General features: G+C 43.5%; 181 protein-coding genes, 1 tRNA gene, 11 rRNA genes, 1 other RNA gene and 5 pseudogenes (2 of these 199 running past the window's edge). 69 read left to right on the forward strand and 130 right to left on the reverse strand.

Annotation, left to right across the window (positions count from 1 at the left end; translation table 11 throughout):
- The 4 genes from HWQ47_RS25205 to HWQ47_RS25220 form a co-directional block, all read right to left on the reverse strand.
- Positions 1 to 229, reverse strand: a 23S ribosomal RNA gene (locus HWQ47_RS25205) (it extends 2,691 nt beyond the left edge of the window).
- Positions 230 to 709: 480 nt separating this feature from the next.
- A 16S ribosomal RNA gene (locus HWQ47_RS25210) occupies positions 710 to 2,262 on the reverse strand.
- The 16S and 23S rRNA genes sit together here, the layout of an rRNA operon.
- Positions 2,263 to 2,871: 609 nt before the next feature.
- Positions 2,872 to 3,741 carry a cation efflux pump FieF gene (gene fieF, locus HWQ47_RS25215; RefSeq protein ID WP_269968705.1) on the reverse strand — a complete coding sequence of 290 codons (870 nt, stop codon included), beginning with the start codon at positions 3,739 to 3,741 and terminating at the stop codon, positions 2,872 to 2,874.
- Positions 3,742 to 3,831: 90 nt separating this feature from the next.
- Positions 3,832 to 4,329: a Spy/CpxP family protein refolding chaperone gene (locus HWQ47_RS25220; RefSeq protein ID WP_269968706.1), complete on the reverse strand. Its 498-nt coding sequence runs from the start codon at positions 4,327 to 4,329 to the stop codon at positions 3,832 to 3,834.
- 232 nt (positions 4,330 to 4,561) lie between these two features.
- Between HWQ47_RS25220 and HWQ47_RS25225 the strand changes: the two genes are divergently transcribed.
- Together HWQ47_RS25225 and HWQ47_RS25230 are read left to right on the forward strand one after the other, a co-directional pair.
- Entirely contained in the window at positions 4,562 to 5,245 is a 684-nt protein-coding gene (locus tag HWQ47_RS25225) for a response regulator (protein WP_269968707.1), read from the forward strand.
- Positions 5,245 to 6,615, forward strand: coding sequence for an ATP-binding protein (locus tag HWQ47_RS25230; RefSeq protein ID WP_269968708.1), 1,371 nt, complete (start codon positions 5,245 to 5,247; stop codon positions 6,613 to 6,615). The genes HWQ47_RS25225 and HWQ47_RS25230 overlap by 1 nt, the downstream gene beginning before the upstream one ends.
- Here the strand turns inward: HWQ47_RS25230 and HWQ47_RS25235 are convergent, their stop codons facing one another.
- Positions 6,616 to 7,269 carry a TetR/AcrR family transcriptional regulator gene (locus HWQ47_RS25235; RefSeq protein WP_269968709.1) on the reverse strand — a complete coding sequence of 218 codons (654 nt, stop codon included), beginning with the start codon at positions 7,267 to 7,269 and terminating at the stop codon, positions 6,616 to 6,618. It lies immediately after the preceding gene.
- Positions 7,270 to 7,390: 121 nt separating this feature from the next.
- Here HWQ47_RS25235 and HWQ47_RS25240 point away from each other — a divergent pair, with 121 nt between their 5' ends.
- On the forward strand, positions 7,391 to 8,260 hold the full coding sequence (locus tag HWQ47_RS25240; protein WP_269968710.1) for a LysR family transcriptional regulator: 870 nt from the start codon (positions 7,391 to 7,393) through the stop codon (positions 8,258 to 8,260).
- A 65-nt stretch (positions 8,261 to 8,325) separates the two neighbouring features.
- On the opposite strand, the gene HWQ47_RS25245 is transcribed toward HWQ47_RS25240, so the two are convergent.
- The 3 genes from HWQ47_RS25245 to HWQ47_RS25255 form a co-directional block, all read right to left on the reverse strand.
- Complete coding sequence (locus HWQ47_RS25245) at positions 8,326 to 9,570, reverse strand: hypothetical protein (protein WP_269968711.1); 1,245 nt, start codon at positions 9,568 to 9,570, stop codon at positions 8,326 to 8,328.
- 431 nt (positions 9,571 to 10,001) lie between these two features.
- Entirely contained in the window at positions 10,002 to 10,355 is a 354-nt protein-coding gene (locus HWQ47_RS25250) for a cytochrome c3 family protein (RefSeq protein WP_269968712.1), read from the reverse strand.
- Between the two features lie 28 nt (positions 10,356 to 10,383).
- Positions 10,384 to 11,904 (reverse strand): flavocytochrome c, encoded by a 1,521-nt coding sequence (locus tag HWQ47_RS25255; protein ID WP_269968713.1) that lies wholly within the window; start codon positions 11,902 to 11,904, stop codon positions 10,384 to 10,386.
- Positions 11,905 to 12,176: 272 nt separating this feature from the next.
- Here HWQ47_RS25255 and HWQ47_RS25260 point away from each other — a divergent pair, with 272 nt between their 5' ends.
- Positions 12,177 to 13,094 carry a LysR family transcriptional regulator gene (locus HWQ47_RS25260; protein ID WP_269968714.1) on the forward strand — a complete coding sequence of 306 codons (918 nt, stop codon included), beginning with the start codon at positions 12,177 to 12,179 and terminating at the stop codon, positions 13,092 to 13,094.
- Between the two features lie 138 nt (positions 13,095 to 13,232).
- Here HWQ47_RS25260 and acuI read toward each other — a convergent pair whose 3' ends face one another.
- A complete protein-coding gene (gene acuI / locus HWQ47_RS25265; RefSeq protein ID WP_269968715.1) occupies positions 13,233 to 14,213 on the reverse strand; it encodes an acrylyl-CoA reductase (NADPH) in 981 nt (326 codons plus the stop codon).
- 317 nt (positions 14,214 to 14,530) lie between these two features.
- On the opposite strand from acuI, the gene HWQ47_RS25270 reads away from it, so the two are divergent.
- Entirely contained in the window at positions 14,531 to 16,084 is a 1,554-nt protein-coding gene (locus HWQ47_RS25270) for a YjjI family glycine radical enzyme (RefSeq protein WP_269968716.1), read from the forward strand.
- A complete protein-coding gene (locus tag HWQ47_RS25275; protein ID WP_269968717.1) occupies positions 16,074 to 16,952 on the forward strand; it encodes a YjjW family glycine radical enzyme activase in 879 nt (292 codons plus the stop codon). Before HWQ47_RS25270 ends, HWQ47_RS25275 begins: the two co-directional genes overlap by 11 nt.
- A 1,048-nt stretch (positions 16,953 to 18,000) precedes the next feature.
- On the opposite strand, the gene HWQ47_RS25280 is transcribed toward HWQ47_RS25275, so the two are convergent.
- Together HWQ47_RS25280 and HWQ47_RS25285 are read right to left on the reverse strand one after the other, a co-directional pair.
- Positions 18,001 to 18,303 (reverse strand): superinfection immunity protein, encoded by a 303-nt coding sequence (locus tag HWQ47_RS25280; protein ID WP_269968718.1) that lies wholly within the window; start codon positions 18,301 to 18,303, stop codon positions 18,001 to 18,003.
- Between the two features lie 784 nt (positions 18,304 to 19,087).
- Positions 19,088 to 20,029, reverse strand: a complete 942-nt coding sequence (locus HWQ47_RS25285) for a LysR family transcriptional regulator (protein ID WP_269968719.1) — start codon at positions 20,027 to 20,029, stop codon at positions 19,088 to 19,090.
- Between the two features lie 164 nt (positions 20,030 to 20,193).
- On the opposite strand from HWQ47_RS25285, the gene trmL reads away from it, so the two are divergent.
- The gene (gene trmL, locus HWQ47_RS25290; RefSeq protein ID WP_269968720.1) at positions 20,194 to 20,658 is read left to right on the forward strand and encodes a tRNA (uridine(34)/cytosine(34)/5-carboxymethylaminomethyluridine(34)-2'-O)-methyltransferase TrmL; all 465 of its coding nucleotides are present in this window, start codon (positions 20,194 to 20,196) and stop codon (positions 20,656 to 20,658) included.
- Between the two features lie 16 nt (positions 20,659 to 20,674).
- Here the strand turns inward: trmL and HWQ47_RS25295 are convergent, their stop codons facing one another.
- The 7 genes from HWQ47_RS25295 to HWQ47_RS25325 all read right to left on the reverse strand — a co-directional run bounded on the left by HWQ47_RS25295 (position 20,675) and on the right by HWQ47_RS25325 (position 27,338).
- The gene (locus HWQ47_RS25295; protein WP_442802106.1) at positions 20,675 to 21,187 is read right to left on the reverse strand and encodes a hypothetical protein; all 513 of its coding nucleotides are present in this window, start codon (positions 21,185 to 21,187) and stop codon (positions 20,675 to 20,677) included.
- A complete protein-coding gene (locus HWQ47_RS25300) occupies positions 21,168 to 21,734 on the reverse strand; it encodes a hypothetical protein (protein WP_269968721.1) in 567 nt (188 codons plus the stop codon). Before HWQ47_RS25300 ends, HWQ47_RS25295 begins: the two co-directional genes overlap by 20 nt.
- A gap of 174 nt (positions 21,735 to 21,908) precedes the next feature.
- Complete coding sequence (locus HWQ47_RS25305) at positions 21,909 to 23,354, reverse strand: M16 family metallopeptidase (protein ID WP_269968722.1); 1,446 nt, start codon at positions 23,352 to 23,354, stop codon at positions 21,909 to 21,911.
- Positions 23,351 to 24,682, reverse strand: coding sequence for a M16 family metallopeptidase (locus HWQ47_RS25310; protein WP_269968723.1), 1,332 nt, complete (start codon positions 24,680 to 24,682; stop codon positions 23,351 to 23,353). The genes HWQ47_RS25305 and HWQ47_RS25310 overlap by 4 nt, the downstream gene beginning before the upstream one ends.
- Before the next feature lie 61 nt (positions 24,683 to 24,743).
- Positions 24,744 to 26,057, reverse strand: a complete 1,314-nt coding sequence (locus HWQ47_RS25315) for an amidohydrolase (RefSeq protein ID WP_442802107.1) — start codon at positions 26,055 to 26,057, stop codon at positions 24,744 to 24,746.
- A gap of 259 nt (positions 26,058 to 26,316) precedes the next feature.
- Positions 26,317 to 26,952, reverse strand: coding sequence for a class I SAM-dependent methyltransferase (locus HWQ47_RS25320; RefSeq protein ID WP_269968724.1), 636 nt, complete (start codon positions 26,950 to 26,952; stop codon positions 26,317 to 26,319).
- 29 nt (positions 26,953 to 26,981) lie between these two features.
- Positions 26,982 to 27,338, reverse strand: coding sequence for a hypothetical protein (locus tag HWQ47_RS25325; protein WP_269971860.1), 357 nt, complete (start codon positions 27,336 to 27,338; stop codon positions 26,982 to 26,984).
- Positions 27,339 to 27,546: 208 nt separating this feature from the next.
- Between HWQ47_RS25325 and HWQ47_RS25330 the strand changes: the two genes are divergently transcribed.
- Positions 27,547 to 29,634, forward strand: coding sequence for a sensor domain-containing protein (locus HWQ47_RS25330; RefSeq protein ID WP_269968725.1), 2,088 nt, complete (start codon positions 27,547 to 27,549; stop codon positions 29,632 to 29,634).
- A 272-nt stretch (positions 29,635 to 29,906) separates the two neighbouring features.
- Here the strand turns inward: HWQ47_RS25330 and HWQ47_RS25335 are convergent, their stop codons facing one another.
- Positions 29,907 to 30,500 (reverse strand): tRNA-uridine aminocarboxypropyltransferase, encoded by a 594-nt coding sequence (locus HWQ47_RS25335; RefSeq protein WP_269968726.1) that lies wholly within the window; start codon positions 30,498 to 30,500, stop codon positions 29,907 to 29,909.
- Between the two features lie 202 nt (positions 30,501 to 30,702).
- Here HWQ47_RS25335 and HWQ47_RS25340 point away from each other — a divergent pair, with 202 nt between their 5' ends.
- A complete protein-coding gene (locus HWQ47_RS25340; protein ID WP_269968727.1) occupies positions 30,703 to 31,692 on the forward strand; it encodes a hypothetical protein in 990 nt (329 codons plus the stop codon).
- Between the two features lie 110 nt (positions 31,693 to 31,802).
- Here the strand turns inward: HWQ47_RS25340 and HWQ47_RS25345 are convergent, their stop codons facing one another.
- Positions 31,803 to 33,005 carry a multidrug effflux MFS transporter gene (locus HWQ47_RS25345; protein ID WP_269968728.1) on the reverse strand — a complete coding sequence of 401 codons (1,203 nt, stop codon included), beginning with the start codon at positions 33,003 to 33,005 and terminating at the stop codon, positions 31,803 to 31,805.
- A gap of 107 nt (positions 33,006 to 33,112) precedes the next feature.
- Between HWQ47_RS25345 and HWQ47_RS25350 the strand changes: the two genes are divergently transcribed.
- The gene (locus HWQ47_RS25350; RefSeq protein ID WP_269968729.1) at positions 33,113 to 34,075 is read left to right on the forward strand and encodes a LysR family transcriptional regulator; all 963 of its coding nucleotides are present in this window, start codon (positions 33,113 to 33,115) and stop codon (positions 34,073 to 34,075) included.
- 181 nt (positions 34,076 to 34,256) lie between these two features.
- Complete coding sequence (locus HWQ47_RS25355; protein WP_269968730.1) at positions 34,257 to 34,610, forward strand: hypothetical protein; 354 nt, start codon at positions 34,257 to 34,259, stop codon at positions 34,608 to 34,610.
- 64 nt (positions 34,611 to 34,674) lie between these two features.
- Here the strand turns inward: HWQ47_RS25355 and HWQ47_RS25360 are convergent, their stop codons facing one another.
- From HWQ47_RS25360 to HWQ47_RS25370, 3 genes are all read right to left on the reverse strand, one after another.
- Positions 34,675 to 35,904: a hypothetical protein gene (locus HWQ47_RS25360; protein WP_269968731.1), complete on the reverse strand. Its 1,230-nt coding sequence runs from the start codon at positions 35,902 to 35,904 to the stop codon at positions 34,675 to 34,677.
- A gap of 116 nt (positions 35,905 to 36,020) precedes the next feature.
- The gene (locus tag HWQ47_RS25365; protein WP_269968732.1) at positions 36,021 to 37,436 is read right to left on the reverse strand and encodes a DUF4145 domain-containing protein; all 1,416 of its coding nucleotides are present in this window, start codon (positions 37,434 to 37,436) and stop codon (positions 36,021 to 36,023) included.
- Positions 37,437 to 37,510: 74 nt separating this feature from the next.
- Positions 37,511 to 38,224, reverse strand: coding sequence for a hypothetical protein (locus HWQ47_RS25370; RefSeq protein ID WP_269968733.1), 714 nt, complete (start codon positions 38,222 to 38,224; stop codon positions 37,511 to 37,513).
- Positions 38,225 to 38,423: 199 nt separating this feature from the next.
- Here HWQ47_RS25370 and HWQ47_RS25375 point away from each other — a divergent pair, with 199 nt between their 5' ends.
- Positions 38,424 to 38,948, forward strand: a complete 525-nt coding sequence (locus tag HWQ47_RS25375; RefSeq protein WP_269968734.1) for a DUF2780 domain-containing protein — start codon at positions 38,424 to 38,426, stop codon at positions 38,946 to 38,948.
- 393 nt (positions 38,949 to 39,341) lie between these two features.
- Positions 39,342 to 39,791 carry a tellurite resistance TerB family protein gene (locus HWQ47_RS25380; protein ID WP_269968735.1) on the forward strand — a complete coding sequence of 150 codons (450 nt, stop codon included), beginning with the start codon at positions 39,342 to 39,344 and terminating at the stop codon, positions 39,789 to 39,791.
- A 171-nt stretch (positions 39,792 to 39,962) separates the two neighbouring features.
- Here HWQ47_RS25380 and HWQ47_RS25390 read toward each other — a convergent pair whose 3' ends face one another.
- The gene (locus tag HWQ47_RS25390) at positions 39,963 to 40,787 is read right to left on the reverse strand and encodes an HDOD domain-containing protein (RefSeq protein WP_269971861.1); all 825 of its coding nucleotides are present in this window, start codon (positions 40,785 to 40,787) and stop codon (positions 39,963 to 39,965) included.
- 93 nt (positions 40,788 to 40,880) lie between these two features.
- On the reverse strand, positions 40,881 to 42,143 hold the full coding sequence (gene yjeH, locus HWQ47_RS25395; protein WP_269968736.1) for an L-methionine/branched-chain amino acid transporter: 1,263 nt from the start codon (positions 42,141 to 42,143) through the stop codon (positions 40,881 to 40,883).
- Between the two features lie 296 nt (positions 42,144 to 42,439).
- Between yjeH and HWQ47_RS25400 the strand changes: the two genes are divergently transcribed.
- A complete protein-coding gene (locus HWQ47_RS25400) occupies positions 42,440 to 42,868 on the forward strand; it encodes an Lrp/AsnC family transcriptional regulator (protein WP_269968737.1) in 429 nt (142 codons plus the stop codon).
- Positions 42,869 to 42,962: 94 nt separating this feature from the next.
- Here the strand turns inward: HWQ47_RS25400 and HWQ47_RS25405 are convergent, their stop codons facing one another.
- Positions 42,963 to 43,922, reverse strand: coding sequence for a LysR family transcriptional regulator (locus tag HWQ47_RS25405; protein WP_269968738.1), 960 nt, complete (start codon positions 43,920 to 43,922; stop codon positions 42,963 to 42,965).
- 186 nt (positions 43,923 to 44,108) lie between these two features.
- Between HWQ47_RS25405 and HWQ47_RS25410 the strand changes: the two genes are divergently transcribed.
- On the forward strand, positions 44,109 to 44,411 hold the full coding sequence (locus HWQ47_RS25410; RefSeq protein WP_269968739.1) for a hypothetical protein: 303 nt from the start codon (positions 44,109 to 44,111) through the stop codon (positions 44,409 to 44,411).
- Positions 44,412 to 44,675: 264 nt separating this feature from the next.
- On the opposite strand, the gene HWQ47_RS25415 is transcribed toward HWQ47_RS25410, so the two are convergent.
- From HWQ47_RS25415 to HWQ47_RS25450, 7 genes and pseudogenes are all read right to left on the reverse strand, one after another.
- Positions 44,676 to 45,311: a DMSO/selenate family reductase complex B subunit gene (locus tag HWQ47_RS25415; RefSeq protein WP_269968740.1), complete on the reverse strand. Its 636-nt coding sequence runs from the start codon at positions 45,309 to 45,311 to the stop codon at positions 44,676 to 44,678.
- A 9-nt stretch (positions 45,312 to 45,320) separates the two neighbouring features.
- Positions 45,321 to 47,711, reverse strand: a complete 2,391-nt coding sequence (locus tag HWQ47_RS25420; protein WP_269968741.1) for a DMSO/selenate family reductase complex A subunit — start codon at positions 47,709 to 47,711, stop codon at positions 45,321 to 45,323.
- Between the two features lie 475 nt (positions 47,712 to 48,186).
- Complete coding sequence (locus HWQ47_RS25425; RefSeq protein ID WP_269968742.1) at positions 48,187 to 48,576, reverse strand: molecular chaperone TorD family protein; 390 nt, start codon at positions 48,574 to 48,576, stop codon at positions 48,187 to 48,189.
- 131 nt (positions 48,577 to 48,707) lie between these two features.
- Positions 48,708 to 49,385, reverse strand: a complete 678-nt coding sequence (locus HWQ47_RS25430; RefSeq protein ID WP_269968743.1) for a DMSO/selenate family reductase complex B subunit — start codon at positions 49,383 to 49,385, stop codon at positions 48,708 to 48,710.
- Between the two features lie 13 nt (positions 49,386 to 49,398).
- Positions 49,399 to 51,762, reverse strand: coding sequence for a DMSO/selenate family reductase complex A subunit (locus tag HWQ47_RS25435; RefSeq protein WP_269968744.1), 2,364 nt, complete (start codon positions 51,760 to 51,762; stop codon positions 49,399 to 49,401).
- A gap of 19 nt (positions 51,763 to 51,781) precedes the next feature.
- Positions 51,782 to 53,791 carry an MtrB/PioB family decaheme-associated outer membrane protein gene (locus tag HWQ47_RS25440; RefSeq protein ID WP_269968745.1) on the reverse strand — a complete coding sequence of 670 codons (2,010 nt, stop codon included), beginning with the start codon at positions 53,789 to 53,791 and terminating at the stop codon, positions 51,782 to 51,784.
- A gap of 13 nt (positions 53,792 to 53,804) precedes the next feature.
- Positions 53,805 to 54,753: pseudogene (locus HWQ47_RS25450) on the reverse strand (DmsE family decaheme c-type cytochrome).
- Between the two features lie 266 nt (positions 54,754 to 55,019).
- On the opposite strand from HWQ47_RS25450, the gene HWQ47_RS25455 reads away from it, so the two are divergent.
- A complete protein-coding gene (locus HWQ47_RS25455) occupies positions 55,020 to 55,886 on the forward strand; it encodes a helix-turn-helix transcriptional regulator (RefSeq protein ID WP_269968748.1) in 867 nt (288 codons plus the stop codon).
- 1 nt (position 55,887) lies between these two features.
- Here the strand turns inward: HWQ47_RS25455 and HWQ47_RS25460 are convergent, their stop codons facing one another.
- The 6 genes from HWQ47_RS25460 to HWQ47_RS25485 form a co-directional block, all read right to left on the reverse strand.
- Entirely contained in the window at positions 55,888 to 56,334 is a 447-nt protein-coding gene (locus HWQ47_RS25460; RefSeq protein WP_269968749.1) for a hypothetical protein, read from the reverse strand.
- Between the two features lie 4 nt (positions 56,335 to 56,338).
- Positions 56,339 to 56,998, reverse strand: coding sequence for a TorD/DmsD family molecular chaperone (locus HWQ47_RS25465; protein ID WP_269968750.1), 660 nt, complete (start codon positions 56,996 to 56,998; stop codon positions 56,339 to 56,341).
- Positions 56,999 to 57,071: 73 nt separating this feature from the next.
- The gene (locus HWQ47_RS25470) at positions 57,072 to 57,749 is read right to left on the reverse strand and encodes a DMSO/selenate family reductase complex B subunit (protein ID WP_269968751.1); all 678 of its coding nucleotides are present in this window, start codon (positions 57,747 to 57,749) and stop codon (positions 57,072 to 57,074) included.
- Between the two features lie 14 nt (positions 57,750 to 57,763).
- Positions 57,764 to 60,280: a DMSO/selenate family reductase complex A subunit gene (locus tag HWQ47_RS25475; protein ID WP_269968752.1), complete on the reverse strand. Its 2,517-nt coding sequence runs from the start codon at positions 60,278 to 60,280 to the stop codon at positions 57,764 to 57,766.
- 33 nt (positions 60,281 to 60,313) lie between these two features.
- Positions 60,314 to 62,320: an MtrB/PioB family decaheme-associated outer membrane protein gene (locus tag HWQ47_RS25480; RefSeq protein WP_269968753.1), complete on the reverse strand. Its 2,007-nt coding sequence runs from the start codon at positions 62,318 to 62,320 to the stop codon at positions 60,314 to 60,316.
- 14 nt (positions 62,321 to 62,334) lie between these two features.
- Positions 62,335 to 63,285, reverse strand: coding sequence for a DmsE family decaheme c-type cytochrome (locus tag HWQ47_RS25485; RefSeq protein ID WP_269968754.1), 951 nt, complete (start codon positions 63,283 to 63,285; stop codon positions 62,335 to 62,337).
- Positions 63,286 to 64,047: 762 nt separating this feature from the next.
- On the opposite strand from HWQ47_RS25485, the gene menD reads away from it, so the two are divergent.
- Genes menD through menE form a run of 4 tightly spaced genes read left to right on the forward strand, consistent with a single transcriptional unit; the run spans position 64,048 to position 69,176 of the window.
- Positions 64,048 to 65,757 carry a 2-succinyl-5-enolpyruvyl-6-hydroxy-3-cyclohexene-1-carboxylic-acid synthase gene (menD, locus tag HWQ47_RS25490; protein WP_269968755.1) on the forward strand — a complete coding sequence of 570 codons (1,710 nt, stop codon included), beginning with the start codon at positions 64,048 to 64,050 and terminating at the stop codon, positions 65,755 to 65,757.
- Positions 65,758 to 65,797: 40 nt separating this feature from the next.
- Positions 65,798 to 66,580: a 2-succinyl-6-hydroxy-2,4-cyclohexadiene-1-carboxylate synthase gene (gene menH / locus HWQ47_RS25495; protein WP_269968756.1), complete on the forward strand. Its 783-nt coding sequence runs from the start codon at positions 65,798 to 65,800 to the stop codon at positions 66,578 to 66,580.
- Positions 66,577 to 67,632, forward strand: a complete 1,056-nt coding sequence (gene menC, locus HWQ47_RS25500; protein WP_269968757.1) for an o-succinylbenzoate synthase — start codon at positions 66,577 to 66,579, stop codon at positions 67,630 to 67,632. Before menH ends, menC begins: the two co-directional genes overlap by 4 nt.
- An 8-nt stretch (positions 67,633 to 67,640) precedes the next feature.
- Positions 67,641 to 69,176: an o-succinylbenzoate--CoA ligase gene (menE, locus tag HWQ47_RS25505; RefSeq protein WP_269968758.1), complete on the forward strand. Its 1,536-nt coding sequence runs from the start codon at positions 67,641 to 67,643 to the stop codon at positions 69,174 to 69,176.
- A gap of 668 nt (positions 69,177 to 69,844) precedes the next feature.
- Here menE and rpoH read toward each other — a convergent pair.
- The 4 genes from rpoH to ftsY form a co-directional block, all read right to left on the reverse strand.
- Positions 69,845 to 70,696, reverse strand: coding sequence for an RNA polymerase sigma factor RpoH (gene rpoH, locus HWQ47_RS25510; protein ID WP_269968759.1), 852 nt, complete (start codon positions 70,694 to 70,696; stop codon positions 69,845 to 69,847).
- Positions 70,697 to 71,059: 363 nt separating this feature from the next.
- Positions 71,060 to 72,025, reverse strand: a complete 966-nt coding sequence (ftsX, locus tag HWQ47_RS25515; RefSeq protein ID WP_269968760.1) for a permease-like cell division protein FtsX — start codon at positions 72,023 to 72,025, stop codon at positions 71,060 to 71,062.
- A gap of 13 nt (positions 72,026 to 72,038) precedes the next feature.
- A complete protein-coding gene (gene ftsE / locus HWQ47_RS25520) occupies positions 72,039 to 72,734 on the reverse strand; it encodes a cell division ATP-binding protein FtsE (protein WP_269968761.1) in 696 nt (231 codons plus the stop codon).
- Between the two features lie 30 nt (positions 72,735 to 72,764).
- Complete coding sequence (gene ftsY, locus HWQ47_RS25525; protein ID WP_269968762.1) at positions 72,765 to 74,387, reverse strand: signal recognition particle-docking protein FtsY; 1,623 nt, start codon at positions 74,385 to 74,387, stop codon at positions 72,765 to 72,767.
- Positions 74,388 to 74,716: 329 nt separating this feature from the next.
- On the opposite strand from ftsY, the gene rsmD reads away from it, so the two are divergent.
- The 9 genes and pseudogenes from rsmD to HWQ47_RS25565 all read left to right on the forward strand — a co-directional run.
- Entirely contained in the window at positions 74,717 to 75,298 is a 582-nt protein-coding gene (gene rsmD / locus HWQ47_RS25530; protein ID WP_269968763.1) for a 16S rRNA (guanine(966)-N(2))-methyltransferase RsmD, read from the forward strand.
- Between the two features lie 9 nt (positions 75,299 to 75,307).
- Positions 75,308 to 75,589 carry a DUF1145 domain-containing protein gene (locus HWQ47_RS25535; RefSeq protein ID WP_269968764.1) on the forward strand — a complete coding sequence of 94 codons (282 nt, stop codon included), beginning with the start codon at positions 75,308 to 75,310 and terminating at the stop codon, positions 75,587 to 75,589.
- 396 nt (positions 75,590 to 75,985) lie between these two features.
- Complete coding sequence (locus HWQ47_RS25540; protein ID WP_269968765.1) at positions 75,986 to 85,810, forward strand: RHS repeat-associated core domain-containing protein; 9,825 nt, start codon at positions 75,986 to 75,988, stop codon at positions 85,808 to 85,810.
- A complete protein-coding gene (locus HWQ47_RS25545) occupies positions 85,800 to 86,462 on the forward strand; it encodes a hypothetical protein (RefSeq protein ID WP_269968766.1) in 663 nt (220 codons plus the stop codon). Before HWQ47_RS25540 ends, HWQ47_RS25545 begins: the two co-directional genes overlap by 11 nt.
- Positions 86,463 to 86,750: 288 nt before the next feature.
- The gene (locus HWQ47_RS25550; RefSeq protein ID WP_269968767.1) at positions 86,751 to 87,728 is read left to right on the forward strand and encodes a transposase; all 978 of its coding nucleotides are present in this window, start codon (positions 86,751 to 86,753) and stop codon (positions 87,726 to 87,728) included.
- 273 nt (positions 87,729 to 88,001) lie between these two features.
- Positions 88,002 to 88,082: pseudogene (locus tag HWQ47_RS28170) on the forward strand (RHS repeat-associated core domain-containing protein); the annotation flags it as partial.
- 24 nt (positions 88,083 to 88,106) lie between these two features.
- Positions 88,107 to 88,949, forward strand: a complete 843-nt coding sequence (locus tag HWQ47_RS25555) for a hypothetical protein (protein ID WP_442802103.1) — start codon at positions 88,107 to 88,109, stop codon at positions 88,947 to 88,949.
- A gap of 8 nt (positions 88,950 to 88,957) precedes the next feature.
- Positions 88,958 to 89,320, forward strand: coding sequence for a hypothetical protein (locus tag HWQ47_RS25560; RefSeq protein ID WP_269968768.1), 363 nt, complete (start codon positions 88,958 to 88,960; stop codon positions 89,318 to 89,320).
- 272 nt (positions 89,321 to 89,592) lie between these two features.
- Positions 89,593 to 89,763 (forward strand): annotated as a pseudogene (locus HWQ47_RS25565) (transposase); the annotation flags it as partial.
- A gap of 137 nt (positions 89,764 to 89,900) precedes the next feature.
- Here HWQ47_RS25565 and rnpB read toward each other — a convergent pair.
- Positions 89,901 to 90,252: RNase P RNA component class A (gene rnpB, locus HWQ47_RS25570), an RNA gene on the reverse strand.
- 78 nt (positions 90,253 to 90,330) lie between these two features.
- Positions 90,331 to 91,173 (reverse strand): 16S rRNA (cytidine(1402)-2'-O)-methyltransferase, encoded by an 843-nt coding sequence (gene rsmI / locus HWQ47_RS25575; protein WP_269968769.1) that lies wholly within the window; start codon positions 91,171 to 91,173, stop codon positions 90,331 to 90,333.
- An 87-nt stretch (positions 91,174 to 91,260) separates the two neighbouring features.
- On the opposite strand from rsmI, the gene HWQ47_RS25580 reads away from it, so the two are divergent.
- The 4 genes from HWQ47_RS25580 to HWQ47_RS25595 all read left to right on the forward strand — a co-directional run bounded on the left by HWQ47_RS25580 (position 91,261) and on the right by HWQ47_RS25595 (position 94,876).
- On the forward strand, positions 91,261 to 93,162 hold the full coding sequence (locus tag HWQ47_RS25580; RefSeq protein ID WP_269968770.1) for a penicillin-binding protein activator: 1,902 nt from the start codon (positions 91,261 to 91,263) through the stop codon (positions 93,160 to 93,162).
- A 9-nt stretch (positions 93,163 to 93,171) separates the two neighbouring features.
- Positions 93,172 to 93,522: a YraN family protein gene (locus HWQ47_RS25585; RefSeq protein WP_269968771.1), complete on the forward strand. Its 351-nt coding sequence runs from the start codon at positions 93,172 to 93,174 to the stop codon at positions 93,520 to 93,522.
- A gap of 79 nt (positions 93,523 to 93,601) precedes the next feature.
- Positions 93,602 to 94,192: a phosphoheptose isomerase gene (locus tag HWQ47_RS25590; RefSeq protein WP_269968772.1), complete on the forward strand. Its 591-nt coding sequence runs from the start codon at positions 93,602 to 93,604 to the stop codon at positions 94,190 to 94,192.
- 114 nt (positions 94,193 to 94,306) lie between these two features.
- Positions 94,307 to 94,876 (forward strand): BON domain-containing protein, encoded by a 570-nt coding sequence (locus HWQ47_RS25595; protein ID WP_269971863.1) that lies wholly within the window; start codon positions 94,307 to 94,309, stop codon positions 94,874 to 94,876.
- A 155-nt stretch (positions 94,877 to 95,031) separates the two neighbouring features.
- Here HWQ47_RS25595 and trpS read toward each other — a convergent pair whose 3' ends face one another.
- Genes trpS through rpe form a run of 3 tightly spaced genes read right to left on the reverse strand, consistent with a single transcriptional unit; the run spans position 95,032 to position 97,448 of the window.
- Positions 95,032 to 96,039 carry a tryptophan--tRNA ligase gene (trpS, locus tag HWQ47_RS25600; protein ID WP_269968773.1) on the reverse strand — a complete coding sequence of 336 codons (1,008 nt, stop codon included), beginning with the start codon at positions 96,037 to 96,039 and terminating at the stop codon, positions 95,032 to 95,034.
- On the reverse strand, positions 96,036 to 96,743 hold the full coding sequence (locus HWQ47_RS25605; RefSeq protein ID WP_269968774.1) for a phosphoglycolate phosphatase: 708 nt from the start codon (positions 96,741 to 96,743) through the stop codon (positions 96,036 to 96,038). Before HWQ47_RS25605 ends, trpS begins: the two co-directional genes overlap by 4 nt.
- A gap of 12 nt (positions 96,744 to 96,755) precedes the next feature.
- A complete protein-coding gene (rpe, locus tag HWQ47_RS25610) occupies positions 96,756 to 97,448 on the reverse strand; it encodes a ribulose-phosphate 3-epimerase (protein WP_269968775.1) in 693 nt (230 codons plus the stop codon).
- Between the two features lie 209 nt (positions 97,449 to 97,657).
- On the opposite strand from rpe, the gene HWQ47_RS25615 reads away from it, so the two are divergent.
- Both HWQ47_RS25615 and HWQ47_RS25620 read left to right on the forward strand, forming a co-directional pair.
- Positions 97,658 to 98,014 (forward strand): hypothetical protein, encoded by a 357-nt coding sequence (locus HWQ47_RS25615; protein WP_269968776.1) that lies wholly within the window; start codon positions 97,658 to 97,660, stop codon positions 98,012 to 98,014.
- On the forward strand, positions 98,014 to 98,199 hold the full coding sequence (locus HWQ47_RS25620) for a DUF2970 domain-containing protein (RefSeq protein WP_269968777.1): 186 nt from the start codon (positions 98,014 to 98,016) through the stop codon (positions 98,197 to 98,199). The genes HWQ47_RS25615 and HWQ47_RS25620 overlap by 1 nt, the downstream gene beginning before the upstream one ends.
- A 137-nt stretch (positions 98,200 to 98,336) precedes the next feature.
- Here HWQ47_RS25620 and HWQ47_RS25625 read toward each other — a convergent pair whose 3' ends face one another.
- The 9 genes from HWQ47_RS25625 to HWQ47_RS25665 form a co-directional block, all read right to left on the reverse strand.
- Positions 98,337 to 99,176: a Dam family site-specific DNA-(adenine-N6)-methyltransferase gene (locus tag HWQ47_RS25625; RefSeq protein ID WP_269968778.1), complete on the reverse strand. Its 840-nt coding sequence runs from the start codon at positions 99,174 to 99,176 to the stop codon at positions 98,337 to 98,339.
- Between the two features lie 52 nt (positions 99,177 to 99,228).
- A complete protein-coding gene (locus HWQ47_RS25630; RefSeq protein WP_269968779.1) occupies positions 99,229 to 100,647 on the reverse strand; it encodes an ATP-binding protein in 1,419 nt (472 codons plus the stop codon).
- A gap of 17 nt (positions 100,648 to 100,664) precedes the next feature.
- A complete protein-coding gene (aroB, locus tag HWQ47_RS25635) occupies positions 100,665 to 101,741 on the reverse strand; it encodes a 3-dehydroquinate synthase (RefSeq protein ID WP_269968780.1) in 1,077 nt (358 codons plus the stop codon).
- Between the two features lie 8 nt (positions 101,742 to 101,749).
- A complete protein-coding gene (aroK, locus tag HWQ47_RS25640; RefSeq protein ID WP_126523405.1) occupies positions 101,750 to 102,265 on the reverse strand; it encodes a shikimate kinase AroK in 516 nt (171 codons plus the stop codon).
- 217 nt (positions 102,266 to 102,482) lie between these two features.
- Entirely contained in the window at positions 102,483 to 104,531 is a 2,049-nt protein-coding gene (locus HWQ47_RS25645) for a type IV pilus secretin PilQ (RefSeq protein ID WP_269968781.1), read from the reverse strand.
- A 21-nt stretch (positions 104,532 to 104,552) separates the two neighbouring features.
- Positions 104,553 to 105,068: a pilus assembly protein PilP gene (locus tag HWQ47_RS25650; RefSeq protein ID WP_269968782.1), complete on the reverse strand. Its 516-nt coding sequence runs from the start codon at positions 105,066 to 105,068 to the stop codon at positions 104,553 to 104,555.
- Complete coding sequence (locus tag HWQ47_RS25655) at positions 105,068 to 105,682, reverse strand: type 4a pilus biogenesis protein PilO (protein ID WP_269968783.1); 615 nt, start codon at positions 105,680 to 105,682, stop codon at positions 105,068 to 105,070. Before HWQ47_RS25655 ends, HWQ47_RS25650 begins: the two co-directional genes overlap by 1 nt.
- The gene (locus HWQ47_RS25660; RefSeq protein ID WP_269968784.1) at positions 105,679 to 106,260 is read right to left on the reverse strand and encodes a PilN domain-containing protein; all 582 of its coding nucleotides are present in this window, start codon (positions 106,258 to 106,260) and stop codon (positions 105,679 to 105,681) included. Before HWQ47_RS25660 ends, HWQ47_RS25655 begins: the two co-directional genes overlap by 4 nt.
- Complete coding sequence (locus HWQ47_RS25665) at positions 106,248 to 107,327, reverse strand: pilus assembly protein PilM (RefSeq protein WP_269968785.1); 1,080 nt, start codon at positions 107,325 to 107,327, stop codon at positions 106,248 to 106,250. The genes HWQ47_RS25660 and HWQ47_RS25665 overlap by 13 nt, the downstream gene beginning before the upstream one ends.
- Before the next feature lie 185 nt (positions 107,328 to 107,512).
- Between HWQ47_RS25665 and HWQ47_RS25670 the strand changes: the two genes are divergently transcribed.
- On the forward strand, positions 107,513 to 110,053 hold the full coding sequence (locus HWQ47_RS25670; protein ID WP_269968786.1) for a penicillin-binding protein 1A: 2,541 nt from the start codon (positions 107,513 to 107,515) through the stop codon (positions 110,051 to 110,053).
- 89 nt (positions 110,054 to 110,142) lie between these two features.
- On the opposite strand, the gene argH is transcribed toward HWQ47_RS25670, so the two are convergent.
- From argH to argC, 5 genes are all read right to left on the reverse strand, one after another.
- Positions 110,143 to 111,513 (reverse strand): argininosuccinate lyase, encoded by a 1,371-nt coding sequence (argH, locus tag HWQ47_RS25675; protein ID WP_269968787.1) that lies wholly within the window; start codon positions 111,511 to 111,513, stop codon positions 110,143 to 110,145.
- A 77-nt stretch (positions 111,514 to 111,590) separates the two neighbouring features.
- Positions 111,591 to 112,817, reverse strand: a complete 1,227-nt coding sequence (locus HWQ47_RS25680; protein ID WP_269968788.1) for an argininosuccinate synthase — start codon at positions 112,815 to 112,817, stop codon at positions 111,591 to 111,593.
- 64 nt (positions 112,818 to 112,881) lie between these two features.
- Positions 112,882 to 113,790, reverse strand: a complete 909-nt coding sequence (locus HWQ47_RS25685) for an ornithine carbamoyltransferase (RefSeq protein WP_269968789.1) — start codon at positions 113,788 to 113,790, stop codon at positions 112,882 to 112,884.
- Between the two features lie 80 nt (positions 113,791 to 113,870).
- A complete protein-coding gene (gene argB, locus HWQ47_RS25690) occupies positions 113,871 to 114,656 on the reverse strand; it encodes an acetylglutamate kinase (RefSeq protein WP_269968790.1) in 786 nt (261 codons plus the stop codon).
- Between the two features lie 17 nt (positions 114,657 to 114,673).
- Positions 114,674 to 115,654 (reverse strand): N-acetyl-gamma-glutamyl-phosphate reductase, encoded by a 981-nt coding sequence (gene argC / locus HWQ47_RS25695; protein WP_269968791.1) that lies wholly within the window; start codon positions 115,652 to 115,654, stop codon positions 114,674 to 114,676.
- A 269-nt stretch (positions 115,655 to 115,923) separates the two neighbouring features.
- Here argC and argE point away from each other — a divergent pair, with 269 nt between their 5' ends.
- From argE to HWQ47_RS25710, 3 genes are all read left to right on the forward strand, one after another.
- Positions 115,924 to 117,075, forward strand: coding sequence for an acetylornithine deacetylase (argE, locus tag HWQ47_RS25700; RefSeq protein ID WP_269968792.1), 1,152 nt, complete (start codon positions 115,924 to 115,926; stop codon positions 117,073 to 117,075).
- A gap of 146 nt (positions 117,076 to 117,221) precedes the next feature.
- On the forward strand, positions 117,222 to 119,858 hold the full coding sequence (gene ppc / locus HWQ47_RS25705; RefSeq protein WP_269968793.1) for a phosphoenolpyruvate carboxylase: 2,637 nt from the start codon (positions 117,222 to 117,224) through the stop codon (positions 119,856 to 119,858).
- On the forward strand, positions 119,858 to 120,400 hold the full coding sequence (locus HWQ47_RS25710; RefSeq protein ID WP_269968794.1) for a DUF1439 domain-containing protein: 543 nt from the start codon (positions 119,858 to 119,860) through the stop codon (positions 120,398 to 120,400). The genes ppc and HWQ47_RS25710 overlap by 1 nt, the downstream gene beginning before the upstream one ends.
- Positions 120,401 to 120,476: 76 nt before the next feature.
- Here the strand turns inward: HWQ47_RS25710 and HWQ47_RS25715 are convergent, their stop codons facing one another.
- The 6 genes from HWQ47_RS25715 to HWQ47_RS25740 form a co-directional block, all read right to left on the reverse strand.
- Positions 120,477 to 121,751: a CinA family nicotinamide mononucleotide deamidase-related protein gene (locus HWQ47_RS25715; RefSeq protein ID WP_269968795.1), complete on the reverse strand. Its 1,275-nt coding sequence runs from the start codon at positions 121,749 to 121,751 to the stop codon at positions 120,477 to 120,479.
- A 614-nt stretch (positions 121,752 to 122,365) separates the two neighbouring features.
- A 5S ribosomal RNA gene (rrf, locus tag HWQ47_RS25720) occupies positions 122,366 to 122,481 on the reverse strand.
- A 181-nt stretch (positions 122,482 to 122,662) separates the two neighbouring features.
- Positions 122,663 to 125,578: ribosomal RNA gene (locus HWQ47_RS25725) — 23S ribosomal RNA — on the reverse strand.
- A 475-nt stretch (positions 125,579 to 126,053) separates the two neighbouring features.
- A 16S ribosomal RNA gene (locus HWQ47_RS25730) occupies positions 126,054 to 127,608 on the reverse strand.
- A 1,222-nt stretch (positions 127,609 to 128,830) separates the two neighbouring features.
- A tRNA-Ser gene (locus tag HWQ47_RS25735) sits at positions 128,831 to 128,921 on the reverse strand.
- Positions 128,922 to 129,076: 155 nt separating this feature from the next.
- Positions 129,077 to 130,279, reverse strand: coding sequence for an aromatic amino acid transport family protein (locus tag HWQ47_RS25740; protein WP_269968796.1), 1,203 nt, complete (start codon positions 130,277 to 130,279; stop codon positions 129,077 to 129,079).
- A 602-nt stretch (positions 130,280 to 130,881) separates the two neighbouring features.
- Here HWQ47_RS25740 and HWQ47_RS25745 point away from each other — a divergent pair.
- On the forward strand, positions 130,882 to 131,307 hold the full coding sequence (locus HWQ47_RS25745) for a hypothetical protein (RefSeq protein ID WP_269968797.1): 426 nt from the start codon (positions 130,882 to 130,884) through the stop codon (positions 131,305 to 131,307).
- Between the two features lie 11 nt (positions 131,308 to 131,318).
- Here HWQ47_RS25745 and HWQ47_RS25750 read toward each other — a convergent pair whose 3' ends face one another.
- Complete coding sequence (locus tag HWQ47_RS25750) at positions 131,319 to 131,543, reverse strand: hypothetical protein (RefSeq protein WP_269968798.1); 225 nt, start codon at positions 131,541 to 131,543, stop codon at positions 131,319 to 131,321.
- A 320-nt stretch (positions 131,544 to 131,863) separates the two neighbouring features.
- Between HWQ47_RS25750 and HWQ47_RS25755 the strand changes: the two genes are divergently transcribed.
- Complete coding sequence (locus tag HWQ47_RS25755; protein WP_269968799.1) at positions 131,864 to 133,828, forward strand: methyl-accepting chemotaxis protein; 1,965 nt, start codon at positions 131,864 to 131,866, stop codon at positions 133,826 to 133,828.
- A 410-nt stretch (positions 133,829 to 134,238) separates the two neighbouring features.
- On the opposite strand, the gene HWQ47_RS25760 is transcribed toward HWQ47_RS25755, so the two are convergent.
- Both HWQ47_RS25760 and HWQ47_RS25765 read right to left on the reverse strand, forming a co-directional pair.
- Positions 134,239 to 135,213: a chemotaxis protein CheV gene (locus tag HWQ47_RS25760; protein ID WP_269968800.1), complete on the reverse strand. Its 975-nt coding sequence runs from the start codon at positions 135,211 to 135,213 to the stop codon at positions 134,239 to 134,241.
- Between the two features lie 221 nt (positions 135,214 to 135,434).
- Positions 135,435 to 135,887, reverse strand: a complete 453-nt coding sequence (locus tag HWQ47_RS25765; protein ID WP_269968801.1) for a hypothetical protein — start codon at positions 135,885 to 135,887, stop codon at positions 135,435 to 135,437.
- A gap of 189 nt (positions 135,888 to 136,076) precedes the next feature.
- On the opposite strand from HWQ47_RS25765, the gene ubiD reads away from it, so the two are divergent.
- The 3 genes from ubiD (at position 136,077) to HWQ47_RS25780 (ending at position 140,049) form a co-directional block, all read left to right on the forward strand.
- Positions 136,077 to 137,558: a 4-hydroxy-3-polyprenylbenzoate decarboxylase gene (ubiD, locus tag HWQ47_RS25770; protein WP_269968802.1), complete on the forward strand. Its 1,482-nt coding sequence runs from the start codon at positions 136,077 to 136,079 to the stop codon at positions 137,556 to 137,558.
- Between the two features lie 55 nt (positions 137,559 to 137,613).
- Positions 137,614 to 138,324: an NAD(P)H-flavin reductase gene (gene fre, locus HWQ47_RS25775; RefSeq protein WP_269968803.1), complete on the forward strand. Its 711-nt coding sequence runs from the start codon at positions 137,614 to 137,616 to the stop codon at positions 138,322 to 138,324.
- 840 nt (positions 138,325 to 139,164) lie between these two features.
- A complete protein-coding gene (locus tag HWQ47_RS25780) occupies positions 139,165 to 140,049 on the forward strand; it encodes a radical SAM protein (protein WP_269968804.1) in 885 nt (294 codons plus the stop codon).
- Here HWQ47_RS25780 and HWQ47_RS25785 read toward each other — a convergent pair.
- The 4 genes from HWQ47_RS25785 to HWQ47_RS25800 all read right to left on the reverse strand — a co-directional run bounded on the left by HWQ47_RS25785 (position 140,044) and on the right by HWQ47_RS25800 (position 144,534).
- Positions 140,044 to 140,979 carry a LysR family transcriptional regulator gene (locus tag HWQ47_RS25785; protein WP_269968805.1) on the reverse strand — a complete coding sequence of 312 codons (936 nt, stop codon included), beginning with the start codon at positions 140,977 to 140,979 and terminating at the stop codon, positions 140,044 to 140,046. The genes HWQ47_RS25780 and HWQ47_RS25785 overlap by 6 nt on opposite strands.
- A gap of 51 nt (positions 140,980 to 141,030) precedes the next feature.
- Positions 141,031 to 141,975 carry a LysR family transcriptional regulator gene (locus HWQ47_RS25790; RefSeq protein ID WP_269968806.1) on the reverse strand — a complete coding sequence of 315 codons (945 nt, stop codon included), beginning with the start codon at positions 141,973 to 141,975 and terminating at the stop codon, positions 141,031 to 141,033.
- Positions 141,976 to 142,458: 483 nt separating this feature from the next.
- Entirely contained in the window at positions 142,459 to 143,490 is a 1,032-nt protein-coding gene (locus HWQ47_RS25795) for an outer membrane beta-barrel protein (RefSeq protein ID WP_269968807.1), read from the reverse strand.
- Between the two features lie 207 nt (positions 143,491 to 143,697).
- On the reverse strand, positions 143,698 to 144,534 hold the full coding sequence (locus tag HWQ47_RS25800) for a mechanosensitive ion channel family protein (RefSeq protein ID WP_269968808.1): 837 nt from the start codon (positions 144,532 to 144,534) through the stop codon (positions 143,698 to 143,700).
- Between the two features lie 199 nt (positions 144,535 to 144,733).
- Here HWQ47_RS25800 and HWQ47_RS25805 point away from each other — a divergent pair, with 199 nt between their 5' ends.
- Positions 144,734 to 145,198, forward strand: coding sequence for a hypothetical protein (locus tag HWQ47_RS25805; protein ID WP_269968809.1), 465 nt, complete (start codon positions 144,734 to 144,736; stop codon positions 145,196 to 145,198).
- Positions 145,199 to 145,269: 71 nt separating this feature from the next.
- Here the strand turns inward: HWQ47_RS25805 and HWQ47_RS25810 are convergent, their stop codons facing one another.
- The gene (locus HWQ47_RS25810) at positions 145,270 to 145,491 is read right to left on the reverse strand and encodes a YdcH family protein (protein ID WP_269968810.1); all 222 of its coding nucleotides are present in this window, start codon (positions 145,489 to 145,491) and stop codon (positions 145,270 to 145,272) included.
- Between the two features lie 334 nt (positions 145,492 to 145,825).
- Here HWQ47_RS25810 and udp point away from each other — a divergent pair, with 334 nt between their 5' ends.
- From udp to HWQ47_RS25835, 5 genes are all read left to right on the forward strand, one after another.
- Positions 145,826 to 146,584: a uridine phosphorylase gene (udp, locus tag HWQ47_RS25815; RefSeq protein ID WP_269968811.1), complete on the forward strand. Its 759-nt coding sequence runs from the start codon at positions 145,826 to 145,828 to the stop codon at positions 146,582 to 146,584.
- 299 nt (positions 146,585 to 146,883) lie between these two features.
- Complete coding sequence (locus HWQ47_RS25820) at positions 146,884 to 147,345, forward strand: NfeD family protein (protein ID WP_269968812.1); 462 nt, start codon at positions 146,884 to 146,886, stop codon at positions 147,343 to 147,345.
- A gap of 54 nt (positions 147,346 to 147,399) precedes the next feature.
- Complete coding sequence (locus HWQ47_RS25825; protein WP_269968813.1) at positions 147,400 to 148,332, forward strand: SPFH domain-containing protein; 933 nt, start codon at positions 147,400 to 147,402, stop codon at positions 148,330 to 148,332.
- Positions 148,329 to 149,261 carry an SPFH domain-containing protein gene (locus HWQ47_RS25830; RefSeq protein WP_269968814.1) on the forward strand — a complete coding sequence of 311 codons (933 nt, stop codon included), beginning with the start codon at positions 148,329 to 148,331 and terminating at the stop codon, positions 149,259 to 149,261. Before HWQ47_RS25825 ends, HWQ47_RS25830 begins: the two co-directional genes overlap by 4 nt.
- Positions 149,262 to 149,539: 278 nt before the next feature.
- Positions 149,540 to 149,896, forward strand: a complete 357-nt coding sequence (locus HWQ47_RS25835) for a RidA family protein (protein ID WP_269968815.1) — start codon at positions 149,540 to 149,542, stop codon at positions 149,894 to 149,896.
- A 104-nt stretch (positions 149,897 to 150,000) separates the two neighbouring features.
- Here HWQ47_RS25835 and HWQ47_RS25840 read toward each other — a convergent pair whose 3' ends face one another.
- The 11 genes from HWQ47_RS25840 to HWQ47_RS25890 form a co-directional block, all read right to left on the reverse strand.
- On the reverse strand, positions 150,001 to 151,311 hold the full coding sequence (locus tag HWQ47_RS25840; protein ID WP_269968816.1) for a winged helix-turn-helix domain-containing protein: 1,311 nt from the start codon (positions 151,309 to 151,311) through the stop codon (positions 150,001 to 150,003).
- A 225-nt stretch (positions 151,312 to 151,536) separates the two neighbouring features.
- A complete protein-coding gene (locus tag HWQ47_RS25845) occupies positions 151,537 to 152,376 on the reverse strand; it encodes an ABC transporter permease (protein WP_269968817.1) in 840 nt (279 codons plus the stop codon).
- Between the two features lies 1 nt (position 152,377).
- Entirely contained in the window at positions 152,378 to 153,349 is a 972-nt protein-coding gene (locus HWQ47_RS25850) for an ABC transporter ATP-binding protein (protein WP_269968818.1), read from the reverse strand.
- Positions 153,339 to 154,685, reverse strand: coding sequence for a nitrous oxide reductase family maturation protein NosD (nosD, locus tag HWQ47_RS25855; RefSeq protein WP_269968819.1), 1,347 nt, complete (start codon positions 154,683 to 154,685; stop codon positions 153,339 to 153,341). Before nosD (HWQ47_RS25855) ends, HWQ47_RS25850 begins: the two co-directional genes overlap by 11 nt.
- Positions 154,686 to 154,687: 2 nt before the next feature.
- The gene (locus HWQ47_RS25860; protein WP_269968820.1) at positions 154,688 to 155,176 is read right to left on the reverse strand and encodes a nitrous oxide reductase accessory protein NosL; all 489 of its coding nucleotides are present in this window, start codon (positions 155,174 to 155,176) and stop codon (positions 154,688 to 154,690) included.
- A gap of 150 nt (positions 155,177 to 155,326) precedes the next feature.
- Positions 155,327 to 156,274 carry an NrfD/PsrC family molybdoenzyme membrane anchor subunit gene (nrfD, locus tag HWQ47_RS25865; protein WP_269968821.1) on the reverse strand — a complete coding sequence of 316 codons (948 nt, stop codon included), beginning with the start codon at positions 156,272 to 156,274 and terminating at the stop codon, positions 155,327 to 155,329.
- A gap of 2 nt (positions 156,275 to 156,276) precedes the next feature.
- On the reverse strand, positions 156,277 to 156,987 hold the full coding sequence (locus tag HWQ47_RS25870; protein WP_269968822.1) for a 4Fe-4S dicluster domain-containing protein: 711 nt from the start codon (positions 156,985 to 156,987) through the stop codon (positions 156,277 to 156,279).
- Positions 156,988 to 157,070: 83 nt separating this feature from the next.
- Positions 157,071 to 157,775: a tetratricopeptide repeat protein gene (locus tag HWQ47_RS25875; protein ID WP_269968823.1), complete on the reverse strand. Its 705-nt coding sequence runs from the start codon at positions 157,773 to 157,775 to the stop codon at positions 157,071 to 157,073.
- Positions 157,776 to 157,816: 41 nt separating this feature from the next.
- Positions 157,817 to 158,608 (reverse strand): FKBP-type peptidyl-prolyl cis-trans isomerase, encoded by a 792-nt coding sequence (locus tag HWQ47_RS25880; RefSeq protein ID WP_269968824.1) that lies wholly within the window; start codon positions 158,606 to 158,608, stop codon positions 157,817 to 157,819.
- A 74-nt stretch (positions 158,609 to 158,682) separates the two neighbouring features.
- Positions 158,683 to 159,111 (reverse strand): rhodanese-like domain-containing protein, encoded by a 429-nt coding sequence (locus HWQ47_RS25885; RefSeq protein ID WP_269968825.1) that lies wholly within the window; start codon positions 159,109 to 159,111, stop codon positions 158,683 to 158,685.
- Between the two features lie 73 nt (positions 159,112 to 159,184).
- Positions 159,185 to 161,218: a multiheme c-type cytochrome gene (locus tag HWQ47_RS25890; RefSeq protein ID WP_269971864.1), complete on the reverse strand. Its 2,034-nt coding sequence runs from the start codon at positions 161,216 to 161,218 to the stop codon at positions 159,185 to 159,187.
- A 660-nt stretch (positions 161,219 to 161,878) separates the two neighbouring features.
- Between HWQ47_RS25890 and HWQ47_RS25895 the strand changes: the two are divergent.
- A pseudogene (locus HWQ47_RS25895) lies at positions 161,879 to 162,540 on the forward strand (transposase); the annotation flags it as partial.
- A gap of 399 nt (positions 162,541 to 162,939) precedes the next feature.
- Positions 162,940 to 164,412, forward strand: a complete 1,473-nt coding sequence (locus tag HWQ47_RS25900; RefSeq protein WP_269968826.1) for a DUF6923 family protein — start codon at positions 162,940 to 162,942, stop codon at positions 164,410 to 164,412.
- A gap of 248 nt (positions 164,413 to 164,660) precedes the next feature.
- Here the strand turns inward: HWQ47_RS25900 and HWQ47_RS25905 are convergent, their stop codons facing one another.
- The 11 genes from HWQ47_RS25905 to HWQ47_RS25955 all read right to left on the reverse strand — a co-directional run bounded on the left by HWQ47_RS25905 (position 164,661) and on the right by HWQ47_RS25955 (position 175,857).
- On the reverse strand, positions 164,661 to 165,944 hold the full coding sequence (locus HWQ47_RS25905) for a winged helix-turn-helix domain-containing protein (RefSeq protein WP_269971865.1): 1,284 nt from the start codon (positions 165,942 to 165,944) through the stop codon (positions 164,661 to 164,663).
- A gap of 206 nt (positions 165,945 to 166,150) precedes the next feature.
- Positions 166,151 to 166,996 (reverse strand): ABC transporter permease, encoded by an 846-nt coding sequence (locus HWQ47_RS25910; protein WP_269968827.1) that lies wholly within the window; start codon positions 166,994 to 166,996, stop codon positions 166,151 to 166,153.
- Between the two features lie 16 nt (positions 166,997 to 167,012).
- Positions 167,013 to 167,906 carry an ABC transporter ATP-binding protein gene (locus tag HWQ47_RS25915; protein WP_269968828.1) on the reverse strand — a complete coding sequence of 298 codons (894 nt, stop codon included), beginning with the start codon at positions 167,904 to 167,906 and terminating at the stop codon, positions 167,013 to 167,015.
- Between the two features lie 43 nt (positions 167,907 to 167,949).
- Positions 167,950 to 169,284, reverse strand: coding sequence for a nitrous oxide reductase family maturation protein NosD (gene nosD / locus HWQ47_RS25920; protein WP_269968829.1), 1,335 nt, complete (start codon positions 169,282 to 169,284; stop codon positions 167,950 to 167,952).
- A 67-nt stretch (positions 169,285 to 169,351) separates the two neighbouring features.
- Positions 169,352 to 169,840 carry a nitrous oxide reductase accessory protein NosL gene (locus tag HWQ47_RS25925; protein WP_269968830.1) on the reverse strand — a complete coding sequence of 163 codons (489 nt, stop codon included), beginning with the start codon at positions 169,838 to 169,840 and terminating at the stop codon, positions 169,352 to 169,354.
- Positions 169,841 to 169,987: 147 nt separating this feature from the next.
- A complete protein-coding gene (gene nrfD / locus HWQ47_RS25930) occupies positions 169,988 to 170,935 on the reverse strand; it encodes an NrfD/PsrC family molybdoenzyme membrane anchor subunit (protein ID WP_269968831.1) in 948 nt (315 codons plus the stop codon).
- A 2-nt stretch (positions 170,936 to 170,937) separates the two neighbouring features.
- Entirely contained in the window at positions 170,938 to 171,645 is a 708-nt protein-coding gene (locus HWQ47_RS25935; RefSeq protein WP_269968832.1) for a 4Fe-4S dicluster domain-containing protein, read from the reverse strand.
- Between the two features lie 76 nt (positions 171,646 to 171,721).
- Complete coding sequence (locus HWQ47_RS25940; RefSeq protein ID WP_269968833.1) at positions 171,722 to 172,459, reverse strand: tetratricopeptide repeat protein; 738 nt, start codon at positions 172,457 to 172,459, stop codon at positions 171,722 to 171,724.
- Between the two features lie 31 nt (positions 172,460 to 172,490).
- Positions 172,491 to 173,294, reverse strand: coding sequence for an FKBP-type peptidyl-prolyl cis-trans isomerase (locus HWQ47_RS25945; protein ID WP_269968834.1), 804 nt, complete (start codon positions 173,292 to 173,294; stop codon positions 172,491 to 172,493).
- Positions 173,295 to 173,331: 37 nt separating this feature from the next.
- Entirely contained in the window at positions 173,332 to 173,760 is a 429-nt protein-coding gene (locus tag HWQ47_RS25950; RefSeq protein ID WP_269968835.1) for a rhodanese-like domain-containing protein, read from the reverse strand.
- A 66-nt stretch (positions 173,761 to 173,826) separates the two neighbouring features.
- Positions 173,827 to 175,857 (reverse strand): multiheme c-type cytochrome, encoded by a 2,031-nt coding sequence (locus tag HWQ47_RS25955; protein WP_269971866.1) that lies wholly within the window; start codon positions 175,855 to 175,857, stop codon positions 173,827 to 173,829.
- A gap of 548 nt (positions 175,858 to 176,405) precedes the next feature.
- Here HWQ47_RS25955 and HWQ47_RS25960 point away from each other — a divergent pair.
- The 3 genes from HWQ47_RS25960 to HWQ47_RS25970 are packed head-to-tail and all read left to right on the forward strand — an operon-like array spanning position 176,406 to position 179,411.
- Positions 176,406 to 178,379 (forward strand): heme lyase CcmF/NrfE family subunit, encoded by a 1,974-nt coding sequence (locus tag HWQ47_RS25960; RefSeq protein WP_269968836.1) that lies wholly within the window; start codon positions 176,406 to 176,408, stop codon positions 178,377 to 178,379.
- Positions 178,376 to 178,834 (forward strand): cytochrome c-type biogenesis protein, encoded by a 459-nt coding sequence (locus HWQ47_RS25965; RefSeq protein ID WP_269968837.1) that lies wholly within the window; start codon positions 178,376 to 178,378, stop codon positions 178,832 to 178,834. Before HWQ47_RS25960 ends, HWQ47_RS25965 begins: the two co-directional genes overlap by 4 nt.
- Positions 178,827 to 179,411 (forward strand): TlpA family protein disulfide reductase, encoded by a 585-nt coding sequence (locus HWQ47_RS25970; RefSeq protein ID WP_269968838.1) that lies wholly within the window; start codon positions 178,827 to 178,829, stop codon positions 179,409 to 179,411. The genes HWQ47_RS25965 and HWQ47_RS25970 overlap by 8 nt, the downstream gene beginning before the upstream one ends.
- A gap of 134 nt (positions 179,412 to 179,545) precedes the next feature.
- Here HWQ47_RS25970 and HWQ47_RS25975 read toward each other — a convergent pair whose 3' ends face one another.
- Both HWQ47_RS25975 and HWQ47_RS25980 read right to left on the reverse strand, forming a co-directional pair.
- Positions 179,546 to 179,758: a helix-turn-helix domain-containing protein gene (locus tag HWQ47_RS25975; RefSeq protein ID WP_269968839.1), complete on the reverse strand. Its 213-nt coding sequence runs from the start codon at positions 179,756 to 179,758 to the stop codon at positions 179,546 to 179,548.
- 12 nt (positions 179,759 to 179,770) lie between these two features.
- The gene (locus tag HWQ47_RS25980) at positions 179,771 to 180,307 is read right to left on the reverse strand and encodes a DUF2975 domain-containing protein (protein ID WP_269968840.1); all 537 of its coding nucleotides are present in this window, start codon (positions 180,305 to 180,307) and stop codon (positions 179,771 to 179,773) included.
- A 170-nt stretch (positions 180,308 to 180,477) separates the two neighbouring features.
- On the opposite strand from HWQ47_RS25980, the gene HWQ47_RS25985 reads away from it, so the two are divergent.
- The gene (locus tag HWQ47_RS25985; protein ID WP_269968841.1) at positions 180,478 to 182,526 is read left to right on the forward strand and encodes a S9 family peptidase; all 2,049 of its coding nucleotides are present in this window, start codon (positions 180,478 to 180,480) and stop codon (positions 182,524 to 182,526) included.
- A gap of 60 nt (positions 182,527 to 182,586) precedes the next feature.
- Here the strand turns inward: HWQ47_RS25985 and HWQ47_RS25990 are convergent, their stop codons facing one another.
- Positions 182,587 to 184,137 carry a peptide MFS transporter gene (locus tag HWQ47_RS25990; RefSeq protein ID WP_269968842.1) on the reverse strand — a complete coding sequence of 517 codons (1,551 nt, stop codon included), beginning with the start codon at positions 184,135 to 184,137 and terminating at the stop codon, positions 182,587 to 182,589.
- A 178-nt stretch (positions 184,138 to 184,315) separates the two neighbouring features.
- Between HWQ47_RS25990 and HWQ47_RS25995 the strand changes: the two genes are divergently transcribed.
- Positions 184,316 to 185,938, forward strand: coding sequence for a tetratricopeptide repeat protein (locus HWQ47_RS25995; RefSeq protein WP_269968843.1), 1,623 nt, complete (start codon positions 184,316 to 184,318; stop codon positions 185,936 to 185,938).
- Positions 185,939 to 186,028: 90 nt separating this feature from the next.
- On the opposite strand, the gene nhaC is transcribed toward HWQ47_RS25995, so the two are convergent.
- Positions 186,029 to 187,576 carry a Na+/H+ antiporter NhaC gene (nhaC, locus tag HWQ47_RS26000; RefSeq protein WP_269968844.1) on the reverse strand — a complete coding sequence of 516 codons (1,548 nt, stop codon included), beginning with the start codon at positions 187,574 to 187,576 and terminating at the stop codon, positions 186,029 to 186,031.
- Positions 187,577 to 187,993: 417 nt separating this feature from the next.
- Here nhaC and HWQ47_RS26005 point away from each other — a divergent pair, with 417 nt between their 5' ends.
- The 3 genes from HWQ47_RS26005 (at position 187,994) to HWQ47_RS26015 (ending at position 190,149) form a co-directional block, all read left to right on the forward strand.
- Positions 187,994 to 188,236: a hypothetical protein gene (locus tag HWQ47_RS26005; protein WP_269968845.1), complete on the forward strand. Its 243-nt coding sequence runs from the start codon at positions 187,994 to 187,996 to the stop codon at positions 188,234 to 188,236.
- A 140-nt stretch (positions 188,237 to 188,376) separates the two neighbouring features.
- Positions 188,377 to 188,955 (forward strand): nucleoside triphosphate pyrophosphohydrolase family protein, encoded by a 579-nt coding sequence (locus HWQ47_RS26010; RefSeq protein WP_269968846.1) that lies wholly within the window; start codon positions 188,377 to 188,379, stop codon positions 188,953 to 188,955.
- A gap of 246 nt (positions 188,956 to 189,201) precedes the next feature.
- Positions 189,202 to 190,149: a Dyp-type peroxidase gene (locus HWQ47_RS26015; protein WP_269968847.1), complete on the forward strand. Its 948-nt coding sequence runs from the start codon at positions 189,202 to 189,204 to the stop codon at positions 190,147 to 190,149.
- A gap of 162 nt (positions 190,150 to 190,311) precedes the next feature.
- Here the strand turns inward: HWQ47_RS26015 and HWQ47_RS26020 are convergent, their stop codons facing one another.
- Positions 190,312 to 192,135: a hypothetical protein gene (locus HWQ47_RS26020; RefSeq protein ID WP_269968848.1), complete on the reverse strand. Its 1,824-nt coding sequence runs from the start codon at positions 192,133 to 192,135 to the stop codon at positions 190,312 to 190,314.
- 375 nt (positions 192,136 to 192,510) lie between these two features.
- Positions 192,511 to 193,491: a DUF6929 family protein gene (locus HWQ47_RS26025; protein WP_269968849.1), complete on the reverse strand. Its 981-nt coding sequence runs from the start codon at positions 193,489 to 193,491 to the stop codon at positions 192,511 to 192,513.
- A 529-nt stretch (positions 193,492 to 194,020) separates the two neighbouring features.
- Between HWQ47_RS26025 and HWQ47_RS26030 the strand changes: the two genes are divergently transcribed.
- Positions 194,021 to 194,638 (forward strand): hypothetical protein, encoded by a 618-nt coding sequence (locus tag HWQ47_RS26030; protein ID WP_269968850.1) that lies wholly within the window; start codon positions 194,021 to 194,023, stop codon positions 194,636 to 194,638.
- A gap of 65 nt (positions 194,639 to 194,703) precedes the next feature.
- Here the strand turns inward: HWQ47_RS26030 and HWQ47_RS28175 are convergent, their stop codons facing one another.
- The 5 genes from HWQ47_RS28175 to HWQ47_RS26050 all read right to left on the reverse strand — a co-directional run bounded on the left by HWQ47_RS28175 (position 194,704) and on the right by HWQ47_RS26050 (position 200,573).
- Positions 194,704 to 194,847 (reverse strand): hypothetical protein, encoded by a 144-nt coding sequence (locus HWQ47_RS28175; RefSeq protein WP_442802094.1) that lies wholly within the window; start codon positions 194,845 to 194,847, stop codon positions 194,704 to 194,706.
- 109 nt (positions 194,848 to 194,956) lie between these two features.
- Positions 194,957 to 196,048, reverse strand: coding sequence for a hypothetical protein (locus HWQ47_RS26035; protein ID WP_269968851.1), 1,092 nt, complete (start codon positions 196,046 to 196,048; stop codon positions 194,957 to 194,959).
- A gap of 149 nt (positions 196,049 to 196,197) precedes the next feature.
- Positions 196,198 to 197,058 (reverse strand): 4-hydroxybenzoate octaprenyltransferase, encoded by an 861-nt coding sequence (gene ubiA, locus HWQ47_RS26040; protein WP_269968852.1) that lies wholly within the window; start codon positions 197,056 to 197,058, stop codon positions 196,198 to 196,200.
- A 448-nt stretch (positions 197,059 to 197,506) separates the two neighbouring features.
- Positions 197,507 to 199,672, reverse strand: coding sequence for a DNA helicase II (gene uvrD / locus HWQ47_RS26045; protein WP_269968853.1), 2,166 nt, complete (start codon positions 199,670 to 199,672; stop codon positions 197,507 to 197,509).
- Positions 199,673 to 199,844: 172 nt separating this feature from the next.
- Complete coding sequence (locus HWQ47_RS26050; protein ID WP_269968854.1) at positions 199,845 to 200,573, reverse strand: YebC/PmpR family DNA-binding transcriptional regulator; 729 nt, start codon at positions 200,571 to 200,573, stop codon at positions 199,845 to 199,847.
- A gap of 358 nt (positions 200,574 to 200,931) precedes the next feature.
- On the opposite strand from HWQ47_RS26050, the gene HWQ47_RS26055 reads away from it, so the two are divergent.
- Positions 200,932 to 201,387, forward strand: coding sequence for a GNAT family N-acetyltransferase (locus tag HWQ47_RS26055; protein ID WP_269968855.1), 456 nt, complete (start codon positions 200,932 to 200,934; stop codon positions 201,385 to 201,387).
- A 189-nt stretch (positions 201,388 to 201,576) separates the two neighbouring features.
- Here the strand turns inward: HWQ47_RS26055 and rrf (HWQ47_RS26060) are convergent.
- From rrf (HWQ47_RS26060) to HWQ47_RS26070, 3 genes are all read right to left on the reverse strand, one after another.
- A 5S ribosomal RNA gene (gene rrf / locus HWQ47_RS26060) occupies positions 201,577 to 201,692 on the reverse strand.
- A 216-nt stretch (positions 201,693 to 201,908) separates the two neighbouring features.
- Positions 201,909 to 204,826 (reverse strand): 23S ribosomal RNA (locus HWQ47_RS26065).
- A 477-nt stretch (positions 204,827 to 205,303) separates the two neighbouring features.
- A 16S ribosomal RNA gene (locus HWQ47_RS26070) occupies positions 205,304 to 206,857 on the reverse strand.
- A 1,178-nt stretch (positions 206,858 to 208,035) separates the two neighbouring features.
- Here HWQ47_RS26070 and HWQ47_RS26075 point away from each other — a divergent pair.
- A pseudogene (locus HWQ47_RS26075) lies at positions 208,036 to 209,065 on the forward strand (IS630 family transposase).
- 110 nt (positions 209,066 to 209,175) lie between these two features.
- Here HWQ47_RS26075 and rrf (HWQ47_RS26080) read toward each other — a convergent pair.
- The 7 genes from rrf (HWQ47_RS26080) to HWQ47_RS26110 all read right to left on the reverse strand — a co-directional run bounded on the left by rrf (HWQ47_RS26080) (position 209,176) and on the right by HWQ47_RS26110 (position 218,825).
- Positions 209,176 to 209,291, reverse strand: a 5S ribosomal RNA gene (gene rrf / locus HWQ47_RS26080).
- A gap of 216 nt (positions 209,292 to 209,507) precedes the next feature.
- Positions 209,508 to 212,426, reverse strand: a 23S ribosomal RNA gene (locus HWQ47_RS26085).
- Positions 212,427 to 212,902: 476 nt separating this feature from the next.
- A 16S ribosomal RNA gene (locus HWQ47_RS26090) occupies positions 212,903 to 214,455 on the reverse strand.
- Between the two features lie 764 nt (positions 214,456 to 215,219).
- A complete protein-coding gene (locus HWQ47_RS26095; RefSeq protein WP_269968856.1) occupies positions 215,220 to 215,795 on the reverse strand; it encodes a TlpA disulfide reductase family protein in 576 nt (191 codons plus the stop codon).
- Positions 215,792 to 216,262, reverse strand: a complete 471-nt coding sequence (gene nrfF / locus HWQ47_RS26100; RefSeq protein ID WP_442802113.1) for a heme lyase NrfEFG subunit NrfF — start codon at positions 216,260 to 216,262, stop codon at positions 215,792 to 215,794. The genes HWQ47_RS26095 and nrfF overlap by 4 nt, the downstream gene beginning before the upstream one ends.
- Before the next feature lie 8 nt (positions 216,263 to 216,270).
- Positions 216,271 to 216,828, reverse strand: a complete 558-nt coding sequence (locus HWQ47_RS26105; RefSeq protein ID WP_269968858.1) for a DsbE family thiol:disulfide interchange protein — start codon at positions 216,826 to 216,828, stop codon at positions 216,271 to 216,273.
- A gap of 17 nt (positions 216,829 to 216,845) precedes the next feature.
- A complete protein-coding gene (locus HWQ47_RS26110) occupies positions 216,846 to 218,825 on the reverse strand; it encodes a heme lyase CcmF/NrfE family subunit (RefSeq protein ID WP_269968859.1) in 1,980 nt (659 codons plus the stop codon).
- 408 nt (positions 218,826 to 219,233) lie between these two features.
- Here HWQ47_RS26110 and ccmI point away from each other — a divergent pair, with 408 nt between their 5' ends.
- Entirely contained in the window at positions 219,234 to 220,481 is a 1,248-nt protein-coding gene (ccmI, locus tag HWQ47_RS26115; RefSeq protein WP_269968860.1) for a c-type cytochrome biogenesis protein CcmI, read from the forward strand.
- A 130-nt stretch (positions 220,482 to 220,611) separates the two neighbouring features.
- On the opposite strand, the gene HWQ47_RS26120 is transcribed toward ccmI, so the two are convergent.
- Positions 220,612 to 220,905, reverse strand: a complete 294-nt coding sequence (locus HWQ47_RS26120; RefSeq protein WP_269968861.1) for a c-type cytochrome — start codon at positions 220,903 to 220,905, stop codon at positions 220,612 to 220,614.
- Positions 220,906 to 221,251: 346 nt separating this feature from the next.
- Between HWQ47_RS26120 and ccmA the strand changes: the two genes are divergently transcribed.
- From ccmA to ccmE, 5 genes are read left to right on the forward strand one after another with little or no spacing between them, the layout of a single operon-like run.
- Positions 221,252 to 221,902 (forward strand): cytochrome c biogenesis heme-transporting ATPase CcmA, encoded by a 651-nt coding sequence (gene ccmA, locus HWQ47_RS26125; RefSeq protein WP_269968862.1) that lies wholly within the window; start codon positions 221,252 to 221,254, stop codon positions 221,900 to 221,902.
- 9 nt (positions 221,903 to 221,911) lie between these two features.
- Positions 221,912 to 222,598, forward strand: coding sequence for a heme exporter protein CcmB (ccmB, locus tag HWQ47_RS26130; RefSeq protein ID WP_269968863.1), 687 nt, complete (start codon positions 221,912 to 221,914; stop codon positions 222,596 to 222,598).
- A 1-nt stretch (position 222,599) separates the two neighbouring features.
- A complete protein-coding gene (gene ccmC, locus HWQ47_RS26135; protein ID WP_269968864.1) occupies positions 222,600 to 223,346 on the forward strand; it encodes a heme ABC transporter permease CcmC in 747 nt (248 codons plus the stop codon).
- Complete coding sequence (ccmD, locus tag HWQ47_RS26140) at positions 223,346 to 223,540, forward strand: heme exporter protein CcmD (protein WP_269968865.1); 195 nt, start codon at positions 223,346 to 223,348, stop codon at positions 223,538 to 223,540. The genes ccmC and ccmD overlap by 1 nt, the downstream gene beginning before the upstream one ends.
- 2 nt (positions 223,541 to 223,542) lie before the next feature.
- Positions 223,543 to 224,028: a cytochrome c maturation protein CcmE gene (ccmE, locus tag HWQ47_RS26145; RefSeq protein WP_269968866.1), complete on the forward strand. Its 486-nt coding sequence runs from the start codon at positions 223,543 to 223,545 to the stop codon at positions 224,026 to 224,028.
- 1,081 nt (positions 224,029 to 225,109) lie between these two features.
- Here the strand turns inward: ccmE and rplQ are convergent.
- From rplQ to rpsE, 10 genes are all read right to left on the reverse strand, one after another.
- Positions 225,110 to 225,508 (reverse strand): 50S ribosomal protein L17, encoded by a 399-nt coding sequence (gene rplQ / locus HWQ47_RS26150; RefSeq protein WP_144042369.1) that lies wholly within the window; start codon positions 225,506 to 225,508, stop codon positions 225,110 to 225,112.
- Between the two features lie 38 nt (positions 225,509 to 225,546).
- Positions 225,547 to 226,536, reverse strand: coding sequence for a DNA-directed RNA polymerase subunit alpha (locus HWQ47_RS26155; RefSeq protein WP_269968867.1), 990 nt, complete (start codon positions 226,534 to 226,536; stop codon positions 225,547 to 225,549).
- Positions 226,537 to 226,560: 24 nt separating this feature from the next.
- On the reverse strand, positions 226,561 to 227,181 hold the full coding sequence (gene rpsD, locus HWQ47_RS26160) for a 30S ribosomal protein S4 (protein ID WP_269968868.1): 621 nt from the start codon (positions 227,179 to 227,181) through the stop codon (positions 226,561 to 226,563).
- A 35-nt stretch (positions 227,182 to 227,216) separates the two neighbouring features.
- Positions 227,217 to 227,609: a 30S ribosomal protein S11 gene (gene rpsK, locus HWQ47_RS26165; RefSeq protein ID WP_012153476.1), complete on the reverse strand. Its 393-nt coding sequence runs from the start codon at positions 227,607 to 227,609 to the stop codon at positions 227,217 to 227,219.
- Between the two features lie 14 nt (positions 227,610 to 227,623).
- The gene (rpsM, locus tag HWQ47_RS26170; protein ID WP_269968869.1) at positions 227,624 to 227,980 is read right to left on the reverse strand and encodes a 30S ribosomal protein S13; all 357 of its coding nucleotides are present in this window, start codon (positions 227,978 to 227,980) and stop codon (positions 227,624 to 227,626) included.
- A 113-nt stretch (positions 227,981 to 228,093) separates the two neighbouring features.
- Positions 228,094 to 228,207, reverse strand: coding sequence for a 50S ribosomal protein L36 (rpmJ, locus tag HWQ47_RS26175; protein WP_006083579.1), 114 nt, complete (start codon positions 228,205 to 228,207; stop codon positions 228,094 to 228,096).
- Positions 228,208 to 228,230: 23 nt separating this feature from the next.
- Complete coding sequence (gene secY, locus HWQ47_RS26180) at positions 228,231 to 229,571, reverse strand: preprotein translocase subunit SecY (protein WP_269968870.1); 1,341 nt, start codon at positions 229,569 to 229,571, stop codon at positions 228,231 to 228,233.
- Between the two features lie 7 nt (positions 229,572 to 229,578).
- A complete protein-coding gene (rplO, locus tag HWQ47_RS26185; protein WP_269968871.1) occupies positions 229,579 to 230,013 on the reverse strand; it encodes a 50S ribosomal protein L15 in 435 nt (144 codons plus the stop codon).
- 1 nt (position 230,014) lies between these two features.
- Entirely contained in the window at positions 230,015 to 230,200 is a 186-nt protein-coding gene (rpmD, locus tag HWQ47_RS26190; RefSeq protein ID WP_269968872.1) for a 50S ribosomal protein L30, read from the reverse strand.
- Positions 230,201 to 230,206: 6 nt separating this feature from the next.
- Positions 230,207 to 230,686, reverse strand: partial view of a 30S ribosomal protein S5 gene (rpsE, locus tag HWQ47_RS26195; protein ID WP_144042375.1) — the 3' portion only. Its footprint extends 27 nt past the window's final position; 480 of the gene's 507 nt are visible here — the last part of the coding sequence; its start codon lies beyond the right edge, outside the window — the gene reads right to left on this strand; it ends in the stop codon at positions 230,207 to 230,209.

Raw genomic sequence — 230,686 nt, forward strand, 5'->3', positions numbered from 1 at the left:
TCGGTTGATTTCTTTTCCTCCGGGTACTTAGATGTTTCAGTTCCCCGGGTTTGCCTCATTAACCTATGTATTCAGTTAATGATACATGCTTATGCATGTGGGTTTCCCCATTCGGACATCGTTAGCTCAATTGCTTGTTACTAGCTCGCCAACGCTTATCGCAAGTTACTACGTCCTTCATCGCCTCTGACTGCCAAGGCATCCACCGTATACGCTTAGTCACTTAACCATACAACCCACATAGGTTTTCTTTCGCTTGCCACTGAGCCACTATGCTGCGTTCATAAGTCGCACTCGTCAGTTATGTAGTAAACTACACGCCTTCCTCGTTTGCCTTATCGCCTTGCTTAGCATCACATTGACTGCGCTAATGTTATCTATTGTTCAAACGGGTAAGTCTGAACGAGATGTATCGCAACTAATGGTGTTTACTTTCGCCAAAAGAATACTCTTGAAACACTTCCCTAATAAAAGGTCGATGCTTCGGCACTTGATTTAAGTGTTTGAGAACTCAATTATTTATTTTTCGCGCTAATGCTATTAACAATAAATCACTTACAAATAAGATATTTACTGTCCCTTTCACATTAACACTATCAGCTTTCCAAATTTTTAAAGAACAAACATCACCGTAAAGGCGTGTTTCTCGCTCTAACAAGAACAAGTTATCTGTGTGAACACTCAACAAATATTAAGTTAGTCGTATAGGTAAGGAGGTGATCCAGCCCCAGGTTCCCCTAGGGCTACCTTGTTACGACTTCACCCCAGTCATGAACCACACCGTGGTAAACGCCCTCCCCGAAGGGTTAAGCTATCTACTTCTGGTGCAGCCCACTCCCATGGTGTGACGGGCGGTGTGTACAAGGCCCGGGAACGTATTCACCGTAGCATTCTGATCTACGATTACTAGCGATTCCGACTTCACGGAGTCGAGTTGCAGACTCCGATCCGGACTACGACCGGCTTTGTGGGATTAGCTTGACCTCGCGGCGTTGCGACCCTCTGTACCGACCATTGTAGCACGTGTGTAGCCCTACTCGTAAGGGCCATGATGACTTGACGTCGTCCCCACCTTCCTCCGGTTTATCACCGGCAGTCTCCTAAAGTTCCCGACATAACTCGCTGGCAAATAAGGATAAGGGTTGCGCTCGTTGCGGGACTTAACCCAACATTTCACAACACGAGCTGACGACAGCCATGCAGCACCTGTCTCACAGTTCCCGAAGGCACCAAACCATCTCTGGTAAGTTCTGTGGATGTCAAGAGTAGGTAAGGTTCTTCGCGTTGCATCGAATTAAACCACATGCTCCACCGCTTGTGCGGGCCCCCGTCAATTCATTTGAGTTTTAACCTTGCGGCCGTACTCCCCAGGCGGTCTACTTAATGCGTTAGCTTGGGAGCCCAGTAACTAAGTTACCAAACTCCGAGTAGACATCGTTTACGGCGTGGACTACCAGGGTATCTAATCCTGTTTGCTCCCCACGCTTTCGTACCTGAGCGTCAGTCTTTGTCCAGGGGGCCGCCTTCGCCACCGGTATTCCTTCAGATCTCTACGCATTTCACCGCTACACCTGAAATTCTACCCCCCTCTACAAGACTCTAGTCTGTCAGTTCCAAATGCAATTCCCAGGTTGAGCCGGGGCTTTCACATCTGGCTTAACAGACCGCCTGCGTACGCTTTACGCCCAGTAATTCCGATTAACGCTTGCACCCCTCGTATTACCGCGGCTGCTGGCACGAAGTTAGCCGGTGCTTCTTCTGCGAGTAACGTCACAGCTGTCGTTTATTAAACGACAACCTTTCCTCCTCGCTGAAAGTGCTTTACAACCCGAAGGCCTTCTTCACACACGCGGCATGGCTGCATCAGGCTTTCGCCCATTGTGCAATATTCCCCACTGCTGCCTCCCGTAGGAGTCTGGACCGTGTCTCAGTTCCAGTGTGGCTGATCATCCTCTCAGACCAGCTAGGGATCGTCGCCTAGGTGAGCCATTACCTCACCTACTAGCTAATCCCACCTAGACTCATCTAATCGCGAAAGGCGCTCTCGAAAGTGCGTCCCCTCCTTTCCCCCGTAGGGCGTATGCGGTATTAGCAGTCGTTTCCAACTGTTATCCCCCACGACTAGGCAGATATCTAGGCATTACTCACCCGTCCGCCGCTCGACAGCAAAAGTAGCAAGCTACTCTCCTGTTTCCGCTCGACTTGCATGTGTTAGGCCTGCCGCCAGCGTTCAATCTGAGCCATGATCAAACTCTTCAATTAAAGTTTTTTGTTCTACTCCGTTAGAAGTAAAACGGCTCAACGAATTATACTGTTTTTCACAAACCCGAAGATTCATGAAGTTCACATATTATTGCTCCGTAACCTCATTTTCCCGAAAGAAGTTGAAGTCCGTTGCTATGGTCACTCAGTGGTTCATTGAGTAAATTTTTGATTGCCTCAAAAGAGACAATTTCGAATAACTCAACACCTGTGAGTGCCCACACAGATTTCTTGTTTTGAATTGTTAAAGAGCGTTAGCATCAATCTTTCAGATACTGCCGTAAGACGCTAGGTCGTTGGCTTGGGAGACGTATTATATACGCTCCGTAGTTGGCGTCAAGCGCTTTTAAAAAAGACTTTTAAATCATCATTTACTTTGCGATGCATAATAAATGATGATTTAAAAGTAGCAATTAACTTGCCACTCTCTACCCTGACTGGCGATGTCGTGTCAGTGGATGCGCATTATAGGGATATCAACTCAGAGTACAAGAGTTTTTTTACTAAAAAACTCTGTTTTACGAGATACTTTCATTAGACACATCATACCCACTACTTACCCCCTGACTTATCCACAAACGGTAAGTAATAAGTGAATATTTATGCGCTTTATACCGGGTCCTGATGGATAATGACTTCGACATCATCGAATACTGTCCGGATCCTTTCTTCTGCTTTATCGGCAATGGTATGTGCTTCTCTTAAGCTCAAAGAACCTTCGAGCTCTAAGTGACATTGTATAAAGGTAGTCTTACCTGATTCTCGAGTCCTAAGATCGTGTATTCCTCTTACTTGGGGATCCTCTTGCATTATTTCTATAATTTTTAAACGAGTATCATTATCTAATTCACGATCCAGCAATGACTGTATTGAGCGATACCCTAACCCTAATGCTTGTTGTCCAATGAAAATAGCAATAAGGACGGCAAACAGACCATCAGCCCACCACCAACCATATTGAGCAAGAACAAGCGCAAGAAGAACTGCTGCGTTGAGGAAAAGATCTGACTTATAGTGCAATGCATCTGCTTCGATCACTGTGCTCGATGTTGCCGCCACCGCCTTCTTCTGCAAAAGAACTAATGCAAGAGTCAGCAATATTGCAATAATGGAAACCAAGACACCGACCATGGCATGATCGATTGGTGTAGGATTAATTAAACGATCCCCACCATGAAACAGAAGTAAAAAAGCTGAACCTAAAATAAATGCTGATTGTGCTAAGGCAGCTAAGGGCTCAGCTTTACCGTGACCATAACGATGATCGTGATCAGCCGGAACGATTGCATAACGGATAGCCACAAAATTAACTAATGAAGCAAGTCCATCAGCAAAAGAGTCAATCAAAGAAGCTAACATACTGGCAGAGCCAGAATAAAGCCAGGCAGCCATTTTTATAATAACAAGGGTCAAGGCAGTTGCCACAGCAGCGCGGCTCGCTAACTTGACCCAGAAATCGTATTGGGAAGTTTGGGTCATAGAATCACATTACTACTAACTTATTACTATCTAATAGCAGGGAGGAAGTTGATCCTAAGTGTATCGTAAATCATAGAGAAAAGCCGACCCTTAGTGAGCAGCTTTATCTTCGCCTTTCTTATGATGTCTACTTTCAAGCTTATTTTGAAATTTTACTTTCTGCTCAGGTGTCAGCAGTTGATATATCGCATTCTGTACTTTCAACATAGCAACACCTTTAGCTTGACGGTTTTGCTGCTTCTGTTCAATAAGCTCTCGCGCCTTTGCTTCATCAAAGTTATCGGCACTGATCAGAGCCAAAAACTCTGCTTTATGTTGTTTACGATCATCTTTAGAAGGGCGATCTCCTACCATGGATGTTCTTTGATCTTTTATTAATGTCTTGATCTCTGCTTTTTGACCATCAGTGAGATCTAATCCTCTAAACATCTTACGAATGTCACCATGATGCCCCATACGTTCATTCTTCATGTGGTGTGCTCGCTCTTTATGCTCGTGAGCATCTCCAGCGTATACAGTTGATGTCATTAATGCTGTACTTGCTAATATGGCAAGTAATCCTGCCTTGAAAGTATTGTTTTTCATCATTTAACCTCATCAATTTAAGGGGAGAACGCTCTCGCCATTTTCACAACCTAGTGTAACGAGCTCAATGTAAGGCAAGGTTCTAGTTTCGTAAAACACTGTAAATATAATGTATAGACCTATTTCTTTATCCTAAATAAGCGGTATTTACCTAGACTTACATTGATAAACTGCAATTGACATCTAAAGGGGTATACTCGTCCTGAATGCATCCAATGTGAGGGCAAAGTTAGCAATGAACCATATTTTATTGATTGATGATGATTTAGGCTTATCGGAATTGTTAGGACAACTTTTAGAACTCGAAGGTTTTCAGTTGACCTTAGCCCATGATGGCGAAGCAGGCTTAACATTAGCCCTCGAGCAGAAATTCGATCTGATTTTGCTCGATGTGATGCTACCTAAACTCAATGGATTCGAGGTGTTAAAAGCCTTAAGAAGCAAAAAGCAAACCCCAGTCCTTATGTTAACTGCTAGAGGTGATGAGATTGATCGCGTCGTAGGGCTCGAGATAGGGGCTGATGATTATCTGCCAAAACCATTTAATGACAGAGAACTTGTTGCTCGCATTAAGGCCATTATTCGTCGTACCAATATACAAGCCGATGAGATCCAATCTAGTATTCACGAATATGGCGATATTAAGCTAGATCCCAGCAGACTAGAAGTTTATTGCCAAGACATGTTGCTGATTTTAACTGGCACCGAATTTGGTCTGCTGTTTGAGATGCTGCAAAATGGTGGTGAACTCATCAGTAAAGAGATGTTAAGTGAGAAAGTATTGGGCAAAAAGCTAATGCCCTTCGATCGCAGTTTAGATATGCACCTTTCTAACTTACGAAAAAAGCTACCTGAACGTGCAGATGGGCGTCCTAGGGTCAAAACCATTAGAGGTAAAGGCTACATTTGGCTTCCATAATGTCACAGGATAGAATCCCTAATCGAATATTCATTAAGTTACTGCTTGGATTTTGGCTTTGCAGCTCGATTATTATAGCCGCGGTTGGCTTACTACCGTTATTACAACAAAATCACGACCGTGCGCCTCTGCCACCACATTTAGAAGATCTGCTTGCAAGGCTAGCGAATCGTATTAGTAATGAGCCTAACCTACTTAAAACATCTAACCTTAAACGTCTGAATCATCGTCGAGATTTTAAGGGTAAACCCGTCCGCTTATATTTAGTCAATAATCAAGGTCGTGTACTCAATACCAACAAGGTCTCTCGCAGTATGCGCCGCTTTATGTTGATGGCTGAAGAAGCAAATCAACCTATCAGTCATCAGTTTAAGAACGAGCTCCTCTTCGGTCCTTATAACTTTGAAGTCTCCGGGGAGCAATACTCTCTTTATGGACGATTTGATGATCACCATCCTAGGCCTTGGTTCTTTTTTCTTGCTGAGAACAAACTGCTCACCTTAGCTTTAGCAATAACATTATCGGGCTTACTTTGTGGCTTGCTTGCCTGGCATCTAGGTAAACCCTTACGAACCTTGAAGCTGAGTGCCAATGCCTTAGCAAATGGCAACTTAACCAGCAGAGTTGACAAGGGAACAACCAAGCGGAAAGACGAAATAGGTCAGCTCGCTCAGGCATTTAATAGCATGGCTGATTCTGTTGAAAATATGGTTAATAACCAACAGAGGCTGATTAGCGACATTTCACATGAGCTTCGAACTCCTTTGACTCGCTTACAGCTTGCATTAGCACTCTCACGTAAAAAAGGCCATGAGTCAGCTGAGATCGATCGTATAGGTTATGAAGCTGAGCTACTTGAGAAGATGATTGCTGAGTTATTGGAATTATCTAAGGTCAAACTCAATGCTAACGAGAATAAAAAGCATCTTGGCTTAGCAGAAACATTGGGCCAAGTTTTAGATGATGCAGAGTTCGAGGCGGAGCAGCAACAGAAGAGCCTGTCGATCGATATCAGTGAAGAGATTGAACTGCCACTCTACCCAAGACCTTTATCAAGAGCCATTGAAAACTTACTTCGAAATGCGATCCGTTATTCTAATTCCAGTGTTTTCATTCAAGTAATTGAAACTCAAGGTAAAGTGAGTATTAAGATCATTGACGATGGCCCAGGGATAGAGAATGAACAAGATCTAAAGGCTATTTTTAAACCTTTTTATCGCCCTCAAAGTGCTCGAGAGCGAGAGTCAGGAGGCTGGGGACTAGGGTTAGCTATTGCCGAAGCGGCTATTTTAGCTCATCAAGGTCAGATTTCAGCGAGTAACATCCTACCTCATGGACTGAAAGTAACCATAAATTTACCCACGATCTAGTTATGCCGCCTTAACGACGTCCTGCTCATCAAGGTTTAATAACCACTGTTCAAAATAGGCTTGATCTGGAATACGTTTATCAGAATGTCCCATCAAGTGAGTTAACGCATAACTAAACTGATAATAAAGGTTTGCATCGTCATAATCCTTGCCCGCATCATCACAGTTAATCTGAGCACCACGCAGATAATTTGCAACTAACTCTCCTCGATCAAAACCTTGGACGACTCCTATTTCTTTGATCAATTCATTGTTCCAATTCTTATATGTTTGATACACATCTTCAAACGAAACACGGTTTGCTAAAGTAGCTAGCTCGTGTAGTTCAGTATTTGGCATCACACGGGCAATAATGAATCTTTGATACAACAAATCATCCCTTAAACACCAGCAATGATGCATTAGGAAGCGCATTAGAGGATCTGTCTGTTCTATTTGGTCAATCTCAGTTCTTGCAAGCCATCGATGATAATGAGCAGTGGCAACAGACACCACTAGATCAGCTTCTGTAGGAAAGTGATTATAAATCGTCCCTTTCGAAATCTGACTAGCATTAACTAAGTGCGAACGGCATAAATCAAAACTCTTATGCCCACGTAGACAACGCTCAGCAACCTCAGTTAAATAACGTTCTCGCTGCATCCAATTACTCATATCGACCTCTTCACACTTTCAACATTAATATTAATTCGACTTCACACTCATAAAATATCAAGTTATCAAGCGACGGGATATTGAGTAATAATGATATCACTATGAATTAATGTAATAGCCCATGTTAAAAATTGAACTGTTAGAGAGTTTTATTGCCATTGTTGAGTGTGGAAACCTCTCTAAGGCTGCAGAGAGGCTACACCGAACACAATCAGCAGTAAGCCTACAAATCAAAAAATTAGAAGATATTGTCGGCCAATCTTTGCTATTGAGAGATAATAAAGGTGTGACGTTAACCGATTCAGGAAGAACACTGCTAAACTACGCCTATAAGATGATGCAACTAAGCTCTCAAGCCATTGATGAGCTTAAAGTATGTCAAAATCGTAAAGTAATACGATTGGGGGTACCCACAGATTACATATCTCGTTACTTAAGCAGTTGTTTAATTGAGTTTATTCGTGAGTTCACCTGCATTGAGCTCGTTATCGACACAGATGTCAGTGGCAACTTGTATAAACGTCTTCATCAAGGGGAGTTTGATCTTATTGTCGCGACACACTGGCAACCTCCAACGAAAGGAGAGCTACTGTTTGAACGCCGTTTTCATTGGGTAGCAGCTAAACATGGCAACGCTCATCTGCGTGACACAATTCCTATGGCTCTTTACCCAGAAAATTGCCCCATACGCGCTCAGGTTTTTGCAAACCATCAACTGTCTATGAGACCCATTAATGTATTACTATCAACTCCATCACCTCAGGCGCTATGTATGGCGGTGGAAAATGATCTAGCAATAGCTCCCATTGCTGAGTTTCGTATTAACAACAAAATGCAAATACTGGATCCCGTTGAACATGATTTACCTGTATTACCAGTGTTCAATGAATCATTATATTTTAACCCTGATACGCAAACTGAAACCACATTACAGTTAGTCACCTTAATAAAAGCCAATGTGGAAGAGTTAGCAGTACAAAACAAAAATTAACGCAACAAAACAGTTTTAGACTCAGATGACAGGGAGAGCACCTGTCATCTGTATCTATCCAACTATTACCATTTAACCTTGGTTAAATCACATTGAATAACTTCACCGCGCTTTGCAGGAGTGCCTGGATTCTTTGCTGATTCACATAATAATGTGTTGCCGTAATCATTGCGGGTATCATGTGCATTACTACGTACCCAAACTGACACTATTGCCCGCTCTTCCGGTTTGGCTTCACAGCTGCCATCCACATCAAATGCGTGGATCGTATTTTGATGGAAGTAGATCAGAGGATCTTGTTCTACGCTGCCTGATAACCACATGGTTTGTGAGTTATGTTGACCGGCATCAAACTGAACTCGACGCATCTTGTCATCTTCTTTAATCGTTTTCACCAATGGAGAATCTTCACGAATTGCCATCGTTTTGAATTGATTAGTACATGCAGGCACACGCATGTTGTAATACATCTCAGAAATAGCATGATTATGGAATGGATATAAAGTATCAACCACTTGTACTGTCATACCGACTTCAGCACCCACTTTCTCGCCATTGATTGCATCAACACGCAGTAAGCCCCAGTGACCGAAAATTTCTGCATAAGCATAGCCACCACGAATATTGTCAAAGTTCTTATCATTACGCTTACTCTCTTCTGCATACATTGGGAACCAGCCCGCCGATGCCCAAAGGTTAGGTAATGAATTAGCACTAATATCATAGGGGAAAACAACTGGCATCTTGATTTCGTTGCCCGTCACCATTTTGTAGAAGTTTTCAGTAAAACGATTACCGTATTGCTTCACATCGGTGTCGGTCACTTTCTTATCAAAAAACTCGGTAAAGGTGGTACGGTTAATCCATTGAGCAACTGGAGAATTCTCAGTTAATTCCCCTCCAGGACTATAAATCCAGTTAACCTCTTCGCGAGCTCCGAAACACTTTTTCGCTTTATCAGCATTATTGAGCACTTGATGGATGTTTTTCACCACCAACTTCATGTCACGTCGATCCATAACACATATGCTTTGACCGCCTTCGGTTGAATCAACCAATGCGACATCTGAATTCAAGCAATCACTACCTTCATCATTCGTCAATGCAATAGCATAGGCTTTGAGATACGTTAAGGTCTCATCCCATAAGGTATCAATATACTTTTGGTCACCCTCACTGTATTTAGGTTCTTCACCTAAACATTTAAATTCGGCTCCATTTATTTCACTCGGATCAAGAAAGTCCGGAATATCAGTTGCAACAACACCACTAGAGAAAAACAATGCAGTTAACAATATCTTTTTACTCATATTACCACCAAATTTCACACAAGAAAGTATTAACAATTACCCTGTATTATTATTGATAATATCAAGATAATTATTAGACAGAAGCACTGCACAAAGAAATATAGGTACAGATAACCAGCTAGAATAGATAAATAACAATTGAACATTAAATGTCAATATAAACAAATTCTTATGCTTTAAAGTTGGAGTTAATATCTCATTTGAATTTTATTTTGCTAATTAACAATAAAACGTTTCAACTGAATAAATAAAAAACCTCCCAAATAAATAAGGAGGTCTATTCACTAAGCATCACATTGTTGCAAACTATTCTTTGCAGGGAGTAAGAAACAACAATATCATTATGTTAAAATTCACAATCTATTTTGCAAAATTGATTGCCGCAGACATTGAGAGAATAAAAACATCACCATGTACTAACATGTATAAGACTACTCTTGATGCTTATCATACTTAAATGTATGACAGTCACTACAGATAGGCTTCTTAGCTACATGTTCACCATGACACTCTACACAAGGTAGCTCTTTGCCGTAATGTAGGTTGTTGTGTGGATTCTGCCACTTGTCCTCTTCACTACGAGCAGTTTGCTCGGCTAAGTCATCAACATCATGACATTGTAAACAAGCTTGATCTGAAGGGAACTGCTTAATGCCATTGTCATGGCACGCCTTACAATCCTTGCCAATCACTTCTTTATGATAGTCACGTTGCTCAACCGCCTGAGCAGATAGCGTTAATAAGCAACCAAATGCTAACGCTAATACAGCTTTTAATTTAATCATTACTCATTCCTCTTATTAACTGGCTGATTTAGGCTTTCATGATGCTGCGTGCTGCAGTCATACCCATAACCATACATTCTGGAATAGAGCAACTTCCTAAACGGCTCATACCATGAATACCACCAGTCACTTCACCCGCAGCGTATAAGCCTTTAATTGGCTTACCAGTCAGACTGTCTTGGACTTCAGCTTTAGTATTGATCTGAACACCACCTTGACAGTAATGCACTTTCGGCCATAGTCGAACCACGGTAAATGGTGCTTCGATATACTTATCTTTAGCTTCCGTCATGATCTTACCGAACTGCGGATCAACACCTGATTTCACATAGCTGTTGTACTCAGCGATCTGTGCTTTCAGCGGCTTTAGCGGCACATCGAAATGCTTGGCTAACTCTTCGATAGAGTCAAACTTCCAACCGACATTGTACTTAATAACTTTCTTAGTATTCGGATGCTTCTTCGAATGTTTGTAGCTGGTGATCATAATAGGTGGCAGTGCGTCACCATTGGCATCACGACAGTTTAATTCCGCATCGGCACGTGTCTTACGATCAGCAATTTCGTTCATAAAACGCTTGCCGGTTAAACGGTCAATCGCTACTGAATGAGGGAAATTGAAAATTGAGTAGTTAGACACATAGCCAAAACCACCTTCATCTGGCGACGCCCAAGGACCTGACTGGATATGAGCCAAATGTACTGGGATAGCGCCCAAACGGAACATCTGGTACATACCTTCACCCGTTGCACCAGGAGCATTAGTACAGCCAACTTCAGCCGTTAAGGTAGGATCTTGTGCCATACGTAAGTCTATGTTCTGCGCAAAACCACCAGTCGCCATAATCACACCACGCTTCACGCGAATGTTGATAACTTTACCTGGTTGATCTCCATCGAAATAGTAGTTATCACGCATTTGCACGCCGATAACAGCACTCTTTTCATCTTGGATGAAGCCTTCAAACTTGGTGCGGTTATGGGTGTGAACACCAATTTTACGGCACTCTTTCAACAATGGCTGAATAATACCCGCGCCACAGCTTACTGTTGTCTGGTAAGTACGAGCAACAGAGTGCCCACCTAACTGCTGTAGATACGGGTGGTATTCAGATCCCACATCTAAGGTCATCTGTAATGCTTCCATGGCGTGTCCCGCTATGTGGCGTAACAGCTCCACATAAGCAATACCACGACCGGCATTCACTTGATCCTGAACCATAGCTTCTACTGAATCGACCACGCCTTCTTTCTTTTGCATTGGTGTCTCAGGGGCGGCAAACAGACCACCGTTGATGACAGAGTTACCACCAAAGTAAGACATTTTCTCGAAAACGTGTACATCTTTTGCGCCTTTACGCGTGGCTTCTATCGCCGCCGCTAAACCCGCAAAACCTGATCCTACAATAAGGACTTCAACTTCTTTGTCCCATTTAATGCCGTCCGCTTTTTCAGAAAGAGCCATAGCAGGTGCGGCAATAGCTACACCAGCAGCCGCTCCTATTCCTTTAATGAAATTACGGCGCCCAAGCAGATTATTTGTACTCATCTGTCATCACCCTTGTTATTTTATTTGACCTAAAAATTATAGAGCTGGAATGAATTCCAAAATGGGAATACGACACCAATTTCATTTAATGAAAACGATTAGATTTAATAAATTGAAGTTAAGTCTAAAATACTCCAACTTCACTACTTTAGTAGCATATAGGAATGAATTCCAAAATTGGATGCAGACTAAGGGTCATGGAAAACAAGCATGGTTCAGGCAAGAACTGATAAACTGTGGGTATTGAATTATCTAAAAATGACCAATTGGATATGGAACTAGAAGATATCTATCGGCAAGACTTAAGCTTGCTTATCGCACTACAGATTTTGGTTGAAGAGTGCAGTGTCACTCAGGCTGCTAAGCGCTTACATTTAAGTCAATCGGCCACCAGCCGTATTTTGTCTCGTCTACGTGAAATGCTTGATGACCCACTGTTTTCCCGCGTAGGACAAAAATTAGTACCGACACAATTTGCCCTAGATTGTTACCAACAACTGCAACAACCAACGGGGCTGTTGATCGAGATGCTCAGTCCGCGAGCTTTCGTTCCCAACGAATGCCATCAGCACTTTACCATTGCAGTGACAGATTATGCGATGCAAGCACTTATCCCTTTCATTCTGCCAGATATCTATTCCAAGGCACCGAATATCAAATTGGAGATCATCCCGGTACAACATAGAGAGCTACAATCGCAGCTTAGTGTTCAAGGTGCTGATATGGCGATCTGCCGTGCCATAGGGCAAACACAACAACTGAATCAAGAGTTTCTGGGAAAAGTCGGCGTCAGCTGCCTACTATCTTCAGAGCATCCACTTGCCAACCAAATTTTAACCTTAGAGGATTATCTGCATTTTCCTCATGCAACAATAGCAATAAGCGATGGAGTAAAAGCCTTACTCGACGCAGCCATTGCTAGTTACCCACCAAGAGATGAGCTATTGCGTACCCCACACTTTGATAGCGCATTAGCCCTATTACTGTTTCACCCAGCTATTATCACCCTACCAGCGGGTATGGCCGAACTTGCCGCCACTAAACATAAGTTAAGAATCAAACCCCTCCCTTTTGATATTCCAGCGTTAGATTACAACCTGTTTTGGCATTCAAGAACTGAATTAGATAAAGCACAGCAGTGGTTAAGAGGTGAGATCTGTCGCTCAATACGCAGGCTACTTAAGGCTTAAATAGGCATAAGAATTCCAGACACAAGCCCCCTCCTACACCATCCATGGTGTTCGGGGATAAGTATATACCTATACAAAAAAGCCCCACTAGATGGCAGGGCTTCAGTAAGCGTGAGCAGATATTTACTCTGATTGGTATTAAAGCTTTACTAATACTCGACCAGTCACTTGGCCTTTAACTATCTTACTTGCAAACTCAGGCACTTGATCAAGCGTGATCGTTTGGCCAGCTTGTTGGTAGTAGCTTTCAGGTAGCAAGTCTAATACTTGTTTCCAAGCTGCTTGGCGTTTTTCAAACGGACAAGAAACAGAATCAACACCCAATAAGCGTACGCCACGGAGAATAAATGGCATCACAGTCGTTGGTAGTGCAAAGCCACCAGCAAGACCGCATATTGCAGCAGCGCCGCCATAGTTCATTTGTGCTAAAGCTGTAGCGAGCACTTTATTACCCACAGTATCAACCACACCTGCCCAACGTTGCTTTTCAAGCGGTCGAGCATCTTGTTCTAACTCGCTACGCTCTATCACCTCTGAAGCACCCAGTGAACGAAGTAGTTCGCTGTTTTCTTCAACTCGACCAGTACAAGCAACGACCTTATAACCAAGTCGTGCCAATAAGGTAACGGCCACAGATCCCACACCACCACTGGCTCCTGTTACCAATATATCACCTGATTCAGGTTTAACATTAGCCTCCTGAAGCGCCTGTACACATAGCATAGCTGTTAAGCCAGCAGTGCCTATCATCATCGCCTTTTCGGCGTCACAAGCTTCAGGCATCGGCACTAACCAATCTGCGTTTACGCGGGCTTTCTCAGCCATGCCGCCCCAATGGTTTTCTCCCACTCCCCAACCTGTAAGAATCACTCGATCGCCCGCCTTATAGCGAAGATCAGAAGATTCAATGACAACACCAGCAAAATCGATACCCGGCACCATAGGGAAATTACGTATAATCCTACCAATGCCGGTCACCGCTAGGCCATCTTTGTAGTTCAGTGATGAGCATGAAACATCCACCAACACCTCACCTTCTGGCAGATCTGATACCTGAAGTTGACCAACATTTGCCAGGGTAGATTTACCCTCTTGGGTTAATATAAGTGCGTTGAACATGGTGAACCTCTCTAAAATGATGAAGTGACATGATAATGGAACAATGGTTATGACTGAAGTGCATTATGTGCATTAAGTTAATGCGTACAATGCATATTATAAAGCTGCACATTTGAATTTATAACATAAGATAGTGAAGATACCCCTCGCTTTGACTATGCAACTAAAAAGTTTGCTCTTAACACTCGACTCGAACATAAATGAGATTTCCCCCTAGGGATTTCCCTTTTCGAAAAGTAGACTTAACTGTTTTTCACTTTATGAAAGCATTTATTAGCGAGTAAAATTAACCATACTATTTTAATGGACATTGCCTGATGGCTTTTCAAGATAACCTAGTTCAGATCATTAGCGACCCAAATCTATCCCCAAAACAAAAATCAAACTATTTAGCGTTAGCAGCGGAAGCTAGCTTACCTTATTTGTCCATCTCTATAGCGGTCAACCAAGCAAAGGAGGCTGGCATTATCTGTGATATGTTTGAAGGACACGCACCTTTTAAACCTCGATATGTGCTGCCTGATTACGTGAAATTCCTGCAGCAAGGTTCACAATATTTAGAACTAAGCCCAGTACAAGACTTTGATGAAGCCCTTAACGCATTAACCATCATTTATCACCATGTCCCCTCGGTAACTAGCATTCCGGTTTACCTAGGTCAATTAGATGACATCTTACTGCCTTACACTGATGGCATTGACGCCGAAAGTATTTACCGTAAGCTCAAGCTTTTCTGGATAATGTTAGATAGAACCCTTTCAGACGCTTTTATGCACGTAAACATTGGCCCAAGCGATAACATTATCTGTCGTACGATTTTACGAATTGATGCTGAGCTCAAGCAGATCGCACCAAACCTAACTTTTATGTACGATCCTGATATTACCCCAGATGAATTGCTGCAGATTGCCGCAAGCAACATTTGTGAATGCAGCAAACCTCACATCGCCAACTACCCTATTCACGCCAACGCTTATGATGGCCAAGGCTTCGGTATTGTCAGCTGTTATAACTCACTGCCCTTAGCTGGAGGTGCAAACACGTTAGTCCGTCTCAACCTCAAACAAGTGGCATTAAAGGCGCTGAATATAGAAGACTTCTTCGCCAACACCTTGCCTCACTACTGTCAATTAACCTATGAATTGATAGAGTCTCGGGCAAGGTTCCTCCATGAAGAGTCCAATTTTTTCAATAGCTTTTTAGTCAAAGAGGGGTTAATCGAAGAGTCCCGTTTCGCACCTATGTTTGGTATTTATGGTATGGCAGAAGCGGTCAATATCCTGCAAGGCAACCCAGAAATAACCGAAGACAGCTTAGATAAACCGAGTCAATACTATGGTCACAATCAAGCCGCAAATAAGCTTGGGCACCGCATCTCTAAAGCGCTGGATACGATAATTAAGTCGACGCCAGTCACCTACGGCTATCATGGTCGCGCCTTGCTACATTCACAAGGTGGAATTAGTTTAGATAAAGATGTCACTCCCGGCGTTCGTATTCCTTACGGATCAGAGCCCAACCCGATAGCCCACATTCAAGCCTTAGCCGAACATCATCAATATTACACCTCAGGGATCAGTGACATTCTCACCATTGATGAAACAGTCAAATCCAATCCACAAGCCATGTTCCAACTTTGCAAAGGCGCATTAAGCTTAGGGTTCCGAGAGTTTACCGCTAACGTCGCATCCAACGATCTGGTCCGAGTAACGGGTTACATGATCAAGCTCTCCGATATCGCAGCCTTTAAACAGCAAGGATCTCGTACCAATACCACGGGGTTAGGCGCCGAAGCGGCTGCAAATACTGGCATGTTGAACCGTAAACCTAGAGTTGTAGCCCAAGAGTTATCCCCTAACTATGCAAAATAAACTGGCAACCGTCAGTCAGATACAGCCCTTCTCTTGTGTTGACGGGCCTGGCAGCAGGCTCGTTATCTTCCTGCAAGGGTGCAATTACAACTGTAAGAACTGCCACAACCCTCACACCATAGATCTGTGTGATCATTGTGGCGACTGTGTTCCCACTTGCCCAACACAGGCACTGACGTTAGTGACGACAGAAGGTACGTCTCGAATAGACTGGGATAGTGAACCTTGCACTCAATGTGACACCTGTTTATCGGTTTGCCCAAAGCAGTCGAGCCCCAAAACACGTCAGTACAGTGTTGAAGACCTCTTAGTTCTGATCCACAACCAACGACACTTTATCAACGGCATCACAATCAGTGGCGGCGAAGCAAGTCTGCAGCTTGCCTTTATTATAGAACTATTTAAAGCTATTAAATCCAATAAAGAGTTAAGTCATCTTACTTGTATGCTCGATACTAATGGCAGCTTAAGCATCAATGGCTGGCATAAATTGCTCCCTTATCTTGATAGCGCGATGATCGATCTAAAAGCTTGGCAGGAGGAAACACATCGATATATCACGGGGCGTGACCACCACAGAGTATTTCAATCACTCAGACTCTTAGCCGAACACGGAAAGCTGTACGAAGTACGCCTGTTACATATCCCGGGGATCAGTGACTTCGACTCAGAGATAGAAGCCGTCGCAACCTACCTTAAGCAGTTACCTAACAGCGTTCGAGTCAAACTCAACGCCTTTCAACACCACGGAGTAACAGGCGAAGCCCGCCAATGGGGCACTTGCAGTGAGGAGCAGATGAAACTGTTAGCTTCTGCATTATCCCAACGGGGTGTGGGTAACTTAGTTTTACCTAGTATTTATCTTTAACTTGTCAGATAACAAGTTCTAAGTCTCTTTCTAGAGTTGGGTTCATTGGGTTGCATGAGTACTTAGTTTATTGATAGGAGGCCACAGCTTCATTGTTGTTTATTGCTTGCAGCAGGCTGCATGTGTAAATACTTCTGTGACTCGCTGTAAATATGTCCCTATACGCTCTACGGTTTCATCCTTGAAACCGAAGGTCACAGCCGCATTCACACCCAGTTGTCATCTCTTCGATTTGAGTAAATTGACTACGATCCCTTTGTTCAGAAGCCATTCTCACCACGGTGAATATGACGAAGCCATAAGCTTATGAACGAGATACAGGAGTTGTAGAACTGGCTGTTAAATAGGGACGTTTGTGCTTCGCTACACGGAATTCACGGAGAACAGCTGGAGATTTAAAGGTACGGCTATTAATCTTTGCTATCCTCTGTGTCCCTCTGTGTTCTCCGTGGTCCAAAGCTTTTAGGTTGCATAGTTATTGATCCTTGCCAGATAGCAAGTTTCAAATATCTTTGTGGTTGGTTTCATTGGGCGAGATTGGTATTTAGTTTATTTGCTGAATACCAGAACTGAGTTGGTATTTATTGCTTGCAGCAGGCTGATGTGCAGATACTTCAGTGAGACGACGCAAGTACAATCCCTGTAGTCTCTACAATGACATCCCTGTCATCGAAGCTCACTGCCGTACCTACACCTGAGTGTTTATCTCTTCGATTCAACTTCTAATGATAGAAGTTGTTGATTTCAGCTAATTTTTGGACAGAAACGTATTAGAGCTTAAGCTCTGGTAATGACCATGGCATTAGGAAAAGACTGCAATCAGATAAACATATAGGACCTTGTTATGAGCCTTATTCTCTTACGCTGATCAATACATTTTGTATTTCTTAAATATTTGTAATCGCTGAACTACTGTAGTCAATAAGCATGATTGAATTCATTTCCCTAAATGTAGATCTCAGAAACCACTACCGCTAGGGCAAACAACATCAAAAAACAATTTTGAGGCTTTTTTAAGGTTATAATTTCATTTTGTAAATCTGGAAATTTAAAGTAACGCTTTCTTTTTCATGTCAAACTCATCTTGAGTTAGGATTCCTTTCTCTTTCAATTCGTGAAGCTTTTCGATTTGAGAGGCCACATCAATTGTTGATGTTTTACTCGGCTCAATGAAACACCAAATTAATGCAATAAGCCAGCCGCTCCCCGCCACTAAGCCACCAAATACATTAACTAAAATAATCGGTATCCTGTGTGGATGTTTTTTCTTGATGGCGATAATAGTTGGTAAAAATACCAATGGTAATAAAACCAAAATTATCAGTAATTGAAAAATACCTATACTTCCCAAATTGTTCTCCTTTCTTATAAGAGTTAAATACTCTGCTGAGAGTCACCTCACATGTTGATAAATCAAAATATTTCTAATTATTTTAGCAAGTTATTAGTATCACGTCAGTGAAGTAATATCCATTTTGGCATTTGGTAAGACTCAGCTTATAACTGTCATATATGCAGTTTTGGGAGCTGCTATCCATAGAGGTAAATGTAAAGCCATATTAACTTGATTGAGCTGACTAGACTGTTCTAATTAAAACGTTTTGGGGCATTTCCGTGTTAGTGCAGAGTCCGAAAAACTTTAATCGAAGAGATAGATAAACGGGTGTAGGTGCGGCTGCGAGCTTCCAAAACATGGATGTTTTGGTAGAGCCCACAAGGACGTGCTTGCGGCGTCTCGTAGAAGTAACTACACATAAGCCTGCGGCAGGCAATGGATAGCAGTGAAGGCAAGATCTTCAATAATCAGCCCCAATTCCAACTTAGCCAAATGAACCAAATCAGAAAATGTATTCAGCCTTCATTCGAAGGCTAGCTAACTTTGGGGCAAGAGTGAGTTACGAAACTCCAACAATGAAGTCAAATCGAAGAGATAGATGAACAAGTGTAGATGCGGCTGTGACCGTCCGTGACATGGACGTCACGGCCGAGACTATAGGGATATACTTGTGTCGTGTCACAGAAGTAACTGCACATTCCCCGCTGGGAAGCGATAAACAACTATGAAGGTAGGACCTTCAAACACATTTCCAAATGACAAACCAGCCAGAAGCTAAATAAAAACATGTAATCAGACTTCATTCAAAGGCGCCAAACTCCACTGCAGTAAACGCTGTTATCTGTTCATGTAGCCAACGCAATGCGGGGTCATTCATACTCTGTCTGTGCCACACAAGACTATAGGCCACCTCACCATAATCAAGCGGTAACGCTTTAGTTACTAAACCTTGAGCCTGAAAAGCTGTTTCAGCCCAGCGGCGGGAACAGGTAAATAGCAGCTCACTGTGGTGACACATCAGGGCTGCGCAGCCAAAATCCGCGACAGAAATTGGCACAGCGCGGTTGCGGGCTTGCTGGGCTAACTGCATCTCAAAAAACGGCGTATTCAGGTCTGTATCACTTATACCAATGTGACTATAACTGAGGTAATCATCAATAGAGATCTGCGACTGTTGCGCCAACGGGTGCCTTGGGTTCATCAAGCAGATCATCTCATCATTAATCAAGGTTTCCCATACCAGCTCGCTACGGGCAATAGGTGGCTGACTGAGATCATGAGGCAATATGATGAAGTCTAACGCCCCCTTTACTAAACCATCGAACCCTATGCTGTCTTTAGCGCAGATATCTAAGCGAATATTGGGGGCTAAACTCAATACATGAGCACTCAGTTTTACCGCCAGTAGTTCAAAGGTACTCTCACGCATGGCTAACGAGAAACGCCCTTCATATCGAGCAGGATTAAAGGCCTCTTGGGTTATGATCTGATTCATATCATTAATGATCTGATGCACACTCGGACCTAGGTGACGAGCTAAAGCTGTTGCCACCAGCTTGTTGCCATGGCGATAAAAGAGTTCATCATTCAGACTGAGCCGCAACTGTGATAGCGTTTTACTCACCGAGGAGGGACTGAAACATAAGCGCTCTGCACTTGCGGTCACACTTAAGGTATCTAACATCACATGTAGAGTGATCAGATGCTTCATGCTGATCCGAGAGAGTTTAGCAAGATCCATAAGACTGCCTGTTAACGACTGCTGTATTCATAAACTGGAATATAGATGTAAATATCGATGCGGTATATTGCTAAGCCCCATAATCACGACCCGCCTCACTGAAGTTTTCCGCAGCTTCATTTTTGCCGTATAATCACGGCTCATTATTCTTTAGGCAGGCCAGCATGTTTCATATCGCGCTTTACGAACCCGAAATCGCCCCGAATACCGGCAATATCATCCGATTAATCGCTAATAACGGCTGCAAACTGCATTTGATTGAGCCATTGGGTTTCGATTTAGAAGATAAAAAGCTGCGCCGTGCAGGGTTAGACTATGCCGACTTAGCCAATGTTACCCATCATAAAAACTTCGAGGCTTTCCTTGAAGCGATGGAGGGCAAACGCATTATGGCTTGCACGACTAAGGGCAGCCGTCCACACACGGAACTGAGTTTTAAGAAGGATGATGTATTACTCTTTGGGCCTGAAACCCGTGGTCTACCCATTGAGATTATCGAATCTTTACCCACCAGCCAACGGCTAAAAATTCCTATGACGCCAACGAGCCGCAGTTTAAATTTGTCCAATGCGGTTGCGATTATCAGTTATGAAGCGTGGAGACAAATAGGATTTGAAGGGGCGGTATAACCTCTTACTCTACATACTACTTTGCTACTGGGATCATCTCGATCCCTCTATAGAAGAGATAATGGTCAGTATCGTCATCCAGGTATTGGATATTTTGCAGCCAAAGCCAACCAAGCTCTTTACGATCCAACCTGAGCTGAATAAGTGCGGGCCGTCCATTTAACTCACCTTCTCCGAGTAACGAATAACTACCTTGGTGATGATAAAGACTAAACTCCTGAGTCTTATCCTCATCAATACCATCGAAATAGATCAGGAAAATTGAATCTCCACGGGATCTAAACCACCATGTCTCACTTAAGGGATGTTTTGCACTTGGATTCACGGTTAAGATCAGCTGCCTTTTATCATCAGAACAGATTGCATTCACATGAGTTGGCATCGGCTTTTGCTTTAACTTAGCTGAACTCCCCTGCCATTGACCATCGAGTGCACTGCAGAATTCATTAAAATGGCCTCTCTCGGCCCATGTAAAAAAAGGTAAAAAAAGACACAAATACACGCCATACTTAAAACAGCTCAATATCATCCTCTGTTGCGTTTTGGTGCTCCTCTTTGTACAACTTCAATGCTTCATGAACAGGAATTCCTTGCAGCAGAAGATCAAACATCTGTCTTTCACAATCAAGAGAATAGCTATCTTGAATTCCCTCTTGCAGCTTCTTCCACGCTTCAGGGGAAACCCGATGCTCTTTACTACTCAATACCTCTTCCATCAAGGCTAATCCCATGATCACATGCTGTAGACGCTGTGAAATACGATCATAGAACTGAAAAGCGACCACTCCCTCGTTCACTTTATCGGATAAAAAAGTACCATGCACGATCACTTCGTCAGGGGCATTGCTCTGCAAAGATAAGAAGTCATTCACCTCACCTAAGTGTTCTGCCATATCGGTAAACAGTGCGCCCAGACTGGTAACATTGTGTTCGCCGTCCGTTAATGACAGCTCTATCTGCGCCATGGCTAGTATCAATACCTTTATGCTTTCACGGATATGACACCAATCTACAGTATCATCCCCCTCAAAATCATGCATGTTCTCGAACATGCTTTCTGAGCTCTTAGTTACCACGCCTCTCTCCAGTCCTTTATCTCTTTGAATCAAGTGTAGAACAGCAAAGCAAAAATGAAAGGAAGTTGAAGATGCTAAAGAGGTAAAAACGTAAAAATAAATAGGCTTTAAGTCATGCCTTAGATACGACTTAAAGCCTTAACTTTTATTGCCTGTTAAACGGCTAAATTGAGCTCAGCCTCCGAAGCCTATGCCCTGTATATCAACCTGAGTCACTTCTCCATATTCACTTGCCACTTCAGCGATTTTTTCTGCATTACCAATCAAGACAAACTGCAGATTTTTCTGTGGAAAGTAGTTACCAATTAGTCTTTTAGTTTCTGCTAAAGACAAACCATCAACATTTGATTGGAAGTCATTGATGAAACGATCATCAAAACCATATAAATACATGTCAGAAAGTAAACCCGCTAGCTGACCACTGGTTTCATACTTAGGTGGAAACTGACCTTTCACATAGGCTTTAGCTGAATCTAATGTCACTTGATCTATGCCGACTTCCCATAATCTAGCGTAGGTTTTTAATGCCAGCGCTATGGTCTCCTTAGTCGTTTCTGATTTAGTAAACGTACTGATCCTAAATACGCCACCTTCTGAGTAAGCGATAAATCCAGAGCGGGCACCATAGGTTAGACCCGCATTCACTCTTAACTCATCATTTAACCAGGAGGTAAATCTGCCCCCTAAAATGGTATTAATCACCTGTAAGCCAACATAATCAGGATTGTCTCTGGCGATCCCTTTGCCTCCGATAAGAAACGTTGTTTCTATGGCATCACTTTTATCGACTAATAGCACCTTGCTCGAATCTAACGTAGGCGGCGCCGACTTAAGATCAGCCTTAACTATCGGTTCAACATTTTTCCATTGACCAAATAACTGCTCTAATTTAGCCTTCATTTGAGGCACATCGAAATCGCCCACCAAGGTTATCGCTGTATTGGACGGTTGATAGTAACGCTGATGAAAAGCCCTTAATTGAGAAGCCTCAAGTGCGGCTAAAGAACGGCTGTTACCAGAGCTGGCATTACCGTAGGGATGCTTCCCAAATATCAGCTTATCAAAATAACGGTTGATAACAGAGCGTGGGCTCTCTTTAGCCTGAGCTAAACCTGCGATTTCACGTTGGCGAAGCTTATCAAACTCCCCTTTATCAAAATCCGGAGACAACAACAGACTTTGCACTAATGGCAGCATAATATCGCTGTCTTTAGCCATAAAATCAGCCTCAAGGTAGCTGCCCTCTTTTCCGGCATCTGCATTGATAGAAGCGCCTAAGAAATCAACCATAAGCTCAATGTCCGTTTTACTTTTCCCCTTAGTCCCCAGTAACAAACTTTGCGCCGTCATACTTGCCACACCGGCAGTCGTATCATTAACGGCCCCGGCTCTTACGACTGCGTTAACGGTAATTAATGGCACCTCTTTTTGCGGCATGAGATAAAGGGTTAAGCCATTATCGAGCACATACTGTTCATAGGTAGGAACACTAAAGCTGCCAGTATCGACCACCTGACTTGGAGCGATATTCGCACAAGCTGACAATATAAACACGCCACCTAAGACCATAGTAGCCATCAGCTTATTTGAACGATTAGATAGATGAGTTAATGTGTTCATTCATCAGCTTCCTCAGTGGCGGCTAAAACGGCAACGGTACGATTGGCACGGCGTAGGTAAGTTTGTGCGACGCGCTGAATATCAGCAGATGTCACCTTGTTGTAGGCCTCTGGTGCATTAAAGAGTTTATCGAAACTACCAAAATAGAGCTCATAGGTACCGATGGTATTAGCCTTACCGTTAATCGTCTCCATAGAACGATAGAAATTCATTAACTTAATATTCTGTGCCTTCTCAAGTTCCTTTTCGGTTACCCCTACACGGGCGACGTTATTGATTTCAGCAATCAAGTTGAGTTCTAACTCCTTGGCAGTCCCCCCTGGATTTGCCACCCCCATCACATAGAAGAGGTTGGGATCTAACGTCATTGGCAAATACGCTTCAACTCCCAGTGCGAGTTGCTGCTCGACGAGCGATTGATAGAGGCGAGAACTATTGCCCGTTGCCAAAATAGTAGAGAGAAGGTCCAGTGCATAATAATCTTGGTGGGATGTGGCTGGCACATGGTAAGCCAGCATCACATTAGGCGTGCTCACTGACGCTTTTTGCACAAAGACGCGGCGCTCCCCTTTTTGTGGCGGCTCAACTGTTTTAACGGTTTTTGGCGGGGCTTGTGCTGGAATTGGAGCAAAGTATTTATCGGCTAAAGCCTGCACTTCCGCTAGCTTTACATCACCGGCAATAACAACAACGGCATTATTCGGGGCGTAGTAAGTTTTATGGTATTGAACCAGATCATCCAAACTCCAGGCTGCAATGTCAGAATCATGACCAATAACTGACCAGCTGTATGGATGCGCCCTAAATGCGGCACCTTTTAGCTCCTCCTGCAAGGTGCGCCAGTTTGAGTTTTCCAATCCCGTGGTACGCTCTGATGCAACAACACCGCGCTCACTTGCTACCATCTTGGCATCGATATCCAAATTAGCGATGCGATCCGCCTCGAGATCAAAAATAGTTTCGATGGCATTTGAGGGAAACCAGTCGGTATATACCGTCAAATTTTCAGTAGTATAGGCGTTGTTTGCACCACCAGCCGCTTCCATAGTGCGATCAAACATCTTAGGACCATATTTAGTGGATCCGTTAAACATCATATGCTCAAAGAAATGCGAGATACCTGTGATACCCGGCACCTCATTACGTGATCCCACCTTCCAAAATAGATACATGTTCGCGTTTGGGATTGAGTCATCTTCCAATACCATTATTTTCATACCATTATCTAGCGTAAAGCTGGATATATCATGGGCTTCAGTTGCCTGTGCGGCAGTTGAGGCCAATATAAGCCCCGTTGCCATCACTAGCCCAGTTAATCTACTGAACATCGGTTTCTCCCCTACATTAATCAACATTTTCAATGAAATACTTAATCCCCCCAAAAAAAGCTTATTGCAACGAAGTCACTGCCAGCTGTGTCAAAGCCTCTACCCCGACAACTAATGCGCTTTCATCGACATAAAAACGCGGTGAATGGTTACTCGCAGCTGTTTTATGATCGGTTCCTTTTGGCGTTACACCTAAGAAAAAAAACAGCCCGGGAGTTTCCAGAGCATAATAGGAGAAGTCCTCTGCACCTGTAATGAGTCCTGGCTCAATCAACATCTTATTGCCGACGATATCGGCTAACACAGGTCTCATCTCGGCCACCAGCTGCACATCGTTTACGGTAACGGGATAACCTTGCTCTATCTGTGTCGTTGCAGTAGCACCCATGCTCTGTGCAATCAAGGTTGCCGTGTTAGCGAGTCTTAACTTAATGTCTGCGCGCATATCTTGATCGAACGTGCGTATGGTGCCAATAAGCTCCACTTCATCAGGGATAATATTTGAGCGTATGCCACCATTTATCGCACCAAAGCTCACAACAGCAGGCGCTGCCGTCACATCAACCTGGCGGCTGATAATGGTCTGAACTCCGTTAATAATCTGCGCTGAGGCGACAATAGGATCAACCCCATTCCAGGGACGAGAACCGTGAGTCTGCTTACCACTCACTGTTATTGTAAATGAGTCTTCACTTGCCATCGCGGGGCCCGATCGTAAGCCAATCATTCCAGTAGGCATACTTGAGGTAACGTGCAAACCAAATATCTTTTCCGGCTTTCTGTTGGCAAAAAGCCCCTCTTTTAGCATGAGTTCAGCCCCGCCCTCTTCGCCAACTGGTGCCCCTTCTTCTGCTGGCTGGAAGATAAACATCACGTCACCTTTTAGCTGATCTTTCACTTTAACTAAGCTCTGAGCAACGCCCATCAATATCGCGACATGAGTGTCGTGACCACAGGCATGCATAACGCCAACCTCTTGTCCTCTATAGATGTCCGTCGCTTTAGACGCAAAAGGCAGGTCCACCTCTTCTGTAACTGGTAAGCCATCCATATCCGCACGAAGCGCAATTAACGGACCTGGCTTGCCTCCCTTTAAGATCCCCACAACACCAGTATGAGCGATATCCGTTCTCACTTCTAAGCCTAAAGACTCTAGATGCTGCTCAATAACTTTGCTGGTTCGAAATTCTCGATTCGAGAGCTCTGGGTGTTGATGCAGATCCCGCCTCCAGTCGATGACATTCTGCTCTACATCTAGCGATAACTGCTTAACATCAACACTCGACTCCGCTTGAGCACCGAGCATACATGAGGAGGCTACAACCCCTGCCAATATCCACTTAGATGCTTTAGCCATGTATGATTTATTCATCATTTTCATCCCTTATGATTGTTATTATTGTTGAATTGTTAAGCCTCTAGTTCTACACAACAGATGGTCAGAACTAATACTGGTTAAAATTCCAACCACTATAAGATGGTATCTAAGAGATAAAATCAAGGGAAAGGCTGAGATAAGTTTGTAAGCAAGTACTGACAATTTTTACCATCAGCAAGAAGCTTAGTATTAGGGTGGAAGGGATGGAGAGGTAGGTAAGCGAAACACCTCTCAGACTAGAAGCGAGCCCAAAAAGTTAACGTTTATGAAAAAATACGACGTCGGTATCGATCACTTCTAATCGCCAATCAAAATGCTGTGCTATCCATTCAAAGGTTTTAATTGAGTAGAAACAGATATGAGTTGGATCTCCTTTGTAGTACCACTGATTGAACACTTGCTTCGGCTCTACCAGTTTAGTCATTACCGCCAAAATACCACCCACATTAAGCAAGGCGTTCAACTGTTCCAGCAAAGAGTGTGCATCAGCAATATGCTCGATCACCTCAGTCATGGTGATAAAATCGTAACTGCGCGCTAGGTTTTTGGGGACATTATGGTAATACAGATCATAATTATTCATCGCTATGCCAGCTTCAGCAGCCATCACACTGATAGTAGGACCTGAACCACAGCCAAAATCTAACCCTTGGGCATGTTTAGGTAACAGTCCCAGTAACGGATTGACCGCTCTTCCCAGAAAGTGTCGATATCTAAGATCGTCTGGATCATTTCGGTGTTGATCGTAAGTGGTTTTCTCATCTTTATCGGAAAGTAGATACCTTTGTGGCACCATCACTAAGTGACAGTGACTGCACCGTAGATACACTCTTTTATTATCTTCATCAAAGTGGGACAGAGCATCACACTGACATAGGGGACATAGACTCAAAATATTTCCAACTGCTCATGATTTAGGGTTTAAGGTTTTGGGATTTTTCGCTCTTTAGCCGCTGCTTCTTTAGCTTGCCTAAGATATTTATCTTCCCGTGACTCACGTTCATTAAACTGTTTCTGCGCCTTCTCCCTCTGCTCTGACTCCCAGTCACCATTTTGCTGCTTTTTTAATATCTTTCGTTCACGCGCTAAGGTCTCCCCTGCTGCATCACGTGCCTTTTGTAACTGCTCTTGCTCCAGAGTCTTAGATAGCTTATCTGCAGCCTCGGCTTTTTCACTTAAACTTAACCCGTCTTTAGCCTGTAGCGAATTGGAAAATAATACGCCTATAGAGATTAAAACAGAGACAAATGTCATTCTATAACTTATTGAAAACGCCATCATTCACACTCCAACCACCCATAAATACTAATACAATCTTAAACTTAGAAAACTTTTAAACTAAAAAGGGATTTGTTATACAGAACAAATCAGAGTACTTTTAACGCTAACCCCATCTTATTGTAATAAATAGGATACATTTATTACAAAGTTCAATCCTACGTTTTCAGCAAACTGAAAATAAAACGTGTGACTAGGAAGTATTAGAATGCAACCGTGGCCCACTTTATTGTCTAAGCTAACTTCAAATAAACCAAGCTTAATGTATCAAATTAATGCTTGGCAGCAAGAAGAGTGTTCATTTCCTTTAGCCTTGATTCAAGATCACCTATTTATTGGCGCAAATCCTGCTGCATTAATTTATTTTCAAACTCAAAGCGATAGCTTTAATCAAGCCAGCCCCAATGACTTCTCCCCCCGTATCCAATCATCTGGCCGCAACAGTATAGAATATACACGACTGATGATTGAACAAGCTTTGAAAGGTGAGATAACCGGATTCAATTGGCAATATATCAGTCAACAAGGAGAAGACCTTCCGACTAAAGTGACCCTATTTCCTTTCAAACTTGGTAAGCATGATGTTCTTGTAGCCCAATTTGAATCAACAAATAGGCGTAGTCGCACAAGAACTCGATTAAGTAATGGATTTGATTCCTTACCTAAAGAGCTGATATCTACGATCTTAGAAGACAATGCCGAAGCCGTTTATATTACAGATGCTGCTCATCAGATTATTGCAGTGAATAAAGCCATGTGCCGCATTTGCGAATACAGCACGGAGCAGCTACTCAATAGCAGTACAGATCTTATCAATAATAATCCCAATGAAGAGCATGAATTCAGTAAAGCTCTTCAAGAAAGAGGAAGTTGGCAGGGTGAAGTGTGGAAAAAAAGATCCGATGGTTCAACATTTCCAGCTTGGAAAAGCTGCCGAAAAATTACTACTCAAAATAAGATTTACTATGTCACTATTTTTAGCGACATCAGCTCTAAAAAGCAATTAGAAGCCAAACTGACTGAGCAGGCTATGTATGACAAGCTCACAGGCTTACCCAATCGTTTCCATCTGATAAAGCTGCTAAACCAAGCCATCATGCAAACTAAAATGCACCCAGATACCTTGGGAGCGGTGATGTTTCTCGACCTTAATGGTTTTAAAAACATTAACGACTGTTTCGGTCACGCCACTGGCGACAAAGTACTGCAACTCGTCTCGGCACGATTAGAGGCCAGTTGTATTGAAAATGCCGATATTGCCCGCTTAGGAGGGGATGAATTCACGCTCATCGTCCAGAAATGCAACAATCGAGCAGAGGTAGAAGATCTCTCCAAGCAGATCATGTCACTGTTTAACACTCCTTTCGAGATCGATGACCAAAAACTGTATTTGGGAACCAGTATTGGAATTGCACTATTTCCAGAGCACAGTGTGCAAGCCAATAAGCTATTAGATCTTGCAGACACCGCCATGTATAGCGCAAAAACAAGTTCCACACACTTACGCTTTTACGATAAAATAATGCATCAGAAAGCCGAACAAAAACTTCATATCTTGAGCGAATTACGCCATGCCCACAATTTAGATCAGTTTAAGCTCGCCTACCAAGTCATCGTCAATCTTGAGTGTAATTCGGTTATCGGTGCAGAAGCCCTACTCAGATGGCACCGACCCGATGGCAAAATAGTAGACGCTAGTGATTTTGTACCGTTACTTGAAGAAACGGGTTTATTGATAGCAATAGGACAATGGGTACTGGAACTTGCTTGCACCCAGATGGCACTGTGGCGTCAAGACAATCCAGATCTGAAGATATGTGTCAATGTTTCCCCTATTCAGCTAGAACATCATGACTTTGTTCACCAGGTCACTCAGGCGTTAAAGCAGAGTCAACTGCCCGCCGAAGCCTTAGTGTTAGAAATTACTGAGCTTGCGCTACTAAGACAACCGGAGTCAGTGACAAAAACATTATCGTCACTAAAACAACTTGGAGTGAGTATCGCCCTCGATAATTTCGGTGCAGGTCTGTCATCGCTAAGTAAGCTAGGTAACCTTCCCATAGACAGTTTAAAGATAGATGCAGGTTTTGCTCAGAGGTTGAGTGAACCCCATGGTAAAGAGCTATACCAGGCCATGATACAGCTGGCCCAGGCGCTGAGTATCAGCTTTGTTGTCGAAGGAATAGAAACACAACAACAAAAAGAGATATTAAAGCAGATGGGTAAAGGCTTTGGCCAGGGTTACTTTTTCGGGCACCCCAAAGAAGCAACAAAATTCATGTCTGACAATCTCTAACATCTTAATTCGTTCGCTTAATAGAGTGAAAGCCATGTTAGACCCATCAAAAATATACCCTAACGACTTCTCAACATGCTGAAAAGTGATTTGGGTATGTATGGGCACTGCCTCCCTGCATGGACAGTAAACTAACATAGCTTTCACGCCACCAGCAGAGCAGGTGGTTAACTCTATTAAAAACTATTTAGTATAAAAAAATCGTGATCCAAATATTACTTAACACATAACATGCAGATATATCTCACAAAAAACACAATTACCAACAACTGTTACTCATAACGTTTTCTCACATCGACTGGCATTGACTGGATACGTTGTTGAACCATCGCCTCCAAAGCATTGGTTAATGGTGTAACTTTCAGTTCTGGCTCAATAGACCTCAACATCATAGCTGCAGCTTCTAAGGTCGACAGACTGTCTGCTCTGCTGGCTTTACGAATTTTGTAATTGGAAGCGGACTCTAAATCCAGATGCAATGCAGGGTAATTTTGTAACCAAGGGTTTAGTTGCAGCAGCTTATAAGCTTTTCGCCAGGTGCCATCAAGGAATAATAACACCACTTTCTTATCAAACTGGGTCCCCGCAACATCTGAACTTATATCCGATGGATAGACTAGATAGATAGGCTTCTTGCAGCCCTCAAGATAATGCCGTAATGACTTAAAATCATCCGGCGTTTCACCGACATAGATCTGAGTTTCAGGAATAACTAACGCCATCAAACGAACACTGTTCTTAGCATGAGTCACTTCACTGGGATCTTGCAGTACGATCAGCTCCGTTGAGACACTCATAGGTTCGATATTCGAACACAAGCAAGCTGTTAAAGGATAATGACACTTGGGGCAATGAGGACGAGACACAAGGCATGACTTAGCAAGTTAGTAGTACTGTTAGTTTACATTACTATGGTAAAGCAATGAAGCAGGGAACTGAGAACGTCTAAATAATTAGCACTTTACATAATAACATTCATAGCATTACACTCCACAAAAGATATGTAACCATATTGTTACCATTATTTTGGTTACAACTTGATTAACTGATTAACTTCAAGGATGAGTAATGAACCGTAAATCCCTCTCACTCGCAGTACTATTTGGACTTACAATACCTTATGCAAGTGCAGCATCAGAAATGGCACCAAGTAACACATTCCAGCATGAGGGTAACGTAACGTTAGGCACCCATACCGACGATTTTGGTGATGGTTTATGGAACCTAGATTATCGTTACTATTTCAACCCTGTGAACATGGAAAACGGCCCCTATGCACTCAGTGAGTTTCTTGCACAAGAATCGAATATTGGTACTCAATACGCACAAATGGGGGTAGTCACAGATATCGTTTCCTATCAAGTTGATGGAATATATGTTTTTCACTCAAATTGGTTTATTGGAGCGAGCTATAACAGAGTCGATTTAGATGATGACAACTTCTACATTGACTCCTCAGTGGATGACATCGTGGAATACGGGGCTCGTATTGGGTACTTCTTTAATTCAGCTTCTGAAATTTCGTTCTCATATCAAACAAGCTCAACATCTGATACTCAATCATTTAGTTCCTCTACAGAGAATGTTTTTAGCTCAAGCAATGACTCAGATTATCAACTGTATTCAATAGCAATGCACAGCTTTATCCCACTCGCATCCTCCTCAGGTCTAGACTTACTGGCAAGCTGGAGCTACGTCGATCAAGACTATCAGTCAAATAACACTTTCTCTCTCTATGATGATTTTAAGAGCATGTCTAAAACAAACCAGAATATAGTCACCCTTTCAGCTGATTGGTATATCAATAAAGCCTGGTCTGTAGGTGCCAATTATATTTGGAGTCAATACGATACTGACTCCAAATATATTACAGCAGATAGTTATGATCAGTATAGTTTTGATGACATCAGCAACCAGTACTCCATCACCACCGCTTATTGGTGGCAAATATCTCAGCACTTTGCCGCTAAATTTAGTGTTGCAAAGCAATTTGGCTTAGACGGTGATAACTTGCCTGATGGCTTACTTATAGGTATCTCTGCTAACGCTCGTTTCTAACTATATATTTCGAACACTTTCAAACATAAAAAAGCCCGCTACCTGTGGTTAGCAGTTAGCGGGCAAAGGGTGTTGGTTGAGCTATAAAACCGTTTAATCAAATCTAAGAATCAATGTACATATTGCTCTTGATGCCAATGATCGAAGCGAGACATGGTCATCATAACCAATAAACTCGTCATCAAGACTCCCATCACTAACGCTACCGCATAAGGTGCCGTTAGATCCGTTTGCTGCACTAGACCAACAAGAAGTGACGCACCACTCATCTGAATAAAACCTAATATCGCCGTCGCAGTGCCTGCTCGTTCGCCGAAAGCAGCCAAAGCCATGCTAGTCGCAGGACCAAGTAAAAGAGCAAAACCAATACACAGCAACATCATAGGTAACATAAAGCTAAATGCTGCCGCCATACCTTGTGTGGGTCCTACACTTTGCAACAAAACTTGTACCAAGGCTGATACCAGCATGGTCGCGAGTGCCAATATCACAGTAGGACGATTACCTATCCTATTAATCACCATAGGTGCGGTGAAACAGGCAAAGATATTCACCACGGCATTGAGACCAAACAGTCCACTAAAAGTCAGTTCAGAAACACCTAAGTTATCGATAAGCCAAACTGGGGCGTAGGAAACATAGCTTAAAATTGATGCCATGCCTGCCATACAACAAAGAGCATAAAAGACAAAGTGTGGCTCGATAAGCACAGGCTTATAACGCGACCAGCGATATAGCGGTCCAGTCATGACCGTATTAGCCGGACGAGTTTCCGGTAAGCGATACCCGACAACAATCATCATAATGATGGCGTACAGCGTCATAAATACGAAGGTAGAACGCCAACCAAACTGCAACGCTAATAGGCCACCTAGTGTCGGTGCCAAAGCAGGGATAACACAAATAACGCCATTGAGGTAACTATAATAGCGCGCACTCTCTTTAGGCGTAAAACAGTCTCTAACTGCGCTAAAAACAACAATCGATGTCGAACAAGCCGCCAGTCCCTGCAGGACCCTCGCTATCTGCAACCAATGAAACTCCATGGCAACCGCAGCCAGTATGCTGCTAGCGATATAGAGCAAGATACCGCCTAGCGCGATTGGACGACGGCCATAACGATCTGCTAATGGTCCTATCGCTATCTGGCCAATACCCATGGCAAAAAGGAAAAGCACTAAGGTTGACTGTATTTCACTGGCAGAAACTGAAAATTCAGCCGCCATAACAGGCATGGAAGGCAGATAAATATCAATGGCTAAAGGGCTTAATACCACCATAGACATTAAGATTGGTAACAAATTACGACGCATGGTTTCTCTCAAGATGGAACAATATTCAATATGATGATTTTAGCTCACCAGTGTTATGAACAGAAATGGTATAATTTCAGGAATGAATTTCCTTTTAGGAATATCTAATGAATTTAGATAATCTAGCTAGAATAGATCTTAACCTGCTTGTCATCCTACAGGTCCTACTTGAAGAGCAAAGTGTTACCCGAGCAGCAAGTCGCCTTCACGTCAGTCAGTCAGCCTTGAGCAAGAGCCTTCAACGCTTGCGAGAATCCCTCGGCGATCCACTGTTTATTCGTACCGCCCATGGATTAAAGCCTACGGCACATGCTATGCAGTTAGGTCAAAAGTTACCAGGAATGCTTCATGGGTTATACCAGCTCACTCAGCCTCCAGGCTTTATTCCTGCAGCGAGTAACCGACAGTTTTCATTTGCCATGGTCGAAAGTGCTTATGAAACACTGCTGCCTTATTTTATTGGTCCCATCCTCAATAATGCCCCAAACCTCAAACTGGACACTTATGGATGGATGGAGCAATCCATGACAGCACTCCAAAAAGGCCAGATAGACTTTGGGATCTCAGGAAGGGATCTGCATCCACAATCTGCTCTGCAAATAGATAACTTACCAGCTGGTATCGCCCATCAGACCCTGTTTACCGATCATCAGATATGTCTTGTCAGAGAAAACCACCCCATTATTGCCCTCGTGGCTTCCGGGCAATGGGATCTGCAGGTTTACCTTGAGATGTACCATGTGCAAGTGCGTTGTGAAGGTAATGATTGGTGGGTATTGGACTACCATCTCGCTGATCTCGGACATAGAAGGCGACTGAGCACAACGGTATCTGATTTTTATGGTGCCGCAAGCGTATGTGCCCATAGCAACCTTATCTTCACCTTACCCTCTAGTTTCGCCAGGCACGCCAGAAAGTTATACCCCCTGGTGGAGCTAGCCTTACCATTCGAGTTTATTCCATTGGCTTATGTATTACTGTGGCATGAAAGAAATGATGAAGAACCTGGCCATAAATGGGTCAGAGAGACAATCTGCAAGAGCGTGGCTGACGCTTTTAGCTATGAATAAAAATGAGTCGGTTAATTAAGACAACCATATATTATCTATACTTATAATGGCTAAAAATAGATTGGAATTAGCTGAACCACACTTGAATCGATAGAGATAATCGGTTAGGTTAACTGAAATTAACGTGATCTTAGATTAATAATTATGCAAACTAGTGATCAGTTAATTATTTGGAGTTCTTATGATCTATAGTCAATTTCAGCAATCACCTTTTCAGACTAGATTCTCGGGTACTAGAGGCTGGCTAGCATTTGCTATTGGACTAGCAGTTATCACATTAACTTTGATTGCGCTTCCTTTCGTACTGTTAATTGGCGCTATCAGCTTTATTCTATTGAGCCTATTTGGCCGTATCTTTATGAAAAAGCAGCTGACACGTTTTCGTCAACAGCAATCACAAGCCAGTCAGCAGAGCTCATTTTCTGAGTCGAGTAAGGGTCAACAACAGACTGTATTTGAAGAGACGAGATTTGGTACTAGTCCTCATAAAACTAAGCCTCACCAGGGACGTACATTCGAACATGACCCAAATTAATCCCTATTACAGACACTAAAACGCTTGCCTTGGCAGGCGTTTTAGTGTCTGTAAATGACCGAACCTACTTGCACACAAATTGTGAAGCCATTAACGGTCGTTTTAACAAGGCTTCAAATCGCTTCCAACGCTCACTTTTATCAACTCCTCCTCGTTCCACCCATTGGGCGACGCTGTCTTCACCATGATTGTAATTAATCACATAAGCTCGGTTTGCCCAATAAAACCTCACTCTTTGTTTAGCGCGTGACTGACTATACAAGCCATAACGAATTAACAGACTCTCGGCCTCACTTTGTGAAATATTACCATCCGTCAATTGTCGACAAACTGAATTATCTAAATGAGCTAACTTCTTATAGCTAGTTAACACCCTATGATAGTGCTCAATATCTCCCTTTATTCCTGCTAAAGGCATCAATTGATCACGTTCAAATTCGATCAACTCTTTAGCTGACATGATTAAACTCAAACCATAGTTAGCACTGCCTTCCGACAAGAAGGATATCGGGCTATATAGCGGATAGACGGCATATTCAAGCCACTGCTCTTTTCTTACCAGCTCTCTTTCCTGCAGTAGATTAAACACATGATGTCCGGGATAACCTTCATGGCTGGCCAACTCCATACAACGTTCAAGATAGAGGGGTTGATCTTGATTAAGCTGAATAAGACTCTGATAACTTCCTTGATACCAGTTATAAGCACTCCACACTTTATCGTTAACGAACTCAATACTGAAACTTTCGTTTTCAGGCAGTTCGAGATAGGCAGAGGTCAGCTCACGCGCTTTTTCAACCGCAGATGCAAATACTTGAGGAATTCGGCTATGGGGGACAATAAATTGCGCGCGGTAAACTTCAAAACGTTGTGATAATGAGCCTTCTCCCGGCAACAGTTTGGCAATATCATCAAGAGCGGGCTCAAAGCTTTCAGGAGAATAGTTGTCAGCTTGAGTGTCATACAGACTTATTGATTCAAGCTCAAAACTGCCCTTTGAACCCTGAAGGTGCTTAATATAATACTCTACCGAGTTGAGTTGTTTTATCAAAAACGCCTGACGATCTTTAAGTTTAACGATCACCCCTTCGAGTCTCAGAACAGAAATCCTGTCCAATAGAGTGCGAACATGGCGCAGTAGTGACTCTAACGGTTCCTTCTGACACTCCACTTGCCACGACTCAGGGCCATAATAAGCATCAACATAACTAGGGTCGTGCAAACCCACCGCCAGCACCAACCTGACATAAGAGTGGGCAATATCATCAAGCTGTTGATTAAGTTCTACATTCACTAAAGCCGCCTTTTGGCTTTTTCAGCCCGTTTGAATTAAAGGCTTAATGTAACCACTTGGTATATTGCATGCAATAAAGAGTTATAAATTTAACTATCTGTTCGATGACCTATCTATTAAGTCAGCAGTTCTTGAGCTCGAATTAATGCAATAAGCTCAGATTGACTCTTAGTGACAGCAATAACATTATCAACTTGTTGAGACAAAGAGTCCCAAAGCGGAGCTATCACAGCTAACTCCTGTTCATTACCATGTTCACGAGCTAATTTTAACAGGGTCGCGCTACCCACCACATCAATTTTACCTAACACACCATCAGCTAGGGTTATACTCAATTCAATCATAGCCGGGACACTATGGCCATACTTGATCACTTCACGTAAGTAGTGCTCAGCCTGTGAAAGATCTGTCTCAGCAGCATTATCATCATTAAGCATAGATTGAGCTCGTGAAAACATAGCATCGAGCTGGCCGAGCTCCGCCGCTTCAATCATCCATTGTTCACTCGCAAGTGGGTCCACTTCACACCCCTCACCTTGAGCCAACATTAATGCCAGATGATATTGAGCATGAGGAAAACCAGCTTGCGCCGCTTTAGCGATAAATTGGTAAGCTTTTACCAGTTCCCCTTCTTGGTAATAGAGCACACCCAAATTTGCCATCGCTTCCGACTGTTCCAGTTCAGCAGCCCGATACAAGTAATCCAGTGCCTTTACTCTGTCTATTGCTAGGCTCTTTCCCCCAACCAGATAAAAGTAACCCAACAGCGCCATGGCATTAACAACTCCCGCTTCAGCAGCTTGGGCTATAGCCTCCTCACCGCCGGGGATATCAGCCTCACCACTGTAGCCATGGATCTTAGCAACGCCATACTCATAGCGCGCATTCATCTCATTAACAGATGCTAAGCCAAACCAATACTCAGCTTTTTTAAGAGTGTCAGAAGAGGAGGTCATCAACACTTGTTGCTCGCCATTACTGTCAGCCAGCGCTTCCTCCTGTTCACGTTGCATCAAAGCACGTGTCTTAAGGGACATACCGACGAGATACTGAGCCTGCGGATCTGACTCCATCACAGCTCGATAACAGAGATCCCGCCCCGCCAGTGAATTAAATGCTTCGAATCGATACTCAGGAGGTTGCTTTCCAGTTACCAGTAGAAATAGAGACTCAATTAAGCTAAGCAGTCTCTCTATCGACTTTTCACTTAACGTAAGCAGTTGTTCGGAGGTTAAATGGTATTTCTCAGGATGAGCACCACGATTACCATCACCACGTAACTTATGCATCGCCCTCGTCGTACGAACATTAATAACCCGTTTATTATTCAAGGCTTCAATTCTGTCGTAGAGGTTTGGGCTATCGAAAATGATACCGGCAGGCTCGGCCAGCAGCTTGGTTAATTTATGAGTAAGGCTGCGAATTTGAAGTAAAGCTTGTGTGGGGACATCAGTAACATAGCTCTTAGCGGCACTATAATCATGACCTAGTTCAGATGAAAAACAAGTAACAAATTCGACATCAGTTAGCACTACAGCGTCTCCGGAGAATCGAGCTCCCGGGAGCGAATACCCGGGAACTTATTGTTAGGTAGCTTGGAAATAGACTAAACCTGCTCTTCCACTTTAGGCCGTGAAACCATGTATAAACGGAATAGAGCAACGTTAACAAACAATCCCATAAATGCCACGAACACTTCGACGATTAACTGGAGTGGGAAACCAACAGATTGTGCCAACGCTGAAAGTGAACCTCCAATCAGTGAAAGCGGTATGTAAAGCATCAAAACCATTAGGGTTTTAAAAGCGATAGGTCCACTAAATTTAAAGCTGCCCTTGATCGCTTCCATAGGAGTCAATCGTTCAACCACCACCATAAAATTCACATAGGCAAGTCTTGCAAATACATAAATACTAATCGTAAGTCCAATGAGCCATAGAGGACCAAATGCAGCAAAGAGCATCACTGGCGCTAGAATAGCCAAGCCCGAGAAGACTCCAGCAAGTAATAAGCCTGGTACAAAATTCAGGCTAGTTTTAAGAATAAGTGCCGTATTCGCCTCATGACCCTGTGAACGTATCTCAAGGAAGATAGTTAACGAGGCAATCAAGAGCGAAAAAACCAATAATAACGCCATCACAGCGGCAATATGTAGGCCACCAAATTGTGGATTCTCCAAATCGGCATTCGCCATCTCCATTCCCAGCCACAATTGAATACCTACTTGAATAAACAATATGGGGACAGTAAGAGCTGCTAACTGACTAATATGATTGCGAAAGAAGTGATAAGCTTCGGTAAATATCGCGGACAATGGCATGGACGTTTCCAGTAGATAAAAGATAATAGATTTATAGGCAGAATAGGATACCCAAAAAATACCTTTATTGCACAGATGAATTGAACAATAGGTGAACTGCTTAACATCAAATCGATAAGATACAATTGTTAAAGTTAATGCATTGTTCACACTAAAAAAGCTAGAATAGCTGCCACGATTGAATACAGGAATTGGAAATATGAAACTATCGACTCTATTTGGCTTGCTTATGAGCTGCACTTTAATCACAGCTCCTGCAACTGCAGGCTGGTTTGACAATCTTTTCGGTAAAGAGGAAGTGAAGCCTGTTGCAACCGAAACTCAAACCCAAGGTGCGGATCTTGTCAGCAACGTAATGTCCCAGCTCGGACTCAATCAATCTCAGGCTGAAGGCGGACTTGGAAGCCTGTTAACCTTAGCTAAATCCTCACTTGGTGGAGAGGACTTTGGCCCAATAGCCAAAGCTATCCCAGATATAGGCCAATTACTTTCTGCAGCGCCTGCATTAGACAACGAGTCAGGCATGGCTGGTTTACTTTCAAAAGCAGGCGATCTAGGAGCTTCACTGCAAGGAGGTGCGCAGGTTTATGATGCATTTGAAAAGCTTGGTATCTCTAAGAGTCTTGCAGCCCCTATGGTTAATATTGTTAAGAGTTACTTAGATACTCATGCCGGCCAGGGAACCAGTGATCTGCTCATGAAAGGACTAAGCGCAGTCCTCTAGAGATCCATTTTAGGCAATAACTGAGTTTATCTTATCTGTTTATTAATCGCGATAAGATGAACTCTTCTCTCCTATTCCACTCTAATGTATACCCAAACCACTTCAAGATGCAGGATTCAGCATGTCGAGAAGTGACGGAGTTCAAGGCATGAAATAGTTGGACTAGTTATTCTAATTCACTTTATCATAACGCAGAAACATGTTGCTTCTCGCCGTGCCCTTGGGAGTTCCCGTAGAATAACTGCACTGTGTTAGTGATATCAATAAGGGAATAACCATTATCCTCAATCACTGCCTTGTTCAGCTATCCTACGGGAGCTCTGAAACGAGCATCTTCAGGTAGTTTGGGTATATACGCTTAATTTATTAAATCACTCATTGGCGGATCTATTTATGATAGCAAAACTAAAAAAGTTTTTAACTTCACACGCTCAAGCTGTCACCCCCGAAGAGCAGGCGCATCATCTTAACTTAGCAGCGGTAAGCCTGTTACTTGAAGTGGTTTTTGCAGATGAAACTCTCTCCGATGAGGAAGCAAACTTACTTCCCTCTATGCTGGCTGAAGCGCTCTCTTTAGTCCCATCAGAGGTAGAAGAACTCGTGAAAGAAGCCACTGAGATGCAAAAGAATTCAACCTCTTTATATGAGTTTACTAGCGAGATTAATCAGAATTGTAGCGTCGAACAGAAGCAGAAACTCATTCTATCAATGTGGAAGTTAGCCTATGCTGATGGTCAACTTTGCCAATATGAAGATCAGATCATCCGCCGTACAGCTGATCTACTCTACCTCAAACACAGCGAACTGATCCAAATGCGCAATATTGCAATGGAAAACAGGTAATAGAAAAACCACCATTTGAAGATCAACATAAGTGCGCCGTACAGCCGAGCTGCTCTACCTCAAACACAGCGAACTAATCCAAATGCGTAATATTGCAATCGAAAGTAAGTAACTTGATTCTCATTATTCCGAGTTCAGGTTAACTAACGTTTCAAAACTGAAGGGACGCAGTTAAGTTAACTGCCCCGCTATCTCAAAACCTTTGCCTCGAAGTGATTGAATTTTACTGCTTAAACCGTCCATCTCCATCTTTAAACCTACTGAGGTCACCTGTTGGGATAACCAGCATGTTTTTTCATTTTCATCGACACCATCCCACTCAAGTAAAATAATATGGGACAACTTAAGGATCCCAGCCTGAGAGGAGAATGGCTCGGCAGCTTTAGGGTTATGTTGGTATTTAATGCCCTGAACAAGTTCAGATGAAAACTGCCAGTTTTGCGCTAATAGGGACGCAACTTCCGATGAGGTATAACCTAAGATCCCCTGTTCAATCTCTGGTTTATCACCACCATCTGCAACAGATGCTCGAATTTGAAGCGACTTATCCGGTTCTATAGTCGCAATAAGTAGATCACCGATATCATGTAATATGCCACAGGTAAATGCAGTTTCGGGCTCAGCTCCACAACGCTTAGCTAACTCTTGACCATAGAGAGACACTTCAAAACTGCGGCCCCAGAACTCCCCAATATCTATCCCTGCAACCGTGGGGATAGCACCGATCACGGCCGAGGCAATCACTAAAGTTCTTAAGGTTTGCTGACCCAACCGAACCACAGCCTCGTCGATCGAACCAACTTCCCTACAGCGCCCATAATGAGCCGAATTGGCTAAGCGTAAAATTCTTGCACTGACCAGAGGATCCCGAGAAATTTTTTCGGAAACTTCAGCAATAGAAGCACTATCATCATTAACCACATCCAATAGCTCACTCACCGCTTTAGGTAAGCGCGGAAGTTTATCTATATGACTCAATAAGGCTGCTGTTCCCATCATCTATCTCCTGATTAATAAATAGCATATGGCTAAAAATATAGATCAGAATCAGATATTTTTCCCCTGACCATCAAAGAATAATGGGTAAAATCAACTAGTTTGACAAACCTTCCTACGAGATAAGAGCACTTTTTGCCACCATAAAAGTGGATATAAACTTGCAGTTAAAAGCAAGGCATAAGCCATGTTCATGCCCAGAGCAAAGCCCAATAGCAAGCATAACGCGCAACTAAGGACGATTAATGGGAGAAAACGTTTTCTCAGTAGCTTGATTGCCGCCAACATAGACACAAAATAGATGATAACAAACACCCCATTTGTCCAAGCAATTAGATGCTCTAGGTCTTGTCCTGTCGCATAAGTTAATACAATGACTACCGCCATAATGGCCAGTATGACACCCGACGCTCTAACTGGAACGCGATGACGATTGAGATGATTGAAATAACGAGGTAATAGCCCCTCACGACTAAAACTCCACACCAGACGAGATGCACTGGCTGTATAGATATTTACCGTCGCTAAACCGCTGGCAATACCTAAAACGCCTACCACTTGTGCTCCATAACCCCCAAGTAAAGCATCAAATACACCAACCATAGCGACGCCAGCACTAGTCGGCAACATGAGTAAAAGGAAGGTACAAGCAAGATAAACCAGACCCACTAATACTGTTCCAATAATCATTGCCGGGATCATATCTCTCTTTGGATCCCGAAAATCATTGGCCAAATGTGTCATGGCTTCAATACCTAGAAAACTCCAGAATGCGATACTGGCTGCCACCATGATGAGATTGACATCTGGGTTTACTCCGGTGGCAACTGACTCCATCTCACTTAAATTCATACCAGCGGCGCCATACAACACCACCATGACGGAAACAATGGCTAAGGTGAGTGCGAATTGCAATTTAGCCGAAACTTGTACCCCTTTAAAATTCAATACGAATAATAGGCTAAGCAACAAAATCTCAGTGGCTACCTCAGCCCAGCCAGACAGGGCCACCAGCGCATTTACAAATTTAAACGTCATCATAATCGCAGCAGGCGCGCCCAATGGCACAACGAGAAGGAAGAGCAAGCCAATCGTTCGACCCGAAGTACGCCCGAATGCCTTCTCAACGAAATAGGCAGGACCTGCTGCATGAGGAAATACACTGGCCAAACGCCCGAATACCAAGGTCACTGGAATAATAGCTAGCGTCAGTATTAACCAAGCAATCAGAGCTCCGCTTCCTGCCGCCTTTATCGTCATTTGGGGCAAAATAAATACACCCGTCCCCAACAAGGTAGTCGCCATTAAACCAGCCCCCTGCCAGCGGCCTATCGTCCCCTTAACACTCGAGTTCATCCTCTTTCCTTTTACCTAAAACCAGCATAATGACAGTCACAAATTATTATCAACTAGACTGAACGGAGATATTAAATCTGTTTAGTTTGTAGTCAAACATTGATATTGATAGGCTAAGTATAAGCTTTTACATAAATACAAACTGACGTCGCAGACAGTCAAAAACAGCTCTTAAACCACCATTTTGTCGGAAAAATAATAGTTATCCGACAAAATGGTGGAAGCGTCGCTAGGGCTGATGAGAGTAAACTGACGTATCACTAAATACCTATGAATAGAAGAATGGAAACCATCCTTTGGATAAATTTGATAAAGCCATCATCGCCAGCCTAAGACAAAACGCTCGTAAGAGTGTGTCTCATATCGCCGAGGCCGTTAGTCTGTCACGCTCAGCGGTATCCGAACGAATAAAGAAATTAGAACATCAGGGTATTATTCGCGGCTATCAAGTACTACTCAGTGAGTCACAAAAAGAGGGAGTATCGGCGTATTTTGAGATTCAGCATCAGTGCCCAAGGTGTGCCGATGTGGTGCATGTTTTTCAAGCAATACCTGAAGTCATCACCTGTCGGGGGATAACCGGTGATATGGATCTACTTGTCTATGTCCAAGCAAGTTCAATGAGAAGACTGCACGAGATCCGGGAGTTTATCGATGCTCAGACAGATATTATAAAAATCAAAACCCATGTGGTCATGAGTGAGTGGATAGGTAATCACGAGTAATCAAAAGCAATGTCTGAACTCGTAACAGGATAAAACACTCATGCCTAATAACCAGCGCATGGATGGGTGTCAAAGATAGTAAAATTGATTAATGCTAACTATCTGAAATCTGTCCAAGAATAAAATGACTTAGTGATGTCATAAACCCCACAGGAAAATCATGCTCTAAAGCTTGATGATAAACCAGAGAATAGCTTGGCCGATTTGCCATCGAATGAAGGCGAATATATTCAGTATGTGGTAATTTTAATACCTTAATGCCTCGAATCATGCTAATAAAGTCAACTGCACATTGTGTTCCAATGAAAGATATCGAGTCAGACAACTTCAATTTATTAATGAGTCCCGCTAAACTATGTGTCTTATGAACAATTCTAAGATCTAATTCGTGTTCACAACAGTAAACCGAAAATGGGTCTACTTTATCATTGAAGCCCGAGATTGCAGTAACAACAAAAGGATAAGTTGCAATATTTTCTAAATTAATTTCAGAGTGCCAAATAGGGTGTTTATCACCAGCTACGAGATAAACGAATTGGCCAACTCCTACCGGTTTTGAAATCAGAACATCTTTATATTTATTTAAACACTCCCTTACCTCTTTACTTTCATCCTGAATAATAGCTAAAGAAACACTCCCTTGAATAATATCATCACACACTCCATCTCTTAATGGTTTTATATTAACAGTTGCTTGTTTAGAGATAAGAGTTAACTCATCATCAATATACTCTGGAAGTCCAACAGATAGAGTAGGTGGAACGGCTATAATATATTCACACTCCGAATGTGAAGATGGTTCACTAATATCTATATCATAATACAGATCAATAATTTCACATATTTTAGGATAGATTAATTTAGATTTTTCAGTAGGAATGAAACCACTTTTTTTTCGAATAAACAGTGAATCTTTATAATGTAGCCTCATAACAGATAAATACCGGCTAACTTTAGAGCTTGAGATACCATACCTTTTTGAAACATATGAGCAACATCCGGTTTCATATATAGATTTAAAGACTAATAATGCTTTAAAGCTTACATCCAACATAACCATCTCCTTTTACAAAAACTGAAAAAGTGAAAAACCATTTCCCATAAAATGAAAATATTGCGCCACCCTGCAATTGTAACGTCTAGAAAAATATCACAAACAACTTCAATGTATAATTTAAAGATAGGAAAAGTATAAATAAGATCCTCAACATTCTATCTTCTATTTCGCAGGAGTTGAAATATGAAAAAACTCATAGCATTTATAATTTTTATGTTTTGCTATTCAGCTCACGCTCTTGAAAGCTGCAATGAATGTCATGACGAAAAATGGCAACTGACACCAGCACATGTTTGGATTGAGACAGAACACCATATCAATGCGGTATCGTGTATGGATTGTCACCGCTGGAAAGATGGTGATGATCTCCCCCCTGTTTTACCGAGCAAAAAAGCAATGGATAAAGGCTGTGGTTTATGTCATCACAATCCAGATGGTTTAGCAGAAAAAATGCACATGCAACAATATGAACAAGAAAAAGATTAATCCCCATTTAATGAGATAGATATAAGTTTCCCTGCAAAGAACCGCGCTCTTCATCAGGCGCGGGTCTTTTTAATTTTGTACTCAGCCAATGTCGCAATTCTTCTACCTCACGAATAATACTTATACCCAAACGCCCTAAAAATGCTCGATAATACGGCTTCAAAATCCAGGGCTAATAACGCAATGAAAATAGGGCTCAATAAACAGAACCCTATAGGAATAAAACGATAAAATGGCGCTCAAAAAAATTAGCGCCATAGATAATTACACTTCAGAGTGGTTAACAATACTTCCTAGACCATTGGAGGTTGATTGACCATCTTTATGAGCTTTAATAATTAAATTTGGTGATGTAATGCTTTCAGGTGGCAGCGGCGCAATATGCCCGTCGCCATCACCATACCTAGCTTGTAAGTTCTCCATCGTATCAAAATCTAACGCTCTTAATGGACAAGATTCGACACAGCTTGGTTTCTTACCTTCGGCAAGTCGATCGGAGCATCCATCACACTTAGTCATGACTTTTTTATTTTGGTCTAATTGTGGTGCATCATAGGGGCAAGCTTGTGCACAACTGTTACAGCCAATACATAGCTCTGTCGCTATATGAACCAAACCATCTTCCCGTCGCTTGTACATTGCACCTGTCGGACAGGCTTTAACACAAACTGGTTCATTACAATGATTACAACCAACAGACATATAATAAGCAAAGGCATTGTTTTCAAATGTCCCATCAGCTAACTCTTGCCAATTACCGCCTTCATATTCATATACGCGACGCCAATTCTGACCAATAGACAAATCAGAACGATCTTTACAGGAAACGTGGCAAGTTTTGCAGCCACTACATTTGGCGGCATTAAAATAAAAACCATATTGAGTATTTTCATCTTTCATTGTCTATCCTTACACTCTAGAGATTTTAACTAAGTTGGTATGTTGTGGATTGCATTTACCGATCGCCGTAGGGCGAGTCGAGGTTAAAGTGTTCACATTTCCCCCGACATCAATACCATTTTCAGGTTTATACCAAGCGCCTTGAGGTAAAGAAGCTGAGCCTTTAATAATTCTTGATGTCACTTTAGCTTGCACCCGCACTTTGCCCCGTAACGATTCAATAATCACTTGGTCACCATGTTGAATACCAAGCTCTTGTGCATCAGCATTATTAATCCATACGGAATCTTGTACCGCCTCTCGCAGCCAATCATTACTATGAAAACTTGAATGAGTTCGGCCTTTGGTATGATGACCAATCAACTGAATTGGATATTGTTTTTTTAATGTCTCATCTTCATAGCCTTCCCATGTTCTTACATACTTAGGGATAGCAGGTATCTCGTCACCTTCGGGAAGCTCCCAGGTAGCAGCCATATCAGCTAGGGTTTCTGAGTAAATTTCTATTTTCCCACTCGGTGTCCGCAATGGGTTATTAGTAGGATTATCGATGAAAGACTTGAGCCCAATTGACGCTGATGTATCCTTATGACGATAAAGCCCCATCTTTACCAGTTCGTCGTAATTAGGGAGGTTTCGTTTTCCGGCCTGCTCGTTATACAGGGTTCTTAACCACTCATCGTAAGTTTTCCCTTCGGCATACTCTCCCTCGACACCCAGTCGTTTAGCTATCTCCAGACAGACTTCAAAATTACCTTTAGCATCAAACTGCGGTTCAATATTGGTGGTCATGGCGATAACAGTCGAAATATTGATGCCCGGATTTGCCGAGATATCGTTAACTTCCACATCCATAAGATCTGGCAGTAGAATATCGGCAAACTTTGCACTCGGCGTCATTTGCACATCGTGCACCAAAATAAATTCACACAAGCTTTCATCTTCAAGGATTTTAGCCGTGCCATTTGAATCTGAATGTTGGTTAATTAAAGTGTTACCAGCATAGTTCCAAATAAACTTTAAGTTAGTGCTTAATTTCTCAGCTCCTGTAATACCATCTTTAAGAGCTGTCATTTCCTGACCACGCACAATAGCATCACACCATTTAAAACATGGAAGACGAGCTTGAACTGGGTTGCTTCCTGTTGGTGAGAAAGAATAAAAACCATTGATCCCCTTGCCTATAGACAGACCAGTGTTGGTGCCTGAAATCCCTATTTTGCCTAACAAACAAGGTAGCATGATGATTGCACGCACCGTCACTTCACCAGCGGCGTGACGCTGTACGCCTAATCCTTGAGAAATAAAAGGACGCTCAGCTGCAATAAGCTTGTCTGCTAGTTCTATAATTTTGTATTCTGGAATCCCACAAATAGAAGCCGCATAAGCTGGCGTCTTAGCGGTCTTATCTTCTCCTAATCCAAGAATATGCGACTTGTAGTCACTATTTTCAGGCGCCGAAGCAGGTAGAGTCTTTTCATCGTAGCCCACACAATACTTTTCTAGGAATGCTTCATCTGCGGCTCCACGAGTGATGATTTCATAGCTCAAAGCTTCACATAAAATTGCATCGGTGCCGGGACGGATTGGCAGCCATTGTTTTTCATTACTGACAACGGTGTCAGACAAACGAGGGTCAACAAAAACCGATTCAACGTGTTGGGTAAATTCATGCAGAGAATAATTACCACCGCTACCACTCATCTCTGTTTCGGCAGGGTTGTGACCAAAGTTTAAAAAGAAATCACTGTTGGCCAGTTCAGCATAATTAGAGGTAGAGGTAGAGCCACCACCAAAAGTATATTTTGATGCGTTAGCTTGCTGACCACTAGAATATGTATTGTACTGCTCTAAGTGGCCACCAAGGATATTAAGCAACTTGCCTCCCCATTGCCCAGCTTTGGTCCAGTGACCACCTGAGTACATGGAATATAAGCGGCCCGTACCATATTGACAGTAGATTGATTCGTTACCATATGTATCGATGATACGCCTCAACTCCTTCGCAATAGTAGAGAAAGCCTCATCCCAAGTAATCTCAACAAACTTGCCCTCACCACGCTTGCCAACACGCTTCATTGGTACTTTTAGACGATCAGGTGCATATACCTTGCGCTTATAAGAGCGGCCTCTTAAACAGGCACGCGATTGATGATTACCAAATCTATCATCTCCTTCGTTATCAGACTCGATACGAGTTAATATGCCATCTCGACTGTAGATTTTTAGCGCACAAGAATAACTGCAGTTACAGGTACACGCTGACCAGTTAAAAACTTCATCCGTTACAGGCGGTTGTGGTGGTACCACATTGACCTCATCCGAATCCGTCTTACAACCTACCACTGTTGCGGCGCAGCCCAATGCGGCACTCGCTTTCAAAAAACTTCTGCGTTCCATTGATAAATCCTCTTACGTTTTTACGCCTCAGCGCAACAAATGCGTGTTTATAATCAGGAGATGACAAGCTTTCGTTAATGATATAAAACTAATTAAAATCAAATAAAAATTTCATTTAAGAGAAAACGACAATCGTGATCGAAATCGATATTCAACGCATCAAATAAGACATTCCACGAATATCCATCAACGTGGCTGATGATATAGACGGCTGTAGAGTAGAATTTAAGCCATGATCAAGCAGATATTTAGAGAGTGACCACGGAGATAATGGTGAGATTTACCGAGGCAATGGGCAGTCGCAGTGCAACAGTCCCACGCATAATATTTGCACAAAGCAGTGCGTAGTTTGTACATCTGCATCAGAATTGGAATAAGATCAACGTGTTCTAGGCTTGTATATTTCGGGCTCAAGGATTAACTGTCATAACAACGGCTCTATCACCCCATAATACAGACCAATATGATCCAAAGGTTATTGATGATCCAGGTTAAAAATGGCCTGGCGCGGTATATGGCGTGCCTTTAGCGCTAAGGTCAATTTGTCGTTGAATAATAGTTGTTCACTTAGATAGACCAACCCTCGAGGTATGACTGTTAGACCTCCCAGACCAACGAAGAGTTGACCATAATCGAGTTTCAGTTCAGTTAACAGCTCAAGGTTCCATTGACTAGAAAATGAAGTGAGTAACGTCTTACCCTGATGGTTAGCTTCAGAACCTGTCAACTCTGGCCAAGTGTCATCTAGCCCATTTTCAACGAAAGTATGAATCATCACCTCACCTAGGGCGCTCAAAAAAACGCTACGTAAAACGGGTGCGATCCCTTGCAGCTCTGGATAGGGATTAGTGGAATCTATTTCCACTATAAGTTTTCAATGGAGATGATGTTAAACCTGTTTGGGGAGTAATGAGAATAGGGTCCAGAAAAACAGAACCCTATTGGAATAAAATAATAAAATGGCGCTCAATAGAATTAGCACCACGTATAGTTTAACTACACTTCAGGGAAGTTTAAGATCTGCCCCTCTCCACCCGATACAGACTGACCATTCCTGTTCGCCTTTATGATCAAGTTTGGTGACGTGATGCTTGGTGATGGCAGTGGTGCGATATGGCTATCACCTTTACCATATTTAGCCTCAAGATTTTCCATTGTATCAAAATCCAATGCGCGCATCGGACAAGACTCAACACAAACTGGCTTTTTACCTTCTGATAAACGGTCAAAGCAACCATCACATTTAGTCATTACTTTACGCCCTTTATCTAATTGAGGGGCATCATAAGGACATGCTTGGGCGCAGCTTTCGCAACCGATACATAGGTCCTGTGCAATATGAACTAAGCCATCTTCGCGGCGTTTATACATGGCCCCGGTAGGGCAAGCTTTAACGCACACAGGTTCAGAACAGTGGTTACAGCCGACCGACATATAATAAGCAAATACATTTTGGTCGTAACTACCCACAGTATTTTGTGTCCAAAAACCACCGCCATACTCGTATACTCGGCGCCATAAGACTCCTGTCATATCAGCAGCACCATTGGCAACAACATCATCATTGGGCCGCTCAAGCCCTACTAATCTGTCTTTGCATGCCATATGACAGGTTTTACAGCCTGTACACTTAACTGAGTCAAAATAAAATCCATATTGGGTATTCGTTGTCATTTATCTCTACTCCTTATGCCTTTTTGATTTGCACCAAATTTGTGTGTTGGGGATTCCCTTTCGCTAATGGACTCGGGCGTAAAGAGGTTATTGAGTTAATATTGCCTCCAATATCTACCCCGTTTTCAGGCTTAAACCATGCCCCTTGCGGCAATGAAGTAACACCCGGCATAATTCTTGGCGTCACTTTTGTGACCGTTCTGACACTTCCCCTTTTGCTGTTGACAATAACGGTATCACCAGACTTTAATCCTCGACTGTCTGCGTCGATTGGGTTCATCCATACCGCATCTTCAACCGCTTCCCTAAGCCATGGGATATTATGGAAACTGGAGTGTGTACGTCCCTTAGTGTGATGACCAATCATCTGTAACGGATACTTTTCCTGGGTGACTGTATCTCTTGCCCCCTCCCACGTATCACAGAATTTAGGGATCGCACTGATAATATCCCCCTCAGGCAACACCCAATTTTCACTCATCTGGGCCAGACGCTCTGAATAAATCTCAATTTTACCAGAAGGAGTATTCAATGCATTTTCAACAGGTGATGCGATGAATTTATCCATCACAATACCTTCTCCTGACTGGGAAACCTTTACTAGCCCTTGTTCGATGACTTCTTGGTAGGTTGGTAAAGCTGGATTACGTTTTCTAGAAGACTCGTAGACAAACTCAACCCATTGTTGGTAACTACGCCCTTCAGTAAATCCATCTTCCACTCCCATTCGTTTTGCAAGTTCAAGACAAACCTCAAAGCAACTTTTAACATCAAAAGGAGGCTTAACAGAAGACGTCATTGCAATGATGGTTTCCATATCTGTACCTGGGTTCGCCACAATATCGTGCTGCTCAAGATCCATCACATCTGGCAATAGAATGTCGGCATACATTGCACTTGGTGTCATCTGAACATCATGCACTAAGATAAATTCACATAATGATTCATCTTCTAATATTTTTGCGGTTCCAAACGTATCAGAGTGCTGGTTAATCATTGTGTTACCAGCGTAATTCCAGATAAACTTAATGCTATTCTCTAATTTTTCAACGCCTTGTACTCCATGCTCAACAGCAGTCATGTTGACGCCATTAGTTATTGCTTCAGTCCACATGAAACAAGGGATTTTAGCTTTGATGCTATTGGTTCCTATTGGCATAGCTCCCAGAGAATGAGCATGTCTGGGCCAGTTGCCATTATTCGTTCCTGCTATGCCTAATTTTCCGACCAACAGAGGCAACATGAATATTGCCCGAGAGGTTTGCTCTCCATTTGCTTGACGTTGCGGTCCCCATCCTTGAGTGATATATGGCGCATTAGCGGCTGCAAGTTTATCGGCTAATTTAATAATGTTTAGTTCTGGAATACCGGTTATTTCAGCAGCCCATTTTGGCGTTTTTGCTATACCATCATCACTGTTACCAAGAATATATGACTTATAGTCAGCATTAGCAGGAGCGCTAGTAGGTAGAGTTTTTTCATCAAAACCGACACAATACTTATCTAAGAATGCCTGATCATGTTGGTTCTGAGAAATAAGTTGATAAGCGAGAGCCTCACATAATGCTGCGTCAGTGCCTGGTCTAATGGCCAACCATGTATGCTCTTTACCCAAAGCAGATTCAGAATATCTAGGATCGACAATAATGGCTTCCACCTGCTGACAAGCCAGAGAATAATCTAAGCCTCCACCACTACCACTCATTCTCGTTTCAGATGGATTAAAACCGAAAGACAAGATGAGATCGCTATTATTCATTTGCTTATAAGCGCTGGAGCTCATGTCACCAAAAGTATACACCGAAGCCGGTGCAATCTGAGCCGCGCTATAGGAGCCATACATATCTAAAAAGCCCCCTAACAAATTCAATAATCGTTTGGAAGATTCTCGACCACCGGCCCTGAATTGGTTGGTCCCTGATGCATACTGCCAATAAATGGCATCATTGCCATAGGTATCAATTACTCGTCTCAACTCAGAGGCTATGGTTGAATAGGCCTCATCCCAACTAATAGGTATGAACTTGCCTTCCCCTCGCTTACCGACCCTTTTCATGGGTACTTTTAAGCGATCATTTGCATAAATTTTTTGACGACTAGCTCGTCCTCTAAGGCAAGCTCTGGACTGTAACTCCACTCCTTTATCAGTACCTAGGTTATCGCTTTCAACTCGGGTCACTACGCCATCTTGGCTTATTACTTTCAGTGCACAAGACGCTGCGCAGTTACAGGTACAAGATGACCAGTTCATCTGCTCTTCGGTTAATGGCGGTTGTGGCGGCACCACATTCACCTCATCCGAGTCCGTCTTACACCCCACCACTGTCGCCGCACAACCCAGTGCCGCACTCGCCTTCAAAAAACTTCTACGTTCCATTGTTATTTCCTCTTGCAATTTAACGCAGTCTGTAGCTAAACGACAACATCACTTGGTGTGCGTTATAGTCATGGTTGATATCACCCAAGGTCACCAAACCCGGGACACTGTTTACGTCCGTTACCGCACCATCGGTGTCGTAGTAACGCTCATACCGATAACTCAGTTTCAACGCCATCTGCTCATTCAGCGCATAGTCCGCATACACACTCGCACTGTGGTTGTAGCTGTAGTAATCACCACCCGGGTAGCTCTTTTCTAAAGCGTTCGCATCTGCCGTCACATAGGTGTCACTTATCGAGTTACTAAACAGGTAATCAAGCCCTAAAGTCAGCTTGTCTTGCATTAAGCCCCCGTAGCTTAATCCCGCCCCTAAGTTGATAAACTCATCCTCAATGTCGCTGTACCAGTCAGGACTGCTATAGGCTTGGCTTCCCGCCTGATTCGAGTTAATCCACTGCTGACCCGCAAAACCGTACCCGCTCACATGCTCACTCAACTGCACGCTCACATTGATGTCATAGCCATAATCTTCCGATTCGGTTAAGCCGATTTGCGTCTCGTCATAGTCATCCTTGGCGTAGCGGGTACTCACATCCACGCTCAGCCAATTCAGTGGCGTATGGTTGATGCTCAACTCCACCGCATTTCTGCTGCGGTCGGCTAAGTAGTACTTGCGCATCAAGGCGTTCTCTTCAGAAGAGGTCAGCGCGTTAGTCTCATACTCAGACCCGCTGCGATTGGCATGCTCTGCTTTGAGCTTGATGTTGAAATTGTCGAACGCCCGCACGTTAAAGCGCATCCACAAACTGTCATCCTCAGTCTGCTCACGCTCACTGAAACTGCGCTCCACCTCTTTACGCTCATAGCCCGCTTGCACACGGTAACCACTGGCGATGCGGTAACTACCATTAACCTTGTAGGTGTTGCGCTCGATATCTTGGGGCACATTTTGTCTAAACGCGCCAGTGACACTGTTGAAATGGTACTGGGCGAATTCTGCTACCGAACTTTGATTGTCACGCTCGCTGTAATCGATGCTGCCGCCTAAGCGCAGGCGCGGCGTTATCATCGAGGTCACCGCCAAATGACCGTCTAAGGTATCCACTTGACCGTCCCAGCTTTGCAGCGGGTTGCCACTCATCTGGATAAGGTCTTCATCCTGTATCATGCGGCCACTGATAACACGGCCGCTCAGCACTGTGCTGTTTAATCGGTATTGACCCGATAGCGACACTTGGTGCGCTTGGTTATCTGGGGTGGCGGCAAACACATCATCGAGGTAGGGCAAGCTCAAATCGCCTATCTTGTTCTCATAAAAGCTGCCGAAATAACTCAACTCGGTGAGCCAGTTGTCACCACTAAGTCCCAGCCCGGCATCCCACTGTTTCGTTGTCGAGTCCACCGGCAGGCCGAAATTAGTTGGGCGTGGCGTCACGATACTGCTCGACTGGTACCCCGTCTTCGCTTCCTGGCTGTAGTGCACAAAACCGCTGTAGAAATCACGGCCGTACTCCAGCCCTAGGCCCACCTTCTCCCGCTCAAGGGCCAGGTCAAACACATTAATGTGCTCACTTGGGGTTAACACCCCGTCGTTGTGCCACAACTTACTCTGCACATCCCCCGCATCAAACGTCTTGATGCTGCTGTAATCCAACCCGAGCTGGTAATGCCCCGCTTTACCCACCGCTAAGGTCGCAAAGCTGTTGTCCATCCCCAGCTGATGGGCCTGCATATTGGCCTGATAGCCAGTACCGCTGCGATAAGCCACATCCCCACTGACCGCGCCTATCGCGCCATCTTCACCCGTGCCCAGCGCATTACCCGCATGTGCATCGTCAATGTCGTTGTAGCCCGCTGACACCGACACTAGGCCCCGGTATCCACTATTATCACCACAGCGTTGGCACTCGTACTTGCTGGTATTAACCTTGCTCGTGTTGGCCTTGCTCACCGCAAAGTCCGCCGCCATGCTTGACCCTGACATCGCCAATATCGACAGGGTTATCACATTCAATTTAAATGACATACTCAAAGCTCCATTAACGTTGCAGCAAGCTGCCTGAAGGATGGTTAGACCCGTGGATTTGACTGTGGCAATTCAAACAACTCTTGCCACCACCGAAGGCGTCCATCCCCGGCTCCACCACCACTCGACTGGCATGACCGTCGTTGGCGTGACACTGCTGACACAACTGCGGCGCACGACTATTAAGCAACTCCTCGTTCACACTGCCGTGAGGGTTATGACAGGTCACACAGTTTTCCGTCACCGGGGCATGCTCCCACAAGAATGGCCCCCGCTTTTCAGCGTGACAGCTGTAGCAGGTATCATTAATACTCGGCTTGTTTAAGGCACTCTCGCTCATCGAGCCATGGGGAGTGACAGTCGATACAGGTCATCTGGTCCCACTTAAGTGGATGCGATGAACGCTTACTCATGTCGGCTTTTTCTTGGCTGTGGCAAGACGTACAAGTGTCATTGACACTCAGCTTGTCCATCACAGGGTCTGTGGCACTGTGCACCACATGGCAGTCGGCGCAGGCTATCTCTTCTAAGTTATGAGTACTGCTGTGCCACGCCATCTGCTCGGCATCTTGATGGCAACCCTGACACACGCTGTTCTGCGCACTGGCAGACAATTGACTCTCAGGACCAAAGCTAATCATCGGCTCTTTGCCGCCCTTAAAGTGTTGACCTTGAGGACCGTGGCAGGCTTCACACTGCAGCCCAGCCATCGGAGAATCGACCGCACTCTCTTGGCCATGAACCCCATCAAAAAGAGCCATCACAGCCTCATTTTTGCGGTGACACATCAGGCAGGAATCCGCCCCTTTAGCAGAGTACTCACCCGCTGCAAACTTCTGCTCCAGTGTTAACTCCAACTGCTCAGGCGATAACGCACTCCATGGCGCGGCTTGAACGCAAATAAAGCCATTTACACCGATTATTGCACCCAATAAAAATAGATAATTCCGATACCACTTCATAGCAACACCTTTAATGCAAACCAGTTGCATGTTTATACACAGGGGAAAACAATGTTGTATTTATGGTATGGAAAATATGAAAAATTAATATAGATTTGTCTTAGATAGAAACGTCAAATGTGATTTAAATCAATATCCATAATAGCAAATAGAATATTATCATTAAATATAGAACAATAGATTAAAACCACATGATTGATTATAAGGTAAGACCCTCAATATTCACCAAATCGATTATAGAGCATTGCAACTCAATAAATTTCATTATGCCAAACGAGTTTTTAAATGTATTAAATCTAGATGATAACGATCTCATTAGCATGAAGATGGTAACAAAAGGACTAGAGTATATTGAGCAACACTCTAATAACGAAAACTTCTACATGGAATTTATTCCTGTCATTGAAAACCGTTGGATTAACTTTTTTAATTCTCATGTTAAAGAATCATTCACCCAAGCGGAGAGGATAGTTAATCTTTATAAGGTATATCCTGGAAGAATGGCCAGTGTTAATTGGGAACTAAAAGAGACAGACACTAACCTATCCCTTGTTGCTAGAAGAACCAGTGAAAAGTCATGCTCTAAATTTGATGATCTGAACTTATACAACTTTGCATCTAAAATACTAAATGACTCTAAGCTAGATGAATTAAACCCTATATCTGTCTCTCTTCCATTTAACCGACGATTTTATGGAAAATATACAAATATTTTTCATAATGTGTCATTTGACGCTATTGATATGTCTATCACAGTAAAGAAGACAAATGAAGAGATAGAAAGCAAAAAAATATTTAAAGTAAAAAAGTGTGAAGTAGGAGTTTATTTTAAAATGATTGGGGCTGCAAACATGATCCCCATACACAATTTAGATCTTTCATCTTTGTCTTTTATTCTAGGGCTATCGACAAGAAGTTTACAACGGACATTAAAGGACTCAGGACTATCAGCTAGCAATATAATTAGAGATGTAAGATTTAACCATGCAAGAAGAAACTTTTTAAAGAATAACTATAATATTAAGAAAACATCATTAGAGTGTGGTTTTAAAGAGCAGGGGCAATTAACAAAGCTGTTTTTTGAAACATCAGGAATGACCCCTAGTCAATATAAACAACTTATTGGAAAATAAATTAATGGTGACCCATATTACTGCCTAAAGTTCTTTTTTGACGCCTAACATCGTCGAGTTGTCGCGATGCAAAGAGTAAACGCTCACTTTTAATCCTAACTTCACTATCAGGGTAAAATTCATCACAATTGAGTTGTTCAGCATAATGTCGTGATAAAGTTAGCACTAATTGCTCCGCTTGATTTAACTCACCTCCTTGTACTTCTTTAACAAACAGCAGTAAAAAGCCGTCAAACAAGGCTAAGAACACTTGAACCACATCCAACTCGACAGCCTTCAGCCTATGGCTATCATGCATTAATGCCGCAATTACATGAGCGACCGTACCGATATTAGTTGCACCAATAAACAGGTCTAATATTTTAGGATCTTGTCTGAAAAAAATCACCAGTTGATCTGCAAATTGTGCTTTTTCCCACTGTTCACCTACGGCACGAATAACACTCATATGATCACCTGAATAATCGCATTGACATAGGCACCAATTTGAATTGATTCGATAATACAGCTTCAAAATCTTCAGCTAATAGGGCGATTCCTTTATAAAAATCGGTAGTGGCATGGGTTTTGGCTAACTGTAAGCAGCGCCCTGACCAGGGAAGCATATGTCGCTGAAGCAGTACCACTAAAGTCTCTTTAGCTTGCTGATTTTCTGGCTCAAGCAGTAGCATACCTAGCAACTGATCAATGACGCCATAAAACAAGCCTATATGATCTAGAGGTTGATGGTAATCGAGTTTAAAACTGATCTCATGTTGCTTATAGAACGCCATAAGCTCTAGGGTCGATTTATCGTTAAGCAGCTGTTGCTCACCTACGTAAACAGAGCCCCAAGGCATCGCTGTTGGTTCACCAGGGCCGAAGAAGAGTTGCCCATAATCGAGTTTTAACTCAGTTAACTGCTCAGGCTTCCACTGGCTAAAAAATGCCTGCAACAATACTTTACCCTGTCGATTATTCTCTGATCCTGCCAGCTGTGGCCAACTTTCATCTAACCGATCTTCAACGAAGGTATGTATCATCTCTTCACTTGGGTAGCTCAAGAAGACATTATGTAGAACACGTGCAATCCCTTGCAGCTCTTGATTGCTATTTATAGGTTCTATTTGCATATTCAACTCTCAATTAAAATGGCGTTCTATGAACATAGGGCTCAAAAAAGAGCCCTAATACCATCGCTAAAAATTACACTTCAGTTGGATTAAGGATCTTACCTTCACCACTGCCAGCCGGACGACCGTGTACATTGGCCTTGATAATAAGATTTGGTGAGGTAATTGAAGGAGATGGTAAAGGCGCGATATGCCCATCACCGTCACCATATTTAGCACGTAGGTTCTCCATAGTATCGAAGTCCAGTGCACGCAGCGGGCAAGACTCGACACATATTGGCTTACGACCTTCAGCAATTCGCTCGAAACAACCATCACACTTGGTCATCACCTTACGTTCGCGATCGATTTGCGGCGCATCATAGGGACAAGCACGGGCACAGCTTTCACAGCCGATACACAGGTCTTGAGCAACAAGCACTAAACCATCTTCGCGGCGCTTATGCATGGCACCTGTCGGGCAAGCTTTAACACACACAGGCTCAGAGCAGTGGTTACAACCGATCGACATATAGTAAGCAAACACATTTTGCTCAAAACAGCCGTTATTACCTTTAGTCCACTCTCCACCACCGTACTCATACACCCGGCGCCAAGTTACGCCCTCAAGTGCAGGTAGAGTGTTACCCTCTGGATTACTATTGTTACGAATTTCATTGCTTTGACGGTCTTTGCAAGACACATGACAGGCTTTACAGCCAGAGCACTTAGTGCTGTCTACATAAAAACCATACTGAGTTGATTGAGTCATAATTAACTGCTCTCTTAAATCTTTTTAATGGCAACACGGTTAGTGTGCTGTGGGTTGCCTTTAGCGACTGGGCTTGGCTGATAGCGAGTTAGCGTGTTAATCGCACCGCCTTCATCAATAATGTGGCCTGTACTACCCATAGTGTTACCTGGTTTAAACCAAGCACCTTGCCCTAGCGCTAACACGCCAGGTGCCACACGTGGCGTGATGCGAACTTTAACGGCAATCGATCCTCGCTCGTTGTACATCTCGATTTCGTCACCTGAGCTCAAACCTTGCTCAGACGCATCCATTGGATTAACCCAAACCGCATCTTCTACCGCTTCACGAAGCCAAGGTACATTGTGATAACTTGAGTGAGTACGACCCTTAGTGTGGTAACCCGCTAACTGGAACGGATAATCAGTACTGGTTTCCTCATCTTCATAACCATCCCAAGTGACTGTGTACTGAGGAATCGCTGTGATCGTGTCACCTTTAACTGCGGTGCTTGACTCTTGATCCCAGTTAGCCGCACGCCATGCAAGTTCAGCTGAGTAGATCTCAATCTTGCCGCTTGGAGTTGATAGCGGCTTGCCACCTTTAATGTAGCTCTCAAGCGCAACATGCTTGTCGTTCATGTTCTTACGGAAGAAGCCAATCTCTTGCGCCTCTTTGTAAGTCGCAGGAAATGCAGGGTAAACCCCTAAATTGTTACTGTTGTCTTTGGTTTTTTGGTAAAGCTCTTCAAGCCACTGCTCTTCAGTCTTACCTTCAGTGAATTCCGCTTCACAACCCATGTACTTAGCAATCAGTGCCGATGCTTCATACATAGACTTACAGTCCCACATTGGCTCAATCGCTGACTTCATTGCAGTGATATAACCCAAAGCGCCAGATGCATAGCTGTCGTTAACTAAATCATTTGACTCTAACCAGCTAGTGTCAGGCAGGATGATATCAGCAAACTTAGCCCCCGGCGTCATCCAGCAATCACAACTCACAATAAGCTCAACACCGGTTTCATCTTCTAAGATTTTGGCGGTATTGTTGATCTCTGAGTGCTGGTTCAATAGCGAGCTATCAGATGCAGAAATAATGACCTTGATGTTAGTACCAAGCGGTGTGTCTAGACCGTCAGTACCGCGAACCCCGTGACTACGTGCAGTCATGGTTTCGCCATTGTGAATCGCTTCAGACCAAGTAAAGAATGAGATACTTTCTTTAACTGGGTTGCTACCTGTCGGAATTCCGGCACGAGACATACTGCTCATGAATGGTAGTTCACCATTAGATGAACCTAACGTACCTAACTTGCCCGTTAATACAGACAACACGTACAGAGCACGCATGCTCTGCTCACCATTGGCCTGACGGTTAACACCTGCACCAACCACGATATATGGCGCTGTGGCATTCTGTAGGTCTGTGGCAATTTGCTCTAACTGCGCCGCTGGAATACCAGTGATCTTTTCTGCCCACTCAAGGTTTTTAAGCGGCTGATCCGCATAAATCCCCTGACTTAGAATGTAGTCACGGTAGTTCTCTTCCGGCTTCATCACCTTGGCATATTCTTGCTTGGTGGCATCACCGCTTGCTGCAAAAATCTCTTGTTGTGCAGCAATAGAGGCCGCATCAAAACCTACCGCATACTTATTGATAAACGCGAGAGAGTTATCATCAACCCAACCAGAGCTAATCATCTGATAAGCGATCGCTTCAGCAAATGCTGCATCGGTACCTGGACGAATAGGCAACCACTTAGACTCTTTACCTAACATAGAGTCGGTGTAGCGAGGATCTATCATCACAACTTTCAAGCCATTGCTCTTTTGCAGCGCCTTTAAGTAATCATAACCTTCGCCTGAACCAGACTGACGAATTTCACTTGGGTTATAAGCCACACCTAATAGGAAATCACTGTTGGCTAAGGTGACCGTTGAAGAACCTGTAGTACTGCCCGTACCGAAGGTATGCTTCGCCGCTTCCATCTGCTGTGCCCAAGAGTAGTTACCATAGGCATTGAGGCAGCCACCATTTAGGTTAAACAGACGGTTGAAACAAGCATTTGATGCAAAGCCATAGTAAGCACCAGAGCCATAGCTACGGAAAATCGCCTTGTTACCGTGTTCAGCAATCACAGAAGTTAGTTTAGTACCGATAGTTTTAGCCGCTTCATCCCAGCTAATGGGCACAAACTTACCTTCACCACGCTTACCAACACGCTTCATCGGTGTTTTTAAACGATCAACAGCATAGGTGCGCTGACGCAATGAACGACCACGAGCACAGGCGCGCACTTGATAGATATCATCGCCATCAACCACATCATGATCGGTTTCGACGCGAGTAATAACACCATCACGACTGAACACCTTAACCGGACAGTTAGAGCCACAGTTAACTAAACAAGATGACCAGCTAATTTGCTCTTCACCTACAGGTGGCGTTGGCGGCACGACATTGGCGTCATCTGAACTGGTTTTACAGCCTGCGACACTTGCTGCACAACCCAAAGCTGCACTCATTTTTAAGAAACTTCTACGTTCCATCAATATATCCTCTTGCGATTTCCGCACTGCGCCTTAGCGCAACAAATAGCTAAACGACAGCATCACTTGGTGCGCGTTATAGTCATGATTAAGCTCACCCAAAGTGGTTAGCCCGGGCACAGTATTGATGCCCATTTGGGCGCCATCTGTGTCGTAATAACGTTCGTATTGATAGCTCAACTTCAAGGCCATCTTTGGACTCAAGGCATAATCGGCGTACATACTCACGCTGTGGTTATAGGCGAAGTAATCACCGTATTGCAGTGCGCTGTTTGTCACCGCACTACCATCGAGGTAGGTATCACTGATTGAGTTACTGAACAGGTAATCGCCGCCTAACGTCAGCTTGTCTTCCATCAAGCCGCCGTAGCTAATTCCTGCACCTAAATTGATAAACTCATCTTGGATATCTGCTTGCCAATCCGGAGCGCTAAAGCTCTGGCTACCAGCTTGTGTAGAGTCGATCCATTGCTGACCAGCAAAACCATAAGCCGATAAGTCTTTACTCAGCTGCAGGCTAATGTTGAGGTCGTAACCATAGTCTTGGGACTCGGTTAAACCGATAATAGTCACGTCATAATCATCAATCGCATAACGACCGACCAGATCGATACTCACCCAAGACAGCGGTGAATGATTTAGCTTAAGCTCAACTGCGTTACGGGTACGATCCGCAAGGTAGTACTTACGCATCAAGATATTATCTTCAGATGAAGTTAGTTCATTCACTTCATACTCACTGCCACCACGCACGCCGTGACTCGCTTTAACATTGATATTGATGTTATCGAATGCACTCACACTGAGTTTGGCCCACAGATTGTTTTCATCAGTCTGTTCGCGTTCACTGTAGCTGCGGTCGATCTCTTTTCTGTCAAAACCTGCCTGTATCCGGTAACCGCTGGCAAGCCTGTAACTGGCATTCACTTTATAGGTGTTACGCTCAATATCCTGAGGCACATTTTGTTTAAAGGCGCCGCTTAGCGCGTTATAGCTGTATTGAGTGAACTCCCAGCTTGAACTCTTATTGTCTCGCTTTGAATGATCGACACTGGCACCAACGCGCAAGCGATTGCTCAACATTGAGCTCACAGCAAAACGGCCATCTAAGGTTTCAATTTCACCATCCCAGCTCTGTAGCGGATTGCCACTCATTTGGATCAGAGAGTCATCTTGAATCATCCGACCTGTCACCAAACGACCGGACATGACAGTGCGATCGAGTTGGTATTGACCTGAAAGGGAAATTTGATGTGCTTGATTATCAGGGGCTGCCGAGTAAACATCACTCATATAGGGCAGGCTAAGATCTTCGATACTGTTGCTGTAATAGCTGCCAAAATAGCTCAGCTCGGTTAGCCAATTCTCACCCGCTAGTGAGGCACCTGCATCAAGTTGCTTAGTGGTCGAGTCCACGGGCAGACCAAAATTAGTTGGACTTGGCGCAACGAAACTGGCCGACTGGTGGCCCGTTTTCTCCTCCTGACTAAAACGCACAAAGGTGTTATAAACCCCTTCACCGTAGCTCAAACCTATAACTGACTTTTCACGTTGCAACGCAAGGTCGAACTGATTTGGATACACGCTTGGGGTTAACATGCCGTCGTTTTGCCACAGTTGACTACGCACATCACCAGCTTCAAACGTTTTTATCGCCTGATAATCCAATTCCAGTTCATACAAGCCCGATTTACCCACCTTGATGTTGGCAAAACCGTTATCCATTCCCAGTTGATGCGCCTGCATACTCGCTTTATAGCCAGTATCATTGATAAAGTGCACATCACCACTGACCGCGGCAATCGCGCCCTCTTCATCAGAAGATAAAGCATTACCGGCATGGGCATCTTCAGGACTGTTATAACCCGTAAGCAGGGTGACTTTTCCCGAATAACCCGTGGCAGATACACAGCGATTACACTGATACTTGTCCATGTTGACTAATTCAGTGTTGGCATTGCCCACAGCAAAATTAGCCCCAATAGCCGAGCCTGACATTGCCAACAGAGACACTGTGATGATATTCAATTTAAACGTCATAATTTAAGCTCCAATTATCTCTGAAACAGGCTGCCAGAAGGGTGGTTAGAACCGTGGATCTTGTTATGGCAATTTAGGCAACTCTTACCACCACCAAACGCATCCATTCCAGGCTCAGGCACTACACGGCTAGCATGACCATCAGGTGCGTGGCACTGCTGGCATAGCTGAGGTGCACGGCTGTTGAGCATGTCTTCATTCACACTGCCGTGGGGGTTATGGCAAGTAACACAGTTTTCAGTTACCGGCGCATGTTCCCACAACACAGGGCCACGCTTTTCCGCATGACAGCTGTAACAGGTATCATTAATTGTTGGCTTATTGAGTGCGCTTTCATTCATAGAGCCATGGGGTGAATGGCAATCGATACAGGTCATCTGATCCCACTTTAGAGGATGGGATGAGCGCTTATTCATATCGGCCTTCTCTTTGAGATGACAAGAGGCGCAGGTGTCGTTAATCAGCAGCTGATCCAGAGCCGGATCTTTAGCGCTGTGCACGTTATGACAGTCAGCGCAGGCTATCTCTTCGAGATTATGGGTGCTGGTATGCCATGCCATCTGTTTAGGATCGTTATGACAACCCTGACATACACTGTTTTGCGCCGACGGAGAAAGCTTGCTGTCATCACCAAAGGCGATCATCGGTTCTTTGCCGCCTTCATTGTGCTTACCTTGAGGTCCATGGCAGGCTTCACACTGCAGACCTGCCATCGGTGATTGCTTGTTATTCATTGCACCGTGAGCACCATCAAAAATAGCCATTACAGCTTCATTCTTGCGGTGGCACATAAGGCATGAATCCGCACCTTTAGGAGAATATTGCCCTTGAGCAAATTTTTCAGTGAGCTTTTGCTCAAGCTCAGAGCCAGTGAGATTATTCCAAGGCGTGGCATTCACGCTAAGAGATACACACGCAAGCGCGGCAATCCCAATTAATACCTTATTAAAAATACGACAAATCATTAATCGAACCTTACATAATTAACACAACAGTTAACTCACCAATTTGAATCGGAGGCTAACCAGTTAAGATGTCAGTATTTTAGGGTAAACAAATGAATATTCTTGATTGTTAAATTAGGCTGAAACAAATTTGAGATAAGCTCAATGAATATACAAAAAGTGTGAACTTGCACATAAGTAGATTAAGAATGAATCTTATTTATATTCCACCACGACTACAAATAACCATATGAATAGTATGGCTATATATTAAAAATGATCAAAGCCTCAAAAAGCATATGTTAATTTTCATAAGGTGACATGTTAAGTAAGCAATTGTTACTTAAATTGCAATCAATGATGGAGATCAAATTTATGATAAATATTTTTAAAGTAGATTATTGACAACTATACATACCAATACACAGCCAAACCGATAAAATCAGGCATTAATTAAGCACTGATCACTGTTGACGTTTATTTATACCGCTTCAGATCTTATTCCTTAAATATTCTCATTATTTAAGGATTGCCTAATTTAACGACTAGCATATATATCAATACCTATAAATATATAATTGACGCACTCGACTTACCTCTTTACCTTGTTTTAATTGTTAATGAAATGGTTGCGAAAACCGTTGCCTAACCGCTCTAATTCAGCCTAACAGAACGCTTTAAGTGAGCATCACACTAACAGTGTGAGCTATTATCAGGGTTAAACAATTTTCCTTTAAACTCATTAGGGGTACAATATAGCCATTGAATCTAGGGTACCTATCCATGCAAATCAACAAGACTGCTGAGCTGAACCTATTATGGGGCACGCTTATTTTAGAAGAGCTCTCCCGTTTAGGCGTACAACATGTGTGTATGGCACCGGGCTCTCGCTCGACGCCTTTGACCTTAGCCGTCGCGAAGCAGACTAAATTAAAGCAACATCTCCACTTTGATGAACGTGGACTCGGATTTATGGCCCTTGGACTAGCCAAAGCCAGCCAAGCACCAGTGGCCATTATTACCACCTCCGGCACCGCTGTTGCCAACCTCTATCCTGCTGTGATTGAAGCCTGGCTAACCCGCGTTCCCCTGATTGTTTTATCCGGTGATAGGCCTCCTGAGCTTATTGATTGCGGTGCGAATCAAGCTATCATTCAGCCGGCTATCTTTGCTCAATATGCTAAGCAAATAAACCTACCGACACCGGATCTGGCGATACGCCCCGAGGCACTGTTAAGTTTGCTGGATGAGGCGATTAGTAATCAAAGCCAACCTGTACACATCAACTGCATGTACAGGGAGCCGTTATACCCCTCCACCATGAGTGCTAACTTTACTCAATATTTAAGCACGTTAGGCAACTGGCAGCACACTAGTCATCCCTATAATCAGTATGGAAAATCCTGCCTAAGCAGCCTACCAAGCCAAGATGCCATGATGCGTTTTGTCCACGGTAAAGGGGTGATCATCGCAGGCACACTCTCACCAGAGCAAGACCCTGAAGTCTTAGTCGCACTGTCTCAAAAGCTAGGTTGGCCACTGCTGACCGATGCACAATCCCAATTAAGACAACATACAGGTGTGATTGGCAATATTGACCAACTCTTGCATCAACCTAAAGCTAAAGCCCTGTTGATGCAGGCTGAGCGTGTACTTGTGATCGGTGGCCGCATCCTCTCTAAGCGCTTAATCGATTATCTTGCTGACAATAAGTGGAAGAGTTACTGGCAGGTGTTACCTGAGCAGATGAGATTAGACCCCAGCCACAATGCTAAGCAGATCTGGCATGCCAGTGTCGAAGCGATTACGTCACTCTCATGGCCACGCTCATCGGATGCAAATTGGGCGCTGCAACTTACCTTGCTCAATGACGGACTGGAAAAGCTATTTGAACAGCAGATAGACAATGCAGAGTTCGGTGAAGCTATGGTGGTACGCGCCATTGCAAAAAAACAGCACAAGCAACAACAACTCTTTATTGGCAACAGCTTACCTATCCGCCTGTACGACATGTTCGCCCCTATCACCACAGAGTATGGTTCTATTTTTACCAATCGTGGCGCATCTGGTATTGATGGACTGCTTGCCACGGCTTGCGGCATAGCCAGACATCAAGGGAAAGCAACAACTTTACTTATCGGGGATATCTCTCAACTGCACGATCTCAATTCTCTGGCCATTGCCAGAACGAGTAACAGCCCGTTAGTGATCGTTATATTAAACAATGATGGCGGTAACATCTTTAATCTGCTGCCTGTGCCCGACGAGAAACTCAGAAATGATTACTATCGTCTCGCCCATGGACTCGAGTTCGGTTACGGCGCCGCCATGTTCGGCATTCCATACAACCGAATAGAGGACTTGGAAGGCTTCGAAGATGCCTATCAAGATGCCATCGAATACCATGGTGCTTCCGTTATCGAAGTCATTGTCGAGCAAACCCAAGCCAGCGATCAAATTGCCCGCATCGCCAGTTGGATCAAGCAAAGCTGATGAAAATGTCCAGAACCACAACCGTGTTAAAGCAAAGCTAATGCTGGCGCTGTCATGTCACGGAGATAAAGCCAAACCCGCGCTCGTCATGTTACATGGCTTTCTGGGTAACCAAGCTGACTGGCAAGACATAATCGTACACTTAACTGAGCATTTTTACTGTGTTTGTGTCGATCTACCAGGTCACGGTAAAAGCCCATCAATATCACTCCCTACACCGGGGTTTAAGCAGATTGTCGAGCAGATTCAAATCGCTATCGACTCACTTACCATAGAAAAGTATCATCTGTTAGGCTACTCACTTGGTGGGCGTATCGCCCTGCATTTGGCTCGTGACCATACCGATAAGCTCCTGAGCCTATGTGTCGAATCATGTCACCCAGGATTAGAAACCACTGAAGATAAATGGTTGAGAGCCCAGAATGATCTCGATTGGAGTCATAAACTCGCTAACTTACCTCTCGATGAGTTTCTCTCGCAGTGGTACCAACAAGGTGTTTTCGCCGAGCTCTCCAGCGAGACTCGCCAACAATTAATCGACAAACGAAGCCACAATAGCAAAGCTGGCTTGCTCAGTATCTATCTGGCAAGTTCACTGGCTCAGCAAGCTAATCTTTGGGATCAGCCTAATCTTATCAAGATCCCTTGCCACTATATTGTCGGCAGTGATGACAACAAATTTCTAGCCTTAGCCACACGTTGGCAGCAAGGTTCGCCCATTAAGGTACATACAGTGAAGCAGGCTGGTCACAACGTTCATCTGGCCGCGCCTATCGAGTACAGTCGTAAGCTAATCCAATTATTAAGTGAGGGTAAACTTTGAAGATCAAGGCTATAGAACTCTATCAATACCTACTGCCATTAGACCTATCTCTCCCCGTAGGCAAGCAACGCATTGATATCCGCAAAGGTCTAATCCTTAACGTTGAACTCTTAGATGAGACGATGACATCTCATATCGAACAGGTAGAGATATCTCCACTATCGGGGCTCGATATCGATGGTAACCCGATCACTGGGTTTAGCCGTGAGGATCTGGAGCAGGTCATTAACGAGATAGCGCTGAATGTGCCACAACTTATCGGGAAGTCAGTAGATGACTTACTCGATCTTTGTGAAAAGACGCAGCTGCCCTCCCTCGCTTTTGGCTTAAGCTTGCTTCACGCCCAATGCAAAGGTCAATTAATCGGTCATCATCTCTCTTTGCAAACCATGAAATCTGTGCCACTTATCTATCGTGCTCAAGATGAACCCGTCAGTGTACTTCACGAGCGAGTCCGCTCATTAGCGACAACAATTCATTCGATTAAAGTAAAGGTGGCGCAAACCTCGCTTGAGGAGGAGATAAAGCTCATTCATGAGATTTTAGCCATACGCCCGGATCTCAAACTCAGGTTAGATGCCAATAGAGGCTTTACACTTAAACAAGCCATCGAGTTTGCCGCTTGTTTGCCAATGAGTGCCATAGAGTACATTGAGGAGCCCTGCATTAATCCTCAAGATAACCAAGCCTTTTATCACGTCATCGAGATGCCTTGGGCCCTAGATGAAAGTTTAAATGATCCTAATTATCAATTCGAGATGCAGGATGGACTTGTCGCCTTAGTCGTCAAACCTATGCTAATTGGCAGTCTTGAAAAGCTACAAAAATTACAATCAGAAGCCGAGCATGCCGGTGTTAGGTTTATCCTCAGCTCAAGCTTGGAATCCAGCCTTGGCATAAGTGCGTTAGCCAAGTTAAGTCAGATTATGAGCCCAGATGAGATACCAGGACTCGACACCCTAAGCGCATTCAGTGCCGACATATTGATCACTTCAGGCAAACCTCATCTGCTAGGCTTAGACTCACTCACTCTGATAAATCAATATCGATAGGTAATCACTTGGCCACTGACAGCTCGGAGTTACGTACTCTCTCACCACTGCATCAAGCCGCGGTACACTTCCCGACACATTCGGCGCTTATATGGCACCAAGATGGAATAAGACTAGCGCTAACTTATAAAGACCTCAGTCAGAAGGTCATTGCTCTCGGTGAGCAACTTAACGCTCAGGGACTATCAGATGGCGATCGGTTAGCCTGTATCGATAGTAATTCAATCGAGTTGATCATCCTCTATTGGGCCTGTATTGACACAGGAATACTCTTTTGTCCACTTTCACCGCGATTTCCTATCAAACAAATCGCCAAACTCATTAAACAGCATAGACTCAATTATATCTGGGCAGGTGATGAGTACAGTCCACCGTTTTCACGCCACAAGTCATCTCAACAGCCATCACCTGTTAAGCTATTTTCAGAGCAGAGCCTTTCGACCGCAACACTAAAACTCGACTTTACAACAAGCAGTTTGAATTCGCCAATTAAGATAGATCAGCACAAACTTGCCAATATCATCTTAACTTCAGGCAGTAGCGGTACCCCTAAAGCCGCAGTTCATAGTCTGGCAAATCATCTCGCCAGTGCTCTGGGATCCAGCGCCCTTATTCCACTTCACGCTGGTGATGGCTGGTTTTTATCACTGCCGCTATTTCATATCGGCGGATTAGCCATCATTAACCGCTGCGCGTTAGCCGGCGCTACTGTTGTAATGCAAGATAAGGAGATAAACCTCCCAACTCAACTCAGCCAATACCCTATTACTCACCTGTCACTGGTTTCGACCCAATTGGTACGTCTGCTTGAGGCCGAGTTCGATGTAAATACTACACCTTGTCTAAAGGGAATAAGGTCTCTGCTCCTTGGCGGCGGCGCTATATCTGTTGATCTGATAGATAAACTGAAGACTTTGTCGATCAGCAGCTTTACCAGCTATGGCATGACTGAGATGTCTTCGCAGATCACCACCGGGCCAGCAAGCGACGATGGCAATAGTGGGCAAACGATCTTTGGCAGAGAGGTCAAAATACGCGATGAGCTAATTTATGTAAAAGGTGAAACCCTATTCTTAGGGTATCTAAATTGGCAGGGAAATCAGCCTTTGCTTGATCTGCCTTTGGATGATGAAGGCTGGTTTGCCACCAAGGACAGAGGTTACTGGGACAAACAGGGAAGTCTGCACATCTTAGGTCGAAGCGATAACATGTTTATCTGTGGTGGCGAGAACGTACAACCTGAAGAGATTGAAGCAGCCTTAAAACAACATCCAGATATAGAGGATGCCATCGTGTTTCCGCAAATTGACAGTGAATTTGGCAACCTACCCGCTGCCATCATCAAATTTGCAGACCCCGATCAAGGCTTTATATCAAGAGGACCAGAGAGTAAAACATTGACGCAGTTTTTACATCTGCACATTGCCCGCTTTAAACGACCACGAGTTTACTACCCATGGCCAGAGATCGAATCGGTTAGCTTGAAAGTACCTAGAAAGCAGATTATTGAGGCGGTGTTGAAACGGAACCAGATCCTAGGCTAGATTGCTAGCAGGTTCTAGGTTCTAGGTTCTAGGTTCTAGGTTCTAGGTTCTAGGTTCTAGGTTCTAGCATGAATGTTCCAGACATAATACCAATCAGTATAAAGATTTGATCGCTCAGCGAGAGTTTAGCGGTCCTGAGGCAAGGCAACGAATGAACTCATAAGGGAATAACCATTATGTCATCCATTCGCCTTGAATTAGTTTGCCAAAAAACACTCTGAGTAGATCAACTTCTTATACTGATTGGTATAAATCCACTTGACCTCCACGGATGGAGAAAATGTCGAAATGATGTAGGGAACATCAGGCGCCCTGCGATCGGGGATATTATTTAAAACGAGAAGTCCATGTACAAAAAAACCTGCCGAGGCAGGTTTTAATTATTCGAACTTGCCGTGTAATACCAATCAGTATAAAGATTTGATCGCTCAGCGAGAGTTTAGCGGTTCTGAGGCAAGGCAGCGAGTGAAGAGCATAGTTATTCTACGGTTAAGCTCGTTAACACAGCATAAGAACCGCTAAAACTCGCCTGTAAGGAGTGTTTTTGGCTGCCTATTTCTGCGTTGAATGAACTCACAAGGGAACAACCATTATGTCATCCATTCGCCTTGAATTAGTTTGCCAAAAAACACTCTGAGTAGATCAACTTCTTATATTGATTGGTATAATTACGCTTCCATTCGTCCTTTAAGCTTGTTCATCGCATTCTTTTCAAGCTGTCTAATACGCTCAGCAGACACTTGATACGTTGCCGCTAAATCTTGCAAAGTTGCTTTATCTTCGCTTAACCAGCGTTCCTGCAATATGTGCTGACTACGCTCATCGAGTGTTTTGATGGCGGCCAAAAGGCGAGCTTGGTTATTCGACTCTAAGTTAGCATTCTCAACTTGAGACGCGAGATCAGAAGAGTGATCTTCTAAATAATGAACCGGAGAAAAATCTTGCTCATCATCGTTATCGCTCGCAAGATCAAAAGCAGGATCTTGAGCAGCCATACGTGATTCCATCTCGGTCACATCGGCTTTCGACACCCCGAGATTATCGGCAACCATCCCCACTTCTTCGTCACTAAACCAGCCAAGACGCTTTTTAGATTTACGAAGGTTAAAGAACAACTTACGTTGTGCTTTAGTGGTCGCCACTTTTACTATGCGCCAGTTTTTTAGCACATATTCATGAATTTCAGCTTTAATCCAATGTACCGCAAATGAGACAAGACGTACGCCCACATCCGGGTCGAAACGCTTAACCGCCTTCATCAGACCAATATTGCCTTCTTGGATAAGATCCGCTTGCGGGAGGCCATAACCTGAATAACCTTTAGCAACATGTACCACAAAACGTAAGTGAGACATAATCAGCTGTTTCGCTGCCTGTAGATCACCAGTTTCTTGTAATCGCTTAGCTAACTCATGCTCCTGCTCAGGCTTCAACATCGAGATGTTGTGCGCAGAGTGGACATAAGCTTCTAAACTACCGCTTCCGTGAGGAACCGTAAGCGCCATTGATTGATTAGTCATTCATGCTCCTACATTTCTTACTTAAAATTCTAACAATTACAGTGAACAACTAAAGTTCACTTCTGGTTATCTCTTCTTAATTCAAATATAAGGACACAGCTTACAACTGATTTCTTACAATAAGATTAACTAAAAAATAAACCAGCTTACCTTTTAGACTAAAAAGGCAAGGTGACGAACTATCCTAGATTTGACAACTTATGTCAACCTCTGACATTTTATTCGAGGGCTATTTTTGCTCTATGGCAATAGACAAAGCAAATGAAACTTAGTTCATAAAATAGCAAGTGTCATCAAAGATGATAAAACTTATTAGTTATACCTAAGCCACTTCGAGTATTAGTCCAATGAAAAACCAAGATTTTATGAAGGTTCAATAGTCCTTAAGTGTTGGCGTACTGATAAATAAGATCCTAACCAACCAAGAAAGGAAGCCAGGCAAATGAGCTGGCCCAACTCAACCAGAGTTAAGGTCTCCATATGCAACTGACTCCCGTACAAGCCCAAGAGCTCCGCCAACGCGCTATCGAGATACAAGACCAGTAAATTAATAATGATCCAAGCAAGCATCCCACCGATAACCCCATACCAGATCCCTGTATAAAGGAAGGGACGTTGAATAAAGGCCTCTGTAGCGCCCACCAGCTTCATCACCTCTATTTCGGTGCGACGATTCATAATCGCCAGACGAATAGTATTACCTATTACCAGCACCACAGCTAAAACAAGTAAGGCCGCAATAGCAAGCACGGTACGCTCTAATAGTCTAACCACAGCTTGAAGTCGCTCTAGCCACTCAATATCGAGTCGACCAAAGCTCACCTCTGGTTCTTGCTCAAGTTTTTTCAGTAATTCACGCGCACCAATGGGGCTGGAATATTTAAGCGTAGGCGTAACGGTAACTACCGCAGGCAAGGGATTGGTATCCAGATAAGAGATAGCCTCACCAAACCCGGATAAACGCTGAAACTCCTCCAGCGCTTGATCACGATTAATATAGTTAACCTCGCTCACTTCAGAATAGACTTTCACTCGACTGATCAAACTCTGGATCGTCTTCTCACTGCGAGCATCATCAATAAAGAGCGAAATTTCTGCGGCACTATTCCAAGATTGCGTAATGGACTCGGCATTCTTGACCAGCACCTGCAAAGCGGCTGGTAAACTTAAACTGACACCCAATACAGCCATGGTCATCAAGGACGAAACAGGATTACGCCACAGCTCACCCATACTGGCCATTGCATGTTGTATATGACGAATGAAAAACATCACTATACGACCGGTGAACGGCAGTTTACTTCTGACTAACTGAGGCTTTTTGCTCATGCTATTCCCGAGGTTAAACGTTAAATGCGTTTGTTGAGCTTGAAGGCAACTCATCGCCCCCCAACACATGCCCCTGCTTAAGGGTCAAAGTACGGTACTTCATTCTGGCGATCAGACCTAAGTCATGGGTAGCAATCAAAACCGTGGTGCCAGAATCATTAAACGTCTCAAACAAACGCAGAATATCCATCGACAACTTAGGATCTAAGTTACCCGTAGGTTCATCGGCCAACAACAAAGGAGGTTTATTGACAATCGCACGCGCAATACCCACTCGTTGTTGCTCACCGCCCGACAACATGACTGGGCTATGACGCTCCTTGCCATAGAGGCCAACCATGTCTAAAGCTGCATGAACTCGCTTTTTGATCTCACCATGGGAGAAGCCTTCGATAACCAGAGGCAGCGCGACATTATCGAACACACTCTTCTCCATCAATAGATGATGGTTTTGGAAGATCATGCCGATATCGCGCCTTAAATAGGGCACATCTTTGCGAGATAGATCAGCGATATTGTGGCCATTGATCAGCACGCGTCCGGCGTTGGCTCGTTCAATAACCGTGATTAACTTGAGCAAGGTACTCTTACCTGCACCCGAATGGCCCGTTAGAAAGGCCATCTCGCCACGTTTGAGATGAAAGTTTACATCCGACAATGCTTTCTGTCCGCCAGGATAAACTTTACTCACTTGCTCAAATTGAATCATCTAGGTTCACTGTCCATTTTATTATTTGAACTATTTTTTCTCGTCACTCTCTTGGGTAAAGAGTGCATCGATAAAGTCTTTCGCATCAAAGGTTCGCAAATCATCAATCTGCTCACCGACGCCAATATGACGAATAGGAATACCAAACTTATCAGCTATCGCAAAAATAACGCCACCTTTAGCGGTGCCATCAAGCTTACTGATGGTAATGCCGGTCACACCAACGGCTTGCTTAAACAACTCAGCCTGACTAATCGCGTTCTGTCCAGTGCACGCATCTAAGGTTAGCATCACCTCATGAGGCGCATTTTCATCTAGCTTTTTCATCACTCGAACGACTTTCTTAAGCTCGTCCATCAAGTGAGTTTTATTCTGTAATCGACCCGCTGTATCGGCAATCAAAACATCAACGTTACGAGCCCGAGCCGCTTGCAAAGCATCAAACAATACAGAAGCACTGTCTGCGCCAGTATGTTGAGCAATAACAGGAATATTGTTTCTCTGGCCCCACACTTGTAACTGCTCAACCGCGGCAGCACGGAAAGTATCACCTGCTGCTAACATAACCGATTTCCCCTGAGCCTGATACTGTTTAGCTAACTTGCCAATCGTCGTGGTTTTACCAACGCCGTTAACACCCACCATCAAAATAACAAATGGACCATCGGCACTTTCAGGTACCAGTGGGATAGAGACAGGTTCTAATGTTTTTTGCATCTCTTCACGCAACAGCTCATACAAGGCTTCGCCATCTTTCAATTGTTTACGACTGGCTTGTTCTGTCAAATTCTTAATCAGGCGCGTGGTGGTTTCAACCCCCACGTCAGCGATCAACAGCTGCTCTTCTAATTCCTCGAACAAATCATCATCGATCTTCTTACCTTTAAACAGACCGATAAAGCCGCTACCAATGTTTTCACTGGTACGTTTAAGCCCACGCTTAAGACGAGCAAAGAAGCCCTCTTTTACAGGCTTAACCTGAGGCTCAGGTTGACGTTCTTCATCAACCGCAGCCTGCTGTGCAGCTTCCACTTCAACACGAACCTTCTCTGCTGCTTCGGCTTCAATGCGTGCCTGCTCTGCTGCTTCGGCTTCAATGCGTGCCTGCTCTGCTGCTTCGGCTTCAATGCGAGCATGTTCTGCTGCTTCAGCTTCAATGCGTGCCTGCTCTGCTGCTTCGGCTTCAATGCGAGCATGTTCTGCTGCTTCAGCTTCAATTCGAGCCTGTTCTGCTGCTTCGGCTTTAATGCGAACCTGCTCTGCTGCTTCGGCTTCAATGCGAGCCTGCTCTGCTGCTTCAGCTTCAATTCGAGCCTGCTCTGCTGCTTCAGCTTCAATGCGAGCCTGCTCTGCTGCTTCGGCTTCAATGCGAGCCTGCTCTGCTGCTTCAGCTTCAATTCGAACCTGCTCTGCTGCTTCAGCTTCAGCTTCAATTCGAGCATGTTCTGTCACTTCAGCTGCAACACGGGCTTGCTCTGCTTTTTCGGCTTCAGCATGTGCCAAATCTAATGCATCAACACGCGCCAACTCTACCGCTTCAGCTTCAAGACGTGCTAACTCTTGAGAATCTGTTACATTTTCAACTTCCTGAGTGTTAACTTCGTCTGTCGACTTATCTTTGCGGAACCAGGAAAAAAAACCTTTCTTTGCCATGTGAATTACCGATACTCAACTAACTTTCATTTCAAATGCAGGGCGCCTAAGCCACTCTACATTCATCTAATTTGGGGCACATTATAACCAAAACATGGATGCAAATATGCAGCAAAACCCTCGATTTTTCGCTTTAAAGCACAGGAATACACCATTTAGACTTTCTTTGAGTTAAAATGGCGGTCTATATACCCAAGCCACTTCCAAGATGCTGGATTCAGCATGCCGAAAAAGCTTGAGGATAAATAAGCGAGACAGTCTACCACTTTCTTTCTTCAGGCAAAATCGCAGTACCAATAACAACCAATATTTAAGTTAACAGGATTGAGATGGCTAATAATCGACCTTCTAGCGGTCAAGTGCGCATAATTGCAGGACAATGGCGTTCAAGACGTTTACCCATTCACGATCTTGAAGGGTTACGACCAACAACCGATCGCGTCAGAGAGACACTTTTCAACTGGCTAGCAGGCGATCTCGCTGGCGCTCGTGTACTCGATTGCTTCGGTGGCAGTGGCGCACTTTGCCTCGAATCCCTTTCCCGATACGCAAGTTATGCCAAGGTGTTCGAGTTACAAGCCAATGCAGCACAGCAGTTAGTACAAAACTTAAAAACACTAAAATGCGCTCCAGAGATAGCTGAAGTAGTTAAAGGCGACACCTTAGCGTTACTGACAGTACAACCTACTGAAGCTTTTGATATCGTCTATATAGATCCTCCTTTCAGGAAAGCACTAGCCGAGAAAACCATAGCACTACTCGAACAACATAACTGGCTTAAAGAAAACGCGCAGATTTATGTGGAAACCGAAAGTGAAATCACTCACCTAAGTGTTCCTGCAAACTGGGTCCAACTGAAAGAGAAAAAAGCGGGCCAAGTAATCTACCGCTTATATCAATATCAGCCTTAAGAGAAATGTATGAAATTTATGATCGCCGCAGGTAAAGCCATTACGCTAGTAGCCTGGTTTATGATGGGCTACAACCTAGTTATGCCATTTGAAGGTGATATATCTTTGATACTTAACACCTTACTTCTATTAACTTTAGTGATGCACAGCATACAAACGCTTATCTTTCACCGTCTGTTCAAAACTCTTTTACCCTTAACACAAAGCGATTACCTCAATGTCTTCGTCTTCGGAGTATTTAGCCTACTATCTTATCGAAGAGAAGTGCTAGCTAAAATAACTAAGCCATAAGTCTAGGTTTTAAGAATGTTAAAATGAATCGGAACACACCATAAGCCAATTACGAACTAGTTTCATGTGAACCATCTTGTTATATTAATAAGATGGTTTTTTACTGTTAAATCGTCCTACCCCTTAATTTACCTCCTAAGTACCACACCAGAATTAAATAAATAAAATCATATATCTAGGTTAAAAACAAACCTTGTTTATTGAGAGTTAATTAATACACATACGCCTCTATAGCAGTCACACTAACCATATAATGAAGATTTTTGCCATTAACAATCAAGACTTGCATCAGTTGATTTCATAGCGAAAGCGCAATAAAGCCAAAGCCAGCCATTGTTGACACAATGTTTCAAAATGTTACGTTTTGCTCAGCCTTTGACTTAAAACTGGATTGTTATGCGCCCTACTTCATGGATGATGAAGCTTCTCTTCACTGTATTTTTTCTATTTTCTTTTCCTGCTAATTCAGTTTCAGGCCCAACAGCCCCATCACTTACTGGAACAAAATATTCAACGAGTGTTCAGCTCGATTGGAATTCCATAAATAGCTGTAATGCCACATCTTATGAGATTCAAGAATCGACCAATGGCAGCCTATGGTCAACAGTTTACAGTGGTGCAGGAAATTCTGGAGGTGGCAGTACGGGCTTTGCTCGCTCGGCGAGAAAAGCCCGTGGTGGTGGATGTAATGTTATAGGTGGTGGACCACGATTTATATCACTTTCTAGCAGAACAAATGCAGTTTACTATTACAAAATTCGTGCCTGTGAATTGGGTCGGTGTGGCAGTTATGGGACTATGTTACAGCTAGGACAACCTACTTTTATCCCTGCACCGACTAGTATCACAGTCCCAACTGGAACTGAAAACGGCAACTTTCTGGTCTTTTGGAGCACTGTTACAGGTGCTACTAGATATGAATTACAACAGCAGTTTAATAATGGTAGTTGGCTCGAAAAGTACAGTGGGAATGCTCTAGGTATTGGATCATCTCCATCAAGTTCGGGCAGCTATAAGTATAGAGTAAAAGCTTGTAATAGTATTCAGTGCAGTAGTTGGCAAGCTTCCTCTCCAGTATCAGTGATCCTTCGCCCCTCAGCACCATCTAGTATAACAACTCCCTCATTCGATTCGAACGGAAGCTATACCGTAAGTTGGTCTTCAGTATCTGGTGCAACTTATACATTATCTGAAAGTGTCAATAGTGGCGCATGGAGCACAATAAGTTCAGGGTCTACTAATCTCAGTTTTTCTGTTTCAGGAAGAGCAAATGGATTCTATAAGTATTCAGTAAAAGCCTGCAAGTCAGGCCTTTGTAGTTCAGTAAGAACGTCTAATAATGTAGAGGTATTGCACGCTCCATATACAACTGTAGTTACAACTCCCAGCCTATCCACGGGTGTCTACGACATATCTTGGAAGCCATCAGTAACTGCAACTCATTACGAATTATCAGAAAAAGAAGAGGGAGGAAACTGGAGAACGATAGGGTCACAGATAACGGGGTTGAGTTATCATATAACAGGGAAAGAATCTGGGATTATTTATTATAAAGCCAGAGCATGTAATCGTTCTGGCTGTAGTGCTTGGAGCGCAGTAAAAAGCACACAGGTTCTACATATTCCTTCATCACCAGCATCAATTTATGTTCCAACATCAACAGTAATAAATGGCATTATCCCAGTGAGTTGGTCAGCTACAGGGGAGGTCACTACATATACATTACAAGAGAGTAGAAATAATGCCAGTTGGATAACGGTAAGTAGCTCCATAACTGGAATTAATTACTCTAGAACTGGCCGAACAAACGGTACTTATAAATATAGAATACGTGCCTGTAATGCATCTGGTTGTGGAGGTTATCGAACTTCTGGAAACGTGACGGTTCACTTACCACCACCAATACCAACAAGTATGAATGTACCAACCTCAACGAGCACTAATGGTACTATTGCTCTTAGCTGGGCTACAGCAAGTACAGCAACCAAATACACCTTACAAGAGTTAAAATCTGGTGGTAACTGGGTAACTCTTAGCTCAACATTAACGACCACAAGCTATTCTCGTACAGGTCGAGACTCGGGGGGCTATACCTATCGTATTAGAGCTTGTAACTCTTCTGGCTGTAGTGGTTATCGTGCATCTGCCGTCACTTATGTCGTCAAAACACCAAGCTCAATCTCAGCTCCCTCAAATGATGCCGATGGGGCCTACTCAATCAACTGGACAGCAGTTTCAGGCGCAACAGGTTACCAGTTAGAACAAAAGGTTGGCTCAGGCGGCTGGAGCAGCATTTACACTGGCACCTCTGTTTCTAAAAGTATTTCGGGGCAAACAAACAATACGTATCAGTATAGAGTTAAAGCCAAATATGGCTCAGTCAGTGGTGGATATCGAACTTCATCTGTTGTCACAGTCTTGCTACCACCTCCAGTTCCATCAAGCATCTCAATTCCAACGTCAACAGTAACCAATGGTAGCTTTACTATTAGTTGGTCTGCGACTTCAACCGCCACAAGCTATACCTTGGCGGAACGAATTAACGGGGGTAACTGGAGTTATACTACTGTTTCTGGTGTAAGCAAGTCCTATTCAGGTAGAGGAAATGCCTCTTATCAATACGCGATAAGAGGATGCAATACCTCGGCTTGCGGTGGCTGGAAATATAGCGGCACATTTAACGTGTTAAACAAGCCCGGTATACCCAGTACAATTACGATACCATTGATCAACTACACCTCAAGCTTCGCTGTCAGTTGGTCTGCCGTTAATACAGCAACCAGCTACACACTAGCTCAAAGTGTAAATGGTGGAGGCTGGACCCATGAAACAATAAACGGCACCAGTAAAAATTATATCAACCGCACCAATGCGACTTACCGTTACGCTATCAGAGCTTGTAACTCCAGTGGTTGCAGTAGCTATAAATACTCAAACACGTTTACCAATACGCTTTCCCCTTCATCAATTAGTGTGCCTTCAACCAGTACCAGTGGTTCATTCACAATTAGCTGGGCTCAAGTAAGTACAGCCACAAGCTATGCACTGCAAGAGAGTGTGAATGGTGGGACTTGGTCTACTCTCGCATCATCGACAGCAATAAATTACAGCCGAACTGGCCGTCCAACGGGGAGTTATAAATATCAAGTACGAGCCTGTAATACCTCTGGATGTAGCGGCTGGCGTGTATCTTCATCAATGACAGTACTATTGCCACCTCCTGTTCCAGCTAGCCTCTCTGTTCCTACGGTAACAAACACTAATGGCGTGATAGAGCTTGCTTGGGCCGCTTCAACAACGGCAACTGAATATACATTGCAAGAGCAGAAGGATGGTGGTGCTTGGGAGTCCGGTACATTAGCAGCCACCAGCGATACCCGCGCAGGAAGAACCAATGGTAATTATATTTATCGTGTAAGAGCCTGCAATACCTCGGGCTGCAGTAATTGGCGTACATCATCGACTGTAACTGTGCTGTTGCCGCCTACAGCTCCTGACAGTATCTCAGTACCTACTTCTACGGTAACTGATGGCAATGTTGATATTAGCTGGGCAGTAAGTTCAAGCGCCACCAGTTATAACCTGCAACAAAATACGAATAATGGCACTTGGACAGCCTTAGTTTCTCAAGGAGGAACAAGTTATGAACAGGTGCTGAATGTCGATGGCAGTTACAGTTATCGAGTCAATGCGTGTAACACATCGGGTTGCAGTGATTGGAAAACATCACCCTCTGTAACGGTTATTCTACCACCAGCTTGGAGACAAACGGAACTCGTATCAGTTACAGATACTGGTGGTGGTAACACAGCCCCATCTGAGACTATCGATTTAACGGCTTCTGTCTTAAAAGGCAAGGCAGGCGTTTCCGGCGGCCAAGCCAGCTACCAAATCCCTATCGACTTGCCACCTGGACGCAACGGTATTCAACCTAATGTCGCTTTAAGTTATAACTCACAAGGTGGTAATGACATAGCTGGTGTGGGTTGGTCGCTTAATGCAGCTTCAGCCATTAGTCGCTGTGGTGCAACCGAGGCTCAAGACGGTTTCACCCGCGCAGTTACCTTTAATGCCGATACCGACAGACTCTGTTTCAATGGTCAGCGACTTATTACCTTAAGTAGCAATGACAGTTATGGCACCAGTGGAACCGAATACCGCACCGAGATGGACCGCTTCGTCAGAGTGGTGCAATCGGGGGAAATTAATGGCTCATCGACTAGCTTTACAGTGCATCGCCCTGATGGCTCACAAGCAACCTATGGCAGCAACGCTAATAGCCGCTTCGTGCTTGGTGATTTAACCACAACGTTAACTTGGAAAGTAACCCAAGAGTCTTGGGCCGATGGTAACAACACTATTGATTATGAATATGATACCAGTGTGGCTGGTGAGCATCTGTTATCCAAAATTTACTATACCGGTTCAAGTGGATCTCACGGGGATAGAATTGTTGAGTTTATCCATGAAAACCGAACCGATAATCGTAAAAGTTATATGGCAGGTGGCCAATTAATCACTCAACGTCGTCTTAAAAATATCAATACCTATAGCGGTACAAGCAGACAGATAGCTAAATATAAAGTGGGTTACGGACTGAGTGATGCCAGTAAGCGAAGTTTGCTTAAAAACGTGCAGCAATGTGGTTTTAATTCAGGTACAGAGCAGTGTAGTCCACTCACTCGTTTCTCATGGTCTGAAACTGCGAGTAAGGTTGTTTTAGGTGAATACACTGTCATTGATGATGGTATTTCTAAATACCCGTTAAGGGGACTGAGTGGTGAAAAATTCCAAGCAATATTACCCTTTGGTGATATTGATGGCGACGGTACATTAGATTCACTGAGTTATTACACCTCTGCAGAACAAGCAGTGATTAGAGAGCACGAAATAGAGCTCAATAATAGCGCCTTTGACAATCTAACTTTTAGTACGACAACGGTTATGTTTGATGCTAATCAAGATGGCAAAACAGATAACTTTAAAGTAGATGCTGGATACCTGCACATTGCATTATCAACCACTGATGGCATAGGTCCATTTTTTAATACTGGTGTATCAATGCCGGAAATTAAAGATGCCCTGTTAAATGCAGCAGATTACAACGGAGATGGATGGCCTGATTTAATTATTCGAAAAGGTCAGCAACCAGCCTACTCTAATGCCAAGCTGTATCTATATCCCCATAGTGGCAATGCTAACTCTCCCTATAGTGAAAGCCAACGCCAGTTAGTTCATACCTATGGCTACAACGCGAGTAACCCAGGCTCTCCATTTGATGGTATCTCATTTGTGGGCGACGCCGATGGCAATGGGCTGCCTGATATACTCATTACTAATAAAGTATTAGAGAATGCTTTTGGCGTATCAAGCTCTTGGCCTCGTACTTTCTTGTTAAATCAAGGCGGCAGTTTTTCAAGTAAAAACTTACCTTACCTAAGCCGAAATACCGGGATAGACAGTGAGCTATTTGAGTTCATGATGGATATCAACGGCGATGGTTTAGTTGATTGGCTCTACTGGGAGCGCAATGAAGCTAAGCCCAATCAACCTAATGAACTTTGGTATCGCCTCAATAACGGTAAAGCAGAGTTTACCGAAGCGGTAAGCTTTAACCAAGCTGTGCTTGAGTCCCGTTCATATGCAACGTTGGCAAATAATGCTGGTGAAGAGTCCATTGAGTTCAGTTTTCCTAAATATTCTAGTGCGTTTAAAGTAATGGATATTGATGGTGATGGAGTTCCTGAGCTGCTCACTCCGGGAGAGCGCCTTCTTGAATCGTGCGGCAAAATCTATCACGGGACAGTCCTAAAGCAGGTTTGTGGCGATGAGATATACGAACAATATCAAGTTGCTCATACGCCAGGAGTCAACAGACCCATTCCCTTAGGTTTAGATAAAAGCATATACCGATATAATGCGATAAAGTTTGAGTTTAATGCTAATGGCCAAATTGAGCCAGTGACGGTTAACACCTCTTTCATTGGTACCCCACAAGCATCCATGGTTGATATGTTTGGTGACGGCTTAGTCGATATGCTGTTTGTATTTAAAACGCATGTTAATACCGCTATTTATCCCAACCTTGCCTCAAGTAATTTAGTTGCAGAAGAGGGCCATTATATTTCGCGTAACTACGGAGCTGGCAACGGCAACAGTTACTCAGACTACGCAGCAACGGACTACCTAAAATCTGTCACCGACGGCATAGGCAATCAAAGCTCGTGGCGTTACCGTCCTCTCTCAACTGGCGAATCCAGTGCAGGTCAACCTGAGATGTACCACACCGACCATGACTATGTCGGCGATGGTTACATCCACTTTGGCTCTAGCATGTATGTGGTGCAATCCTTTGAGCAAAGTAACGGCGTAAACGGCACCAATGAGACCGAATACGGCTACAAAGGCGCCATGTATAACCTGCAAGGCCGAGGATTCACCGGCTTTAGGGAGATAATCGAGAAAGATGTCGCGCGAAATCGCGTCACTACTAGCGTCTTTAAACAAAAGTTCCCCGAGGTCAGCCTACTAGAATCCCAAACGGTTAAAATCGATGGCACGACTGTTGCGACAACACAGCAGACTTGGGCCGAAAATCCTCAACACAATATTAGCGGTGTCTATCACAACATCAATACCAGCACGGTCACTCATAGCTATGGCCTAAGCGGGTCTAGTGAGCAGCGCTCCAGCGTCGAGCAAACCATTGCTACTGCCGATGTCACTGAGCATGGCAATATCAAAAAACGCATCAAAACCGTCACCGATTATATTGATGGCGGCGCTAACAGTTACCAAACGGTGGTTGATACCGTGTTCATCCCCGACACAAATAACTGGTTCCTGGGTAAATTCGAGTCTAAAACCACCACCACTAGCGTCACGGCGCGTGGCTGGGCGAGCGACCCCTATGCAAATACGGACACCGAGCAGTGGCAAACCTTCACCGTCGACAGTTGGGATGCAGAGCACCACAAACCAACTCAAGCGACCTACACTGCCAGCAGCAGTTGTAGTCGGGTAGAGTCGACTGCGCTCAATAGTTATGGCTTACCGACACAAGTCAGTGTCACGGGTGATAGCAGTAGTTGTGGTGCATTAACGGCGCGAAGCACCTCATTCACTTATACCAAAAACGGCAGCAGCCAAGCCGATGACGGTTACCAGCCCTATAAAGTCACTAACGCTAAGGGGCATGTGACGACCACTGAATACGACATGGGCTTAGGCGTGCCGACTAAGGTTACCGCGCCAAACAGCATCATCACCCAAACTCAGTATGATGCCATCGGCCGCCCTGTGCAGATGAGCCAAACTGGCAGCCCAACAAGATACCTAAGATACTTGTTAGCCTCCAGCGGTAGCCATGCACCAACACATGCCAAACTGATGACTCGCACAACATCTGCAGGTATGCCAAGCCAAGAAACTTACCTAGACAGCCTAGGCCGCAGTCTGCGCAGTGCAACTCAAGCATTTGATGGTAGCAACTATCAATATCTCGATAAAAAATATGACAGTTTAGGTCACTTAACCCATGAATCTCTGCCCTATTACGACGGCAATACGCCGGAATATACTATTTTCAGTGGTTTCGATGGCTTCGACAGACCAACGAGTCGCAGTTTACCTAATGGTGAGTCAGGCGGCTTAATCTCCACCTATAGTTACACAGGCCTTAAAACCGATATCAACGTTGAAGGCCGCACCATGTCACGCACCTACGGCATGCAGGGGCTGCTCTATGAAACCATCGATGCCGCAGATAACAGTAACCGATTCGCCTATGACGGCGCCGGACGCCCCTTGGTGATTCAGGATGCCAACAACAGTAAGATAAAGGCCAGCTACAATGGTTTTGGCCATAAGACTGAGGTTGATGACCCTAACCAAGGCATCACCACCTTTGGCTATAGCTCCTTAGGTGAGCTCGATACCCAAACCGATGCGAACGGTGTCACTCAAACCTTTGCCCTCGATACACTAGGCCGTATTACCAGTAAAACCATCACTGGCAGTAATGCCAATGGCACAGCCAGTTACACTTGGGATACCCTTAAAAAAGGCATGCTCAGTAGCGAAAGTGAAAATGGCATCAGTCGAAGTTACACCTACACAAGTAATCTGCAACTGGCCACAAGTTCAGTCACCGTAGCCAGCAGTCACGGTGGTGACAATGTCACGCGCACCGTCAAACATCAATATGATAGTTTCTACGGTCGCCCTAAAGCGTTAACCTACCCTAACAACTTAACCCTTGAGTATCGCTATAACGATACGGGGTACCTCAATCAAACCCGCAATGCGGCATCGGGGTACATCTATCGCACAGTGACCGACATGGACGCCGCCGGTCACCTCACTGGCAGTCAGATGGCCAACGCACTGTTAAGCCAAAGCAGCAGCTATAACAGCGAAGGCACCATGGCCAGCACTCAAGTCACCAGCAGCTTGGGCCTACTGCATAATCATTATTATGATCAATACGACAGTTTTATGAACCTAACGGCTGAGCGTAATGCGGTTAGTGGATTAGAGAAGAGCTATGCCTACGACGACCTCAACCGCTTGGAGCAGTACAGCTTTAGCAACGCAGGCTTCGCCATCTATGACAATCCGGTTAAGTTCGCCGCTACTGTCGATTATGGCTACGACGCCGTGGGTAATCTGCTTAAAAAGTCAGACTACAGCGCGAGTACCGCTAATGCCTATGAGTACAATAGCAGTTGTGTTTCGGGCAGCAATGCAGGCCCTAATGCCGTCTGCGCCATCACTAAACTTAATGGCACTAAGGTCAGCTTCAGGTACGACAGGCGCGGAAACTTGATCAGTGGTGACGACCTCACCATGACCTACAATGCGCTGGATAAACCCTTAACCATTAATGGTCGAGGCCCGGATTCTAGTAATAATAGTAATACCAATACAGCCTTTGTGTACGGCAGTGACAATATGCGCGCCCTGCAAACACGCACAGTCAGCGGATCTACTACTAAGACTCACTATGTCGATAAGCTGTTTGAAACCGACAACGACGGCAGCTGGCGCGCCTACATCGCAGATATTGCCGTGCTCAGTTATACGCCGCAAAAGAGTCATCAACTGCTCTATACCCTACGGGACAGACTCGGCAGTGCTACCACTATGGTGGATCATCAGGGCAATGTGATCAGTCGCCGTTATTTTGATCCCTTTGGTCGCACGGCAACCGCCAGTGTCTCTGGTAGCTTTGGTGACTTGCTCGATACTAACCGTAATCGCCGCGGCTTCACCGACCATGAACACTTGAATGAGCAGAAGCTGATTCATATGAACGGTCGGGTGTACGATTACAATATGGGTCGCTTTATGTCGGTGGATCCCTTGATTCAGAGTCCGACGTCGACGCAATCGGTGAACCCATATTCGTATATAATGAATAATCCGCTGGCAGGGACGGATCCGACAGGGTATGAGGCGGAGGTTACTGAGTACAAGATAAAAGTCTCCACCACAGGAAGCAACATTAAACAAACGGTGACAGCTACAGTTTCTGGCTCAGGAGATAAAACCACTGTAACTTTCTCTGGTGGGAATGGCGCTGCACGAAGTTCGGCTAAAAATGCAGTTGCTGGTAAACTTTCTGGCGCTGGGTATCAAGTTAATGATATTGGAAGTCAAAAAGCAATATCACAACAAAGTTATGGAAATGATGCTAACTTTGCTAAAGGTTATAGCTCAGTAAAAGGGGATATGACTGGTATTCTCTCGATGACGCCTCTCGCGACAGCAGTTGATACCGTTAAAGGTGTGATTGATGCGAGTGGTGAAGTCATCGATGAGTACAAAAACTCAGGGCTTTCTATGGCCACTGCGGCAGTGGTAGCTAAAAAAGCGGGCGAAGTAGCTGTTGATGTTGCGCTTAAAAAAGTTAGAATTCCTGATGTTGCAAAGAGTGTGTCACCAAAAAATGTTCAGCAATTTGAATCGAAGAGAGCCGCTTTGCGAGCCGCAAAAAGAGATGCAGGAATACCAACAAGTCAACCCCATACAACACATACTAAGAACCTAAAAGCTGACGGATTAGATACACGTAGAACCGCTACAGAGTATGATTTTGGAGGAGGAAGAAAAGTTCAAAACCATCCTGCAGGTCATAAGTTTCCTGATGGGGGACAGTACGATAAATCTCATTTTAATAATCACGGGACAGGCGGAACAAAGGGGCATTATGAGTACTAATGTTATGAACAAACTTTCTAGTGAATATGTTCTTAATGTAAAAGATAGTAATTATGAATTTAATCGATTTGATAAGGCAGCTCTTAGAGGTGTAGTCAGTGTTCTGAAATTACTAGTTAATACGGTAAGCTATTCTAATTGGAGAAAGTCAGCTCTGATTTTTGATGCTGTCGTTGAAAGATATTCATCGAGTGGATCTGACGTTTATTGCTTCATTGCTAGCCCCGTTTGGAAAACGGATACTCGTATAGTTAGGCATTATGGATTAGGTCGAGCGTTGAGTAAGGACTTTAGGCTTGGGCCACTTAATTTTTTGTTTGAAAAAGAAATTGTCAATGATCATGATGTTATTTTTTATGGCGTCGTAAAGCTAACTTCGGCAAATGCGGGAAGTATATTCAACTTATTATCAACAAGTGAAAGTGGGGTGTTGTTTTCAAGTTTGGGCCCAAATGACTCTAATTTTAGTTTGTTAGTTAAAGATCTAGCTATGCTTGTGGCTGCTAAACCTAAAAGCCTAACCTTTAATTTGAATATTGTTAAGGCCATAAATTTGATCTTAGATAGAGATTCAGAAGCGCTTTTTCCTTATGCATGGGAAGAAACAGGTGAATATCACTTAGATATATTCCGAATTCAAGACATCCATTAAGGAAAACCAATTAACGGTGCCATCCATAATAACTTGCGGTATTGCTAGTGGCTACGGTAAATATGTGCCACCCATCGTTAATGATATGAACGGTCGGGTGTACGATTACAACATGGGTCGCTTTATGTCGGTGGACCCTTTGATTCAGAGTCCGACGTCTACGCAGAGTATAAATAATTAACGGTGCCATCCATAAATAATTAACGGTGCCATCCATAATAACTTGCGGTATTGCTAGTCGTTACTAAGCTTATTTTATTAGATGATAATTGTAATAAGTGAGTAGTTATGCCGCGGCCAAGAAGAACTCAAGTCAGTATCGAAGACACGCCCGCATATCATTGTTGCAGCAGAGTTTCTCGCCGTGCATATTTATTTGGAGATGATAAGTATACAGGCAAAAACTATGACCACCGTCGTGGCTGGGTAGAATCGCAGTTACTTAAACTTGGTGGGATTTTTGCCATAGACATAGCGGCTTATGCTGTAATGTCTAATCACCTGCATGTTGTACTTCAGATAGATATTTACCAAGCGAATAGCTGGACAGAGTTGGATGTGGTGACGCGCTGGCATCAACTGTTTAAAGGTACTGACATCACCCAAAAATTTGCTAAGGGTGAGGTGATCGCTGACCATGAAGTCAATCAGCTGAAAAATGTAATTGCGGAGTATCGAAGTAGGCTGAGTGATATTTCTTGGTTTATGCGTTGTCTCAATGAGCCGATTGCCCGCATGGCAAATAAAGAAGATAAGTGTACAGGAAGGTTTTGGGAGGGGAGGTTCAAGTCACAGGCCTTGCTTGATGAGGCAGCCCTATTAGCGTGTATGGCTTATGTCGACCTAAACCCCATTCGCGCTAAGATGGCCGAAACGCCAGAAGGTTCAGCACACACCAGCATTAAAAGGCGCGTAAAATCTGCAATCAAAGGCGAGCAGCCTAAAAGCTTGCTGCCATTTGTGGGTAATGAGAGTAACAATATGCCTAAAGGATTGATGTTCAATGTTAAAGACTACCTTACCTTGGTAGATGAGACAGGGCGTATCATAAGGCATGATAAACGAGGTGCAATCAGTGCACAAAGCCAACAGATTTTGACTAGGTTAAATATCTCAGTAGAAAACTGGCTTAAAATCACCAATGAATTTGGTAAACTCTTCAAGGGGCCTGTTGGGACATTGCAAGAGGTGACTCTATATTGCGAACATCTAGATAAGAGACGACGACATTACAGTCAGTCGTGCCGACACTTTGATGATTCTTAGCGGCCAAAGGTAGCCGACAAGCCCTTATAAAACAGCTAACGTATCGTGCTCAACTCTGAGCTATTCATTGTGCCTGACATGTTGTTTTACCCACCTTATATCTTTCAAAAATCATTAGTTTTATCTCAAAACTTCAATCGCTCTTAAAAAATACGTTCAGACTGGCAAGATTGCATGGCTGTAGCTTTAACAAGGGGGTTGTTGATAGTAGTATTTTAATATGGATGGCACGGTTTAATTTATGAGCACCTGAACGAGCAAAAGCTGATCCATATGAATGGGCGGGTGTATGACTATAACTTGGGTCGCTTTATGTCAGTGGATCCTTTGATCCAGAGTCCGACGTCGACCCAGAGTGTTAATCCGTATTCGTATATAATGAATAATCCGCTGGCGGGGACAGATCCGACTGGGTATTGTACAGCAGCAACTGGCACGCGTATCAAGTCATGTGGAGATTTGAAAGTTGACGTTAAAGTTGATGGAAAAACGGTTGGTTCAGCTGTTGTAAAAGATGTTAACTTTAAAAATGGTGCTGACGTCAGTTCTGCAATGTCTGCTGGAACAGGAAAAATAGCTAGTGCAATAAGTGATATTGGCAGTCCTCAGCAGAATGCTCAAAAAAATGTTGATAATAATGATAACCTTACTTCTGAATTAGCTACTGGAATGGCATTTGGCTCGGCAGTACTAGGTGGTGTTGAGAGTTTAACAAATGGAAAGACTTTAGTTCCCCCTATGGGAGATTTTGAATCATCAGGACAATCTAGGGGACTAGGTAAATTAGAAGATACTAAAGTTGGCAAGATTAATCAAATATCACTAAAAAATGTCACTCAGTTTGCTTCAAGAGCAGGTGGTCTATTAGGGGTGGCTGCTGTGGTAGTATCAGCGAAGGCAAATAGGGAAGCTTTCGAAAAAGGGTACATTACAGCCGCTGAATATGAGGGGGAAATTGCCGCTGATACAGCAATAGCCCTTATCTCTATGAGGGGCGGAGCTGTAGCTGGAGCAGCATATTTTATTGCTGATTATGTTTTTTCCAAAGATGATGTAAACGGCATTATTATGATTAAAAGATCGAACGTTAAAGCATTTGAAAATACTCGATCAACACTTCAAGAACTCGGAAGTGATATGAAAGGTATTAGGCGCGAATATGATAGCACCCCTGCTAGTTTCCTTCACAAAATGTTAGGTGTTCAAGAGGTTAGTCATTAGGAGGTGAAATGTATTTTTTGCGAAGTTTTATAGTTGGCGGCTATGCATATTACAGAAAGAAAAAGCTTGAACACGGTAATTCTGTGACAATGCTAATATTACCTGTATTTGGATTGCCTACTTTAATTATAGCAGGGGTGGTCTTTTATATATCTAAAGACCTTTCTGCTATTTTTGATAAATATGTATTCGAGCTAATATTCATGTTTTTAGCTGTTGGGCTATTAGCTATTTATAAGATGGAAAAATTCTTAGAAGCATACCAAAGTGAAGAGATGTTAAATACTCTATCAAGAGATATTCATATTCATAATGTAATCGTTTATTCTCTAGTTGCTGTAAATGTTTGTGTTTGGTATTTTCTAAGGTAGAGGAAAAAATATATAAGATAAGATAAAGGGGTCAGAGCCTGAGGGAGCCCCACGAATTTAATAGCATGCTTGTGGAGCCCTAACTAAATTCTGCAGCGTCTCAACGGCTGACAACCAGTGAGATCTCAACAGCTTCAAGTGTCTATCTTTGTACGCTCTTAATCCAAAAGAAAAAATAGGTGCCACCAAATAAATATGTGCCACCCATCGTTAATGGCGTAACTTTCTTCCCCCTACTAAGCTTTGATTATTGGTAGACACGGGAGGTTGTTATGCCACGCCCAAGAAAAACTCAAATTAGCTTAGAAGATACCTCTATGTATCATTGCTGTAGTCGCGTCACTAGAAGAGCATTTCTCTTTGGCGATGACGCTCTTACTGGCAAAAACTATGACCATAGACGTGATTGGGTTGAATCTCAGTTACTTAAATTAGCGAGAATTAACGGTGCCATCCATAATAGCTTTTTTGAGCAAAGTAATGGCATAGGCAGCACCAATCAAATAAATAATGCCACCCATAGTTCATGACGCGAATAAACAAAAACCGCATCCCTTTCGAGATGCGGTTTTCGTGTTATTAGGTGAGTTGGCCGATAAGCCGGGTCTTGTCGTGGACAGTTATTCATCTAGGCCTGCAATCGCTCACAGGCTCAAGCGACCTACCCGGTTCCAACGCGAGCCGCGCCGTATGGAACCCTATTTGGTCTTGCTTCGGGTAGAGTTTACCTTGCTACGAACTATTACTAGCCGTACGGTGCGCTCTTACCGCACCCTTTCACCCTTACCCTCTTGATAAATCAAGAAGGCGGTCTCCTCTCTGCTGCACTTGTCGTCGGTTCACACCGCCCAGGCGTTACCTGGTACCCTGCTCTATGAAGCCCGGACTTTCCTCCCCGTTCTTGCGAACGCGGCAACTGTCTGGCCAACTCGGCGCGGATTATAGCCTAAGCGAAGTCAACACTCCATCAAAAATCTACCTTTCTAACTCGCCCGATTAAAAAGCGTTCTTTATAGGCCGTTTTCAAGACCGTATTTGTAGAGCGCGTTCTTTTTTAAACCATGGATCTGCCCAGCGAGTGCCGATGCTTTCTTTAAAGGCAGCTCTTCACACAGAAGCTTTAATGTATTAATCACCACCGTTGGGATACCTTTCTCTTCATTGAGACGATACCCATGGCACATCAGCACGATTTCACCTTTTTGTTGGTTAGGATCGGCTTTTACCTGCTCTAATACCTCTTTAACGGTTCCGCATAGGAAGGTTTCAAAGGTCTTGGTCATTTCACGTGCCATAACAATCTCACGATCTTCACCCAGCGCAGTAAGAATAGATTCTAAACTGTGGATAATACGATGTGGTGATTCATAGAAGATTAGGGTTCTTGGATCTTCCTTAAGCTCGGTGAGTTTATCGATGCGCCCCTTCTCTTTTGAAGGTAAGAAACCTTCGAAAGAGAAACGATCTGATGGCAGACCTGATGCACTCAGCGCGGTAATGGCTGCACACGCACCCGGCAGTGGGATTACGTTATAACCAGCGGCTCTGACTTGAGAAACCAAGTGATAGCCAGGATCGGAGATCAATGGCGTGCCAGCATCGGAGATCAAAGCAACGGGCTCTCCATTACTCAGCTTTTGAATTATCCAGTCGGCTCTATCCCGCTCATTATGATCATGAAGGGCTGTTTTTCTTGTTTCTATGCCAAAGTGGCTCAACAGAATACCGCTATGGCGAGTATCCTCACAGGCTATTAATTTGACATTGTTGAGTACATCTATGGCACGGGAACTGATGTCCCCTAAGTTACCAATCGGTGTTGGTACAATGTAAAGTGCGACCGCCAGATCCATATCTACCTCGGTTTGGCTACCACAAGACTTTCGTCAAGCGTAAGAGAAGGTTAAACTAGTGGTAGCATCTTACCAGAGTGAAGACCTGTGTTGAAAAGACTGAATACAACTAAATTAATTTCTATTGGGGTTTTAACCACTGTTTTGTTCGGATGTGGGACAACTCCTGCACCTGAAAAACTAAAACCAAGCCAGGTTTCCTTGGTAAGTGCTAGCCTGCAACCCGCGGATTACCTGACTCAGGCTGCAAATGCCGACAGTACTGAGCAGCGTACTCGTTACCTATTACTTGCCGCACACGCCTTTATTAATGAAGGCGATGCCAGTGCTGCAACTAAAACATTAAAGTCTGTTGAAAACGATTTAGGTCAAAATACTGAATTACTGGCGGAGCATAAATACCTAAAAGCAAGAGTATTAGAGCTGACTTCAACCTATGACGATGCATTGCGCTCACTTAATTACCCGTCTCAATGGAAATTAGCCGATTGGCAGATGGTGGCTTATTACCAATTTAAAGCACGTCTTTATCAAGCAATTAAGCAGCCAATTGAACAAGCTAGACAACTCAGTTTATTGAGTGCTTACCTGCCTATGGCTCAAGCGAGAGAAGTAAACGATAAGATCTGGCGTATATTGCAACCTATGCATGAGCAGACACTACTCGATTTTAGCAAGGACACGTCCACACCTATTTTTGCAGGCTGGTTACAACTCGCTTATATTGCCAAACATTATGCGATTAACCCAAGTGAGCTGGTGCAGCACCTTGGAAATTGGCAACATGCGAACCCAACTCACCCAGGTGCAGTCAAGTTACCGACAGATCTTGAAAAAGCACTGAACACTAAACCTTATCAGCCTAAAAATATTGCAGTATTACTGCCATTAAGTGGTAGCAGAGCCTCGGTTGCCAGCACGGTTAAACAGGGCATCATGTCACGCTACTTAAGCAACCCTGACAGCAATGTATCGATTAACTTTTTCGACACGGCCAAAGGGGCGAAAAGAGCTTATGAAGAAGCGATGTCTGCCGGTGCAGAATTTATCATCGGGCCACTTTTTCAATCCGAAGTCGAACAGCTCCAGCAACCGACTCTTGTTGCAGAAACGACAAAGCCACTAAATGCTGCACCGATAACGGATATTCAGAGACCTGCGAGTCCCGAGTCTAGGTATATACCAAATCAGGTCCCACAACTTTACCTTAACCATGTGGATGAGTTTACTCCCAGTGAAGATACGTTCTATTTTGCCCTGTCTCCAGCCAATGAAGCCAGTGATGCTGCAGATAAGCTTTTTGCTGACGGCATAGTAAATCCACTGATATTAGCCAGTAATAATGCCATTGGTCGCAGGATGACTGATAGCTTTAACAAAAGGTGGGCTGAGTTGACTAAAGAAACTGCTGAAGTTCATTTTTATGATCCCGGTGACAAGATGAAGGTCACAGTGCAAAAATCACTAGGCGTTATCGATAGTAAAGAACGAATCGCCCGCATAAAAGCGCTTTTGGGTAACAAGATTGAAGCTGACTTCAGATCTAGACGCGACATAGATGCTATCTATATGATCTCTGGCAATCACGATTTACCGCTATTAAAGCCTTTTATCGACGTTAACTTCAGCGTCTTTGCCGAACCAGTACCTCTTTACGCCAGTAGCAGAAGCCGAGTAGAGGACAGTTCAAGAAGTACAGCTCTAGAACTGAATAACCTCAACATCAGCGATATTCCTTGGTTGTTAATAGACAGCTCTGAAACCCAGTTAGTTAAGTCTTTATGGCCAACATGGAGTTATGGTCAGAAACGTCTTTACATCATGGGGTATGATGCCCTTGAACTTGTTGAAAAATTAGCCCAAATGCGCGCACTGCCCGGCTATCAGTTCTCAGGAAGAAGCGGTATGTTATCCGTATCTCCCGACGGTACTGTAAACAGACAGCTAAGCTGGGGACGTTATCAAAGAGGCAGTTTGCGTCCTCAATGATAGGTTTAAATGGACAATAAAAATCAAATTCCAAGGGTTCATGGTCAGGCAGGCGAAAACCTGGCGATGAACTATTTGATCGAGCAAGGTCTTAGCTTTGTAGAGGCCAATGTCAGATATAAATTTGGTGAGATAGACCTTGTCATGAAAGATGGTAAAGAGTGGATATTTGTTGAAGTAAAATATCGCTCGAAGGCTCAGTATGGCGGCGCAATCAATGCGCTAAGTACAGCTCAAATACGGCGACTTAGACGCGCTGCAGAGCACTATATACAGAGAAATAAGATCGATGCTGTTTGTCGATTTGATCTTATTGCAATTGATGCAGGCCAAGTACAGTGGCTCCCAAATGCTTTTTAAGCAAAATTAATGAGTTATGCCTTCAGTATTTCGGTACTTATGGCATGATAACACCAGATTTACAATGAAGGATTGCCCCATGTTAGAACGTATAAAAGACAGCTTTACCGAATCAATTCAAACTAAAATTGACGCTTCAGAGGCATTGCCAGAGTCTATTGCTAAAGCGGCAGAGATGATGGTGCACTGTCTACTAGGTGGTAATAAAATTCTAGCATGTGGTAATGGTGGCAGCGCCGGTGATGCACAACACTTCTCCGCTGAACTACTAAACCGTTATGAAATTGAACGTCCACCATTGCCTGCTATCGCGTTAAGCTGTGACACATCAACCATCACGGCCATCGCTAACGATTACAGTTATGATGAGATCTTCTCTAAGCAGATTTTAGCCCTAGGACAACCTGGTGATATCTTACTGGCAATCTCCACCAGCGGTAACTCTGGCAATATCATTAAAGCTATCGAAGCCGCATTGAGTCGCGATATGACTATTGTCGCATTGACAGGTAAAGATGGCGGCCCTATGGCTGGCCTACTAAGTGTTAATGACGTTGAGATACGCGTGCCTTCAAATGTGACGGCTCGCATCCAAGAGGTTCACCTGCTCGCCATTCATTGCCTTTGTGACAATATCGATCACACCTTATTTCCTCAAGACGAACAGTGATCTGATGCGATGAAACATGAGTTGTGCCGACGATTAAGCCGATACGACTCATCAAGGCTTTGCCTGCTTGATAAATGAGTAGCAAGCAATTACTTCACCTTATGGACAATTATGATGATAAAAACGCTCTCGCTAATCGCTATCATATTTATGCTGCAAGGCTGTGCTGGTGCCGTTATGGTCGGTGCTGTCGGTGGTGCTATGATGGTTAATGATGAGCGCAGTTTTTCGACTCAGCTCGATGATACTAACGCTGACTTTCAGATTGCCAGCGAGCTGGCAGCCCTAGAAGATGTGAAAAATCAAGCGAATATCACAGGGGTTGTCATGAATGGTAATGTGTTGATGATAGGTCAATCTCCTAATTCAATGTTAAGGGATAAAGCTATTCGCACCGTGCAGACCCTCAAACTTGGTGGTAAGATCCATAACCAGATCCGCATAGGTAACCCGACCTCTTTTACAACTCGCAGCAACGATGCTTGGATAACAACCAAGGTAAAAACCCGCATGCTAAACACTGATAACTTAGATACCACGCGTATTAAAGTGATCACTGAAAATGGTGAAGTTTTTCTACTCGGCATCGTTCCACGAGATCAAGCCGATCTTGCCGTTGATGTTGCTCGTAATACCGCTGGAGTGAGAAAAGTCATTAAGGTGTTTGAATCACCCAGTTCTTAGACACCAAGCCTATTTCTACCCTTGACCCATATGGATATGGGGAATGCAGTAAAAATATCTGGAACATCTTCTGCCCATGGTCTCTTTAATAAGAAGTCTACTGACACAAAAAAGCCGACAAATGTCGGCTTTTTAATATGAAAAATTCATTTAAATTAAACTAATAGTCCAATTTTCTCATATACCTTCTTCACAGTCACTTCAGCACGGGCTTGAGCTTTCTCAGCACCGTCTTTCATGACTTGATTAAGAAAGGTTTGATCTTCTCTAAATTCGCGATATCTAGCCTGTAGAGGCTCTATCATAGCGACGACAGCTTCACCTGTAGCCGCCTTTAGATGGCCATACATCTTGCCTTCAAATTCAGCTTCAAGACCGGCAATACTTTTACCCGATACGCCCGACATCAAGCTTAATAAGTTTGAAACACCTGGCTTGTTTTGAGTATCAAAACGCACCACCGGTGGCTCATCACCATCAGTTACGGCTTTCTTAATCTTCTTTAAAATCTTTTTAGGATCTTCAAGTAATCCGATCACGTTATTACGGTTATCATCAGATTTTGACATCTTCTTCAACGGATCTTGCAGCGACATCACCTTAGCACCATGTTCTGGGATAAAAGGCTCTGGTATGGTGAATGTGTCACCGTAGGCATTATTAAAGCGAGTCGCGATATCACGCGTTAACTCAAGGTGTTGCTTCTGATCTTGACCCACAGGGATCTCATTGGCTTGATATAGCAAAATATCTGCAGCCATAAGCACTGGGTAAGCAAACAAGCCGACGTTAATGTTACTCGCATGCTTTTGCGACTTATCTTTAAACTGTGTCATCCGGTTTAGCTCACCCATCTGCGCATAACAGTTCAATGCCCAACCTAGCTGAGTGTGCTGAGGCACCTGAGATTGGATAAATACGGTGCTCTTTTTCGGGTCTACACCACACGCTAAGTATAGTGCTAAGGTATCTAAACACGCTTCTCTAAGAAGCTTTGGATCTTGTCTTACTGTAATCGCATGAAGGTCCACGACGCAGTAAAGACAATCATGGCTATCTTGCATGGCTACCCACTGCCTTAATGCGCCCATGTAATTGCCTATGGTCAGCTCACCTGACGGTTGTGCACCGCTAAGTACTATGGGTTTTACTGGGTTAGTCATACGTTCTCATGCTCCATTACTTTTACACTATTATTCAAGAATTTTAAGATGTCACAAAACTGCTCACAGACGGCGTCTGGACTGCTTAGTCCGATATCTTCACCGTAGTTGTACCCATAGGTCAAGCCTATCGAGCTAATACCCGCTGCTTTTGCGGCTAAAATGTCATTTTTAGAGTCACCCACCATCAAAAGTGCTTCAGGTTCTAGTTGCCACTTAGTTAGAAGATACGTTAACGGTAAGGGATCTGGCTTCATCTTAGCAAGAGAATCGCCTCCCAATACTTCTTTAAAGTGATGATCTATATTGAAGGCCGCCAATAATGGCACCGCAAAACGATAAGGTTTATTGGTGACGACTGCCATGGAATATCCAAGCTCATCTAGTCGTGCTAGTACCTCTAACACGCCAGGGTAAAGTTGGCTATGTTGCTGTAAGTTCGCTTGATAATGCCGCATAAAAACCGGCATAGCATTGTCGAGAACATCCTCACTCACAGGCGCACTTAACGAGTGAGTTAACGCTCTTTGCATTAGCATCTTAGCCCCGTTACCGACCCAAGATCTCACCTGTTGTTCGCTACAACTCGGCAGTGAAAGCTCCTTAAGTGCCCCTTGAGTTGCTGCGGTAAGATCTGGCACGCTATCAATGAGTGTTCCATCGAGATCAAACGCAATCGCTTTCAGCTTATTCCATGATGTCATAATATACCCAAGCTACTTCAAAATACTCATTTCAGACTCTATGCTGGCAAGCTCGCTGCGCATCTCGTCAATCACAGTTTTGTAATCAGGTTGACTAAAGATCGCTGAACCGGCAACAAACATATCTGCACCAGCAGCCGCTATTTCGGCAATATTATCCACCTTTACACCACCATCAACCTCTAGACGAATGTCAAAACCACTGTCATCAATCAACTTTCGAACTTGACGAAGTTTATCCAATGTTGAAGGAATAAAAGATTGCCCACCAAAACCAGGATTGACTGACATCAGCAAAATGACATCTAACTTATCCATGACATGATCTAAATAATGCAGAGGTGTCCCCGGATTAAATACCAAGCCGGCTTTACAGCCAGACTCTTTAATCAACTGCAGGCTGCGATCAAGGTGTTCGCTCGCTTCGGGATGAAAAGTAATAATGGTAGCACCGGCTTTGGCAAAATCTGGAATAATTCGATCAACAGGTTTAACCATAAGGTGGACATCTATGTCAGCGGTAACACCATAATCACGTAATGCCTGACACACCATAGGACCAATAGTCAAATTAGGAACATAGTGGTTATCCATTACATCAAAGTGAACCACATCGGCACCAGCGTTAAGGACAGCATCAACATCTGCACCTAAACGGGCAAAATCTGCTGATAAAATAGATGGAGCGATAAGAAATGGACGCATAACATACTCACAACGGTGTCTAAGAAGTACATTATTCTACCTTTTGAAAACATAAGCCTCTAGGACTTATCCGTCATTTAGACATAATCAGATGAAAAAAGTCATACATATTTACGATATTATGATTTAGTTAAAAATAGTGTTTAAAATGTAATCTATTTTGCTATAATTAGGTGTTATGTTGGGTTTGTTTTATAAGGGAAGATAAAATGATGGGTGGTAAAAAGCTAATGGTAGGTGCAAAACCTGCAGCCTTTCTAGCGACTTCGGCGATACTTGTAGCCCTTACAGCTGTAGGCGCTCAATACTTCTCTCCTTCTAAAACAGCTTCTGCGTGCGTCTGCTCAACCGAATCAACTACAAGTTACAACTCGTCTCTGCCTGCTAGTCATCCTGGTAACCGTTGTGCTCGTCAGTCAAAAGAGTTGAATTGGGCTAATTGGTTTAGTGGTAGCAGTCGCTCAAATCAATTACATTTCGTTGATCTGCTAGAACTCCTCCATGGCCACACTGACAGTCCACTCGATGACGTAACCCTTAAAAACAATAATAAAAATAGACTTTAATGTTCGATAATATTTGGCGTTTATTTTCGAGTACACTTGCTGCATTTCTTGGCGTGCAGAGTGATAAGAACAGGCTACGCGACTTTAACAGCAACTCACCTGTTCCCTTTATCATTATGGGTATCGTATTAGCCGTTATTTTTGTCGCCACTTTGCTGCTCATTGTTAAGCAAGTGCTTGCTTAAGTGTTCGATCTCTCACCAATAATCCACAACGATTAAAGTACACTTTTACTCGAACGATATATCAGTCATTCTCACTGTGGTAACTGTCTTCGAGAAGCACATTAACTTTGCTTCTCTTCTAGCCTAGAAGGCTGAAGTTAATCATTCTCACTGTGGTAACTGTCATCATAAAGTGCCATTAACTCATCGACCTTCTTACGCGAACTCCCTTTCCGACTAATGTTTCGTTGAACCTGTATCGTCGCAAATGTCGCGCCGTGATAAAGCTCTCTTGTCAGTGGAATATCATGGTTACTGATCAAAACAGGAAAACCTCTATCTATAGCTGTGTGACGAGACTTACGCGCCAGCAAAGCTTGATCATCCAAACTAAAGCCAGCACCAACATAAGTCGTAAAGCTAGCCGTGGTTGAAAGTGGCGCATACGGCGGATCGCAATAAACAACATCTCCCTCTCGAGTCAGCTCAAATGCTTCTTCGTACCCAATACATTTGAACTCAGCTTTTTGGGCTTTTTCAAAAAAAGCATGGATCTCTTTCTCTGGGAAATAAGGCTTCTTGTAAGAACCGAAAGGGACATTAAATCCACCTTTACGGTTGTATCGACATAAACCATTAAAACCATGACGATTCATATAAAGGAAGTACACAGAACGAAGGAAGGGATCAGTACTTAAATTAAATTCTGCTCGAATTCTATAATACGCTTCTTTTTCATTCATCTGTGGCACAAATAGAGCTTTAGCCGCAGCTATATACCGCTCAGGCTCTCTCTGTACGATTTTATAAAGATTAATAAGATCTTTATTAATATCACACAGCAGATAACTCGAATAATCAGTATTCAAGAACACTGAACCGGCCCCAACAAAAGGCTCAACCAAACGCCGACCTTCAGGTAAATGCTCAGTGAGAGCTTCAATCAGTTTAAATTTACCACCCGCCCACTTAAGAAAGGCTCTCTGTTTTTTGCTCATCTAAATTGATTGAATACCAAGAAAAAAGAAGTCATCGATTGTACTCTCTTTATCAAGGAATATCACGAGCTGGAAGGCTATCTTGTATCTGATAATTCGTTAAATCTTTCCATTGTCGGATCCAAGGCGCTTCAAAGTGATATTTCACTACCATCTGCTTCGACTTCACACGGGCAAAGTTGATATTTGCATACTCACCAATCAAAACAACCCATACATTATCGTTACGAGCCACTAAAACATCTGGCTCATCGTGAAATTGCTTTAATATGTTATTTAGAGATTCTAGCTTCTTAACGCTAGCTAACTGCAGAGTAAAACCTTTAGGCCAAGGTTGAATAACATCGTGCTTAACCTCATACTTAAGGTTATCTAATGAGCTAAGTTCAGATGACTTGATCTTATTTAAGCCATCAAAAATATCAACTTGACTCATTTCGCTTGGTGAAAACTCAGCCTCAACTTCTATAACCTTGTTAAAAACGATATTAGCTTTCATTAGCGGACTCTGTGTATCTTCTGTCTTCAACCGTCCGAGTGTTGAAAGGGTTAAATTATCTATCGTCTTCTGTCCACTGGCAAGTAAAGCCTGTTTCACTCGATAACGATCCGCTAGAAGGTTCTCACCATATTCAGCCAGCCCGTAGTCTTCACTCACAGTATCCATAACTAAACGATCAGGCTTAGGCTTGTGCTCTTCTTGTACCTTACTAGATAAGTACAAATAACCAATAAGGGCTATAGAGCATATTAAAAATAGCAAGAGAGCTAGCCTATATTGCGGCCGTTTAGGTAACTCCTTATCCTTACCATGAAGAGATAATTCTAATAGATTAACCACTTCCTGTGGCGTTCCAGATTGTTTTTGCAATAGGGTCCTAACAATCTCTCTTGGAGTAAAGGGCACCTGATCACTGCGGCTAAGTAACGTATAGTAAAGAGCCTCTTTTTCTTGAACGGTAAGAGGATCAATATTAATAGAAAGTAAATTTTCTTGTTGATTTTCCGGTAGTTGCTCAACGATACGATAGAAAAACTCTTCTGTTGTCGTTAACGTAATAGAAACCGACTTACCCGAAATAGATAACTGACTAAGCACAATGCACTCAGCAATAAGCTCTATAGAAAGATGATGTGCATCATCGAGTACAATAAAACAAGATTGAGGAAGGGAACCTGCATACCTTAACAGCGTTTCAGGTAAAGGAGTTTCATCATCAAAAACAGGCTCGGTCAGTAACTGAACTAATATTTTTCGACGGATTTCACTATTATCACAATGCTTTGGACATAGAACAAGTGCAGAGCTAAACTCATCAAGCTCATTGATTAAGGAAGTAATTAATGTCGTTTTACCTGAGCCAGTTTGCCCTGTAACAACCAGCAGTTGACTCCCGTAGAGACTGACATGTTGAAGTCTCTGTAACAGGTTTTCTTGACTTGGTAATAAAATGGAATCTTTAAAAGTCACTCATACACCACACAACACTATGCGCAGCGAATAACATTTTCCAGTAATTCATCGCTCACTTCAGAATAGATCCCTGCTTGCCCTATCGCTTCAGGAAGAACTAATCTGACTTGACCTTTAAGTACCTTCTTATCTCGCCGCATATGCTTGATAAATTGTTCAAAATTCATCGAATCGGGAGGTGAAACTGGTAAATCAAATGCCTCGAATAACGTTACGATCCGACAAACAATTGACTCATCAATTAACCCCATCTTGCTTGCGGTAGATGCAGCAAGTATTGTGCCAGCTGCAACAGCCTCGCCATGTAGCCAAACACCGTAGCCCATTTCAGCTTCAATTGCATGACCAAATGTATGACCCAGATTAAGTAGTACACGCACCCCTTGCTCTGTTTCATCTTGAGCAACAATATCGGCTTTAATTTCACAACAACGTCCGATAGCATAAGCTAATGCTTCATCATCTAATGACTTTAAGCGCTCAACATTGTTCTCTAACCAGCTAAAGAACTCATGATCCCAAATAATCCCGTACTTGATAACTTCAGCCATTCCAGCCGCAAACTCATTAGCGGGTAATGTAGATAAACAGTCTGTATCAACCATCACTAATTTAGGCTGATAGAAGGCACCTATCATATTTTTACCTAAAGGGTGATTTACAGCAGTTTTTCCACCGACAGATGAATCGACTTGCGCCAATAATGTCGTAGGGATCTGGATAAAATCGATACCTCTTTGGTAACTTGCAGCAGCAAAGCCAGTCATGTCACCAACTACACCACCACCTAGAGCAATAAGAACAGTGTCTCTGCCTAAGTTTTGCTGCAGTAATGAGGTAAAGATACTATCCATCTGAGCCAAAGTCTTGTATTGCTCACCATCAGGTAAAATGACGGGCTCAACACAATCGAATAAGGACAGCTGTGATACTAGCTTCTCTAAATACAGAGGAGCAACAGTTTCATTTGTAACAATTAAGATTGTCTTATCTTGGAGGAAGCGAGCAAAGTGCTCGCTACAACTCATCAAATTCCGACCGATAACGATAGAGTAACTACGTACTCCGAGATCAACCTGAATTTGCTTCATTTTTCCACCTAGAAACCTAACTGCTCAATAATTTGATTTGCAACTACTTTTGCGCTCTGTTCATCGGTTTTTACGATGACATCTGCAATCTCTTCATACAAAGGATTGCGAGTTGCAGCTAGATTTTCCAAAACTTCTCTTGGATCATCTACTTGTAACAATGGACGGCGTTTATCTCGTTGTGTACGAGCAACTTGCTTATCGATTGTTGTTTCTAGGTAAACGACGATCCCTCGAGCAGAAAGATTGTTACGAATCTCTTTACTCTGAATAGAACCCCCGCCTGTCGCTAAGACAATACCTTGCTTCTCAGTTAAATCAGCGACTACCTGTGTTTCACGAACACGAAAACCCTCTTCGCCTTCGACATCAAAAACCCACGCTATATCCGCACCTGTACGGCTTTCAATCTCTTGATCGGAATCGTGGAACTCTAAGTGCAGCATCTGTGCCAGATGACGGCCTATAGTGCTTTTACCAGCCCCCATAGGACCTACTAGAAAAATATTACGTTTCTCAGCCATTGCTTTACGTCTGAATCTTATATTAAGTTTGCCTACGTCGATTTGAAAAATAAAACCGACCTTATATGTTACCTTGCTCTAATGAGACTTGACCCCTGATTATCTCAGTTAAACACCATTAAAGGCAAGTCATGTACCCATATAATTCAAATATTGTATGATTAAAAAATAAAAACCAGTACCTTAGGTACTGGTTTTATCTAATAATTTAGTACGTTTATATCTCTTCTGAGATAATTTTTGGCGTTACAAATATGAGTAGTTCTTGTCGCTCATTTTTATCTGTTGTGCTCCTAAAGAGAAAACCAACAAACGGTATATCGCCTAATACAGGAACTTTACTTACACGGCTAATCAAATTTTGCTGGTAGATACCACCTAACACGATGGTCTCACCGTGATCGACTAACACTTGGGTTCCTATCCGTTGAGTATCAATGGAAACGGCTTCACCTAGTGCTGTCGCAACTACTTTTCCCTGCGAGTCTTGCGTGATCTCTAAATCCAATATAACGCGATTATCCGGCGTAATTTGAGGAGTAACACGAAGCGATAAAACAGCCTTTTTAAAGCTAACCGTTGCAGCACCACTTGAACTCGACTCTACATAAGGGATCTCAACACCTTGCTCTATATATGCAGCTTTTTGATTCGAGGTTGTGATCCGAGGACTGGCGATTATCTCACCTTTATTTTCCTGTTCAAGGGCACTCAACTCCATATCAAGTATTGTTCCGTCGGCTAATTTAGCAACGTGGAATGCTATACTTGCTGCCGCTGCTGGCGCGGGAAAATTGACATTTAATCTGTCATTTATACTTGGTATTATGCCATTAGCAATATCTTCAGCACCACCAATACTGCCAGAAGTCCCTTTACTGCCTTGTTGGTCGCTTACTCCCCATTGAATTCCAAGATCTTCTGACACATCATCTTTCACCGTTACCATGCGCGCTTCAATCAATACCTGGCGGATAGGTATATCTAACACTTCAACTAATCTATGGATACTCTCTATGATTTCCTCTGTATCTTTCACGAGTAATGTATTAGTTCTATCATCAACCGCTACGCTTCCCCGAGCAGATAATAAACTCGAATCTTCACCTTTCAGTAATTCTGCAATGTCAGCGGCCTTGGCATAATTGATCTGAATAAATTCAGAATAAAGTGGGGAAAGCTCTTTAACTTCCTGCATATCCTTTAGCATCTGGCTCTCTCGAATGGCTATCTCTTCTCTTGGAGCAACCATTAAGATATTACCTTCGATTCGCTTATCTAATCCTTTCGTTTGCAGAATTAAATCTAACGCCTGATCCCATGGAACATCATCCAATCTAAGGGTTATATCTCCCTCGACAGTGTCACTGGTCACTAAGTTGAAGTTATTGTAATCAGCAATAATTTGCAGAACAGTTCTCACAGAGATACTCTGGAAGTTCAATGATAAAGATCTACCATCATATTTCTCTTCCTCTTGTGCTAAAAAGACACGTTCGGCTTTCGTTATACTCAACCTAAACAAATTGCCTTCTTGCACATAGCTGTACTCATACTCACCGGCAATATCGATTAAAAAACGTGATGTCAATTCCTCTTTATAGGTTTCAAAGCTTCTTACTGGCGTAGCAAAATCTTGAACATCCATCACATAAAGTAAATTTGACTCAATATCGGTATTATAAAGTTTGAGCTCAAGCTTAGCGCCAACTTGTTCAACATTGGCTGCAACCTTGCTGTTACTCAATTTTACAAGTAACTCTCCACCTCCCTCTGCTGTCCGCCTAAAATCAATATTGTTAATGGCATTAACAAAAGGATTTTCGGCAATATCATGTGACTCGGCGACTTCATCATTGATGGTTAGACTGTAGGTGTTACCTGATAAATGCCCTTTATAGGCTTTCACTTTATCAAGATCGACCACCAACCTCATGCTGCCACCGTCTTGACTCACACTCACTGACTCGACGCCAACGGTCTTAATCGGAAGCTTGCTTTTCTCTAACCCCGAAACACTCTCTTCAAAGAATAATATGATTTGAGCAGGTGATGCATTAAGCTCTATTTCAGGTGTTAACACTTCATCTTCAAATACTAATTGCAGCTCTAATTGATGATCAACAATAGCGTGATATTTAACGTCAACCAATTGATTCGCAGCTATTGCATCAGCTCCCCCAGCAACAGCTAAGACTACACAGAGTATAAAAGAGTATAAAGCTGGCTTGTCAAAGCTTATTTTTCTCGCGGCAGAAGATCCCATTATTCCCACATCCTTCGCTTGTTATTCACCAGTCAATTCCATGTTGCTAATCCTTTCAGTCCAGCAACCAGAACCATCTGGAATTAATTCAATTATTTCAACCTTTTGTGGCGTAACCTTAGCTATTCTTCCATTGTAGAGCCCTAGGTATTCACCTAACCCTAAACGGTATACACTGCCATCGTTGCTCTCAACTAAAGCCCATATCGTGTCTACTTCACTCAATGTGCCACGCATTTTTAAATTATCCAGCGCATAGGTTTCTAACCTTCCCTTGCGCCTTTTTAAATCAGGCTGCAAACAGTTTTTAGTAATATCGATAATCTCTTCAGTCAACTCCCTAGACGGAGGAACAAACGGACTGCGCATTAAATCAGCCTGATATGGAAAATGTTCAAACTTAGGCGCTTCTTTTAATGGCGGAATATGAGCGACATGCTGTGCTTTAGTCGTCGTCACAAATAGCTCTAAGTCACTTTTATCACCAACACAGCCCATGAGAACAACCGCACATAGTATAAGAAGGAGTTGTTTCATTACTTTGCCCCCTTCTTTTTATCTGGTAAGTCAGTGCCCTCTTTAAAACGATAGGTTTTTGCCAGAATCTCCATCCCTAGTCCGCCGTTATCTAACTTCTTTATAACGAAGTCATGCAAACTCACAATACGCGGTAACTTGGCAACCCCACTAACCAACTGTCCCAATTCATGATATTCACCACTGACAGCCATGCTAATCGGAAACTCGATATAAAAGTCTCGTTGAATCACCTCTCGCCAATCTAAACTGTCGATCTTTAAACCCGAATCGGTAGCGACAAAAGTAAGATCATCGAGTAAACCAGGCATTTCATTTTTTGAAGGTAGCATTTTAAGCAACTGAGCAAACTGCGCCTCCATAATCTCTAACTGTTCACGATACAACTTCAAATTTGCAGCTAACTGATACTTAGATTTAAAGTCCTCCCTAAGCGCTAACTCCGTTTGCTGCTCCTTATCAAGTAATGCCATAGCGTCTGAAAAAAATAAAAAATAACTCGCTACCAAAATACAGACAGATAAAATGGCCGCAAACACAACTTTGACCAAAGAAGGCCAACCGCCTACATTTTCAAAATCGATATCATTAAACTGATTCAGATCGAGATTCATCGACTCGTTCCTTGATCGGTCGAATTATATACCTCCTCAGTTTGCTTAATTGTGACCTTCAAACTAAAGCTCTGTAACTGTCTTAACTCTTCACTCCGAGCAACAATAGACTGCATTGTAGGATCTTGAAGCCATGGAGACGTTTTCACTTTCCTCATCATATTAGCAACATTATTGTTAGACTCACTTCGACCTTGAATCCATAACAAACTCCCCTTCTTCTCAATACTTGAAAGGTAGATCCCAGGAGGAACAATCCGCACGAGCTCATCAAGCACATGAGTCGGTAAATTTCGTGACTCCTGTAAATCAAGGATAATTTCAGTTCGACGTTCGATATCATCCTTTCTCGTTCTAATCTTTTTAATTTCGGCAATCTGCTTCTCTAACAACTGAATTTCAGTAGTTAGATATGCATTCCTAACTTTCTGGTTATTAGTCATCATCTCGACAAAACTTAATGAGAAATACACAACAAAAGAGGAAGCAACAAACACTAACGCTAAAATCCCAATGTAATCTTTCTTCTGTTTCTCTCTTGCCTCTTCACGCCAAGGCAATAGATTTATGTTCGCCATTGGGAGTAACTCCTTAGCGCTAGCCCACAAGCAACCATATATTTACTGATATCTGGTTGAAGTTTGTTTTTGATACTCTCATCGGCATGTAAACACCCTTGAAACGGATCTGCAATAATCGTATGTACACCTAATTCATTCGTCAGTAAATTAGCCATTCCTTCAAGTTTAGATGTCCCACCACATAAAATAATATGATCAACTTTATCTTTTCCGCTCGATGTACAATAGATCTGTAATGTCCGCTTTATTTGCTGTAAGAGTTGCGTCTGAAAAGGAGATAAAACTTCAAACATATAATTCCGTGGCAAGTCTCCCTCTAATTTAGCCTTCTCGGCTTGCTCATGTGACATCCCATAGAACGAAAGAATCGACTGAGTAAACTGTTCTCCACCAAATGCTTGTTCGCGAACAAAGCTAGTTTCACCATTTTCAACCACTGCGAAGGTCGTAATGTTGGCACCAATATCAACGAGAGCAACAATTTTACTCTCAGCACCTTCCGGCAACTGTGCCGATACGATTTCGTAGGAACGTCCTAAGGCATAACCTTCAACATCAACAACTTTTGTTTCCAAATTAACATCATCGAGAGCATCTACTCGCACATCAATGTTCTCAGTTCGACACGCGCTAAGTAAGACATCGACTTTAGTCGGATCACTGCTATTAACACTTAATGTTTCAAAATCAATACTGACTTCATCAAGAGAGTAGGGAATTAAATTGTCAGCTTCAATTTCAATTTGCGCTTCCATCTCCTCCTCATTTAATGCCGCATCCATATAGATGACCTTAGTCATAACAGCTGAACCCGATACAGCAACAGCCGCTAGTCGAATGCTTTTGGGAAGGGTGCGTCTCACTTGTTTTAACGATTCAACAACAGCATCAACATCTCTGATTTCATGATCATTGACAGCTCCCTTTTTTAAAGGAACAGCAGCATGACTTATTATTTTATAACCATCAGCTGTCTTGCTTAACAGAATGGCTTTTATTTCGTGGGAACCGATATCAATTCCAACCATCTGCGGAGCCTGAGGCTTCCATAAATTCGAAAGCATAATCTTATTGTCGCTTATTGTTATTGTTACAAGAATTAGATTAGCACAAAATCAACTTGTTATAGCTATTTGTACAGAATGTTTAGTGTTTTTACAATTGACTTTTTTTTGACGGCCATTTTTGCTTCACCAATTGCTTAACGCCTTATATACTGTTTGCCTAGCTCAAATTTTGGAATATTCTGGTGAAGTGGTTTAAACGTATAATTATCGCTCTATTTAGCTTAGCTTTTTTAGGCCTTGGAGCCATCGCTGCAGCTTATTTTTATGTGTTACCAGATTTACCTGATGTAAACATGTTAAAGACAGTAAAACTCCAAACTCCACTGCGAGTTTTTAGTAGTGATAGAAAACTGATCTCACAATTTGGTGAAAAAAGACGGATCCCAGTCGCATTTGAAAATGTGCCTCCTCTTCTTATCGACGCAGTATTAGACACCGAAGATGCAAGATTCTTTGAACACCACGGTATAGACCCTATCGGCATCACTCGTGCCGCATTTATTCTGATAACGACAGGGAAAAAAAGTCAGGGAGCGAGTACGATTACCCAACAAGTTGCGAGAGGGTTTTTCCTTTCACGAGAAAAGACTTATATACGTAAAATCAAAGAGATATTTCTTGCTATAAAGATCGAAAAAGCATTATCTAAAGAACAAATATTAGAACTTTACTTAAACCGTTCATTTCTAGGAAATCGTGCCTATGGGGTTGGTGCTGCCGCTCAAGTTTATTATGGTAAAGAGTTAAATCAACTCACTCTTCCTGAAATGGCAATGATAGCAGGCTTACCTCAAGCTCCATCAGCTGCCAACCCGATCCGTAATCCCACCAGAGCGATGAACCGCCGAAATTGGGTTTTAAGCCGAATGCTGGAAAAACAGAGCATCAGCAAGACACAATATATTGAAGCCAGTCAGACACCGGTAACCGCCCAATATCACGGAGCAGAAATCAGTTTATACGCTCCTTATATATCTGAGATGGCTCGAGATTATCTAGTTGATAAATTAGGTGAAGATGAAGCCTATACTGGCGGGTATAATATTTACACAACTATCGACTCTCGTCTTCAGACCTACGCTCAGGAAGCGCTTAGAGATAATGTATTTGCATACGATGAACGTCACGGCTACCGTGGGCCAACTAAGGTGTTATGGACTGAAACTCCCTTAGATAATGCAGCGATTACAGCTCAGCTCAAACAAACCAGAGCCTTTCAAGGCATGGTTCCCGCTGCAGTTATTAACATTGATGAACAAAGTGCACAGATAGTCACTCCTGACGGAGAGGAGTTAACTATTGGATGGCAAGGTTTAAACTGGGCCCGAAAATACATCACCAATAAACGCCAAGGTAAGGCTCCTAAGAAAGTTAATCAGATCTTAACTCCCGGCGAGCAAGTCTGGATCCGTAATAATGGTGATTTTTGGCAGCTATCTCAAATACCTAGAGTTTCGAGTGCTATCGTATCTTTAGATCCTAACAATGGAGCAATACTCACTCTGGTTGGTGGCTTTAGTTTCCATACCAGTCAATACAACAGGGTGACTCAAGCTAAACGCCAACTAGGTTCGAACATCAAACCTTTCATCTATACGGCTGCTATTGATAAAGGCTATACCCTCGCAACCTTAATCAATAATGCGCCAATCAATAAACCCGACACTCGTCAGGGCACAGCCTGGAGACCTAAAAACTCACCAGACCGGTATACGGGACCGACACGACTTAAGATGGGTCTAGCTCAATCAATCAATGTTATGTCAGTCAGAGCAATTCGCTATGCATCCTTAGATACAGCCATTGAAACCTTAATTAAATTTGGCTTTGATCCCGCGGATCTTCCTAAAAATGAGTCCGTTGCTTTAGGCTCTCCTTCTGTGACACCTCTTCAAGTCGTCACAGCATTTTCTGTTTTTGCAAACGGCGGCTATAAGGTCGAGCCCTATTTCATTGGACGCATTGAAGATGCTTATGGGGATGTGATTGAAGAATCGAACCCTACGCTAGCGTGCACCCCAAGCGTTAAAGCTACTGAAACGACAACAGAAACCGATCCTTTTACCTTAATGACACATGAACTACAGCCTGAGCCTGTTACACCAGAGAAAACAGGAATTATATGTGGTAACTCCGAGAGCCGTTTTGCTGAGCAAATAATCTCGGAGCAAACCGCTTTTCTAATCACTGATGCACTTAAAAGTGTCATTTGGGGTGGTGGTAACTGGAGTAAGGGAACCGGATGGAATGGAACCGCTTGGCGCGCTTCCAGAGTCATAAAAAGACACGACATAGCAGGTAAGACAGGTACGACAAACGAATCACGTGATACCTGGTTTAGTGGCTTCAACCCTAACCTTGTAACCACTGTCTGGGTTGGGTTTGATGATCACAGTCAGGAGCTGGGTAGAACCAGTTGGAATGCCAATGGTGCTAGAGATCAAATTTCTGCTGCTGAAGCTGGAGCAAAAACTGCAGGCCCTGCCTGGAATGAATTTATGAAGAATGCCCTTGCGGGTGAGCCTGAGGTCCCGAGCTCTCCACCGGATGGGATCGTATCAGTCAGAATAGATTTAGCGACAGGTAAGCTCAGTCGCAAAACGGACTATACCAGTAAATTTGAGTACTTTGTTTCTGGCACTGAGCCAACAGAGTTTGCAACTGAAGCTGAAGAATTGAATGATATTTTTATCGAGGATTCTGCTGAAGATCTATTCCAATAAAGATCAATCTTTAACAGCATAATTCTGCCATTAAAAAGCGCGCAAGAGTCAGTGACACTTCCGCGCTTTTTCAATTCAACTTCAAATACTTAAAGTTTAGCCTTTTTAGCTGCTAATGCTGCCTTAACTTGTGGCAGTGCCGTCCCGCCTAATGCTTCACGCTTGGCTAAACACGACTCTATAGTTAAGCAATCATAGACATCTTGCTCGATCACTGCAGCGAATGATTGCAACTCCTCCAGCGCGAATTCCTCTAGCGGTTTCTTGGCTGCTAACGCGCAAACAACCACCTCACCGACAACATGATGTGCCTCTCTAAAAGGCATACCTTTGGCCACTAAGTAATCGGCCAATTCTGTTGAATTTGCATAACCTTGCTGAGCAGCCTTAAGTGTATTCTCACGATTAACTTTCAAGCCACTTAATACCAATGCTGCCATCTCTAAACAGATAGCCCAGCTGTCCATCACATCAAATAAGCCCTCTTTGTCCTCCTGCATATCTTTGTTATATGCAAGTGGCAGTGCTTTCATCGTGGTAAGAATCCCGACCAAGCTGCCATAGACTCGGCCCGTTTTACCACGAATGAGTTCAAGGGCATCCGGATTCTTCTTCTGTGGCATCAATGATGAGCCAGAGGTCACCTCATCGTCGAGATCGATAAACCCAGCTTCACCACTATTAAAAAAGATCAAATCTTCAGCCATACGACTCAAATGCATCATGCTAATCGAAGCATCACTGCAGATCTCAACCACATGATCTCTATCTGACACGCTGTCTAAACTATTCAATGTCGGTGATGAAAAGCCTAGTGACTCAGCCAACTTATATCTGTCCATTGGGTATGCCGTACCCGCTAATGCGCCAGTACCAAGCGGACAAGTGTCAGCACGCTTTAGTGCGTCCTCAAGGCGGCTAATATCACGCTCAAACATCTCAACATACGCCAGACACCAATGACCAAATGCAATGGGTTGAGCACGCTGAAGGTGAGTATAGCCAGGCATAACAGCATCAAGTTCACGCTCTGCCAACACAAGCAGAGCCTCTTTTAATTTTGCTAATAACGCGAGCTGCTGCAGCCCCTCTTTCTTACACCAGAGCTTAAGATCCGTTGCCACTTGATCATTACGAGAGCGACCAGTATGCAATTTTTTACCTAAGTCACCAACCCTAGCAATCAAAGCCGATTCAACAAAACTGTGAATATCTTCGGCGCCAGAAGTTAAAATAAGCTCAGGATTATCTTCAACTTCCGCCAATAGATCTTTTAGCGCTTGCTGAAGCTTGTCACACTCAAGTTGAGTCAGTATACCAACTTGAGTGATCGCACCTGCCCAAGCGATAGAGCCGACAATATCTTGTTCAATTAAACGATAATCAACAGGCAATGAGTCGTTGAATAACTTAAACAACGCGCTGCTTTCTTGACTAAACCTTCCGCCCCATAATGCCATGCTGGTTTCCTCTTGTTTCTGTAAAAAGGGACGCTTAGCGCCCCGTTTAATTCTATAAATTAGTAGACTGTGATTATCTAAACTTTGCTGTTTAGCGCTCTAATACGACTAGCGAGAGAATAGAGACGGATGAAACCCTCAGCATCTTTCTGGTTGTACACATCATCTTCACCAAAAGTAGCAAAAGCTTCAGAATAAAGGCTATTAGGTGAACGTTTCTTAACGGCTTGAGCCTGACCCTTATAAAGCTTAATCACAACTTCGCCATTGACTAAGTTTGCTAATGGTTGGGACGCACCAAGTAAAGACTCACACAGTGGAGTAAACCAACGGCCGTCATAAACAAGATGTGCCATTTGAGCACCAATCTGTTCACGCCACTCACGACTACTCTTATCTAATACCAACTCTTCAATAGCACGCAGTGCAGCAAACATGACTGTACCGCCCGGCGTTTCATAACAGCCACGAGATTTCATACCGACTAATCTGTTTTCAGTAATATCGATTCTACCAACCCCATGCGCACCAGCGACTTCATTGAGTACCATAAGTGCGCCATAAGGAGAGAGAACCTCGCCATTGACCTTAATGATCTTACCCTGCTCAACTTCAATCGTCACATATTCAGGTTCATTAGGTGCATCCTCCGGCGCAACAGTCATGGTCCACACACCTTTAGATGGCTCGTTCCATGGATCCTCAAGCTCACCACCTTCATGTGATATATGCCAAGCATTGGCATCACGGCTGTAAATTTTAGTCGCTGAAGCCGTTGTTTCAATGTTTCGCTCGGCAAGATAGTCGAGCAGATCTTCACGACTCACCATCTCCCACTCGCGCCAAGGAGCAATCACTTTCAAATCAGGAGCAAGGGCAGCAAAACAGCCTTCGAAACGAACTTGATCATTCCCCTTACCTGTACAGCCATGACAAACTGCATCTGCACCAACTTTACGTGCGATTTCCACTTGTGCCTTGGCAATAATAGGTCGCGCCATTGAGGTACCTAATAAATAAGTACCTTCATAGATAGCGCCAGTTGCAATCGTAGGATAGATATAATCAGCAACTAACTCCTCTTTCAGGTCGACGATATAGCATTCAGAGGCTCCCGAGGAAATGGCCTTCTCATATAATCCCTCTAACTCGGCCTCGCCCTGACCCACATCGGCACAAAATGCAATAATTTCACAATCATCGTAAGTCTCTTTTAGCCAAGGAATAATAGCCGAAGTATCAAGCCCACCTGAATAAGCCAGAACCACTTTTTTAACATCGGTTTTTTTAATTACTGCTGACATCTCTATTTCCTAATTCTATTAACTTGTCTCACGGATCAATCCTATGAGACCAATATGGATTAAATTACTGACCTAATAAGGTTACTAATACGGCATTTTGTGCATGCATGCGGTTTTCGGCCTGTTGCAATATAAGTGATCCTTCACCGTCTACCACGTCAGCTGTAACCTCTACACCTCGGTATGCTGGTAAACAGTGCATAAAGAAGTTAGCCCCTGCTTGCTTCATCATCGTTTCGTTAACCTGATAAGATTGGAATTTGGCTTTTATTTCACTCAAATCTTTATCATCACCCATTGAAATCCATGTATCTGTGTAGATGGCATCTTGTTCGCCTAGCAGCTCAACATCCGATATGAGTGTTAGCTTGCCGCCATGCTTTGCAGCTAAAGCTTGTGCTTCAACCACCACTTGACCATCAGGAAAATGACCTAGTGGACAAAGTACGGTCATCGTCGCACCTAAAATCGCAGCACCATACATCAAAGAATGGGTTACATTATTTCCATCCCCCACGTAAGCAAGCTTGATCTGGCTCAAATCATCGAACTGTTCCGATAATGTGAGGAAGTCAGCCAAACCCTGACAAGGATGATAAAGATCCGATAGTGCATTGATCACAGGCACAGTGCCATATTCAGCCAAGGTTTCGATGGTTGAATGCAGAAAAGTTCTTGCCACAATAGCATCGGCCCAACAAGAAATATTTGCTGCAAAGTCCGACACTGGCTCGCGCTTACCTAATGCACCATTTTGTTGGTCCAGATATAGACAGTGACCACCTAGCTTATTAATACCAATATCGAAACTCACACGGGTTCTCAATGAAGGCTTCTCAAATAACATCACCACGCTTTTCCCATCCAATGCATGTCGATATTCTGCTGGATTAGCCTTAATTTTCTTGGCTAGAGAAAGTAGCTCTAAGAGCTCCGCTTGTGATAAGTCTTTAATCGATAATAAGTGGTCCATTTATACACTCCTCAAATTGGTGATGCCACCAAGCTTGTCACTGTATGAGTTGCCGCTTACGGCTCGCTCAAATTTTAAATTCAATTAGGTTGGATCTGCGTACCAACACTTTCTCCATTAGACAGTGCGACTAGCTGCTCAGCACTTCTCCATGAAGCAACTTGAACTGCTTGTCCCATAAGTTCAGCAACATCTAGTGCCGCCTCTACTTTGACTTTCATGCCTTTTTCTATCACGCCTTTATTGGTCAAATCCTCCACCTGAGCTCTGTTCAAACTTTGGATTAATTGACCTTTACCGTCGAGAACACCTGACACATCAGATAACAGCACCAGCTGAGCATCAACAAGTTGAGCTAATACAGTGGCAGCTTGATCCGCATTAACATTAAGCTGCTGGCCACTTTCATCAATGGCAATAGAACTCACAATAGGTAACCAACCTTGCGATAGCAAAAACTCGAGATATGCTGCATCTTTTGGGGCAACCTCGCCCACAAACCCTAAACTCTCATCTTTTACTTTGGCGACAACAATATTACCATCAGCCAAACTCATGCCAACCGATGTCACACCAGCTTTGATAGCAGCAGCCTGTAAAACCTTATTTGAAGTACCGGCCAACGCTCCAACAATGACAGGTATCTGTTCTGCTGGAGTGATCCTTAAACCATCAAGTTTTTCAGTTTTCATACCATTAGCCATTAGCTGTTCATCAACCAAACAACCTCCACCATGGACTAAAATAATTCTCCGCCCCTTGGCTATCATCTTAGCGGCAGTATCCATTAATCTTGCCATCCCCATCTCACACTGCAGCAGAGCACCACCAACCTTGATAACTAATGTTCCACTATTCTTTGTCATCGTAATCGCCTGTCTAATTAGTATTTGAAATGAATCTTTATGCATTGATGAGCTTGGCTGGCAGCCCCCTTCATCAAATTATCAATCGCACTCGCTACCACTAAGTAACCCGTCTTAGCATCAAACTTCCATCCGAGATGGCAATTAGGTGTATTGGTCACATCATCGACTTTAGGAAATTTATTTTGTTTTACTGTGATCAAGGGGGCGTTATCATAAATAGCATAAGCAGCTTCAATATCGGCCTCGGTTGTGTCCGCTTTAAGCTGCACGGTGATAGTGGCTAAAATACCTCGCTTAAAATTACCTAAATGAGGTGTAAATATCACTTCCTGACCCAATTGCGTTACGATTTCAGGTTGATGCCTGTGACCGAGTACACCGTAAGGGGTTAAACTTACCTCACAGAAACTGGTATTTAATTGTGTCTTCCGTCCAGCACCTGTAACACCACTCACCGCATTGATCACCGGTAAAACTGAGGTCAACAGCGGACTAAGAGGCTTAAGTGCAATAAGTGATGCTGTTGGATAACATCCCGGTACAGCAATCATTTTGCTCTCCGCTATTTGAGCGGCATTCCACTCGGCCAACCCATAAACAGCATGAGATAAAACGTCAGGATAATCATGTTCAAAACCATACCATTTCGGGTATTGAGTTTTATCAGAAAAGCGATAAGCACCACTAAGATCGAACACAACTAAACCTTGTTCAAAAAACCAAGCAGCCAAATGCAAACTAACCCCATGATCTGTAGCCAGTACCACGGCGTCAGCTTGTTCGACAATAAGCGCCTTTGCCTCATTAGATAAAGGAGATAAAGACAGGGAAATATGACTGTATGAAGGATAAAGTTCAGAAAGAGGCCTACCTTTATCTAGACTATTTTCTGATACGTAGAGACCTTGGATAACTAAGTTGCTATCGGCATCTATGAGAGAAGTAATTTGTGCACCGGTGTAACCACTCGCGCCAATAATCGCAATGCTTTTCATAATCTGACACTTCTTAATTTAGAAATTAATGCTTTAAAAGTAAAAAAGAGGGGCACAACTTAAGCCCTGGTAGAAATACCAATTTTGACAAGTTTATCGTCGCAGGAAGTCTTTACACATCGCCTTAATAATAAGTTTTATTTGTAGGTTCTTCATTTATGCTCTCAATAATATGCATCGTATTCTGGTGCTTGCCTTAGCTGTTTGATAGACTAACACAGGAAACTAATTATGCAATATATTTGAATATCTATTTTACGGAATAACTTATGAGTTCATTAGCAGATCTAAAAAGCAATTTTAGCCAACTAATTGCTACGCCTTCGATAAGTGCACTTGAAGCAGAGCAAGATATGAGTAACCAAGGCGTTATTGATCTCTTACAAACTTGGTTTGCCGAGCTAGGATTTGAATGTAAAGTTCAGGCTGTTGATAATTCACGCAACAAGCATAATTTAGTGGCCACTTTAGGTTCAGGAAAAGGAGGTTTATTGTTAGCTGGTCATACAGATACAGTGCCATTCGATGAGGGGCGTTGGAACCAAAGTCCGTTTACTTTGACCGAAAAAGATAATCGCTGGTATGGATTAGGCACCTGTGACATGAAAGGTTTTTTTGCCCTCGTACTTGAAGCCCTTAAGGATATGCCACTAACTCAATTCAAACGTCCACTTCACATTCTCGCCAGCGCTGATGAAGAAACCACCATGAATGGCGCCAAAGCATTCGCACAGCAAAAATCTATCGCCCCTGATTATGCCATCATAGGTGAGCCCACTAGCCTCAAACCGGTGTATATGCACAAAGGTCATCTTACCCAAGGGATTCGAGTCGTAGGCAAAAGCGGACACTCATCCGATCCTGCTAAAGGCATCAATGCTATCGAAATCATGCATCAAGTGATGGGACAACTGCTAAAGCTTAAACAACATTTGGCTGATAATTATAGAGAGGAAGCTTTTAGCGTTCCCTACCCTACGATGAACTTTGGCCATGTTCACGGCGGTGATGCCGCCAATAGGATCTGTGGTTGTTGCGATCTTCACATAGATATACGCCCACTGCCAGGACTAGAGCTCGATGTGTTAGAGCAACTGGTCATTAGCTATCTTGCACCAATCAATGAAAAGTATCCGGGTTGTATCAATGTCGCCCCGCTTTATCCAGGGTCCGAACCTTTTGCAGACAATGCAGAAAGTAGCTGGAGCAAGCTCGTTGCCGAACTATCTGCTAGTGCCCCCGAAGTTGTTAACTATGCAACCGAAGCGCCTTATATCTCTAAGCTTGGCTGCCAAACCTTAGTGCTTGGTCCTGGGAGCATCGAGCAAGCCCATCAACCTGATGAATATCTCGATACTAAGTATCTCAATAAAACTGTGGATCTAATGAAACAACTTATCTACCACGCATGTATTAAATAGTTAATATTGGTCACCACTTAGGTAACTTACATCAGCCTAAGTGATATAGAACACATAAGCTCACAATATCTCTTATGCCAATATTGACCTTGGCTATCAAGCCTAGGTATTGTGGCTGACTAGCGTAAATTTGGTATGGAGTAAATATGACTGATATGTATGCGTCTTTAAGGTCAAATGTTGGTATCTTAGGGCAGATCCTTGGTGAAACTATTCGCACCAACTTAGACGAGCCCTTTCTTGATAAAATAGAACAAATTCGTCAACTCGCTAAAAGCTCGCGACAAGGTGATGAAGCCTCCCGTGAAGAGATGCTTAAACTACTTGCCGCACTTCCTGATAATGAGCTCGTTCCTTTTGCTAAGGCATTCAACCAGTTTCTAAACTTAGCGAATATTGCTGAGCAATTTCATACCATCAGCGGCAACTGCGATGAAATCGTCTGTGTCCCCGATCCCGTAGAGCAACTGCTTAGCAGAGTACTAAGTAGCAATATCGATCAAGACAAGATGCTCGATTGCTTAAAAAGCCTAGACATTGATTTGGTATTGACTGCACACCCGACTGAAATATCTCGTCGAACTTTAATCCAAAAATATTCATCCGTTATCGACTGCCTTGCAGCCCTAGAGAACCCACAACTCACTGAACGAGAGAAGAAACAACAACATCTTCGCTTACGCCAACTTATCGCGCAAATCTGGCACACCAACGAAATTAGACAAGAGCGTCCCACTCCCGTTGATGAAGCACGTTGGGGTCTGAGCACCATAGAGGTTTCACTCTGGCAAGCCATTCCTGACTTTCTCAGACAGCTCAATGAACAAGTAGAAGAAAAAACTGGCAAGCAACTCCCAATCGACATTGCTCCAGTACGCTTTTCTAGCTGGATGGGTGGAGATCGCGACGGCAATCCGTTTGTCACGGCTAAAGTGACTCAGGAAGTGTTAGATAGAAATCGTCACACTGCAGCTCGCATGTACCTTAAGGATATCGTCTTATTGGTTAATGATCTTTCTATGGAGGAAGCTAATGATGAATTGCTTACACTTACTAACAACCATAATGAACCTTATAGAGATGTGTTACGTGAAATAAAGTTTAAGCTAAGAAACACGATAGATTATTTGAATAAACGACTCGCAGGTCAACAGCCTGAGATAGATCTAAGCACCATTATCTGGCATGAAAGAGATCTTAAAGCACCTTTAATGATGCTTTATAAAAGCCTAACAGATTCTGGGATGAGTCTAATTGCTAACGGCCTGTTACTAGATATGTTGCGTCGTATCGCCTGTTTTGGTATCCACATGCTCAGGTTGGACATAAGACAAGATGCAGAGCGACATAGTGATGTTATAGCAGAACTAACCCGCTATTTGGGCATAGGAGATTTTAGTCACTGGGATGAAAGTGAGAAACAATCATTCCTTCTTAAAGAGCTCAGCAGCAAACGTCCACTGATCCCATCAAATTGGCAACCTAGTGACGAGGTTGCTGAAGTCATCAACAGTTGCCGCCTAATCGCGACTCAACCTGCTCGCGCTCTTGGTTCTTATGTGATCTCCATGGCCAGCAAGCCATCAGACGTTCTAACTGTTTTATTATTGTTAAAAGAGACTGGCTGTCCACATCCAATGCGCGTCGTACCACTTTTTGAAACCTTAGAAGATCTCAATAATGCCTCTAGTTGCATGTCGGCACTATTTGCCATTGATTGGTATCGGGGCTACACCAAAGGTCATCAAGAAGTAATGATTGGTTATTCTGACTCCGCAAAGGATGCCGGTGTAATGGCTGCAGCGTGGGCGCAATACCATGCCCAAGAACAGTTAGTTGAAATAAGCCGTCAAGCTGATGTGAAACTAACCCTGTTCCATGGACGAGGTGGCACTATAGGACGTGGAGGTGGACCAGCTCATGAAGCCATTCTTTCTCAACCTCCAGGATCGGTAGACGGACGTATTCGTGTTACAGAGCAAGGTGAAATGATCCGCTTTAAATTCGGATTACCTAAACTCGCAGTTCAAAGCTTGGCACTATACACCTCCGCAGTAATGGAAGCGACGCTACTGCCTCCTCCTGAGCCGAAGCCAGAATGGCGTGCATGCATGAAAAGACTAGCTGAAGAGTCCGTTGCTGCATACCGTGCGATCGTTCGAGAAGAGCCAGATTTCGTTGCCTATTTCCGCGCAGCAACCCCAGAAGTTGAGTTAGGTAAGTTACCACTAGGCAGTCGTCCTGCAAAACGTCGCGTTGATGGTGGTATAGAATCATTACGTGCTATTCCATGGATTTTTGCCTGGTCGCAAAACCGCTTAATGCTCCCCGCTTGGCTTGGCGCAGGAGAAGCATTACAAGCTGCAATTGATAGAGGAGAGATGGTACTTCTACAAGAGATGGAGCGGGATTGGCCTTTCTTTAAAACAAGGATCTCTATGTTAGAGATGGTTTATGCTAAAGCTGAACCAAACTTAGCCAAGTACTATGAAACGTGTTTAGTACCTGAAAATCTACACCATCTCGGCGACGCGTTGAGAGCTCGTTTAGCAACAGGCATCAAAGCAGTGCTGGAATTGACTCAATCTGAAGCATTAATGGAACATACCCCATGGAGCCGAGAGTCGGTGACACTTAGAAATCCCTACATCGATCCGTTAAACTTTATGCAGGCCGAACTATTAGCCCGAACTCGTAAAGAAGACGCCCCATCGACCAATGTAGAGTTAGCATTAATGTTAACCATTGCAGGGGTTGCTGCAGGCATGAGAAATACAGGTTGATGAAACTCTTAAGTTACATGATCCCTCTCACAATGCTGCTACTAACTGGATGTGTTACTCAGTACAGCATTACAGAAGAGGAGCTAGAGGGGTATCTATCCGATGAGATCCATTTTGAAGTCAAAGAGGGGAACCAGCTCTTTGGTATTGAAATGCGTATCAATAATATAGATGTAAAATTGGGACATAAGCCTGACACTATGTCAGTCACAGCTGATAGCATCATTAAGGTCAAAAATCCATTAGTGCCATTCAAGGCGAATATGAAGACGACCTTTGAAGCCGAACCTTGGTACGATGCGCAAAACCATAGTGTTTATTTAAGGCAGCTAAAACTCATTAATATCGAGTCTGATCCTAAAAATATAGAAAAAGCAGTTAAACAAGTGGCCCCTCAAATGATGGGATTTCTAACCAACTTCTTAGAAACACAGCCAGTTTATGTGCTTGATACTTCTGAATCTAATCAGGCTTTAATCGCTGACATGACTAAGCAAATAAAGGTAGAGCCTGGAAAGTTAAAACTGATATTTGACGAGTAAACATATTACTTTGTTAGCTTGATACAAAAAATGCAGTCAATGCCCTTGATTGCATTTTTTATATACCACTTGCCAACTATTTACTAAAACGTGAGAAAGAGGAGTAATCCACAATGACAGCTTCCCCCAATAACTCACGCCTAAGCATGTCATAGGCAACTGCAGTACTTAAGGTTCGCACTAAAGCACGAGAACGACTAGGTAGCTTCAACATCTGACTGTACACACCTGACTTAGTCGCCAAGGCGATAGCGACAGTGCCAACGGGCTTTTCATCACTTCCACCTTCAGGTCCCGCAATACCACTGGTAGCAAGAGCATAGTCACTGTCCAAAATCCCACGAGCTCCTTTAGCCATCTCCTCTACCGTGGTAATTGATACCGCGCCATGATCATCTAGCGTACGAGGGCTAACACCTAATACCTTTACTTTGGCTTCATTGCTATAAGTGACAAGACCTTGATGAAGGTAAGCGGAGCTGCCAGCAAATGCCACTAAACCGCTTGTGATCATGCCTCCGGTGCAAGACTCTGCAACACTCAGAGTTAAGCCAGAATTAACTAATCGATTATGGATCTCCTGATCTAAGGTCGTGATATTTTCTGCTACAACACCATTGCCAAGTATCTCTTTCACTCTTGCTTCAATTCTTGGAATAGAATCGATAGCTAATTGCCCACGTGCAAACAATTTTATTTCGATATAGGGCATATAAGAACGGTAACCTAGAGTGATCCCCTCAGGTAAAGGAATCACTTCAAGTTTATCAGCTAGAGCCGACTCACCATTTCCTAACGTTAAAAGCTTCTTCACAAAAACAGCATCAGACAAAGGGAATCGGTCCTCAACAAAAGGAATGAATTGCTCTTTAACCATACGCTTAAATTCAAAAGGAACACCAGGAGTAAAGAACAACCATGCACGATTAAATTTAACTGCAAAGCCACAAGCTGTACCAACAGGGTTATCGATCATCACAGCCCCTTCGGGAAGTAACGCCTGCTTTAAGTTACTTGCGGCCATAACTCGACCATTTTTGGAAAACCAAGCCTCTAACTTACTGCGCCACTCTTTGTTTTCAACAAGGCTAACTCCCATAGCAGAAGCCATAGCCTCAGTAGAGAGATCATCACTAGTAGGCCCTAAACCGCCATTGACCATTATGATATCCGCTTCAGTACTACGCTCTTTAAATACTGCAACCAGATCTTCTAAACGATCACCAACGGTTATACGGCGCTGACATTCAATTCCCTTTTCCATAAGCGCATTAGCAAACCAAGCAGCATTAGTATCTACTATCTGCCCCGCTAACACCTCTTCACCAGTACAAATCATCTCAAGCTTCATCGACAATCCTAAGTCAGTAACCCATTAATACCAGCTAAAGTAACAAGCCAGCTATTAATAGCAATAGTCACTCAAAATTTATGTGGTTCTGAATACGTAAAGTTAAAGAGGTAGCTTCGAATGGTCCAGCGACTCAACACTGATGAAGAACATAAGTCTGGACCATGGATGCGGCGAGATAGTCCCCCTGGAAGCACTCTTCTAGCCGGCAACAGAAGTGCCTTCCAATGGTCTGACTTCGAGCCAAGCTCTCCGCGTTCTGAGCCAGCATCAAGCTTCGCTTGATAAGCGCAGACTCTTCACCCTACGACGCACATGGATATGGATATGGGAAGTGTCGATATTGCACGACTATATGGATATAGGAGGTAGAGCGAAGCAGGGCGAAAATCGTGAAACGATAAGCTATTGAGCGAGACACACGGAGGTCGAACTGGCTTTTTCACATGGACGTTATTGCCAGAGCCGAGGAGCAATTATCAACCTATCACATGGAAATGAAACATGCTCTGCTTACTTTCCCCATGTTCATTCGGTCTCTTTCCAACCAAAACGAAAAAAGCCCGTTGCATAAGCAACGGGCTTTATCGCTTCTCTTTCGAGAATAAATAGGCGCCTGGAAATGACCTACTCTCACATGGGGAGACCCCACACTACCATCGGCGCGATTGCGTTTCACTTCTGAGTTCGGGATGGGATCAGGTGGGGCCACAATGCTATGGTTTCCAGACAAATTTGCTATTACTTTCAGCGTTTAAAAAGCTAAAGGTAAATAATTTCGAAAGCTGTTATCTCACATTCGCAAGATAATTCTAAATAATTGGTTCGACTTAAATCAAGTTCGTATTCTTTTGAAGTAACACCTTAGTGCACTCACTCTCTTAACAAGAGTTAAAACCCATCTGGGTTGTATGGTTAAGCCTTACGAGTCATTAGTACAAGTTAGCTCAACGCCTCACAACGCTTACACACCTTGCCTATCAACGTCCTAGTCTCGAACGGCTCTTTAAAGAGATTTAATCTCTAGGGATGACTCATCTTAGGACTCGCTTCCCGCTTAGATGCTTTCAGCGGTTATCGATTCCGAACGTAGCTACCGGGCAATGCTATTGGCATAACAACCCGAACACCAGCGGTTCGTCCACTCCGGTCCTCTCGTACTAGGAGCAGCTTCCTTCAATCATCCAACGCCCACGGCAGATAGGGACCGAACTGTCTCACGACGTTCTGAACCCAGCTCGCGTACCACTTTAAATGGCGAACAGCCATACCCTTGGGACCGACTTCAGCCCCAGGATGTGATGAGCCGACATCGAGGTGCCAAACACCGCCGTCGATATGAACTCTTGGGCGGTATCAGCCTGTTATCCCCGGCGTACCTTTTATCCGTTGAGCGATGGCCCTTCCATTCAGAACCACCGGATCACTATGACCTACTTTCGTACCTGCTCGACGTGTATGTCTCGCAGTTAAGCTGGCTTATGCCATTGCACTAACCGTACGATGTCCGACCGTACTTAGCCAACCTTCGTGCTCCTCCGTTACTCTTTGGGAGGAGACCGCCCCAGTCAAACTACCCACCAGACACTGTCCTCAACCCCGATTCAGGGGCCTAAGTTAGAACATCAAAACTACAAGGGTGGTATTTCAAGATTGCCTCCACAAAGACTAGCGTCTCTGCTTCAAAGGCTCCCACCTATCCTACACATGTAGGTTCAATGTTCAGTGCCAAGCTATAGTAAAGGTGCACGGGGTCTTTCCGTCTAGCCGCGGGTATACGGCATCTTCACCGCAATTTCAACTTCACTGAGTCTCGGCTGGAGACAGCGTGGCCATCATTACGCCATTCGTGCAGGTCGGAACTTACCCGACAAGGAATTTCGCTACCTTAGGACCGTTATAGTTACGGCCGCCGTTTACCGGGGCTTCGCTCATGAGCTTCTCCGCAGATCCCCCCATCAATTAACCTTCCGGCACCGGGCAGGCGTCATACCGTATACTTCCTCTTGCGAGTTTGCACAGTACTGTGTTTTTGATAAACAGTTGCAGCCACCTGGTATCTGCGACTCCCGTCAGCTTAGAGAGCAAGTCTCATCACCAACAGGAGCGTACCTTCTCCCGAAGTTACGGTACCATTTTGCCTAGTTCCTTCAGCCGAGTTCTCTCAAGCGCCTTGGTATTCTCTACCCAACCACCTGTGTCGGTTTGGGGTACGATCCCTACTAACCTGAAGCTTAGAAGATTTTCCTGGAAGCATGGCATCAACTACTTCATCACCTTAGTGACTCGTCATCAGCTCTCAGCATTGCAACTTAATGCGTATTCCCGGATTTGCCTAAGAATACTGCCTACCACCTTAAACGCGGACTACCAACGCCGCGCTAGCCTAGCCTTCTCCGTCTCTCCATCGCAGTTAGTAGAGGTATGGGAATATTAACCCATTTCCCATCGACTACGCCTTTCGGCCTCGCCTTAGGGTCGACTCACCCTGCCCTGATTAACATTGGACAGGAACCCTTGGTCTTTCGGCGAGGGAGTTTTTCACTCCCTTTATCGTTACTCATGTCAGCATTCGCACTTCTGATACCTCCAGCGTGGGTTACCCCTTCACCTTCAACGGCTTACAGAACGCTCCTCTACCGCGTACACAATAAAGTGCACACCCGTAGCTTCGGTGTATTGCTTAGCCCCGTTAAATCTTCCGCGCAGGCCGACTCGACTAGTGAGCTATTACGCTTTCTTTAAATGATGGCTGCTTCTAAGCCAACATCCTAGCTGTCTAAGCCTTCCCACATCGTTTCCCACTTAGCAATAACTTTGGGACCTTAGCTGACGGTCTGGGTTGTTTCCCTTTTCACGACGGACGTTAGCACCCGCCGTGTGTCTCCCGAGTAGTACTCATTGGTATTCGGAGTTTGCAAAGGGTTGGTAAGTCGGGATGACCCCTAGCCTAACAGTGCTCTACCCCAATGGTATTCGCTCGAGGCGCTACCTAAATAGCTTTCGAGGAGAACCAGATATCTCCCGGTTTGATTGGCCTTTCACCCCCATCCACAAGTCATCCGCTCATTTTTCAACATAAGTCGGTTCGGTCCTCCAATTGATGTTACTCAATCTTCAACCTGCCCATGGATAGATCACCGGGTTTCGGGTCTACACCTTGCAACTAAACGCGCAGTTAACACTCGGTTTCCCTACGGCTCCGCTATTCGCTTAACCTCGCTACAAAATGTAAGTCGCTGACCCATTATACAAAAGGTACGCAGTCACGGCCTCTCGCTCTCGAAAGAGCTGAACCGCTCCCACTGCTTGTACGTATACGGTTTCAGGTTCTATTTCACTCCCCTCACAGGGGTTCTTTTCGCCTTTCCCTCACGGTACTGGTTCACTATCGGTCAGTCAGGAGTATTTAGCCTTGGAGGATGGTCCCCCCATGTTCAGACAAGATGTCACGTGTCCCGTCCTACTCGTTTTCACGTAAAGTTAGTTTTCATGTACGGGGCTATCACCCTGTGCCGCTGTGCTTTCCAACACATTCCACTAACACCCTCTACGCTTAAGGGCTAATCCCCGTTCGCTCGCCGCTACTAGGGGAATCTCGGTTGATTTCTTTTCCTCCGGGTACTTAGATGTTTCAGTTCCCCGGGTTTGCCTCACATACCTATGTATTCAGTATGTGATACTAGCTTATGCTAGTGGGTTTCCCCATTCGGACATCGTTAGCTCAAATGCTTGTTACTAGCTCGCCAACGCTTATCGCAAGTTACTACGTCCTTCATCGCCTCTGACTGCCAAGGCATCCACCGTATACGCTTAGTCACTTAACCATACAACCCACATAGGTCTTTATTCGCTTGTCACTGCACCGCTATGCTACGTTCATAAGTCGCACTCGTCAGTTATGTAGTAAACTACACGCCTTCCTCGTTTGCCTTATCGCCTTGCCTAGCATCACATGACTGCGCTAATGTTATCTATTGTTCAAACGGGTAAGTCTGAACGAGATGTATCGCAACTAATGGTGTTTACTTTCGCCAAAAGAATACTCTTGAACTCATTACCCTAAGGTAAATCGTTCGGCACTTGATTTAAGTGTTTGAGAACTCAATTATTTATTTTTCGCGCTAATGCTATTAACAATAAATCACTTACAAATAAGATATTTACTGTCCCTTTCACATTAACACTATCAGCTTTCCAAATTTTTAAAGAACAAACATCACCGTAAAGGCGTGTTTCTCGCTCTAACAAGAACAAGTTATCTGTGTGAACACTCAACAAATATTAAGTTAGTCGTATAGGTAAGGAGGTGATCCAGCCCCAGGTTCCCCTAGGGCTACCTTGTTACGACTTCACCCCAGTCATGAACCACACCGTGGTAAACGCCCTCCCCGAAGGGTTAAGCTATCTACTTCTGGTGCAGCCCACTCCCATGGTGTGACGGGCGGTGTGTACAAGGCCCGGGAACGTATTCACCGTAGCATTCTGATCTACGATTACTAGCGATTCCGACTTCACGGAGTCGAGTTGCAGACTCCGATCCGGACTACGACCGGCTTTGTGGGATTAGCTTGACCTCGCGGCGTTGCGACCCTCTGTACCGACCATTGTAGCACGTGTGTAGCCCTACTCGTAAGGGCCATGATGACTTGACGTCGTCCCCACCTTCCTCCGGTTTATCACCGGCAGTCTCCCTAAAGTTCCCGACATAACTCGCTGGCAAATAAGGATAAGGGTTGCGCTCGTTGCGGGACTTAACCCAACATTTCACAACACGAGCTGACGACAGCCATGCAGCACCTGTCTCACAGTTCCCGAAGGCACCAAGCTATCTCTAGCGAGTTCTGTGGATGTCAAGAGTAGGTAAGGTTCTTCGCGTTGCATCGAATTAAACCACATGCTCCACCGCTTGTGCGGGCCCCCGTCAATTCATTTGAGTTTTAACCTTGCGGCCGTACTCCCCAGGCGGTCTACTTAATGCGTTAGCTTGGGAGCCCAGTAACTAAGTTACCAAACTCCGAGTAGACATCGTTTACGGCGTGGACTACCAGGGTATCTAATCCTGTTTGCTCCCCACGCTTTCGTACATGAGCGTCAGTCTTTGTCCAGGGGGCCGCCTTCGCCACCGGTATTCCTTCAGATCTCTACGCATTTCACCGCTACACCTGAAATTCTACCCCCCTCTACAAGACTCTAGTCTGTCAGTTCCAAATGCAATTCCCAGGTTGAGCCCGGGGCTTTCACATCTGGCTTAACAGACCGCCTGCGTACGCTTTACGCCCAGTAATTCCGATTAACGCTTGCACCCCTCGTATTACCGCGGCTGCTGGCACGAAGTTAGCCGGTGCTTCTTCTGCGAGTAACGTCACAGCTGTCGTTTATTAAACGACAACCTTTCCTCCTCGCTGAAAGTGCTTTACAACCCGAAGGCCTTCTTCACACACGCGGCATGGCTGCATCAGGCTTTCGCCCATTGTGCAATATTCCCCACTGCTGCCTCCCGTAGGAGTCTGGACCGTGTCTCAGTTCCAGTGTGGCTGATCATCCTCTCAGACCAGCTAGGGATCGTCGCCTAGGTGAGCCATTACCTCACCTACTAGCTAATCCCACCTAGACTCATCTAATCGCGAAAGGCGCTCTCGAAAGTGCGTCCCCTCCTTTCCCCCGTAGGGCGTATGCGGTATTAGCAGTCGTTTCCAACTGTTATCCCCCACGACTAGGCAGATATCTAGGCATTACTCACCCGTCCGCCGCTCGACAGCAAAAGTAGCAAGCTACTTTCCTGTTTCCGCTCGACTTGCATGTGTTAGGCCTGCCGCCAGCGTTCAATCTGAGCCATGATCAAACTCTTCAATTAAAGTTTTTTGCGTCATCCACCTTAACAAGTAAGGCTAAATCAGCGGCTCAACGAATTATACTGTTTTTCACAAACCCGAAGATTCATGAAGTTCACATATTATTGCTCCGTAACCTCATTTTCCCGAAAGAAGTTAAAGTCCGTTGCTATGGTCACTCAGTGATTCATTGAGTAAATTTTTGATTGCCTCAAAAGAGACAATTTCGAATAACTCAACACCTGTGAGTGCCCACACAGATTTCTTGTTTTGAATTGTTAAAGAGCTTCACACTATTGTGTGACCGTTGACGCTAGGTCGCGGGTTTCTTACTAACTTCCCAAGACGTATCGTCTTGGCTAGGGAGGCGTATTCTACACTCTCCAGTGTCGGCGTCAAGCGCTTATTTTAACAAGTTTTCGAGTGGTGATTTCTTAAGCAGAAGTCAAACTCGAAGCCCGTAAAGCGGTTGTCACCTGAATCAAATCCCCGAAGAGTTTTAACTCTCACTCCTCGTTAAAAGAGTGAACTGATCACGCTGCAAGTCCCGTGTTATCTAGTTTTTCGACTATTGCTAATCTCAAGTCACTAGCTTAGTTGGCCTGCTGTGCCGTGTCAGTGGATGCGCATTATAGGGATATCGACTCAGAGCGCAAGGGCTTTTAGAAATATAATAGATATTTTTATCAAACAAGCACTTAAGAACACCTTACGCACCACTTGCACACAGATTTACCCACAAACATCTACGATAAAGCCCTACTTCTCCTCGTTTAGTACAAATAAACTCTCTAAGCACCAGAGTGCTAGCACCCTAAACATGAATAAAAACCAACACGGTTAAAGGTCCTGTGAAGCACATACATTTAATAGCCCAGTATTCCCAAATCGATATCAATAGTCACCAAGATCTGCATATTCACTCAAAGTAGCTAAGTTAAGAGTAATAGCCAGCTAAAGCCTTTGAAATATTCGGCTCAATTCCCCGCAGTTGGTGCATAGGTTAAATGTTCGAAATATACACCACATGGATTGCATGGAATAAGCTATTCAAAAAGCTTAATGAACAAGGAAACTTATATATAGGAGTGAGCATTAATAGTAATAAATATTGGAAGAGTTAGGAACTCATCTTAAATGTGGCGGAGGGATAGCTGATTTGAATAATAGGAACCCTAGGGTTAAAATATCTACCTTAAAACGAAAAAAGGCTCATCATTTCTGATGAGCCTTTCGTCTTGAATGTGGCGGAGGGATAGGGATTTGAACCCTAGATGGGCTATAAACCCATGCCGGTTTTCAAGACCGGTGCATTCGACCACTCTGCCATCCCTCCGAACGACGCTGATAATAGGGATTATTGAGTTCAATGTAAAGCTCAACCAGAGTTAACCGTCTAAAAAACAGGCCATATTCACAATTAAATACTTAATGGAGCAATTAACACGCTAATAGCGTTTAAAACAACCTCTGATTCGTTCTAAATTAACGCTAACCTACAGTAGGTAACAGATCTACCATCTGTAATAATTGCACTAACATGATTAATACGCCCGCTAAGGTCACAATAATTAGCCCGACATTTCCTCCTTTCACCCTGTATCCATCAACTACTTGCTGTTTACGTTGAGAAGCAACCATGGCAACAGGAAGGAAAATAGCCAGTACAACCAGAGCAAACGCGGCATAACCTAATGCCGTGATGAAACCCTGAGGATAAAACATGGCAAAACCTAGTGGTGGAATAAAAGTCACAATCGCCACTTGCACCCTATGACTAGTTTTTGCGCTACGTTTTAATAGATCCGACAGAAAATCATAAAGACCCAAACTTACACCAAGAAATGAGGTTGCTAAGGCTAAATCTGCAAAGACAGACACCGCATTCGCTATCATAGGATCATGTAGTAAACCGCTTAATGAACCTATAAACCCATTGAGACTCTGACTATTCATCAACTCCCCCTGAGTCAATACCCCTTGGCTTGCCACTAACCATAATAGGTATATAAGTAGGGGTAAGGCTGAGCCAACCACAATGATCCATCTTAACGTTTTAGTATCCTTGCCTAAATACCGCACTATCGAGGGGATCGAACCATGAAAACCAAAGGAAGTAAAAATAACAGGCAGAGAAGCCAGCACTAAACCTTGATGCACAGGTAATTCGACTAAATTATTAACGGATACGTGGGGTAATAGCAGAAATAGCATCACAACTAAAGCAATAAGCTTTAAAGAAAATAGAGTACGATTTATCATATCAACCGAGTGCGTTCCTATAGCTACAACAGTCCCAATCAACACAGTGAAGAGTATCGCACCAAGTTGCATGGGAATATCTAGCTCGAACCAATTAGTCAATTTTGTATGAAGTTGCTCTCCTCCACCGGCTATATATGCTGCACAAAGCGCATAGAATAGAAACATCATAGAGATACTGGCAACAACCTGCCCTTTACGCCCCAATAACTTGTAAGCCAAGGTGTGCAAGGTAGCATCAACCGGAGCGAACTGATGAACTTCTATCATCAACAAGGCGGTATAAGTCATTAAAGACCAGATTAGCAACATGACCACACTGGCAACACCAAAGCCCAAGCCTGATGAGGCCAATGGAAGTGCTAACATTCCGGCACCAATGGTAGTACCAGCAATAATAAGCATGCTGCCAAATACTTTATTTTTATTCATCTAAAGGATTCCAAAATTGGAGTGAAGAGATTCGAAGCAGGCGGTATACGAGACCTATTTCAGTGTTGAAAACGAAATAGCCACAATGATGTGATTTGGGTATAACTTAAATTTACCTTTATCTACGCCACTGTGGCTGTAGATAACTTGTACTTAGATTAGCTAACAACACGTAAATCATCCTGTAGGATCGAGTTAATGGAGCCCTGAATCACGGTATAAACCAAGGAATAGGACCAGACAAATTGAATAAGTCCATACGATAAAGTGAAGCCTAAAAACTGTCAATGCTCATGACTCTTTATTGCGCTTACACTCTGCTAGTAATCTATTTCCACTATTCGTTATACATATACAGGCTTCTTTGATAACTTTATCTAACTAGTTTCACCTATGTTCACGCTGGTGAACAGTTTTCCAAAACAAAGTTTACCGATACCAACAGAAACATCTATAACAAATTTGCCAATGCAGGGCTCATACTACTGGATAACCATAACATTATAGTTAAGACCATCATCGCTGAAGGTGATAATCTGTTAGCTGAAGTTCAGTGTTGGTACCTACCACAACCTATAGGTTTAAATGTTAAAGGATTCAATATGAAAGGTGCAGGTGGTACATCAGGTGGTATAGGTCAGTTTTTCTTAGGTTTAATAATGATGTGCGGTGGCTTCTATATGCTGCTTAATGCCATAAAGATAAGCAGCTCTTTTGGCATGAGAAGCCATCTTTATCAATTCTCTAATTTGGGTGGCTTTAACCTTACTAGCGGCATGGTAATGATCCCATTTATTTTTGGTGTCGGAATCATGTTTTATAACTATAAGAATATCCTCGGTTGGTTACTCACTTTTGGTTCTCTCGTGGCGCTTATCTTTGGGGTCATAAGCTCAATTCAGTTCCGCTTTACCCATATGAGCGCCTTCGATCTCATTGTGATTTTGGTACTTAGTATAGGCGGACTTGGGCTTTTCTTACGGTCATTTCGAGCTATTGAACAATCCGACCCAGACCCTTCAAAGTAAGTTGTAACAACTTAATGATCTACCTGTATTAATTGCGGACAAGTTTCATTGCTAAAAAGCACTTTAAAATGAATTTGTTTCATAATGCGATACTGACATATAAGAACAGTACCATTGACTTCTGATTTAACTAAACTTGCTGTAACCGCAGTTTGACTTGATGCAAATGCTAGGCTGGTAGAAAGGGGAAGTGAGCAAGCTAAAACTATTATTTTTTGCATCATCTTTTTTATCATTCCGGCGTCCTTATATACTCGTAACACAGTAAAATACTGCACACGGTAACCCTACCATCACGAGCTGAACCCTGACTTAACAAAAGGTTAGCTTTATCCTCCACTAAATGCCCTCTAGTAGCATTCCTAAGCTTAAATTTATACATGACAAAAAATCATCATAGTTCTAGGTGATTTCATCATTAACACTTCCTTCTCGCAGATCACAGAAGCAACACCCCTGTAACATGGTGGATAAGATAATATAATTTCACTGCAACATTTATCCTTGCTCTAAAGTTTGCTATACCTAACTAAAGCCTCTAAAAAATTATATCCTTATGCAACTTCTATCTAATATTTCAGTCGCGAAAAAACTCTCGATAGCTCCTATCATACTGGGACTTATTCTCATACTTCTCACAGGAATAGGCATTAACGCACTCAACAATCTAGCCTATCAAATGCATCAAATCACATTTGATTTAGCACCCGATACTGAACTAGCTGCAGATATCACAAGTAGCCTATATCGATTAAGGCTTACAGTGAAAAACTATGTCAAAACAGGTGATGATAAATGGATTTCACAATTCCAGACTCAGAGTAAACACTGGCAATCGGCACTTGAAAAAGCATTTGTCGAAATTAAAAACCCTCAACGTGTAGCCATTCTCAATAAAATAAAAAACAATAAAGATATCTACGTTAACACCTTTAATAATGTCGTGATAAGTAACCAGCAAAAACGTAATAAAGCAGTAAAAGAAACTCTTAATACCAGAGGGCCTGAAATCGAAAGGGGGTTAACTAAAATAATGCAGTCGGCTAATCGTGATGGTGACATACAAGCTGCATTTTTGGCAGGCACAGCCATCCGAAACCTACTGTTAGGTAGACTCTACGTATCTAAATTCTTAGTTGAGAATCAACAAGCTCAAGTTGAGAGATTCAATCAAGAATTAGATGATACGACCAAACAGATAGATACCTTGCTTGCTAGTTTACAAAATCCGACTCGTCGCAATCTTGCTACAGAAGCTAAATCTGACATAGAAAGCTACACACAGGTCGCTAATGAAGTTTCGAGTTATATTAATGCACGAAATGTAGGAATAAAGACTTTGGACACCATAGGGCCCAAAGTTGCCATTGAATTAGATGAACTTAGAAGTTCAATTGCTGAATCAATGAGTGCCGCTTCGACAGCAGCTGATGATTCACAACAAACCTCTTCAACCCTGCTCTTAACCGTAGCCGCTATCGCCATCATCTTCGGCTTATTAATAGCCTACGTAATATCCAAAGCTATTATCTTGAGCTTAGACTCAATGAATAAAGTCTTTGCTGATATAGCACAAGGTGAAGGAGATCTAACCAAACGTATACCAGTTACAGGTAAGGATGAGCTCTCCCACCTAGCGGCAAGCTTCAACCTGTTTGCAGAGAAAATACAACATACAGTTACCGAAGTCAGCAATTCCACAGAACAACTGCAGTCAGCTTCTGATGCTTTAACTCTCAAAGCTAAAGAGACCCAAAATGGAGTGAGCCAACAGCAATCTCAAGCCCAGTTAGCCGCAGCGGCGATGACGGAAATGTCCGCCAGTGCCTCAGAAGTAAGTGTTAGTGCCAATCAGGCTAATGAGCTTTCCAGCAATGCGCTAAGTACTGCAAGTAATGGACGTGACGTCGTCTTAAATGCGGTATCGAGTATGAGTTCTCTCTCTACTCAGCTAACTGATTCATCTGGCATTATCGAAAACTTACGCAAAGACAGTGAGCAAATTGGCACTGTACTCGATGTGATTCGCAGTATCGCAGAGCAAACTAACCTGCTTGCTCTGAATGCCGCGATTGAGGCTGCTCGCGCTGGTGAACAAGGAAGAGGTTTTGCAGTGGTTGCTGATGAAGTACGCTCTTTAGCTTCAAGAACTCAAGAATCAACAGAAGAGATCCAAACAATAATACAGACACTACAACAACGTTCTGAAAGCGCCTTTAATGCCATGACTGAAAGTTGTTCCAGTGCAGAATCCACTGCGGGGCTAATTCAATCTACCGAGCAATCTCTAGCCCAAATAGCCGAATTTATGGATGATATTAACAACTCTATCGCCCACATTTCTGAAGCGGCTGGACAGCAAGCGACGGTAGCAGATGAAGTCAGTCAAAATGTAAATGCTGTATCTGAAATTTCAGAAGCCACTTATCAGCAAACCGAAGAAACCAGCAGGTCTGCTGAACAACTATCCTCACTCGGTGAGAGTCTAGCTAAAACAGTGAGTCAATTCAAAATCGGGTAGATAGTCAAATCGACATCAGCCATGGAGTGACCAAAAGCGTGCTAAGGCACGCTTTTTTGCATTCATATTATTGAGACAGAATGTTTGAGAGCCTCCGGCTGAATGAACAGATACTTGATGTAATTGGTATTAGGTCGATTTACCTGGGGCACTTCACAGACCCGACTGACAACAGCCGAGTTGACTAAAATACAACACAAGGCACTAAGAGGAAGCAAGAATAGTAAATTGACCACCAGCATTCAGAGTCCTCATACATATGAGTATAAGTTGGCTCTTCACATTTAAGTGTCGAATGAAACATAAGATATTGATTCTCATAAAAAGTGGTTGAAAGTGGTGAAAGCTTGTGTCTATTTCACCATTTCATGGGGATTGGATAATATGAAGTAAAGTATAAAAATTAGTGCTTAAAGAACAAAACTATCAATCATAGACACCATACGACCTATTTCTGGTTTAGTGATAGTATCATTAGCACCTAATGCTAATGCTTTTCCTCGATTATCTTCACTCATCAAAGAGGAGAACATAACAATGGGCATCTCTTTATAGACCTGCATATCACGAAGGCGTTTCAACAGATGTAACCCATCCATTCTAGGCATCTCTACGTCAGAGATGATACCGCTGACCATGTCTTCTACAGAGGCTCCAGCTTCAGTAGCGAGTCTTTCAAACTCCTCTAACATCTCCAGAGCATCACCGCCATCTTTAGCAGTAATGATGTTATATCCTGCCGTACGCAAAGTATTTTCAATCATCTTACGGATAAAGGCTGAATCGTCGACAATCAATATGGTTTTGGCTTCCCGTTTAGCTAACATCTCATCGTTGATAAGCACACTCTTATCAAGGGTCACATCATACTTATCCATACTTAATTCAGGATTGATATCCGCAATAATTTTCTCGAAATCCAACACCATAATGAGATGGCCTTCACGGCGAACTACAGCAACAACACAGTCCTGCTCACCAGCCTCCAAAAATTGACTGGGAGACTCAACTTGTTCCCATGACACCCGATGAATACTACGAACACTATCGATTAAGAAACCATTTATCATCTTATTAAAGTCGGTCACGATAACCACTTTATTATCCAATTCATCTTCGGTCGGGATCCCCAGCCATCCGGCAAGATCCACAAGTGGAATAAGATTATCCCTTAAAGAGAAAACGCCTACCATATGGGATTGAGCATTTGGGTAATCCGAAGTATCAGGAACTCTGATAACTTCCCTAACCTTGGCCACATTGATCCCATAGTGACAGACTTTATGTCCACCGCCTTTTAGAGACTTATGTAGATGAAACTCAATAATTTCAAGTTCATTCGTGCCGCTTTCCGTAAGAATTTCCGATTTTTTTAGTTCACTCATACTCAGTACTCAAATGGGTTAAGCTTGCTTAAGCTGGAAGGAGAAATATACAGCTATTACTAGTATAGGAAGGGAATCATGGTTTATGCATTTTTAGTTAAATTTGCTGAAAGCAATCATAAGAAAAAAGGAGATACAATTACTGTTCCCCTTAACTTATTGTGAGAAAGCGATTAATTTACGATGAAATAGCAATGCACTCAGAATGATTGATAACGATTCTATTTCAATTTCCTATAAGTCTCAGTACCCCAATCGAAAATATACTCAGCACCTTGCCACTCATAAATAGTACGGCCATCTTTTTGTATGACTCGAGCATTCTCTGGCAAACTGTTTAATCCAGATGCATATTGAATACTGGTCGTGATTCTCAGCGGTGCAGCTATCACCTTAGGTTTTTCAACTTGACGTTCATCACGATAGATAGGGCGATTATAACGATAAGGATAGTTCCAGTAAGCACGATTCCAGTGGTTACTCCAATAAGGGCGATAATTGTAACGATTCCAATAAGGGCTCCCTATACCACCCCCCCAGTTACTGCTCCAGCTAGGTTGCATCCAAACATTGCTACTCCAACTAAAACGATCACTAGCTTGTACGCTTAAGCTAAAAAGAGACAATACACCAGCCAAAATAATGACCTGACTAACGCTGGATAATTTACTCATTTATCTCCCTCCACATCCGCTGCATCATTAAGCTCTATTGTTACTCTACTCCCATTCACTGCAAGATGTAATTTACCTCTCGCTTATCTATTTACAACCACTTCTTATTTGAAGCTAACCAGTTAAACATGCGTACTAAAAATGCTATAGTGCGCGCAATATCACATTTATCATCAGGGTTATTTCCACATGAGTTTTAAGGATTTGCGCAGTTTTATAGACCACCTAGAGAAACAAGGTGAACTTAAGCGTATTACCCATCCAGTCGATCCTAATCTTGAAATGACAGAGATCGCTGATCGCGTATTACGCGCCAAGGGCCCTGCTCTGCTATTTGAAAACCCTATAGGCAATGACATGCCTGTTTTAGTTAACCTTTTCGGTACTCCAAAACGCGTTGCTATGGCATTGGGTAAAGAAGATCCTCTCGCATTAAGAGAAGTTGGTGAACTGCTAGCTTTCCTCAAAGAGCCGGAGCCTCCTAGTGGGTTTAAAGATGCAATCGCTAAGCTCCCTATGTTCAAACAAGCTCTGAACATGCCACCTAAGACAGTACGTAATCCCCCTTGTCAGCAAGTCGTCAAAACGGGAGAGGATGTCGATCTCACCACGCTCCCTATCCAACACTGCTGGCCTGGAGATGTTGCACCGCTGGTAACTTGGGGATTAACCATCACCAAGGGACCTCGCCAGAAGCGTCAGAACTTAGGTATCTATCGTCAACAGCTACTGAGCAAAGATAAACTGATTATGCGCTGGCTCGATCATCGAGGCGGCGCATTGGACTTTAGAGATTTTAAAGAGAAGTACCCAGGTGAGCGTTATCCGGTTGTGGTCGCACTAGGCGCCGACCCTGTGACGATATTAGGTGCGGTCACTCCAGTACCTGATTCGATGAGCGAATATGCGTTTGCAGGTCTACTGCGCGGCGAACGTACCGAAGTATGTAAAGCTCTTAGCTGTGACTTAGAAGTCCCCGCCACCAGCGAAATCATTTTAGAGGGCTATATCGATCCTAATGAAATGGCTGAAGAGGGTCCCTATGGTGATCATACAGGTTATTATAACGAAACTGACTCTTTCCCTGTTTTCACGGTAACCCATATTACCCATAGAAAAGACGCCATCTACCACAGCACATATACTGGTCGTCCACCTGATGAGCCTGCCATGCTAGGGGTAGCACTCAATGAAGTGTTCGTGCCTATCTTACGTAAACAGTACCCTGAAATTATCGATTTTTATCTGCCGCCTGAAGGCTGCTCATACAGAATGGCCGTGATCTCAATACGTAAACAGTACCCTGGCCATGCTAAGCGTGTAATGATGGGGGCTTGGTCCTTCCTACGCCAGTTTATGTATACCAAGTTTATTGTTGTCGTCGATGAAGATGTCAACTGCCGTGACTGGAATGACGTCATCTGGGCTATTACGACTCGTATGGATCCTAAGCGTGATACTGTAATGATAGAGAACACCCCTATTGATTACCTCGACTTTGCCTCTCCGGTTGCCGGCCTAGGTTCAAAGATGGGTATGGATGCAACCAATAAATGGCCAGGTGAAACCGACCGCGAATGGGGCACACCTATTGTGATGGACCAAGCGGTGAAAGATAAGGTTGACCAGATCTGGGCCGACTTAGGCATAGATGATTCGCCTACCCTATAATTCTATAATACGTATCTATTAAGCCTCCAAAAGAGAGGTTACAAAAGGAAGTTAGATGAACACTATTCGTTGTCAGATAGAGAAAGTTACTCCGTTTAATGATGCGGTATACCAAATCATTCTTAAACCTGAAACTGCTTTCGAATTTAAAGCAGGTCAGTACTTGTGTGTCGTTATGGGTGAAAAGGATAAGCGTCCATTCTCTATCGCATCGGCACCTGATGCTGAACATATCGAACTACACATCGGCGCAGCCGTCAGCGAAAGTTATCCTATGCAAGTTGTAGAGCGTATGAAAGAGAGCCTAAAAAACGGCACAAGTATTGAGGTTGAAGTACCTGGTGGGGAAGCACACCTGCGCCATGAAAGTACACGCCCAAGACTATTAATCGCTGGCGGTACTGGTTTCTCTTACATCAAGAGTATTATCGAACACCAGATCGCATTGGATCAAAGAGTTCCAACTACCCTCTACTGGGGCTGTCGTAATGCAGATGCTATGTACTACGAAGCAATAGCTCGAGCATGGCACGATGCACACCCATGGTTACATTTCGTCCCCGTTCTCGAAGAAGCGGGTGGGGACTGGAAAGGTAAGAAGGCCAATCTGTTAGCCCAAATCAAAGCTGACTACGTTAGCCTAAATGGCTATGACATCTATATTGCCGGACGTTTCGATATGGTGGGTGCTGCTCGTGAAGTATTCCGCGCTATAGGCGTAGAGGAAGATCACCTCTATGGTGATGCATTTGCGTTTATCAAGTAAATAATGGACATGGTTACTTGCAAAAGTAGCCATTTTTTATCTCCCTTTACTATTCAAGTCAATGAATACCAAGCGATATAAAGATGTGATCCCTCTGCGATAGTTTAGCGCTTCTTAGGCAAGGTCATTAATTGCCCTCGACTCTAGCATCCTCAGTACCAGCCCCATGCGTTACTCTACCTCCACAATCAATTAAGTCGTGCATTAACGACAATCACAACGTCTGACCTCTATATATGAAGGAAATGTCTTAAGTATGTCGGGAACATAGTTGAACTAGGTTTAGGCTCGTTAACACTACATCGGACGTGCTAAAACTCGCCTGTAAGGAGTGATGGAAAATGAAAGGAGCACCAACTTTGGGTGCCCCTTACTGATAAGGGCATCTGCTACTCAGAAGCTTATTCATTAACTTGGTATCAGCTCTACTACTCAATCCATTGTGCTAGCAAGGGTTAAAACCTGTATTGGCTTTACCAAGGTACAAACAGTGACATATAAGCGCCGATGATCAAATCGATGCAGGTGTTGTAAGCTGAGTGTCAGTGATTTATTGACTCACTAAATCCTTAGCGCTTCGCCTGTCTTGAGCTTATGGGTTTGTTTGTCTGGTTCTTATTTGACGTACGCAGGCCGATGCACCTGTTTTTTAACACGGTTAAGTGTATCTCGTGATACCTAAAGGTATGTGGAGAGTTTCAGAATCTTTGTCTCTATTCTGAGTGCTATTAGTTTAACCAAAGCTAATTAAAACAAAATTAAATTAAGGTTAATGTAGCCGTATCATTCTCTTTGAACCGCTTGTACTCTAGTGCTCTGTCAAGGTAGAAGAGATGAAATTTGTTACGCTATATTGAACCCGTATTTCGTCCACCATCTGAGTGGAAATCATTAATACTGCAAGTGACCAATGGTTGTAGTTGGAATCGCTGCACGTTCTGCGACATGTATACCGCTCCCCAGAAACGATTTCGTGCGCAAAAGTTAGATAAAATCTTGGAAGATATAGAGACTGTTGTCAGTACTCGCCAAAATATCACTCGGGTTTTTCTCGCTGACGGCGATGCGATGAGTCTGCCTTTTGAACGTTTAGAAGCGATCTGTTTGTTGATCCGCGAGCACTTACCTAACGTGATTCGAATTAGTAGTTATTGCCTACCAAGAAACCTTAAAAATAAGACCCCTGAACAATTGAGCAAACTGCGAGAGCTAGGTCTTTCGCTACTCTACATAGGTTGTGAGAGTGGTAATGATGAGGTCCTTAAGCGTATCGAGAAAGGCGAAAGCTATGCATCATCATTAGCGGCGCTATTAAAGATAAAGGCGGCGGGAATTAAATCTTCAGTGATGATATTAAATGGTTTAGGTGGCAGTGAACTTTCAGAACAACATGCTATAAGCTCTGCTCGCTTGATGAATGCGGCACAACCAGAATATCTGTCTACTCTAGTGGTCACGTTACCTTTAGGTACAGATCGAATGGATGCAGCTTTCGATGGTCATTTCTCGCTACCAAACCAAGCTGAACTATTTAGCGAAATGCATACTCTGCTTAGTCATCTTGAGTTGGATAAAACTATATTTCGTTCGGATCATGCCTCTAACTATCTAGTGCTTAAGGGGGTTTTAGGTAAAGATAAAGCGAGATTAGTATCTGAGGTTGAGCAAGCCATTAACCATCCGTTGCAAACAAGCCTAAGAAAGGAGTGGCAAAGGGGACTATAATAATTCCTGCTCTTTGGCTCCACTGGCTAAAATGAGGCATTGGTTCTTAAGCCACTGTATTAATGGATCTTGATGTACTCTGGCATGCCAATAAAGAGTGCTCTCGACTTGAGGCAACTCTTGATGAGTCACAATGGCTAGTTTTTCTTGCCAATAGGGGTTTTGAGTGGTGACGTCAGAGATAAAAGCGATATGCTTTCCGGCTAATAATCCATTGCAAAGCACTAACATAGAGCTGGTTGAGAAGCTAATTTTACGATTTAAGTTATTTGCTTGCGCTAGCTGGGTTATTTGGGCTTCAGCGGCATTTGATGCTGAGTATTCGGCAGTGTCGAAACTGAAGATATCAGCCAAATTTGGATTAGTTAACTGATTGATAGGGTGAGTCGGACTAGAGGCGATACAAAATTTTTCCAAACCAATACGACGACCATAAATATTGGCAGGTGGTAATTCAGTACCACCAATACAGAGGTCTAACTCCCCAGATTCCAGCATGGAAAACATATCTTTAGGTTTATGAAGAAACTCTAACTCGACATTAGGCGCTGCCAACATAACCATCTCGAGGAGCTGAGGGATAATTTCAGAGGTCATGCTATCGATAAAGGCAATGCGAACAACACCATGAACTTCTTTTGGATCAAAAATTTTCTGTAAAATCAATCTACTACTCATCTCTAGCCACTCCTGTAATTGGGGTAATAGAGATTGTGCTTTTTCAGTAGCCTTGATACCTTGACCCTGTTTGACGAATAAAGGGTCAGCAAACAAGTTACGTATTTTCTTTAAGTTTTGGCTCATAGCAGGTTGAGATATATCGAGTCTTTCAGCACTCTTAGAAACACTTTCTTCCTCAATTAATACCGTTAAACTGAGCAGTAAATTAAGGTCACATTCTTTAATTATCTTCAAATCAGAATGATTCATATATATCACCTAGCCATTAATTAGCATGAAAATTTTTTAATTATCAATACTCTACTCTACCAAACGCTTAATGAGAATCGATGATAATAATGTTCTGAACCACTTCTGTAATTCTTGATTTCTCTGGTGCTCGTTCCAACAAACCTTTAATTCTAACTCAATGGTATCACCCAGCCAGATAAAATCTTTGGCTTGATAATTCTCAAAAATTTTAACTGAGTAATGTGGTAATAAAGTCACCGTATTGGGTGCTGTTAGCGCCTGAGTCATGGTGCTTAAGGAGCCGGATGTTAGCGCGTAAGACCCCTCTTTGACATTGATTGTTTTGAGTGCATTGATCATATGAATTTGATTATGTTCTTGATATTGATACCTCAAGAGTTTGAATGGGCTCTCCTCTATGATGTCTTGGGCATCGATGATCTTTTCAATATATTCAGGGGCATTGTGATCGAGTGTAACGAGCTGCCAAGGATATCTTGAAATGCCTTGGCTGCGTACAGGCTTTGGAACTGTGTCATAAAAACCAACAATAAGATCTAGATATCCACGCCTTAACATATTAAAACCATCAGTTTTCTGTGTCATATACTCCAGTTCAATACCAGGCGCATGCTTATCTAATTCTGAAATCAAATCAGTGATACACAGCTGAGCAAGAACATCATTCATCATGACTCGAATTCGCCCTTGAGCTGTGGCAGGACTAAAACTATCTCCTTCCAATATACTGATGACATTGTTTAGCAAAGGTTTTAGCTCTTGCTCTATAGCACTAGCCTTATTGGTGAGTGTCATTCCATTGTGACTTTTAACCAGTAAAGGATCGGCAAACATTAGTCGTAAGCGCTTGAGTATCTGACTCATGGCTGACTGTGACAATCCTAGCTCTTTGGCAGCTTTGCTGACATGAGCTTCTTTAAGCAATACTGATAAAGCGATTAGCAGATTAAGATCGCAATCTTTTAGTTGGTTGATTTTACTCTCTAGAGACATCGCGTCGTTCTAACTCTAAGCTGGAGGAATAACGAGTCGACTATAGATGAAATGCTGACATCAGCAAAGATTATAAAAGGTAAAAAGGCCATCCTTGGCCTTTGGGATCACAAACTATTTTCTTAATCTGAGGAGATTAAGCTGACAAAATCGAAATAGCAGACCTTGTCATGATGTTACATTTCCCTTTGACGTCCTTTTCAAGGTAACGAAGCCATTCGATATCAGAGTGCCCAATCCTTAGGTCAATTCACGTTCAATGTGCTCTGAGTGTCCCTTATGTTTTAAGCTGTTAAATATCAGAGTATCTAAATCTAATCCCTAGATCATGCCACAATCACTGTGCTCTGAGTGTTACTTATGCTTTGAATGTTAAATACCAGAGTATCCATTCCTTAGACAATTAGATTCCTTATAACTCTGGTATTTAATGTGCGCTAACACGATCAATCAATAGTGCATTCTTGTCATCTTAAATGGATTTTAAGATGCTATAACTTGTGTTTCACTGGTTAGAGTAATGGTAACTCGACGCTCAAGAGCGTGATCAGCGAGGGTATTTCCATGTTCACCTTGTGAACCTGAAGCTTGTGTCTCTAGCTTCTTAACTTCTACGCCATGGGTGATGAGGTAATCTTTTACTTGCTGAACACGTTTTTCAGACAGTTTTTGATTATAAGCAGAAGGGCCTTGATTATCTGACTGGCCATCTAGCATGATCACATCGTTGTCATTTAACCTCGAAATACGGATCACTTCATCTAGCTTAGTTTCAGCTGTACTGCTCAACTTTGAAGAGTCGAAACCAAATAAAACGGCAATACTGCTTTGCTCAACCTTAGTTTCATAAACAGGCTCAGGGATTGGTTCAACAATAACCTCTTCAACCTCTTCGATCACAGCGGGTAACACTACGGCTGCTGTTTGAATAGGTTTAACACCGAAACGATATACCATCTGAAGGCCGACTGTCTGCGCATCCATATTCGCAGTGTTCCATGCAGACTCATCGACATTAGCGAAACGACGATATTTTGCTGAGATCTCTAAGGCATCGGTTATTTTGTAACCCACACCAGCACCAAAGTAAGGAGCGGTGTCTGTTGCGCTCACATATTGATCAGCACTTATATGGTGAGATAAATGATACTGATAAGCACCTGCTTCACCGGTTAAGAACCACTTTTCGTTGAGCGGAAGCGTACCAACTAAGCCAAGAGTGAAGCCATCTACATCAATAGATTGAGAACCGTCTAGGCCACCCCAAAGATGAGTATCATCATCGGTACCTAGATCTTGCCAGCCAGCTTCTACTGCGAAATATTTGTTTAACTGATAACCAACGATAGCGTTCCATGCTAAATCACTATCGTCACCTAAATGACTAACCGCATCTACTGACTCGTAGTTACTCTGACCTAGACCAGCACCGACATACCAAGTGTTATCAACGTCAGCAGCATTTGCGTATGAGAAGGTACTCATAAGTGCGATAGCTAAAAGAGATTTTTTCATTTTTGTGCTCCCTATGGAAATTCAAAATCGTTTGTTTTTCTATGGGTTGCATTTTGATGGCATTCGTTTCAGGAATCGATAGAGTATTACTTATAATGATTATTCGTTTTACTTATGAATTTTAGCGTTATGAATAGACTTTACTGATTGTCGGGGGGGGGGGGAACAGGGCAGAGTCAGCTTAACTTTGCCCTCTTCCAATTCGAGTTACTGTTTCTCTATATGCACTTCTCTAACAGGACAAGGGATCTCTATATTTGCTAATAAAAGCGCCCGATAGATGGCTAGATTTGTTTGATACTTGTCTTGATAGTAGCTCTGCGTAGGAACCCAGTAACGTATACTTATCTCAATACCGATACTATTAAAATTATTGATGCCTATCAGTGGCTTTTGCTCTTTATGAGCTAGAGGGGATTGCTTTATCACCTCCGTTGCTAAGGCAATGACTTCATCTGGATCTGTTTTATAACTGATATTAAAGTTGGTCTCGACCAGTTTATTGGCAAAAGAGTTATGCAGTATGTCGCCGACTATGTGCTTATTAGGGATATTTATCTGTTCCCCCTCTTCATTGATAAGTACCGTCATTCCCAGAAAAATATCCTGTACCACTCCAGTAACGTCTTTGATACTGATAGTGTTACCCACAACGAAAGGACGAGTGACGATAATCGTGATGCCTGCAGCGTAGTTTGATAGCATCCCCTGTAGCGCCAGGCCAGCCCCTAGCGAGGCGGCACCGATGGCTGCAACCATAGGTGTAATACTGATCCCAAGCTTACCTAGGGCGACAATACCGACCATGACGATGATCAATATTCTTAGTAAGTTAGTCACGAAGTTACTTAACGTGATATCTATATTGTGTTTTTTCAGTTGGCCAGCAACTAGGTTTGATATCTTGTTAGCGACCCAAAGTCCAAGTAGAAAAATTAAAAATGCACCTATGATCTGAAAACTATACTGAACTAAAAATTCATAGAGTAAGGTGTAAACACCTTGTAGTTGTTGAAGCTCCTGCTCTAGTTGATCTTCCTTCATGTGTCGTCCTATTTTTTTCTTGGTTGTTGGTTTTATCCACTTAGCTTACTAACATTTAAATCTTTTGGAACTGATATTTTATCCACCGATTATCTACATATTGCGTGAAGGGGATCATGGATTAACGATTTCAACCATGAGGTTTGGTAGAGAGTCGGATACTCTTATGGCTATTTTTTTACTAAACAGGATATCAAATATGAGAACACTCATTTTTATTAGCTGTATGTTTCTTGCTAGCTTTGCTCAAGCGTCATCTTATCAGGCTGGTGATCAAGTGACTCCGATACAGTTAGAAGATCAGTTTGAAAATGCCGTTGAAGTTAACGCTAACACGCTAGTACTACTCTTTAGTCACGATATGAAAGGCGGAGACATAATTAAAGAAGCGCTAGAGTTGCAGGTTTCAGGCGCAGAGAAGATTCCAGCCACTCAAGTCTATATTGCCGATATAAGTGGAATGCCTTCACTTATTGCGAAGTTTGTGGCTATCCCACAGATGAAAGACCTCCCCTTTCCCATGGGACTCGATAGAGAAGGAGAGATGACTAAGTTACTGCCATCAGAAGAGGATATGGCAAGTTTAATCTTGCTTGATAACTTAAAGGTAATAGAGGTACATAACTTCGATTCAAGTGCAGAGTTAATCAAAGCATTGCGTTGATTAATGTATTTTTGTGGCATTAAAAATGGGCGTATAACGCCCGTTTTTATACCTATTTCCCAACGTTTTGTCTAAGAATGGCTTTGTAGTGATTTTAGTATGCTGTGAAGTTCTTCTTTTATATGTAATTTTTTCTTTTTAAGCTCCCTAACTTCATTAGTAAAGGCGGTTGAGCTATGTTGTTCCAACTCCTTAATCTCATCATCTAGCGCATTATGTTTATTAAACACCTTTAAAAAGTGTGCGTCATTTGTCTTCAATTTAGTGATGAGTTCTCTGTACTCTGGAAACATAAGTTCAACCCCTTTCTCTGTTTATTCTCTAATCCCCAACTAAAGTAGCGTGATTTTTAAGCTAATAACGTGATATAGGTCAACAAAATTTAGATTGTTTTTTAACAATCTATACGGGTAGTGCTGGTAGGAAAATAGCGACAAAACACTTGCTTATTAATGTTTTATTCTAAATCATAATTTGACATGGAAAAATCGATTTAGTAACTACATTACAGCAAAGCATTTACCTATTGCCCTGCAAAGTGTGATCAAGTTAACCTTATTGGCTTCGATACTAGGTTAAAGTCGAAAAATAAGAAGTTTATAATCTAAATTGAAAGGGGTTTTCATAATGTCAGATGTATTCCACTTAGGACTGACCAAAAAAATGTTGGATGGGGCTAGCCTAGCGATTGTACCAGGCGATCCTGAACGAGTTAAAAGAATTGCTGAATTGATGGAGGGAGCGACGTTCCTTGCAAGTCACCGTGAATATACCAGTTACTTAGCTTATATAGACGGTAAGGCTGTGGTTGTTTGTTCAACAGGTATTGGTGGACCATCAACCTCTATTGCGGTCGAAGAGTTAGCTCAACTTGGTGTGCGTACTTTTTTACGTGTTGGAACCACGGGCGCGATTCAACCACATGTCAATGTTGGCGATGTGATCGTTACTCAAGCATCAGTTCGCTTAGATGGTGCTAGTTTGCATTTTGCACCTCTGGAATATCCAGCAGTAGCAAACTTCGAATGTACAACAGCTATGGTTGCAGCCTGTCGTGAAGCTGGACTTGAACCCCACGTTGGTATCACAGCGTCTTCAGATACCTTCTATCCGGGTCAAGAGCGTTACGACACAGTGTCTGGTCGTATAACACGTCAGTTTAAAGGCTCTATGCAAGAGTGGCAGGATTTAGGTGTGCTTAACTACGAAATGGAGTCTTCGACATTATTTACTATGTGTGCTTCTCAAGGATGGCGTGCAGCATGTGTTGCAGGTGTCATTGTTAACCGTACACAGCAAGAGATCCCAGATGAAGCCACCATGAAGAAAACAGAAGTCAGTGCTGTTTCTATCGTAGTAGCTGCAGCTAAAAAGCTACTAGCTTAACCTTTACGCTTACCTCCGGTTAGCTTAAAAATTGAAACTTAATAAATCGAAGGCGCACTAAGCGCCTTTTTTATGTTTCAATTTACATCAACTTATTATTAAACATGATATTTCCTTATATCTTTTGAAGCAAAAAACCTTATTCTTATCCCTACGATTATCAATCTTGAATTAGGCTTTGAGGCTGTAAGCTAAGTATCTTTACACTTAAGTGGTATAAATAGGTGACATATTATGTCGCACGAGTGAAGTTCAGCTGATATAGTGGATATATATTACTCACATTTTCAGGGGGAAATATGGAGTTAACGAATCCCATCATGATATGGGGCTGTATTGGACTGGTTTTAATGTTGGCTGAATTGGTAATACCAGGTGGGATTGTGATCTTACTCGGTGGCGCCTGTTTAGTGGTGGCATCGGCGTTAGGCATAGGTCTCGTCGAGGGGATAGTCCAAAGCCTCACGCTCTGGTTTATCGCCTCTATTGTTTTGCTGCTTGGTTTCAGACAAGTCACTCAAAAACTCATTGGCGGCGACTCTCATGTGGATAACACTGATGAGGAGTTGGATATCTACAATAAAATAGCTTTAGTGAAAGAGGCTATTGGGCCTGCTCAACATGCAGGTCGTATCGAATTTCAGGGAACTGAATGGTCCGCACTTGGTGATGGTAGTGAGATTGCTGCTGGTACTCAGGTCAGGATTATTTGTCGTGAAAATATTGGCTTGATTGTCGAGCCAATCAACGATTCTAAATAAACTCATCTAATTAATGCATCAATTCGGTGCAACAAACAAATAAGGAAGGGATCTATGTTTGTGTTCACGATATTTGTGCTTTTTGTCTTTTTTATCCTCTACAAGCTGTTGTTAATTGTTCCTATGCGGGAGGTCAATGTGATCGAACGTTTGGGCAAGTTTCGAGCCGTGTTGCAACCAGGTTTTCATTTTCTCATTCCATTTTTTGACCGTGTGGCCTACAAACATGAGATCCGTGAACAGGTGTTAGATGTTCCCCCCCAGAGTTGTATCTCTAAAGATAACACGCAACTTGAAGTGGATGGGCTCGTTTATCTCAAGGTGATGGATGGTGAGCTGGCCAGCTATGGCATCGAAAACTACCGTCTTGCGGCAGTTAATCTTGCACAAACCACCATGCGTTCTGAAATAGGCAAGCTGAACTTAAGTCAGACCTTTTCCGAACGTGACAACCTAAATGAATCTATCGTGCGCGAAATAGATAAGGCATCAGACCCTTGGGGGATCAAGGTGCTACGTTATGAAATTAAAAACATAACACCATCACGCAAGGTGATACATACCTTAGAGAAGCAGATGGAAGCTGAGCGTAGCAAACGCGCCGAGATCACCTTAGCTAACGCTGAGAAAGCAGCCATGATTAATCTATCTGAAGGTGAGCGTCAGGAGGCAATCAATATCTCAGAGGGACAAAAACAGAAGCGGATTAACGAAGCTAAAGGTACCGCATTTGAAATTAGTATTGTCGCTAAGGCCAAAGCTGAAGGGATGGAGCTGGTATCGACAGCACTGGCACTCGATGGTGGCAATGAAGCGATGAATATGCAGCTTAAGGAGCAGTTTATCGGTCAAGTTGGCAAGATATTGAATGAAGCCGAAGTGTCAGTTGTTCCAGCCGAAATGGCTAAATTAGAAGGGTTTTTCGAGGGCGTGGAGCAGGTAACTCACGCTGTGAGTTCGAATTCAGTAAAAGGAGCTAAGTCATGATTGCAGGTATAGATACAGATCTTATCGTATTGGGTATCTGGGGGCTCATCTTTGCCGTCTTTGTTATTAAGCTGTTCCAATCTATCCGCTTAGTTCCTACAAAGTCTGCCTACATTGTCGAGCGTTTAGGGAAATACCACTCAACCTTAGATGCGGGTTTTCATGCCTTAATCCCCTTTGTCGACAAAGTCGCTTATATTCACGATCTTAAAGAGGAGACTATTGATGTACCACCTCAAGAGTGTTTCTCCAGTGATGAAGTGAATGTCGAAGTCGATGGGGTTATCTATATCTCAGTGATTGACCCAGTTAAGGCCAGTTATGGCATTGTTGATTATCGCTATGGCGCTATTCAACTAGCTCAAACCACCACTCGCTCAGTGATAGGTACGTTAGATCTAGACCGTACTTTCGAAGAGCGTGATGTGATCAGTGCTAAGGTTGTCGAGGTATTAGATCAAGCGGGGGCACTGTGGGGAATTCGTGTTCACCGCTATGAGATTAAAAATATTACTCCGCCTGAAACGGTAAAAAACGCCATGGAAATGCAAGTAAACGCTGAGCGTGAACGTCGTGCATTGCTAGCAAAAAGTGAAGGTGAGAAGCAGAGTAAGATTAATCGTTCTGAAGGTATAAAAGCCGAGATGATTAACATCTCTGAAGGTGAGATGCAAAAGCGCATCAACGAAGCTGAAGGTAAAGGTGAAGAGATTATCACCATAGCAAGAGCGACAGCTGAGTCTATCGAACGTATGGCCACCGTCATTGCAGCACCAGGAGGTAAAAACGTGGTACGTATGCAGCTAGGTGCACAATATCTCAAACAGTTTGACGGCCTGAGTAACAACACCTGCAAGGTTGTCTTACCGGGCAATATGATGGACTTTGAACACTGGATGGACAGTATAGGTCTGGAAGAGGAAAAATAATACTCGCTAAATTAAGTCAGCGATATTAGGGGTCAATAGCTAGGGCTATTGACCCCTAATAAATCTCGACTAGTGGCTTTCATCTAAATCACTTTACTCCTTTGTGCTCTCCCCCCTCGACTTTGCCACTGTCTTTAAGCTAAAAGCTGGCAAGATCACAAAGAGACGGTTGAGATCGTTTGCTTAGATAATTTCATCCCATGCTCCTCGATTATTACTGGCTATGCCGTTATTATCTTGCCATTGAAACTTTGGTACAACATTGATTTGGGAAAATTATGAGCCTCGAAAGACTAGAAACAGCAACTCGCATGAGCCGTATCGTTAAACACAATGGCACCATCTACTTGTGCGGCCAAGTGTGTAAGGATGCCGAACAAGGCATTACTGAACAAACGTTTAGCATGCTTGAAAAAGTGGATGCTTTATTGGCTCAGGCTGGCAGTGACAGAGAACATATCTTATCGGCCACCATCTATGTCAAAGATATGTCTTACTTCACCGAAATGAATGCAGTTTGGGATGCTTGGGTTCCTGAAGGTCACGCACCAGCCCGTGCCTGTGTTGCTGCTAAGATGGCAAGAGAAGCTTTGTTAGTTGAGATCTCAATCGTAGCGGCTGAGAAGACAGCATAAGATTACTACAAACTTCAGATCGACCAGTGGGTCCTGAACTCGTTCCAGAGCCCACTGAACTCTACGCTTCCAAATGCCCTGACTATAAATCCTATGCTCTTGCCTTATAACTCCACTTTCTCATATTTAGTCCAGACGACAATATTTCCCATTAGGGGCACAATCCAAACTGCAGTTTGTTTATCCTGATGAATACGGTAATAAAACAGCTCTTCATCACGAATATTATGCTTTCTAATTTCACGATAGAAATGCATCGCCGAAGCACTCACGACTTCAGGCTTGATCAGATCTTTCTGTAGCACCTTTACCTGAAAGACATCCACTTCGAGATTATCAATCGTCTCCCTATACTGCTTAAACTCGCCACGAATCTGATATTTGATCGGTGTGGTTAAACAATCTTCATCGGTGATACAGGTAGAAGCGTAAAACTGACCTTGATCTTCACTTTCATATACCAAGGAGATCCCTTGATCCGCACGAATTAACAGCTCATCGGCAACAGGAAAATAGATATCACCGTGGAAATGATGCTCGACAAATTCAGGCTCAGACTCCCTTTTTTGCTCTCGCTCTTCAAATGTAATATGAGCAGGAATGATGACACGATTATATCGAATACGTGTTTCCATTTTATGGCTCAATGCCGTAAATTTCTGCATATCCAAACCAGCAGGCGTCAACTCAATAGCAGTCAGATTTATCATCTTATCGGCTATGCAGTGCCCCTCTACATCAGTTGCGCAGCTGGCAAGGGAGTAATTCACCCCATCGGTAAGTGCTAAAATATCGAAGCCCTTTATACTCGGAATATAATTGGTCTCTGGCGCAATATGTTTCTGCCACATAGAGGGGTGCAGCTTATCCTCTCCTTTGGGGTAAATAAGCAGTGCACTCTCTACAGTCCCACCTAAATTTACAGGTATCTGCTTATCGGCATGCCATTTATTGGTTTCCCGCATCACGGTGTAATCATCACTCCTGAGCCAGAGTAAAACAATCAGCAGGACTAAAGCTAGAATTCCCCCGCCTTTAACCATTAGAGACATATCGTATAGCGCTGTTTTTATTGATTCAGCATCGTTCATCGCCAGCATCTTCACGTGAGATCTCACAGAGATGTGTAGCTGATATCCTCGTCTAGCAACGGTTTTTAGCTGTACCTCTGGGTATGGCTCGAGCTTTTTTCTTAGGGTACTAACACACTGAGTCAAAGAGGTTGCAGCGACCACACGATCAGGCCAACCGACCTGTAGCAACACCTCTTTATCACAGATAGCGTCAGGTGTTGTCAGTAGGTGAGAAAGAATAGCGGATTCGGAAAAAGTAAGCCCTATCGTCGTTCGATTAATACGATCGACAAGATGGTGGGCTTCACAGTCTAGCTCCAAATAAGAAGTAACTTTTAACAATTCACACCTCTGTCTCTCCCTTATGTTCCAAGTGGCATCATTTGAAAACCAAGAGAGTTAACCAATTGTTAACTCTAATAATAAAATTTGAATGCGAAAGATACTGTGATTATTAACCCAAATCAAACTTATATTTTTGTGACATTCCTGTTATTTCCACATACGTGAACTCACTCTCTTAATATTTTGCTTATTCCGCTATTTAAAAAGAGAATATAAGGTTAACTAGATGGATTTACGCTTAAACAGAAAGTTAGATACTCCAATCAAAAAACAGATCCAGACTAACATTGAGCCATATAATCCCTCTAACGCCCAGAACGTTTCGCTATACAGGGCTAAACCGTTACCTGAACCCGTTGCCATCACATTCAACGCCCGGTAAAGATCCGTTGGATTTAATGCGATCAATAGGTTAATCACAGCTTGATTCATAAAGCTGAGATCGGCCACCAGCACAGCGAGCAGCAAGAGATCATAGAACAACACAAACAGAAACCAGACAAAGAGTAAGGTTCCCACGGCTCTGGCTTTCTCGGTTGCGCATAGACTCACCATATAACCTATCAAGATAAAAACAAGTGCAAGTAGAAAGCTGCTCAAGATAAACAGCAAAAATACCCTCATGGTCTCAATAGCGCCATAGCCATCACTTAGCAGTACCAACAAAACCCCTGTACCACCAAAAGCAAGAGAGGTGCTTAATAGCATTACCGCACCGTGTCCTACTAGCTTACCTAAAATGATCTGAAATCGTGTCAAAGGATATGAGAGTAACAGTAGCAAGGTACCGGCCTCATCTTCACCCACAAAAGCATCGTAGCTGAGTAAAATGGCGGCCAGTGGAATAATGAACACGGCAATAGTCGACAAACTTGTGATTAAACTATTGAGCTCTGGTAACGCTAAAGTGCCAGTTATCGCACTGGAAGCAAAGGTAACACTCAATGAAAGCACCATAAAAATAAGAGATATAAAGCCTACCCAACGATTCCTGAGACTATCTTTGATCTCCTTAGCAGCAATGATAAATATGGGTGAATTTAGCTGACCGATAACTGACATGTTACGCATTTCTCATTTTAAAAAACTGACTAGAAAAACGAGTCAGAATTGACTCTTTCGGAGCGACACTGACACTCTGCTCAGGCCCAATACAGCTATCCATATAGTGACGATATATCTGAGCAAGACCTGGCTTGGTCACTGAAAAATCAAATTTCCCATATTGAGACGTTAGACATCGCACCACTTCTTGCTGCTGTAGTGGATCAAAATACAACGCATTATTCCTATACAGACTGGATAACATCTGCTCCTGCTGAACCACTTCCGCTAATCCCTCACACCTTAGCTCAAGCTGTAAACCACTATCTCTTTGAAGATCAGCTAAGGTCCCTATCGCTTGCCGCTCACCTTTAGCCATTATCATGGCGCTATCGATATGCTCCTCAATCAAGGAAAGTTCATGGGTACAGACAATCACAGCGCAACCGGTTTGCTTCAACTGGGCAATTTTACCGTACAGAAATTGCGAGGCGTGAGGATCTAAGCCTACCGTCGGTTCATCCAACAACAAAATGTTGGGTTCGGACAAGATAGCCTGAGCAAACCCCAAACGTTGCTTCATCCCTTTCGAATAGGTTTTTAACTGTCGGTGTTGGGCGTAACCTAACCCAAACTCCTCAATAAGAGTGTCGACTTTTGCTTTGCTAACCCCTTTAAGCGCCGCGAAATAGTTCAAAATTTCAAGACCAGTTAGCTTATCGTAAAAACTCACATTTTCAGGAAGGTAACCAAGTCGAACTGGCGATCCATTCAACGACAAGCCTTGAGCACCGCCCATCAAAGAGACCTTACCTTCAAGAGGCGTTATCAAGCCTAAAATAATTTTTATTAGGGTAGATTTTCCCGCACCATTGTGGCCAAGCAGCGCCATTATCTGTCCCTGATGCACATCAAAACTCACCCGATTTAACGCTGTAAAGTCGCCAAAATGGTGAATTACTTCACTGACATTGATCGCACTAACACCCATACACGTACCCACTCCCAGCCACCATGCCATCTTTCACTATTCTGTGACCTTGTTCATTAATAAATCCCGATATTTTACTCGAAATCAGTAACGGAAAACTGTCGACAATGCCCGTTTCTTCAACGACATCAAACTCCTTTTGCCCCCATCTCAGCAATAAAATGATCGGACTATCCATCAGAAAGCTGGCTTCAGGGTAGAGCCAAAATAGACGATCTAAATTATCGTTCGGTCGATAGGCTTTCTGGCTCACATCAGAACCCGCTCCCAGCCAAGCTTGGTTACTACTCCAGTAGTTTCCCCGTTCGTTATAGCTCCACTCCAACAGGGCTTCACCCACATATTTAACTTGAGACTGATTACCGATGAAGCGGTTCTCAAATACCCGATTGCCCTCGCCGCCCATGGCCATATAGATACCAATATCATTTTGGCCAAAGAGGTTGTTCCAGACGATATTATCCTTAGCACCGTAGATAAAGATCCCCTTCCCCTCACGTCCCAGATCCACTTGCTCACTGGGATTAATCACATGCTCAGCCTCATTGGACTCAATCAGACAAAGAGAGGTCATATTGAGCAGTATGCCAAAATCCAATGCATGACTGACTCGATTATGATGCAAGTAGATAGACTTAGAGCTCATCAGGGCGTAGCCGCCTTCAACATTGCGGCTCACATTGTTAAACGCTTCATCAGAGTGGGTATACATATAATGGATACCATATTGGAGTTCAGAAAATTGATTATCGAACACGCGGCTAAAATTGCCGGTTTCGAGGTATACCCCATCACGTACCTTGGAGATATGATTACCTGAAACTGATGGAGAGACGACATTGAGCAGATAGATACCATCTCCTCGGTCTAAGAAATACAGCTCGGCATTGCCGATAATGATATTACCAACAATAGTGAGATGACTTAAGGAGTCCGCGCTGATCCCGAAGCCATCCCCTTGAAATTGGTTGTGGTTAATGTTGGCTCTATCAGCTCCCTCAAGTAATCGAATGCCTGAATCTTTCTCGTAATGATCATTGCCCCAATTACGGATACTCAAGCCAGACACGTCAACATCGGGAGCTGTGATCGTCACGGCGCTTCCTTTACCTCCGGCATCGATAATCACTTCACTGTTGCTTTCACTGGAGATAGAGAGGGGTTTATCGACCACAAACTGGCCTCGATATATTCCAGAGGCCAAGATTAAGTGATCATAGGGTTGAGCATTACTAAGTTGGCTATTGAGTGCATCGGTATTATCAATGTAGATAACCTCTGCCTTGCTAAGACCTGAACAAAGCAGCAAGAAAACCAATACACAATCGCGGACCATGCTTACTCTCCGGCTAACAGCCCTAAAGTGATCTGTTCATATTGAAGCACTGCGCCGCCAAACTCCTCGGCAAAAGTTTGTGCGCTCTCTTTCGTTGCAAAGGAAGCCACCGCCGATCCCATCACAGCTTGTCGGCTAGTGCCGTAGACGTACCAAGCCTTAGTGGCATCAATAAAGGCGCTATCCTGTGGATTGTCCCACTTTGTGGCACCAATATCATGTACCATCAAATGGCTAATTTGTCGTTGATTCTCTGGTTGTAGCACAAAATTAAACATATCACGGGTCGAACAAAACTTAGGTTCGATTTTCGCATTCTTAAGCAGTAACGCCCCTTTAGGACCCGGATACTTAGTGATCATCATGCCGCACAAATGGCAACGATCATGTGAGCCAATCGATGGGGCCATTATTTGCTCCGGTGCACTGTTACCTTGGTTACAAGCAATTAGAGAGGGAATAAGCAACAGCAGGCAGATAAGCTTTTTCATACAAGATCCAGATTTAACCTTCTAGAAGTGAATAACTCAACACCCTATCGGCACCTTGCAGGGATCAACCGATAGAGTGTGAGTCATAATTTCAAACCATAGTTTCTATTACTTTCCTTGCAGGGACGGTGTAATAAAACCTAATCTGATCTATATACCGTTCAACTGACCAGCATAGAGAATAAACATACGCAGACACATCATGCCGGCGACAGCACAGACACCCGATAAGTAAAATGCTTTAGCTGAATGGCTAAAGGCTTTACCCGTGGCAAAGTTAAGCAATAGTGGGCCACCAAAACCAAGGCCGACTACACCAAACCAGAACACTGCAGCCCACTCTCCAGTATGGAAAGCCTCAAATGCACCTTGTGCACCTGCGTTGCCAGTCATTAACGAAGTCACAATCATGAAAATGAATAGCATTTCTGCAATCATGATTGGCCACTCAGCACCATGAAGGATCTTCATATCTTGGCTATGTAGGTCTTCTTTAAACATCGATACAGCGACCATTTTGGCTGCTGCTGCACCTGCTGAAATACCAGAGGCAATAAATAGCGCCGGCAGAACAGAGGTATTGATGATAGGAAAACGAACCAACGCCGAGATAAGGAAGCCGGTATAAGCACAAACAGCTAATGCCAATACTAATACCGTCACTTCACATGGACGACGAATGCCTTTTAGCTTCTCAATCACTGGCACTAACACTTTAAGTGCAGGGATTGAGCGGATCTCTTCTTCAAAGGCAAATAGAGCAATTACAGCCACTAACGGGATATAAACCGACAGCGCAATAACACCAATCGACATCACTGAACTTAGGTTGTAATAAACCAAAATTCGCCAGAAAAAGAGTGGGTTAGTTAAGTCTAAAACCAGACACAACATACCTAAACTGATAGTAACGAATGCGATCAATGCCGCCGCTTTGTAAAATGGCGTGTTAGTTGTCTGCTGCTTGTAGAATCGCAAAAATAACGCAGTGGCTAGCGCACCACCGGATATACCCGCAAAGAACAAGTACACAGCAATAGGCCAAGGCCAAGCAAGGCCATCAGATAGCCCCATTGTAAACTCAATATTGCCGTCCATATCTATACTCCCAGCTTAACAATAGGTATGTATCGTAAGCTCGGTTCAGTACCAAATTCGGGCTTAATACGCACCGAATCTTTCACTCGCAGCAGCTTACTGATATAGGATGTCGGATCGTTAATATCACCAAAAATCAGTGCGTCATAGCGACACTTCTGCACACAAGCAGGTAACTCGCCAATGGCAAGTTTACTGTTTAAGCAGAAATCACAGTTGTCGGCGACATCGGTTTCTTTATTAATAAAACGCGCATCGTATGGACAAGCTGCAATACAGTATTTACAACCCGCACACTTAGCTGCGTCCATAGTAACAATGCCAGTCTTCTCATCTCGGTGCGCTGCGCCTGTTGGGCAAACGGTAACACAAGGAGCGTTCTTACATTGCTGACACGAAACGCGAACAAACTTACGTTCACAACCGCACTCAGTTGTTTTACCGCAGTGTGGACAAGGCTGCCCCTCTAACCCACCAGAATGCTGTTCCATCAACAGTCTAGACTTACCTTCAGGTAAGTTGTTGGCTAGATTACAGGCTTCTTTGCACTCACCACAGCCGGTACATTTGTTCTGATCAAACACCATCGCATAATGGGGCTTGTTGGCATCTGACTCACCCTCTTTGACCGAACTACACCCTAAGGGCGCTAGTATCAAAGAGCTGGCTCCTAAGCATTTAAGGAACCTCCGCCTCTCTACATTTTCACTCACAGCATCCTCCATCTATCAGCTATCTTGCTGATCTGTTTTATTTGTTTGGCTTTCATCTCTTTAGGCCTATGCTCAGTTTTAGCCTATGAACGATTAGTTATTTTTTGCTCTGCTTTAAAAATCGCATTATTAATGGCAGCTCGATTAAACGCTTCACTGTCGCTTTGCAACAGGTGATGCCACTGGGTTATCGCCTCTTCATACTCACCACTTAAATAAGCATGGGTTGCGAGTAGTAACCGTGATTGGAACTCGAATTTATCCAGTGCTAACGCCCTTGCCAGTACCAGTTCGGTATCGAGACTCAGGATACGATCATCACGGTAATACATGGCGGTTGCTTTCATACCCAAAACACCAGCAACGTCTCCACTCAACGCGATTAGCTTATCAAGAGAGTTAATGGCGTCTGAATACAAACCACCTGCAACATAGGATTGAGCTAAATTTAATAATGCAATTTCATTGTTAGGCTGCTCGCTGACTGCTCGTGCATTCTTATTGATATCTGCGCTGATCAGATAATCAATATTTTCATCAATAACCCCTTTATCCCACTCACCAAAACGCCCTGTCTGAGCGTAAAGGCTCAAACAAAACATCAAGAAAAAAACAGACAGTGCCGCCGGTACCTTGATCTCACTTAATGAGAACGTAGCCCGTTGATGACATTCATCACCCGTCGCAGGCTCGTTAAGCAAAAGGTGAGCAGATTGGAGATGATGTCGCCAAATGAGTGCAATAAAGACACTCAAGGAGATCACAATACCGACAGCAAGACTGTTCATAACAACTCTCTAAAATGAGTTAACACGTAAGCAAATATGACTTAATGAGAATTACTCTGGCCCATCATGCCACCCATGCCCATACCGCTTAACCCCATACCATGTGAATTTTCACCAGGGGCTTCCACCTTGACTAACTCCACTTCAAAAATTAATGTTGAGCTAGGTGGAATAATACCAACTTGCTTCTCGCCATAGGCAAGTGCTGCTGGAATAGAAAATTTGTAAGTTGATCCCTCTGTCATCAATGGGATCCCCTCTTGCCAACCTTCAATCACACTCATTAATGCAAAGCGGTTTGGCTCATTACGCTCGTAGGAATCATCAAACGGTGTACCGTCGACTAAGAAGCCTTTGTAATGCACGGTAACCACATCTTGTGCGTTTGGTTTACGGCCTTCACCTTCTGACACTATTTCATACTGCAGACCTGATGCAGTCTCGTTAACACCGTTTTTTTTCTTGTTTTCAGCAAGATATGTATTACCCGCTATCACGTTGGCGAGTGTCATCTTAGCTTCAGCAATCTCTCTGGCAGTATTAAGCTGCTTGGCACGCTGATTAAGGAAAGTTAGCACCTCTTCGTCTGAAAACTGTGAGTTATTCTTAAGTGCATCAACCACACCTTGGATCACTAGCTCTACATCAACCTCAGCCCCAAGCTCAGTCTGGCTATAGATCTGACCAGAGATATACTTACCTAGCGATGCACCAATACTGTATGACTCTTTCTGAATATCTGTGGTGATCTCAGTGCTTGCCATTGAATTGGCAGAAATGAACAGCGTTAAACTTGTCACGACGGCTAAGGTATTTCTGGTAAAATTTTTCATTAATGTATTCTCTGAGTTATTGCTTAAATGTTTAATCTTTATACTTTTAATTTTTTTATAGATAAATTTATTGCTTATGGCTTTTCAGTGACACGATTGGCTAGACGCCATCCATAGATCCCATCGGGCATCTGCCTAACGCCCGTATAACCTAATTTCAACGCCTCATGAGCAGCGATTTCGCTGGCATTACAAAGGCGGTTGGCACAATAAAACACCATCACAGCATCTTTATTGACTGGCAGTAACTTTTTCCAGTCTTTCACATTGAAATAAATAGCACCTGGAATGTAGCCTTCAGCCCAAAGTTCTAGCGTATTCACATCGAAAAAATACACGCCTTTCTTACCGACTAAGGTCTGAGCCTCCATCATGCTGATGGTATTAAGTTGATGCTCGTAACGATGGGCCGGGCCCATCTCTGATCCACCACCAGCAAGACACATTGCCGAACTGGCGATTAAGCTGAGGGAAACTAGGATTTGACCAAGTGCTTTTTTCATAATCTTTCTCTCTATTGCCTCGACACCTTTTACAGCACAAACCAGTGTCGAGGCGAGTTAACAGTTACGCGGCTTACTTAGCTGCGTAACCTGTTCCATCTAGAATATTTTGCGCTTGCGTAACATACGTTAGTGCAGCATCTAGACGCTTCTGGCTATAACGGAAGCCGTGAACCCCCCAAGAACCATCTTTCTTAATCAGATCAACAGTCTCTTTTGCTTTCTCAGCTAGCATTAGCACTTGAGTTTTGTCTTCAGTAGACAACTTAGTCACTTCTAATAGCTGATCAATGCGTACAAGAGCCTGCTCAACTTTTGTAAAGACTTCCTTCACAGGCGTTTGCATCTTCATGACTTCACCATAGATCTCTAACTGGTCTTCATAATGTAAGCCTTTCTCAAGCTCAGACTGGAACTGGCTGTGACAACCTTTATTGTCTACCGCGTCTTTATCAGAGATAGAGGTACGAGCACATGACCACATCAAATCAAGGTATGAGCGACCTTCTTCGTTCTTAGCAACTGTCCAACCTTTACCATTAGCATTAGGGCCTTGTGTACGAGGCTCACCTTCTGGTGGGTTCAAGGTCTTCATCGTTGGGTCGACTTGAATCTTCCACATGTGTGAACGACGTACCGCATCAAAACCAGCTTGGTCAGGGAACTGCAGTGCCTTGAAGTTTTCACAGCTACCCATGTTAGGCATGTGACAGCTCTGACAAGTTTGCTTATTGTGGGTATCAGAGTTTTCAGCAATCAAAGTCTGTGCTTCGTGGCAATCTTTACAATCTTTCTTCATCTTTGGTGTAGTGAAACCAGACATCCATGTACCATCAGTCACTTCGTGTGGATCATGACAGGTAGTACAACGCATACCTTTCTCATAGTGCTCAGAGTTATACATCTGAGAACCTTCAGTACCACATGATGGACATAGAGACTTCATCTTCACGCCAAACGCATACTCACGCTTCTCAAGTGCTTGAGGCGTATCAGCAAGTGTTGGGTCGTACTGGAAGCGTTGGTGACAACGTTCACAGTTAGACTGCATACCGCCAGTACCGCCATCTAAGTGACCACCCGCGCCATGACACTCTTCACAAGCGATACCACGAGAAATCGTGTGCTCTTGAAGCTTCTTAGGATCACCTAATGCATCGAAGAACTCTTGCTTGTTTTGGAAGTCAAACTTGAATGTATGACACACTTCACAGTAAGAACTTGCTGGTTGGAACAGCATCTCTTTTTCGTACTTTGCACCGTAAGAGCTCATACCTTGTTGGTGAGAACCTGAACCACCAAAGCCTTCAAGGGTAATTGGAAAATCAGGGATAACATCATTAATTTTCTTAGACATCTCAGGGGTTAGCCACTCAGCCCAACCACGAGAGAACTGGTTTGCACCGGCAACCATTTTACCTGTGCCATCTCTTAATAAACCATCTCTAATGTGGTAAGTACCGCGCACCAACCAGGCATCAATGAAACCGTATTTAGTACGAGGTGTACCAACAGTTGCATAGATCATGTCAGGCGTAATACCGTCAGGTAAGATTGAGGTATCTTTGGTGTTGTACATGGTTTTTTCAATATCGTTATCCACTTCTGGGTGTTCACCAGGGAAACGAATTGTTCTAGCGTGACGCGAACGTTGCCACTTCTCATATTGAGTCGCGTGACACTCAGCACACTTTTCAGGGCCAACGAAGTTGTTTGGATAATCAAGAATTGATTTAGCACCTAAACGATACTGTACCGCACGAGGTGCGCCAACAATCTTACTATATTCAGGGCTTTTTCCTGTATCTAAATATTCTTCTCCACGGTCACTAATGTGGTAATCACCCACTAAGTTACCTGATTGTTGATATTTAAAAAGAGGATGATTTTGAAATAAATAATCAAATAACTCATCTTCCTGGACAATATAATCTTGCAGTGTTTTAACACCATTGACCTGTTGTGTTCCTTGGTAATTAGCCATCGCCTCTGTGGCGGTTTTCCCCTGTTGAGGGATACTATCGTATTTTCCAGCAGCGTTCGCATTGGCAATGGCACCAAAACAAAACAGCACACTTAATGCTACCTTGTGTTTCCACCGTTTCATCATTCACTCCTACTTATCATTATTTTATTTTTTCATTGTTTTTGGCATGTTTTATAAACATACTTTTTAAATACTAATCATTCACCGATTGAACTAAACAACTGAGCAAGGGCTATTTTCCATATAAAAAACAGTAAAAACCTGCGCAACTGCACACTTGAAAATTAATTAGAATCCATCAGATCTCAAAATACTTAATCTACTTAAAAAACAACAAGTTGAATTATTTCACAGAGAGTTTTTTAGATATAAAAACGGAATTTTCACTTCCTTTAATGTACAAAAAATTTGGAAAAACAGCCGTTAGAGCGACTCACTACCTAGGCTCAATGAAGCACAAAGTAAGGCGGCATATAGGTTTGCTCTTATAACCATAAAGAGGTGGTTCAATTACTGTTCATCAAGATGGCATTTGCTGTTCTTGGTGGTTATGGATCAGTTGTAGGATGCTCTATAGGAAGTTATAGAAAGTTGTAAGCAGATTCATGTAGGGAAATGTCTGCTTGGAACGGCTTGAATGGTCTTATTAGAAAGCTATTTTCAGACACTAAGCAGTGAGTTGTCTGAGCTTTAAATCACCATTATGAGGGACTCAATGGCTGAGAGAGTTTGCTCGTTCTGCGAGGGTGATGTTTATCTGAGGAGTGGTGCTCTGATGCTCAAAAGTTTGCCAAAGGTGAAGTGATAGAGAGTGTTGAAGTTAATAATCTAAAGCATTCTATTGCACAATACCGCAGCCGTCTCAGTGATATAAGCTGGTTTATGCGAGCCCTAAAGAACCCATTGCTCGCATGGCAAATAAAGAGGATAAGTGCACAGGTCGCTTTTGGGAAGGGCGTTTTAAAAGCCAAGCATTATTAGATGAAGCAGCAGTGCTGGCCTGTATGGCTTACGTAGACCTCAACCCTATTCGAGCAAAGGTGGCGAAGACGCCAGAGAACTCAGACTATACCAGTCTTCAGTTGCGCGTCAGCGCTGCCGTCAATGGAAAACAGCCGACAAAGTTACTCCCTTTTATTGGTGATGAGCACTTAAATCAATCTAAGGGAATAAACTTCTCACTGAAAGACTACCTTGAATTAGTAGATGAAACAGGCAGGATTATTCGAAATGACAAGCGAGGAGCCATATCTGCCAATGCCAAAAGGATTCTTGCTAGATTAAACATTCCTAGTGCTAATTGGATAAAAATTACTGCTGACTTTGGTAAAATTTTCCATGGTCCTGTTGGCACATTGCAAGAGTTGACGAGTTACTGCGACCATTTAGAAAAGCGACGACGACATTTCTCTCAAAACTGCCAGTATTTTCAAACTGACTAAGAGTTTTACCCGCTCCTTCTGTTAAAACAAGCTCACCACTAATAGAGTCAGAACCTACTATCTGTATTCCGTGATTATGGCCCCAAAATCCCACTTCCTACACTCTATTAGCTTCTAATCACCCATAAAGCTGTTCGGCAAGTCTTATCAGCAAGTAGAACATTGATAACCAGCAAGAGACTCGGCATGTTTTGATTAATAATGGGTGGCTCTCTTTATTTCTTTATTGTTCCTATTTATCTCAGCGCGCTGCCTGTCCATATATTTTGATAATGGGTAGTCAGATTAACATTTAACAACAAACAGTTACATTACGCACACTAATGCGCTACACTCCTGCAGCGTTGCAGCACCGCAACCCAACAACTTGTTAAACCAATAAAAAATTAGAGAATACAAATGGAAATTGTTTCAAGAAAAAAACTATGGACAACTATAAGCTCAATTATCCTATTAACCGCTTGTGGCGCTAATTCAGGCCAAACACCAGAGTTACATAAATCTTCTAGCTTAGAACAAGGTAAACCTGAAATTCAGTCACAAAGAAAACCATTCTCCTGTGATGGTTACGCCTATTTAATTCAAGGAGATTTGGCTGGACTCAACCGCTTTAACCCTATAACGAGTGAATTTAGTGAACGGTGGAGTGATCAGCATACAGGCGAAATCAATGCGATAGGATTTAGACCTAAAGATGGTTTCCTTTATGGTTGGGACACCGATACATCACAGCTCGTGCGGATCAGCAATGAAACAACTGCACAGACATCAGTTGAAATTCTTAATGATGTCCCACCTATCCCTGCATCACAGAATTTTATTACTGGGGACGTGTTTAAAGACCATATATATCTGTTCAGTAATACATATGTCTATAAACACTCACTCTCTAATTTGAAAGAAGACTGGGAAAAAATAGAACTAACACTTGATAACAGTGTTGGCTCTAGTTGGTTCCCGTCAGATGTGGCCTTTATGCCAAATCAGGGTTCTGTTGCATACGGTGTAAAAACCGACAAGCTAATTAAATTTGATCTTGTCAGTCGTCAAATATCTCAGATAGCCACTCTCGGTTTCAGCGGTGGATTTGGAGGTGCATACGCAGACGACAGCGAGTTTCTTTACGTAAGTGACAATGATACAGGCAAAATGTATAAGATAAATGTCAATACTCCAAGTGACTGGGAGGAAGTTGGTGATTCCGGTGTCTCAACCAGAGTAAATGATGGTGCTCACTGTGTGGAAGCTCCTGTTGGAAGTTTCCGTATTACCTATAAAAACGTTACGGACAGCGCCGATGTCTTTTCACAAATTGAAGAACAAAGTGGTAATTTGACTAGCGTTGGAGACATGATCCCCTCTGGCTTTAGCAATTATTTCAATGAGAACTCACCAGAGATGGTGAATTTAGAAGTCAGCCCTGGTATGACCAAGAAAATAGCTTACAAAATGGACGGAGAGACAGTCGAGTGTGGTGACTTCAAAATGAGTGGGCCAATGATATTCCGTTTAAAAAACTCTCAAAAAATCGGACAAACTGTCTGTACTAAACTTGAGGATATGACCTCTATTCATCTATCTAATAATGCATCACTTCCTGTTTACCCTGCTTTCGATGTAGGTTATGGCTATGCTGCTGACTCGATGTTTGGCTGGCTTAACAGTGGAATGACAAAAGTATATTATCCTGACGACGGTTTTATGAATACAGGCGCTATCAATATACATGAAAATGATACTATCAATGGATTTGCAGCCTTAGTAAATGGAACTGAATTAGTAGAATGCGCAACAAATTTAGTTTTCAATCAGGCATACTACTTCCACCTTGAAAAAAAAGATAATGTTACTGTCTGTGTTAGTGACCATTAATTATTTAGGTATAAGAGTTTATCTCGAATAAATAATTGACTTATTTCAGACTGTAAGTGCAGATTTCGACAAAACAACCACTCAGGGTAACATTAAACAGCCGATTAATGTTACCCTCTTACGCTGAGTTTGTTGTGAAATTCAATTGATTTGTATGCAAAAATAGTCTGTGCTTTAATTAAGGAGCAAGGCCACTGAATCATCCAGCTCAGCTCGATATGAGCTCCAAAATACTCTTACCAAAGAGATTAAATATCAAACCTCTCATAATGATACCAAGCCGTGACTTGTCCAAACAGTGGGATAATCCATACTGCAGTCTTATGATCTTGGTGAACTCGGATGAAATATAGCTCTTCGTCCTTAATATCACGTTTTCTCAAATCACGGTAAAAACGCACTGCTGAGTCATTCAACTTATCTGGTTTGATCAAGTCTTTCTGCTCTACCTGAACCTGAAAGATATCCGCTTTTAAACCATCAATCATGCCTGAATACTGCTTAAACTTACCGCGAATCTTGTACTTAATTGGGGTGGTTATACAGTCTTGGTCAGTAATACAGGTCGAAGAGTAAAACTTCCCTGTATCGTCAGAGTCGTAGATCAGAGACATATTGATATCAGCACGGATTAACAGCTCTCCTTTAACAGGAAAATATACATCGGCTTGGTAGTTATGCTCAAGCAAGGCGCCCGCTGTATCTGTACTTTCAGGCAACATCACCCGGTTATAGCGGATGCGCTGCTCCATGGCACTCGATAGCTCAACAAACTCCGGTAGGTTCAGCTCCGCAGATTCTGAGTCAACCGAGGTTAAATTTATTAACCCTTTACCCGCACACTGCTCCTTATCAGCACCAGGACATAATGCCATGGAGTAATTTGTACCATCGGTCGCAGCAAAGGCATTAAAATCGTCATGGCAAGTTAAGAAACTGGTATCCGGTAGCAGGTGTTTCTCCCACATAAACGGGTGCAGATGCGGCGCATCATTTTTATAGAGTAGTTGTGCATTGCCCTTTAACCCACCGACCTGCAGTTCAAATTGATCATCAGCACTCCAGCGAGCCAAATTCTGCTTTACCTTATGATAATCACTGAAATACCAAGCAAGTAAAATAAGCAGCAGGGCTAGAACAATGCCTGATATCTTGACTAATAAAGAAGCATCAACAAGCGCGGCGCGCATAGACTCGGTGTCATTCACCGTCAACAGTTTCACATGAGATTGAGTCGAAATATGCAACTGATAGCCACGACGTGCAATGGTTTTCAATTGCACCTCACGGTAAGGATCAAGCTTTTTACGCAAGGTACTAATGCATTGAGTTAACGAAGTAACAGCGACGACACGATCGGGCCATCCCGCACTAAGCAACTCCTCTTTGGAGCAAACTGGGTTTGATGAGAGCAGAAGACGGTGTAGCACAGCTGACTCAGAAAAAGTCAAAATAACCTTCTTATTACTCACATGATCAACTAACTGATTAGCTTCAGTATCTAATTCCAAATAAGGAGTGATTTTTAACACCATTAACCTCTACTACTTATTGTCTGCAATTGATATTTAATCGACAGATTCTACAGCTAAGCATTTAAGAAGAATGTGATTATCGGCTCAAAACGGCCGCGACTGTGCGGTCAATAATCGCCAGTGTTCACAAATTTAGAATTTAATAATATTACCCATTTAGTAGTGGAGAGTCCCTTCCTCTTGGCATCTTTATTTTGACAAGATTAAAGCGGCTTTCGCTTAAAAGTACGATGGGAAATAAATGTCAAAGAGACAATCCACAGTAGAAACAGGGCATACATTGCCGATAAGCCCCAATCTGTAGTCGCTATCATCGCCAAGCCACCACTGGCACCTTCCCCCTCAATGGCGACTAAATTAATCGCACGATAGAGATCCGTTGGGCTCAAGGCGATCAAAATATTAATCAAATATTGATTGGCAAAAGAGAAGTCTGACACAAGTAAAGTCAAGAGTAGCAAGTCGTAGATCAGCACAAACAGAAACCATAGCAGCAGTAAACAGCCAATCGCCTTGGCTTTTTCAGTGCACTTTAAACTCACAATGTAACTCAACAGGATAAAGGTTAGTGCCAACAAATTACTGCTGAGTAAAAACTGAGCAAACGCCGCCACTAATTCGGCACTATGATATTGCTCTCCAACCAATAACAGCAGTGCGGCAGTGAAACCAAATGCAAAGCCAGTGGCGACTAACATCACAGTAATGTGACCAAGTAACTTGCCGAAAATAATCTGCGAGCGTGTCAGCGGATAGGACAGGAGTAACAACAAGGTGCCCGCCTCCTCCTCACCGACAAAACTATCGTAACAAAGTAATATCGCAGCCAGCGGGATGATAAATACTGAGATAGTCGATAGACTGCTCATTAAACTATTGAGCTCTGGTAGGTATAAACTGCCAGTAACTGCACTGCCAGCAAAGCTGACACTCAAAGACAACAGTAAAAACATACTCCCCATAAAGGCTAGCCAGCGATTTCGAGAGCTGTCACAAATCTCTTTATAGGCAATAATCAGAATCGGGGATCTTGGTCTATTCATATTCATTCTAAGACTGCTCTAGTTAAGAGTGTAAGTCTTGCTCCATTAAATCGTGGTAAATATCTTCGAGTCTTGGCTCTTTGATCTCAAAATCAAATATTTGACATTGAGACACTAAGTGCTGAACCAACGCCGACTTTTGATCGCCGCGAATGTGCAACAAACCATCTCGATAAAACTGCTGCAGATAAGCATTGCTCTTAACACTTTCGGTAAGCTCATTAAACTTGATAGTGGTTTTTAGTGAACTGGCACAGCTAAGCTCACAACAGGAGCCTAACGCGAGACGCTTGCCCTTAGACATTATCAAAGCGCAATCGAGGTGGGCCTCAACCAAAGACAGCTCATGGGTTGAGATCACTACAGCGCAACCCGCTCTTTTTAGTTGATTAATCTTGCTATAGAGAAACTGTGATGCCTGGGGATCCAAGCCAACCGTCGGCTCATCGAGTAACAAAATTTTAGGTTCAGATAGAATGGCCTGTGCCACCCCAAGCCGTTGCTTCATCCCTTTTGAGTAGGTTTTTAACTGCCGATGCTGAGCATACTCGAGGCCAAACTCATCAATCAGTGACTCTACACGACGTCGGCTCACACCCTTTAATGCGGCAAAATAACTTAAGACTTCATAGCCTGTCAGCTTGTCATAGAAACTCGCATCTTCAGGTAGATAACCTAGACGCACACTGTTGCGTGCCTGACTGTCCAGTGCACTCTGGCCCAAAATAGTCACCGAGCCCGATGTTGGCGTGATCAAACCTAAGATGATCTTAATCAGGCTAGATTTACCTGCACCGTTATGGCCTAATAGTGTCATGATTTGGCCCGATCCGACCGCAAAACTGACGCTATCCAGCGCGGTAAAATCGTTATATTGAAGGCTAACATCGGTTAGCGCTATTATTGGTCCTGACATGAGGTTCTCAATTTTACTGCCATTTTATGCGTGATAATAACCATCACATCAATACCTTGTTGGCATGATTTTCATCGTTAATGCTTAGCACGGGGAAGCTATCGACGATGCCTGTTGGCGGGCCGATGTCAAACTGGCCTTGTACCCAACGCAACAACATAATCACAGGACTGTTCATTAAAAAACGCGCCTCTGGATAGAGCCAAAAAAGCTTATCTAGGCTGTCATTTGGTCGATATGCCTTATCGGCGATACCATCATGATCATGGTCCCAGCCCATATAACCACTCCAGTAGTTGCCCCGCCCCTGATGACTCCACTCTAAAAGCACGTCGCCGACGTACTTCACCTGGGTCTTGTTATTGACAAACTGATTACCGTATACCTTATTCTTCTCACCGCCCATGGCCATATAGATACCAATATCACTGCTGGAAAACAGATTATGGATAATTTCATTATCCCGGGCACCGTAAATAAATATCCCTTTGCCCTCATTGCCCTGCTCTGCCGTCCCTTGGGGATTATGCGCCAGTGACACCCGGTTATTACTGATAATTGAATGCTTGCTAATGTTAAGCAACACACCAAAATCAACGGCATTAGAGACTTGATTGTGATGCAGATTAATAAACTCAGAGCTCATCAAGGCGTAACCGCCGTCAACGTTATCAACCTGGTTGCCGTAGGCTTCATCATGCTTGGTATACATGTAATGAATGCCATACTGCTGGGAGTGAAAACGGTTATCGAACACTAGGCTATTGGTACTGGTTTCAAGATAAATCCCGTCTCTCACATCTGAGATCTGGTTGTCATGTATGATAGATACATCGACACCTTTAAGGTAAACCCCGTCGCCCCTATCGAGCTTATACAGCCTAGAATTGCCAGAGATAAGGTTATTGGCAACGGTAATGTGACTGGTATTTTCTGCGTAAATGCCAAAGCCGTCACCTTGAAGATGACTCGATTCAATGCGTATACGCTGAGCTTGCTCTTTTATTAATATGCCAGCGTTAAGCTCGTATAGATCACTACCCCAGTTCTGGATCTGTAGCTTTGAGATAGTCACATCAGCGCTAAAAACGCTAAGGGCACTGTCTTTGCCCTCGGCGTCAATAACCGCACCTTTCTTACCCGTTAAGGTGATTGGCTGATGGATCTCAAATTGACCCAAGTACTCACCAGGCTCCAGTAGAATGGTGTCACCCGCAGCCACAGTCTGCAGTCGTTGCTTTAGCATTGCTGCACTTGACACAGAGTAACTCGCAGCGATACAGCCTGGGCTAAACACTAAAATCAACCAAGTACTCAGGCAAACGTGCCTTGCTGTTTTAAATCGAGTGAATACGTGGTTTGAGGTGAAATTCATCATAAATATATTCATTCAGTGGCAAGTTATCATTTACCTAAACAGCTCGTTAAATAGTGCTTAAAGTCAGTTATTCGCCAGCAAGTAGCTTGATATCAATCTGTTCAAAAGGCAGCACTGCCCCGCCAAACTCTTTAGCAAATTTAACGGCATCGGCTTGATTCTTAAAGCTGGCTACTGCAGACCCCATCGCGACCTTTTTAATAGAACCAATGACATACCAAGCCGTAGTGGCATCGATGAAGGCATCATCTGTTGGTGTATCCCAGCCTGTCGCACCAGCATCATGGACAAACAGGGCTTCAATTTGACGCTTGTTTTCAGTTTGCAGGGCAAAGTTAAACATGTCGCGAGTCGAGCAAAATTTAGGAACAACCGATTGCCCCTTAAGGTGAACTTGGCCTTTAGGGCCTGGGTATTTGGTGATCATCATGCCGCACAGATGGCAACGGTCATGTTCATGAATCACCTCTGCCGTGTATTGTGCTGTGTCCACGCTGCGCTCGCTGCATGCACTTAACAGAGGTAATAGGAATAGCAAACAGATTAACTTTTTCATTATGTCTCCAAATATCAACATGCTTTCAGACTAGCCCTTTAATAGCCTTGCAGGGGCGGTGTTTAAAGGGCTAGCTTACTCACACTAGTCAAACCAATCGATATCCTTGTTAAGCAGGGAAACTAACAAGCTATCGAAATCCTTCGACTAGATGGCATTTAACTGGCCTGCGTAAATGATGAATAAACGCAAGCACATCATGCCGACTACCGCACACGCACCAGACAAGAAAAACGCTTTAGCCGAATGACTAAAGGCTTTACCTGTGGCGAAATTAAGCAAGAGTGGACCCACAAAGCCCATACCCACAACACCTAACCAGAACACATACGCCCATGTACCACTATGGAAAGCGGCAAATGCACTCTGTGCACCCGCATTACCCGTTGCTAATGACATGATAATCATGAATAGGAACAGGGCTTCGGCTGCCATTACAGGCCACTCAAGGCTATGTAATGTGTGCATGTCTTTGCTGTGTAGATCTTCTTTAAATACTGATACCGCGAGCATTTTCGCAGCAGCGGCACCGGCAGAAAGACCTGACGCAACAAACAATGCAGGCAGTACTGAGGTATTGATGATGGGAAAGCGGATCAAAGCTGAGATCAAGAAGCCGGTGTAAGCACACACTGACATAGCAAGTACCAGTACTAGCTTTTCAGATGGCGTACGAATAACTCGTAACTTGTCGATGATAGGCAACAAGAAATGCAGTGGCTTACATGCCTTGATCTCTTCCTCGAACGCGAACAGTGTCACCAACGCGACCAAAGGAATGTATGCATTTAGGACAAGAACACCCACTGACATCACAGAGTTTAGGTTGTAGAACACCAAAATTCGCCAGAAGAACAGCGGGTTAGTCAAGTCTATAACCAAACACAACATACCCAGTGCAATCGTGACTAACGACACCAAAGACGCCGCCTTTAAAAATGGCGTATTTTCAGTTTGTTTTTTATAGAAACGAATGAACAGGGCAACCGACAGTGCGCCGCCAGATATACCAGCAAAGAACAGGTAAACCGCGATTGGCCAAGGCCAAGCGATGCCTTGTGAAAGGCCCATTGTAAATTCAATACTACCGTCCATGACTATACTCCCAGCTTCACAATTGGTATGTAGCGCAAGCTAGGCTCTGTACCGAAACCAGGCTTAATTCTTACCGAGTCCTTCACAGCTAATAACTTACTCACATATGAAGTTGGATCGTTTGCATCACCAAAGATCAGCGCGTCATAACGGCACTGCTGCACACAAGCTGGTAACTCGCCGATGGCAAGTTTGCTGTGTAGGCAGAAGTCACAGTTATCGGCAACGTCAGTTTCTTTATTGATGAAACGTGCGTCGTATGGGCAAGCACCGATACAGTACTTACAGCCTGCACATTTCGCCGCATCCATGGTCACAATGCCGGTCTTCTCATCGCGATGGGCTGCGCCTGTTGGGCACACTGTTACGCAAGGAGCATTCTTACATTGCTGACATGAAACACGGACAAACTTACGCTGACAACCACAGTCATTTGTTTTACCGCAGTGTGGACAAGGTTGACCTTCAACTGCGCTTGATTGCTCTTCCATAAGTAGTCGAGACTTACCTACAGGTAAGTGGTTAGCCTTATTACAGGCTTCCTTACACTCACCACAACCGACACATTTGTTCTGGTCGAAAACCATCACATAGTGCGTCTTGTTGATATCTTCCTTTTCTTTGACCGAACTACACCCAAGCGGTGCCAATATCAAAGAGCTGGCTCCAAGACATTTAAGGAACCTCCGTCTCTCTAGATTTTCACTCACAGCATCCTCCGATTATCGGTTTTAAACCGACTCGTTATTTTTTAATTTGATATTTCTACTAGTAGTTAATTAGATTCTAATTAGTCACTACGGGATCACCCTTAGTTAATTTCAACTTAGCTTTTTCGATTGCGAATTGAATTGCATCACGATTAAACACCTGCAGCTTATTGGTTAAAATAATATTCCAGTTATTAATCGCCTTTTGATAGTCACCCTTTAGGTAAGCATCATTGGCGATTAATAATCGGGTATTGAATTCTTCATGATGCAGAGTTAGCGCCCTCGCAATCACTAAAGAAGTGTCCATGTTAATAACGCGAGTATCACGGTAGTACATGGACGTGGCTTTTAACCCTAAGGCTTCACTGTTTTCTTTGTTAATCGTCAGCAAATTATCTAAGGTTCCTAGCGCGTCACTGTAGAGGCCACCGTCGATATACGATTGGGCTAGACCTAATAGAACCTGTGGATCATCAGGGTGTTCTGATGCGAGTTTCTGACCTTTGTTAATATCAGCAACCAACAGGTAATCAATATTGTAATCAACTTTGGCTGAGTCCAAGTTTTGATAACTGCCGATAGTCACATAAAGTAAAACAGAAACACTAATAAAAAATAGACCGATAAATCCGAAGTAATAATTATTACTTGAATTAACATGGTTAGATTTAATATTTATATTAGAGCCAAAAAAGTGCCCAACATCTTTTTCGACGCATTGGATCTTGGTGCCATATTTCAAATGATGACAAAAAAGACATGCTAGCGAACAAAATAAGATAATTGAGATACTAATAAGTAATGTGTTCATCTTGGCTCTATATCAATAATTAATATCAAATTTATTTATGTGGATTGGCGCCTGTCATGCCGCCCATCATGCCACCCATACCCATGCCACTGAGACCCATGCCGTGAGATCCCTCACCAGGTGCTTCAACCTTGACCAACTCAACTTCAAATACCAAAGTAGAATGAGGCTGAATCATGCCAACAACACGGTCACCGTATGCAAGTGCAGGTGGGATCGTTAACTTAAACTTTGACCCTTGAGGCATTAAAGCAAGGGCTTCTTGCCAGCCTTCAATAACGGTAACTAAAGAGAAACGGTTTGGTTCGTCACGCTCATAAGTGCTGTCAAACTCAGTGCCATCAATCAAGGTACCTTTGTAGTGAACGGTAACAACATCGTTGCCTTGCGGCGTTGTGCCATCACCTAAGGTGATCACTTCATACTGCAAACCTGAATCAGTCTGTTTAACATCACTGTTTTTACGGTTTTCAGCCATAAAAGCTTCACCTGCTGCTACATTTTTAGCAGTAAGTGCATCTAGTTTGACTTGCTTAGCCGCATTCAGCGTTTCAGCACGTTGGTTAAGGTAGGTCACGATCTCCTCTTTAGACATTTTAGTTTCGTCTTGTAACGCATCGAGTAAACCGTTTACAACCTGTCCCATATCGACTTCTGCACCGAGTTGAGTTTGACCATATACCTGACTAGAGATATGGTGGCCAAATGACGCACCTATACTGTACGACTCCTTTTCAACGTCAGTGGTGAGGTCGCTATTGGCAAAACAGGACACAGATACTGACATGGTTAGACAAGACACAACGGCCAATACACTTCTTTTAAGCTTTTTCATAAAATAAATCTCACTAAAAATAAATAAACATAATCCGTTATGGCTTTTCTGTTACTCGATTCGCTAAACGCCAACCATAGATCCCGTCTGGCATCTGACGAACACTGGTATAACCCAGTTTCATCACGTGTCGAGCAGCAATTTCACTGGCATTACAAAGACGGTTTGCGCAGTAGAAAATCATCTGTGCATCTTTGTTTTTTGGCAGTAAGTCTTTCCAATTTTTTACGTTGAAATAAACAGCGCCTGGAATGAATCCTTCTGCCCATAACTCCAATGTATTGACGTCGAAGAAGTAGACTCCCTCTTTGCCCACTAAGGTTTGTGCTTCCATCATGGTGATCGTATTTAGCGCTTCATCATAATATTTAGCTGGGCCCATCTCTTGACCACCGCCGGCATAACAGCTCGCCGATAACATGGACAACAAGACGGTGAAAATGACACTTCCCAGTACTCTATTCATATTTTCTCTCTTTGTTACCTCAACCCAAGCGTACTTAAGTTGAGGTCGGTATTAACTCAATCAGATCTATTTAGCGCTGTAACCAACACCGTCAAGAATGTTTTGAGCTTGGGTAACATAAGTTAGTGCAGCATCTAGACGTTTCTGACTGTAACGGAAACCATGAACACCCCATGAACCATCTTTCTTAATAAGATCAATAGTTTCTTGAGCTCTCTCAGCTAGCATTAACACTTCGGTCTTGTCAGCAGTAGACAACTTAGTCACTTCAAGTAGCGTATCGATACGCTCAAGAGCTTGCTCAACTTTGTTGTAAACATCTTTAACCGGTGTTTGCATCTTCATCACTTCACCGTAAATTTCCATCTGATCGTCATAGTGAAGACCAGTTTCTAACTCAGACTGGAATGGGCTGTGACAACCCTTGTTATCCACTACGTCTTTGTCAGAAATCGCGGTACGAGCACATGACCACATTAAGTCTAAGTAGTTGTGACCCTCTTCATTCTTAGCCACAGTCCAGCCTTTAACGCCTGAATCACGTGGTTGACCTTCAGGTGGATTCAATGTCTTACGCACAGGATCAATATCAATCTTCCACATGTGTGAACGACGAACCGCGTCAAAACCTGCGCTGTCTGGGAACTGAATTGCAGCGAAGTTTTCACAGCTACCCATGTTAGGCATGTGACAGCTTTGACACGTTTGCTTGCTGTGTGTGTCAGTGTTGTCAGCAATCAAGGTTTGTGCTTCGTGACAATCCTTACAGTCTTTCTTCAGCTTTGGCGTAGAGAAACCAGATAGGAAATCGCCATCTGTTACTTCGTGTGGATCGTGACAAGTAGTACAACGCATGCCTTTCTCGTAGTGAGCAGAAGCAAACATTTGCGAGCCTTCAGTACCACAAGATGGACAAGCAGACTTCATGTATACGCCAAACGCGTATTCCATTTTCTCTTGTGCTTGCTCTGTATCAGCGAGTGCGTCAACAAAGAAGAAACGCTGGTGACAACGCTCACAGTTAGACTGCATGCCGCCAGTACCGCCATCTAAGTGACCGCCTGCGCCATGACACTCTTCACAAGCAATACCTTTAGAGATCGTGTGCTCTTGTAGCTTCTTAGCATCGCCAAGTGCATCGAAAAACTCTTCTTTATTTTGGAAATCGAACTTATAGGTGTGGCACATTTCACAATAAGAGCTGCCTGGTTGAAATAGCATCTCTTTCTCATACTTAGCACCGTATGAAGTCATACCCCACTTGTGTGAACCTGTTGCGCCAAACTCTTCTAGCGTGACAGGGAACTCAGGGATTGCCTTGTTAATTTTTTTCGCCATCTCAGGGGTTAGCCATTCAGCCCAACCACGAGAGAACTGGTTACCACCAGCGACCATTTTACCGGTGCCTTCTGACAGTAGACCATCACGTATGTGGTACGTACCACGAACTAGCCATGAGTCTAAGAAACCATACTTAGTACGTGGCGTACCGATGATGGCGTATACATCATTAGCGCGTACACCGTCTGGTAACATTGATGCTTCACTGCCATAAAGTGGCGCATTCAAATCACCATTTGGTACTTCTTTATCGGTAATTTCACTTGGGAAACGGATCACATTTGCGTGACGTGAACGTTGCCACTTCTCATATTGCGTCGCGTGACACTCACCACACTTCTCTGGACCGACGAAATTGTTTGGGAAATCCAATGTTGATTTAGCACCTAGACGATACTGAACTGCACTTGGACGACCAACACGCTTACTGTATGCCTGACTTCCACCAGTATCTAAATACTCTTCACCACGGTCACTAATATGGTAATCACCAATTAAGTTACCTTCCTCCTGATATTTGAACATTGGATGGTTTTGGAATAAGAAATCGAATAACTCATCTTCTTGAACAATATAATCGTGCAGTGATTTAACACCCGTCGTTCTCTCTGTACCTGCATAGTTTGCAATTGCATTCTTAGCAGATGCACCCATTTCTGGGATGCTATTGTACTTATCACCAGCAGCACTAGCGTTACCTATTGCGCCGAAACAAAACAGCACACTAGCGGCCGCTTTAAGTTTCCAACTTTTCATCATCACTCCTAGTTATAACCTAGTTATAGTATTTTTTTCATCATTCAACTAAGGCACTCTTTTGTTTAGCCAAACAACTGAACAATTGAGTTGCAGCTATTTTCCACATCTTTTTTGCGAAAAATATGCGTCACAGCAAGAAATGAGACCTAGAAAAACACAGATAGTAAAAAATCAGTGAAAATCAAATCAAAACAATATATTGCAAACAATTATGCCATGTGTTTTTCACTTGTGACTCAGCACTTTGATATCTAAAATATTCTAAAAAAACCCATTGATATATGAAAAGATGTCTAGCAGATACGGAAGTTTGATAAAAGATAGAGAAGTCACAAAACACATCGCTAATATAACCTACCCTAAGTTCCAACGACTTGAATTGGGTTTGTCTTGGTTAAAATGAAGGTGAATTAAAAGCTGACGAAATAATAGCAAGTCAGATGAATTAATAATTCAAATTTTATATTGAGCTATTAACAACAAATATTCTCAAACAGAATAATATTTACCCAAACATTTTCTTAAAATATAGAGAATTTAATAAGATGATCCCAGAATTAGGACTTATTTTCCTCATTATTAGTACAGTATCAGCCTTGCTACTGTCATTTATTCCGCTCTATGCTTCTTATACAAAAAACAACTATCTGTTTAGCTATGTAAAAATACTGACCGCATTAATGACAATCGCCATTAGTGCCTCAATTTTATGTTTGTTGATCTCCTTTCTTGTTGATGATTTCTCGGTCGCTTATGTTGCTAACCATTCAAATACTCAGTTGGCAACACTCTATAAGGTCGCCGCTGTTTGGGGCAGCCATGAAGGTTCGATGCTGTTTTGGATGGTCTCAATCGCAATTTGGGGCTGTATAATAGTCTTCTCACCTCGCTATCAAGACAGGCTATTTATTGGCCGCATGATTGCCATTTTGGCGTTTGTCATTGCAGGTTTTAACCTGTTTATGTTATTCACCTCCAATCCCTTCGCTCGCTTGCTACCTAACTTCCCGATAGAGGGTCGCGACCTTAACCCCATTCTGCAAGACATAGGATTGATTTTTCATCCGCCGATGCTGTTCCTCGGTTATGTGGGATTGACCGTGACTTTTGCGGCAGCCATTGCCGCTCTTATCGGTGGTAAGTTTACTCAGCAACATGCTGGTTATCTGCGTCCATGGGTGCTGTTGGCCTGGGTATTTCTAACTGGCGGCAATGCATTTGGCTCGTGGTGGGCCTATAACGAACTTGGTTGGGGCGGATGGTGGTTCTGGGATCCCGTTGAAAATGCCTCATTTATTCCTTGGCTAGTTGCCACCGCATTACTTCACAGCGTAGTACTAAGTCAGCAGAGAAGTAGCTTTAAGATCACCACCTTATTGTTATGCATACTCGCCTTTTCCTTAAGCTTATTGGGAACCTTTTTAGTGCGATCCGGAATCGTGCAATCGGTACACGCCTTTGCCTCAGATCCAACCCGCGGTATGTCAATCCTCTTCCTGCTGGGTATATTTGTCTGCGGTGCGCTCACTCTGTTTGCCTTAAAGGCTAATCTTATCAAGTCAAAGTCTGACTTTGCCTTAGTCTCCCGTGATAGCTTGATGTTACTTGGCAACATCGTCTTACTAGTTGCAGCTATATCTGTGTTGCTCGGTACCTTTTATCCACTGTTATTCGAACTATTAAATCTCGGTACCTTATCTGTGGGTGCGCCTTATTTTAATAGTATCTTTGTGCCACTGACCTTTGTCGCCGTACTATTAATGGGAGCTGCACCTCTAGTTGCTTGGCAGCAAGAGTCGTTAAGCCGTTTACGGCCACTAGTTGGACTATTTGTAGTAGCGGCGGTGATCGGAGTGATATTTGCGCTGCAAACACGCGAAAGTTTCAGCTTCTGGGTGTTTATTGGTGCGACAGCAGCCGCTTGGATCATCATCTCCCTCGGTTACCTTATCTATTGCCAGCTTCAGCAATCAAACCAGTTTATCGCCAAGAAGGCAGCCATGCTGATCGCACATTTCGGGGTGGCAATCAGTATTATTGGCGCCACTGCTGTGTCTAATTTTGAAACTCAAGAATTACTAAGAATGGGGCCAGGCCAAGGTAAAATCGTCGCTGGATACACCTTTGTCTATGAAGATACCGTTGATGTTGAAACGAACAGCTACACCGCGATTCAAGCTAATATTCGTGTTATGGATAGCGATGAAAATGACATTGGTTATATCACCCCACAGCGACAAACCTTTAAGACTAACGCCATGGAGATCTCAAAAGCTGGCATCATGCGTAACTTAGTCCGTGATCTTTATGTGTCCAGTGGTCAACAGCTCAGTGAAACTGAATACTTAGTGCGCATTAGTCATAAACCTTTGGCCTGTTGGATCTGGATTGGTGGCTTACTAATAATGCTAGGCGGCACTATTGCTGCATTTTCAGCTCTCTATAATCTAGGCCGACAACCCGCCGCGACCAAATCCAGCTCCTCACAAACAACCAGGTTCACAAAGGAGTTAGCATGAACAGAATCGCCCTCAACATGAGCACAATAAGAGCTTGGTTAGCGGTCGTTTTACTCTTTAGTGCCAGCCTATCGGTAAGTGCTGTAACGGATGTGACAGATAAAATCCAATACACCCAAGAGCAGATCCGCGATTTAGGTTTTGAAATTGCTCACGAACTGCGTTGCCCTATGTCGGTAAATCAAAACCTATTTGATTCAGGCGCTCCGATTGCTAGCGAACTTAAGGGACAGATCTTTCTGATGCTAGAGCAAGGTGAGTCGAAGCAGACCATCATTGACTTTTTGGTGCAGCGCTATGGCGAGAAAATCAGATACCAACCTAGTTTATCTATAGCGACGGCAGCGCTCTGGTTTGGCCCAATTCTTTTGCTTTTCGGTATTATCGGTTTTACTGCCGTATTGATCCGCGAGCAACGTAAACATCAAGACACTAATGGTGATATCTATGAATAAAACACATCTACTAAGCTGGTTATTAGTTCTCTCATCTCTGATCATGCCAGCTCAAGCTCAAATAGCCTCCTCCAAGGTCTATAGCACAGGGGAGGCCATTGAAAAACCACTGATCATGTCTCGCTTTATTGAGATGAGTTCGGCCAGAATGGTCCCAGATGTGAACTTTAAGGACACCAAGGGAGGATCGATACAGTTAAAAGAGTTTAAGGGCAAACTGGTGATGGTCAATCTGTGGGCCACTTGGTGCGCCCCCTGTATTAAAGAGATCCCGCAAATGGAAAATATCCGCCAAGTGAACAAGAATAACAACTTGGTGGTGATACCTATCTCTATCGATGAAGAGAGTGATAAGGTACAAGCTTTCTTAGAGCGTCATAAGTTCGGACACTACCAGACTTGGTTGGATCCGAAGAAAAATATCGATCAAGTAATGCCTGCAGACGTAGTTCCAGCCACTTATTTCTTTGATGGCTCTGGCAACTTAGTCGGCTTTTTACGGGGCTATTTAGACTGGGGGGATAAAGAGGTACAACCCTATTTAGAGAAACTTACCGCTAAGTATGCACACAGATAATAATAAAAATCTTTCTACTTTCAAATAACTAACCGAAAAAGTGGCGTCATTCTTGGCGTCACTTTCCTTTTGCACGGTTTAAATTGCTCCCGTCCGGGCACGTTCCCCTTTTCGCCGGACGGTTTTTTTTCGTATTAATCCTCTATTGAACGATACTCTAAAATATCACCCGGCTGGCATGCCAAGTAGTTACAGATGCTCGCCAAAGTTTCAAAACGAACCCCTTTAACCTTGCCTCGTTTTAGCAAAGACAGATTCGCCTCGGTGATCCCTATCGCCTTAGCCAGCTCCTTAGAGCTCACCTTACGCACCGCCATCATGACATCTAAATTAACGATTATTTCCATATACATATGGCCTTAAATAAACTCTCTGTTTTCTGCTTCAATCTCTTTCGCCGCTTTAAGTAAATAAACAATAATCAACATCAATAAAATAGTAGTGAAGTCGCCAAAATCTATCGGCAATTCTATACTGCTGTGCTTGAAAATTGATCTATGGTAATAACCCGTCACAAGTACCTGCGCTATCTCTAGCACAAAATCGAATACTTTTAGCCATATCAACCACAGATAACAATGCATCGACTCACTACCAAAAAAATGCCCCTGCTGATAGTAACTAAGTAATTTTTGCAACCAATACACGCCGATAAACAGGGTGAGAAAAAGCGGCATCTGAATTGCTAACAATATCCCCTTATTTGCTCTTTCATCATTCCAGGCCTCAAGAAAGAGATGGCTAGTTGAAAAACGGATCTCACCTTCAATTAAATAACTGTAACCCAGATAAACCACCACAACCGCAGTGGCGATTAAGACAAGCACTCTAAAAAATCCACTGAGCTTCATTAACTTTTGCATATTGGGGTTCATTGTCATCCATTCCTTCGCCATGAGTAACTCAATTGTATCAGACAGAAACATTTAGTTGTAATTTAATATTTTATTATCGTTTTACAATAATTATTTTGTGTAATAGGCTAATTAACAATTTAGACAGTCAGTACTTTTAGCCATGACACCCGCTACGTCCTCGCTATCAGTTACCATTAAAGGATGAAACAATGCTAACGAAAAAAATAATACCGACTTTGTTATGGACAGCCATTGCTGGAAGCCTATTACTCACCGGTTGCGCACAGAAACAGACGCCACCAGCACTAACCGCTCAGATTCAACAGGCCCCGTTAATCCCAATTGAAGCTTTTTTTAATGAACAGGATATTAGCCAACTTAAGGCATCCAGTGATGGCAAATGGCTGGCTTTCTTTAAGGAGTATGAGGGGGCAAAGAATATCTACTTGATGCCTACCGGTGCAGAGCTTGATACGGCTGTTGCTATCACCACCTCAAAGGATCCTGTTAATAGTTTTCGTTGGTCAACAGATACTAATGAGATTTTCTTCCTTAGAGATTCAGGTGGCAATGAAAACACTCAGGTATATCGACTCACCCTAGACACCAGTAAGCTTAAACCTGTCCCCCAGATCACCGCACTAACCAAGAACAATGAGGTAAGGTACGATCTACTAGAGCAACCAAAGGAAAAAACTAACTCTTTGGTGCTAATGTCAAATCAAGACAATCCGCAACAGATGGATATCTATCAACTGAATATAGACTCCGGCAAGATAACCAATATCTTCGCCAACACCTATGGTTTCTCTCAAGTAAAACTAAACAAGCATGGCGAACCGGTACTGGGTACCAGCAGTAATCCTGACAATACCAGCGATCTCTATGCCAAACAGGAGGGCAAGTGGACCAGCCTGATTAAGACGGAATTTGGTGAGAGCATTGATATTTTGAGTTTTGATGAGGCCAATCGTCAAGCCTATATTCGCGCCGACATCGATGGCAGAGATAAGCAACAACTGCTGCGTCTAGATATGACAAACGGCAAGCTCATCACACTGCATAAAGATCCTGAAAATGAGTCAGATGTCTATGAAGTGTTGTTTAATGATGAGGGGCAGCCCTTAGCTGTCTCCTATTACGGCGGCCGTTTACGCACTTATTCCCTAGATAACACCTTTGCTCAGCATTGGACAAAGATAAATGATCACTTCACCCAAGATGTGGAGATCACCATCACTGACAGAAATGAAAAAACGGGTCAATGGCAGCTCCATGTTGCCAGTGATATCGACGTTGGTAGTGACTATCGATACACAGCTAAAACAGGCGAGATAGTTCAACTATTCACACAGACACCTGCCATCGATCCGGAACTTCTCTCTAAACGTCAATCTATCTCTTACCAAGCGAGAGATGGTGTCATTATTCAAGCGTATTTGACCCTACCTAAAGGACAAAACAGCAAGCTGCCAACCATTATTCTTCCCCATGGCGGCCCTTGGGCGAGAGACTATTGGACTTTAAGTTCAGGTTATTTCAATCCAATAGCACAACTGCTAGCAAACCGTGGATACGCAGTACTGCAGCCAAATTTTCGTGCATCGACAGGTTTTGGTAAACGCTTCCTCAATGCGGGCAACAAAAACTGGGGCACTGGCAGTATGCAGGATGATCTGACCGATGGTGCTAACTACTTAGTCAATCAAGGCATCGCCGATAAGCAACGTTTAGGCATTATGGGGGCGTCCTATGGCGGATATGCTGCACTCGCCGGCGCGACATTTACACCAGATCTGTATCAGGCAGTGATCTCCTATGTTGGGCCATCGAGTTTAATCACATTACTGGAATCATTTCCACCTCACTTCCGCCCTTATTTAGGACAATTTTACAGTGCCGTGGGTGATCCTGAGATAACAACAGACAGAGTCGATATGCAGGCTCGTTCTCCGATCAATTTCGTCGATAACATCAAAGCCCCCTTGATGTTGGTTCAGGGCGCGAATGATCCACGAGTGACCCAGATTGAATCAGATAATATCGCCAGAGTCATGCATCAACAACAGCTAGCTGTTGAGTATATTCTGGCAAAAGATGAAGGCCATGGCTTTCGTAAACGTGATAATAAGCTGGCCTATATTCTTGCCATGGAACAATTTTTTGCTAAACACTTAGGAGGGCGAGTCGATGAACAAGTCACGCCGACACTCTCAACTCATCTCGATACACTCAGGGTTGATGTGAGCCGCTTGTAATTCCAATCGGTATAAATATCACTTCCTCAGGCCTAGGTTCTAATTCCTAGGCCCTTTCATTTAATCCACATCCCACATCCAACGCTTGAGCAGAGGCGTCAGCAATAAGGTTAATGTCGCACCTGCAAATGCTATCCACATGATATCGGTATACAGCAGGGTGAAACTTTGGTGTTGCGATATTCCTAACTGTTCCGCCGAACTATTGCCAGCAAGAAATGCAGCGATGTACTCAGCAATGGCCGAACCTAAAAACCACAGCCCCATCATCAACCCGACAATTTTTGTCGCTGACAATTTAGTGATCATCGATAGGCCGATAGGAGAGATACATAACTCACCAGTGGTGTGTAATAAGTAAGCAAGTACTAACCAACCTACAGCAACCTGCTCATTGCCCTCAGCAAAAGCCAGTCCCATCACCAGAGCTAAAAAACCTAATCCCACCTGAATCAGACCTAAAGCAAATTTCATTGGGGTACTTGGTGCTATCCCTTTTTGGATCATCCATTGCCAGGTTTTCGCAAAGAGAGGCGCCAATAGAATAATGAAAATAGCGTTGAGTGACTGAAACATTGGCGCGGGGATCTCAACACCCAATATCACTCTATCTGTAATGCGATCGGCAAACAGGTTCATCGAACTGCCCGACTGCAAGAAACAGAGAAAGAAGATGGTAGACATCATCACCAGAGTGACAGCGGCATAGAGTTTCTGTTTAACCTCAACAGAAACCTCATTAATGCAGTACCAAACCAACCAAAAACCAATCGCCACAAAGCTAAAAGTGAGCAGGCCGCCCACCACTTGATGATCACCAATGATAATGGCCACCAGCAAGACCATCACAATGGCAAAAATATAGATCAGGTGTTCGTGAGTAAAGCGCCACCACATGGGTTGGGTTAACAATTGAAGATCCGGGGTATCAGCGCATCCTTTTAGATAAGTCTGACCCACTAAGAAGACCGCTAAACCAAACAACATTCCGAAGCCAGCCAAAGCAAATCCATAAGACCAACCATACGTGACTCCTACGTAGCCACAAACGATAGCAGCCAGTGCAGCACCCACGTTAATACCCATATAAAAAAGGGTAAATCCAGCGTCTTTTCGAGGATCATTTTTATCATAAAGCTTACCTACTATGGTGGAGATATTGGGCTTTAAAAAACCAACACCGACAATGATAAAAGAGAGCGAAAGATAAAAGATCGGAAGGCCAGTGCTAGCTATCTTGTTACCGAATCCATCGATATATGCAGCCTCTCCCTCAAAAGCCATCCCGAAATGACCTAAACAGAGCAAGATTGCCCCAAAAGTAACCGCACGCTTACCCCCCAGATAGCGATCGGCTAACACTCCCCCCACAAGAGGCAAAGCATAAACTAGGGCAAAGTAGTTGCCGAAGATGTTTGCCGCTTCCAGATCGCTAAACAGAAAGTGATCTGTCAGATAAAAAATCAACAAGGCTTTTAACCCATAGAAACTAAAACGCTCCCACATCTCAGTAAAAAAACACACATAGAGCCCTTTGGGGTGCGTCATACTCCTCTGTTCCGACTTATCAATTATTTTCCCAGCATCTGCTAACTCAACTTTGCTTTCCATATCCATTCTTCTTTCTAGTTCTGTTGTATTTTTAACCTATACCTCGCCCTTTTAGCTTGTTTGAAGCTAAGGTGAAACCTTAAGTAAGAGTTAGTGAAGATTGGTGAAAGCCGTTACAGTTTGGTGAAGCCGAGGTAAAGTGAAGGTTAGTCGACATAAAACACATGGAAATCACTGGATGCTGGAGGCCGCTATCAACTACCGCTACCAATTTGCCGATCTCGATCTCAATACCCAATTGGGCACTTTAGTTCGCAACCAGACTCAAGAGCTCAAACTGCCTTGGCTCAGTTATCGTCTGCTATGTGTGTTATGCCAGTCGGCGCCGGGGATCGTAAGCCAACAAGTTTTGATCGAACAGATCTGGCCGGAGATCGTCGTAGGAGATGAAACCCTCAAACAAAGGATCAAACTAGTACGGCGTGTATTGGGCGATAATGCTGCCGATCCCACTTATATAGAAGCCATTCGCGGACGAGGTTATCGCCTTATCCCCCATGTAGAAGTCACTGCCATCCCAGATCTCAGCCTATCCATTAGGCTTGATCTCGCCACCGATACCCATGTATCACCAGCCAACGGCAGCAGCTATCCGCTCTACTGGAAAGTGACTTCACTCACCTTAGCCTGTGTGGTGATAGTGCTTGCCTGCATCGCCCTGCTCTATTCCTCAAGCCACAAGATGCCGGATCCTGTATCAGAAACCTTGGCCGCAAAGATCGCCAATGGTTTCGACAATGAACTCTATGAAAATGGGCTGGATTATTACCACAGATATAGGCAGAAGGATAACAAACTGGCCATAGAGCTCTTCAATTCGGCTATCGAGATCAATCCCAATATGGCCAGAGCCTACGCCGGACTATCGGATGCCTATAGTCAGGGCGTATTTCAATTCAGTGGCCCATCTCAATGGCAGCAACTGGCGATCGATGCCGCCTACAAAGCGATCGCGCTGGATCCTAATCTGGCTCAAGGCTATAAATCTCTGGGACTGGCTTACTACAATCGCGGTTGGTTAACCAAAGCGATATCTGCCAATTTAAAAGCGCTGCAAAAGCGCAAAAACTATAACGAAGCCATGTCCAATCTCGGTTTTATTTATCGGGAGATGGGGCAACTGCAACAGGCACTTCATTGGATTAATAAGGCCTTAGAGGCAGATCCAAGTAACAGCGTTAGCATGTTGCATAAGGCACAGATCCTATTTGTCCTCGGTCAATCCCCCACGGCACAGATCTGGCTAGATAAAGCACTTAAACTTCAACCTGACTCTCTATTGGCCAATAGCACCCAGGGTGCCAGATTACTGCAACAAGGCCTGTTCACTCAGGCTAAGACTCATTACCAAAATCTGATAGCACGTTATCCTGAACAACTCGCTTTCATCGAGGGACTAGCAAGAGCCCACCTCTATTTAGGGGAGCTGAAACAGGTAAGAACATTGACAGAGGAGCTGATCCAATCTGATAACCGCCAAATAAGAGTAAAAGGCGAGCTACTTTACTATTTGGCGAGTAATCAACATTCAGATAAGCAGCTAGCTCATCTCGAAGCCGAGTTTAAACATGAACTGGCCCAAGGCTCAGATAGACCCAGTGACAGTTTGGCATTAGCACAGATATACGCCAAAGATAGCAATAGCAGTAAGAGCTATCGCTATCTTATTCAGGCGATCAACCAGGGCTTACTAGCAAGAAACTTAGTCGTGATGGACCCAAGCTTTAAGACTATCAATGAAGAAGCTGGTTTTAAGCAGCTTATTGATGAGATGGATAATCAAATGGCACAACAGCAGTGACAAGCTTCATCCATACCTTCCAGTTTGAGGATCTTAAAGTCGCAAGTCTAAAACACGTAGCTTGCCATCTTATTAGTATCTAACATTTATTTAGCCGGTGGTTAACTCAGCTTCATCCATATCTTCCAATTTAAGTATTTTGAAATCAAAGTAGGCGTAGCTGGCACTAACTAACGGACAAACAAGATTAAAGAAAGCATAAGGCAGGTAAGCAATCGTCGCCACACCTAAGGTACTAGCCATATAGGCACCACAGGTATTCCATGGGATCAGTGGACTTGTGATGGTCGCGGAGTCTTCCAGTGCACGGCTCAGGTTTACAGGTGCTAAACCACGTTTAGTGTATTCCACCTTAAGCATACGACCGGGTAAGATGATGGCGATAAACTGATCGGCGGTGATCAAGTTAGCACCGATGCCGCTAACCAGCGTCGTCAGGATCAAACTGCTGCTGGACTTTACAAACACTAACATGCTCTGCAAAATTCGCTTCAGTAACCCAGTCCGTTCCATCACCCCACCAAACGCCATGGCACATAGAATTAGCCACACAGTATTGATCATGCTGCCCATGCCACCTCGGCTCAACAAGCTATCGATCATCTCATTACCCGTATTGGCGGTATAGCCATCAAACATAGCGATCCAGATCCCTTTAATTAATGCCACAAAAGGGAGCAGGCTAGGGTCGCCAACAAACTCAACCACATTATCAAACTGAAAAATAGCGGCACACAGAGCGCCAGCCATAGTACCGGCAATCACAGTAGGAAAAGCAGGCATTTTCTTATAAGCTAAAAAAAGCACCACAAACAAAGGAAACAAGAGGTGTATACCTGGTCCAAACTGAGTTTGTAATATCGACATAGTTTTGGCTAACTCAGCCCCAGTTGCCGGGACTTCAGTTGTAAAGCCTAATAACAGAAATCCTATCAATGCAATAATAATACTGGGTACTGTCGTCCATACCATGTGTCTAATATGACTAAACAGATCGGTACCAGCAACCGCAGGGGCTAGGTTAGTCGTGTCAGACATAGGTGACATCTTATCGCCAAAATAGGCACCACTGATAATCGCCCCCGCAGTGATCTCAACATTCAGCCCCATGGCACCAGCAACACCAATAAGCGCAATACCTAAAGTGCCAGCGACGGTCCATGAGCTACCTATGCTGATCGCAACAACGGCGCATAACAGACATGACGCCGCATAGAAATACTCAGGGTTTAAGATCTTCATGCCATAATAGATCATCGTCGGCACTGTTCCCGAGAGTATCCAAGTACCAATTAAAGAGCCAACCGTAAAGAGGATCAGCATAGCCCCTGTGGCCATTGAGACACTTAACACGATCCCCTCTTCCATCTCTTTCCAGCTATAGCCATTTTTGACTCCAACCATCAAAGCGACACATGCTGCCATAATTAATGCAATTTGATTAGCACCCGATGAGCTGTCTGAAGAGAAGAGGTAAACTGCTGCGGTTAGCATCACCATCAAGGCGATGATAGGGAGTAAAGCATCCAATAAGCTAGCTTGTTTATGTTCTGGCCCAGAACCATTTGAGCCCTGAGTAGAATTAGAGTCTTGTTGCGGATGATATTCTGATTGCTGAGGATCAGTTTTTGAGGTCATCGCATATTCCTTATTATTGTTCTTATGTAGCGCTACCAATACCATTCAACGATGGTTTTTCAATTGCGTCGCGGCCGATCATCCTTACATAAAATTAACAAGTTCGTCTACAGTCGATGGCTGAAGGGAAACAGCAACAGAAGTAATAAAAAATGCCATTGCAGACTATAAATTCAGTATCGAGGCCTAGATTCAGTTAATTATTCATTAATCTGAGATAAAACTTGTAATGAATGCCTTGTAAAATATTTCGGCTTGGTTGAGATGAACATTATCAAAAGCTAGTTTTTAATGCGATGTTGGATAATCAAGCAAAAGTTAACGCTATTGAGCACCTCTAGCCAGCATTTCATTGCAACCGTGGCTCTTACAGTATATTTTATTTACCAAAATTACTTTTTAGATGGATCTAACTATATGAATTACAGCTATAAAATATTAGTTACTGCTCTACTCGCCATGCAACTAAGCGCATGTTCAAGCACAAAAATAGCCCACTCTGCTGCAGTGTTCGGCCAAGAAACCAAAGAAGCTGCTGAGCAAAGACAAGCCGAAAGTCATCCTTCAAACAGAGACGAACAAACGAACTCACAAGATGTCACCAATGGTGCTATCAATACGGTATTTCAATTAATTGTCGATGCCCTCAGTGGTGATTAAGCTATTAAAAATACTATTTTTACACCTAAGTTAGATAACTTAGTAGACCATAAGTGACCTCTACCTAGGTTTCTTTTACTGTCCTATTAAATTAGAATTACTGCAATTCGAACACCTGCTACAACTTCAAGGTCTACTCAATGAAACTAACTGCACTGAATCAGCCACTTTACGATCATCTTTACCGTGACATACTCCAGTTCCGCTCGACTTTCGATCTGCCTAGTGAAGATGAAACGACATTGGATGATAAGGCTGACACATTGCACACCTCGCTTGCGATTGAAGAACTCACTGAGCTTGCCGAAGCCGACACTCGCATCGAACAAGCTGATGCTATTGTTGACTCCATTTACGTGCTTATGGGCCGTTTGGTTCACCTTGGTGCTTCACAGGTTAATGACCGGGTTGAGATCAGTTATGTCATCGATCTTCTGCTAAATGTCGCTAAAAACCGCGAAATTGACTTTTTAACCTGCTGGGATGAAGTCCACTCAAGCAACATGAGCAAGGTATGTCGCAATGAGAAAGAGCTAGCTGAAACCGTCGAATTTTATGCTAAGCAAGGCGTCGAGATTGTTGGCAGCCAGAAAGGTGATTTCATCATCGCCAAATGTGCTAAAGATGTCGATATGGCAGGAAAAACCGTTCGCCAAGGCAAGGTACTTAAGTCGGTATACTACCGCCCTGCAGATCTGGAAAAGCTAGTAAAAACTTAGGGTTATAATTGTTTGGTTAGTTGAGGCTTTATCACTTATCAACAACCGATAATATTAAAGCACTTCGATTGAAGTGCTTTTTTGTTTTAAGGGAAGATGACTAACGCCATTGTTGATTAAAAATATTTAATGGCGATTATTCAGTTCCATACCCAATAGTAATGAAATATCACACCCTGATTGAATCAGATATAATATGATGGTTAAAAATGAGCTTTACCCTATTTTCTTCTACAGGAGCAAACAATGACAGCTTTAAGTAACTTGGCGCAAGCAGGTGTATTATCCAACCCTACAGTACATGCCGAATACATGACCTTTGTGCTCTTGCCAGCAGATAAAAGTGCTTCACCCAGTGAACACATAGGCACAGCGCTCGCTAAGCTCGAAGTCATCACTAAATCAATCAATCAAAAAGATCTCGATGCAGACCTTTCTGTAAGTGTAGGTTTCTCCGCCAATGCTTGGGCACAACTGTTCCCAAGCATTGCTATACCAGCACAACTTCAGCCTTTTACCGAGATGCAGGATGGAACAAGACACTTCCCTACGACACCAGGCGACATCTTTTTCATGATTAAATCCAACCGCATGGATCTCAATTTTCAAGCGGCCAAACTTATCGTTCGCGATCTTGCCGCTATTGCTGAGCTTATTGAAGATATCCAAGGGTATAAATATCTCGATAACCGCGACATGATAGATTTTGTCGATGGAACTGAGAATCCTGTCGGTGACGAGCGAGTTGAAGCTGTGCTCGTGCGAGAAGATATTGATATCCATCAAGGTGGCAGCTACCTCACAGTACAACGCTATGTCGATCATCTCGATAAGTGGGAAGCGCAACACACTGAGTATCAAGAGCAGGTCATTGGCCGAACGAAGATGGACAATATTGAACTTGATGACGACGTTAAACCCGCTTGGGCACACAATGCCAAGAGTAAGGTTGAAATTGATGATGTTGAAATCAAAATGCTGAGACAGAACCGACCTTGGGGAAATGCCAAAGAACACGGTACTTTTTTCGTTGGGTTTGCCTCCACACCTGAAATTATCAAAACGTCACTGACACAGATGATCTATGCCGATGAAAATGGCGACTATGATCGTTTATTGGACTTTGTTGATGCACAAACTGGCGGACTCTACTTTATGCCATCAACAACATTTTTAGCCCAATTCTCAGATTAAGTTCGTTTAAAGTGAACGTCAGTAAAGACTAAGAGGCGTTTTGGCGTTAGGTAATTGGAACTTGGCTTAACTAGTCACATTTAAAAAGCACTTCGATTGAAGTGCTTTTTTGTTGATACCATGACCATCAAGCCAGTCAGTTTTTAACTGCCAAAGGAGTCATTAACGACGTCCCTCAACTTCATCAGGAATGCCATTTTCGTTACGATCACTAGACTTACCATAGCGAATATCCAATAAATCATCGGTACCGTTTTCATTCAAATCAGGTACAACGCCTTCTGTTTGAAAGTAAATACGGGTTTCCAGTGGACCCATGACATATTCACGACGACGAGGATCCCAATGTTTCACATCAGGTTCAATAACGGTAGCAGTGATATACACTCGAGTCGCGGGGAATAGACTAAGTGCAGTCCCTTTCTTACAGTATTTAACTTCAGGCGTCCCAATCGCCGCATCCTGCTCTAGGGTTCGTTGTTGAGCGATATCCTTTTCACAGTCGGGATCATCTTCATAAAGAAAGTCGATATTTCTGCCTTTAGCAATGTTAGCAATGGGCACAATCAAAGGCTCTTCGGTCAGATAAACCTCTCTTTCACCTTCGCTCTCCCATAGAATAGGCACATTGGTCACTGGGTTAATACGTACTCTGTCGCCATTTGAGAGAAAGAATGGCGCTTCATTTCGCATCATAGATTCCACGGCGGCAGTGCGCGGCAACAACTGTACCTGCAGATCTCGAATGATAAAGGGCCGCTCTGGCTCAAGATTAGCAAGTGCTATCTCAAAGTTACCGTTAACAATGTTAATATCACCGACATCATAACTTGGTATTCTAGGCGCTAGCGTCATCAGGTTACTACTGCTGTCATATAGCTGAGTATCCACCACAATCACATTCTCATTAAACGTGGCTCCTAGGTGAAATATGCTCCCGGGAGGTACGACCCCATCAGCACCACCGCTCCAAGATTTTGGTGTAGTGTAAGTGAGCTCAAATATATTGTAAGTCGTGCCCTGATACACTTGCGTGCCGAGAACACCTGAGACGTTTGGTGAATCCCAAGGCGCCATAGTCCATAAGTACACCCAATTCATATTGAGTGAAGTAGCACTGCTGAGTATTTTGATTTTCATCCCATGAGCAGGAGCTCCGTTGGGGTTTACAAAGTCCCAATTGTGCAACGTTTCAGAGTTCAGTCCGACATTATGCCCAAGGATACTGTAGCTAGTATCACTGAAATGACGATCTAACACACGTCCATTACAAGTGAGCCCGGTTGAACCTGTGGCTAAAATGTGGCTGTTGGTGGGCGTTTCACCGGGAAGCGCTGCTGAGTTTCCATGAGCAACGCCATAGTTATGACCCGCTTCGTGACTGGCTGTGCCGCCGAGCGCATAACCCCAGCGGGCTAACGTTGAGCCCGCTCCAGACAATGCAGACCCGCATGAGGCTGCAAAGCCCTGTCCAAATACCCGCCCATGATCTTGCGCATCGTTATCATTGGTGTCCACCGCAGAAGCGATACCAAATAAGCCAGCACTGTAGCTGGAAATATCAGAGCCAATACCCAACACTTGCCATCGAGGTTCAGTGAGTGTCGGCATTGAAGTTACAGGCCGGACATCAATACTAAACTCACAGTAATCATTGACCACAACTTGCGTAATTTCGTCGCGCAGTTGCGCCGTTGTTCCGATACTGGCGTCCAGGTCACTGACGTTAAAAGGCTGGGCCGGAGTAACACCAAAACCTGGCTGAAAATCAGGAAAAAAGGGATCGACTACTGCAGGGTAATAAAGATAAAGGTTACTGTTTTTGGGACTGGCCACAGCAGCCGAAGGGCAATCTGTTGCCAAGGAGTATGACGAAAAGAACAATAAGCTCAAAGACAAAAAGATCTTACCTCCTGTCACTGTCGATTTATAATGTGCTCCTTGACGCAATCCCTTAGGTTGTAGCGTAAATTGTCTAGTATTCATTGCATTAAATCCTTCTGTAAACATCCATATTCTTAAACTTATTGGGATAACGACTCTGTTTAGCAAAGTGTTCCCCCCCCCCCACAGTCATTCTGAGTTATGTAGTAGTCCAATAAACCTCAAGCATTTAATATCAATGCTTGCGTTAGCGTTAGCCTAAGCCTCAACTGCGCTACGGGGCAATTGAAGGTGGTGGCAATACAGGGAGGAGCTGGGGAAAAGTCGGGAGATAATGACAATATGCATGGCAAAAACAAACAGATATAGAGTTAAGGAAAAATAACAGAGAGAGCCTCATGCTTTAAATCAATGAGTGTAGATACGACGAGGGCTGGTGGCAAAAATGCCACCAGCCCTCTTAACAGGACCAAAATGTTAATCTGCCTTCATTTTAAAGCTGAAAAACTGACTTGTGCCATTATCATTATCGCTAACAAGATAACCCTGAACTTCATTTAAATTTGAGTTGGCAATTGCCACAGACTCAACCTTAGTGAGAACGTTCTGACCATTAAGGGTCAGCAGTTGTGTATTTTTAGTCAAATCCAATACTCCGGCACTATTTGTCAGCTTATCTATAGGTAGCACACCAATAAAACTGCCCATGACCTTACCATCGCCCACGGCAGTATCAGTACCCTCTACTGAGGCGGAGTAAACAATGCTGTTAGTTTCAGGCCAGAAGTCGGCACCTGATAGCGTCGCTTGAAAAGCACCAATAGAGGGAAGTTCAATATCGACAGCGCTCAGGGAGGTCAAACTATCACTCTTGCCACTGATGAAGTTCATCATCTGATCTAACTTCAAGGAGAAAACGATGTTTTTGCCTTCATTGCCTCGGTTGAAAATATAAGCCATGTCGTCACTGTTCGCTAAGCCTTCGATATTAAGCTTCTGCTTACCCGTCATGCCGGAAGCTTTATATAACGCCTTATATAAAGGACTCAATGATAAAATTTGCTTACTGTGATCGCCTGCTGCCATCAATACCGCATGCTCACGTTTAACCTTCTTGCTACCGGAACCCAATATCAAATAGTACTCCTGACTTTGATACGTCAACTTGGTCATGGATTCAAAATCAAGTTTTAGTTTCTTCTTCATCCGCCCTTCTGAAGGCGTTTCACTTGTAGACAAAGAATATCTATCTAGGATCTGATAATCCTTATTAACTGAGAATAACCACTCCATGTCATCACCAACAACAAGGATATTGCCATCGTTAACGACAGCAGCGGATCCAGAAGAGAGGTGAGAATTAGTGTAGGGCTGGCTAACCTCCAGATCGACACCTGTTGCATGGGCTCCAAAAGCCGTGATCATCATAGATAATAAGCTGATTTGATATAATTTCATTTGTCCCCCGACAAAATGCTTAAAGCAGCCTCAAAATTGAGCAAGGCTTAAGGTAAACTTGCTTACTCGGCGCTAAAGTCATTGCAACTTCCAAACGCAAACATAATGCATTATCCCCCCCTCTATATGTCTCGAAGATGACGAGCCGATTAAGATAGGTTTAGCTTCAATCAATAGGTCTGATTCTCGTGTTAAAAAACTGTCAATTGGTATATTTCTGACATCTAATGCAACATAGTCAAAATGCACTCCCAGTGTCATTTTTATGTTCGTACTTTCATATTTTATCAATACAAATCAATCAGATTAATAATACTACGGCAGTTTTTTGACCTCTAAAAATAATACCTTTGTAACTGCTTGAAACACAAGGTAGGCCAATACTGCTGGTCTACTTAATGCTTGTTTCTCCCTATTATCGTCATACCCGTTTAACCCATGTTTCAGCGCTTTAATTAACCTAGGATATTATTTGAATCTTTGGTTAATTAAAGCGATATAACAAAATGGGCTAAAAGAGGAAAAGCATATGCATCACCTTTATAGCCATACTCAAGCGTATACTAAACAGCCATTACGTTCATCTTTACTGATTATCCTCAGCAACTTAATCATTTGGGATAACCCAGCAATGGCCAGTGAAAAAGAATCTCTATTTCAGGCCTTGAATCCCTATTATTCAGAGCCATCAACCAATACTAGTGACTACAGGAATCCCTTCTCTGTTGGTTATGTCCACCGTTCAAACTGGATGATGCTTTATGAAAACTTAGAGTTAGGTGGTGAATATCGATTATTTGAGCAGAGCCGCAACTTTTTGGATGACTCTAGTTATATTAAACAACAGCATATCGGCTCACATCTATACCTAGGATGGGGAGCCAAGATAGGTAAGCAACTCATCCTGACATCTAGATTCAGCGCTTTTCTCCATGCTGGGGCATTTAAATGGTCACGAGAACAGTCCTCTGATCCTACTGATCCCTTATCTTCGAACCAGAACAACAAAGGTACCACTCCCTATGGCGGGATAGAGTTGAGCTACATAATATCTAATTGGGCCATAGTTCACGTTAAGTTGGAACATTTCGTACTAGAAAGCGGATCCATCGATCGCTTCGGGCTCCACTTAAACTATCAGTTTTAAGACTGTGTATTCTTACTGCGTATAACATGGACAATAGCTAAGCTTAAAAGGTGTCATTTTCGAGTTCAAACTTTATCTATCTCGGCTTGTAACTCAGCATTAGGCTTTGTCGGGGAGTGTATCCAGAGTCCACCACAACTCAACTTCACAATAGTCATGCGTAATCTCTGAGTACCTCCTAAGAACATAGTATCTTCATGTGTCCATATATTCTCACCTAGCTACACTAATGATGTCATATTAATCCTTGTTGTTTATCTTGGCATAACATTTAATTTGTCTAAAATCTCACTTAACACACAGAATAAAATATGTTTTTCACGCTTGATTACCCGAACCAAATTGAGACAATACTTCAGTCGCTCCACTCTCTGATAATATTTTTTGACCCAAGCTTTCAGGATCTCTTATCTGGTACTTCTGGATATATTCAACCAAAGCCTGCGGATCCGACACTTGCATATCGATACTGTCGACCCGTTCAGTCAGTTGGCCTAGGCCGCCATAGTAGGTCTGCGGCAGCTTAAAACTCAACTTGATATTGCTGCTAGCACCATAGCCAAAATGTAGCCCCTCCTTATCCTCTTTTCTCAGATACTCACCTATTTGAATATCGGTGATGTCGGTTAATTTAACCGACATAAAGCCCCAGACACTATTGTTAATGACCAAGTTATCGTGCTGACTATAGAGTGAGTAGTGTTTAGATATCCTATAGTTCGCCGTTACCATCACTAGGCTATAACTCACAATACTTGCCACTATAATGGCGGCAAGTTGGCTCCAAGGTTCGATAATGAAATAGGCTAGCGATGAGGTTGCTAATGTCCCTAATATCAGCATAAACCAATACCAGAGGGAACTTGAACGTAGCTGTAGATGAGTGATGCCTGGGAGATGGTTACGTGACAAATAAGGAATGGCGTAATACCAACTGGCAGGTTCTGATGCTATAACTAATGCCAGTGAACGCTTCTTATCATCTTGCTCCTGAAGAGTATCTAAAACATGCACTCTTGGGTCGCCGGATAAATTACGTGCTTGCCACAACCCCTTGATGATACTAACCATCAAGAACAACTGAATAGCCAGTAACACTGCAATGATGGGATAACGCAGCCAAGCAATAAATTCGAAATATGACGCCACTTCGACGGGAAAACTAAGTCGAGCCATCAAACTACTCAAGCTAAATATTAACAGCATCTTCCATAGTTTTTGCTCACTTATTTTGATGATACAAAACCAGTAGATGAGTGGGAGTAAGACAAAATAGAGAGCTGAAAAACCAATCAACAAGTGCTTGTTGTTGTCAGTCTCTAGGCTCTGGGGAAGAAAGTGGAAACCTAACCAATAACTGACTGCGGCACTTATTAAAAAGATAAGCCTGAACTTGACACTACGCCTCATAAAGGCTCCTTGCGAATACATGTTGACACTATGTTACATTAAATGTGTTCGCTAGCTAAGCATATATACAACCAGAGTGATGCAAGAGGAAGGTGAATAGAGGAGGAAAGGACATTGAACAAACTCAATATCCTTTGAAGCGCTAAAAACTAGATAATGTAATCAACACCAAGGGCGATAAACAGACTCAAACCCGCCCAATTGTTATTGAGAAAGGCTTTAAAACAGGGAGCGCGCTCGCGACCATAGATAAGTTTCTGTTGATATAAACTGAAACCAATAAAGGTGATAATGCCCAGAGCGTAAACCAGACCACGATCCGCAGCCCAACCCGCAGTAATAAAACACCCAAGTGCAGCCAACTGAAATAACGCAATGATCTGGCGATCATACTGACCAAAAAGAATCGCCGTCGACTTGATACCCACCTTTAGATCATCATCCCTATCGACCATGGCATACATGGTGTCGTACGCGACTGTCCAGCACCAGTTTGCAGCAAATAACCACCAAGCAGCGGCAGGTATCTCACCCGTTTGTGCCGCATAAGCCATAGGGATAGACCAGCTCCAAACGACACCGAGAAACATCTGCGGCATATTAGTGAAGCGTTTAGTGAAGGGATAGATAATAGTCAATATTATCCCCACAAAGGAGAGTTTTACCACTAAAGGATTAAGCATCAGAACCAGGCTAAAGGCTAACAGCCCCATAACCACAAACAGAATCAACGCCTCTTTAACTGACACTTCACCACTGGCTAATGGTCGAGATTTAGTGCGTTCTACATGTGAGTCAAGAGAGCGGTCCGCGTAGTCATTGATAATGCAACCACAGGCTCGCATCACAACTACGCCAATAATAAAAATAACTAACACCTTAAGATCCGGCATACCACCGGCAGCGAGCACGAGTGCCATCAAGCAGGGCCACATCAAGAGCAAAGTGCCAATAGGTCGATCCAATCGAGCTAAACGCAAATAGGCGTCTAATTTATCCTTAACATTCATCTAGGCTCTCCTAAAAATCACTCCAGCCTCTATATCCAAGCCACTTAAAAGTGCTCGTTTGGCTATAAATCTTCTCACATCGATATACCCAAGCCACTTCAATATGCAGGATTCAGCATGTCGAGAAGTGACAGAGTTCATGGCATGAAATTGCTGGACTAGTTATTCTCGGCTCAGGCACCCTGCTTCGCCCTATCTTCTGCATCCACGCAGTCGTAATTCAATATTTCATAACACAGAAAAATGTTGCTTCTCGCCTTGCCCTTCGGGAACTCCCGTAGAATATCTACACTGTGTTAGTGATATCGACAAGGGAAGAACCATTCCCTCAATCACTGCCTTGTTCAACTATCCTACGAGAACACTGAAACGAGCATTCTGAGGTCGTTTGTGGATAGATGTCAGCCATAAGCATTATGACTGACATCTATCCACTTGCAATCGCTATTTAGCAGGTTTCAAGTTTCGCATAAGCGACGACGAGCCACTTGCTACCCACATCTAAAAAGTTAACTTGCACTCGACCCTGAGCACCACTTCCTTCAGTGCCAGTGACCTTACCTTGACCAAATTTAGGGTGCATAACGCCTTGGCCTAACTTAAAACCAGTGTCATTAACAACTGTTGTTCGAGTAGGTGTAGGTTTAACTCGCACAGGCGCTTTCACTTGAGTTTTTAAGCGGATCTCCTCGGCATGCTCAGTCGGGATCTCCTTGATAAAGCGTGATGGACTTGCAAAGTTTTCACGACCATAGATACGACGAGTCTCAGCGTAGGTAATGTAAAGCTTCTCCATCGCACGTGTCATGCCCACATAGCAGAGACGACGCTCTTCATCAAGCCTGTCGCCCTCATCCATTGCCATTTGACTCGGGAATAACCCCTCTTCAACACCAGACATAAAGACCACGGGGAACTCGAGTCCTTTGGCTGAATGTAAGGTCATTAACTGCACTGCATCAGTAAAGGCATCAGCCTGACCTTCTCCAGCCTCTAACGCTGCATGAGATAAAAAGGCATTAAGCTCACCCATATCTTCACTCTCTTCGGGTAAGATAAAAGTGCGTGCGGCGGTCACTAGTTCGTCAAGGTTTTCAACACGTGAACGAGCCTTCTCGCCCTTTTCTGTTTCATACATCACTTTGAGCCCAGAGACACGAATCACATGGTCGGTGGTGTTATGTAAGCTCATCTCTGCAGTATCTTGCTGCATCTCAACAATTAGATCTAAAAAGCCATTAACTGCATTTGCAGCACGGCCGTTAAGTAATTTCTCTTCAATCGCTCGTACACAGGTCTGCCACAACGTCAGCTCTTGTTGACGTGCTGTGGAACGAAGAATATCTAAGGTTCGGCCGCCGATACCGCGAGGAGGCGTGTTAACCACACGTTCGAATGCAGCGTCATCATCTTTGTTATTGATAAGACGCATATAACTCATTGCATCTTTAATCTCTTGACGATCGAAGAAACGCAAGCCACCATAAATTCGGTAAGCTAAGCCCTTATGCAGCAGCGCTTCCTCCAATACACGAGATTGTGCATTAGAACGGTATAGAATCGCACACTTACTGAGATCTCCGCCCATATCGTGCCAATCACTGATACGGCCAACAATAAAGCGAGCCTCATCCATCTCGTTAAAGGCGCAATAAATGGAGATACGTTCGCCATCTTTATCCTCAGTCCACAGCTTCTTGCCCAATCGCTCAGGATTATTAGCAATAACCGCGTTCGATGCCTTGAGGATATGCCCGGTAGAACGGTAGTTTTGTTCTAATCGAATAGTACTGGCTTTCGGGAAGTCTTCGAGGAACTTGTGCAAGTTCTCAACTTGAGCGCCACGCCAACCGTAAATGGACTGATCATCATCACCAACAATCATCACATTGGCAGTATCACCTGCTAACATACGGATCCAAGCATACTGAATCGCGTTGGTATCCTGAAACTCATCGACCAAGATATTTTTAAATCTATCTTGATAATGCTTAAGCACATGAGGCTTATTCAGCCAAAGCTCATGGGCACGCAGTAAGATCTCAGCAAAGTCCACCAAACCAGCGCGATCGCATGACTCTTGGTAAACCTGATAAATTTGCAACAAAGTCTGCTCAATAGGGAAACCACCTGCATCAATATGCTTAGGACGTAATCCCTGATCTTTCTTACCATTAATATAGCCTTGAGCCTGACGAGGCGGATACTGCTTCTCATCAAGGTTAAGACTTTTAAGAATACGTTTGATTAGCCTTAGCTGATCGTCAGAATCGATGATTTGAAATGTTTGCGGCAGATTGACATCTTGATAGTGAGTACGTAGAAGACGGTGAGCCAAACCGTGGAAAGTACCGATCCACATGCGACTCATATTGCTACCGCTGACTTTTTCCACGCGCTCGCGCATCTCTGCGGCCGCTTTATTGGTAAAAGTTACCGCAATAATAGAGTAAGGACTTTGCTGTTCCTCTTGCATCAGCCAGGCAATTCTGTGGGTTAATACCCGAGTCTTACCACTGCCTGCGCCCGCCAACACCAACATACTGGATTGCGGTGCCCCTACGGCTTCGCGTTGTTTATCATTCAGGCCGTCTAGTAAAGAAGATGCGTCCATTATTGCCTCCAAAAAATCGAGGAAACAGTATAGCACAAGGTCGATACTAAGCATCTGCTAGGAGTAAAGACGTTAGCAAACCAAAAGTAGGCTAATGCGTAAATATAAAAGCTCAATCAAGACCCATGATCCTGATTGAGCTTACAAGATTCACTCAGTACTGCCATCGGACTTAGTCCGATGGCAGTTCAGCGTTGTGATAGACATTTTGTACATCATCACAATCTTCAAGCGCTGCTAAAAACTTTTCAAACTGCTCGATCACTTCAGGATCGCTAACCTCTGTCATAGTCTGAGGAATGAAAGTGATCTCTTCGACTTCAAATTCAACTTCAGGATCTGCTTCTGTTAATGCTGTTTTAGTCTTGTAAAACTCTGTGTGCGGTGCATATACACTGATCATACCATCTTCGAGTTCAACATCAGTCACATCGACATCAGCCATCATTAGCATCTCTAGCACTCCATCTTCATCTTCACCCTTAAAGACAAAAATAGCTTGATGCTCGAACATATGGCCAACAGTACCTGGGCCACCAAGCTTAGCATCGTTCTTTACGAATGCTTGGCGAACTTCAGTAAAGGTACGCTTAACATTATCAGTTAGGCAATCGACAATAACCATGCAACCACCAGGACCGAAACCTTCATAACGTGCAGTCTCATAATCCTCACCACCACCACCTCTGGCTTTCTCGATGGCACGTTCAATAACATGAGCAGGAACCTGATCTTTCTTAGCTTTAGCAATTAAATGACGTAGTGAAAGGTTACCGTCAGGATCGAAACCACCACTTTTAGCGCAAACATAGATCTCTTTACCATAGCGAGAGTAAATTCTAGTCTTCTGTCCCGCCGTTTTGGCCATAGATTCTTTCTTGTTTTGGTATGCTCTTCCCATCTCACTCTTTCTCATTAATACTAAAAAATTGACTGCAATATTAGCAGCTTTATCAGCATTATTTGCACACAAGCACTTTTTAATTTAATAAAATTTGATTTTGCTTAGTAAAAACTCATTTTAATCGACTAAAGCCCACCACTGCCCATAGTCAGTATTTCGACTCATCGCGGCGATGCACATTAAGCCTTTCCAACATGCTTCCGCCGTGACAGTGCTTAACAGCAGCAAGATCTAAGTCGTATTATTGATCTCACGCTTAACAAACACTCTGCCCAGATCTCAGCTTTTTACTAATCAATGTTTTTAGCGATAGCATAGTAGTGGTAAACTAAATTTTTATGCCTTAGGGAAAAATATGCAGTGGAGTGATTTGTCGTTTAAACAACTCAGTCTTGATGAGCTATATGACGTATTAAAACTGAGAATCGACGTTTTTATTGTTGAACAAAATTGTCCCTACCCAGAACTGGACGACAAAGATAGGCACCCCGAAACTCGCCACCTTATTGGTAGAGATCCCCAGGGCGAAATAGTTGCTTATGCACGCGTACTCGCTCCTGGGGTAAGTTATCCAGATTCGAGTATCGGTCGCGTTCTGGTTGCCGAGAAGGCCAGAGGGGGCGGAAATGCTAAATTCTTAATGGATCAAGCAATAGGTTTAGCTAATGAATATTGGCCCAACAACAATATTCAGCTTGGTGGACAGGAGTACCTCAAATCCTTCTATCAGAAACTCGGATTTAAACCCGTCTCAGAGGTCTATTTAGAAGATGGGATCCCCCACCTCGACATGTTGTATCAACGAACGTAAACAGGAAAGCCACCTTCATAAGGTGGCTTCTTCACTTTAAAATCTGAGAGCTCCTGTAATGGCCTGCAACGCTGAGCCACAAAGATGATGCTGAATACAGAAAATATCTGGAAATTACAAATTGTAGACGTAAAAAAGCCCGCTACATCGTAGCGGGCTTAAATACTACTCTTTACGAGTAAAATAGGCGCCTGGAAATGACCTACTCTCACATGGGGAGACCCCACACTACCATCGGCGCGATTGCGTTTCACTTCTGAGTTCGGGATGGGATCAGGTGGGGCCACAATGCTATGGTTTCCAGACAAATTTGCTATTACTTTCAGCGTTTAAAAAGCTAAAGGTAAATAATTTCGAAAGCTGTTATCTCACATTCGCAAGATAATTCTAAATAATTGGGTTTTAGTACACGGAGGTACTGTATGTCATAAATGCAGAAGCATTTTATGACCAACTTAAATCAAGTTCGTATTCTTTTGTCGCTAAGTATCACCTAGCTACATAAAACCCATCTGGGTTGTATGGTTAAGCCTTACGAGTCATTAGTACAAGTTAGCTCAACGCCTCACAACGCTTACACACCTTGCCTATCAACGTCCTAGTCTCGAACGGCTCTTTAAAGAGATTTAATCTCTAGGGATGACTCATCTTAGGACTCGCTTCCCGCTTAGATGCTTTCAGCGGTTATCGATTCCGAACGTAGCTACCGGGCAATGCTATTGGCATAACAACCCGAACACCAGCGGTTCGTCCACTCCGGTCCTCTCGTACTAGGAGCAGCTTCCTTCAATCATCCAACGCCCACGGCAGATAGGGACCGAACTGTCTCACGACGTTCTGAACCCAGCTCGCGTACCACTTTAAATGGCGAACAGCCATACCCTTGGGACCGACTTCAGCCCCAGGATGTGATGAGCCGACATCGAGGTGCCAAACACCGCCGTCGATATGAACTCTTGGGCGGTATCAGCCTGTTATCCCCGGCGTACCTTTTATCCGTTGAGCGATGGCCCTTCCATTCAGAACCACCGGATCACTATGACCTACTTTCGTACCTGCTCGACGTGTATGTCTCGCAGTTAAGCTGGCTTATGCCATTGCACTAACCGTACGATGTCCGACCGTACTTAGCCAACCTTCGTGCTCCTCCGTTACTCTTTGGGAGGAGACCGCCCCAGTCAAACTACCCACCAGACACTGTCCTCAACCCCGATTCAGGGGCCTAAGTTAGAACATCAAAACTACAAGGGTGGTATTTCAAGATTGCCTCCACAAAGACTAGCGTCTCTGCTTCAAAGGCTCCCACCTATCCTACACATGTAGGTTCAATGTTCAGTGCCAAGCTATAGTAAAGGTGCACGGGGTCTTTCCGTCTAGCCGCGGGTATACGGCATCTTCACCGCAATTTCAACTTCACTGAGTCTCGGCTGGAGACAGCGTGGCCATCATTACGCCATTCGTGCAGGTCGGAACTTACCCGACAAGGAATTTCGCTACCTTAGGACCGTTATAGTTACGGCCGCCGTTTACCGGGGCTTCGATCATGAGCTTCTCCGAAGATAACCCAATCAATTAACCTTCCGGCACCGGGCAGGCGTCATACCGTATACTTCCTCTTGCGAGTTTGCACAGTACTGTGTTTTTGATAAACAGTTGCAGCCACCTGGTATCTGCGACTCCCGTCAGCTTAGAGAGCAAGTCTCATCACCAACAGGAGCGTACCTTCTCCCGAAGTTACGGTACCATTTTGCCTAGTTCCTTCAGCCGAGTTCTCTCAAGCGCCTTGGTATTCTCTACCCAACCACCTGTGTCGGTTTGGGGTACGATCCCTACTAACCTGAAGCTTAGAAGATTTTCCTGGAAGCATGGCATCAACTACTTCATCACCTTAGTGACTCGTCATCAGCTCTCAGCATTGCAACTTAATGCGTATTCCCGGATTTGCCTAAGAATACTGCCTACCACCTTAAACGCGGACTACCAACGCCGCGCTAGCCTAGCCTTCTCCGTCTCTCCATCGCAGTTAGTAGAGGTATGGGAATATTAACCCATTTCCCATCGACTACGCCTTTCGGCCTCGCCTTAGGGGTCGACTCACCCTGCCCTGATTAACATTGGACAGGAACCCTTGGTCTTTCGGCGAGGGAGTTTTTCACTCCCTTTATCGTTACTCATGTCAGCATTCGCACTTCTGATACCTCCAGCGTGGGTTACCCCTTCACCTTCAACGGCTTACAGAACGCTCCTCTACCGCGTACACAATAAAGTGCACACCCGTAGCTTCGGTGTATTGCTTAGCCCCGTTAAATCTTCCGCGCAGGCCGACTCGACTAGTGAGCTATTACGCTTTCTTTAAATGATGGCTGCTTCTAAGCCAACATCCTAGCTGTCTAAGCCTTCCCACATCGTTTCCCACTTAGCAATAACTTTGGGACCTTAGCTGACGGTCTGGGTTGTTTCCCTTTTCACGACGGACGTTAGCACCCGCCGTGTGTCTCCCGAGTAGTACTCATTGGTATTCGGAGTTTGCAAAGGGTTGGTAAGTCGGGATGACCCCCTAGCCTTAACAGTGCTCTACCCCAATGGTATTCGCTCGAGGCGCTACCTAAATAGCTTTCGAGGAGAACCAGATATCTCCCGGTTTGATTGGCCTTTCACCCCCATCCACAAGTCATCCGCTCATTTTTCAACATAAGTCGGTTCGGTCCTCCAATTGATGTTACTCAATCTTCAACCTGCCCATGGATAGATCACCGGGTTTCGGGTCTACACCTTGCAACTAAACGCGCAGTTAACACTCGGTTTCCCTACGGCTCCGCTATTCGCTTAACCTCGCTACAAAATGTAAGTCGCTGACCCATTATACAAAAGGTACGCAGTCACGGCCTCTCGCTCTCGAAAGAGCTGAACCGCTCCCACTGCTTGTACGTATACGGTTTCAGGTTCTATTTCACTCCCCTCACAGGGGTTCTTTTCGCCTTTCCCTCACGGTACTGGTTCACTATCGGTCAGTCAGGAGTATTTAGCCTTGGAGGATGGTCCCCCCATGTTCAGACAAGATGTCACGTGTCCCGTCCTACTCGTTTTCACGTAAAGTTAGTTTTCATGTACGGGGCTATCACCCTGTGCCGCTGTGCTTTCCAACACATTCCACTAACACCCTCTACGCTTAAGGGCTAATCCCCGTTCGCTCGCCGCTACTAGGGAATCTCGGTTGATTTCTTTTCCTCCGGGTACTTAGATGTTTCAGTTCCCCGGGTTTGCCTCACATACCTATGTATTCAGTATGTGATACTAGCTTATGCTAGTGGGTTTCCCCATTCGGACATCGTTAGCTCAAATGCTTGTTACTAGCTCGCCAACGCTTATCGCAAGTTACTACGTCCTTCATCGCCTCTGACTGCCAAGGCATCCACCGTATACGCTTAGTCACTTAACCATACAACCCACATAGGTTTTTCTCGCTTGCGATTTGCTATTTTGTCTGTATTGCAAGCTTCGTTCGTCAGTCATGTAGCACGCTACACTCCTTCCTCTCTCAACTTACGGCTTAGACAAAAACGCAACTTGCTGCGCTGATATTATCTATCGTTCAAACGGGTAAGTTTGAACGAGATGTATCGCAACTAATGGTGTTTACTTTCGCCAAAAGAATACTCTTGAACCATCGTTAAGATGATTCGGCACTTGATTTAAGTGTTTGAGAACTCAATTATTTATTTTTCGCGCTAATGCTACAAACCAAAGCAATCGTTATCTCTTTCGAAATATCATTCACAATAGTCCCTTTCACATTAACACTATCAGCTTTCCAAATTTTTAAAGAACAAGCATCATCGCTAGGATGTGCCACTCGCTCTAACAAGAACAAGTTATCTGTGTGAACACTCAACAAATATTAAGTTAGTCGTATAGGTAAGGAGGTGATCCAGCCCCAGGTTCCCCTAGGGCTACCTTGTTACGACTTCACCCCAGTCATGAACCACACCGTGGTAAACGCCCTCCCCGAAGGGTTAAGCTATCTACTTCTGGTGCAGCCCACTCCCATGGTGTGACGGGCGGTGTGTACAAGGCCCGGGAACGTATTCACCGTAGCATTCTGATCTACGATTACTAGCGATTCCGACTTCACGGAGTCGAGTTGCAGACTCCGATCCGGACTACGACCGGCTTTGTGGGATTAGCTTGACCTCGCGGCGTTGCGACCCTCTGTACCGACCATTGTAGCACGTGTGTAGCCCTACTCGTAAGGGCCATGATGACTTGACGTCGTCCCCACCTTCCTCCGGTTTATCACCGGCAGTCTCCCTAAAGTTCCCGACATAACTCGCTGGCAAATAAGGATAAGGGTTGCGCTCGTTGCGGGACTTAACCCAACATTTCACAACACGAGCTGACGACAGCCATGCAGCACCTGTCTCACAGTTCCCGAAGGCACCAAACCATCTCTGGTAAGTTCTGTGGATGTCAAGAGTAGGTAAGGTTCTTCGCGTTGCATCGAATTAAACCACATGCTCCACCGCTTGTGCGGGCCCCCGTCAATTCATTTGAGTTTTAACCTTGCGGCCGTACTCCCCAGGCGGTCTACTTAATGCGTTAGCTTGGGAGCCCAGTAACTAAGTTACCAAACTCCGAGTAGACATCGTTTACGGCGTGGACTACCAGGGTATCTAATCCTGTTTGCTCCCCACGCTTTCGTACATGAGCGTCAGTCTTTGTCCAGGGGGCCGCCTTCGCCACCGGTATTCCTTCAGATCTCTACGCATTTCACCGCTACACCTGAAATTCTACCCCCCTCTACAAGACTCTAGTCTGTCAGTTCCAAATGCAATTCCCAGGTTGAGCCCGGGGCTTTCACATCTGGCTTAACAGACCGCCTGCGTACGCTTTACGCCCAGTAATTCCGATTAACGCTTGCACCCCTCGTATTACCGCGGCTGCTGGCACGAAGTTAGCCGGTGCTTCTTCTGCGAGTAACGTCACAGCTGTCGTTTATTAAACGACAACCTTTCCTCCTCGCTGAAAGTGCTTTACAACCCGAAGGCCTTCTTCACACACGCGGCATGGCTGCATCAGGCTTTCGCCCATTGTGCAATATTCCCCACTGCTGCCTCCGTAGGAGTCTGGACCGTGTCTCAGTTCCAGTGTGGCTGATCATCCTCTCAGACCAGCTAGGGATCGTCGCCTAGGTGAGCCATTACCTCACCTACTAGCTAATCCCACCTAGACTCATCTAATCGCGAAAGGCGCTCTCGAAAGTGCGTCCCCTCCTTTCCCCCGTAGGGCGTATGCGGTATTAGCAGTCGTTTCCAACTGTTATCCCCCACGACTAGGCAGATATCTAGGCATTACTCACCCGTCCGCCGCTCGACAGCAAAAGTAGCAAGCTACTCTCCTGTTTCCGCTCGACTTGCATGTGTTAGGCCTGCCGCCAGCGTTCAATCTGAGCCATGATCAAACTCTTCAATTAAAGTTTTTTGTTCTACTCCGTTAGAAGTAAAACGGCTCAACGAATTATACTGTTTTTCACAAACCCGAAGATTCATGAAGTTCACATATTATTGCTCCGTAACCTCATTTTCCCGAAAGAAGTTGAAGTCCGTTGCTATGGTCACTCAGTGGTTCATTGAGTAAATTTTTGATTGCCTCAAAGAGACAATTTCGAATAACTCAACACCTGTGAGTGCCCACACAGATTTCTTGTTTTGAATTGTTAAAGAGCGTTAGCATCAATCTTTCAGATACTGCCGGTAGACGCTAGGCCATTGGCTTGAGGAGGCGTATTCTACACTCTCCAGTGTCGGCGTCAAGCGCTTATTTTAACAAGTTTTTCGAGTGGTGATTTCTTAAGCAGAAGTCAAACTCGAAGCCCGTAAAGCGGTTGTCACCTGAGATTAATTTCCGTGGAAGTTAATCTCTCTAACTCGAGCTGCTAGGCTAGTTGCCTGCTTCACCGTGTCAGTGAGGTCGCATTATAGGGAGTTCTCAGGGCGGCGCAAGGGCTGTTTTCAATAAAATTAGCTTTTACGCATCAAGCGCGTAGATATCAAACGATAAGTTCAAAAAAGGGGCTGAATAAGCCCGATTTACGGGGAAGTAATAGTCTGCATCCAACATAGTAAAGGTTGTTAGCAAGCAGACTGGGCGAGCTTATCGGCTAACAAAGGCCAAGTCCTATCACTTTATAGGCAAACTAATGCCTAAAAATACAGCTCGAATTATGTCGATCGACTAAACTTTAGCGATTAAGAATCATGGAACCCGAGATCCTATGCTTCGATATATATGACTTAGAGCGCTACATAATCACTTAAATTGTGTTCTAAATCCTCTTAACTTGGCTATTCCCATCAAAACATTTGTTTATCGCAACGATCACCTGACTATTCGATACCCTGTCGCTAAAGAACTAGATATTAAGTGATTAGAGCTAACAGGATCTAAAAATACTTGATAACGAGCCCAGTCAAAATTGAAGAAGCTCAATATATAGATGATGTATGACTTATAAAGTCGGCTATGCACTAGAGCTAGATTCTAGGTGTTCAGCCTAGAAGTGCCTCTTATTGGCGTCTTTATTATACCAATCGGTATAAAGATGTGATCTAATCTGAACAGTTAATTTTAATGATTAGGTTACATATGGAAATGCTTAATACCATTGACTTTCGCTCTCTGGCACGACGAGAGAAAAATGCACAAAAGCGGATCCGTCTTTTGGCATTAGCACATTTCAGTGAAGGGCATAACCGCATTGAGATCACGAGTATTCTTAAGGTGAGTCGTACCAGTGTAAACAAATGGGTAAGTGATTTCTTAACCGACAGTTTAGCAGGCCTTGAGCACAAAACATCACCTGGCCGACCTCCATCTTTAAACAAGACTCAATCTAAACAACTCGCAACGTTCATTGAGCAGCAAAGTTTATCTGAAGAAGGCGGCAGACTATCGGGTGCTGATATTAATGAATATATTTCTCAGCACTTTGGTATCAATTATGAACCATCAAGTGTCTATAGAGTATTAAAGCGGCTAGGTTTTTCTTGGATAACGAGTAGGTCAAAACATCCTAAACAATCCCAAAAAGCACAAGAAGCTTTTAAAAAACTTCCGCTTGGAAACGATCCTTAACATCCCCGGTCATATTGCCCTGGCTCAAGTTGATGTTTGGTTTCAAGATGAAGCTCGTATAGGGCAACAAAACACGACGACACGCTTATAGGCAAAAAAAAAAAATCGTCCAAGAGTCGTTCGACAACAACAGTTTGAGTACGCTTATGTTTTTGGGGCGGTATGTCCGTCGAATGGAAATACCGAAGCGTTGATCACTCCATGGGTAGATAAAAGGTTCATGCGGCAACACCTAAAGTTAATTTCTGAAGCAACTCTTCCAGATCGCCACGCTGTCGTGATCATGGATGGTGCCGGTTGGCATACAAAAGATCTAGATGATGAATTCGATAATCTAACCACGATTAAACTACCTCCCTATTCACCAGAGCTTAATCCTATCGAACAAGTTTGGGGATGGATGAGACAGCGCCATTTAGCCAATAGGTGTTTTGCCAATTATGAGGACATTGTCGAGCAATGCACGCAAGCTTGGAATAGCTTTATTAGTGACATTGATACTGTAAAGAATCTATGCAATCGTTCATGGATAAATCTGACCAGATAATTATACCGATTGGTATTAGGAGTGCGCCTGGAAACGGACAAATTGCAGACGTAAAAAAGCCCGCTACATCGTAGCGGGCTTAAATACTACTCTTTACGAGTAAAATAGGCGCCTGGAAATGACCTACTCTCACATGGGGAGACCCCACACTACCATCGGCGCGATTGCGTTTCACTTCTGAGTTCGGGATGGGATCAGGTGGGGCCACAATGCTATGGTTTCCAGACAAATTTGCTATTACTTTCAGCGTTTAAAAAGCTAAAGGTAAATAATTTCGAAAGCTGTTATCTCACATTCGCAAGATAATTCTAAATAATTGGGTTTTAGTACACGGAGGTACTGTATGTCATAAATGCAGAAGCATTTTATGACCAACTTAAATCAAGTTCGTATTCTTTTGTCGCTAAGTATCACCTAGCTACATAAAACCCATCTGGGTTGTATGGTTAAGCCTTACGAGTCATTAGTACAAGTTAGCTCAACGCCTCACAACGCTTACACACCTTGCCTATCAACGTCCTAGTCTCGAACGGCTCTTTAAAGAGATTTAATCTCTAGGGATGACTCATCTTAGGACTCGCTTCCCGCTTAGATGCTTTCAGCGGTTATCGATTCCGAACGTAGCTACCGGGCAATGCTATTGGCATAACAACCCGAACACCAGCGGTTCGTCCACTCCGGTCCTCTCGTACTAGGAGCAGCTTCCTTCAATCATCCAACGCCCACGGCAGATAGGGACCGAACTGTCTCACGACGTTCTGAACCCAGCTCGCGTACCACTTTAAATGGCGAACAGCCATACCCTTGGGACCGACTTCAGCCCCAGGATGTGATGAGCCGACATCGAGGTGCCAAACACCGCCGTCGATATGAACTCTTGGGCGGTATCAGCCTGTTATCCCCGGCGTACCTTTTATCCGTTGAGCGATGGCCCTTCCATTCAGAACCACCGGATCACTATGACCTACTTTCGTACCTGCTCGACGTGTATGTCTCGCAGTTAAGCTGGCTTATGCCATTGCACTAACCGTACGATGTCCGACCGTACTTAGCCAACCTTCGTGCTCCTCCGTTACTCTTTGGGAGGAGACCGCCCCAGTCAAACTACCCACCAGACACTGTCCTCAACCCCGATTCAGGGGCCTAAGTTAGAACATCAAAACTACAAGGGTGGTATTTCAAGATTGCCTCCACAAAGACTAGCGTCTCTGCTTCAAAGGCTCCCACCTATCCTACACATGTAGGTTCAATGTTCAGTGCCAAGCTATAGTAAAGGTGCACGGGGTCTTTCCGTCTAGCCGCGGGTATACGGCATCTTCACCGCAATTTCAACTTCACTGAGTCTCGGCTGGAGACAGCGTGGCCATCATTACGCCATTCGTGCAGGTCGGAACTTACCCGACAAGGAATTTCGCTACCTTAGGACCGTTATAGTTACGGCCGCCGTTTACCGGGGCTTCGATCATGAGCTTCTCCGAAGATAACCCAATCAATTAACCTTCCGGCACCGGGCAGGCGTCATACCGTATACTTCCTCTTGCGAGTTTGCACAGTACTGTGTTTTTGATAAACAGTTGCAGCCACCTGGTATCTGCGACTCCCGTCAGCTTAGAGAGCAAGTCTCATCACCAACAGGAGCGTACCTTCTCCCGAAGTTACGGTACCATTTTGCCTAGTTCCTTCAGCCGAGTTCTCTCAAGCGCCTTGGTATTCTCTACCCAACCACCTGTGTCGGTTTGGGGTACGATCCCTACTAACCTGAAGCTTAGAAGATTTTCCTGGAAGCATGGCATCAACTACTTCATCACCTTAGTGACTCGTCATCAGCTCTCAGCATTGCAACTTAATGCGTATTCCCGGATTTGCCTAAGAATACTGCCTACCACCTTAAACGCGGACTACCAACGCCGCGCTAGCCTAGCCTTCTCCGTCTCTCCATCGCAGTTAGTAGAGGTATGGGAATATTAACCCATTTCCCATCGACTACGCCTTTCGGCCTCGCCTTAGGGTCGACTCACCCTGCCCTGATTAACATTGGACAGGAACCCTTGGTCTTTCGGCGAGGGAGTTTTTCACTCCCTTTATCGTTACTCATGTCAGCATTCGCACTTCTGATACCTCCAGCGTGGGTTACCCCTTCACCTTCAACGGCTTACAGAACGCTCCTCTACCGCGTACACAATAAAGTGCACACCCGTAGCTTCGGTGTATTGCTTAGCCCCGTTAAATCTTCCGCGCAGGCCGACTCGACTAGTGAGCTATTACGCTTTCTTTAAATGATGGCTGCTTCTAAGCCAACATCCTAGCTGTCTAAGCCTTCCCACATCGTTTCCCACTTAGCAATAACTTTGGGACCTTAGCTGACGGTCTGGGTTGTTTCCCTTTTCACGACGGACGTTAGCACCCGCCGTGTGTCTCCCGAGTAGTACTCATTGGTATTCGGAGTTTGCAAAGGGTTGGTAAGTCGGGATGACCCCCTAGCCTTAACAGTGCTCTACCCCCAATGGTATTCGCTCGAGGCGCTACCTAAATAGCTTTCGAGGAGAACCAGATATCTCCCGGTTTGATTGGCCTTTCACCCCCATCCACAAGTCATCCGCTCATTTTTCAACATAAGTCGGTTCGGTCCTCCAATTGATGTTACTCAATCTTCAACCTGCCCATGGATAGATCACCGGGTTTCGGGTCTACACCTTGCAACTAAACGCGCAGTTAACACTCGGTTTCCCTACGGCTCCGCTATTCGCTTAACCTCGCTACAAAATGTAAGTCGCTGACCCATTATACAAAAGGTACGCAGTCACGGCCTCTCGCTCTCGAAAGAGCTGAACCGCTCCCACTGCTTGTACGTATACGGTTTCAGGTTCTATTTCACTCCCCTCACAGGGGTTCTTTTCGCCTTTCCCTCACGGTACTGGTTCACTATCGGTCAGTCAGGAGTATTTAGCCTTGGAGGATGGTCCCCCCATGTTCAGACAAGATGTCACGTGTCCCGTCCTACTCGTTTTCACGTAAAGTTAGTTTTCATGTACGGGGCTATCACCCTGTGCCGCTGTGCTTTCCAACACATTCCACTAACACCCTCTACGCTTAAGGGCTAATCCCCGTTCGCTCGCCGCTACTAGGGGAATCTCGGTTGATTTCTTTTCCTCCGGGTACTTAGATGTTTCAGTTCCCCGGGTTTGCCTCACATACCTATGTATTCAGTATGTGATACTAGCTTATGCTAGTGGGTTTCCCCATTCGGACATCGTTAGCTCAAATGCTTGTTACTAGCTCGCCAACGCTTATCGCAAGTTACTACGTCCTTCATCGCCTCTGACTGCCAAGGCATCCACCGTATACGCTTAGTCACTTAACCATACAACCCACATAGGTCTTTATTCGCTTGTCACTGCACCGCTATGCTACGTTCATAAGTCGCACTCGTCAGTTATGTAGTAAACTACACGCCTTCCTCGTTTGCCTTATCGCCTTGCCTAGCATCACATTGACTGCGCTAATGTTATCTATTGTTCAAACGGGTAAGTCTGAACGAGATGTATCGCAACTAATGGTGTTTACTTTCGCCAAAAGAATACTCTTGAACTCATTACCCTAAGGTAAATCGTTCGGCACTTGATTTAAGTGTTTGAGAACTCAATTATTTATTTTTCGCGCTAATGCTATTAACAATAAATAACTTACAAATAAGATATTTACTGTCCCTTTCACATTAACACTATCAGCTTTCCAAATTTTTAAAGAACAAACATCACCGTAAAGGCGTGTTTCTCGCTCTAACAAGAACAAGTTATCTGTGTGAACACTCAACAAACATTAAGTTAGTCGTATAGGTAAGGAGGTGATCCAGCCCCAGGTTCCCCTAGGGCTACCTTGTTACGACTTCACCCCAGTCATGAACCACACCGTGGTAAACGCCCTCCCCGAAGGGTTAAGCTATCTACTTCTGGTGCAGCCCACTCCCATGGTGTGACGGGCGGTGTGTACAAGGCCCGGGAACGTATTCACCGTAGCATTCTGATCTACGATTACTAGCGATTCCGACTTCACGGAGTCGAGTTGCAGACTCCGATCCGGACTACGACCGGCTTTGTGGGATTAGCTTGACCTCGCGGCGTTGCGACCCTCTGTACCGACCATTGTAGCACGTGTGTAGCCCTACTCGTAAGGGCCATGATGACTTGACGTCGTCCCCACCTTCCTCCGGTTTATCACCGGCAGTCTCCCTAAAGTTCCCGACATAACTCGCTGGCAAATAAGGATAAGGGTTGCGCTCGTTGCGGGACTTAACCCAACATTTCACAACACGAGCTGACGACAGCCATGCAGCACCTGTCTCACAGTTCCCGAAGGCACCAAGCTATCTCTAGCGAGTTCTGTGGATGTCAAGAGTAGGTAAGGTTCTTCGCGTTGCATCGAATTAAACCACATGCTCCACCGCTTGTGCGGGCCCCCGTCAATTCATTTGAGTTTTAACCTTGCGGCCGTACTCCCCAGGCGGTCTACTTAATGCGTTAGCTTGGGAGCCCAGTAACTAAGTTACCAAACTCCGAGTAGACATCGTTTACGGCGTGGACTACCAGGGTATCTAATCCTGTTTGCTCCCCACGCTTTCGTACATGAGCGTCAGTCTTTGTCCAGGGGGCCGCCTTCGCCACCGGTATTCCTTCAGATCTCTACGCATTTCACCGCTACACCTGAAATTCTACCCCCCTCTACAAGACTCTAGTCTGTCAGTTCCAAATGCAATTCCCAGGTTGAGCCCGGGGCTTTCACATCTGGCTTAACAGACCGCCTGCGTACGCTTTACGCCCAGTAATTCCGATTAACGCTTGCACCCTCGTATTACCGCGGCTGCTGGCACGAAGTTAGCCGGTGCTTCTTCTGCGAGTAACGTCACAGCTGTCGTTTATTAAACGACAACCTTTCCTCCTCGCTGAAAGTGCTTTACAACCCGAAGGCCTTCTTCACACACGCGGCATGGCTGCATCAGGCTTTCGCCCATTGTGCAATATTCCCCACTGCTGCCTCCGTAGGAGTCTGGACCGTGTCTCAGTTCCAGTGTGGCTGATCATCCTCTCAGACCAGCTAGGGATCGTCGCCTAGGTGAGCCATTACCTCACCTACTAGCTAATCCCACCTAGACTCATCTAATCGCGAAAGGCGCTCTCGAAAGTGCGTCCCCTCCTTTCCCCCGTAGGGCGTATGCGGTATTAGCAGTCGTTTCCAACTGTTATCCCCCACGACTAGGCAGATATCTAGGCATTACTCACCCGTCCGCCGCTCGACAGCAAAAGTAGCAAGCTACTCTCCTGTTTCCGCTCGACTTGCATGTGTTAGGCCTGCCGCCAGCGTTCAATCTGAGCCATGATCAAACTCTTCAATTAAAGTTTTTTGTTCTACTCCGTTAGAAGTAAAACGGCTCAACGAATTATACTGTTTTTCACAAACCCGAAGATTCATGAAGTTCACATATTATTGCTCCGTAACCTCATTTTCCCGAAAGAAGTTGAAGTCCGTTGCTATGGTCACTCAGTGGTTCATTGAGTAAATTTTTGATTGCCTCAAAAGAGACAATTTCGAATAACTCAACACCTGTGAGTGCCCACACAGATTTCTTGTTTTGAATTGTTAAAGAGCTTCACACTAGTGTGTGACCGTTGACGCTAGGTCGCGGGTTTCTTACTAACTTCCCAAGACGTATCGTCTTGGCTAGGGAGGCGTATTCTACACTCTCCAGTGTCGGCGTCAAGCGCTTATTTTAACAAGTTTTCGAGTGGTGATTTCTTAAGCAGAAGTCAAACTCGAAGCCCGTAAAGCGGTTGTCACCTGAATCAAATCCCCGAAGAGTTTTAACTCTCACTCTTCGTTAAAAGAGTGAACTGATCACGCTGCAAGTCCCGTGCTATCTAGTTTTTCGACTATTGCTAATCTCAAGTCACTAGCTTAGTCGGCCTGCTGTGCCGTGTCAGTGGATGCGTATTATAGGGATATCGGAGAAGAGCACAAGAGCTTTTATTGATAAAATAACGTTTATTGAATCAAACGTACAGTTATCAATCAAGACGTACATTTATAGTGCTAAAACCGAGTTTTAGGTACAAAAAAGGGGCTTGCGCCCCTTTCATTTATCAATACTATTTATAAATTTCTATCGTTTATCAATAAAACCTTGGATAAGCTCAGCAGCCTGCTTGTCATCCCAATCAACAAAGGTTCGTACAAACGCAATAAGCTCACCATCTCTATTCAAGATAAAAGTAGCCGGAATAGTATCGAGGGGAAATACTTCACTCAGATTTTGAGTTTCATCATAATATGAATTAAAGGTTCCCATTCCTAATTCCTTAAGAAAAGGTTCTACTTTTGTCTTCCCTTCCAGATCAATTGATATAGGCAAAACTGCAAATTCCTGCTTATCAAATTTCTCTGATAAACGTGAAATCGCAGGAAGCTCACGCACACATGGAGGACACCAGGTCGCCCACATGTTCACCATAAGAATTTTGCCCTTGTATTGACTAAAGTCTACAGCTTCGCCTTGAGTATTCTTAAATGGAACTACTGCGATAGGAAAAGGTTGAGGCAATATGCTTATCAAACCAACATTAGTTTGACCTTCACCCTCAGCTTGTTTCTGCATACCTGGGTATGCAGAAACAGAACTAATAGACAAACATGTCAGCACTAGCAATGAAACCTTCAGTAAACTAGCCATTAGTTTCATTTACTGTCTCGCTTAAGTAGTTTGTCTAGCTCTTTTTGCTCTTCTACGCTTATCTCTTGATCATCGAGTTCTGTGATACGTTGTTTACGTATAAAGATGAACCCAACTAATAGACCAAATATTAGCAAAGCAACTGGTCCTAGCCATAATGCGAATGTCTTAGCTTCCATTCTTGGCTTATAAAGAACAAATTCACCATAACGGCTAGTCATAAACTCAATGACTTCATCATCATCTTTACCAGCATCAACCATCTGATATACCTCAAGACGAAGATCTTGAGCTACTGGTGAATTTGAGTCAATCAGGTTCTGATTTTGGCATTGAGGACAACGTAACGAATGCGCTAATTCTAGTGCTCGCTTCTGATTATCCACTGACTTAAATTCATAAGTATCTACTGGGGTCGCAAACACCCCAGAGATCATGACAAGTGATAATAGAACGACACTTGAAAGTTGAGCCATATATTTAATCATGAAGCACCATCCAATTTAGCGGCTGCCTGAAGCTCTTTAATCATAGGTAACAAGGTTTCATTCCAGATATTTTGATCGATAGGTCCCGCATAGCGGTAACGAATAATTCCGTTATGATCGATTAAATAACTTTCCGGTGCACCATATACACCAAGATCTAAACCTAAACGACCATCATGATCGAAGATATTCTTAGTGTAAGGATCGCCTTCACGATTTAACTCACGTATTGCCATCGCACGTTCATCACGATAGTTAATACCATAAATAGGCAATATGCCTTGGCGTGCAAAACGCATAAGGTAGGGATGCTCATATTTACATGACGGGCACCAAGTTGCCCATACATTCAATAGAGATACCTTACCCTTTAAAGTTTCATTGGTAATGATTTCACTTCGGTCCTCTAGACGCTCAAGTTGGAAAGCCGGAACAGGCTTTCCTTCTAGTGCAGAATCTAGCTTTTGAGGATTAAGGAAGAGTCCCTTGTAAAGAAACACTCCCATCACCAAAAATAGTACCAATGGAATAAATAGTACTAGCCTCTTCTTCATACTTGCCCCAATTCAAGTTAAGCCGTAGCCAATTTTGCTTTCTCAGCATCAGACTTTGATGCATCTGTTACTTTCTTAGTACGGTAGCGTTTATCCGATGCAGCAAAGAATCCACCCACCATCATAAAGATACTGCCGAACCATAACCAACGGACGAATGGTTTGTAGTTCAAGCGCACTGCAAATTCTGTTCGACTAATCGGATCACCCATGGTGACATAAAGATCTCTGAATAAGCCCCAATCGATACCTGCCTCTGTCATGTCCATAGTACGGACATTGTATTGGCGTCTATCAGGTTTTAATAAAGTGACGAATTCACCCTCTTTTGTTACTTCGATCTGTCCCTGTTGAGCCGTATAGTTTGGTCCAACAACATTCTTAGTTTCAATATAGTTAAAGGTATATCCAGCAAGTTCTTGTTGAATACCAGGGCCCATACGAACACTCTTTTCAATTGAGTAGTTCGAAACCATGGTGCCACCAACAACTGAAACGGCGATACCTAAATGGGCGATGATCATACCTAACTGACTACGATTAATGCGAACTAGGCTTAGTGAGCCATCTTTCGCCTTCATCATGTCATAACCAGCGCGCAACGTAGCTAACGTAACCCACACAGCAGCTGTAATACCTAGCATTACCCAGATGTTGAACTTACCATCAGCCATGAAAGGCGCAGCAGTACCTACAATCAATGCTATAAAAGCAGGAACAACAAGCTTAGCTTTTAAAGCACCAGGCTTAGATTTCTTCCAGCGAATATTCGGACCAAGCCCCATAAAGGCAAATAGGACCAGAATAATTGGTACAAACACAGCGTTGAAATATGGAGGTCCAACAGAGATCTTACCCATGCCTAATGCATCGATAAGTAGCGGATACAGCGTCCCTAACAGAACGGTACCACATGCTACTGTCAATAAGATATTACATACTAACAGCATGGTCTCACGAGACTTAAGCTCAAAACGTGCTGGACTTTTCATCTCACTAGCGCGGAATGCAAACAAGGTGAGTGAACCACCGACTGCAAGTCCCAATAGCAAGAGAATAAACATACCTCGGCTTGGATCTGCTGCAAATGAGTGAACTGAAGTCAGTACACCAGAGCGAACAATAAAGGTACCTAGCAAACTTAATGAGAATGCAAAGATTGATAACAATACGGTCCAGTTACGAAAAGCTGCACGCTTCTCGGTCACGATCACTGAGTGTAAAAGTGCTGTTCCTATCAACCAAGGCATAAATGATGCATTTTCTACCGGATCCCAGAACCACCAACCGCCCCAACCAAGCTCATAATAAGCCCACCAAGAACCGAGTGAGATACCACCGGTGAGAAATACCCAAGCTGCAAGTGTCCAAGGACGACTCCATCGAGCCCAAGCTGAATCTAGACGTCCGCCCATCAAAGCCGAAATAGCAAATGCAAAACTAACGGCGAAACCAACGTAACCTAAGTAAAGCATCGGAGGATGGAAAATAAGTCCAACATCCTGAAGCATAGGGTTAAGATCACGTCCCTCCATTGGCGTTGGAAACAAACGTTCAAACGGGCTGGAAGTTAAAATCATAAACAGTGAGAAGCCAATAATAATAAGGGCTAACACGGACAACACTCTTGCAATAAAGACCTCTTCAATGCCTTTACTGAAATAAGCCACTGCTGCAGTCCATCCCGAAAGAGCAAAAACCCAGAACAATAATGAGCCTTCGTGTCCGCCCCATACTGCTGCAATCTTAAAGAAGATAGGTAACTGAGAGTTTGAGTGATGAGCTACATAAGCAATTGAGAAGTCATCTATGGCGAAACTGTAACCTAACACAATAACAGATAAGAAAATAAAGAAGAACATGCCATAACTTAATGGCCAAGCGTAACGTACTAAATATTGGTCTTTACGTACAACACCAATTAAAGGAACGCTAGCCAATAGAAAGGCAAATGCCACTCCTATTATAAGCGAAAGGTGTCCTAATTCAGGGATCATGGGTTTTCCTCAGTCCTATTAATGAATTGAATGAACAAACGTAATTCAATGCATATGAGTTTGTAACTTACACCATTCAAGGTACAAATTTTGTGTCATTTTAGTATTTGCTGTTGTATCTGTCTGCTTCTTTCGAGCAAATATGGGTGACTAGTCTCATTTCGTCGTTAACAAAAGTCACCGTTATCGTTATAAAAAGCAGACGATTTTAAGTTCTGACCCTTACTTGAAACTTAAGGTTCAATCAATTTTTATAAATAAAAACGAACTGTGAACCAGTGCTCAACTATCACCTTTTACTAAAGATAAGTCCCTATATTACTGTTCAATGAATAATCTTTCCGTATAATCCTATTCATATTCCCGCGGTATACCCGCTTTATTCTAACTAATTGTAAAAGAGAAATAATGACCACTCTCTGGATTTTTATTGCGCTTTTCTTATTAGTCAGCCTAGTGCTGATTTGGTTTCCTCATTTTCAACAGCAAAAGATGCTACAAGCGGAAGAAGCTGGGGTGCGTAAACAAACAAACCTAGAACTGTTTCACAATCGTCTTGAGACGTTAGAGAAAGAACTCGAAGATGAGCAGGTTGATCAAGCTGAATTTGATGCACTAAAAAAAGAACTAGAGATCAGCTTACTTCAAGACATGAAGCAAGGTAGTGATGAGTCTTTAGTGACAGATTTGAAGCCTAAAGGTTTGCTATGGCCGATTGTCATGTCTGTTGCTGTACTGGGTATTTCCGGATATTTTTACTCAACTTTAGGTGCCTACGCTAACCTAGATCAAGCTGAACAGGTGAGTGCTCGTGCTGGAATGACTTCTGAGCAGATCATGCAACAACGCCTACAGATGATGGAAAACCAGGCTGAAGCAGAACCTGAGAATAGTCAACTCCTGTTCAGTCTAGGTCATAGCTATATCTCTGCTAACCGTTATAACGATGCTATCAATACATTTGATAAGGCCATGGTTTTAGTTGGTGTTCAAGCTGAGTTACTCGGACCAAAAGCAACAGCTATGTACTACAAGGCAAATCAACAGATGACACCAGCGGTTCAAGCCGTTGTTGATAAATCTCTCTCGCTAGATCCAGAGGATCCATCAACGCTGCTATTGGTTGGCATGAATGCTTTCTTTACTGCGGAATATCAAACAGCCATAAACTCTTGGCAGATTATTCTCGATAGTGAACGTAAGGATGTCGATCGTAGCGCCATCATCAACGCTATTGATAGCGCAAAGATGAGGCTCCAGACGGAAACAGGTAAAATGCCTAATGATGCAGCACATGCTCAAGTTAAAGGTGTCACTAAGACCGTTAATGTAGAAGTATCCGTATCTCCAGAACTACTTGAAGAAGTTGGTAGCTCAGATATGTTGTTCATCTTCGCTCGTAATACTGAAGGCCCTAAAGTACCATTAGCGGCAATTAAAATTTCTGCGAAATCACTACCTACGACTATTACACTCGATGACAGCACATCCATGGGTGGTGACGTAAAACTCAGTGGCGCTAAAGAAGTTGAGATTATTGCAGTGCTTTCTAAACACGGTACAGTAAAGCCTCAAACAGGCGATCTACAGGGTTATCTTGCTGCGGTTAAAGTCGGTGCTACTGCTCAGCTCATTATCGATAAGCAAGTTGAATAATAGACTCGCTTGTTACTAACCAATTAAAGCCAGCCAAAGCTGGCTTTTTTATCACTCACATTCAAACTCCAGACATAAAAAAACCGGCTATATGCCGGCTCTTCTGCTCTCAAAGAGAGCGACAACAAAATTACTTAGACATGTAGTCAATAGCGTTTTTGTAATCTTCATCTGTACAATCGGTACACATGCCACCTGGTGGCATAGCGCCTTTACCCGTTTTTACAGTAGATACTAATGTATCTAGCCCTAGAGCTAAGCGAGGGGCCCAAGCAGCAGCGTCATGTGCTTTTGGAGCGCCTGCGACACCCATGCTGTGGCATACTTGACATGCCTTATCATAGACAGCCTTACCATCTTGTGCTGATACACTTGCAGACAAAGTCAGTACAGCTACGGCAGTCATTGCTAACAGTTTTTTCATGTTCGATGTTCCTAATGCAAATTCGTACAAAGCTCAACGCTGCCTTTTTCCTCAAAATAATGAGTAAGGCAGACTATTATTTTAGCTTTTTAAGGATACAACAAACTCGCATCAATCGCACCTTTTATGATTTTAATCAAAGCATGAACACAAAAGGTACAACAGAAATAAATTATTCATTACTATATTAGTAAAATTTGAAAAAGTTCCATCTGTTTTGTTAAAAGGTTTCATTTTTTGGAAGCATATCAAATTGCTGACACTAAAAGTCAACCATTACTAAACCCATAAAAGGGTTTGTGATAATATCGCTCATGTTAAATATCGGCTTAATACAGAGGATTCTGTGGTAGAAAAGAACAGTTCAAAAGCCCTGCTCTCAGCCAATCAATTAACTTGTATTCGTGAAGAACGAATTCTTTTTGATGAGCTCAGTTTTGAGATAACCGCAGGGGAAATCGTACAAATTGAAGGCCCGAATGGATCAGGTAAGACTAGCCTACTGCGTATCTTAGCTGGTTTATCACGCCCTTATGCCGGCGATGTTCATTATCAAGGTGAGAATATCATACGAGCCAGAGATGAGTTTAATGATGACCTACTCTACCTAGGACACTTAGCTGGTGTTAAAAATGAGTTAACCGCAGAAGAAAACCTCAACTTCAATTTAAGGATTAGTGGTTACGATGAGTTCGATACTAGAGATATTTTAGCCAAAGTTAATTTAGCAGGCTTTGAAGAGGCGCTTGCAGGTCATCTTTCAGCCGGACAACATAGACGTACAGCATTAGCTAGGCTTTGGCACACTAACTGTAAAATATGGCTTCTTGACGAACCTTTCACTGCTATCGATAAGAAAGGTGTCGAAGAGTTAGAACATCTATTTATCGCCCACGCAAAACGTGGTGGCTGTGTTGTACTAACCACACATCAAGATATGGGAATTATCGGTGACGATATACTCCGTAAAATAAGTCTTGAATATCGCTTTGTATAAGGCTGCACTATGAAAAAAGGTATCAGTTTCAGACAAGCATTTTTCACACTGTTAAAGCGTGATTTACAAATAGCGATCCGCCATAAAGGGGATATTTTTAACCCGCTACTGTTTTTTATCTTAGTGGTAACTTTGTTCCCACTGGGTATCGGCCCTGAGCCGCAAGTACTATCAAGAGTCGCCCCTGGCGTGATCTGGGTTGCCGCTTTACTCGCTTCTATGCTGTCATTGGAGCGATTATTTAAAGCTGATTATACCGATGGCAGTTTAGAGCAGATGTTATTAAGCCCTCAACCACTGCCCTTAATGGTATTGGCTAAAGTTTTAGCACATTGGATTCTAACGGGTGTGCCACTCATTTTAGTGGCACCTTTACTAGCGGTATTGCTGCATTTAGATAACAACAGCTACGGAGCACTGATTGCAACGTTAGCATTAGGCACACCTGTGTTAAGCCTATTAGGCGCCATAGGCGTAGCATTGACAGTAGGGTTACATAAAGGCGGAGTATTATTAAGCCTATTGATTTTACCTTTATATATTCCAGTGCTTATTTTTGCTACAACAGCAATCGATGCAGCTGGTTTAAATTTACCTTATAGCGGTCATCTCGCAATTATTGGTGCGATGTTGGTCGGTTCATTAGTCTTGGCACCTTTTGCAATAGGTGCGTCATTAAGAGTGAGTACTAACTAAAATGTGGAAATGGCTACATAGTTACGCGGATCCAGAACGCGCTTATAATCTATCAGGAAAACTGCTCCCATGGTTTGCCATGCTCGCCACAGCCTTAGTAGGTATAGGTTCTGTATGGGGGTTGGCTTTTGCACCTACCGATTACCAACAAGGTGATAGCTATCGAATCATCTTTATCCATGTTCCAGCCGCATCAATGTCTATGGCTGCGTATATGGCTATGGCAACCTCTGCATTCATCGGTCTCGTCTGGCAAATAAAATCTGCTGACTGGGCTGCGGCAGCAATAGCCCCTATTGGCGCTGTGATCACCTTTATAGCATTAATCACAGGGGCTACCTGGGGTAAGCCTATGTGGGGAACATGGTGGGTATGGGATGCTCGCCTTACTGCTGAATTGGTACTTTTATTTCTCTATCTTGGTGTTATTGCACTCTACGCTTCTTTTGAGGACAAGGTACTAGCCGCACGCGCAGCAGGCATACTGGCGATAGTGGGTGTTATCAACATTCCAATCATCAAGTATTCAGTCGAATGGTGGAGCTCTTTGCACCAACCTTCAACAATCAGGATTACTGAAAAATCAACCATGCCTACTGAGATGTTATATCCTTTACTGATCAACATTGCAGGTTTCGGACTCATGATAGGCGCAATTACACTTATACGTTTCCGCAGTGAAATATTGGCACGTAATGGTATGCGACCATGGGTTCGGGAACTAGCTAAAGCAGAAGGTGTCAAATAATGCAGTTCGATTCGTTAGCAGATTTTTTCAATATGGGTGGCTACGCATTTTATGTATGGTTGGCATATGGTGTAACATTTTTTTCATTAGGTATCTTAATCGTATCGAGCTTACGTCAAAAGCGAAAAGTTTTGACTGTTATAGCTAAAAAGATGCAGCGTGAAGACCGTTTAAAAGCAAACCGGAGTAATTAATAGTGAACCCTAGACGTAAAAAGAGACTAGCTCTTGCAACAGCTTTGATTGGCGGTGTTGCCGCTATCGCATCACTTTTATTGTATGCACTAAATTCAAACCTCAACCTTTTTTATACTCCAACAGAGATTGTACAGGGTAAAAAAGATACTGGCGTTAAGCCTGAAGTCGGCCAACGTATCCGCGTTGGTGGAATGGTCACAGTGGGCTCAATGATCAGAGATCCAGAGAGCTTACATGTAGAATTTGCCGTTCATGACTCACTTGGTGGTGAGGTCATAGTAACTTATGATGACTTATTACCAGACCTATTCCGTGAAGGACAAGGCATTGTTGCGCAGGGTGTACTAGTAGAAGGTGGAAAATTACAAGCTACTGAAGTACTCGCTAAACATGATGAAAACTACATGCCTCCTGAAGTTGCTGAAGCTATGGGACAAACCCATGAGAAGTTAGATTACAAAACAGAGCAGAAAAGCGGATACTAGATTCTATCCCCACTAAAGGCCTCATATATGAGGCCTTTTTTACACTTAAAATTCGTAACGTTTCTATTCTACCTGACCTCAAGCCCACCCCTCCACAACTCCTAACCCAACATTATCGCCATTGTACTAAAGCAGCTAACAGCTCAGCTTTTATCATTAATGAGTGATAATCAAGAGTGAAAACGGTCAGAATGTTAAGCACTAAAGATGATAACCACGATTTTCTTTTAAGAATATACAACGACTGCCGCAGACACGCTTTACTTGTCACGCTAACGTGCTTAGAAGAACGATAACGAGCTTCAATGGCCGTTAAAGTTAACTACGATTGAAAATCGCTAGGTAGATGCTGTAAGGAAGTGTGAGTCATATTCTTCGACAATAGGCGCTGATGGGACACAGGATCACAGAAATGTACTAGAGCGATGGAAAGGATATGTAAGAAAGGGTCACCAAGTCGATAAAGGCTTATTGCAGTTCGAGCAGCCAATACAAAATATTGACCACTACCAATAATAGGCAACTTAGATCACCCCCACAAGCCAATTGCAGGATAACAGGCTGGCAGTAAAGTCCGCACACAATAATCCATACCTATTTCAACCCTTCAATAATATTCATTCCACTGAATAAGTGATCAATTCAGAACCACTTAGATTTTTCAATTCAAGGCGCATAGATGAAGGAATAGTTATCCCCTTTTTAGTCAATGAAAAGTAGAAGTGGAGTACCTGATAGGCGGCTGATGTTCAAAGCAAATGGAAAAGTCTTTTATGCTACGTTAGAAACTTTCGATATACGACTGCATGGACTATTTGGTTCCACACAAAATGAGACATTTCCTCCCTCACAGGAGATCAAATGCAGAAGATAGTGTAAAGCACGACTGAATAGATTCAGGAGGTAGAGTAACGCAGGAGCAGTTACCGAGAATGCCAAAGCCGAAAATAACTATTAGCTTCAAGCATCCGCAAGTCACATGGATGTTGGTAAAATAATAATATCGAAATTAGTCAGAATGACAAATTCGAGACATAAAAAAGCCGGGCTATTGCCCGGCTTTTTACAACGAAAACCTTAATTACTCAGCAGAGTCATCAGCTTCAACAGCTTCAGCATCTTCTGGGCGACCAACTAGTTCAATATACGCCATAGGCGCTTTATCACCAGTACGTAGACCGCACTTAAGGATACGGGTATATCCACCAGGACGTTCCTGGTAGCGTGGACCCAATTCATTGAATAACTTACCGACGACTTCAGCGTCGCGAGTACGTGCAAATACCAAACGGCGATTTGCAACGCTATCACTCTTAGCAAGTGTTATTAGAGGTTCAACTACGCGACGCAATTCTTTCGCTTTAGCAACAGTAGTCTTGATCACTTCGTGACGGACTATTGAGCATGCCATGTTACGAAACATAGCTTGACGATGACTGCTGTTACGGTTCAGTTGACGACCACTCTTACGATGGCGCATGACTAATCCTTATTACCTAATTCTGTACAGATCTGGACTTAAAGGTCGTCTGCTAAACTAGCTGGAGGCCAGTTTTCAAGACGCATACCTAACGACAGTCCGCGAGACGCTAAAACATCCTTAATTTCAGTAAGAGATTTCTTACCTAAGTTAGGAGTCTTAAGCAGCTCAACTTCAGTACGTTGTACCAGATCACCGATATAATGAATCGCTTCAGCCTTCAAACAGTTAGCTGAACGTACAGTTAGCTCTAAATCGTCGACAGGACGTAGCAAAATCGGATCGAACTCCGGCTTCTCTTCTTTCAACTCTGGCTCAGTAACATCACGAAGCTCTACAAACGCATCTAACTGTTCAGCTAAAATAGTTGCAGAACGACGAATTGCTTCCTCAGGATCAATAGTACCGTTTGTGGTCATATCAATAACGAGTTTATCTAAGTCAGTACGCTGTTCGACACGTGCAGCTTCTACATTGTAGGCTATACGAGCGACAGGTGAGAAAGATGCATCGACCAACAAGCGACCGATAGGGCGATCATCGTCTTCAGTTTGTGCACGGGCTGATGCCGGTACATAACCACGACCACGCTCTACACGAATACGCATGCTGATATCATTATTACCTGTCAAATGACAAATAACATGATCAGGATTCATAATGGTAACATCACCATCATGCGTGATATCTGCTGCAGTAACAGGGCCTGCGCCTGACTTACTTAATGTAAGCATAGCTTCGTCTTTTCCTTCGATCACAACAGCTAAACCTTTAAGGTTTAGTAAGATCTCAAGAACATCCTCTTGTACGCCTTCCTTGCTACTGTATTCATGCAGTACACCATCGATCTCTACTTCGGTTACCGCGCAGCCTGGCATTGACGACAATAGGATACGACGCAACGCGTTGCCTAAAGTGTGACCGAAACCACGTTCAAGCGGCTCGAGTGTAACTCTAGCACGTGTTGGATTAACCTGCTCGATATCAACGAGACGCGGTCTAAGAAATTCTGTAACAGAACCCTGCATTGTGTCCTCTCTTTTGTATTAACTTTACTTAGAGTAAAGTTCGACGATGAGCTGTTCGTTAATTTCCGCAGATAAATCACTACGCTCTGGTAGACGCTTGAAAGCACCTTCCATCTTAGTGTTATCAACTTCAACCCATGTTGGCTTTTCGCGTTGAGAAGAAACTTCTAAAGCTGCAACGATACGCGCTTGCTTCTTAGACTTCTCACGAATGCTAATTACATCATTCGCAGACACTTTGAATGATGGAATGTTAACAACGTTGCCATTTACCATAATCGACTTGTGACTAACAAGCTGACGTGATTCAGCGCGAGTAGCACCGAAACCCATACGGTATACAACGTTATCAAGACGGGTTTCTAAAAGAGTAAGTAGGTTTTCACCAGTGTTACCTTTAGCACGTGCAGCGTCTTTGTAGTAGTTACGGAATTGCTTTTCAAGCACACCATAAGTACGACGAACTTTTTGCTTCTCGCGTAGCTGAACACCATACTCAGACAAACGGGTCTTACGAGCGCCGTGTTGTCCAGGTGCAGTATCAAGCTTACACTTCGAATCGATTGCTCTCACGCCGCTTTTTAGGAAAAGGTCTGTACCTTCTCTGCGGCTGAGCTTGAGCTTTGGACCCAAGTATCTTGCCATGTTCTTTCTCCAACTATCCTATTAAAAACGACGAGTTATACGCGACGTTTCTTAGGAGGACGACAACCATTATGAGGGATAGGCGTCACATCGGTAATATTGGTTATTTTATAACCAACCGAATTCAGTGCTCGAATCGCTGATTCACGCCCTGGACCTGGACCCTTTACAAAAACTTCAAGGTTTTTAACACCGTAGTCCTGAGCAGCAGTACCTGCACGCTCAGCAGCAACCTGTGCAGCAAAAGGAGTAGATTTACGTGAACCACGGAAACCTGAACCACCTGAAGTTGCCCAAGATAGTGCATTACCTTGACGATCAGTAATGGTAATAATTGTGTTGTTGAAAGACGCGTGAATATGCGCCATACCATCAGCAACCTGTTTACGTACACGCTTACGCGGAGAACGTGACGGAACTTTAGCCATTTCGGTTTACCCCGTTACTTTCTGATTGGTTTACGTGGACCTTTACGCGTACGCGCATTGGTCTTAGTACGTTGCCCACGAAGAGGCAGGCTACGACGGTGACGTATTCCACGGTAACAACCAAGGTCCATAAGACGCTTGATGTTCATGGAAACTTCACGACGCAAATCACCTTCTACAGTGTATTCGGCAACTGCTTCGCGTAGTGTATCAATTTGAGCTTCGCTCAATTCCTTGATCTTAGCGTCTTCAGCAATAGTAGTAGCCACGCAGATTGCTCTAGCGCGAGTACGGCCTATACCGAAGATTCCAGTCAATGCGATGACTGTATGCTTATGATCAGGAATGTTAATGCCAGCGATACGGGCCACTATGCACTCCTAAATAGTTAATGGTTATCTGTGAAAAGCCCGGTAGGATACTCGACAGATAACAGTTTTGCAAATAAATTTTGTTCAGCCCGAACAGGGCTGAACAAATGTTTTTAGCCTTGACGCTGTTTGTGTTTAGGTTCAACACAAATCACACGTACAACGCCACTACGTTTGACGATCTTGCAATTACGGCAGATCTTCTTCACGGAAGCTCGAACTTTCATTTCATCACTCCGAGAAAACTGACTTAGCGACCAAAGCGATCTAAATTCGCTTTGTTAACTAGATTAGCTTTCTTCATTACAGATTCATATTGATGAGACATCATATGAGTCTGAACTTGAGCCATGAAGTCCATGATTACGACTACCATAATAAGTAGTGAAGTACCGCCAAAATAGAACTGTACTTTCCACGTAATTAACATGAACTCCGGAATTAAACAGATAAAGGTAATGTACAATGCGCCTGCTAATGTCAAGCGAGTCATAACCTTATCAATGTAACGCGAAGTCTGTTCTCCAGGACGAATCCCGGGAATAAACGCACCACTCTTCTTCAAGTTATCTGCCGTTTCACGTGGGTTAAACACCAACGCAGTATAGAAGAAACAGAAAAAGATGATTGCTGACGCATACAATAATGAATAGAGCGGTTGTCCTGGTGACACAGCAAGTGAAAAATCACTCAACCATGATAAAGACTCATTCTGACCAAACCACTGTGCAAGTGTACCTGGAAACAAAATGATGCTCGACGCAAAAATTGGTGGTATTACACCAGCCATATTTATCTTCAGTGGTAAATGTGTACTTTGCGCGGCAAACACCTTACGGCCTTGCTGACGCTTAGCATAGTTAACGACGATACGACGTTGACCACGTTCCACAAATACGACGAAATAAGTTACAGCAAATACAATAACCGCAATCAACAACAGTACGAGTACGTTCAAGTCACCTTGACGCGCCTGCTCGGCCGTTTGGCCAATAGCAGATGGTAGGCCAGCAACAATACCTGCGAAAATTAATATCGAGATACCGTTTCCTATGCCTCGCTCGGTTATCTGTTCGCCTAGCCACATTAGGAACATAGTTCCTGTCACTAAACTCACAACTGCAACGAAGTAAAAACCAAATCCAAGATTTACTACTAAGCCTGGAACTAAGTTAGGTAGACCTGTTGCGATACCGATTGCCTGGAATGTACCCAGGACCAATGTGCCGTATCGAGTATATTGACTGATTTTCTTACGTCCAGATTCACCTTCCTTTTTAAGTTCGGCGAGTGCTGGATGCACAACAGTCAATAACTGCATGATAATCGATGCCGAAATATACGGCATAATTCCCAATGCAAAGATAGAAGCACGTTCAAGGGCACCACCAGAGAACATGTTAAACATGCCTAGGATGGTCCCCTTCTGCTGATTGAACAGCTCTGCTAATACAGCAGCGTCAATACCAGGAATTGGTACAAACGAACCGGCTCTAAAGACGATAATCGCACCAATCACGAACAGGAGGCGAGTCTTCAGTTCAGAAAATCCACCTTTCGCGCTTTTTGAATCAAGTCCTGGTTTTGCCATCGACGTATTATTCCTCGATCTTTCCGCCGGCAGCTTCAATAGCTGCACGTGCACCTTTGGTTACCTTTAGACCTTTGACAGTCACAGGGCGCTCAATGGTACCTGAAAGAACGATTTTAGCAAACTGTATGTTGCGAGTAATAAGATTCGCATCTTTCAGTGTACTCAAATCGACAACATCACCGTTAACTTTAGCTAATTCGCTTATACGGATTTCGGCTGATACCAACGCTTTACGCGAGGTAAAACCAAACTTAGGCAAACGAATCTTAAGTGGCATTTGACCACCTTCGAAACCGACGCGAACGCCGCCGCCAGAACGAGACTTCTGACCTTTGTGACCGCGGCCACAAGTTTTACCAGTGCCTGAACCGATACCGCGACCTACACGCTTAGCTGCTGATTTAGCACCTGCAGCAGGTGATAGAGTATTTAGACGCATCTTATACTTCCTCCACCGAAACCATGTAGTAAACCTTGTTAATCATACCGCGAATAGAAGGAGTATCTTCAACTTCAACAGTATGGTTAATACGGCGTAGACCTAGACCTAAAAGAGACGCACGGTGCTTTGGTAAGCGGCCGATTGAACTTTTATTCTGAGTTACTTTAATTGTTTTAGTAGCCATGGTGCATTAACCTCGAATTTCATTAACATTCAGGCCACGCTTAGCTGCGATTTGTGATGGTGACTTCATGTGCACCAACGCATCTACAGTTGCGCGAACGATGTTAATCGGGTTAGTAGAACCGTATGCTTTTGACAGAACGTTATGAACGCCTGCTACTTCCAATACGGCACGCATTGCGCCACCGGCAATAATACCGGTACCGTCTGATGCTGGCTGCATGTAAACACGCGAACCAGTATGACGGCCCTTTACAGGGTGGTGCAGAGTACCATTGTTCAATTCAACAGAAACGATGTTACGACGAGCCTTTTCCATCGCTTTCTGAATTGCTGCTGGTACTTCACGCGCTTTACCATAGCCAAAGCCAACTTTACCATTACCATCACCGACTACAGTTAGTGCAGTGAAGCTAAAGATACGTCCGCCTTTAACTACTTTTGAAACACGATTCACTGCAACTAATTTCTCTTGCAGATCATCTTT

This window comes from Shewanella sp. MTB7 (assembly GCF_027571385.1).
Classification (GTDB): Bacteria; Pseudomonadota; Gammaproteobacteria; order Enterobacterales; family Shewanellaceae; genus Shewanella.

Bases quoted from the DNA above. Each gene is read 5' to 3' on its own strand.
- uvrD (WP_269968853.1), bottom strand. From the start codon at position 199,672: ATGGACGCATCTTCTTTACTAGACGGCCTGAATGATAAACAACGCGAA.
- HWQ47_RS25980 (WP_269968840.1), bottom strand. From the start codon at position 180,307: ATGGCGAAGGAATGGATGACAATGAACCCCAATATGCAAAAGTTAATG.
- HWQ47_RS26025 (WP_269968849.1), bottom strand. From the start codon at position 193,491: ATGAAATTATATCAAATCAGCTTATTATCTATGATGATCACGGCTTTT.
- nrfD (WP_269968821.1), bottom strand. From the start codon at position 156,274: ATGGACGGCAATATTGAGTTTACAATGGGGCTATCTGATGGCCTTGCT.
- argC (WP_269968791.1), bottom strand. From the start codon at position 115,654: ATGAAAAGCATTGCGATTATTGGCGCGAGTGGTTACACCGGTGCACAA.
- HWQ47_RS25460 (WP_269968749.1), bottom strand. From the start codon at position 56,334: ATGAGTGTTATTCGTGCCGTAGGTGAACAGTGGGAAAAAGCACAATTT.
- nrfD (WP_269968831.1), bottom strand. From the start codon at position 170,935: ATGGACGGTAGTATTGAATTTACAATGGGCCTTTCACAAGGCATCGCT.
- HWQ47_RS25485 (WP_269968754.1), bottom strand. From the start codon at position 63,285: ATGATTTGTCGTATTTTTAATAAGGTATTAATTGGGATTGCCGCGCTT.
- HWQ47_RS25915 (WP_269968828.1), bottom strand. From the start codon at position 167,906: ATGTCAGGACCAATAATAGCGCTAACCGATGTTAGCCTTCAATATAAC.
- ubiD (WP_269968802.1), top strand. From the start codon at position 136,077: ATGAGTTTTAAGGATTTGCGCAGTTTTATAGACCACCTAGAGAAACAA.
- HWQ47_RS25415 (WP_269968740.1), bottom strand. From the start codon at position 45,311: ATGAAAGATGAAAATACTCAATATGGTTTTTATTTTAATGCCGCCAAA.
- HWQ47_RS25990 (WP_269968842.1), bottom strand. From the start codon at position 184,137: ATGGAAAGCAAAGTTGAGTTAGCAGATGCTGGGAAAATAATTGATAAG.
- rpmD (WP_269968872.1), bottom strand. From the start codon at position 230,200: ATGGCTACTAAAACAATTAAAGTAACTCAGAATAAAAGTTCAATCGGC.
- HWQ47_RS25810 (WP_269968810.1), bottom strand. From the start codon at position 145,491: ATGTTTCCAGAGTACAGAGAACTCATCACTAAATTGAAGACAAATGAC.
- secY (WP_269968870.1), bottom strand. From the start codon at position 229,571: ATGGCAAAACCAGGACTTGATTCAAAAAGCGCGAAAGGTGGATTTTCT.
- HWQ47_RS25985 (WP_269968841.1), top strand. From the start codon at position 180,478: ATGCTAACGAAAAAAATAATACCGACTTTGTTATGGACAGCCATTGCT.
- HWQ47_RS25410 (WP_269968739.1), top strand. From the start codon at position 44,109: ATGAAAAAACTCATAGCATTTATAATTTTTATGTTTTGCTATTCAGCT.
- HWQ47_RS25950 (WP_269968835.1), bottom strand. From the start codon at position 173,760: ATGAATAGAGTACTGGGAAGTGTCATTTTCACCGTCTTGTTGTCCATG.
- HWQ47_RS25800 (WP_269968808.1), bottom strand. From the start codon at position 144,534: ATGAAGGAAGATCAACTAGAGCAGGAGCTTCAACAACTACAAGGTGTT.
- HWQ47_RS25540 (WP_269968765.1), top strand. From the start codon at position 75,986: ATGCGCCCTACTTCATGGATGATGAAGCTTCTCTTCACTGTATTTTTT.
- HWQ47_RS25475 (WP_269968752.1), bottom strand. From the start codon at position 60,280: ATGGAACGTAGAAGTTTCTTAAAAATGAGTGCAGCTTTGGGTTGTGCA.
- HWQ47_RS25245 (WP_269968711.1), bottom strand. From the start codon at position 9,570: ATGAGTAAAAAGATATTGTTAACTGCATTGTTTTTCTCTAGTGGTGTT.
- HWQ47_RS25230 (WP_269968708.1), top strand. From the start codon at position 5,245: ATGTCACAGGATAGAATCCCTAATCGAATATTCATTAAGTTACTGCTT.
- ftsY (WP_269968762.1), bottom strand. From the start codon at position 74,387: ATGGCAAAGAAAGGTTTTTTTTCCTGGTTCCGCAAAGATAAGTCGACA.
- HWQ47_RS25685 (WP_269968789.1), bottom strand. From the start codon at position 113,790: ATGGACCACTTATTATCGATTAAAGACTTATCACAAGCGGAGCTCTTA.
- rpsD (WP_269968868.1), bottom strand. From the start codon at position 227,181: ATGGCAAGATACTTGGGTCCAAAGCTCAAGCTCAGCCGCAGAGAAGGT.
- HWQ47_RS25995 (WP_269968843.1), top strand. From the start codon at position 184,316: ATGCTGGAGGCCGCTATCAACTACCGCTACCAATTTGCCGATCTCGAT.
- HWQ47_RS25370 (WP_269968733.1), bottom strand. From the start codon at position 38,224: ATGCCATTGTCCGCGATATTTACCGAAGCTTATCACTTCTTTCGCAAT.
- HWQ47_RS25420 (WP_269968741.1), bottom strand. From the start codon at position 47,711: ATGGAACGCAGAAGTTTTTTGAAAGCGAGTGCCGCATTGGGCTGCGCC.
- HWQ47_RS25645 (WP_269968781.1), bottom strand. From the start codon at position 104,531: ATGGGATCTTCTGCCGCGAGAAAAATAAGCTTTGACAAGCCAGCTTTA.
- rpe (WP_269968775.1), bottom strand. From the start codon at position 97,448: ATGCGTCCATTTCTTATCGCTCCATCTATTTTATCAGCAGATTTTGCC.
- HWQ47_RS26020 (WP_269968848.1), bottom strand. From the start codon at position 192,135: ATGAATACTAGACAATTTACGCTACAACCTAAGGGATTGCGTCAAGGA.
- HWQ47_RS25455 (WP_269968748.1), top strand. From the start codon at position 55,020: ATGCCAAACGAGTTTTTAAATGTATTAAATCTAGATGATAACGATCTC.
- HWQ47_RS25380 (WP_269968735.1), top strand. From the start codon at position 39,342: ATGATAGCAAAACTAAAAAAGTTTTTAACTTCACACGCTCAAGCTGTC.
- HWQ47_RS26105 (WP_269968858.1), bottom strand. From the start codon at position 216,828: ATGAAGAAGAGGCTAGTACTATTTATTCCATTGGTACTATTTTTGGTG.
- HWQ47_RS25910 (WP_269968827.1), bottom strand. From the start codon at position 166,996: ATGAATATGAATAGACCAAGATCCCCGATTCTGATTATTGCCTATAAA.
- HWQ47_RS25345 (WP_269968728.1), bottom strand. From the start codon at position 33,005: ATGCGTCGTAATTTGTTACCAATCTTAATGTCTATGGTGGTATTAAGC.
- HWQ47_RS25620 (WP_269968777.1), top strand. From the start codon at position 98,014: ATGTTCGATAATATTTGGCGTTTATTTTCGAGTACACTTGCTGCATTT.
- HWQ47_RS25795 (WP_269968807.1), bottom strand. From the start codon at position 143,490: ATGAAAAAATCTCTTTTAGCTATCGCACTTATGAGTACCTTCTCATAC.
- HWQ47_RS26015 (WP_269968847.1), top strand. From the start codon at position 189,202: ATGACAGCTTTAAGTAACTTGGCGCAAGCAGGTGTATTATCCAACCCT.
- HWQ47_RS25650 (WP_269968782.1), bottom strand. From the start codon at position 105,068: ATGAAACAACTCCTTCTTATACTATGTGCGGTTGTTCTCATGGGCTGT.
- ccmI (WP_269968860.1), top strand. From the start codon at position 219,234: ATGACCACTCTCTGGATTTTTATTGCGCTTTTCTTATTAGTCAGCCTA.
- HWQ47_RS25315 (WP_442802107.1), bottom strand. From the start codon at position 26,057: ATGATGAATAAATCATACATGGCTAAAGCATCTAAGTGGATATTGGCA.
- HWQ47_RS25965 (WP_269968837.1), top strand. From the start codon at position 178,376: ATGAACAGAATCGCCCTCAACATGAGCACAATAAGAGCTTGGTTAGCG.
- HWQ47_RS25390 (WP_269971861.1), bottom strand. From the start codon at position 40,787: ATGGGAACAGCAGCCTTATTGAGTCATATAGATAAACTTCCGCGCTTA.
- HWQ47_RS26155 (WP_269968867.1), bottom strand. From the start codon at position 226,536: ATGCAGGGTTCTGTTACAGAATTTCTTAGACCGCGTCTCGTTGATATC.
- HWQ47_RS25595 (WP_269971863.1), top strand. From the start codon at position 94,307: ATGATAAAAACGCTCTCGCTAATCGCTATCATATTTATGCTGCAAGGC.
- HWQ47_RS25405 (WP_269968738.1), bottom strand. From the start codon at position 43,922: ATGTTGGATGTAAGCTTTAAAGCATTATTAGTCTTTAAATCTATATAT.
- HWQ47_RS25590 (WP_269968772.1), top strand. From the start codon at position 93,602: ATGTTAGAACGTATAAAAGACAGCTTTACCGAATCAATTCAAACTAAA.
- rsmI (WP_269968769.1), bottom strand. From the start codon at position 91,173: ATGGATCTGGCGGTCGCACTTTACATTGTACCAACACCGATTGGTAAC.
- HWQ47_RS25960 (WP_269968836.1), top strand. From the start codon at position 176,406: ATGATCCCAGAATTAGGACTTATTTTCCTCATTATTAGTACAGTATCA.
- nhaC (WP_269968844.1), bottom strand. From the start codon at position 187,576: ATGACCTCAAAAACTGATCCTCAGCAATCAGAATATCATCCGCAACAA.
- HWQ47_RS25550 (WP_269968767.1), top strand. From the start codon at position 86,751: ATGCCGCGGCCAAGAAGAACTCAAGTCAGTATCGAAGACACGCCCGCA.
- HWQ47_RS25325 (WP_269971860.1), bottom strand. From the start codon at position 27,338: ATGGCGTTTTCAATAAGTTATAGAATGACATTTGTCTCTGTTTTAATC.
- menH (WP_269968756.1), top strand. From the start codon at position 65,798: ATGCTGGCGCTGTCATGTCACGGAGATAAAGCCAAACCCGCGCTCGTC.
- HWQ47_RS25220 (WP_269968706.1), bottom strand. From the start codon at position 4,329: ATGATGAAAAACAATACTTTCAAGGCAGGATTACTTGCCATATTAGCA.
- rpoH (WP_269968759.1), bottom strand. From the start codon at position 70,696: ATGACTAATCAATCAATGGCGCTTACGGTTCCTCACGGAAGCGGTAGT.
- ccmC (WP_269968864.1), top strand. From the start codon at position 222,600: ATGTGGAAATGGCTACATAGTTACGCGGATCCAGAACGCGCTTATAAT.
- HWQ47_RS25715 (WP_269968795.1), bottom strand. From the start codon at position 121,751: ATGAAGCTTGAGATGATTTGTACTGGTGAAGAGGTGTTAGCGGGGCAG.
- HWQ47_RS26120 (WP_269968861.1), bottom strand. From the start codon at position 220,905: ATGAAAAAACTGTTAGCAATGACTGCCGTAGCTGTACTGACTTTGTCT.
- HWQ47_RS25805 (WP_269968809.1), top strand. From the start codon at position 144,734: ATGAGAACACTCATTTTTATTAGCTGTATGTTTCTTGCTAGCTTTGCT.
- HWQ47_RS25430 (WP_269968743.1), bottom strand. From the start codon at position 49,385: ATGACAACGAATACCCAATATGGATTTTATTTTGACTCAGTTAAGTGT.
- rplQ (WP_144042369.1), bottom strand. From the start codon at position 225,508: ATGCGCCATCGTAAGAGTGGTCGTCAACTGAACCGTAACAGCAGTCAT.
- HWQ47_RS25340 (WP_269968727.1), top strand. From the start codon at position 30,703: ATGAACCGTAAATCCCTCTCACTCGCAGTACTATTTGGACTTACAATA.
- HWQ47_RS25625 (WP_269968778.1), bottom strand. From the start codon at position 99,176: ATGAGCAAAAAACAGAGAGCCTTTCTTAAGTGGGCGGGTGGTAAATTT.
- HWQ47_RS25605 (WP_269968774.1), bottom strand. From the start codon at position 96,743: ATGACATCATGGAATAAGCTGAAAGCGATTGCGTTTGATCTCGATGGA.
- HWQ47_RS25305 (WP_269968722.1), bottom strand. From the start codon at position 23,354: ATGAACACATTAACTCATCTATCTAATCGTTCAAATAAGCTGATGGCT.
- menD (WP_269968755.1), top strand. From the start codon at position 64,048: ATGCAAATCAACAAGACTGCTGAGCTGAACCTATTATGGGGCACGCTT.
- trpS (WP_269968773.1), bottom strand. From the start codon at position 96,039: ATGACTAACCCAGTAAAACCCATAGTACTTAGCGGTGCACAACCGTCA.
- rsmD (WP_269968763.1), top strand. From the start codon at position 74,717: ATGGCTAATAATCGACCTTCTAGCGGTCAAGTGCGCATAATTGCAGGA.
- HWQ47_RS25375 (WP_269968734.1), top strand. From the start codon at position 38,424: ATGAAACTATCGACTCTATTTGGCTTGCTTATGAGCTGCACTTTAATC.
- HWQ47_RS25545 (WP_269968766.1), top strand. From the start codon at position 85,800: ATGAGTACTAATGTTATGAACAAACTTTCTAGTGAATATGTTCTTAAT.
- HWQ47_RS25875 (WP_269968823.1), bottom strand. From the start codon at position 157,775: ATGAACAGTCTTGCTGTCGGTATTGTGATCTCCTTGAGTGTCTTTATT.
- HWQ47_RS25740 (WP_269968796.1), bottom strand. From the start codon at position 130,279: ATGAATAAAAATAAAGTATTTGGCAGCATGCTTATTATTGCTGGTACT.
- aroK (WP_126523405.1), bottom strand. From the start codon at position 102,265: ATGGCTGAGAAACGTAATATTTTTCTAGTAGGTCCTATGGGGGCTGGT.
- fre (WP_269968803.1), top strand. From the start codon at position 137,614: ATGAACACTATTCGTTGTCAGATAGAGAAAGTTACTCCGTTTAATGAT.
- HWQ47_RS26095 (WP_269968856.1), bottom strand. From the start codon at position 215,795: ATGAAACTAATGGCTAGTTTACTGAAGGTTTCATTGCTAGTGCTGACA.
- HWQ47_RS25945 (WP_269968834.1), bottom strand. From the start codon at position 173,294: ATGAAAAAGCTTAAAAGAAGTGTATTGGCCGTTGTGTCTTGTCTAACC.
- HWQ47_RS25710 (WP_269968794.1), top strand. From the start codon at position 119,858: ATGAAACTCTTAAGTTACATGATCCCTCTCACAATGCTGCTACTAACT.
- nosD (WP_269968829.1), bottom strand. From the start codon at position 169,284: ATGATGAATTTCACCTCAAACCACGTATTCACTCGATTTAAAACAGCA.
- ubiA (WP_269968852.1), bottom strand. From the start codon at position 197,058: ATGAATGTTAAGGATAAATTAGACGCCTATTTGCGTTTAGCTCGATTG.
- HWQ47_RS25435 (WP_269968744.1), bottom strand. From the start codon at position 51,762: ATGGAACGTAGAAGTTTTTTGAAGGCGAGTGCGGCACTGGGTTGTGCG.
- HWQ47_RS25285 (WP_269968719.1), bottom strand. From the start codon at position 20,029: ATGGATCTTGCTAAACTCTCTCGGATCAGCATGAAGCATCTGATCACT.
- HWQ47_RS25275 (WP_269968717.1), top strand. From the start codon at position 16,074: ATGCAAAATAAACTGGCAACCGTCAGTCAGATACAGCCCTTCTCTTGT.
- HWQ47_RS25250 (WP_269968712.1), bottom strand. From the start codon at position 10,355: ATGATTAAATTAAAAGCTGTATTAGCGTTAGCATTTGGTTGCTTATTA.
- HWQ47_RS25655 (WP_269968783.1), bottom strand. From the start codon at position 105,682: ATGAATCTCGATCTGAATCAGTTTAATGATATCGATTTTGAAAATGTA.
- HWQ47_RS25295 (WP_442802106.1), bottom strand. From the start codon at position 21,187: ATGATATTGAGCTGTTTTAAGTATGGCGTGTATTTGTGTCTTTTTTTA.
- HWQ47_RS25260 (WP_269968714.1), top strand. From the start codon at position 12,177: ATGGAACTAGAAGATATCTATCGGCAAGACTTAAGCTTGCTTATCGCA.
- HWQ47_RS25680 (WP_269968788.1), bottom strand. From the start codon at position 112,817: ATGTCAGCAGTAATTAAAAAAACCGATGTTAAAAAAGTGGTTCTGGCT.
- HWQ47_RS25845 (WP_269968817.1), bottom strand. From the start codon at position 152,376: ATGTCAGTTATCGGTCAGCTAAATTCACCCATATTTATCATTGCTGCT.
- HWQ47_RS25350 (WP_269968729.1), top strand. From the start codon at position 33,113: ATGAATTTAGATAATCTAGCTAGAATAGATCTTAACCTGCTTGTCATC.
- aroB (WP_269968780.1), bottom strand. From the start codon at position 101,741: ATGAAGCAAATTCAGGTTGATCTCGGAGTACGTAGTTACTCTATCGTT.
- acuI (WP_269968715.1), bottom strand. From the start codon at position 14,213: ATGTTCAACGCACTTATATTAACCCAAGAGGGTAAATCTACCCTGGCA.
- HWQ47_RS26005 (WP_269968845.1), top strand. From the start codon at position 187,994: ATGAATTACAGCTATAAAATATTAGTTACTGCTCTACTCGCCATGCAA.
- HWQ47_RS25560 (WP_269968768.1), top strand. From the start codon at position 88,958: ATGTATTTTTTGCGAAGTTTTATAGTTGGCGGCTATGCATATTACAGA.
- HWQ47_RS26035 (WP_269968851.1), bottom strand. From the start codon at position 196,048: ATGAGGCGTAGTGTCAAGTTCAGGCTTATCTTTTTAATAAGTGCCGCA.
- HWQ47_RS25665 (WP_269968785.1), bottom strand. From the start codon at position 107,327: ATGCTTTCGAATTTATGGAAGCCTCAGGCTCCGCAGATGGTTGGAATT.
- HWQ47_RS25555 (WP_442802103.1), top strand. From the start codon at position 88,107: ATGAATAATCCGCTGGCGGGGACAGATCCGACTGGGTATTGTACAGCA.
- HWQ47_RS25235 (WP_269968709.1), bottom strand. From the start codon at position 7,269: ATGAGTAATTGGATGCAGCGAGAACGTTATTTAACTGAGGTTGCTGAG.
- HWQ47_RS25750 (WP_269968798.1), bottom strand. From the start codon at position 131,543: ATGATAAAAAAGATGATGCAAAAAATAATAGTTTTAGCTTGCTCACTT.
- HWQ47_RS25825 (WP_269968813.1), top strand. From the start codon at position 147,400: ATGTTTGTGTTCACGATATTTGTGCTTTTTGTCTTTTTTATCCTCTAC.
- rplO (WP_269968871.1), bottom strand. From the start codon at position 230,013: ATGCGTCTAAATACTCTATCACCTGCTGCAGGTGCTAAATCAGCAGCT.
- trmL (WP_269968720.1), top strand. From the start codon at position 20,194: ATGTTTCATATCGCGCTTTACGAACCCGAAATCGCCCCGAATACCGGC.
- HWQ47_RS25660 (WP_269968784.1), bottom strand. From the start codon at position 106,260: ATGGCGAACATAAATCTATTGCCTTGGCGTGAAGAGGCAAGAGAGAAA.
- HWQ47_RS25355 (WP_269968730.1), top strand. From the start codon at position 34,257: ATGATCTATAGTCAATTTCAGCAATCACCTTTTCAGACTAGATTCTCG.
- ccmB (WP_269968863.1), top strand. From the start codon at position 221,912: ATGAAAAAAGGTATCAGTTTCAGACAAGCATTTTTCACACTGTTAAAG.
- HWQ47_RS25270 (WP_269968716.1), top strand. From the start codon at position 14,531: ATGGCTTTTCAAGATAACCTAGTTCAGATCATTAGCGACCCAAATCTA.
- HWQ47_RS25240 (WP_269968710.1), top strand. From the start codon at position 7,391: ATGTTAAAAATTGAACTGTTAGAGAGTTTTATTGCCATTGTTGAGTGT.
- HWQ47_RS26050 (WP_269968854.1), bottom strand. From the start codon at position 200,573: ATGGGAAGAGCATACCAAAACAAGAAAGAATCTATGGCCAAAACGGCG.
- ftsX (WP_269968760.1), bottom strand. From the start codon at position 72,025: ATGAGCAAAAAGCCTCAGTTAGTCAGAAGTAAACTGCCGTTCACCGGT.
- HWQ47_RS25850 (WP_269968818.1), bottom strand. From the start codon at position 153,349: ATGGGTGTTAGTGCGATCAATGTCAGTGAAGTAATTCACCATTTTGGC.
- HWQ47_RS25745 (WP_269968797.1), top strand. From the start codon at position 130,882: ATGAAAGGTGCAGGTGGTACATCAGGTGGTATAGGTCAGTTTTTCTTA.
- ftsE (WP_269968761.1), bottom strand. From the start codon at position 72,734: ATGATTCAATTTGAGCAAGTGAGTAAAGTTTATCCTGGCGGACAGAAA.
- ccmD (WP_269968865.1), top strand. From the start codon at position 223,346: ATGCAGTTCGATTCGTTAGCAGATTTTTTCAATATGGGTGGCTACGCA.
- HWQ47_RS25310 (WP_269968723.1), bottom strand. From the start codon at position 24,682: ATGTTCAGTAGATTAACTGGGCTAGTGATGGCAACGGGGCTTATATTG.
- argH (WP_269968787.1), bottom strand. From the start codon at position 111,513: ATGGCATTATGGGGCGGAAGGTTTAGTCAAGAAAGCAGCGCGTTGTTT.
- udp (WP_269968811.1), top strand. From the start codon at position 145,826: ATGTCAGATGTATTCCACTTAGGACTGACCAAAAAAATGTTGGATGGG.
- HWQ47_RS25765 (WP_269968801.1), bottom strand. From the start codon at position 135,887: ATGAGTAAATTATCCAGCGTTAGTCAGGTCATTATTTTGGCTGGTGTA.
- HWQ47_RS26110 (WP_269968859.1), bottom strand. From the start codon at position 218,825: ATGATCCCTGAATTAGGACACCTTTCGCTTATAATAGGAGTGGCATTT.
- HWQ47_RS26055 (WP_269968855.1), top strand. From the start codon at position 200,932: ATGCAGTGGAGTGATTTGTCGTTTAAACAACTCAGTCTTGATGAGCTA.
- HWQ47_RS25830 (WP_269968814.1), top strand. From the start codon at position 148,329: ATGATTGCAGGTATAGATACAGATCTTATCGTATTGGGTATCTGGGGG.
- yjeH (WP_269968736.1), bottom strand. From the start codon at position 42,143: ATGAACTCGAGTGTTAAGGGGACGATAGGCCGCTGGCAGGGGGCTGGT.
- HWQ47_RS25225 (WP_269968707.1), top strand. From the start codon at position 4,562: ATGAACCATATTTTATTGATTGATGATGATTTAGGCTTATCGGAATTG.
- HWQ47_RS25760 (WP_269968800.1), bottom strand. From the start codon at position 135,213: ATGAGTGAACTAAAAAAATCGGAAATTCTTACGGAAAGCGGCACGAAT.
- rpsK (WP_012153476.1), bottom strand. From the start codon at position 227,609: ATGGCTAAAGTTCCGTCACGTTCTCCGCGTAAGCGTGTACGTAAACAG.
- HWQ47_RS25885 (WP_269968825.1), bottom strand. From the start codon at position 159,111: ATGAAAAAAGCACTTGGTCAAATCCTAGTTTCCCTCAGCTTAATCGCC.
- HWQ47_RS25975 (WP_269968839.1), bottom strand. From the start codon at position 179,758: ATGGAAATAATCGTTAATTTAGATGTCATGATGGCGGTGCGTAAGGTG.
- HWQ47_RS25465 (WP_269968750.1), bottom strand. From the start codon at position 56,998: ATGCAAATAGAACCTATAAATAGCAATCAAGAGCTGCAAGGGATTGCA.
- HWQ47_RS25835 (WP_269968815.1), top strand. From the start codon at position 149,540: ATGAGCCTCGAAAGACTAGAAACAGCAACTCGCATGAGCCGTATCGTT.
- HWQ47_RS25255 (WP_269968713.1), bottom strand. From the start codon at position 11,904: ATGAGTACAAATAATCTGCTTGGGCGCCGTAATTTCATTAAAGGAATA.
- HWQ47_RS25785 (WP_269968805.1), bottom strand. From the start codon at position 140,979: ATGAATCATTCTGATTTGAAGATAATTAAAGAATGTGACCTTAATTTA.
- HWQ47_RS25860 (WP_269968820.1), bottom strand. From the start codon at position 155,176: ATGAAAAAGCTTATCTGCCTGCTGTTGCTTATTCCCTCTCTAATTGCT.
- argB (WP_269968790.1), bottom strand. From the start codon at position 114,656: ATGACAAAGAATAGTGGAACATTAGTTATCAAGGTTGGTGGTGCTCTG.
- HWQ47_RS25955 (WP_269971866.1), bottom strand. From the start codon at position 175,857: ATGAAAAGTTGGAAACTTAAAGCGGCCGCTAGTGTGCTGTTTTGTTTC.
- HWQ47_RS25820 (WP_269968812.1), top strand. From the start codon at position 146,884: ATGGAGTTAACGAATCCCATCATGATATGGGGCTGTATTGGACTGGTT.
- HWQ47_RS25480 (WP_269968753.1), bottom strand. From the start codon at position 62,320: ATGACGTTTAAATTGAATATCATCACAGTGTCTCTGTTGGCAATGTCA.
- HWQ47_RS25535 (WP_269968764.1), top strand. From the start codon at position 75,308: ATGAAATTTATGATCGCCGCAGGTAAAGCCATTACGCTAGTAGCCTGG.
- HWQ47_RS25755 (WP_269968799.1), top strand. From the start codon at position 131,864: ATGCAACTTCTATCTAATATTTCAGTCGCGAAAAAACTCTCGATAGCT.
- argE (WP_269968792.1), top strand. From the start codon at position 115,924: ATGAGTTCATTAGCAGATCTAAAAAGCAATTTTAGCCAACTAATTGCT.
- fieF (WP_269968705.1), bottom strand. From the start codon at position 3,741: ATGACCCAAACTTCCCAATACGATTTCTGGGTCAAGTTAGCGAGCCGC.
- HWQ47_RS25440 (WP_269968745.1), bottom strand. From the start codon at position 53,791: ATGTCATTTAAATTGAATGTGATAACCCTGTCGATATTGGCGATGTCA.
- HWQ47_RS25790 (WP_269968806.1), bottom strand. From the start codon at position 141,975: ATGTCTCTAGAGAGTAAAATCAACCAACTAAAAGATTGCGATCTTAAT.
- HWQ47_RS25970 (WP_269968838.1), top strand. From the start codon at position 178,827: ATGAATAAAACACATCTACTAAGCTGGTTATTAGTTCTCTCATCTCTG.
- nosD (WP_269968819.1), bottom strand. From the start codon at position 154,685: ATGGTCCGCGATTGTGTATTGGTTTTCTTGCTGCTTTGTTCAGGTCTT.
- HWQ47_RS26010 (WP_269968846.1), top strand. From the start codon at position 188,377: ATGAAACTAACTGCACTGAATCAGCCACTTTACGATCATCTTTACCGT.
- HWQ47_RS25615 (WP_269968776.1), top strand. From the start codon at position 97,658: ATGATGGGTGGTAAAAAGCTAATGGTAGGTGCAAAACCTGCAGCCTTT.
- HWQ47_RS25880 (WP_269968824.1), bottom strand. From the start codon at position 158,608: ATGAAAAATTTTACCAGAAATACCTTAGCCGTCGTGACAAGTTTAACG.
- HWQ47_RS25940 (WP_269968833.1), bottom strand. From the start codon at position 172,459: ATGAACACATTACTTATTAGTATCTCAATTATCTTATTTTGTTCGCTA.
- HWQ47_RS25925 (WP_269968830.1), bottom strand. From the start codon at position 169,840: ATGAAAAAGTTAATCTGTTTGCTATTCCTATTACCTCTGTTAAGTGCA.
- HWQ47_RS25900 (WP_269968826.1), top strand. From the start codon at position 162,940: ATGGAAATTGTTTCAAGAAAAAAACTATGGACAACTATAAGCTCAATT.
- ppc (WP_269968793.1), top strand. From the start codon at position 117,222: ATGACTGATATGTATGCGTCTTTAAGGTCAAATGTTGGTATCTTAGGG.
- HWQ47_RS25585 (WP_269968771.1), top strand. From the start codon at position 93,172: ATGGACAATAAAAATCAAATTCCAAGGGTTCATGGTCAGGCAGGCGAA.
- HWQ47_RS25890 (WP_269971864.1), bottom strand. From the start codon at position 161,218: ATGAAACGGTGGAAACACAAGGTAGCATTAAGTGTGCTGTTTTGTTTT.
- HWQ47_RS25330 (WP_269968725.1), top strand. From the start codon at position 27,547: ATGCAACCGTGGCCCACTTTATTGTCTAAGCTAACTTCAAATAAACCA.
- rpmJ (WP_006083579.1), bottom strand. From the start codon at position 228,207: ATGAAAGTTCGAGCTTCCGTGAAGAAGATCTGCCGTAATTGCAAGATC.
- HWQ47_RS25470 (WP_269968751.1), bottom strand. From the start codon at position 57,749: ATGACTCAATCAACTCAGTATGGTTTTTATGTAGACAGCACTAAGTGC.
- HWQ47_RS26030 (WP_269968850.1), top strand. From the start codon at position 194,021: ATGCATCACCTTTATAGCCATACTCAAGCGTATACTAAACAGCCATTA.
- nrfF (WP_442802113.1), bottom strand. From the start codon at position 216,262: ATGGCTCAACTTTCAAGTGTCGTTCTATTATCACTTGTCATGATCTCT.